General features: G+C 55.2%; 210 protein-coding genes, 5 tRNA genes and 3 rRNA genes (2 of these 218 only partly in view). 80 read left to right on the top strand and 138 right to left on the bottom strand.

The features are described 5' to 3' along the window. Positions 1 to 908, top strand: the 3' portion of a protein-coding gene (locus GVO84_RS05020) for a PLP-dependent cysteine synthase family protein (RefSeq protein ID WP_159513565.1). 139 nt of this gene lie to the left of the window's left edge; the window shows 908 of its 1,047 coding nt (coding positions 140–1,047); the start codon falls outside the window, past its left edge; the stop codon is at positions 906 to 908. A gap of 41 nt (positions 909 to 949) precedes the next feature. Here the strand turns inward: GVO84_RS05020 and cof are convergent, their stop codons facing one another. Further along, positions 950 to 1,768 carry an HMP-PP phosphatase gene (gene cof, locus GVO84_RS05015; protein WP_159513564.1) on the bottom strand — a complete coding sequence of 273 codons (819 nt, stop codon included), beginning with the start codon at positions 1,766 to 1,768 and terminating at the stop codon, positions 950 to 952. A 101-nt stretch (positions 1,769 to 1,869) separates the two neighbouring features. On the opposite strand from cof, the gene GVO84_RS05010 reads away from it, so the two are divergent. Beyond that, positions 1,870 to 3,570: an SgrR family transcriptional regulator gene (locus GVO84_RS05010; RefSeq protein WP_121425589.1), complete on the top strand. Its 1,701-nt coding sequence runs from the start codon at positions 1,870 to 1,872 to the stop codon at positions 3,568 to 3,570. A 66-nt stretch (positions 3,571 to 3,636) separates the two neighbouring features. Next, positions 3,637 to 4,332, top strand: a complete 696-nt coding sequence (gene queC, locus GVO84_RS05005) for a 7-cyano-7-deazaguanine synthase QueC (protein ID WP_032646166.1) — start codon at positions 3,637 to 3,639, stop codon at positions 4,330 to 4,332. 61 nt (positions 4,333 to 4,393) lie between these two features. Here the strand turns inward: queC and GVO84_RS05000 are convergent, their stop codons facing one another. The 9 genes from GVO84_RS05000 to bolA all read right to left on the bottom strand — a co-directional run bounded on the left by GVO84_RS05000 (position 4,394) and on the right by bolA (position 14,756). Beyond that, positions 4,394 to 4,792, bottom strand: coding sequence for a YbgC/FadM family acyl-CoA thioesterase (locus tag GVO84_RS05000; protein WP_032646165.1), 399 nt, complete (start codon positions 4,790 to 4,792; stop codon positions 4,394 to 4,396). Between the two features lie 99 nt (positions 4,793 to 4,891). Beyond that, the gene (locus GVO84_RS04995) at positions 4,892 to 5,272 is read right to left on the bottom strand and encodes a helix-hairpin-helix domain-containing protein (protein ID WP_121425591.1); all 381 of its coding nucleotides are present in this window, start codon (positions 5,270 to 5,272) and stop codon (positions 4,892 to 4,894) included. Between the two features lie 148 nt (positions 5,273 to 5,420). Then, entirely contained in the window at positions 5,421 to 7,292 is a 1,872-nt protein-coding gene (ppiD, locus tag GVO84_RS04990) for a peptidylprolyl isomerase (protein WP_159513563.1), read from the bottom strand. Positions 7,293 to 7,504: 212 nt separating this feature from the next. Then, positions 7,505 to 7,777: a nucleoid-associated protein HU-beta gene (gene hupB / locus GVO84_RS04985; RefSeq protein ID WP_002444653.1), complete on the bottom strand. Its 273-nt coding sequence runs from the start codon at positions 7,775 to 7,777 to the stop codon at positions 7,505 to 7,507. A gap of 210 nt (positions 7,778 to 7,987) precedes the next feature. After that, entirely contained in the window at positions 7,988 to 10,342 is a 2,355-nt protein-coding gene (lon, locus tag GVO84_RS04980) for an endopeptidase La (protein WP_063144769.1), read from the bottom strand. Between the two features lie 182 nt (positions 10,343 to 10,524). After that, positions 10,525 to 11,799 (bottom strand): ATP-dependent protease ATP-binding subunit ClpX, encoded by a 1,275-nt coding sequence (gene clpX, locus GVO84_RS04975; protein ID WP_159513562.1) that lies wholly within the window; start codon positions 11,797 to 11,799, stop codon positions 10,525 to 10,527. A 126-nt stretch (positions 11,800 to 11,925) separates the two neighbouring features. Further along, positions 11,926 to 12,549 (bottom strand): ATP-dependent Clp endopeptidase proteolytic subunit ClpP, encoded by a 624-nt coding sequence (gene clpP, locus GVO84_RS04970; RefSeq protein ID WP_010428105.1) that lies wholly within the window; start codon positions 12,547 to 12,549, stop codon positions 11,926 to 11,928. A 260-nt stretch (positions 12,550 to 12,809) separates the two neighbouring features. Beyond that, on the bottom strand, positions 12,810 to 14,108 hold the full coding sequence (tig, locus tag GVO84_RS04965; protein ID WP_063144770.1) for a trigger factor: 1,299 nt from the start codon (positions 14,106 to 14,108) through the stop codon (positions 12,810 to 12,812). A 330-nt stretch (positions 14,109 to 14,438) separates the two neighbouring features. After that, positions 14,439 to 14,756, bottom strand: a complete 318-nt coding sequence (bolA, locus tag GVO84_RS04960; protein WP_021241655.1) for a transcriptional regulator BolA — start codon at positions 14,754 to 14,756, stop codon at positions 14,439 to 14,441. Between the two features lie 305 nt (positions 14,757 to 15,061). On the opposite strand from bolA, the gene GVO84_RS04955 reads away from it, so the two are divergent. The 8 genes from GVO84_RS04955 (at position 15,062) to GVO84_RS04920 (ending at position 24,000) form a co-directional block, all read left to right on the top strand. Continuing rightward, positions 15,062 to 15,640 carry a lipoprotein gene (locus tag GVO84_RS04955; RefSeq protein WP_023310568.1) on the top strand — a complete coding sequence of 193 codons (579 nt, stop codon included), beginning with the start codon at positions 15,062 to 15,064 and terminating at the stop codon, positions 15,638 to 15,640. A 46-nt stretch (positions 15,641 to 15,686) separates the two neighbouring features. After that, the gene (ampG, locus tag GVO84_RS04950; RefSeq protein ID WP_159513561.1) at positions 15,687 to 17,162 is read left to right on the top strand and encodes a muropeptide MFS transporter AmpG; all 1,476 of its coding nucleotides are present in this window, start codon (positions 15,687 to 15,689) and stop codon (positions 17,160 to 17,162) included. A gap of 478 nt (positions 17,163 to 17,640) precedes the next feature. Continuing rightward, positions 17,641 to 18,588: a cytochrome o ubiquinol oxidase subunit II gene (cyoA, locus tag GVO84_RS04945; RefSeq protein WP_014882770.1), complete on the top strand. Its 948-nt coding sequence runs from the start codon at positions 17,641 to 17,643 to the stop codon at positions 18,586 to 18,588. Between the two features lie 16 nt (positions 18,589 to 18,604). Continuing rightward, the gene (gene cyoB, locus GVO84_RS04940) at positions 18,605 to 20,596 is read left to right on the top strand and encodes a cytochrome o ubiquinol oxidase subunit I (protein WP_014168864.1); all 1,992 of its coding nucleotides are present in this window, start codon (positions 18,605 to 18,607) and stop codon (positions 20,594 to 20,596) included. Continuing rightward, the gene (locus GVO84_RS04935) at positions 20,586 to 21,200 is read left to right on the top strand and encodes a cytochrome o ubiquinol oxidase subunit III (RefSeq protein ID WP_023334703.1); all 615 of its coding nucleotides are present in this window, start codon (positions 20,586 to 20,588) and stop codon (positions 21,198 to 21,200) included. The genes cyoB and GVO84_RS04935 overlap by 11 nt, the downstream gene beginning before the upstream one ends. After that, positions 21,200 to 21,526: a cytochrome o ubiquinol oxidase subunit IV gene (locus tag GVO84_RS04930; protein WP_006176899.1), complete on the top strand. Its 327-nt coding sequence runs from the start codon at positions 21,200 to 21,202 to the stop codon at positions 21,524 to 21,526. Before GVO84_RS04935 ends, GVO84_RS04930 begins: the two co-directional genes overlap by 1 nt. Positions 21,527 to 21,537: 11 nt before the next feature. Further along, the gene (cyoE, locus tag GVO84_RS04925; RefSeq protein WP_013095848.1) at positions 21,538 to 22,425 is read left to right on the top strand and encodes a heme o synthase; all 888 of its coding nucleotides are present in this window, start codon (positions 21,538 to 21,540) and stop codon (positions 22,423 to 22,425) included. A 213-nt stretch (positions 22,426 to 22,638) separates the two neighbouring features. After that, positions 22,639 to 24,000, top strand: a complete 1,362-nt coding sequence (locus GVO84_RS04920; RefSeq protein WP_121425594.1) for an MFS transporter — start codon at positions 22,639 to 22,641, stop codon at positions 23,998 to 24,000. Between the two features lie 30 nt (positions 24,001 to 24,030). Here the strand turns inward: GVO84_RS04920 and GVO84_RS04915 are convergent, their stop codons facing one another. Further along, positions 24,031 to 24,522, bottom strand: a complete 492-nt coding sequence (locus tag GVO84_RS04915; RefSeq protein ID WP_023334701.1) for a YajQ family cyclic di-GMP-binding protein — start codon at positions 24,520 to 24,522, stop codon at positions 24,031 to 24,033. 121 nt (positions 24,523 to 24,643) lie between these two features. On the opposite strand from GVO84_RS04915, the gene panE reads away from it, so the two are divergent. Both panE and yajL read left to right on the top strand, forming a co-directional pair. Next, positions 24,644 to 25,555, top strand: a complete 912-nt coding sequence (panE, locus tag GVO84_RS04910; protein ID WP_159513560.1) for a 2-dehydropantoate 2-reductase — start codon at positions 24,644 to 24,646, stop codon at positions 25,553 to 25,555. After that, positions 25,518 to 26,111: a protein deglycase YajL gene (gene yajL, locus GVO84_RS04905; RefSeq protein WP_028012154.1), complete on the top strand. Its 594-nt coding sequence runs from the start codon at positions 25,518 to 25,520 to the stop codon at positions 26,109 to 26,111. Before panE ends, yajL begins: the two co-directional genes overlap by 38 nt. A 120-nt stretch (positions 26,112 to 26,231) precedes the next feature. Here the strand turns inward: yajL and thiI are convergent, their stop codons facing one another. Further along, positions 26,232 to 27,680 (bottom strand): tRNA uracil 4-sulfurtransferase ThiI, encoded by a 1,449-nt coding sequence (thiI, locus tag GVO84_RS04900; RefSeq protein WP_121425596.1) that lies wholly within the window; start codon positions 27,678 to 27,680, stop codon positions 26,232 to 26,234. Positions 27,681 to 27,871: 191 nt separating this feature from the next. On the opposite strand from thiI, the gene xseB reads away from it, so the two are divergent. The 4 genes from xseB to GVO84_RS04880 all read left to right on the top strand — a co-directional run bounded on the left by xseB (position 27,872) and on the right by GVO84_RS04880 (position 31,940). Continuing rightward, on the top strand, positions 27,872 to 28,114 hold the full coding sequence (xseB, locus tag GVO84_RS04895; RefSeq protein ID WP_045328337.1) for an exodeoxyribonuclease VII small subunit: 243 nt from the start codon (positions 27,872 to 27,874) through the stop codon (positions 28,112 to 28,114). Continuing rightward, positions 28,115 to 29,014, top strand: a complete 900-nt coding sequence (ispA, locus tag GVO84_RS04890) for a (2E,6E)-farnesyl diphosphate synthase (protein WP_159513559.1) — start codon at positions 28,115 to 28,117, stop codon at positions 29,012 to 29,014. 24 nt (positions 29,015 to 29,038) lie between these two features. Next, on the top strand, positions 29,039 to 30,901 hold the full coding sequence (gene dxs / locus GVO84_RS04885; protein WP_159513558.1) for a 1-deoxy-D-xylulose-5-phosphate synthase: 1,863 nt from the start codon (positions 29,039 to 29,041) through the stop codon (positions 30,899 to 30,901). A gap of 64 nt (positions 30,902 to 30,965) precedes the next feature. After that, positions 30,966 to 31,940, top strand: a complete 975-nt coding sequence (locus tag GVO84_RS04880) for an aldo/keto reductase (RefSeq protein WP_159513557.1) — start codon at positions 30,966 to 30,968, stop codon at positions 31,938 to 31,940. A gap of 101 nt (positions 31,941 to 32,041) precedes the next feature. Here GVO84_RS04880 and thiL read toward each other — a convergent pair whose 3' ends face one another. The 5 genes from thiL to nrdR form a co-directional block, all read right to left on the bottom strand. Next, positions 32,042 to 33,013 (bottom strand): thiamine-phosphate kinase, encoded by a 972-nt coding sequence (gene thiL / locus GVO84_RS04875; RefSeq protein ID WP_159513556.1) that lies wholly within the window; start codon positions 33,011 to 33,013, stop codon positions 32,042 to 32,044. A 77-nt stretch (positions 33,014 to 33,090) separates the two neighbouring features. Further along, positions 33,091 to 33,510, bottom strand: coding sequence for a transcription antitermination factor NusB (nusB, locus tag GVO84_RS04870; protein ID WP_006809908.1), 420 nt, complete (start codon positions 33,508 to 33,510; stop codon positions 33,091 to 33,093). Between the two features lie 21 nt (positions 33,511 to 33,531). Further along, positions 33,532 to 34,002 carry a 6,7-dimethyl-8-ribityllumazine synthase gene (ribE, locus tag GVO84_RS04865; RefSeq protein WP_006176874.1) on the bottom strand — a complete coding sequence of 157 codons (471 nt, stop codon included), beginning with the start codon at positions 34,000 to 34,002 and terminating at the stop codon, positions 33,532 to 33,534. A gap of 87 nt (positions 34,003 to 34,089) precedes the next feature. Further along, positions 34,090 to 35,193, bottom strand: coding sequence for a bifunctional diaminohydroxyphosphoribosylaminopyrimidine deaminase/5-amino-6-(5-phosphoribosylamino)uracil reductase RibD (gene ribD / locus GVO84_RS04860; protein ID WP_159513555.1), 1,104 nt, complete (start codon positions 35,191 to 35,193; stop codon positions 34,090 to 34,092). A 4-nt stretch (positions 35,194 to 35,197) separates the two neighbouring features. Beyond that, complete coding sequence (gene nrdR, locus GVO84_RS04855; RefSeq protein WP_008503337.1) at positions 35,198 to 35,647, bottom strand: transcriptional regulator NrdR; 450 nt, start codon at positions 35,645 to 35,647, stop codon at positions 35,198 to 35,200. A gap of 152 nt (positions 35,648 to 35,799) precedes the next feature. On the opposite strand from nrdR, the gene GVO84_RS04850 reads away from it, so the two are divergent. Together GVO84_RS04850 and GVO84_RS04845 are read left to right on the top strand one after the other, a co-directional pair. Then, the gene (locus GVO84_RS04850) at positions 35,800 to 36,339 is read left to right on the top strand and encodes a DUF3251 domain-containing protein (RefSeq protein ID WP_159513554.1); all 540 of its coding nucleotides are present in this window, start codon (positions 35,800 to 35,802) and stop codon (positions 36,337 to 36,339) included. 268 nt (positions 36,340 to 36,607) lie between these two features. After that, positions 36,608 to 37,486 carry a nucleoside-specific channel-forming protein Tsx gene (locus GVO84_RS04845; RefSeq protein WP_121425666.1) on the top strand — a complete coding sequence of 293 codons (879 nt, stop codon included), beginning with the start codon at positions 36,608 to 36,610 and terminating at the stop codon, positions 37,484 to 37,486. A gap of 111 nt (positions 37,487 to 37,597) precedes the next feature. Here GVO84_RS04845 and GVO84_RS04840 read toward each other — a convergent pair whose 3' ends face one another. The 7 genes from GVO84_RS04840 to queA all read right to left on the bottom strand — a co-directional run bounded on the left by GVO84_RS04840 (position 37,598) and on the right by queA (position 44,264). Next, on the bottom strand, positions 37,598 to 38,278 hold the full coding sequence (locus GVO84_RS04840) for a helix-turn-helix transcriptional regulator (RefSeq protein ID WP_039263922.1): 681 nt from the start codon (positions 38,276 to 38,278) through the stop codon (positions 37,598 to 37,600). Positions 38,279 to 38,292: 14 nt separating this feature from the next. Next, positions 38,293 to 38,658, bottom strand: a complete 366-nt coding sequence (locus GVO84_RS04835; RefSeq protein WP_033144761.1) for a VOC family protein — start codon at positions 38,656 to 38,658, stop codon at positions 38,293 to 38,295. A gap of 142 nt (positions 38,659 to 38,800) precedes the next feature. Beyond that, positions 38,801 to 39,772 carry a protein translocase subunit SecF gene (gene secF / locus GVO84_RS04830; RefSeq protein ID WP_159513553.1) on the bottom strand — a complete coding sequence of 324 codons (972 nt, stop codon included), beginning with the start codon at positions 39,770 to 39,772 and terminating at the stop codon, positions 38,801 to 38,803. 10 nt (positions 39,773 to 39,782) lie between these two features. Beyond that, positions 39,783 to 41,630: a protein translocase subunit SecD gene (gene secD, locus GVO84_RS04825; protein WP_072250572.1), complete on the bottom strand. Its 1,848-nt coding sequence runs from the start codon at positions 41,628 to 41,630 to the stop codon at positions 39,783 to 39,785. Positions 41,631 to 41,657: 27 nt separating this feature from the next. Next, complete coding sequence (gene yajC / locus GVO84_RS04820; RefSeq protein ID WP_003859109.1) at positions 41,658 to 41,990, bottom strand: preprotein translocase subunit YajC; 333 nt, start codon at positions 41,988 to 41,990, stop codon at positions 41,658 to 41,660. Between the two features lie 22 nt (positions 41,991 to 42,012). After that, entirely contained in the window at positions 42,013 to 43,140 is a 1,128-nt protein-coding gene (gene tgt / locus GVO84_RS04815; protein WP_003859110.1) for a tRNA guanosine(34) transglycosylase Tgt, read from the bottom strand. 53 nt (positions 43,141 to 43,193) lie between these two features. Beyond that, complete coding sequence (gene queA / locus GVO84_RS04810; RefSeq protein ID WP_159513552.1) at positions 43,194 to 44,264, bottom strand: tRNA preQ1(34) S-adenosylmethionine ribosyltransferase-isomerase QueA; 1,071 nt, start codon at positions 44,262 to 44,264, stop codon at positions 43,194 to 43,196. A 92-nt stretch (positions 44,265 to 44,356) separates the two neighbouring features. On the opposite strand from queA, the gene acpH reads away from it, so the two are divergent. Further along, positions 44,357 to 44,938 (top strand): ACP phosphodiesterase, encoded by a 582-nt coding sequence (acpH, locus tag GVO84_RS04805; RefSeq protein ID WP_159513551.1) that lies wholly within the window; start codon positions 44,357 to 44,359, stop codon positions 44,936 to 44,938. A gap of 127 nt (positions 44,939 to 45,065) precedes the next feature. Further along, positions 45,066 to 45,668, top strand: coding sequence for a peroxiredoxin (locus GVO84_RS04800; protein WP_014168840.1), 603 nt, complete (start codon positions 45,066 to 45,068; stop codon positions 45,666 to 45,668). Positions 45,669 to 45,711: 43 nt separating this feature from the next. On the opposite strand, the gene GVO84_RS04795 is transcribed toward GVO84_RS04800, so the two are convergent. The 7 genes from GVO84_RS04795 to phoB form a co-directional block, all read right to left on the bottom strand. Continuing rightward, positions 45,712 to 47,097: a DUF3999 domain-containing protein gene (locus GVO84_RS04795; RefSeq protein ID WP_159513550.1), complete on the bottom strand. Its 1,386-nt coding sequence runs from the start codon at positions 47,095 to 47,097 to the stop codon at positions 45,712 to 45,714. Then, positions 47,094 to 49,709, bottom strand: a complete 2,616-nt coding sequence (locus GVO84_RS04790; RefSeq protein ID WP_159513549.1) for a DUF2339 domain-containing protein — start codon at positions 49,707 to 49,709, stop codon at positions 47,094 to 47,096. Before GVO84_RS04790 ends, GVO84_RS04795 begins: the two co-directional genes overlap by 4 nt. Before the next feature lie 88 nt (positions 49,710 to 49,797). Beyond that, positions 49,798 to 51,615 (bottom strand): maltodextrin glucosidase, encoded by a 1,818-nt coding sequence (gene malZ / locus GVO84_RS04785; RefSeq protein ID WP_159513548.1) that lies wholly within the window; start codon positions 51,613 to 51,615, stop codon positions 49,798 to 49,800. A 571-nt stretch (positions 51,616 to 52,186) separates the two neighbouring features. After that, complete coding sequence (gene proY / locus GVO84_RS04780; protein WP_159515602.1) at positions 52,187 to 53,560, bottom strand: proline-specific permease ProY; 1,374 nt, start codon at positions 53,558 to 53,560, stop codon at positions 52,187 to 52,189. An 81-nt stretch (positions 53,561 to 53,641) separates the two neighbouring features. After that, positions 53,642 to 54,961: a branched-chain amino acid transporter carrier protein BrnQ gene (gene brnQ, locus GVO84_RS04775; RefSeq protein ID WP_024906795.1), complete on the bottom strand. Its 1,320-nt coding sequence runs from the start codon at positions 54,959 to 54,961 to the stop codon at positions 53,642 to 53,644. A gap of 409 nt (positions 54,962 to 55,370) precedes the next feature. Then, on the bottom strand, positions 55,371 to 56,666 hold the full coding sequence (phoR, locus tag GVO84_RS04770) for a phosphate regulon sensor histidine kinase PhoR (RefSeq protein WP_121425607.1): 1,296 nt from the start codon (positions 56,664 to 56,666) through the stop codon (positions 55,371 to 55,373). Positions 56,667 to 56,687: 21 nt separating this feature from the next. Next, the gene (gene phoB, locus GVO84_RS04765) at positions 56,688 to 57,377 is read right to left on the bottom strand and encodes a phosphate response regulator transcription factor PhoB (RefSeq protein ID WP_008503265.1); all 690 of its coding nucleotides are present in this window, start codon (positions 57,375 to 57,377) and stop codon (positions 56,688 to 56,690) included. A gap of 187 nt (positions 57,378 to 57,564) precedes the next feature. Here phoB and sbcD point away from each other — a divergent pair, with 187 nt between their 5' ends. Both sbcD and sbcC read left to right on the top strand, forming a co-directional pair. Further along, complete coding sequence (sbcD, locus tag GVO84_RS04760; protein WP_159515601.1) at positions 57,565 to 58,770, top strand: exonuclease subunit SbcD; 1,206 nt, start codon at positions 57,565 to 57,567, stop codon at positions 58,768 to 58,770. Further along, on the top strand, positions 58,767 to 61,898 hold the full coding sequence (gene sbcC / locus GVO84_RS04755) for an exonuclease subunit SbcC (RefSeq protein ID WP_159515600.1): 3,132 nt from the start codon (positions 58,767 to 58,769) through the stop codon (positions 61,896 to 61,898). Before sbcD ends, sbcC begins: the two co-directional genes overlap by 4 nt. A 97-nt stretch (positions 61,899 to 61,995) precedes the next feature. Here the strand turns inward: sbcC and mak are convergent, their stop codons facing one another. Further along, positions 61,996 to 62,907, bottom strand: coding sequence for a fructokinase (gene mak / locus GVO84_RS04750; protein WP_159515599.1), 912 nt, complete (start codon positions 62,905 to 62,907; stop codon positions 61,996 to 61,998). Positions 62,908 to 63,030: 123 nt separating this feature from the next. Between mak and rdgC the strand changes: the two genes are divergently transcribed. After that, positions 63,031 to 63,945, top strand: coding sequence for a recombination-associated protein RdgC (gene rdgC, locus GVO84_RS04745; RefSeq protein ID WP_159515598.1), 915 nt, complete (start codon positions 63,031 to 63,033; stop codon positions 63,943 to 63,945). Between the two features lie 48 nt (positions 63,946 to 63,993). Here rdgC and ppnP read toward each other — a convergent pair whose 3' ends face one another. The 5 genes from ppnP to GVO84_RS04720 all read right to left on the bottom strand — a co-directional run bounded on the left by ppnP (position 63,994) and on the right by GVO84_RS04720 (position 66,630). Then, on the bottom strand, positions 63,994 to 64,281 hold the full coding sequence (gene ppnP / locus GVO84_RS04740; RefSeq protein ID WP_008503270.1) for a pyrimidine/purine nucleoside phosphorylase: 288 nt from the start codon (positions 64,279 to 64,281) through the stop codon (positions 63,994 to 63,996). A 71-nt stretch (positions 64,282 to 64,352) separates the two neighbouring features. Next, a complete protein-coding gene (locus tag GVO84_RS04735; protein WP_023334676.1) occupies positions 64,353 to 65,030 on the bottom strand; it encodes an AroM family protein in 678 nt (225 codons plus the stop codon). Between the two features lie 237 nt (positions 65,031 to 65,267). Beyond that, a complete protein-coding gene (yaiA, locus tag GVO84_RS04730) occupies positions 65,268 to 65,459 on the bottom strand; it encodes a protein YaiA (protein ID WP_032661588.1) in 192 nt (63 codons plus the stop codon). Between the two features lie 44 nt (positions 65,460 to 65,503). Beyond that, on the bottom strand, positions 65,504 to 66,028 hold the full coding sequence (gene aroL, locus GVO84_RS04725; RefSeq protein WP_029739752.1) for a shikimate kinase AroL: 525 nt from the start codon (positions 66,026 to 66,028) through the stop codon (positions 65,504 to 65,506). A gap of 143 nt (positions 66,029 to 66,171) precedes the next feature. Further along, the gene (locus tag GVO84_RS04720) at positions 66,172 to 66,630 is read right to left on the bottom strand and encodes a YaiI/YqxD family protein (protein WP_010428006.1); all 459 of its coding nucleotides are present in this window, start codon (positions 66,628 to 66,630) and stop codon (positions 66,172 to 66,174) included. A gap of 97 nt (positions 66,631 to 66,727) precedes the next feature. Between GVO84_RS04720 and proC the strand changes: the two genes are divergently transcribed. Next, positions 66,728 to 67,537, top strand: coding sequence for a pyrroline-5-carboxylate reductase (gene proC / locus GVO84_RS04715; protein WP_159515597.1), 810 nt, complete (start codon positions 66,728 to 66,730; stop codon positions 67,535 to 67,537). A 16-nt stretch (positions 67,538 to 67,553) separates the two neighbouring features. Here proC and adrA read toward each other — a convergent pair whose 3' ends face one another. From adrA to GVO84_RS04685, 6 genes are all read right to left on the bottom strand, one after another. Beyond that, positions 67,554 to 68,657 carry a diguanylate cyclase AdrA gene (adrA, locus tag GVO84_RS04710; protein WP_159515596.1) on the bottom strand — a complete coding sequence of 368 codons (1,104 nt, stop codon included), beginning with the start codon at positions 68,655 to 68,657 and terminating at the stop codon, positions 67,554 to 67,556. Between the two features lie 102 nt (positions 68,658 to 68,759). Next, a complete protein-coding gene (gene psiF, locus GVO84_RS04705) occupies positions 68,760 to 69,080 on the bottom strand; it encodes a phosphate starvation-inducible protein PsiF (protein WP_023334671.1) in 321 nt (106 codons plus the stop codon). An 89-nt stretch (positions 69,081 to 69,169) separates the two neighbouring features. Further along, positions 69,170 to 70,585 carry an alkaline phosphatase gene (gene phoA, locus GVO84_RS04700; RefSeq protein ID WP_159515595.1) on the bottom strand — a complete coding sequence of 472 codons (1,416 nt, stop codon included), beginning with the start codon at positions 70,583 to 70,585 and terminating at the stop codon, positions 69,170 to 69,172. A 99-nt stretch (positions 70,586 to 70,684) separates the two neighbouring features. After that, positions 70,685 to 70,945 (bottom strand): anti-adapter protein IraP, encoded by a 261-nt coding sequence (gene iraP, locus GVO84_RS04695; RefSeq protein WP_024906786.1) that lies wholly within the window; start codon positions 70,943 to 70,945, stop codon positions 70,685 to 70,687. 210 nt (positions 70,946 to 71,155) lie between these two features. Continuing rightward, positions 71,156 to 72,370, bottom strand: a complete 1,215-nt coding sequence (locus GVO84_RS04690) for a multidrug efflux MFS transporter (protein ID WP_159515594.1) — start codon at positions 72,368 to 72,370, stop codon at positions 71,156 to 71,158. Between the two features lie 168 nt (positions 72,371 to 72,538). Continuing rightward, positions 72,539 to 73,222, bottom strand: coding sequence for an extensin family protein (locus GVO84_RS04685; protein ID WP_159515593.1), 684 nt, complete (start codon positions 73,220 to 73,222; stop codon positions 72,539 to 72,541). A 104-nt stretch (positions 73,223 to 73,326) separates the two neighbouring features. Here GVO84_RS04685 and ddlA point away from each other — a divergent pair, with 104 nt between their 5' ends. Then, positions 73,327 to 74,427, top strand: coding sequence for a D-alanine--D-alanine ligase (gene ddlA, locus GVO84_RS04680; protein WP_159515592.1), 1,101 nt, complete (start codon positions 73,327 to 73,329; stop codon positions 74,425 to 74,427). Here ddlA and GVO84_RS04675 read toward each other — a convergent pair. Further along, a complete protein-coding gene (locus GVO84_RS04675) occupies positions 74,424 to 74,660 on the bottom strand; it encodes a DUF2754 domain-containing protein (RefSeq protein WP_023334666.1) in 237 nt (78 codons plus the stop codon). The two genes, ddlA and GVO84_RS04675, sit on opposite strands and share 4 nt — an antisense overlap. Positions 74,661 to 74,909: 249 nt before the next feature. On the opposite strand from GVO84_RS04675, the gene GVO84_RS04670 reads away from it, so the two are divergent. Further along, positions 74,910 to 75,209, top strand: coding sequence for a DUF2755 family protein (locus GVO84_RS04670; protein WP_021241681.1), 300 nt, complete (start codon positions 74,910 to 74,912; stop codon positions 75,207 to 75,209). Here GVO84_RS04670 and GVO84_RS04665 read toward each other — a convergent pair. From GVO84_RS04665 to GVO84_RS04655, 3 genes are all read right to left on the bottom strand, one after another. Then, complete coding sequence (locus GVO84_RS04665; RefSeq protein WP_159515591.1) at positions 75,206 to 76,303, bottom strand: DUF1615 domain-containing protein; 1,098 nt, start codon at positions 76,301 to 76,303, stop codon at positions 75,206 to 75,208. The two genes, GVO84_RS04670 and GVO84_RS04665, sit on opposite strands and share 4 nt — an antisense overlap. A gap of 14 nt (positions 76,304 to 76,317) precedes the next feature. Continuing rightward, the gene (sbmA, locus tag GVO84_RS04660) at positions 76,318 to 77,538 is read right to left on the bottom strand and encodes a peptide antibiotic transporter SbmA (protein ID WP_121425616.1); all 1,221 of its coding nucleotides are present in this window, start codon (positions 77,536 to 77,538) and stop codon (positions 76,318 to 76,320) included. Positions 77,539 to 77,653: 115 nt separating this feature from the next. Beyond that, entirely contained in the window at positions 77,654 to 78,187 is a 534-nt protein-coding gene (locus tag GVO84_RS04655) for an isochorismatase family protein (protein ID WP_159515590.1), read from the bottom strand. A 204-nt stretch (positions 78,188 to 78,391) separates the two neighbouring features. On the opposite strand from GVO84_RS04655, the gene ampH reads away from it, so the two are divergent. Next, on the top strand, positions 78,392 to 79,552 hold the full coding sequence (ampH, locus tag GVO84_RS04650; protein WP_159515589.1) for a D-alanyl-D-alanine-carboxypeptidase/endopeptidase AmpH: 1,161 nt from the start codon (positions 78,392 to 78,394) through the stop codon (positions 79,550 to 79,552). 2 nt (positions 79,553 to 79,554) lie between these two features. Here ampH and GVO84_RS04645 read toward each other — a convergent pair whose 3' ends face one another. Next, entirely contained in the window at positions 79,555 to 80,178 is a 624-nt protein-coding gene (locus GVO84_RS04645; protein ID WP_159515588.1) for a helix-turn-helix domain-containing protein, read from the bottom strand. Positions 80,179 to 80,270: 92 nt separating this feature from the next. Continuing rightward, the gene (locus GVO84_RS04640; protein ID WP_159515587.1) at positions 80,271 to 83,045 is read right to left on the bottom strand and encodes an autotransporter outer membrane beta-barrel domain-containing protein; all 2,775 of its coding nucleotides are present in this window, start codon (positions 83,043 to 83,045) and stop codon (positions 80,271 to 80,273) included. Positions 83,046 to 83,496: 451 nt separating this feature from the next. On the opposite strand from GVO84_RS04640, the gene hemB reads away from it, so the two are divergent. Both hemB and GVO84_RS04630 read left to right on the top strand, forming a co-directional pair. Next, a complete protein-coding gene (gene hemB, locus GVO84_RS04635; RefSeq protein WP_159515586.1) occupies positions 83,497 to 84,471 on the top strand; it encodes a porphobilinogen synthase in 975 nt (324 codons plus the stop codon). A gap of 127 nt (positions 84,472 to 84,598) precedes the next feature. Beyond that, the gene (locus GVO84_RS04630; protein WP_159515585.1) at positions 84,599 to 86,323 is read left to right on the top strand and encodes a lysophospholipid acyltransferase family protein; all 1,725 of its coding nucleotides are present in this window, start codon (positions 84,599 to 84,601) and stop codon (positions 86,321 to 86,323) included. A gap of 69 nt (positions 86,324 to 86,392) precedes the next feature. Here the strand turns inward: GVO84_RS04630 and tauD are convergent, their stop codons facing one another. From tauD to mmuP, 6 genes are all read right to left on the bottom strand, one after another. Beyond that, on the bottom strand, positions 86,393 to 87,244 hold the full coding sequence (gene tauD, locus GVO84_RS04625; protein ID WP_032661615.1) for a taurine dioxygenase: 852 nt from the start codon (positions 87,242 to 87,244) through the stop codon (positions 86,393 to 86,395). Continuing rightward, on the bottom strand, positions 87,241 to 88,068 hold the full coding sequence (gene tauC / locus GVO84_RS04620) for a taurine ABC transporter permease TauC (protein ID WP_032661617.1): 828 nt from the start codon (positions 88,066 to 88,068) through the stop codon (positions 87,241 to 87,243). The genes tauD and tauC overlap by 4 nt, the downstream gene beginning before the upstream one ends. After that, positions 88,065 to 88,832: a taurine ABC transporter ATP-binding subunit gene (gene tauB / locus GVO84_RS04615; RefSeq protein ID WP_159515584.1), complete on the bottom strand. Its 768-nt coding sequence runs from the start codon at positions 88,830 to 88,832 to the stop codon at positions 88,065 to 88,067. The genes tauC and tauB overlap by 4 nt, the downstream gene beginning before the upstream one ends. Positions 88,833 to 88,842: 10 nt before the next feature. After that, a complete protein-coding gene (tauA, locus tag GVO84_RS04610) occupies positions 88,843 to 89,805 on the bottom strand; it encodes a taurine ABC transporter substrate-binding protein (RefSeq protein ID WP_023293188.1) in 963 nt (320 codons plus the stop codon). Positions 89,806 to 90,017: 212 nt separating this feature from the next. Then, on the bottom strand, positions 90,018 to 90,950 hold the full coding sequence (gene mmuM / locus GVO84_RS04605) for a homocysteine S-methyltransferase (RefSeq protein WP_159515583.1): 933 nt from the start codon (positions 90,948 to 90,950) through the stop codon (positions 90,018 to 90,020). Continuing rightward, entirely contained in the window at positions 90,937 to 92,337 is a 1,401-nt protein-coding gene (gene mmuP, locus GVO84_RS04600; protein ID WP_159515582.1) for an S-methylmethionine permease, read from the bottom strand. Before mmuP ends, mmuM begins: the two co-directional genes overlap by 14 nt. A gap of 363 nt (positions 92,338 to 92,700) precedes the next feature. Here mmuP and GVO84_RS04595 point away from each other — a divergent pair, with 363 nt between their 5' ends. Both GVO84_RS04595 and GVO84_RS04590 read left to right on the top strand, forming a co-directional pair. Next, entirely contained in the window at positions 92,701 to 93,810 is a 1,110-nt protein-coding gene (locus GVO84_RS04595) for an AI-2E family transporter (protein WP_159515581.1), read from the top strand. 120 nt (positions 93,811 to 93,930) lie between these two features. Continuing rightward, positions 93,931 to 95,715 carry a diguanylate cyclase gene (locus GVO84_RS04590; protein ID WP_159515580.1) on the top strand — a complete coding sequence of 595 codons (1,785 nt, stop codon included), beginning with the start codon at positions 93,931 to 93,933 and terminating at the stop codon, positions 95,713 to 95,715. On the opposite strand, the gene GVO84_RS04585 is transcribed toward GVO84_RS04590, so the two are convergent. After that, positions 95,712 to 96,005 carry a hypothetical protein gene (locus GVO84_RS04585; protein WP_228057952.1) on the bottom strand — a complete coding sequence of 98 codons (294 nt, stop codon included), beginning with the start codon at positions 96,003 to 96,005 and terminating at the stop codon, positions 95,712 to 95,714. The genes GVO84_RS04590 and GVO84_RS04585 overlap by 4 nt on opposite strands. Here GVO84_RS04585 and GVO84_RS04580 point away from each other — a divergent pair. The 4 genes from GVO84_RS04580 (at position 95,890) to catA (ending at position 99,584) form a co-directional block, all read left to right on the top strand. Then, positions 95,890 to 96,183 (top strand): hypothetical protein, encoded by a 294-nt coding sequence (locus GVO84_RS04580; RefSeq protein WP_159515579.1) that lies wholly within the window; start codon positions 95,890 to 95,892, stop codon positions 96,181 to 96,183. The two genes, GVO84_RS04585 and GVO84_RS04580, sit on opposite strands and share 116 nt — an antisense overlap. Positions 96,184 to 96,399: 216 nt before the next feature. Beyond that, positions 96,400 to 96,894 carry a molybdopterin-dependent oxidoreductase gene (locus GVO84_RS04575; protein ID WP_159515578.1) on the top strand — a complete coding sequence of 165 codons (495 nt, stop codon included), beginning with the start codon at positions 96,400 to 96,402 and terminating at the stop codon, positions 96,892 to 96,894. A gap of 17 nt (positions 96,895 to 96,911) precedes the next feature. Beyond that, positions 96,912 to 98,843 (top strand): putative bifunctional diguanylate cyclase/phosphodiesterase, encoded by a 1,932-nt coding sequence (locus GVO84_RS04570; RefSeq protein WP_159515577.1) that lies wholly within the window; start codon positions 96,912 to 96,914, stop codon positions 98,841 to 98,843. Between the two features lie 63 nt (positions 98,844 to 98,906). Further along, positions 98,907 to 99,584, top strand: coding sequence for a type A chloramphenicol O-acetyltransferase (gene catA, locus GVO84_RS04565; RefSeq protein WP_159515576.1), 678 nt, complete (start codon positions 98,907 to 98,909; stop codon positions 99,582 to 99,584). 209 nt (positions 99,585 to 99,793) lie between these two features. Here catA and GVO84_RS04560 read toward each other — a convergent pair whose 3' ends face one another. Next, entirely contained in the window at positions 99,794 to 99,958 is a 165-nt protein-coding gene (locus GVO84_RS04560) for a hypothetical protein (protein WP_236545924.1), read from the bottom strand. Between the two features lie 374 nt (positions 99,959 to 100,332). Here GVO84_RS04560 and GVO84_RS04555 point away from each other — a divergent pair, with 374 nt between their 5' ends. Next, positions 100,333 to 101,139, top strand: coding sequence for a DUF4225 domain-containing protein (locus GVO84_RS04555; RefSeq protein ID WP_159515575.1), 807 nt, complete (start codon positions 100,333 to 100,335; stop codon positions 101,137 to 101,139). On the opposite strand, the gene GVO84_RS04550 is transcribed toward GVO84_RS04555, so the two are convergent. The 4 genes from GVO84_RS04550 to proB form a co-directional block, all read right to left on the bottom strand. Then, positions 101,136 to 101,450: a hypothetical protein gene (locus GVO84_RS04550; protein WP_121425667.1), complete on the bottom strand. Its 315-nt coding sequence runs from the start codon at positions 101,448 to 101,450 to the stop codon at positions 101,136 to 101,138. The two genes, GVO84_RS04555 and GVO84_RS04550, sit on opposite strands and share 4 nt — an antisense overlap. A 559-nt stretch (positions 101,451 to 102,009) precedes the next feature. Further along, a tRNA-Thr gene (locus GVO84_RS04545) sits at positions 102,010 to 102,085 on the bottom strand. A 111-nt stretch (positions 102,086 to 102,196) separates the two neighbouring features. Continuing rightward, positions 102,197 to 103,450 carry a glutamate-5-semialdehyde dehydrogenase gene (gene proA, locus GVO84_RS04540; protein ID WP_159515574.1) on the bottom strand — a complete coding sequence of 418 codons (1,254 nt, stop codon included), beginning with the start codon at positions 103,448 to 103,450 and terminating at the stop codon, positions 102,197 to 102,199. 11 nt (positions 103,451 to 103,461) lie between these two features. Continuing rightward, positions 103,462 to 104,565 carry a glutamate 5-kinase gene (gene proB / locus GVO84_RS04535; RefSeq protein ID WP_159515573.1) on the bottom strand — a complete coding sequence of 368 codons (1,104 nt, stop codon included), beginning with the start codon at positions 104,563 to 104,565 and terminating at the stop codon, positions 103,462 to 103,464. Positions 104,566 to 104,869: 304 nt separating this feature from the next. Here proB and phoE point away from each other — a divergent pair, with 304 nt between their 5' ends. Continuing rightward, complete coding sequence (gene phoE / locus GVO84_RS04530) at positions 104,870 to 105,922, top strand: phosphoporin PhoE (protein WP_032646978.1); 1,053 nt, start codon at positions 104,870 to 104,872, stop codon at positions 105,920 to 105,922. A 160-nt stretch (positions 105,923 to 106,082) separates the two neighbouring features. On the opposite strand, the gene crl is transcribed toward phoE, so the two are convergent. From crl to gpt, 3 genes are all read right to left on the bottom strand, one after another. Continuing rightward, entirely contained in the window at positions 106,083 to 106,484 is a 402-nt protein-coding gene (crl, locus tag GVO84_RS04525) for a sigma factor-binding protein Crl (protein ID WP_023334619.1), read from the bottom strand. Positions 106,485 to 106,541: 57 nt separating this feature from the next. After that, on the bottom strand, positions 106,542 to 107,786 hold the full coding sequence (gene frsA / locus GVO84_RS04520) for an esterase FrsA (protein ID WP_159515572.1): 1,245 nt from the start codon (positions 107,784 to 107,786) through the stop codon (positions 106,542 to 106,544). A 104-nt stretch (positions 107,787 to 107,890) separates the two neighbouring features. Beyond that, positions 107,891 to 108,349, bottom strand: a complete 459-nt coding sequence (gpt, locus tag GVO84_RS04515; RefSeq protein ID WP_010427903.1) for a xanthine phosphoribosyltransferase — start codon at positions 108,347 to 108,349, stop codon at positions 107,891 to 107,893. 260 nt (positions 108,350 to 108,609) lie between these two features. On the opposite strand from gpt, the gene pepD reads away from it, so the two are divergent. Then, entirely contained in the window at positions 108,610 to 110,067 is a 1,458-nt protein-coding gene (pepD, locus tag GVO84_RS04510) for a cytosol nonspecific dipeptidase (RefSeq protein ID WP_159515571.1), read from the top strand. Positions 110,068 to 110,122: 55 nt separating this feature from the next. Here pepD and dinB read toward each other — a convergent pair whose 3' ends face one another. The 8 genes from dinB to GVO84_RS04470 all read right to left on the bottom strand — a co-directional run bounded on the left by dinB (position 110,123) and on the right by GVO84_RS04470 (position 117,329). Then, positions 110,123 to 111,181 (bottom strand): DNA polymerase IV, encoded by a 1,059-nt coding sequence (dinB, locus tag GVO84_RS04505; protein WP_159515570.1) that lies wholly within the window; start codon positions 111,179 to 111,181, stop codon positions 110,123 to 110,125. Positions 111,182 to 111,288: 107 nt separating this feature from the next. After that, positions 111,289 to 111,492: a (Na+)-NQR maturation NqrM gene (nqrM, locus tag GVO84_RS04500; protein ID WP_023615899.1), complete on the bottom strand. Its 204-nt coding sequence runs from the start codon at positions 111,490 to 111,492 to the stop codon at positions 111,289 to 111,291. Further along, positions 111,492 to 112,715 (bottom strand): NADH:ubiquinone reductase (Na(+)-transporting) subunit F, encoded by a 1,224-nt coding sequence (gene nqrF, locus GVO84_RS04495; protein ID WP_159515569.1) that lies wholly within the window; start codon positions 112,713 to 112,715, stop codon positions 111,492 to 111,494. The genes nqrM and nqrF overlap by 1 nt, the downstream gene beginning before the upstream one ends. A gap of 10 nt (positions 112,716 to 112,725) precedes the next feature. Continuing rightward, positions 112,726 to 113,322: an NADH:ubiquinone reductase (Na(+)-transporting) subunit E gene (gene nqrE / locus GVO84_RS04490; RefSeq protein WP_023334613.1), complete on the bottom strand. Its 597-nt coding sequence runs from the start codon at positions 113,320 to 113,322 to the stop codon at positions 112,726 to 112,728. Positions 113,323 to 113,328: 6 nt separating this feature from the next. After that, entirely contained in the window at positions 113,329 to 113,967 is a 639-nt protein-coding gene (locus GVO84_RS04485) for an NADH:ubiquinone reductase (Na(+)-transporting) subunit D (RefSeq protein ID WP_008500256.1), read from the bottom strand. Further along, on the bottom strand, positions 113,960 to 114,754 hold the full coding sequence (locus GVO84_RS04480; protein ID WP_121425638.1) for a Na(+)-translocating NADH-quinone reductase subunit C: 795 nt from the start codon (positions 114,752 to 114,754) through the stop codon (positions 113,960 to 113,962). The genes GVO84_RS04485 and GVO84_RS04480 overlap by 8 nt, the downstream gene beginning before the upstream one ends. Next, the gene (locus tag GVO84_RS04475) at positions 114,747 to 115,982 is read right to left on the bottom strand and encodes an NADH:ubiquinone reductase (Na(+)-transporting) subunit B (RefSeq protein WP_159515568.1); all 1,236 of its coding nucleotides are present in this window, start codon (positions 115,980 to 115,982) and stop codon (positions 114,747 to 114,749) included. The genes GVO84_RS04480 and GVO84_RS04475 overlap by 8 nt, the downstream gene beginning before the upstream one ends. Positions 115,983 to 115,985: 3 nt before the next feature. Beyond that, complete coding sequence (locus GVO84_RS04470; RefSeq protein ID WP_159515567.1) at positions 115,986 to 117,329, bottom strand: Na(+)-translocating NADH-quinone reductase subunit A; 1,344 nt, start codon at positions 117,327 to 117,329, stop codon at positions 115,986 to 115,988. Between the two features lie 298 nt (positions 117,330 to 117,627). Between GVO84_RS04470 and dpaA the strand changes: the two genes are divergently transcribed. Next, positions 117,628 to 118,368 carry a peptidoglycan meso-diaminopimelic acid protein amidase gene (gene dpaA, locus GVO84_RS04465; protein WP_111965861.1) on the top strand — a complete coding sequence of 247 codons (741 nt, stop codon included), beginning with the start codon at positions 117,628 to 117,630 and terminating at the stop codon, positions 118,366 to 118,368. On the opposite strand, the gene GVO84_RS04460 is transcribed toward dpaA, so the two are convergent. Both GVO84_RS04460 and lpcA read right to left on the bottom strand, forming a co-directional pair. Next, complete coding sequence (locus tag GVO84_RS04460) at positions 118,339 to 119,106, bottom strand: class II glutamine amidotransferase (protein ID WP_010427885.1); 768 nt, start codon at positions 119,104 to 119,106, stop codon at positions 118,339 to 118,341. The genes dpaA and GVO84_RS04460 overlap by 30 nt on opposite strands. A 46-nt stretch (positions 119,107 to 119,152) precedes the next feature. Further along, positions 119,153 to 119,731 carry a D-sedoheptulose 7-phosphate isomerase gene (lpcA, locus tag GVO84_RS04455; protein WP_010427884.1) on the bottom strand — a complete coding sequence of 193 codons (579 nt, stop codon included), beginning with the start codon at positions 119,729 to 119,731 and terminating at the stop codon, positions 119,153 to 119,155. 239 nt (positions 119,732 to 119,970) lie between these two features. On the opposite strand from lpcA, the gene fadE reads away from it, so the two are divergent. Both fadE and GVO84_RS04445 read left to right on the top strand, forming a co-directional pair. Beyond that, entirely contained in the window at positions 119,971 to 122,415 is a 2,445-nt protein-coding gene (gene fadE, locus GVO84_RS04450; RefSeq protein WP_159515566.1) for an acyl-CoA dehydrogenase FadE, read from the top strand. A gap of 108 nt (positions 122,416 to 122,523) precedes the next feature. Beyond that, positions 122,524 to 123,294, top strand: a complete 771-nt coding sequence (locus GVO84_RS04445; protein ID WP_032661711.1) for an amidohydrolase — start codon at positions 122,524 to 122,526, stop codon at positions 123,292 to 123,294. A 69-nt stretch (positions 123,295 to 123,363) separates the two neighbouring features. Here the strand turns inward: GVO84_RS04445 and GVO84_RS04440 are convergent, their stop codons facing one another. From GVO84_RS04440 to dnaQ, 9 genes are all read right to left on the bottom strand, one after another. After that, entirely contained in the window at positions 123,364 to 124,965 is a 1,602-nt protein-coding gene (locus GVO84_RS04440) for a gamma-glutamyltransferase family protein (protein WP_159515708.1), read from the bottom strand. Between the two features lie 9 nt (positions 124,966 to 124,974). Further along, complete coding sequence (locus GVO84_RS04435) at positions 124,975 to 125,850, bottom strand: ABC transporter permease (RefSeq protein ID WP_126329150.1); 876 nt, start codon at positions 125,848 to 125,850, stop codon at positions 124,975 to 124,977. 2 nt (positions 125,851 to 125,852) lie between these two features. Continuing rightward, complete coding sequence (locus tag GVO84_RS04430; protein WP_159515565.1) at positions 125,853 to 126,794, bottom strand: ABC transporter permease; 942 nt, start codon at positions 126,792 to 126,794, stop codon at positions 125,853 to 125,855. An 18-nt stretch (positions 126,795 to 126,812) separates the two neighbouring features. Next, a complete protein-coding gene (locus tag GVO84_RS04425; protein ID WP_201283089.1) occupies positions 126,813 to 128,327 on the bottom strand; it encodes an ABC transporter substrate-binding protein in 1,515 nt (504 codons plus the stop codon). A 2-nt stretch (positions 128,328 to 128,329) separates the two neighbouring features. Then, the gene (locus GVO84_RS04420) at positions 128,330 to 129,412 is read right to left on the bottom strand and encodes an ABC transporter ATP-binding protein (RefSeq protein ID WP_039263859.1); all 1,083 of its coding nucleotides are present in this window, start codon (positions 129,410 to 129,412) and stop codon (positions 128,330 to 128,332) included. Continuing rightward, the gene (locus tag GVO84_RS04415) at positions 129,409 to 130,422 is read right to left on the bottom strand and encodes an ABC transporter ATP-binding protein (protein ID WP_159515564.1); all 1,014 of its coding nucleotides are present in this window, start codon (positions 130,420 to 130,422) and stop codon (positions 129,409 to 129,411) included. The genes GVO84_RS04420 and GVO84_RS04415 overlap by 4 nt, the downstream gene beginning before the upstream one ends. After that, on the bottom strand, positions 130,419 to 131,138 hold the full coding sequence (locus GVO84_RS04410; protein ID WP_023334601.1) for a FadR/GntR family transcriptional regulator: 720 nt from the start codon (positions 131,136 to 131,138) through the stop codon (positions 130,419 to 130,421). The genes GVO84_RS04415 and GVO84_RS04410 overlap by 4 nt, the downstream gene beginning before the upstream one ends. Before the next feature lie 379 nt (positions 131,139 to 131,517). Continuing rightward, positions 131,518 to 131,594: transfer RNA gene (locus tag GVO84_RS04405), tRNA-Asp, on the bottom strand. Between the two features lie 132 nt (positions 131,595 to 131,726). Beyond that, on the bottom strand, positions 131,727 to 132,458 hold the full coding sequence (gene dnaQ, locus GVO84_RS04400; RefSeq protein ID WP_201283088.1) for a DNA polymerase III subunit epsilon: 732 nt from the start codon (positions 132,456 to 132,458) through the stop codon (positions 131,727 to 131,729). Positions 132,459 to 132,522: 64 nt separating this feature from the next. Between dnaQ and rnhA the strand changes: the two genes are divergently transcribed. Continuing rightward, entirely contained in the window at positions 132,523 to 132,990 is a 468-nt protein-coding gene (gene rnhA, locus GVO84_RS04395; RefSeq protein ID WP_023334599.1) for a ribonuclease HI, read from the top strand. Here rnhA and GVO84_RS04390 read toward each other — a convergent pair. Then, positions 132,987 to 133,706 carry a class I SAM-dependent methyltransferase gene (locus tag GVO84_RS04390; protein WP_023310484.1) on the bottom strand — a complete coding sequence of 240 codons (720 nt, stop codon included), beginning with the start codon at positions 133,704 to 133,706 and terminating at the stop codon, positions 132,987 to 132,989. The two genes, rnhA and GVO84_RS04390, sit on opposite strands and share 4 nt — an antisense overlap. Positions 133,707 to 133,738: 32 nt before the next feature. On the opposite strand from GVO84_RS04390, the gene gloB reads away from it, so the two are divergent. Further along, positions 133,739 to 134,497 carry a hydroxyacylglutathione hydrolase gene (gene gloB, locus GVO84_RS04385; protein WP_121425649.1) on the top strand — a complete coding sequence of 253 codons (759 nt, stop codon included), beginning with the start codon at positions 133,739 to 133,741 and terminating at the stop codon, positions 134,495 to 134,497. A gap of 68 nt (positions 134,498 to 134,565) precedes the next feature. Further along, positions 134,566 to 135,930: a murein transglycosylase D gene (gene mltD, locus GVO84_RS04380; protein ID WP_159515562.1), complete on the top strand. Its 1,365-nt coding sequence runs from the start codon at positions 134,566 to 134,568 to the stop codon at positions 135,928 to 135,930. 52 nt (positions 135,931 to 135,982) lie between these two features. Here the strand turns inward: mltD and GVO84_RS04375 are convergent, their stop codons facing one another. The 3 genes from GVO84_RS04375 to GVO84_RS04365 all read right to left on the bottom strand — a co-directional run bounded on the left by GVO84_RS04375 (position 135,983) and on the right by GVO84_RS04365 (position 138,945). Next, positions 135,983 to 136,756 carry a class I SAM-dependent methyltransferase gene (locus GVO84_RS04375; protein WP_159515561.1) on the bottom strand — a complete coding sequence of 258 codons (774 nt, stop codon included), beginning with the start codon at positions 136,754 to 136,756 and terminating at the stop codon, positions 135,983 to 135,985. Between the two features lie 76 nt (positions 136,757 to 136,832). Continuing rightward, positions 136,833 to 137,633, bottom strand: a complete 801-nt coding sequence (locus GVO84_RS04370) for an endonuclease/exonuclease/phosphatase family protein (RefSeq protein WP_024909448.1) — start codon at positions 137,631 to 137,633, stop codon at positions 136,833 to 136,835. Between the two features lie 136 nt (positions 137,634 to 137,769). Beyond that, the gene (locus GVO84_RS04365) at positions 137,770 to 138,945 is read right to left on the bottom strand and encodes an MFS transporter (RefSeq protein ID WP_159515560.1); all 1,176 of its coding nucleotides are present in this window, start codon (positions 138,943 to 138,945) and stop codon (positions 137,770 to 137,772) included. Positions 138,946 to 139,049: 104 nt separating this feature from the next. On the opposite strand from GVO84_RS04365, the gene yafC reads away from it, so the two are divergent. Beyond that, positions 139,050 to 139,955 carry a DNA-binding transcriptional regulator YafC gene (gene yafC, locus GVO84_RS04360; RefSeq protein ID WP_159515559.1) on the top strand — a complete coding sequence of 302 codons (906 nt, stop codon included), beginning with the start codon at positions 139,050 to 139,052 and terminating at the stop codon, positions 139,953 to 139,955. A gap of 29 nt (positions 139,956 to 139,984) precedes the next feature. Here yafC and dkgB read toward each other — a convergent pair whose 3' ends face one another. From dkgB to gmhB, 8 genes are all read right to left on the bottom strand, one after another. After that, entirely contained in the window at positions 139,985 to 140,788 is an 804-nt protein-coding gene (dkgB, locus tag GVO84_RS04355; protein ID WP_121425653.1) for a 2,5-didehydrogluconate reductase DkgB, read from the bottom strand. Positions 140,789 to 140,948: 160 nt separating this feature from the next. Beyond that, positions 140,949 to 141,025 (bottom strand) — tRNA-Asp (locus GVO84_RS04350). 56 nt (positions 141,026 to 141,081) lie between these two features. Next, positions 141,082 to 141,197: ribosomal RNA gene (rrf, locus tag GVO84_RS04345) — 5S ribosomal RNA — on the bottom strand. 70 nt (positions 141,198 to 141,267) lie between these two features. Next, positions 141,268 to 144,173, bottom strand: a 23S ribosomal RNA gene (locus tag GVO84_RS04340). 181 nt (positions 144,174 to 144,354) lie between these two features. Then, a tRNA-Ala gene (locus tag GVO84_RS04335) sits at positions 144,355 to 144,430 on the bottom strand. 38 nt (positions 144,431 to 144,468) lie between these two features. Then, a tRNA-Ile gene (locus GVO84_RS04330) sits at positions 144,469 to 144,545 on the bottom strand. Between the two features lie 70 nt (positions 144,546 to 144,615). Then, positions 144,616 to 146,155, bottom strand: a 16S ribosomal RNA gene (locus tag GVO84_RS04325). The 16S, 23S and 5S rRNA genes sit together here with 3 tRNA genes alongside, the layout of an rRNA operon. A 368-nt stretch (positions 146,156 to 146,523) precedes the next feature. Further along, entirely contained in the window at positions 146,524 to 147,090 is a 567-nt protein-coding gene (gene gmhB / locus GVO84_RS04320) for a D-glycero-beta-D-manno-heptose 1,7-bisphosphate 7-phosphatase (RefSeq protein WP_121425071.1), read from the bottom strand. A gap of 188 nt (positions 147,091 to 147,278) precedes the next feature. Here gmhB and metN point away from each other — a divergent pair, with 188 nt between their 5' ends. The 6 genes from metN to proS all read left to right on the top strand — a co-directional run bounded on the left by metN (position 147,279) and on the right by proS (position 152,857). Next, positions 147,279 to 148,310: a methionine ABC transporter ATP-binding protein MetN gene (metN, locus tag GVO84_RS04315; protein WP_023334590.1), complete on the top strand. Its 1,032-nt coding sequence runs from the start codon at positions 147,279 to 147,281 to the stop codon at positions 148,308 to 148,310. Beyond that, positions 148,303 to 148,956: a methionine ABC transporter permease MetI gene (locus tag GVO84_RS04310; RefSeq protein ID WP_014168730.1), complete on the top strand. Its 654-nt coding sequence runs from the start codon at positions 148,303 to 148,305 to the stop codon at positions 148,954 to 148,956. Before metN ends, GVO84_RS04310 begins: the two co-directional genes overlap by 8 nt. Positions 148,957 to 148,996: 40 nt before the next feature. Then, positions 148,997 to 149,812 (top strand): methionine ABC transporter substrate-binding lipoprotein MetQ, encoded by an 816-nt coding sequence (gene metQ / locus GVO84_RS04305; RefSeq protein ID WP_014168729.1) that lies wholly within the window; start codon positions 148,997 to 148,999, stop codon positions 149,810 to 149,812. Between the two features lie 106 nt (positions 149,813 to 149,918). After that, complete coding sequence (rcsF, locus tag GVO84_RS04300; RefSeq protein WP_008501883.1) at positions 149,919 to 150,323, top strand: Rcs stress response system protein RcsF; 405 nt, start codon at positions 149,919 to 149,921, stop codon at positions 150,321 to 150,323. After that, on the top strand, positions 150,320 to 151,027 hold the full coding sequence (tsaA, locus tag GVO84_RS04295) for a tRNA (N6-threonylcarbamoyladenosine(37)-N6)-methyltransferase TrmO (protein WP_159515558.1): 708 nt from the start codon (positions 150,320 to 150,322) through the stop codon (positions 151,025 to 151,027). Before rcsF ends, tsaA begins: the two co-directional genes overlap by 4 nt. A gap of 111 nt (positions 151,028 to 151,138) precedes the next feature. Beyond that, positions 151,139 to 152,857, top strand: coding sequence for a proline--tRNA ligase (gene proS, locus GVO84_RS04290; protein WP_023334587.1), 1,719 nt, complete (start codon positions 151,139 to 151,141; stop codon positions 152,855 to 152,857). Between the two features lie 47 nt (positions 152,858 to 152,904). Here proS and nlpE read toward each other — a convergent pair whose 3' ends face one another. From nlpE to GVO84_RS04275, 3 genes are read right to left on the bottom strand one after another with little or no spacing between them, the layout of a single operon-like run. Beyond that, positions 152,905 to 153,603 (bottom strand): envelope stress response activation lipoprotein NlpE, encoded by a 699-nt coding sequence (gene nlpE / locus GVO84_RS04285; protein ID WP_159515557.1) that lies wholly within the window; start codon positions 153,601 to 153,603, stop codon positions 152,905 to 152,907. Positions 153,604 to 153,637: 34 nt separating this feature from the next. Beyond that, positions 153,638 to 154,060: an alternative ribosome rescue aminoacyl-tRNA hydrolase ArfB gene (gene arfB / locus GVO84_RS04280; RefSeq protein ID WP_028018285.1), complete on the bottom strand. Its 423-nt coding sequence runs from the start codon at positions 154,058 to 154,060 to the stop codon at positions 153,638 to 153,640. Continuing rightward, entirely contained in the window at positions 154,057 to 154,602 is a 546-nt protein-coding gene (locus GVO84_RS04275) for a YaeQ family protein (protein ID WP_063145198.1), read from the bottom strand. Before GVO84_RS04275 ends, arfB begins: the two co-directional genes overlap by 4 nt. A 196-nt stretch (positions 154,603 to 154,798) precedes the next feature. Between GVO84_RS04275 and GVO84_RS04270 the strand changes: the two genes are divergently transcribed. Further along, positions 154,799 to 154,999, top strand: coding sequence for a YaeP family protein (locus tag GVO84_RS04270; protein WP_008501889.1), 201 nt, complete (start codon positions 154,799 to 154,801; stop codon positions 154,997 to 154,999). Beyond that, entirely contained in the window at positions 154,986 to 155,246 is a 261-nt protein-coding gene (rof, locus tag GVO84_RS04265) for a Rho-binding antiterminator (protein ID WP_008501890.1), read from the top strand. Before GVO84_RS04270 ends, rof begins: the two co-directional genes overlap by 14 nt. 28 nt (positions 155,247 to 155,274) lie before the next feature. Here the strand turns inward: rof and tilS are convergent, their stop codons facing one another. The 20 genes from tilS to rpsB form a co-directional block, all read right to left on the bottom strand. Continuing rightward, on the bottom strand, positions 155,275 to 156,564 hold the full coding sequence (gene tilS, locus GVO84_RS04260; RefSeq protein ID WP_159515556.1) for a tRNA lysidine(34) synthetase TilS: 1,290 nt from the start codon (positions 156,562 to 156,564) through the stop codon (positions 155,275 to 155,277). A gap of 58 nt (positions 156,565 to 156,622) precedes the next feature. After that, positions 156,623 to 157,012: a VOC family protein gene (locus tag GVO84_RS04255; protein ID WP_023334583.1), complete on the bottom strand. Its 390-nt coding sequence runs from the start codon at positions 157,010 to 157,012 to the stop codon at positions 156,623 to 156,625. A gap of 65 nt (positions 157,013 to 157,077) precedes the next feature. Then, positions 157,078 to 159,210: a lysine decarboxylase LdcC gene (locus tag GVO84_RS04250; RefSeq protein WP_159515555.1), complete on the bottom strand. Its 2,133-nt coding sequence runs from the start codon at positions 159,208 to 159,210 to the stop codon at positions 157,078 to 157,080. A 100-nt stretch (positions 159,211 to 159,310) separates the two neighbouring features. Next, positions 159,311 to 160,270 carry an acetyl-CoA carboxylase carboxyl transferase subunit alpha gene (gene accA, locus GVO84_RS04245; protein ID WP_023310466.1) on the bottom strand — a complete coding sequence of 320 codons (960 nt, stop codon included), beginning with the start codon at positions 160,268 to 160,270 and terminating at the stop codon, positions 159,311 to 159,313. Between the two features lie 12 nt (positions 160,271 to 160,282). After that, positions 160,283 to 163,765 (bottom strand): DNA polymerase III subunit alpha, encoded by a 3,483-nt coding sequence (dnaE, locus tag GVO84_RS04240; RefSeq protein ID WP_121425065.1) that lies wholly within the window; start codon positions 163,763 to 163,765, stop codon positions 160,283 to 160,285. A 38-nt stretch (positions 163,766 to 163,803) separates the two neighbouring features. Continuing rightward, on the bottom strand, positions 163,804 to 164,400 hold the full coding sequence (rnhB, locus tag GVO84_RS04235; protein WP_063145194.1) for a ribonuclease HII: 597 nt from the start codon (positions 164,398 to 164,400) through the stop codon (positions 163,804 to 163,806). Further along, positions 164,397 to 165,545, bottom strand: coding sequence for a lipid-A-disaccharide synthase (gene lpxB, locus GVO84_RS04230; RefSeq protein ID WP_121425064.1), 1,149 nt, complete (start codon positions 165,543 to 165,545; stop codon positions 164,397 to 164,399). Before lpxB ends, rnhB begins: the two co-directional genes overlap by 4 nt. After that, positions 165,545 to 166,333: an acyl-ACP--UDP-N-acetylglucosamine O-acyltransferase gene (gene lpxA, locus GVO84_RS04225; RefSeq protein ID WP_023310462.1), complete on the bottom strand. Its 789-nt coding sequence runs from the start codon at positions 166,331 to 166,333 to the stop codon at positions 165,545 to 165,547. The genes lpxB and lpxA overlap by 1 nt, the downstream gene beginning before the upstream one ends. Positions 166,334 to 166,336: 3 nt before the next feature. Then, entirely contained in the window at positions 166,337 to 166,792 is a 456-nt protein-coding gene (gene fabZ, locus GVO84_RS04220; protein ID WP_010426706.1) for a 3-hydroxyacyl-ACP dehydratase FabZ, read from the bottom strand. Between the two features lie 102 nt (positions 166,793 to 166,894). After that, complete coding sequence (lpxD, locus tag GVO84_RS04215; protein ID WP_032644136.1) at positions 166,895 to 167,920, bottom strand: UDP-3-O-(3-hydroxymyristoyl)glucosamine N-acyltransferase; 1,026 nt, start codon at positions 167,918 to 167,920, stop codon at positions 166,895 to 166,897. A 3-nt stretch (positions 167,921 to 167,923) separates the two neighbouring features. Further along, positions 167,924 to 168,418 (bottom strand): molecular chaperone Skp, encoded by a 495-nt coding sequence (gene skp / locus GVO84_RS04210; RefSeq protein WP_045907838.1) that lies wholly within the window; start codon positions 168,416 to 168,418, stop codon positions 167,924 to 167,926. Positions 168,419 to 168,540: 122 nt separating this feature from the next. Further along, entirely contained in the window at positions 168,541 to 170,949 is a 2,409-nt protein-coding gene (gene bamA, locus GVO84_RS04205) for an outer membrane protein assembly factor BamA (RefSeq protein WP_159515554.1), read from the bottom strand. Positions 170,950 to 170,978: 29 nt separating this feature from the next. Further along, complete coding sequence (gene rseP / locus GVO84_RS04200; protein WP_023310458.1) at positions 170,979 to 172,331, bottom strand: sigma E protease regulator RseP; 1,353 nt, start codon at positions 172,329 to 172,331, stop codon at positions 170,979 to 170,981. 11 nt (positions 172,332 to 172,342) lie between these two features. Further along, the gene (cdsA, locus tag GVO84_RS04195) at positions 172,343 to 173,200 is read right to left on the bottom strand and encodes a phosphatidate cytidylyltransferase (protein ID WP_023310457.1); all 858 of its coding nucleotides are present in this window, start codon (positions 173,198 to 173,200) and stop codon (positions 172,343 to 172,345) included. Between the two features lie 12 nt (positions 173,201 to 173,212). Beyond that, positions 173,213 to 173,971, bottom strand: coding sequence for a (2E,6E)-farnesyl-diphosphate-specific ditrans,polycis-undecaprenyl-diphosphate synthase (gene ispU / locus GVO84_RS04190; RefSeq protein WP_024907522.1), 759 nt, complete (start codon positions 173,969 to 173,971; stop codon positions 173,213 to 173,215). Between the two features lie 186 nt (positions 173,972 to 174,157). Beyond that, the gene (gene ispC / locus GVO84_RS04185; protein ID WP_121425062.1) at positions 174,158 to 175,357 is read right to left on the bottom strand and encodes a 1-deoxy-D-xylulose-5-phosphate reductoisomerase; all 1,200 of its coding nucleotides are present in this window, start codon (positions 175,355 to 175,357) and stop codon (positions 174,158 to 174,160) included. Between the two features lie 95 nt (positions 175,358 to 175,452). After that, the gene (gene frr / locus GVO84_RS04180; RefSeq protein ID WP_023334573.1) at positions 175,453 to 176,010 is read right to left on the bottom strand and encodes a ribosome recycling factor; all 558 of its coding nucleotides are present in this window, start codon (positions 176,008 to 176,010) and stop codon (positions 175,453 to 175,455) included. A gap of 167 nt (positions 176,011 to 176,177) precedes the next feature. Beyond that, a complete protein-coding gene (gene pyrH / locus GVO84_RS04175; RefSeq protein ID WP_008501910.1) occupies positions 176,178 to 176,903 on the bottom strand; it encodes a UMP kinase in 726 nt (241 codons plus the stop codon). A gap of 150 nt (positions 176,904 to 177,053) precedes the next feature. Beyond that, positions 177,054 to 177,905: a translation elongation factor Ts gene (gene tsf / locus GVO84_RS04170; RefSeq protein ID WP_014882627.1), complete on the bottom strand. Its 852-nt coding sequence runs from the start codon at positions 177,903 to 177,905 to the stop codon at positions 177,054 to 177,056. A gap of 117 nt (positions 177,906 to 178,022) precedes the next feature. Further along, positions 178,023 to 178,748 (bottom strand): 30S ribosomal protein S2, encoded by a 726-nt coding sequence (gene rpsB, locus GVO84_RS04165; protein ID WP_003856207.1) that lies wholly within the window; start codon positions 178,746 to 178,748, stop codon positions 178,023 to 178,025. Between the two features lie 321 nt (positions 178,749 to 179,069). Between rpsB and map the strand changes: the two genes are divergently transcribed. The 4 genes from map (at position 179,070) to GVO84_RS04145 (ending at position 183,958) form a co-directional block, all read left to right on the top strand. After that, positions 179,070 to 179,864 carry a type I methionyl aminopeptidase gene (map, locus tag GVO84_RS04160; RefSeq protein ID WP_023310454.1) on the top strand — a complete coding sequence of 265 codons (795 nt, stop codon included), beginning with the start codon at positions 179,070 to 179,072 and terminating at the stop codon, positions 179,862 to 179,864. A gap of 63 nt (positions 179,865 to 179,927) precedes the next feature. Beyond that, positions 179,928 to 182,603: a bifunctional uridylyltransferase/uridylyl-removing protein GlnD gene (glnD, locus tag GVO84_RS04155; RefSeq protein ID WP_121425061.1), complete on the top strand. Its 2,676-nt coding sequence runs from the start codon at positions 179,928 to 179,930 to the stop codon at positions 182,601 to 182,603. Between the two features lie 32 nt (positions 182,604 to 182,635). Beyond that, positions 182,636 to 183,460, top strand: a complete 825-nt coding sequence (dapD, locus tag GVO84_RS04150; RefSeq protein WP_008501915.1) for a 2,3,4,5-tetrahydropyridine-2,6-dicarboxylate N-succinyltransferase — start codon at positions 182,636 to 182,638, stop codon at positions 183,458 to 183,460. Positions 183,461 to 183,571: 111 nt separating this feature from the next. Then, on the top strand, positions 183,572 to 183,958 hold the full coding sequence (locus GVO84_RS04145; protein ID WP_014168696.1) for a DUF3461 family protein: 387 nt from the start codon (positions 183,572 to 183,574) through the stop codon (positions 183,956 to 183,958). Positions 183,959 to 184,093: 135 nt separating this feature from the next. On the opposite strand, the gene GVO84_RS04140 is transcribed toward GVO84_RS04145, so the two are convergent. The 3 genes from GVO84_RS04140 to dgt all read right to left on the bottom strand — a co-directional run bounded on the left by GVO84_RS04140 (position 184,094) and on the right by dgt (position 188,480). Then, positions 184,094 to 185,251, bottom strand: coding sequence for a CdaR family transcriptional regulator (locus tag GVO84_RS04140; protein WP_159515553.1), 1,158 nt, complete (start codon positions 185,249 to 185,251; stop codon positions 184,094 to 184,096). Between the two features lie 146 nt (positions 185,252 to 185,397). Further along, positions 185,398 to 186,834, bottom strand: a complete 1,437-nt coding sequence (gene degP / locus GVO84_RS04135; RefSeq protein WP_024907518.1) for a serine endoprotease DegP — start codon at positions 186,832 to 186,834, stop codon at positions 185,398 to 185,400. Positions 186,835 to 186,965: 131 nt separating this feature from the next. After that, on the bottom strand, positions 186,966 to 188,480 hold the full coding sequence (dgt, locus tag GVO84_RS04130) for a dGTPase (protein WP_121425060.1): 1,515 nt from the start codon (positions 188,478 to 188,480) through the stop codon (positions 186,966 to 186,968). Positions 188,481 to 188,562: 82 nt separating this feature from the next. On the opposite strand from dgt, the gene mtnN reads away from it, so the two are divergent. The 3 genes from mtnN to GVO84_RS04115 are packed head-to-tail and all read left to right on the top strand — an operon-like array spanning position 188,563 to position 190,705. After that, positions 188,563 to 189,261 carry a 5'-methylthioadenosine/S-adenosylhomocysteine nucleosidase gene (gene mtnN / locus GVO84_RS04125; RefSeq protein ID WP_014882620.1) on the top strand — a complete coding sequence of 233 codons (699 nt, stop codon included), beginning with the start codon at positions 188,563 to 188,565 and terminating at the stop codon, positions 189,259 to 189,261. Then, positions 189,254 to 190,054: a vitamin B12 ABC transporter substrate-binding protein BtuF gene (gene btuF / locus GVO84_RS04120; RefSeq protein WP_133550650.1), complete on the top strand. Its 801-nt coding sequence runs from the start codon at positions 189,254 to 189,256 to the stop codon at positions 190,052 to 190,054. The genes mtnN and btuF overlap by 8 nt, the downstream gene beginning before the upstream one ends. Before the next feature lie 27 nt (positions 190,055 to 190,081). After that, positions 190,082 to 190,705: a TRIC cation channel family protein gene (locus tag GVO84_RS04115; protein ID WP_159515552.1), complete on the top strand. Its 624-nt coding sequence runs from the start codon at positions 190,082 to 190,084 to the stop codon at positions 190,703 to 190,705. Positions 190,706 to 190,776: 71 nt separating this feature from the next. On the opposite strand, the gene erpA is transcribed toward GVO84_RS04115, so the two are convergent. Beyond that, positions 190,777 to 191,124: an iron-sulfur cluster insertion protein ErpA gene (gene erpA, locus GVO84_RS04110; RefSeq protein ID WP_023310446.1), complete on the bottom strand. Its 348-nt coding sequence runs from the start codon at positions 191,122 to 191,124 to the stop codon at positions 190,777 to 190,779. A gap of 79 nt (positions 191,125 to 191,203) precedes the next feature. After that, positions 191,204 to 192,604: a H(+)/Cl(-) exchange transporter ClcA gene (gene clcA / locus GVO84_RS04105; protein WP_159515551.1), complete on the bottom strand. Its 1,401-nt coding sequence runs from the start codon at positions 192,602 to 192,604 to the stop codon at positions 191,204 to 191,206. 177 nt (positions 192,605 to 192,781) lie between these two features. Between clcA and hemL the strand changes: the two genes are divergently transcribed. Further along, entirely contained in the window at positions 192,782 to 194,062 is a 1,281-nt protein-coding gene (gene hemL / locus GVO84_RS04100; protein WP_121425057.1) for a glutamate-1-semialdehyde 2,1-aminomutase, read from the top strand. Positions 194,063 to 194,136: 74 nt separating this feature from the next. Here hemL and fhuB read toward each other — a convergent pair whose 3' ends face one another. From fhuB to hrpB, 10 genes are all read right to left on the bottom strand, one after another. Continuing rightward, complete coding sequence (gene fhuB / locus GVO84_RS04095) at positions 194,137 to 196,119, bottom strand: Fe(3+)-hydroxamate ABC transporter permease FhuB (protein WP_159515550.1); 1,983 nt, start codon at positions 196,117 to 196,119, stop codon at positions 194,137 to 194,139. Then, positions 196,116 to 197,006 (bottom strand): Fe(3+)-hydroxamate ABC transporter substrate-binding protein FhuD, encoded by an 891-nt coding sequence (fhuD, locus tag GVO84_RS04090; protein WP_159515549.1) that lies wholly within the window; start codon positions 197,004 to 197,006, stop codon positions 196,116 to 196,118. The genes fhuB and fhuD overlap by 4 nt, the downstream gene beginning before the upstream one ends. Then, positions 197,006 to 197,803 (bottom strand): Fe3+-hydroxamate ABC transporter ATP-binding protein FhuC, encoded by a 798-nt coding sequence (gene fhuC / locus GVO84_RS04085; RefSeq protein ID WP_033144663.1) that lies wholly within the window; start codon positions 197,801 to 197,803, stop codon positions 197,006 to 197,008. Before fhuC ends, fhuD begins: the two co-directional genes overlap by 1 nt. A 50-nt stretch (positions 197,804 to 197,853) precedes the next feature. Beyond that, a complete protein-coding gene (gene fhuA / locus GVO84_RS04080; RefSeq protein ID WP_159515548.1) occupies positions 197,854 to 200,109 on the bottom strand; it encodes a ferrichrome porin FhuA in 2,256 nt (751 codons plus the stop codon). A 202-nt stretch (positions 200,110 to 200,311) separates the two neighbouring features. After that, positions 200,312 to 201,316, bottom strand: coding sequence for a fimbrial protein (locus GVO84_RS04075; protein ID WP_159515547.1), 1,005 nt, complete (start codon positions 201,314 to 201,316; stop codon positions 200,312 to 200,314). Positions 201,317 to 201,328: 12 nt separating this feature from the next. Next, a complete protein-coding gene (locus GVO84_RS04070) occupies positions 201,329 to 203,806 on the bottom strand; it encodes a fimbria/pilus outer membrane usher protein (RefSeq protein WP_159515546.1) in 2,478 nt (825 codons plus the stop codon). A 20-nt stretch (positions 203,807 to 203,826) separates the two neighbouring features. Then, on the bottom strand, positions 203,827 to 204,540 hold the full coding sequence (locus GVO84_RS04065; protein ID WP_121425051.1) for a fimbrial biogenesis chaperone: 714 nt from the start codon (positions 204,538 to 204,540) through the stop codon (positions 203,827 to 203,829). A gap of 42 nt (positions 204,541 to 204,582) precedes the next feature. Beyond that, positions 204,583 to 205,155: a fimbrial protein gene (locus GVO84_RS04060; protein ID WP_121425050.1), complete on the bottom strand. Its 573-nt coding sequence runs from the start codon at positions 205,153 to 205,155 to the stop codon at positions 204,583 to 204,585. Between the two features lie 341 nt (positions 205,156 to 205,496). Then, positions 205,497 to 208,022 carry a bifunctional glycosyl transferase/transpeptidase gene (gene mrcB / locus GVO84_RS04055; protein ID WP_159515544.1) on the bottom strand — a complete coding sequence of 842 codons (2,526 nt, stop codon included), beginning with the start codon at positions 208,020 to 208,022 and terminating at the stop codon, positions 205,497 to 205,499. A 144-nt stretch (positions 208,023 to 208,166) separates the two neighbouring features. After that, positions 208,167 to 210,596: an ATP-dependent helicase HrpB gene (gene hrpB, locus GVO84_RS04050; protein ID WP_159515543.1), complete on the bottom strand. Its 2,430-nt coding sequence runs from the start codon at positions 210,594 to 210,596 to the stop codon at positions 208,167 to 208,169. A 73-nt stretch (positions 210,597 to 210,669) separates the two neighbouring features. On the opposite strand from hrpB, the gene thpR reads away from it, so the two are divergent. The 16 genes from thpR to GVO84_RS03970 all read left to right on the top strand — a co-directional run bounded on the left by thpR (position 210,670) and on the right by GVO84_RS03970 (position 224,908). Next, complete coding sequence (gene thpR / locus GVO84_RS04045; RefSeq protein WP_121425047.1) at positions 210,670 to 211,224, top strand: RNA 2',3'-cyclic phosphodiesterase; 555 nt, start codon at positions 210,670 to 210,672, stop codon at positions 211,222 to 211,224. Further along, on the top strand, positions 211,214 to 211,918 hold the full coding sequence (gene sfsA, locus GVO84_RS04040) for a DNA/RNA nuclease SfsA (RefSeq protein ID WP_121425046.1): 705 nt from the start codon (positions 211,214 to 211,216) through the stop codon (positions 211,916 to 211,918). Before thpR ends, sfsA begins: the two co-directional genes overlap by 11 nt. A gap of 176 nt (positions 211,919 to 212,094) precedes the next feature. Beyond that, entirely contained in the window at positions 212,095 to 212,550 is a 456-nt protein-coding gene (gene dksA / locus GVO84_RS04035; RefSeq protein WP_001155232.1) for an RNA polymerase-binding protein DksA, read from the top strand. A 59-nt stretch (positions 212,551 to 212,609) separates the two neighbouring features. After that, positions 212,610 to 213,500 carry a tRNA glutamyl-Q(34) synthetase GluQRS gene (gene gluQRS, locus GVO84_RS04030; protein WP_159515542.1) on the top strand — a complete coding sequence of 297 codons (891 nt, stop codon included), beginning with the start codon at positions 212,610 to 212,612 and terminating at the stop codon, positions 213,498 to 213,500. Between the two features lie 42 nt (positions 213,501 to 213,542). Beyond that, entirely contained in the window at positions 213,543 to 214,940 is a 1,398-nt protein-coding gene (pcnB, locus tag GVO84_RS04025; protein WP_071789389.1) for a polynucleotide adenylyltransferase PcnB, read from the top strand. Beyond that, a complete protein-coding gene (gene folK / locus GVO84_RS04020) occupies positions 214,937 to 215,416 on the top strand; it encodes a 2-amino-4-hydroxy-6-hydroxymethyldihydropteridine diphosphokinase (RefSeq protein WP_159515541.1) in 480 nt (159 codons plus the stop codon). Before pcnB ends, folK begins: the two co-directional genes overlap by 4 nt. Positions 215,417 to 215,539: 123 nt before the next feature. Continuing rightward, a complete protein-coding gene (panB, locus tag GVO84_RS04015) occupies positions 215,540 to 216,331 on the top strand; it encodes a 3-methyl-2-oxobutanoate hydroxymethyltransferase (protein WP_159515540.1) in 792 nt (263 codons plus the stop codon). An 11-nt stretch (positions 216,332 to 216,342) separates the two neighbouring features. Beyond that, complete coding sequence (gene panC / locus GVO84_RS04010) at positions 216,343 to 217,194, top strand: pantoate--beta-alanine ligase (protein ID WP_159515539.1); 852 nt, start codon at positions 216,343 to 216,345, stop codon at positions 217,192 to 217,194. A gap of 31 nt (positions 217,195 to 217,225) precedes the next feature. Then, on the top strand, positions 217,226 to 217,606 hold the full coding sequence (panD, locus tag GVO84_RS04005) for an aspartate 1-decarboxylase (protein ID WP_159515538.1): 381 nt from the start codon (positions 217,226 to 217,228) through the stop codon (positions 217,604 to 217,606). A 284-nt stretch (positions 217,607 to 217,890) separates the two neighbouring features. Further along, complete coding sequence (locus tag GVO84_RS04000) at positions 217,891 to 218,499, top strand: fimbrial protein (protein ID WP_159515706.1); 609 nt, start codon at positions 217,891 to 217,893, stop codon at positions 218,497 to 218,499. Between the two features lie 80 nt (positions 218,500 to 218,579). Further along, entirely contained in the window at positions 218,580 to 219,323 is a 744-nt protein-coding gene (locus tag GVO84_RS03995) for a fimbrial chaperone (protein WP_159515537.1), read from the top strand. Positions 219,324 to 219,408: 85 nt separating this feature from the next. Further along, the gene (locus GVO84_RS03990) at positions 219,409 to 222,006 is read left to right on the top strand and encodes an outer membrane usher protein (protein ID WP_159515536.1); all 2,598 of its coding nucleotides are present in this window, start codon (positions 219,409 to 219,411) and stop codon (positions 222,004 to 222,006) included. 28 nt (positions 222,007 to 222,034) lie between these two features. Then, positions 222,035 to 222,604, top strand: coding sequence for a fimbrial protein (locus GVO84_RS03985; protein WP_159515535.1), 570 nt, complete (start codon positions 222,035 to 222,037; stop codon positions 222,602 to 222,604). Between the two features lie 26 nt (positions 222,605 to 222,630). Next, entirely contained in the window at positions 222,631 to 223,194 is a 564-nt protein-coding gene (locus GVO84_RS03980) for a fimbrial protein (RefSeq protein ID WP_159515534.1), read from the top strand. 14 nt (positions 223,195 to 223,208) lie between these two features. Further along, positions 223,209 to 223,817 carry a fimbrial-like protein gene (locus GVO84_RS03975; protein ID WP_159515533.1) on the top strand — a complete coding sequence of 203 codons (609 nt, stop codon included), beginning with the start codon at positions 223,209 to 223,211 and terminating at the stop codon, positions 223,815 to 223,817. Between the two features lie 11 nt (positions 223,818 to 223,828). Next, positions 223,829 to 224,908 carry a fimbrial protein StkG gene (locus tag GVO84_RS03970; protein WP_159515532.1) on the top strand — a complete coding sequence of 360 codons (1,080 nt, stop codon included), beginning with the start codon at positions 223,829 to 223,831 and terminating at the stop codon, positions 224,906 to 224,908. 1 nt (position 224,909) lies between these two features. Here GVO84_RS03970 and GVO84_RS03965 read toward each other — a convergent pair whose 3' ends face one another. The 4 genes from GVO84_RS03965 to GVO84_RS03950 all read right to left on the bottom strand — a co-directional run bounded on the left by GVO84_RS03965 (position 224,910) and on the right by GVO84_RS03950 (position 228,458). Then, on the bottom strand, positions 224,910 to 226,157 hold the full coding sequence (locus tag GVO84_RS03965) for a polysaccharide deacetylase family protein (RefSeq protein WP_159515531.1): 1,248 nt from the start codon (positions 226,155 to 226,157) through the stop codon (positions 224,910 to 224,912). Positions 226,158 to 226,219: 62 nt separating this feature from the next. Continuing rightward, positions 226,220 to 226,660: a PTS sugar transporter subunit IIA gene (locus GVO84_RS03960; RefSeq protein ID WP_063143373.1), complete on the bottom strand. Its 441-nt coding sequence runs from the start codon at positions 226,658 to 226,660 to the stop codon at positions 226,220 to 226,222. Positions 226,661 to 226,764: 104 nt separating this feature from the next. Beyond that, positions 226,765 to 227,535 carry an ABC transporter permease gene (locus GVO84_RS03955; protein ID WP_023334536.1) on the bottom strand — a complete coding sequence of 257 codons (771 nt, stop codon included), beginning with the start codon at positions 227,533 to 227,535 and terminating at the stop codon, positions 226,765 to 226,767. Further along, positions 227,532 to 228,458 (bottom strand): ABC transporter ATP-binding protein, encoded by a 927-nt coding sequence (locus GVO84_RS03950; RefSeq protein ID WP_159515530.1) that lies wholly within the window; start codon positions 228,456 to 228,458, stop codon positions 227,532 to 227,534. The genes GVO84_RS03955 and GVO84_RS03950 overlap by 4 nt, the downstream gene beginning before the upstream one ends. A 107-nt stretch (positions 228,459 to 228,565) precedes the next feature. Between GVO84_RS03950 and can the strand changes: the two genes are divergently transcribed. Beyond that, positions 228,566 to 229,228: a carbonate dehydratase gene (can, locus tag GVO84_RS03945; RefSeq protein WP_080328661.1), complete on the top strand. Its 663-nt coding sequence runs from the start codon at positions 228,566 to 228,568 to the stop codon at positions 229,226 to 229,228. Between the two features lie 100 nt (positions 229,229 to 229,328). On the opposite strand, the gene hpt is transcribed toward can, so the two are convergent. Beyond that, entirely contained in the window at positions 229,329 to 229,865 is a 537-nt protein-coding gene (gene hpt, locus GVO84_RS03940; protein ID WP_008501948.1) for a hypoxanthine phosphoribosyltransferase, read from the bottom strand. Positions 229,866 to 230,073: 208 nt separating this feature from the next. On the opposite strand from hpt, the gene GVO84_RS03935 reads away from it, so the two are divergent. Continuing rightward, a protein-coding gene (locus GVO84_RS03935; RefSeq protein WP_159515529.1) for a glucose/quinate/shikimate family membrane-bound PQQ-dependent dehydrogenase crosses the window boundary here: on the top strand, positions 230,074 to 230,686 show its 5' end (the start). The gene runs 1,778 nt beyond the window's last position; the window shows 613 of its 2,391 coding nt (coding positions 1–613); the start codon lies at positions 230,074 to 230,076; its stop codon lies off the right edge, out of view.

Below are 230,686 nucleotides of genomic sequence, written 5' to 3'. Positions count from 1 at the left end.
CTACCGGCAGCCTGAAGCATCGACTGGCGCGCTCTCTGTTTTTATACGGTTTGTGTAACGGCTGGATCAAAGAAGGCACCACCATCATAGAATCCTCATCCGGTTCAACGGCGGTATCCGAAGCCTATTTTGCCCGCCTGCTGGGCCTGCCGTTTATCGCGGTGATGCCGTCCTGCACCGCAAAACGCAAAATCGAGCAAATCGAATTTTACGGCGGTCGCTGCCACTTTGTGGAAAGCGCCTGCGAAATCTACGCCGCTTCCGAAATGCTGGCCCGCGAGCTGAACGGCCACTATATGGACCAGTTCACCTTCGCCGAGCGCGCAACGGACTGGCGCGGCAATAACAACATTGCCGACAGTATTTTCCGCCAGATGACCCACGAACCGCATCCGGTTCCGTCGTACATCGTCATGAGCGCCGGTACCGGCGGCACGTCAGCCACTATCGGACGCTACATCCGCTGTCAGGGCTACGATACCCAACTGATGGTGGTTGACCCGCAGAACTCCGTGTTCCTCGACTACTGGCAAAATCGCGATGCCGGTCTGCGCAACCCGGTGGGCAGTAAAATTGAAGGGATTGGCCGCCCGCGCGTGGAGCCCTCTTTCATCCCCGACGTTGTGGATGAGATGATGCGCGTGCCGGATGCCGCCAGCGTGGCAACGGCGCACTGGCTGGAGACGCAGCTGGGGCGCAAAGTGGGCGCATCGACGGGCACCAATATGTGGGGCGCACTGCAGCTTGCCGCACGTATGCGCGAAGAGGGCCGCACCGGTTCCATCGTCACGCTGCTGTGCGACAGCGGCGAGCGTTATCTTGATACCTACTACAACGCGGAGTGGGTACAGGCCAACATCGGCGATATCGCCCCGTGGAAAGCGCAGATTGCACAGCTTGTGAAATAAAAAAAAGCCAGACCGAAGTCTGGCTTGCTGGAAGGGTCTCACTATTCGGGGGAATACGGGAGGTTGTTGTTGTCCAGCCAATGCGTCAAAAAATGGGACACTGCTTCATTGCGGCAGTGGCCAATAACCGGCAGATGGGGAAGTTCTGCTTTCAGCTGCGCCATCGCATTCCCCATGATCAGACCGCGACCTACGCTACCCAGCATTTCGCGGTCATTCATGGCGTCACCAAACGCCATACACTCCTGCAGCGTTAAGCCCAGGTGGTCGCTCAGTACCGCCAGAGCGGAACCTTTGTTACAGCCCACCGGCAGCACTTCCAGACAATCGACCGCCGAGAAGGTCAGGTGCGCCCGGTCGCCCAGCGCCTCATTCAGTTGAATCCTTAAACGGCACAGATCGTCATGATCGCCGCAGAAGCAGATCTTAGTTACCGCATGGGCGGGGATCCGACGCAGATCGATAAGCTGGTATTTAAAGCCGCTGTAAACATGCGCGTGCAATAATTCCGGGATTTCGCTTCCGGTAAACCAGCCCCGATCGTTAAAGACGTGGATACTGGCCTTCGTGTCCCAGGTGCTGTGCAGCACGATATCCGCCACTTCCGGGTTGAGATCCTGCCGGTGCAGCACATCGCCTTCTACGGAGTGAATGCGCGTCCCGTTGCCGGTGATCAGAAAAGCGTCGAGTGAAAACGCCCCCAGCAAATGGCGCATTTCCAGCACATGACGCCCGGTGGCAAACGTCAGGGTGACATTACGCTCGTGCAGGCGCTTCAGCGTGTTCAGGGTTTTTTCCCCTAAACGGTGATCCGGCATTAACAGCGTACCGTCCATATCAAATGCAGCGAGCCGAGCCATGATTACTCCCGAAATGTGATGCGGTTAACTTGTGCATCAGTATCGTGTGAGATATACGGAAGTAATAGTGAATAGATGATAATTATTGTTCCGGGTTTCTTATGCGCCAGCTCAATCGACTCAACCAGTATCACCGCCTCTGGCAGCCTTCCCTGGGTGCAACGCAGCAGGTCACCATCAGCGAACTGGCTGCCCGCTGTTTTTGCAGCGAGCGGCATGTCCGAACGCTGCTGCGCCAGGCTCAGGAGGCGGGCTGGCTGAGCTGGCGAGCGCAGTCTGGCCGCGGTAAGCGCGGTGAGCTAACGTTCCATGTCGCCCCGGAGTCACTGCGCAATGCGATGATGGAAGAGGCGCTGAAGAGCGGGCAGCAGCATAACGCGCTGGAACTGGCCCAGCTTGCCCCCGCAGAATTACGATCGTTGCTGCATCCGTTTTTGGGCGGGCAGTGGCAAAACGACACGCCGACACTGCGTATCCCCTATTACCGCTCGCTGGATCCGCTTCAGCCGGGGTTTTTACCTGGCCGGGCGGAGCAGCATCTGGCGGGACAGGTTTTCTCAGGTTTAACGCGTTTTCACGGCAACAGCAGTGAACCCACGGGCGATCTCGCCCATCACTGGGAGGTGTCGGAGGACGGTTTGCGCTGGCATTTCTACATTCGCTCCACTCTGCACTGGCATAACGGCGATAAAATCGAAACCGGACAGCTTCAGCAAAGCCTGGATGCGCTTTTCGCCTTGCCTGCCCTGCGTAAACTGTTCCAGAGCGTTTTACGCGTTGACGTTACCCATCCTCAGTGTCTGACCTTTACGCTGCACCAGCCGGATTACTGGCTGGCGCACCGCCTGGCCACCTACTGTAGCCGGCTCGCACATCCCGAACAGCCTATGACGGGCAGCGGCCCCTTCAGAGTCAGCGTGTATGAGCCGGATCTGGTTCGTCTGGAAAGCCACGAACAGTACCATCTCAGCCATCCGCTGCTTAAGGCTATCGAGTACTGGATCACACCGTCGCTGTTTGACTATGGGTTAGGGACCAGCTGTCGTCATCCGGTGCAGATCGCCATTGGCGAGCCGGATGAACTGGAGAGTCTGCGCCTGGTGACGAACAGCACCAGCCTGGGCTTTTGTTATCTCACCCTGAAGCAAAGCCCGCACCTGAGCGAAATGCAGGCTCGACGACTCATCAACATCATTCATCTCTCGACGCTTCTGCATACGCTTCCGCTCAATGAAGGGCTGATTACCCCGACAGAGGAGTTGCTCCCCGGCTGGGCGATCCCTCAGTGGCCGGATTTAACACATGTCCCTCTGCCGAAGAAGCTAACCCTGATTTATCATTTACCGGTTGAGTTACACACGATGGCGCGCCAGCTAAAACAGTACCTTGCAAAACACGACTGTGAGCTTACGGCGATCTTTTACGATGCGAAAACCTGGGACGGGTGCCAGCAACTGGCGGAAGCGGACATCATGATGGGCGACAGGCTGATTGGCGAAGCGCCGGAATATACGCTTGAACAGTGGCTGCGCTGTGATGCCCTCTGGCCACACGTGCTTAGCGCACCGCAATATGCTCATCTGCAGGCCACCCTGGATGCCGTACAGACCCAGGCCGACGAACAGGCCAGACATGCCGGGCTGAGGGCCATTTTCTCCCGGCTCATGGAAAAGGCGGTGATAACTCCCCTGTTCAATTATCAATACCAGGTCAGCGCCCCGCCGGGGGTCAACGGCATACGTCTCAACACCCGCGGCTGGTTTGATTTTACCGAAGCCTGGCTGCCCGCCCCGAAATCGTGAAGAAGCTGGTCGCCGTCGTGGTCAGACGGTAACATAACGTTTTTATCGTAACAGTCGAGATGATTTATGAAACGTGCCGTCGTCGTGTTCAGCGGAGGACAAGACTCTACTACCTGCCTGGTCCAGGCCCTTCATCAGTACGATGAAGTTCACTGTGTCACTTTCGATTATGGTCAGCGTCACCGCGCTGAAATCGACGTTGCCCGTGAACTTGCCCTGAAACTCGGCGCACGCGCGCACAAGGTGCTGGACGTTACGTTGTTAAATGAACTGGCCGTGAGCAGCCTCACCCGGGACAGTATCCCGGTACCTGACTACGAACCCGATGCCAGCGGCATTCCGAATACCTTCGTGCCTGGCCGTAATATCCTCTTCCTGACCCTGACGGCGATCTACGCCTATCAGGTAAAGGCGGAAGCGGTGATCACGGGCGTGTGCGAGACCGACTTCTCCGGCTACCCGGACTGTCGCGATGAGTTCGTGAAAGCGTTAAACCACGCCGTCAATCTGGGGATGGCGAAAGAGACACGCTTTGAAACCCCGCTCATGTGGCTGGATAAAGCCGAAACCTGGGCGCTGGCGGACTACTGGGGCAAGCTGGACCTTGTTCGCAGCGAAACGCTCACCTGCTATAACGGTATCAAAGGCGACGGTTGCGGCCAGTGCGCGGCCTGTAATCTTCGCGCTAACGGGCTGAACCACTATCTTGCCGATAAAGTCGGCGTGATGGCCGCGATGCAGAAAAAGACCGGTCTTAAATAAGGCTACTTGACCGTGCTGTCGCAAAACAGGTGTCGACAGCACGAGTACGCCTTAATATGTCTTATACGATCATCAACTCCAGCTTTTCCCGCAACTCCCCTTCCAGCGGCAGCGCTTTCTGCGTTTTCAGATCGATACAGACAAAGGTGATCAGCGCATCAGCCACCACCTGCCCTTCTGGATCGAGCGTCACCACCTGGCTTAATACCCCGCTTTTGCCATTGATCTGTTGCACCTGGCTGGTCACCGTGAGTACATCGCCCAGCACGGCCGGACGGCGGTAGTTGATGTTGATATTGACGACCACGAACGCGATGTTGTGCGCGGTCAGCCACTGAAAGCTTTCGCTGTTTTCCAGCCCGTCCCAGCGCGCTTCTTCAAGAAACTCGAGATAGCGTGCGTTGTTAACATGCTGGTAAACGTCGAGATGAAAACCGCGTACTTTGATTTTTGTCTGCATAGCGCAATAGCCTTTACTGTTATTGTAGGATGAGAGGTCATAACTGGTATGACCTCTTTATCCTGGCAAAATTTTGCCGCAGTGCAAGAAATTGCGTTATTACAACGTCAGGTGTGAGAGGTTGCGCTCAACCAGCGCGCTGCCCATGCCCGGCACCTGTTTGAGATCGTCGACCGTCTTGAAAGGACCATACTCTTCGCGGTAGCTGACGATGGCCTGCGCTTTTTTCAGGCCGACACCATTCATCGCGCGAGCCAGATCTTCCGCAGAGGCCGAATTGATACTGACCCGCGTACCGTCATCATCCGCATTTTTACCGGCGTCAGCCGCTTTGGTTTGCCCTTGAACCGGCGCTGCCGCATCGGACTTGCTCTGCGTAGCCTGTGGTTTGGCAGCTGGCGTCGCCGCCAGCGCGCCCGCGCTCATCCCGGTGGTGGCAATAGCCAGCGTAATTAACAGTGCTTTGATTCCACATTTCATGCTGTTATCTCCTTGTTTGTTGACAGCCACGTCACGATAGCCGCCAGATAAACTCGGTACAAACAGCAGATTGCAGAAATGGAAAAGGCCGCGAAAGCGGCCTTTAGTTTTTGCAGAGCGTTACGAAAATCTGCGAGCAGACACGTAATTACTGCTGCTGCGTCATCACATCACCCAGCTTGATTTTAGCTTCTTTACGCAGGTTGCTCATCATGGCTTCGAAGGCAATCTGAGCATTGTTCTGGGTAATCCCCTGAACCATCGCTTTCTTCTGCGCTTCTGGCAGGGTGCCAGCTTTCACTTCATCCAGCGCCAGCAGAACGACGTTGCCCTGCGTATCGGTGGTGGTACCGAAGCTTGGCTTGTCCTTGGCAGGCAGAGTCAGACCAAACGCGGCCTGGCTGATTGGGTCCTGACCGGTACGGCTCAGCGTTTTCGCTTCACCGAAGCTCAGGCCAGCCGCTTTCAGCGCGTCTTCTTTACCCGCTTTCAGATCGGACAGGATCTTCTCAGCATCCAGTTTCGCCTGCTGCTCCGCTTTGTTGTGCTTAACCTGAGCGACAACCTGATCCTTCACTTCCGCCAGCGGTTTGACCGCTTCTGGCTTATGCTCGCTGACGCGCAACACAAACGCACGATCGCCGTCGACGGTAATGATGTCAGAGTTACTGCCCGGCGTGCCGTTCTCGCCCACCAGACCGCCGTTGAAGATGGCATCAGAAACCGGTTTGAAGTTCAGCTCTTCCGGCAGGTTGTCACGACCAAACCAGCCCGTCTCAACCGCCTTCACACCCGCCGCCTGCTCTGCACCTGCCAGAGATTCGTTATCGTTGCTGGCAGCATCACTCACCTTCTGCTGCAGCGCGTAGTAGGCATCCAGCGCTTTTTCCTGTTTCACTTTCGCCGCGATATCTTCGCGAACGTCAGCCAGCGGCTTGGTTTTCGCCGCGGTGATGTCGTCCAGACGCACGACCAGGAAACCGACGGAAGACTTAATGACGCCTGAAAGCTGACCTTTCTCTTTCAGACCGGCATTTTTCAGCTCGTCCGGCGTGGTCGCGTCTTCCAGCCAGCCCATATCACCGCCGTTTTTCGCAGAGATAATGTCGGTGGATTTTGCTTTCGCAACGGTCGCGAAATCAGCGCCTTTATTCAGCTCTTCCAGTACCTCTTTAGCATCAGCCTCGGTCTTCGTCTGAATCACGCTGTAGCGGTTACGCTGCGGCTGAGTGAACTGATCCTGATGCTGGTCGTAGTAAGACTGGATTTCTGCATCAGACGCGGTTTCCTGCAGCGCGGCTGCATCCAGCTTGATGTAGCTCACGCGGAACTGCTCTGGAGAAACAAAGGAATTCTTGTTCTGCTCGTAGTAAGCGTTAACGTCAGCGTCGCTCACCTGCTGTTTCGCCGCCAGGGCGTTCACATCAATGGTCGCTTCGCGTACAACGCGCTGCTGCGCCACCAGCGCGGCCAGTTCGTCCGTTTCACCTTTGAGCATGAAATCGGTGCCCACAACGGCATTGATGAGCTGCTGGGTGGTCAGCTGGTTACGCAGCGCCTGAGCGTACTGATCGGCCGTCATCCCCATCTGGTTGACGATACTGTTGTAGCGCGCGTTGTCGAATTTACCGTTAGACTGGAAGGCCTGGGTGGAGAAGATGGCTTTTTTCACCTGCTCATCACTGATGCCAAGGCCCAGTTTTTTGGCGTACTGATCAAGCAGCGCTTCGTCGATAAGACGGTTCAGTGTCTGTTGGCGCAGGGTCTTCATGTACCCTTCGTTCGCTGCCAGTTCAGAGAATTGGTCGCCCAGCTGTTGCTGCATACGGTTACGTTCACCGGCAAAAGCATTCTCGAACTGACCACGGCTGATTTCCTGGCCATTCACTTTTGCGGCATAGTTTGCGCCACCGCCAATAAGGTAACTGCTCACGCCGGTCAATATGAACGACACGATAATGATACCGAAAATAATCTTGAGCACGAGACTGTTAGCAGCCGTGCGTAAGCTGTCCATCATGGTGTAACAACACTCCGCTGTAGGTGACTGGTTACCTGACGCTGACGGAAAATCCTGCCCGTCGCGCGTGAAGGCGTATTGTGACAAGAAAACGGGGCGATTGTCAGCCCACAACTCGCATAAACTCGCACAAATCAGGTCTGGACAAACAAAAAAGGCACATCAAATGATGCGCCCTTGTACTTTCCGGCTTCCCTGAAACGGGAAAGCAATCAGTTTACTGCGTCTTTCAGCGCTTTACCTGCACGGAAACCCGGCACTTTAGCAGCAGCAATGGTGATCTCTTTACCGGTCTGAGGGTTGCGGCCAGTACGGGCAGCACGCTCTTTAACAGCAAAAGTACCGAAGCCTACCAGTGCAACGTCGTCCCCAGCCTGCAGAGATTCAGTAACAGAAGCAATTAATGCATCTAACGCACGTCCAGCTGCAGCTTTAGAAATATCAGCACCAGCAGCAATTTTGTCAATCAGTTGAGATTTATTCACTGTTCTCTTCCTCTCTTTATAATTTATATCGCGCCTGAATCCTTCACAACGCGACCGCGCAGCAGTTATATCAGGCCTGCCATGACCTTACAACACCCGTTGTTGATGGCTGACCTAATCAGCAATCTAAATTAGCTATACAAAAAAAGGCTGGCAAGTGCGAAATGACTTACCAGCCTTGTTTTTATTGACGCTCTTTGCGCGAGGTCACTATTTTGCGGTTACAACCTGCATTCCGGAGGGTTCATTCTGCAATGCGAGACTGAGAACTTCCTCAATTCGCTTCACAGGATGGATCTGCAGATCGGCAATCACGTTGTCCGGAATCTCTTCCAGATCGCGTTTATTTTCGTAAGGGATCAATACGGTTTTGATCCCACCGCGGTGTGCCGCCAGCAGTTTTTCTTTTAAACCACCAATCGGCAGAACCTGGCCACGCAGCGTAATTTCACCGGTCATTGCCACATCGGCACGCACCGGGTTCCCTGTCAGGCAGGAAACCAGAGCGGTACACATGGCAATACCCGCGCTTGGGCCATCTTTCGGCGTCGCCCCTTCCGGAACGTGCACGTGGATGTCGCGTTTTTCGTAGAAATCAGTGTTGATACCCAATTTCTCCGCGCGCGCGCGCACCACGGTCAGCGCTGCCTGGATGGATTCCTGCATTACTTCACCCAGCGAACCGGTGTAGGTCAGCTTGCCTTTGCCCGGCACACAGGCGGTTTCGATGGTCAGCAGATCGCCACCCACTTCCGTCCATGCGAGGCCAGTCACCTGACCAACGCGGTTTTCGTTGTCCGCGCGACCGTAGTCAAAGCGCTGAACGCCCAGGTACGCATGCAGATTGTCGCCGTTAATCACAATGTGCTTCAGGCTCTTATCCAGCAGCAGCTGTTTCACCGCTTTACGACACAGTTTAGAGATTTCACGCTCAAGGCTACGCACGCCCGCTTCACGGGTGTAGTAGCGAATGATGCCGATAATCGCGCTGTCCTCGACGGTCAGCTCGTTGGCTTTCAGCGCGTTACGCTCAATCTGTTTCGGCAGCAGGTGCTGCTTAGCGATGTTCAGCTTCTCATCTTCGGTATAACCGGAGAGGCGGATCACTTCCATACGGTCCAGCAGCGGGGCCGGAATGTTCATGGAGTTGGAGGTCGCCACGAACATCACATCGCTCAGGTCGTAGTCCACTTCCAGGTAGTGATCGCTGAACGCCACGTTCTGTTCTGGATCAAGCACTTCCAGCAGTGCAGACGCAGGGTCACCGCGCATGTCCGACGACATTTTGTCGATCTCATCGAGCAGGAACAGCGGGTTTTTAACCCCCACTTTCGCCATCTTCTGGATCAGTTTACCCGGCATAGAACCAATGTAGGTACGGCGGTGACCGCGGATTTCCGCTTCATCGCGTACGCCACCCAGCGCCATACGGATATACTTACGTCCGGTCGCTTTGGCGATGGACTGACCCAGAGAGGTTTTACCCACCCCCGGCGGTCCTACCAGGCACAGAATTGGGCCTTTGATTTTGTTTACACGGCTTTGTACCGCGAGGTACTCAAGAATGCGGTCTTTCACGCGTTCCAGGCCGTAGTGGTCGGTATCCAGGATTTCCTGTGCCTGACGCAGGTCTTTTTTGACCTTGCTGCGGGCGTTCCACGGAACCTGCACCATCCACTCAATGTAGCCGCGTACAACGGTCGCTTCAGCCGACATTGGAGACATCATTTTCAGCTTCTGCAGTTCTGCTTCGGCTTTCTCTTTCGCCTCTTTCGGCATCTTCGCCGCGTCGATCTTACGCTTCAGCGCTTCGTTTTCGTCCGGCGCATCGTCCATCTCGCCCAGTTCTTTCTGAATGGCCTTCATTTGCTCATTCAGATAGTACTCACGCTGAGATTTCTCCATCTGCTTTTTCACGCGGTTGCGAATACGCTTCTCAACCTGCAGCAGATCGATTTCAGACTCCATCATCGCCATCAGGTATTCCAGACGTTCGTTAACGTCGGACATTTCCAGCACGGACTGTTTGTCAGCCAGCTTCAGCGGCATATGTGCAGCGATGGTGTCCGCCAGACGCGCAGGATCGTCGATGCTGTTCAGCGACGTCAGCACTTCTGGTGGGATTTTCTTGTTCAGCTTGATATAGCCTTCAAACTGGCTAATCGCGGTGCGTACCAGCACTTCCTGCTCGCGCTCGTCAAGCTCAGGCGAATCAAGGTACTCTGCCTTCGCAGAGAAGTGCTCGCCGTCGTCTGACAGAGTGGTGATACGCGCACGCTGCAGGCCTTCTACCAGCACCTTCACGGTGCCGTCAGGCAGCTTCAGCATCTGCAAAATAGAGGCCACGGTCCCGACGGTGAAAAGATCGTTTACACCCGGCTCATCCGTTGATGCTTCTTTCTGCGCCACCAGCATGATTTTTTTATCATGATCCATGGCGGCTTCGAGGCAACGGATAGATTTTTCCCGCCCTACAAATAAGGGTATGACCATGTGCGGATAAACCACCACATCGCGCAACGGCAATACGGGGATTTCAATGCGTTCAGAACGCTCAGGATTCATAGAGCTCTCTCTTAGTTAGTGTCCGCCAGGTAAGCTGGTCATGTCACTGTGCTTCACATAACCATTAACATGTATCCAGTATATGGGGATGTTTGCCACACATTCAACGCTATGAATACGGAAAAAGTAAAGGGGAGATAAAATCCCCCCTTTTTGATTAACTGCTTGTATGATTTGGTGAATTATTCGCCAGATGCCTGCTGTGCTTCCGGTTTGCCGTAAATCAGCAGCGGCTTGGTTTGGCCGCTAATGACGGACTCGTCAATCACCACTTTTTCAACGTCTTCCATCGACGGCAGATCGTACATGGTGTCGAGCAGTGCCGCTTCAACAATTGAACGCAGACCACGGGCACCGGTTTTACGGATCATCGCTTTCTTGGCAATGGCATCCAGCGCTTCGTCACGGAATTCCAGATCGACGCCTTCCAGATTGAACAGCGCCTGATACTGCTTGGTCAGCGCATTTTTCGGCTCTTTCAGGATCTGGATCAGCGCGTCTTCGCTCAGCTCGTTCAGCGTTGCCACCACCGGCAGACGGCCAATGAATTCAGGGATCAGACCGAATTTGATCAGATCTTCCGGTTCAACCTGAGACAGCAGTTCGCCTTCGTTCGGTTTCTCAGACGTCGATTTCACCGTTGCGCCAAAACCAATGCCGGAGCCGGTTTCAACACGGTGGGAGATAACTTTGTCCAGACCAGCAAACGCACCGCTACAGATGAACAGGATCTTGGAGGTATCAACCTGCAGGAACTCCTGCTGCGGATGTTTACGACCCCCCTGTGGCGGAACGGCGGCAACCGTACCTTCAATCAGCTTCAGCAGTGCCTGCTGTACGCCTTCACCCGATACGTCACGGGTGATGGACGGGTTGTCTGATTTACGGGAGATCTTGTCGATCTCATCGATGTAAACAATCCCGCGCTGGGCTTTCTGTACGTCGTAATCGCACTTCTGCAGCAGTTTCTGGATGATGTTTTCGACGTCCTCACCCACATAACCGGCCTCGGTCAGGGTGGTGGCATCCGCCATCGTGAACGGAACATCAAGCAGGCGCGCCAGGGTTTCAGCCAGCAGCGTTTTACCGGAACCGGTTGGGCCGATAAGCAGAATGTTACTTTTACCCAGTTCTACGCCGTTGCTGGTGTCGCCGTTACGCAGACGTTTGTAATGGTTATAGACCGCTACCGCCAGCACTTTCTTGGCCTGCTCCTGTCCGATGACGTAGTCGTCAAGGTGATGACGAATTTCATGCGGCGTTGGGAGCGCGCTGCGCTCACGGTGCGGTGCGACTTCTTTAATCTCTTCGCGAATGATGTCGTTACATAAATCGACACATTCGTCGCAGATATACACGGACGGCCCGGCAATCAGTTTACGCACTTCATGCTGGCTTTTGCCGCAAAAAGAGCAGTACAGCAGTTTGCCCGAACCATCTTTGCGTTTATCTGTCATGAGTCCAAACCTCTTTTTAAGTTCTTTGTGCCGCACATGACGACGCAAATGCCATTCTAAGACGCAAGCTGCAATCAGCAGCGTGCCGCCCTACCTTAGTATAGCGGCACACTCGCGTCGCGGGCATCAATTACGATGGGTCAACACGGAGTCGACTAAGCCGTACTCAACTGCCTCTGGAGCAGAGAGGAAGCGATCGCGCTCGGTATCGCGCTCGATCTGCTCGAGTGGTTGACCCGTATGCTGCGCCATAAGTTCATTCATGCGCGCTTTTACTTTCAGAATTTCGCGGGCGTGGATTTCGATATCCGTCGCCTGCCCCTGGTAACCGCCCAGCGGCTGGTGAATCATCACGCGGGAATTTGGCAAGCAGAAACGCTTACCTTTCGCCCCTGCTGTTAACAGGAACGCGCCCATCGATGCAGCCTGACCCATACAGATAGTGCTTACATCTGGCTTGATGAATTGCATGGTGTCATAAATGGACATCCCTGCTGTAATCACGCCACCCGGGGAGTTGATGTACAGGTAAATGTCTTTTTCCGGGTTTTCCGCTTCCAGAAACAGCATCTGCGCCACGATCAGATTAGCCATGTGGTCTTCCACCTGGCCGGTCAGAAAGATAACGCGTTCCTTGAGCAGACGGGAATAGATATCAAAAGAACGCTCACCACGTGAGGTCTGTTCAATAACCATTGGCACCAGAGCCATATGGGGTGCAAAGTTATCTCGTTCGCCACTGTATGACATTTCCGTCTCCTGGATCAAAATTGAAAACACCTGCTGTACTGATTGTAACCTTACGGACGGATTATCAGCCAGTCTCATTCATCGTGATTACGTACTTATGGGGTTTACAGTGCCCTATTTCAAGCATAACAACCTTTTGTTGTTACGCTAACACCGAAAGGGCGTTTTAGCACTCTTCCTGGGCTATCGCTGTGATAAAAAAAACCCGCTGCCGCAAGGCAACGGGTTTTCTGTTCAAACTTTAAACCTTTGGGGCGAAATTACGCCTGCTGGTTCATCAGTTCGTTGAAAGAGGTCGCTTTTTCGGTCACTTTCGCTTTCGCCAGTACCGCTTCAACAGCCTGCTCTTCCAGGGCAACGTTGCGCATGTTGTCCATCAGCTCTTTGTTCTTACCGTAGAACTCAACAACTTCTGATGGATCTTCGTATGCAGAAGCCATCTCTTCGATCAGGCCTTTCACACGCTCTTCGTCAGCTTTCAGCTCGTGGGTACGAATCACTTCGCCCAGCAGCAGGCCAACAACAACGCGGCGTTTCGCTTGCTCTTCGAACAGCTCGCGTGGCAGTTCCATCGCTTGCTGCTGGTTGCCACCGAAACGCTGTGCAGCCTGACGGCGCAGAACATCGATTTCGCTGTCGATCAGGGCAGCTGGAACGTCGATTTCGTTGGCTTTCACCAGACCTTCGATCGCCTGAGATTTCACACGGTTACGCACCGCGCCGTTCAGTTCGCGTTCCATGTTCTTACGCACTTCGGTACGCAGACCCGCTACGGAACCATCTTCCACGCCGAAACGCTTGATGAATTCTTCAGTCAGTTCTGGCAGTTCGCGCTCTTCAACTTTCTTCAGGTTGATAGCGAACTTCGCTGCTTTCCCTTTCAGGTTTTCAGCGTGGTACTCTTCCGGGAAGGTCACGTCGATGGTGAACTCTTCGCCAGCCTTGTGGCCTTTGATACCGTCTTCGAAGCCTGGGATCATACGACCCTGGCCCATCGCCAGTACGAAGTCAGACGCTTTACCGCCTTCGAACTCTTCGCCGTCTACAGAACCGGTGAAGTCGATGGTGACACGGTCTTCAGCGTCAACAGCGCCTTCTTTCTCTTTCCAGTTCGCCTGCTGCTTGCGCAGGGTATCCAGCATGCCGTCAACGTCTTCGTCAGTCACGGAAACAACTGGTTTTTCAACTTCGATAGATTCCAGACCTTTCAGCTCAACTTCCGGGTACACTTCGAACTCTACGGAGTAGGTGAAGTCTTCGCCCAGTTTGTATTCGCCTGGAACGTAGTTCGGCGCGCCGGCTGGATTGATTTTTTCTTTGATGATCGCATCAATAAAGTTACGGCTCATCAGTTCACCCAGCACATCCTGACGCACGGAAGCGCCATAACGCTGAGCAACAACATTCATTGGTACTTTGCCCTTGCGGAAGCCGTCAATACGTACTTTTTTTGCTACGTTGACCAGCTCGCTTTTCACAGCAGTTTCGATGCTGTCAGCAGCGATAGTAATCGTTACACGGCGGCCAAGGCCTTGAGTGGTTTCAACTGAAACTTGCATCTTGTTACCTCAAAAAAATCACAGTGCTCGGTCAACTCTGAATCTGTCTGTTATACCGGGATGCTCTCTTAGTGCAGATTCACATTCCCTGTCGCCAGAATCATCCCGAAGACATTCAATAAGACGCGGCATTATAGCGGCATCACTTAGGTGAGTCGAGAACGGTTGGGGCATGTTGCTGCGGCTTTTTTCACACTTTAAGGCTATTTTTAGCCTTAAAATCGCACCATCCGCTCAAAACTCAGACAAAACAAAACGGCCCGGAGGCCGTTTTGAGGAAATCTGTAAGCAACATACTGGAAAAGCTCCAGCCGTTGCAAATCCGATTTATCAGGCGATAGTGCCTGCACCGCGACAGGGCGGCGATGCGAAAACCGTATCCTGCAAGCCTTCCCATTCCTTAATGGTGTAGGTATGCAGTGCCAGCGCATGCACGGTCGTGGAGAGTTCTTCCGTCAAGGTGCTGTAGATCAAGCGGTGTCGATTCAGGAAACGTTCTCCCGTGAAGCGATCGCTAACCAGAACCACTTTAAAGTGGCTTTCAGAACCTGCCGGTACGTTATGACGATAGCTTTCGTCGACGACTTCGAGGAACACAGGGTTGAACGCTGCCCTTAATTTATCTTCTATATGCTCACGTATCATCATGAAATTACTCCTCCGACAACGCCAGGATGTCACCCATCCCTTTAAATGTTAGCCGCTTTTACCGTTTCCATTACACCTTGACAACAAATATTTAGCTTTCGTCTGATTTTCTCATTCAAACGAATGAAGTTCACTGTGAGACTCATACGTTTTGTCATACACGGATTGGGAAAAACGGTGAACTGGTCAGTTTTCGGACAAGGCGATGAATTTACATGCGTTGACCACTTCCCCTCGCCGTTGGCGATGTTATGATGGCGGCAATTTTTCTCTTTATATGCTTACGATTCGTTGAGAACCCGAAAATGTTAAAAAAACTCTTCTTTCCGTTGGTAGCCCTTTTTATGCTGGCAGGCTGTGCTACTCCGCCTACCACTATTGATGTCTCACCAAAAATCACTCTGCCTCAGCAGGACCCAAGCCTGATGGGCGTCACCGTGAGCATTAACGGTGCCGATCAGCGTCAGGACCAGGCGCTGGCAAAAGTGACCCGCGACAACCAGCAGGTTACCCTCACCGCGTCCCGCGACCTGCGCTTCCTGCTCCAGGAAGTGCTGGAGAAACAGATGACCGCTCGCGGCTACATGATTGGCCCAAGCGGCGCGGTCGATCTGCAGATCATCGTGAACAACCTGTACGCTGACGTGTCTCAGGGCAACGTGCGCTACAACATCGCGACCAAAGCGGATATCGCCATCATTGCCACCGCGAAGAATGGCAACAAGATGACCAAAAACTACCGCGCCAGCTACTCTGTTGAAGGTGCGTTCCAGGCCTCCAACCAGAACATTGCTAACGCCGTTAATAGCGTGCTGACCGACACCATCGCCGATATGGCGCAGGACACCAGCATTCACGACTTCATCAAGCAGAACGCGCGTTAATCCCGCTCGCTGACCCGGTGTATCACCGGGTCAGTTTTATAAGAACATGTCCAGCCATTACTTACGCATTTTCCAGCAACCGAAATCAGCTATCCTGCTGATCCTCGGCTTCGCCTCGGGTTTACCCCTCGCACTCACTTCCGGCACGCTTCAGGCATGGATGACGGTTGAGAACATCGATCTTAAAACGATTGGTTTCTTCTCGCTTGTGGGCCAGGCCTATGTCTTTAAGTTCCTGTGGTCTCCGGTCATGGATCGCTATACGCCGCCTTTCCTCGGACGTAGACGCGGCTGGTTAGTGATGACGCAGATCCTGCTGCTGCTGGCCATCGCGGCGATGGGTTTTCTTGAACCTACCACGCAGCTTCGCTGGATGGCGGCGCTTGCGGTAGTGATTGCCTTCTGCTCCGCCTCTCAGGATATCGTGTTCGACGCCTGGAAGACGGACGTCTTACCTGCGGAAGAGCGCGGCGCCGGTGCGGCAATCAGCGTGCTGGGCTATCGCCTCGGGATGCTGGTCTCCGGCGGGCTGGCGCTGTGGCTCGCCGACCGTTACCTCGGCTGGCAGGGCATGTACTGGCTGATGGCCGCCCTGCTGATCCCCTGCATTATCGCGACGCTGTTCGCGCCCGAACCGAGTGACGTTATCCCGGTTCCCCGCTCGCTGGAGCAGGCCGTCGCCGAACCGCTTCGTGACTTCTTTGGCCGCAACAACGCCTGGCTGATCCTGTTGCTTATCGTCCTTTATAAGCTGGGCGATGCCTTTGCCATGAGCCTGACCACCACCTTCCTGATCCGGGGCGTCGGTTTTGACGCGGGTGAAGTCGGCGTGGTGAATAAAACGCTGGGACTGTTTGCGACCATTGTCGGCGCACTTTATGGCGGCGTACTGATGCAGCGCCTGACGCTGTTTCGCGCGCTGCTGATTTTCGGCATCCTTCAGGGCGCCTCTAACGCAGGCTACTGGCTGCTGTCGATTACCGACAAACATACGATCAGCATGGCCGCGGCGGTGTTTTTCGAAAACCTCTGCGGCGGTATGGGCACAGCGGCATTTGTTGCCCTGCTGATGACCCTGTGCAACAAGTCGTTTTCCGCTACCCAGTTCGCGCTGCTCTCGGCGCTCTCCGCCGTTGGCCGGGTGTACGTTGGACCGATTGCCGGCTGGTTCGTGGAAGCCCACGGCTGGCCAACATTTTATCTCTTCTCGGTCGTGGCTGCCGTGCCGGGAATTTTATTGCTGCTGGTCTGCCGTCAGACGCTGGAATATACCCAGCGGACAGAACACTTTATGCCGCGCACCGAATATCACCGCGCCTACCGTTTTGCGTTACGTCTGTTAATGGTGGGCTGCGCTGCTCTCGCACTCTGGCTGGTGGTGCTCATTATTAATGCCAGCACGTCACTGGCACTGCCCTTCGAAGCCCTTCTGCTGGATGCAGGCGCCCTGCTGGCTATCGCCGGGATCCTGACCGGGGGTCTGCTCGATTTCATGGCGTTGCGTAAAACGCAGATGACCTGAAGAAAAATGCGAAAGGTTATTTCCCGTTGTAATCACTAAGCGAAATTATAACGGCGAAATAGCCACCAGCCGCTAAAAAAAATATTTGTTGTTTTGTGCGGGATAGGATTTGGAAATTATTGGCTCCCATTCCAAAACGCTATTTTTCATTAAACGATTCAGCATGCGAGAGTTTGATTTTTCGTTTTTTAGATGTCTTTTTATTGATAATTAATTGTTAATTTTTTGTTTATTTTCAACAATGGTTATACCAATTGTCCCTTTTAGGGTATGCTTGGGGGTCCTTTCGTTATAAAGCCCACGCCATGCGGCTTCGGTCATAAAAACCGACATAATTTGCAACACTTGTGACATGTGCGGCAGAACCCAGTAACACCTTCCTGACACAGGCCTAATGATGTTTACAGTAATGTAACCTTCCCGTAAAATGCCCGCACACTTTAAACGCCACCAGACTCCGTGGAATTGAGGTCGTTAAATGAGACTCGGGAAATACAATAAAAGTTTGGGATGGTTGTCATTATTCGCGGGCACTGTATTACTCAGTGGCTGCGATTCTGCACTACTAGACCCCAAAGGACAGATTGGACTGGAACAACGTTCACTGATATTGACGGCTTTTGGCCTGATGTTGATTGTGGTTATTCCTGCCATTTTGATGGCTGTTGGTTTCGCCTGGAAGTATCGTGCGAGCAATAAAGATGCGAAGTATAGCCCTAACTGGTCACACTCCAATAAAGTGGAAGCTGTGGTCTGGACGGTACCTATTCTGATCATCCTGTTCCTTGCCGTACTGACCTGGAAAACCACTCACGCACTTGAGCCAAGCAAACCGCTGGTTCACGATGAGAAACCTATTACCATTGAAGTGGTCTCCATGGACTGGAAATGGTTCTTCATCTATCCAGAGCAGGGTATTGCTACCGTGAATGAAATCGCCTTCCCGGCGAACACTCCGGTTCAGTTCAAAGTGACCTCCAACTCCGTAATGAACTCCTTCTTCATCCCACGTCTGGGTAGCCAGATTTACGCGATGGCCGGTATGCAGACTAACCTGCACCTGATCGCGAATGAAGCAGGCACCTATGATGGTATCTCCGCCAGCTATAGCGGCCCGGGCTTCTCAGGTATGAAGTTCAAAGCTATTGCGACGCCGGACCGTGCCGCTTTCGACCAGTGGGTTGAAAAAGCGAAGCAGTCTCCAAACACCATGTCTGACATGGCGGCGTTCGAAAAAGTGGCTGCACCTAGCGAATACAACAAGGTGGAGTACTTCTCTAATGTGAAACCAGATTTGTTCAAAGACGTTATTGGCAAATTTATGGATCACGGCAAGAGCATGGACATGACCCAGCCTGAAGGCGAGCACAGCGCGCACGAAGGTATGGAAGGCATGGACATGAGCCACGCGGAAACCGCTCACTAAGGGGCCGAGGAAGAAAATGTTCGGAAAATTGACACTGGATGCAGTGCCCTACCATGAACCGATTATCGTGGTTACGGTGGCTGCAATTATCATTGGTGGCGCGGCCTTACTGGCCCTGATCACTTACTTCGGTAAGTGGAGCTACCTGTGGAACGAGTGGCTGACTTCGGTTGACCACAAAAAACTCGGTATCATGTACTGCATCGTCGGTATCGTCATGTTAATTCGTGGCTTTGCGGATGCGATCATGATGCGTAGCCAGCAGGCACTCGCTTCTGCGGGTGAAGCCGGCTTCCTGCCACCGCACCACTACGATCAGATCTTTACCGCCCACGGCGTTATCATGATCTTCTTCGTGGCGATGCCGCTGGTTATCGGCCTGATGAACGTTGTCGTTCCGCTGCAAATCGGCGCGCGCGACGTGGCGTTCCCGTTCCTGAACAACCTGAGCTTCTGGTTCACGGTTGTCGGCGTTATCCTGGTTAACCTGTCACTGGGTGTGGGCGAATTCGCACAGACCGGCTGGCTGGCGTACCCGCCGCTGTCAGGAATTGAGTACAGTCCGGGCGTTGGCGTCGACTACTGGATTTGGGCGCTTCAGCTCTCCGGTGTCGGTACTACCCTGACCGGTATCAACTTCTTCGTGACCATTATCAAGATGCGTGCCCCTGGCATGACCATGTTCAAGATGCCGGTATTTACCTGGGCATCTCTGTGCGCCAACATCCTGATTATTGCCTCCTTCCCAATTCTGACCGTCACCATCGCGCTGCTGACCCTGGACCGCTACCTGGGCACCCATTTCTTCACGAATGATATGGGTGGCAACATGATGATGTACATCAACCTGATTTGGGCCTGGGGTCACCCGGAAGTGTACATTCTGGTTCTGCCTGTGTTCGGAGTGTTCTCCGAAATCGCGGCTACCTTCTCGCGTAAACGTCTGTTTGGTTACACCTCTCTGGTGTGGGCAACCGTGTGTATTACCGTTCTGTCGTTCATCGTTTGGCTGCACCACTTCTTCACCATGGGTGCGGGCGCGAACGTAAACGCCTTCTTCGGTATCACCACCATGATTATCGCCATCCCTACCGGGGTGAAGATCTTCAACTGGCTGTTCACCATGTATCAGGGCCGTATCGTGTTCCACTCAGCGATGCTGTGGACCATCGGCTTCATCGTGACCTTCTCCGTAGGTGGGATGACCGGCGTACTGCTGGCGGTGCCAGGTGCTGACTTCGTTCTGCACAACAGCCTGTTCCTGATTGCGCACTTCCATAACGTTATCATCGGTGGCGTGGTCTTCGGCTGCTTCGCTGGCGTAACCTACTGGTGGCCAAAAGCGTTCGGCTTCACGCTGAACGAAAAATGGGGTAAACGCGCGTTCTGGTTCTGGATCATTGGCTTCTTCGTGGCATTTATGCCGCTGTACGTGCTGGGCTTCATGGGTATGACCCGTCGTCTGAGCCAGCAGATCGATCCGCAGTTCCACCCAATGCTGATGGTTGCAGCGGGCGGCGCCGTGCTGATTGCCTGTGGTATCGCGTCTCAGCTGATTCAATTCTACGTGTCTATTCGCGACCGCGATCAGAACCGTGACCTGACCGGTGACCCATGGGGTGGCCGTACGCTGGAGTGGGCAACCTCTTCTCCACCGCCTTTCTATAACTTTGCCATCGTGCCGCAGGTTCATGAACGCGACGCATTCTGGGAAATGAAAGAGAAAGGTGAAGCGTACAAGCAACCAGCTCATTACGAAGAGATCCACATGCCGAAAAACAGCGGTGCGGGCATTGTCATTGCCGCCTTCGCAACGGTATTTGGTTTCGCAATGATCTGGCACATCTGGTGGATGGCGATTGTTGGCTTCGCCGGCATCGTAATCAGCTGGATTGTGAAGAGCTTTGACGAGGACGTGGACTACTACGTACCAGTCCGTGAAGTTGAGAAGCTGGAAAATCAGCATTTCGACGAGATTTCTAAAGCGGGGCTGAAAAATGGCAACTGATACTCTGGCGCACTCAACTGCCCACGCGCATGAACATGCGCACCACGATACAGGACCGACTAAAGTCTTCGGTTTCTGGATCTACCTGATGAGCGACTGCATTCTGTTCTGCTGTCTGTTCGCGACCTATGCCGTTCTGGTGAACGGCACGGCGGGCGGCCCGGCTGGCAAGGACATCTTTGAACTGCCGTTCGTTCTGGTTGAAACCGCACTGCTGTTATTCAGCTCCATCACCTACGGCATGGCGGCTATCGCCATGTACAAAAACAACAAGAGCCAGGTTGTTTCCTGGCTGGCGTTGACCTGGCTGTTTGGTGCTGGATTTATCGGGATGGAAATCTATGAATTCCATCACCTGATTCTGGAAGGTTTCGGTCCGGATCGCAGTGGCTTCCTGTCCGCGTTCTTCGCGCTGGTCGGTACCCACGGTCTGCACGTGACCTCTGGTCTGATCTGGATGGCGGTACTGATGTTCCAGGTATCCCGTCGCGGCCTGACCAGCACTAACCGTACCCGTATCATGTGCCTGAGTCTGTTCTGGCACTTCCTGGACGTGGTGTGGATCTGTGTGTTCTCTGTTGTCTATCTGATGGGGGCGATGTAATGAGTCATTCAAACGATCATGGCGCTTCCCACGGTAGCGTAAAAACCTACATGACAGGTTTCATCCTGTCGATCATCCTGACGGTGATCCCGTTCTGGATGGTGATGAGCGGTTCTGCGTCTAAGCCGGTTATTCTGGGTGCAATCCTGGTGACCGCGGTGATTCAGATTCTGGTGCATCTGGTTTGCTTCCTGCACATGAACACCAAGTCCGATGAAGGCTGGAATATGACCGCCTTTATCTTTACCGTGATTATCATCGCTATCCTGGTAGTCGGTTCCATCTGGATTATGTGGAACCTCAACTACAACATGATGGTTCACTAAGAGCGGCGAGTATGTTTAAGCAATACCTGCAAGTAACGAAACCAGGCATCATCTTTGGCAACCTGATCTCCGTGATCGGAGGGTTCCTGCTGGCCTCTAAGGGCAGCATTGATTACACCCTCTTTATCTACACGCTGGTCGGTGTGTCACTGGTTGTTGCGTCCGGTTGTGTATTTAACAACTACATCGACATGGATATCGACAAGAAGATGGAAAGGACCAAAAATCGGGTGCTGGTGAAAGGCCTGATCGCCCCTTCCGTCTCGCTGGTGTACGCCACCTTGCTGGGTATTGCTGGCTTTATGCTGCTGTGGTTTGGTGCTAACCCGCTGGCCTGCTGGCTGGGGGTGATGGGGTTCGTGGTGTATGTGGGCGTCTACAGCCTGTATATGAAACGCCACTCCGTCTACGGCACGCTGATTGGTTCTCTCTCCGGCGCTGCGCCGCCGGTGATTGGCTACTGCGCGGTCACGAACGAGTTCGACAGCGGTGCGCTGATCCTGCTGGCTATCTTTAGCCTGTGGCAGATGCCGCACTCTTATGCCATCGCGATTTTCCGCTTTAAGGATTATCAGGCAGCGAACATCCCGGTTCTGCCGGTCGTGAAGGGCATTTCGGTTGCCAAGAACCACATCACGCTGTACATCATCGCCTTTGCTGTGGCAACGCTGATGCTCTCTCTGGGTGGTTACGCCGGATACAAATATCTGGCGGTAGCCGCTGCGGTGAGCGTCTGGTGGCTCGGTATGGCGCTGCGCGGTTACAAAGTGGAAGATGACAAAGTCTGGGCGCGCAAACTGTTTGTGTTCTCGATTGTGGCCATCACCTCGCTGTCCGTGATGATGTCCGTGGACTTTATGGTGCCAGATTCACACAACCTGCTGACTTACGTCTGGTAAGCGTGCTGAATTGAAAAAGCCAGGTTAATCACCTGGCTTTTTTTTTGCCCGGCGGCGCTACGCTTGCACGGGCCTACGGGATCGGTAGGTCGGGTAAGGCATCGCCGCCACCCGACGCGGTTTTGCACGATGGTAATATCTCTTAAACAAACACCTATTTACCGCAATTAACACCCCGCCTAAACTAGTGCCTGCTTTTGAACTGAGGTGGTAATGAACGATTATAAAATGACGCCGGGCGAGCTACGCGCGACCTGGGGCTTAGGGACTGTCTTCTCGCTACGGATGCTTGGCATGTTTATGGTCCTGCCTGTTCTGACCACGTACGGTATGGCGCTGCAGGGGGCCAGCGAGGCGCTGATTGGACTCGCGATCGGCATCTACGGCCTGGCGCAGGCGGTATTCCAGATCCCGTTTGGCCTGCTCTCTGACCGGGTGGGTCGAAAGCCACTGATCGTCGGCGGGCTGCTGGTCTTTGTGCTCGGAAGCGTGATTGCCGCCCTCTCCCACTCCATCTGGGGGATTATTCTCGGTCGCGCTCTGCAGGGCTCCGGCGCGATTGCCGCCGCGGTGATGGCTCTGCTGTCAGACTTAACCCGCGAGCAGAACCGCACCAAAGCGATGGCGTTCATCGGCGTGAGCTTTGGCGTGACGTTTGCGATTGCGATGGTGCTGGGCCCCATCATTACCCACACGTTGGGTCTGCACGCCCTGTTCTGGATGATTGCCGTGCTGGCGACCATCGGCATTGCCTTAACCCTGTGGGTCGTGCCGGACAGCAAGAACCACGTCCTGAACCGTGAGTCGGGGATGGTAAAAGGCTGCTTCAGCAAAGTGATTGTCGAGCCGCGCCTGCTGAAGCTGAATTTTGGCATTATGTGCCTGCATATCCTGCTGATGTCGACCTTTGTCGCCCTGCCCGGCCAGCTTGCCGCAGCGGGTTTCCCGGCGGCTGAGCACTGGAAAATCTATCTGGTCACGATGCTGATTTCGTTTGTCTCCGTCGTGCCGTTCATCATCTACGCCGAAGTGAAGCGCAAAATGAAGCGCGTCTTCGTGGGCTGCGTGGCGGTACTGCTGATTGCCGAAATTGTGCTCTGGGGTGCCGGTCCGCACTTCTGGGAACTGATTGCTGGCGTACAGCTGTTCTTCCTGGCCTTTAACCTGATGGAAGCGCTGCTCCCGTCGCTGATCAGCAAAGAGTCCCCCGCCGGGTATAAAGGTACGGCGATGGGTATCTACTCCACCAGCCAGTTTCTCGGCGTGGCGATCGGCGGCTCGCTCGGCGGCTGGGTGGACGGCCTGTTTGATTCACAAACCGTGTTCCTCGCCGGTGCGCTATTGGCGACAGTCTGGCTGCTGGTCGCCAGCACCATGAAAGAGCCGCGCTACGTCAGCAGCCTGCGGGTAGAAATCCCGGATGATGTGGAAATTAGCGATGCGCTGAAACAGCGTCTGGAAGCCAAAGAAGGCGTGACGGATGTGCTCATCGTCCCGGAAGAGCGCAGCGCTTACGTCAAAATAGACAGTAAAATGACCAACCGCTTCGAAGTCGAGCAGGCGCTCAAAGCGTGAAAAAAGCCCGGTTAAACCGGGCTTTTTATATTAATCGCGGAAGTTTTTAAACTGGAACGGTTGCCCCAGATCGCCGCCGCGCACCAGCGCCATTACGGACTGGAGGTCATCGCGGGACTTACCGGTCACGCGAATTTCTTCGCCCTGGATCTGCGCCTGCACCTTCAGCTTGCTGTCTTTAATAAGCTTAACGATCTTCTTCTGCACCGCGCTCTCGATGCCCTGCTTCAGCTTGGCTTCAACAAACCAGTTCTTACCGCTGTGGACGAACTCTTCCGGCACGTCCAGAGACGTCCCTTCGATGCCGCGCTTTAACAGCTTGGCGCGCAGAATGTCGAGCAGCTGATTCACCTGGAAATCAGACTCGCTCAGCACCTTAATGGTCTTATTTGCGTCGTTCAGCTCGAACGACGCCTCAACGCCACGAAAATCGAAACGTGACTCAACTTCGCGGGTTGCGTTCTCAACGCCGTTGCGAACTTCCTGGATATCAACTTCGGAAACAATATCGAAAGATGGCATCTTTTCTTCTCCCTTCACTTTTGTTGCGTTGCATAATACCCGCTACGAGGCATAACTCAACAGAAGCTTAGCTGTATAATTAAGCTGTAACACCTGGCGCAGTTGCGGGTGAGGAGGAACAATGAAAATTACGGTGCTCGGATGCGGAGCGCTTGGTCAGCTGTGGCTGACCGCGCTGTGCAAGCACGGACATGAGGTTCAGGGCTGGCTGCGCGTGCCCCAGCCCTATTGCAGTGTAAACCTGATTGGTGAAGACGGAAGCATCTTTAACGAATCCCTCACCGCGAACGATCCTGACTTCCTGGCGCAAAGCGACCTTTTACTGGTGACGCTCAAAGCGTGGCAGGTCTCAGACGCGGTAAAAACGCTGGCCGCGCAGCTCCCCCCCACTTCGCCCATACTGCTGCTGCATAACGGCATGGGGACCCTTGATGAGCTGAAAAGCGTCCCGCAGCCCCTGCTGATGGCGACGACCACGCACGCTGCACGTCGCGACGGCAACATCATCGTGCATGTCGCCAGCGGCGTAACGCATATCGGCCCGGCCAGAACACAGGATGGCGACTACAGCTATCTGGCCGATGTGCTTCAAAAGGTGCTGCCGGACGTGGCCTGGCACAACAACATTCGCCCTCAGCTCTGGCGCAAGCTGGCCGTCAACTGCGTGATTAATCCCCTGACGGCGCTGTGGGACTGCCCGAACGGGGAGCTGAAAAATCATCCGCAGGACGTTGCGGTTTTGTGTGCGGAAGTCGCGGCGGTCGTTGAGCGGGAAGGCCTGCATACCTCGGCAGACGATTTGCGCTGCTATGTCGAGCAGGTCATTGAGAGTACAGCAGAAAATATCTCCTCAATGCTGCAGGACGTTCGGGCATTACGCCACACGGAGATCGACTACATCACCGGCTATCTGCTAAAACGCGCCCGCGCGCACGGCATCGCCGTGCCGGAAAACGCCCGTCTGTATGACCTGGTTAAACGTAAGGAGAGTGAATATGAGCGCGTCAGCCCTGATCTGCCTCGCCCCTGGTAGCGAAGAGATGGAAGCGGTCACCACCATTGATTTGATGGTGCGCGGCGGCATTAAGGTCACCACCGCCAGCGTCGCCAGCGACGGCAATCTGGCAATCACTTGTTCACGCGGGGTGAAAATCCTCGCGGATGCCCCCCTTGTTCAGGTGGCTGACGGCGATTACGACATCATCGTGCTGCCCGGCGGCTTAAAAGGCGCGGAATGTTTTCGCGACAGCCCGCTGCTGGTCGAGACCGTGCGCCAGTTCCATCTGTCCGGCCGCATCGTCGCAGCAATCTGTGCCGCCGCCGGAACGGTTCTGATTCCGCACGATATCTTCCCCATCGGCAACATGACCGGCTTCCCGGGGCTTAAGGATACAATCCCGGAAGAGCATTGGGTGGATAAACGCGTCGTCTGGGACCCGCGCGTCAACCTGCTGACCAGCCAGGGGCCCGGCACCGCGATCGATTTTGGCTTAAAGATTATTGACCTGCTGGTCGGGCGCGAGAAAGCGTATGAAGTGGCGTCATCGCTGGTGATGCCGGCGGGGATTTATAATTACTATGAAGAGTAGTGGATAAAAAAAGCCGGGTGGCGCGAGGTAAAAGCAAAACGGCAACCTTTGGTTGCCGTTTTTTATGTTTGCGCCCTCTCCCTGTGGGAGAGGGTCGGGGTGAGGGCACCAGGCCGCACGCTACGGGCGATACACCTTCACATTCGCAAAGCCCTGCTCGCGCAGATACAGCGCCTGCAGGCGGCTCATCACCCCGCGCTCACACCAAAGCAGATAGGTTTTGCTCTTGTCGAGATCGCCAAATTTCGTGCTCAGCTTGTAGAACGGCAGAGAAACCACCTCAACGCCTTCGACGTTCAGCGGGCTGGCGTCCTGCTCATCAATCGAACGAATATCCACAATCACATCGCTTGCACCAAAACCGCTGACGGTTTCAACTTCAACGACTTCCTGCTCGGTCTGCTGGGCAATCTCGCGGATATCAATGTTGGAGGCGTCCTCCACCACTTTGTCCAGAATGGCAAAATCGAAGTTCTCTTCTTCCGCTTCGATCTTCGCCTTCACCGCTTTGACGGTTGGGCTTTTTGAGATCACGCCGCAGTATTCCGGCATAGTACGGGCGAAATCTTCGGTGCCGATTTCGCGCGCCAGGTCGATGATGTGCTCTTTGTCGTGGGAGATCAGCGGACGCAGGATCAGCGTATCAGACACGTTGTCGATCAGACGAAGGTTGGTCAGCGTCTGGCTGGAGACCTGGCCCAGCGCTTCGCCGGTGACCAGCGCCTGCACGCCGTAGCGTTCCGCCACTTTGGACGCCGCGCGCACCATCATGCGCTTCAGCACCACGCCCATCTGGCCGTCGTCGACTTTCTCAAGGATTTCGCCGACCACAGGTTCGAAGTTGATCGCCACGAAACGCACGCGGTGGGAGCTGCCGAAGCGGTTCCACAGGTAATGTGCGACCTGACGAACGCCGATTTCGTGCGCCGCGCCGCCAAGGTTGAAGAAGCAGTAATGCACGCGGCAGCCGCGACGCATCAGCATATAGCTGGAGACGCCGGAGTCGAAGCCGCCGGAGATCAGGGACAATACGTCTTCCTGGGTGCCGATCGGGAAGCCGCCGATACCTTCATAGCGCCCTTTCACCAGCAGCAGGCGATCGTTTTCGATCTCCAGATTGACGGTCACGTCCGGGTTAGTCAGACGTACGCGCGCCGTCTCAACGTGCTGGTTCAAACCGCCGCCGACGTAACGTTCCACTTCAATGGAGCTGAATTCGTGCTTGCCGCGACGCTTCACGCGCACGCAGAAGGTTTTGCCTTCGATCTGGTCGCGGTACTGAACCAGCGCTTTCTCGAAGATGTCGTGCATATCGCTGAACGGAACATCTTCCACTTCCAGGATATGGTGAATACCCGGTATACGGGTCAGCGCGTCGCGAATATCCTGACGTTTGTTTTCGTCTTTCGCACGGACCTCAACGTGGTCCCAGTGGCGCACCACGGCGAGGGTTTCGTCGTAGTGCTTTAATACGTTACGAATGTTCCCGGTGAGAATTTTAATAAAGCGCAAACGCACAGATTGGCTTTTGATGGTGATTTCAGGGAACAATTTAATGATAAACTTCATGGCGGCAATGTTTCTTAGGCAAGCGTATTAAGGCTTGTAATGGAAAAGAGTACAGCAGCCCACACCCGTGGCTGCATCCAGGCGCGCAAGTATACCACCATCGCGCCGCTCCTGTGCACATTGCGCGTTATTTGATAATTGCCCTGAGTCCGTTACCATGTCGGGGCTGAGAATATAAGAGTCAATTCACTATGCCGAAGAAGAACGACGCACCGGCCAGTTTCGAAACTGCGCTGAATGAACTGGAGCAAATCGTTACCCGTCTTGAGAGCGGCGATCTCCCGCTGGAAGAGGCGCTCAACGAATTCGAACGTGGCGTGCAGCTGGCGCGCCAGGGGCAGGTCAAACTGCAGCAGGCCGAGCAGCGCGTGCAGATCCTGCTTTCCGACAGCGAAGACGCGAAAACCACGCCTTTTACACCGGACGCCGAGTAAATGGATTTTTCCAACGAGCTTCAGGCGCGTGTCGTACGCGCCAACGACGCCCTGCGCCGTTTTATTGCGCCACAGCCTTTTCAGAACACTCCACTGGTTGAAGCCATGCACTATGGCGCACTCTTGGGTGGGAAGCGCCTGCGCCCGTTCCTGGTGTACGCCACGGGCAATATGTTTGGTATTAGCGATAACACGCTGGACGCCCCGGCAGCGGCCGTGGAGTGCATCCACGCCTACTCGCTGATCCACGACGATCTCCCTGCCATGGACGACGACGATTTGCGTAGGGGTCAGCCCACCTGCCATATCAAGTTTGGCGAGGCGAATGCCATTCTGGCGGGTGATGCCCTGCAAACGCTGGCGTTCTCGATTCTGAGCGACGCGCCGATGGCGGAAGTGGCTGACAGCGACCGCCTGGCGATGATCTCCGAGCTGGCCATGGCCAGCGGCGTGGCCGGGATGTGCGGCGGACAGGCGCTGGATCTTGAAGCGGAAGGACGTCAGGTTAATCTGGAACAGCTGGAGCGTATTCATCGCCATAAAACAGGGGCGTTGATTCGTTCCGCCGTTCGCCTGGGCGCGCTGAGCGCGGGTGAACAAGGGCGCAAAGCCCTGCCGATTCTGGACAGATACGCAGAAAGTATCGGTCTGGCGTTCCAGGTTCAGGATGACATTCTGGATGTGGTGGGCGATACTGCAACATTGGGTAAACGTCAGGGTGCGGACCAGCAGCTTGGCAAAAGTACCTACCCCGCCCTGCTGGGCCTTGAGCAAGCCCAACGTAAAGCCCGGGATCTGATTGACGATGCCCGCCAGTCGCTAAATGAACTGGCCGCGCAATCGCTGGATACCTCGGCACTGGAAGCGCTAGCGGACTATATAATCCAGCGTGATAAATAAACAATATATCTCGATGAGCCTTTGATGAGTTTTGATATTGCCAAATACCCGACACTGGCGTTAGTTGACTCCACCCAGGAGTTACGTCTGCTGCCGAAAGAGAGCCTGCCGAAGCTGTGCGACGAGCTGCGTCGCTACCTGCTCGACAGCGTTAGCCGCTCCAGCGGCCATTTCGCCTCCGGGCTTGGCACGGTTGAGCTGACCGTGGCGCTGCATTACGTCTATAACACGCCGTTCGATCAGCTCATCTGGGACGTGGGCCACCAGGCCTATCCGCACAAAATTCTGACCGGACGTCGCGATAAAATTGGCACCATTCGCCAGAAAGGCGGCCTGCACCCGTTCCCGTGGCGCGGTGAGAGCGAGTATGACGTGCTGAGCGTCGGCCACTCCTCTACCTCCATTTCGGCGGGCATCGGTATTGCCGTTGCCGCTGAAAAAGAGAACAAGCAGCGCCGTACCGTCTGCGTGATTGGCGACGGTGCCATCACCGCAGGGATGGCCTTCGAAGCCATGAACCATGCGGGCGACATCAAGCCGGACATGCTGGTTATCCTTAACGATAACGAAATGTCGATCTCCGAGAACGTCGGCGCGCTGAACAACCATCTGGCCCAGCTGCTCTCCGGCAAGCTTTACTCCTCGCTGCGCGAAGGCGGCAAGAAAGTCTTCTCCGGCGTACCGCCGATTAAAGAGCTGCTCAAGCGTACCGAAGAACACATCAAAGGCATGGTCGTACCGGGCACCCTGTTTGAAGAGCTGGGCTTTAACTATATTGGCCCGGTTGACGGCCATGACGTGCTGGGTCTGGTGACCACGCTCAAGAACATGCGCGACCTGAAAGGCCCGCAGTTCCTGCACATCATGACCAAAAAAGGACGTGGCTACGAACCGGCGGAAAAAGATCCGATCACCTTCCACGCGGTACCCAAATTTGACCCGTCCAGCGGCTGTCTGCCAAAAAGCAGCGGCGGCATGCCGAGCTATTCAAAAATCTTCGGCGACTGGCTGTGCGAAACCGCAGCGAAAGACAACAAGCTGATGGCGGTGACGCCTGCCATGCGTGAAGGCTCCGGCATGGTGGAGTTTTCCAGAAAATACCCTGACCAGTATTTTGACGTAGCCATTGCCGAGCAGCATGCTGTGACGTTTGCAGCGGGCCTGGCGATTGGCGGCTACAAGCCGGTTGTCGCTATCTATTCCACCTTCCTGCAGCGCGCCTACGATCAGGTGATCCACGACGTGGCGATTCAGAAGCTGCCGGTACTGTTTGCTATCGATCGTGCGGGCATCGTCGGTGCCGACGGCCAGACGCACCAGGGCGCGTTTGACCTGTCGTTCCTGCGCTGTATTCCGGATATGGTTGTCATGACGCCAAGCGACGAGAACGAATGTCGTCAGATGCTGTTTACCGGCTACCACTATCAGGATGGCCCAAGCGCCGTTCGCTACCCGCGCGGCAATGCGGTAGGCGTTGAGCTTCAGCCGCTGGAAAAACTGCCGATCGGTAAAGGTCTGGTGAAGCGTCGCGGTGAAAAAGTGGCGATCCTGAACTTCGGCACGCTGATGCCAGAGGCGGCGAAAGCGGCTGAAGCGCTGAATGCCACCCTGGTGGACATGCGCTTTGTGAAGCCGCTCGACGACGCTCTGATCCTGAGTATGGCTGAAACGCATGACGTGCTGGTCACGCTGGAAGAAAACGCCATCATGGGCGGCGCGGGCAGCGGCGTGAACGAGGTGCTGATGGCAAATCGTAAAGTCGTGCCGGTGCTGAATCTCGGCCTGCCGGATCATTTCATTCCTCAGGGTACCCAGGATGAAGCCCGTGCGGCTATTGGCCTGGACGCCGCCGGTATCGAAGCCAAAATCCGCGCCTGGCTGGACTAACCCCTTCCCCCTTTTCCGCTCCTGCTATGCTTAAACCTGGTGTTTAAACAGCAGGAGCGGAACCGTGCAATACACAACATTAGGAAAAACGGACCTTAAGGTTTCCCGACTTTGTCTGGGATGCATGACCTTTGGCGAGCCCGATCGGGGTAATCACGCCTGGACGCTGCCGGAAGAGAGCAGCCGTCCGATCATCAAACGCGCCATCGAGGGCGGCATTAACTTCTTTGACACCGCCAACAGCTACTCCGACGGCAGCAGCGAGGAGATTATCGGCCGCGCCCTGCGCGATTTTGCCCGCCGTGATGACATCGTCGTCGCCACCAAGGTCTACTATCCGGTGGGCGACCTGGCTGAGGGCCTTTCTCGCGCGCAGATCCTGCGCTCCATTGATGACAGCCTCAAACGCCTGAACATGGATTACGTCGACCTGCTGCAGATTCACCGCTGGGATTACAACACGCCAGTCGAGGAGACGCTTGAAGCGCTTAACGACGTGGTCAAAGCCGGTAAAGCACGCTACATCGGCGCGTCGTCTATGCACGCGTCGCAGTTTGCCCAGGCGCTGGATCTCCAGGCGCAGCACGGCTGGGCGCGCTTTGTCACCATGCAGGATCACTACAATCTGATCTATCGTGAAGAAGAGCGCGAGATGCTGCCGCTGTGCCATCAGGAGGGCGTGGCGGTGATCCCGTGGAGCCCGCTGGCGCGCGGCCGCCTGACCCGTCCGTGGGGAGAAACCACGGCTCGCCTGGTATCGGATGAAGTGGGAAAAAATCTTTATTCCGGTACAGAAGCCAGCGATGCGCTGATTGCCGAACGGTTAGCCGGTATTGCCGACGATACCGGTGCCACCCGCGCGCAGGTGGCGCTGGCGTGGCTGCTGGGCAAGCGCGGGGTCGCGTCGCCGATTATTGGGACGTCGCGGGAAGAACAGCTGGATGAGCTGCTGAATGCGGTGGATATCACGCTGACGCCGGAGCAGATTGCCGAGCTGGAGACGCCGTATCAGCAGCATCCTATAGTGGGGTTTAAGTAAACACTTGCCGGGTGGCGGCTTCGCCTTACCCGGCCTACGATCGCACCCTGTTTGTAGGCCGGGTAAGCGCAGCGCCACCCGGCAATACAGAGCGCACAAACTCACGCGAAGTGATCGTACCCTTTCCAGTCGAGCGTTACCGGCGCACCTTCACGGACAAACTTCAGCCCTTCGCTCTCCGGCATGATCTGACCGATGCAGGTAAATTTCGCGCCGAGATGCGCTAACGCCACGTCCAGCGTTCCACGGTTGAGCTCTGGCACCGTGAAGCACAGCTCGTAGTCTTCACCACCGGACAGCGCCCAGCGCAGGGCCTGCTCAGGCTCTACATGGCGAAGCAGTTGCTCAGACAGGGGGAACAGATCCAGGTCAACCCGCGCGCCGACGCCGCTGGCCTTCAGGATATGCCCAAGGTCCGAGATCAGCCCGTCAGAGAGATCGATAGCCGAGCTTGCCCGCTCGCGCAGCGCCTGGCCGTGCAAAATACGCGGTGTCGGCCGCAGATGGCGCTTCACCAGATACGCCGCATCATCAGCATCTTCAACCGTTAAACGGTCCTGAAGGATCGCCAGCCCAGCCGCGCTATCGCCCGGCGTACCGGTCACGTAGATCCAGTCGCCGGGTTTTGCTCCCGAGCGCTTCAGCGCGCGGCCAAGCGGCACGTAGCCGTGGATCGCCAGCGTCATCGACAGCGGCCCGGCAGTGGTATCACCGCCAATCAGCTGCATATCGTAATAATTCAGCTGTTCAAACAGCGCGTCGCTAAAGGCTTCCAGCCAGGCTTCATCCACCTCTGGCAGGGTCAGGGCCAGCGTCAGCCACGCGGGATCGGCGCCCATCGCCGCCAGATCGCTGACGTTCACTGCCAGCGCTTTATACGCCAGATCGGCAGGATCGATATCCGGTAAGAAATGACGTCCGCACACCAGGGTGTCGGTGCTGATTGCCAGCGTCTGTTTTTCGGGAATATTGAGAAGTGCACAGTCATCGCCAATGCCGGTTTCAACATCAAGACGAGAGGTTCTGACACGGTCGAAATAACGGGCAATCAGGGAGAATTCGCCGCATGCCATACGTTATGCCTCAGCAAATAAAAGAAAAAACCGGAGCCACACTGCCCGTCAGGCAATGCAGGACTCCGGTTTGCGGATCACTTTTTGTGGGGACGGATCGCAGGTGCTGCTTTATCAAGTACGCCGTTTACAAACTTATGGCTGTCTTCAGCGCCGAAGGTTTTCGCCAGTTCGATCGCTTCGTTGATGGCCACTTTGTACGGCACATCATCACGTTTAGACAGCTCAAACAGCGCAATACGCAACACTGCTTTTTCTACCTGACCCAGCTCTTCGAGCAGACGGGACAGGTAAGGCTTCATCAGACCATCGAGATACGCGCTATTAGTCGCCACTCCCGACAGCAGTTCACGGAAGTACAGAACGTCAACGTCTTTCACGTCCTGTTCTGACAGGAACTGGTATTCAACATCAGCGATGTCGTTCTGGGACAACTGCCAGGAGTAAAGTGCCTGGACGGCACATTCACGGGCGCGGCGACGAGCAGCAGGTTTCACGGAATTCCCCTTACAAAAAAATCAGGCCTTGATGGCTTTCAATACATTGATCATTTCAAGCGCGGTCAGTGCAGCTTCTGCACCTTTGTTACCGGCTTTGGTGCCAGCACGTTCGATGGCTTGTTCAATACTTTCGGTGGTCAGCACGCCGAACGCGACAGGAATTTCAGCATCCTGCGCAACGTGTGCCAGACCGTTGCTTGCACCGCCCGCAACGTATTCGAAGTGCGCAGTGCCGCCACGAATAACAGTACCCAGCGCAATCACCGCGTCGTATTTACCGGTTTTCGCCAGCGCGCCCGCCGCCAGTGGCAGTTCGTAAGCGCCTGGAACCCAAACAACGGTAATGTTGTCATCTTTAACCTGGCCGATACGTTTCAGGGCGTCAATGGCACCTTCCAGCAGGCTGTCGTTGATGAAGTTGTTGAAACGCGCAATGGTGATGGCGACGCGAGCGTCCGGGGTAGCTACAGCAGCTTCAATAATGTTCATACTCTTCCTTTACGGGTTCATTTGGCCCCGCAGGGGGGCGGATTTTATCATAATACTTTGCGCACTGCTTCCCTATTTCAGGAGCAATTACGCTGTCGTTAAGTGGAGGCAGACATCCGGACCTACCGGACGAATCTCGCTAAATTTGAGTTGCGGTGCGTCGGCCAGTTTTTCAAGGCCGGGCAGCACAAACAGGCCGCGCGCGTCGTGACCTAACAGTTTAGGCGCAACGTAGACAATCAGTTCATCCACCAGCCCGGCCTGTAAGAGCGCACCGGCGAGCGTTGGCCCGGCTTCGACCCAGATGCTGTTCACCTGCTGCTTGCCGAGCAGCATCATCAGCACTACCAGATCCAGATGACCGTTATGCTCCGGCACCATAATGTTGCGCACGCCTTCCGGCCATTCGCGCGTATCTTCTTTGGTGCGGGCAATCCAGGTTTCACCGGGCTGCTTGACGATGCGGTGCTCCGGCGTCACCCGGTTCTGGCTATCAATGACAATGCGCAGCGGCTGACGCAGGTTCTCCTGCGGGTACAGCGCCTGGGTATCGGCATTCAGTTCGTCCCAGCGCACGGTCATGGCCGGATCGTCAGCCAGAACGGTTTCACTGCTGGTGAGGATAGCATGGCTTTGCGCGCGCAGACGTTGCACATCGCGCCTTGCCTGTGGAGACGTGATCCACTGGCTTTCGCCGTTTGCCATTGCCGTACGGCCGTCCAGCGAGGCGCCCAGCTTGAGCTGAATATACGGGAACCCTGTGCGCATGCGCTTCAGAAAGCCTTTGTTGATCGCTTCCGCGTCCTGCATCATCAGCCCATGGCTGACGTCAATGCCTTCCTGCTGCAGGCGGTACAGACCGCGTCCGGCCACCTGCGGATTCGGGTCCTGCATCGACGCGACCACGCGTGAAACGCCTGCTGCAATCAGCGCTTCGCAGCACGGCGGCGTCCGCCCGTGATGGCTGCAGGGCTCCAGCGTGACGTAGGCTGTGGCACCGCGCGCCTTCTCACCGGCCATGCGCAGCGCATGAACCTCGGCATGCGGCTCGCCGGCACGATAGTGAAACCCCTCCCCCACGATCTCGCCATCTTTAACAATAACGCACCCGACGTTCGGGTTGGGATGGGTGGTAAAACGACCGCGCTGCGCCAGCTTCATGGCTCTCGCCATGTAAATCTCATCCTGCATGAGCTTAATCCTGTAAGCGGGCGATCTCTTCGCCAAACTCTTTGATGTCTTCGAAACTGCGGTAGACCGAGGCGAAGCGGATATAGGCGACCTTATCGAGCTTTTTCAGCTGCTCCATCACCAGGTTGCCGATCATTTTGCTCGGCACTTCACGCTCGCCCAAACCACGAAGGTAAGATTTTATGTGGTTTAACGCCATCTCAACGTCGTCCGCACTGACGGGACGTTTCTCGAGGGCCTTCAGCATCCCGCTGCGGAGTTTCTCTTCGTTAAACGGCTCGCGCACGTCGTTACTTTTTACCACGCGCGGCATTACCAGCTCTGCAACCTCAAAGGTCGTGAAACGCTCGTTGCACACCAGACACTGCCGACGACGGCGTACGGATGACCCTTCGCCCACAAGACGAGAGTCGATGACTTTGGTATCCACAGCGGAGCAGAATGGGCAATGCATACGGTATCCCTGTTATCCGGTTAACTGATTTTCATTTTACCCTGATCTGGCCTGACAACAAAGGAAGAGCTTTTTGAGACAAAGGATCTATGTCTGACACGACGATGCTGGCTACCATTAGGACGATCCGTTATTTCAAGGAAATAAACGCAATGACAAGACGTTACCTGAAAATTTTGCTGGTGGGGAGCCTCTTCACCCTTAGCGCCTGTGCACAGCAAACCGAAGTCCGTCAGATGAAACAGAGCGTGAATACGCTCAATACGGCGATGGACAAACTGAACAAAGAAACGGTGAAGATCACCCAGCAAAACGCGCTGAATGCCAAATCCAGCAGCGGGGTTTATCTCCTGCCGGGAGCGAATACGCCTGCGCGGCTCAATAGCCAGATTGGCACGTTAAAGATGTCTCTGGTGAACGTGGCGGCGAATGCAGATGGTACTCGCGCAACATTACGCATTCAGGGCGAGTCCAACGATCCGCTGCCAGCCTTCAGCGGCACCGTCGAATGGGGACAGATCCAGGGCACCACGGAGAGCTATCAGGAGGTGAATGTTAACAGTCAGCTGTTCACCGCACCGGCCAGCGTGCTGGCTCCAAGCGATGTTGACATTCCGCTGCAGCTTAACGGACTCACTCCGGAGCAGTTAGGTTTTATCCGCATTCACGATATCCAGCCCGCCGCGCAGTAACCCCATCTTTTAGCGGAGTGCAATGTCACTCCGCTAACATTTACATTTCGTATGGATTGGCAACATAAATGATTGCCGCTACAATCCCGGCCGTTTAAAGTACGCAAACGTGAACGCAATCGATTACGCATGTGAGAGATATGTGAAACAACACATATTTTTGTGAGCAAGGATTCCTATAATAGGCTCCGCAGAAACACGAAATATTTTGATACGCAAATCGCGCATTTTTCACTCCCGGAAGGGAATTTCAATCAGTGGCATGATTATGAAAAAAACATTACTCGCAGCTGGCGCTGTACTGGCACTCTCCTCTTCTTTCACTGTTAACGCAGCGGAAAACGATAAACCACAATACCTCTCCGACTGGTGGCACCAGAGCGTTAACGTGGTCGGCAGCTACCACACCCGTTTCGGACCTCAGATCCGCAACGATACCTACCTGGAGTACGAAGCATTCGCCAAGAAAGACTGGTTTGATTTCTATGGCTATATGGATGCCCCGGTCTTCTTTGGTGGTAACTCTCAGGCAAAAGGTATCTGGAACCACGGTTCTCCTCTGTTCATGGAGATCGAGCCGCGCTTCTCCATCGACAAGCTGACCGGTACCGACCTGAGCTTCGGTCCGTTCAAAGAGTGGTACTTCGCGAACAACTATATCTACGACATGGGCCGCAACGAGTCCGGTCGTCAGAGCACCTGGTATATGGGTCTGGGTACGGACATCGACACTGGCCTGCCAATGAGCCTGTCCATGAACGTCTATGCTAAATACCAGTGGCAGAACTATGGTGCCGAAAACCAGAATGAGTGGGATGGCTATCGTTTCAAAGTGAAATACTTTGTGCCAATCACTCAGCTGTGGGGCGGTAACCTGAGCTACATCGGCTTCACCAACTTCGACTGGGGTTCAGATCTGGGCGATAAGAGCGGTTACGCTGAAAACGGCATCAAGCAGCGCACCAACAATTCCATCGCTTCCAGCCACATTCTGGCGTTGAACTACGATCACTGGCACTACTCTGTCGTGGCACGTTACTGGCACAACGGCGGCCAGTGGAACGACGACGCGAAACTGGTGTGGATGAACGAAAACGTCCGCTCTACCGGCTGGGGTGGTTACCTGGTTGTGGGTTATAACTTCTAACCTTGTGGTTGATGCCGGGTGGCGGCTACGCCTTACCCGGCCTACAAAACCTGTAGGCCCGCGCAAGCGCAGCGCCGCCAGGCAACAAAAGCCAGCTCAAGAGCTGGCTTTTTACTGCTTAACCTTCCGCAAAAAATCTGCCAGAGACCTGTCCGCACTCTCGCTAAACCGCCTCTCCGTCTGCACAATATTGAGGCACCGATCGAGCCGGAAACAGCGATAGTCATCACGCCGTTCGCACCACGCCGCCAGCAGCCAGCGCTCCCCCCAAAAGAACAGTCCCAGCGGCTGAACCTCGCGCTTTGAGAGCTGCCCGGCTTCATCACGGTAATGCAGCGCCAGCACGCGCTGGGCGGAAATCGCCTGATGGATCCTGTCAAAATCGCTGCGGGAGTGGCTTTGCATGCAAAAATCCGGGGCGTAGATCCGCGTCTGCTCCGCCTTTCGACGACTCTCCTCGGGCAGGATAGCCAGCACCTTCTCCTGAGCCGACTCCAGCTCGCGCGATAGCGATTCCCCTCCCCAGGTTTTGAGCAGGCGAATCGCGACGATCAGCGCCTCTGACTCCTTATTTGTCAGCATCAGCGGCGGCAGGTCAAAACCCGACATTAGCCGATATCCGCTCCCCGCCTCACCTTCCACCGGCACGCCGGAAAGCGACAGGTCGCGGATATCGCGGTAGACCGTGCGCTCGGACACGCCAAGCCGGTCCGCCAGATGCGCTGCCGTTGTCAGACGCCTGCCCCGCAGGATCTGCACAATCTGAAACAAACGGTCAGCGCGTCGGGTCATGTCTTATTCCGCTCTCAGGCAGGTTGATGGAGGCCGACGCGGTTACCCTCGCTGTCGGTAAACAATGCGATAGTGCCAATGCCATGCGGCAGTTCCAGCGGGCCAAACACGCACTCGCCGCCGGCAGAGGCGATGCGATCGAGCGTGGCCGCCAGATTGTCAGTATGCAGGTAAATAATAGCGCCCTGCAAAGACGGTGTAACGCCGTCAAATTTTGCCAGCGCCCCGCCGGTATACGGATCCTCATGCGGGAAAACGGCCAGCTCCGCGCAGTCCATTTTCTCGCGACGCAGCGCGAGCTGCATCACTGGCTCATAAAATTTGATAGCGCGATCCATATCCGCGACCGGAATTTCAAACCAGTTAATGACGCTTTTCATACATCCTCCTGACTGTTGTTTGGGTTCAGAAGGAGTCTACGACAGGGCTCCTGACAGCATACTGTCAGGAGTGTTTGTCAGGAGCAGATAAAAAAAATCCCGGTCAACCGACCGGGATTTCGATAACGCGCTAAACGTCGTCTTACGGCAGAATGGACGGCTGATCCGCCCCTTCTTTCTCGACTTTCTGCTGGAGCAGGTGCTCGCGCTTCATGCCGAGTTTCAATGCCAGTGCGGACGCGACGTAGATAGAAGACGCCGTACCGATGGTGACACCAATCAGCATGGTCAGCGAGAAGCCTTCCAGTACCGGGCCACCGAAGAGATAGAGCATCAGGATAACCATTAAGGTCGTTCCGGATGTGATCAAGGTACGGTGCAGCGTCTGGGTCAACGACACGTTAAAGATTTCGTACGGCGTACCGCGACGGATCTTACGGAAGTTTTCACGAATACGGTCAGATACCACGATACTGTCGTTCAGAGAGTAACCGATAACGGACATCAGGGATGCCACAATCGTCAGGTCAATCTCAATGTGGAACAGCGACAGTACGCCCATGGTGATCACCACGTCGTGCGCAAGAGCGATAACTACACCTGCCGCCAGGCGCCACTCGAAGCGGAAGCCAACGTAGATCAGGATGGAGATCAGCGCCACCATCAGCGCCATCGCACCGGTCTGGGCCAGATCCGCGCCCACGCTCGGGCCGACGAACTCAATACGCTTCACCGCCGCATTCTGGCTGGTCGATTCGTTGATGACGTTCAGAACCTTGCTACCCAGCTCCTGGCTGCCATTGGCATCGTGCACTGGCGGCATACGCACCATGATATCGCGGCTGCTGCCGAAGTTTTGCAGCAGCGGCTCTTCAAAGCCCGCTTTCTGCAGCGATTCGCGCATCTGGTCCATATCGATCGGTTTTTCCAGGGAGATTTCAATTACCGTACCACCGGTAAAATCGAGACCCCAGTTAAAGCCTTTCACGCCCATAATGGCGATGGACAGAATCAGCAGAAAACCTGAAATGCCGAAGGCCCAGTAGTCCCAGCGCATAAAGTCCCAGACTTTACGGCCGTGGTTTAATTGTTCAACAGTATATTCCTGTGCCACAACGCACTCCTCAGATAGACAGCTTTTTGACGCGCTTGCCGCCGTACAGCAGGTTCACGATGGCACGGGTGCCGACAATAGCGGTAAACATCGACGTTGCAACACCGATACCGGTTGTAATCGCAAAGCCTTTGATCGCGCCAGTACCCACTGCATACAGGATAAGAACCTTAATCAGTGTTGTTACGTTCGCATCGAAGATGGAGCTGAACGCTCCTTTGTAGCCTTCTTCAATCGCCTGTTGCACAGAGCGACCGTTGCTCAACTCTTCTTTGATACGTTCGTTTATCAGTACGTTGGCGTCGACCGCCACCGCAAGAGTCAGAACGATACCCGCAATACCCGGCATGGTCAGCGTCGCGCCCGGCAGCAGGGACATGATGCCGATGATCAGCACCAGGTTAGCCAGCAGAGCGGACGTCGCAATCAGACCAAACTTCTTATAGAAGAAGATCATGAAGAGGATGGAGACAACCAGACCGGCCAGACACGCTTCCAGACCCTGCTGGATGTTTTGCATACCCAGAGTAGGACCAATGGTACGTTCTTCAACAATCTGAATTGGCGCAATCAGCGCACCGGCACGCAGCAGCAGAGAGAGCTGACGCGCTTCGTTCGGGTTGTTAATACCGGTAATACGGAAGCTGTTACCCAGACGAGACTGGATATTGGCGATGTTAATCACCTCTTCCTCTTTCACCAGTACCGCACGACCGTTTGCATCTTTCTTACCGCTGTCTTTGTACTCCACGAACAGGGTCGCCATCGGTTTGCCGATGTTGTCCTTGGTGAAGTTGGACATGATGTTACCACCCGCGCTATCGAGCGAGATGTTAACCTGCGGCTGGTTGTATTCGTCCTGGCTGGAAGTGGAGTCGGTGATATGGTCACCGGTCAGGATCACGCGTTTGTACAGCACAACCGGCTGACCTTCGCGGGTCTGTTTCACTTCGGAGTCACCCGGAATACGGCCTGCGGCAGCAGCGGACTGATCGACATTAGAGTTAACCAGACGGAATTCCAGAGTCGCGGTTGCACCCAGAATCTCTTTCGCACGTGCGGTATCCTGGATACCCGGCAGTTCTACCACGATACGGTCAGCACCCTGACGCTGTACCAGCGGCTCAGCCACGCCCAGCTGGTTTACACGGTTACGCAGAATGTTGATGTTCTGCTGAACGGCGTATTCACGCGCTTCGCTCAGACGTGCATCCGTCATTACCGCACGCAGCTGGTTGCTGCCCTGAGAGGTAATCACCAGATCGCGGTGACGCTGAGACAGGTAAGTTACAGCCTGGTCGCGTGCCGCGCTGTCGCGGAACGTGATGCTCAAGCCGTAGTTATCTTCTTTACGCACGGTGGTATAGGCGATGCCTTTCTCACGCAGATCGCTGCGCAGGCTGTCGATATTCTGTTCCTGCAGCTTGCCGAGCGCGGTATCCATATCCACTTCCATCAGGAAGTGAACGCCGCCACGCAGGTCAAGACCCAGTTTCATTGGCTCTGCATTCAGAGCAGCCAGCCAACGCGGAGTTGCAGGAGCAAGGTTAAGCGCCACGACGTATTTATCACCCAGCACGCCCATCAGCGCTTCGCGAGCGCGGAGCTGCGTGTCGGTGGTGTCGAAGCGAGCAAGAATAGCGCCCTCTTCCAGTGCCACAGACTTAGCGGTAATTTTTTCTTCTTGTAACGTTTTCTGGACCTGGATCAGCGTTTGCTCACTGGCGGCGACACCGCGCGCGCCAGTGATTTGAACGGCCGGATCCTCACCATACAGGTTGGGAAGCGCGTACAGCAGGCCGACGATAATCACGACGACCAGCATGATGTACTTCCACAAAGGATAACGGTTTAACACGGCAGTTCCCTTTGGGAAAAGTTGGGATTACAGCGCCTTCATGGTGCCTTTCGGCAGAACGGCAGCTACGAAGTCACGTTTGATGACCACTTCAGTGGTGTCGTTCAGGGCGATAGCAATGTAGCCGTTTTCAGCCACTTTGGTTACGCGACCCACCAGACCACCGTTAGTCAGCACTTCATCGCCTTTCGCGATAGAGTTCATCAGGTTTTTGTGCTCTTTGGTGCGCTTCTGCTGTGGACGCAGGATCATGAAGTAGAAGATCAGACCGAACACAACCAGCATCAGAATCAGAGACATCGGGCTGCCCTGCGCTGGAGCACCTGTTGCTGCTACCGCATCAGAAATAAAAAAGCTCATTCAAATTCCCTCATTATTAAAATTAATCAACGTTCAACGGTGGAACATCCCGCCCCTGACGTTGGTAGAAATCGGTCACGAAGCTCTCTAATTTACCCTCTTCGATAGCCTTACGTAAACCAGCCATTAAGCGCTGATAATAACGAAGATTATGAATGGTATTGAGACGCGCGCCCAAAATCTCGTTGCAACGATCGAGATGATGCAGATACGCGCGAGAATAATTGCGACAGGTATAGCAATCGCACTCGGAATCGAGCGGGCTGGTGTCACTCTTATGCTTCGCGTTACGGATTTTCACCACGCCATCGGTAACGAACAAATGGCCGTTACGCGCGTTGCGGGTTGGCATGACGCAGTCGAACATATCAATGCCGCGGCGTACGCCTTCAACCAGATCTTCTGGTTTACCCACGCCCATCAGGTATCGTGGTTTATCCGCAGGGATTTGCGGGCAAACATGCTCCAGAATGCGGTGCATGTCTTCCTTCGGCTCACCCACAGCCAAACCGCCGACAGCGTAGCCATCAAAACCTATCTCTACCAGACCTTTAACAGAGATATCGCGTAAATCTTCGTAAACGCTGCCCTGGATAATGCCGAACAGCGCATTTTTGTTCTGCAGGGAGTCAAAACGGTCACGGCTACGCTTCGCCCAGCGCAGGGACATCTCCATGGAGCGCTTGGCGTAGTCCCAGTCCGCCGGGTACGGCGTACATTCGTCGAAGATCATCACGATGTCGGAGCCGAGGTCGTACTGGATCTCCATCGATTTTTCGGGATCGAGGAAAATCGGATCGCCATTGATCGGGTTACGGAAGTGTACGCCCTGCTCGGTGATCTTGCGGATATCCCCCAGGCTGAAGACCTGGAAGCCGCCGGAATCGGTCAGGATGGGGCCTTTCCACTGCATGAAATCGTGCAGGTCACCGTGGAGCTTCATGATCTCCTGGCCCGGACGCAGCCACAGGTGGAAAGTGTTGCCGAGGATAATCTGTGCGCCAGTGGCTTCTACTTCTTCCGGCGTCATCCCTTTTACGGTGCCGTACGTGCCCACAGGCATAAACGCGGGGGTTTCCACCACGCCGCGATCAAACACCAGGCGACCGCGACGCGCGCGACCGTCGGTGGTATCGAGTTCAAATTTCATTTTTTCTCCGACGTCAGAAAAACAGTCCAACGTTGTAAAACGGTGCCGCGGACTTATTCCCCGACACGCTCATTCAAAGCCAGCGGATTGTACGTGATAAACATCGCGTCCCCGTAGCTAAAAAAGCGATATTTTTGTTCTACCGCAGACTTGTAGGCGTTCATCGTATGCTGATAACCGGCAAACGCGGAAACCAGCATAATCAGCGTCGATTCAGGCAGATGGAAGTTGGTCACCAGCGCGTCAATCACTTTGTACTGATAGCCCGGGTAGATAAAGATCTGCGTATCGCCAAAGAACGGCTCGATAAGATCGCTCTTCGCGGCCTGCGCGGCGCTCTCAAGCGAACGCACGGAAGTTGTGCCCACAGCAATCACGCGGCTACCGCGGCATTTTGCCGCCAGTACCGCATCTACAACCTCTTGCGGTACTTCGGCATACTCAGAGTGCATGATGTGATCTTCAATGCTGTCCACGCGCACCGGCTGGAAGGTCCCCGCGCCGACGTGCAGCGTCACGAACGCCATCTCCACGCCCTTCGCACGCAGTTTTTCCAGCAGCGGCTCATCAAAATGCAGGCCCGCGGTCGGCGCAGCGACGGCGCCAGGCTTCTGGCTGTAGACGGTCTGATACAGCTCGCGGTCGGCCTCTTCGTCCGGACGCTCAATATACGGGGGCAGCGGCATGTGGCCGATGGCGTTCAGGATATCGAGCACCGTACGCTCGTCGTCGAACGCCACCTCAAACAGCGCGTCGTGGCGCGCGGTCATGGTCGCTTTGATGCTCTCGTCATCGCCCAGCAGCAGCTCAGCGCCCGGCTTCGGCGCCTTGGAGGCGCGAATATGTGCCAGAATACGTTTATCATCGAGCATACGTTCGACCAGCACTTCAATCTTGCCGCCGCTGGCTTTACGGCCAAACAGGCGCGCCGGGATCACGCGGGTATTGTTAAAGACCAGCAGATCGCCAGGGTTGAGCTTGTCGAGCAAATCGGTGAAAGTACCGTGCGTCAGCTCGCCCGTTGGCCCATCCAGTGACAGTAAGCGACAGCTGCTGCGCTCAGGCATGGGATAGTGAGCAATCAGGGATTCAGGTAGTTCAAAGGAGAAATCGGCGACGCGCATGACGTATACTCGTGACTTAAAAACAGGCGGCATAGTCTAGTGCTCACACCCTTTTGCTGCAACAACTAGCCGCCCCCGGACAAATAAAACGCATGAATTTTCTCGCTCACCTGCATCTCGCTCACCTCGCTGACAGCTCCCTGTCCGGCAATTTGCTGGCCGACTTCGTACGCGGCAACCCCGCTGAGGACTATTCCCCTGAGGTTGTCGACGGCATTTTCATGCACCGCCGCATCGACGTGCTGACGGATAAGCTGCCGGAAGTGACGGAAGCCAAAGCGTGGTTTCGCCCTGAAACGCGCCGCGTTGCCCCGATCACGCTCGACGTGATGTGGGACCACTTTCTGTCGCGCCACTGGGAACAGCTGTCGCCGGAGATGCCCTTGCCGGATTTTGTGCGCTATGCCCGCCAGCAGGTGTCGATCATCCTGCCCGAGTCGCCGCCGCGCTTTGTGAACCTGAATAACTACCTGTGGTCGGAACGCTGGCTGGAGCGTTATCGCGAGATGGACTTCATCCAGAACGTGCTGAACGGGATGGCGAGCCGTCGCCCGCGGCTGGATGCGCTGCGCGACTCCTGGTATGACCTGGATGAACATTATGATGCGCTGGAAACGCGTTTCTGGCAGTTTTACCCGCGCATGATGGTGCAGGCCAAAAACAAACAGCTGTAACAGAATTCGCATTGATAGGTAAAAGCTGGCGGAACGATTGTCACCACCTCTTTGTCTTATCCAAGAACACTCTCTATACTGGCTCGCGTTGCGTTCCAAATAACCTTAGTATCTACAGGAGAATCATATGGTTCTGGTAACTCGTCCGGCTCCGGATTTTACAGCTGCAGCAGTTCTGGGCAACGGTGAAATCGTTGAAAACTTCAACTTCAAACAGCACACCAACGGTAAAGCGACCGTTCTGTTCTTCTGGCCAATGGACTTCACTTTCGTTTGCCCGTCTGAGCTGATCGCCTTCGACAAACGTTATGAAGAATTCCAGAAGCGTGGCGTGGAAGTTGTTGGCGTCTCCTTCGACTCTGAATTTGTACACAACGCATGGCGTAACACCCCTGTCGACAAAGGCGGCATCGGTGCGGTGAAATACGCAATGGTTGCGGACATCAAACGCGAAATCCAGCAGGCTTACGGTATCGAACATCCGGACGCTGGCGTTGCGCTGCGTGGTTCCTTCCTGATCGACGCAAACGGCATCGTTCGTCACCAGGTTGTGAACGATCTGCCGCTGGGTCGTAACATCGACGAAATGCTGCGCATGGTCGACGCGCTGCAGTTCCACGAAGAGCACGGCGAAGTGTGCCCGGCTCAGTGGGAAAAAGGTAAAGAAGGCATGAACGCGTCTCCAGACGGCGTGGCGAAATACCTGTCTGAGAACGTATCCAGCCTGTAATCGGCACGGTTTACGAAAAAGGCCCGCTTATGCGGGCCTTTTTTTATGCCTTACGCTGCGTCTCTCGCCAGATGCGCCAGGCCATGCCCGCCAGCAGAATCACGCCCGCAATCAGCACGCCCCATACCAGCAGCGTGTTCATCCTGCTCTCCCGCTCGGCCGCAGAGGTAGCAGTCAGACGCCCCTCGCCGCCTAATGCGACATTATCCTGAATGTCGGCCTGCGGCAGGTTTGCCACATCATAGGTCTTGCGCAGGTCGGCCGGGATCAGCATGCCGGGCTCCACGCTGGCAGGCTTTGCGGCGCCGTTGCCCCAGGCGAGCACGTACGGCGCTTTCCCCTGCGCGTTGAACACCAGATCGTAGCGGTCGCGATGTCCCGTGACGCTCGGCAGGTATTCTGGCAGACGCGCATTCAGCGTCGTGATTTTCACCGCCTGCACCAGGCCCCCGTTAAGCGAAACCGGTGGCGACGTTTTTCCCTCAAGACGATAAAGGACCTCTTTCTTCAGGGGGTGCCATGCGTCTTTTACCGTACTCCGCCACGCTATCTCCACGGGAAGGACGCCATCGCCATTCAGTGAGAGGCTGACAGCACTCAGCGGCTGCGGGCTCGCCCAGTGCCACTGCGCTTCGCTTGTCGATAGCTGCTCCCCTTCCCCCTCAAGATCGACCGCTTCCGGGGCCGCCTGGGCAGGTGCGCTGATGGCGTTTACGCCGGTCAAGGTTATCCCCTGGCTCTGTGCGTTCAGCACCACCATGAGATAGCGATTCGCATCGGGAGATAAAACCGTATCGGTATCGATCCGATCGAGCTTAAGACGATCCTGGCCGCTGACGACATCCAGCAAGGGCATATCCTCACGCAGGGTATACCAGCGCTTAAGATCCTCGCTGTAATAGACCGACGCCGTTCCCTGCCACGGCGTCTGAGGGGTATTCCAGAGCAGCTGCAGCTGGGATATAGCGATCTCTCCCGCAGCCTGCTCCGGCAGGGTCAGCAGATAATGTTGCCCGGCTGCGGCGGCTTTTTGCCCCTCCAGCACAATCTCAACGCCATTTCCGGAACGGAGCAGGATCTTATCGCTGTCACCGGATCCTTGCGAAGCCGCAAGCGGCGAGGCATCCAACGGGAAGAGGCGCAGCGCCGTGGATTGCGCTGGCGCCTGCGGGCGCGTCGCGCTGACCAGGCTGAAGGGAACCGGCTCGCCCGACTGGTTAAAGACGCGGACATCATGCAGTTCCGGCGACGTGCTTTGCTCATAAACGGCGAGCGGCAGCATCACCCGATACCACTGGGATGAAACAGACGTATCGAGTGAAAGACCAAAAGCATAGTCCCGGGGCGATTCCGTTTGTCCCTCGTCGCAAAACGCCGGGCCGGAAAGCGCCAGCAGCGCGGTACAGGCTACCGCTTTCATCCATTTCATTTTTCATCTCCTGTTTTGGGCGGTAGCGGTGAGAAATACCCCACGATCAGAACCAGTATCGCCACGCCGATAAACGCCACCGCGCGCGACAAACCGCCTCCGCCCGCGCTGTCCACCAGCATCAGTTTAACCATCACCACGCCCAGCAGCGCGGCACCGCAGAGCCACTCCTGCCGGGAAGCCCGACGGGTGGCATGGATCATGACCACCAGCGCGCTCAGCATCCAGAACAGGGCAAAGCTGGTCTGGATAAGCCGCGAATCCCACAGCGATGCCATATTCCAGGCCACGTCGCCGTACCAGGCCAGGGCGCGCATCAGCGCACCATTCAGCCACCAGAAGCCAAACGCCATAATCGCGACGGCAGGCCACGGTCGGGCCTGCGAGAGCCACGCCGGATAGTAGCGATCCACAGCCCGATAAAAGACCACCAGCCCCAGCAGCGCGAACGCCGCGCCTTCCTCAAGCGGGTTTACCAGCGGCAGCCAGGTCTGACGATAGACCACGCCGTCCTGGAAATTGGTCACCACCAGCAATACCAGCAGCGCCACGACCACGGGGATCGGTGCCAGGCAGGCGTAGAGCGCAGGCCACTCCCGGAACGGCCATCCGCGACGCCGTACGGCTGCAGAGAGCCCCATAATTACCCCGCCGCCTGCTGCCATCGCTAAACCGCTGCCCCAGGCCGCCATGCCCCACGGCAACGACCGGGCAAACCAGTAAAGCTCAGCGGCCAGCGCCAGCAAAATCATCCAGAACAGCGACAAATGCAGCCCCATCGCGATGCGCGGCAGGAGTCTTTCACCGTCGCGCCGCAACAGCATCAGCGCGGCAGGAAGCGCAACGCACCAGGCCAGATTTGACCACCCGGCGGCAACAATCTGCTGGTGCAAGAGCTGATACCCCACCATCAGCAGCATAACCGGCCACAGCAGCCATTTGCTGGCATCCAGCTCCCGCCACGCCAGACGAGCAGCCACCTGCCGCCAGCCCCAGACCGATGCCGCCGTCAGCGCCAGCACGCCCGCCAGAATCGGTAATTCCTGCGTCAGCACCAGCCGCGATGCGCCCAATAGCGCCACGAGCCAGAACAGCAGACCACCGGCCAGCAGCGCCCGGCTGACCGGCATAAAGAGAGTCCGCCACAGCCGGGCCGCAGCCAGCCAGCAAAGGCTGAGGATGGTGAAGATCAGCAGCAGGCTCAGCGACGTAACGCCGTTCGTTTGCGCCCACAGCGCGCTGCCGAGCGCCAGCACCAGCAGCGCCGTCCCGCTATAGCTCATGCGACGCTGGTTCTGCTGCACGCCCAGCCAGAGGATACCCAGCCCTTCCAGCGCCCAGGCCATCGCCGTCCAGCGCGCCGACAGCGCCAGCGGGATAGCGAGCGTCGCAAACCCGCCGCCGATCGCCAGCGCCGCCATGACCAGAGGTCGCCCGATGGAGGGATAGCGCCGCAGCGCAAGGAACGCGAGGGCAAGATAAAATGCGCCGTATCCCAGCGCGCTCAGGGCCGGGCCATATTCCCAGTGCCGGGTCATGCCGTACTGCATCCCGAAACCGATCAGCGGCGGGGCAAACAGCAGCACGCCGTCGATAATTTGCTTCCCTTTCTCCTGCGCCCGCAGCGACAGCGCCACGCTCAGGACGCCGAATATCAGCGTATTGGCAATCAGAAACAGCTGGCAGACCCCATAGTCTTCGGGCTGGTAGTCATTCAGTCCCCACAGGCCGCCCACGCCGAACGTAAACAGCAGCCCGAGCAGGTTCAGCTCGCGCCAGTGCTGCCAGATGCTGATAGCGAGAATGCCGATGGAAAGCAGGAGATAGAAAGAGAACAGCGCCACAAAGCTGCCGCCCCCGGTAGACAAGAGCAGCGGCGCAAGATACCCGCCGAGGCTCGCCAGCATGGCAAGGCTCAGCGCCTTCTGCAGCACCGCCAGCCCGACGCTTGCCGCGCATATCACCACCAGAAGCGCAAAAGCCAGCGTCATCGGCAGCATTTGCCAGAGCCGGAATGCGCCAAACACCGTCAGGTAGAGCACGCCGGTCGCCCCGCCCTGGAGGATTAGCGCATAGACACGCTGCCTGTGCCGCAGCCGCCACCCGACCGCCAGCAGAACGATGGCAAACAGCGCCGTTGCCACGAGGCGCAACTCAAGCGGGAACAGGGAATGTTCCACGGTATAACGCAGCAGGAATGAAAGACCGAGGAAGAGCAGCAGGATCCCAAGCTTCGCCAGCGGGTTACCCTGCATAAACCAGCGCACCAGCGAGGTCAGTATGCCGCCAAAGGCAGAAGGCTGTTTTGCCGCAGCCACCGGGGCCGGAGCGGGATCTGCCACGGCTGCGGGCGTATCGGGGCGCCAGGGGTCGACAGGCGCGGGAGCGTCCTCAACCGCAGGCGCGGTCACAGCCACCGGCGCGGTGGTCTGCACCGGCTCCGGCGCGCTTTCAGGCACGCCGCGCTGCTCAAGCGCCTCAATGCGCTGGCGTAGCCGGGCGATCTCCTGTCGCGCCGCCGTACTTCGATTAAAGCCTATAACCGCAAGCACGGGTGCCACCACCAGCGCAAAAACCAGGAACAAACAGCCAAGGATGTAAAGCTCGTCCATGTTTCCACCTTCACCGTAAACGATCCGTTAAGATTGACACAAATAGTTGCATTTGCGCCATCTTAAAAGGTGGAAACATTAGCAGGTCTTAGCTGCCGGACCAGATCGTCGCGGAAACCGCAGGCAGCGCCAGCACGCCATCCTGTATCGTCGCCTTGCCCTCTTTATTCTTCCACGTCGCCACCTTCAGCAGCGGTGAATCATCCAGCACCACTTCGCAGGCTTCGCCCCGGTTAATCGCCACCAGCACGCGCTGCTGGTTATAGACGCGAGCAAACACCACCACGTTATCGTGGGCGTACACCACCTGACAGCCGCCGTAGCGCAGGGCGAGACTCTGCTTACGCAGCTTCGCCAGCCGCTGATACAGGCTGAACAGCACCTTGTCCTGTTTCGCTGGCTCCCACGGGAAGGTTTTGCGGCAGAAAGGATCGTTGTTACCGTCCAGCCCCACTTCGTCGCCGTAATAAATGCACGGCACGCCCGGCCAGGTGAAGAGCCAGGTCACCGCGAGCGGCAGACGCGCCACATCCTTGCCGAGCAGGGATTTAAAGCGGGCGGTGTCGTGGCTATCGAGCTGGTTGAACATCCGCAGCTGCTGCTGATGAGACAGACCGGCGCGATAGTTCTCCATCCACGCCATGCAGGTTTCAGCGTCGATATGATTCGGATCGTAGGAGATATCGGTGTTAGCGAGGAATCCCCACAGCGGGAAGGTAAAGCCGCGATAGTTCATCGCCGCATCTTCCGCATCGTTCTGCAGCCACTGGCGCGCGTCGCCAAAGTGCTCGCCAAAGACGAACGCCTCCGGCTGAGCCGCTTTCGCCGAGCGCGCGATCCCGGCGACGTGCTGAAGGTTATTCCGCGCCCCGCCCGCTTCACCGAGCATATGCACCACGTCCAGACGCCAGCCGTCCATATTCCACGGCGCCTTCAGCCAGTGGCGCACGATGCTGTCTTCGCCGCCGTAGATTTCATTCACGAGCGTTGGCGACTGGAAATCCAGCTTCGGCAGGCTGGCATACCCCAGCCAGTCCAGCGCGCGGCCCTCCTCGTTAAAACTGTACCAGTCGCGCTGCGGCGAGTCCGGGTTATGACATGCCCCGCCCATCGACTGATTATGGCGGTCAAACCAGGCGTGCGAATCTCCGCTATGGTTGAACACGCCGTCCAGAATCAGGCGCATGCCTTCGTTTTGGGTGTTCTTGCGCAGGCGCAGCAGCGCCTCGTCACCGCCAAACTGCGCGTCAACGTGGCGATAATCTTCGGTATCGTATTTGTGCACGCTCGGGGCTTTAAATACGGGGTTGAGATAGAGCGCCGTCACGCCGAGCTTTTTCAGGTACGGCAGCTTTTCGCTGATGCCGTCGAGATCGCCGCCGTAAAACGTCGAGCCGCCAGCCTGCGCGGTTAACGGCTCGTCCCACGCTTTCAGGATAATGTCATGGCCCGCCGCATGGTGGTGATAGATCTTATCCTGGTCAGCGGTGCGCTTTTCGCTGCGCGCAAAACGGTCCGGGAAAATCTGATAAAAGACCTGATCGTTAACCCACTGCGGGCCGTTATCCGGGTAATCGACCGCAAACTGCTCCAGCCGTGCGGGCGGGAAACGGCTAAACCCCTGCGGGGTAAACCACAGCTGGCGGTTATTCCACAGCAGTTTGAAGCTATAACGGCGGCGCGGCTGCCCGCTGCTCAGGTCGATATTCGCCCGCCACGCCGTGATCCCCGGCTGCGGCTGGCTGCGCAGCTTGTGCATTTTCAGCCCGGTCTCTTCGTTATCTATTTCGGCGCGGAGCGTCACGCGTTCAGGCTGATTTTCCCCCGCCAGCCAAAGCGTAATCACAAGGTTGTCTTTGTTTTGCTTAACAAATGGGGCAACCGGAAGGTGCCAGGCATTTAACATCACGAATCCCCTTTGATGAAATTGACGTCACCTTGCCACAGGGTGGTTAAGGATAGCTCACCATGACGTGATTTATTGGGGGAGGAGGACGGGGGAGGAGGCAAAAATTGTCTGTCCCACAGGGCTGGGGATCTCCAGTAAGTCTTAAGCAGAAGCAATAAAGCTGCTTTCAGAATGACTAAAGGCTTAAAGCGATGCCCTTGTCCGGCTGTAAATCGCCGAAGCGTTTCCGTAAGGCCGGGGCGAGGCGCAGGGATGCGCCGAGAGGGCGTGGCCTGCAGGGATGCAGGCTCATGCCCGACCCGATAGCCTGAAGGAATAAGCTGAGGGAACCGCGAAGCGGCGATTTACCGCCGGGAGCCCGGGTCGCCAGGGCGGCGGCGATTGAGCCGCCCTGGCACGTTCACCGGTCATGTCGTTACAGAGTAGCAAGGAACATGAAGTGAACGGAATGACCACCACAGCCGTATATTCCCCCTCACCCCAGCCCTCTCCCTCAAGGGAGAGGGAGTCGTCGGTGCAAGTATCATTTTGGGGATCTCTCCCCCCACGGGGAGAGGGGAAAAGGATGTTACTGCGCTTCCGCCAGCTGACGGTCGCGGCGGCACTTAAACACCCAGCCGATCAGCAGCAGAACGATCCACGCACACCCAACGTACAGGGAAATGCGGGTATCCGGATGGTAGCCAATCAGCCCAATGATAAACACCAGGAAGATCAGCCCGACGACGGTCGTCGCAACGCCGCCCGGTACTTTAAACTTCAGCGCTTTCGCCTCTTCCGGCGACAGACGACGGCGGAAGGCAATCTGCGACAGCAGGATCATGATCCACACCCACACCGTCGCGAAGGTCGCCAGCGATGCAATCACCAGGAAGACGTTCTCCGGCATGATGTAGTTCAGGTAAACCGAGAACAGCAGCGCAACGGTCATGACCACGACGGTCACCCACGGCGTGCCGCGGCGTGAGGTTTTGGCGAACACCTTCGGCGCGCTGCCCTGCTCCGCCATGCCGTGGAGCATACGGCCCACGCCAAAGACGTCACTGTTGATCGCGGAAAGCGACGCGGTCAGCACCACAAAGTTCAGAATGCTGGCCGCAAAGGCAATGCCCATATGCTGGAAGGTCAGAACAAACGGGCTACCGTTGGTACCCACCTGATTCCACGGGTAGATGGACATGATCACGAACAGCGTACCCACGTAGAACACCAGAATACGCATCGGCACCGAGTTGATGGCACGCGGAATGGACTTCTCAGGATCTTTCGCTTCCCCGGCGGTGATCCCAATAATCTCGATGCCGCCGTAAGCGAACATCACCATTTGCAGCGACATGACCATCCCGAGCCAGCCGTTGCTGAAGAAGCCACCGTTGCTCCAGAGGTTATGGATGCCGGTCGGCTGACCGCCGTTGCCGATTCCCCAGATGATGATGCCGAAACCGGCCACGATCATGATGATAATGGTGGCGACCTTGAAGAAGGAGAACCAGAACTCCAGCTCGCCAAACACCTTCACGCTCATCAGGTTGACGGCGCAAATGATCAGCACCACGCTCAGCACCCAAATCCAGTGCGGCACCGCCGGGAACCAGACGCCCATATAGATGCCAAACGCGGTCACGTCGGCAATCGCCACAATCAGGATTTCAAAGCAGTAGGTCCAGCCGGTGATAAACCCGGCCAGCGGGCCGAGGTTTTCCTGCGCGTAGCGGGAGAATGAGCTGGCGGACGGGTTGTGAACCGACATTTCGCCGAGGGCGCGCATGATGATATACGCCGCCACGCCGCCGATAATGTACGCCAGCAGAACGCTGGGACCGGCCATTTTGATGGCATCTGCCGAGCCATAAAAAAGACCGGTGCCGATAGCAGAGCCCAGCGCCATAAAGCGGATGTGGCGCGTGCTCAATCCACGTTTAAGTTTGTTAGTGCTTTCCATTTAAATCTTGCCATTCAACACGAAAAAAACAAAAAACCACGGGGCCTTAAGCCCCGTGGTTAAACAGTTTGTTGCCGTTGATTAATGAGCGTTCGATGCGACCTGACGCCCTGCAGCACGGTCCCAGATAATGGCCAGAACCAGTGCAACAACGGTAGGCATCAGCCAGGCCAGACCCTGCTCGGACAGCGGCAGACGCTGTGTCCATGCCGGCAGTATGTGCGCGAAAGCTGATGCTTTAATCCCGTCAAGGATACCAAAAATCAGGCTGATAAACATGGCTGGCGCAATAATTCGTGAAGAGTTGTTCCACCAAGGGCGAGTAAAGCTCAGCACCACCAGCACAATACACGGCGGGTAAATCGCCGTCAGCACCGGAATAGAGACCTGAATCAGGTGGCTCAGACCGAGGTTGGACACCGCCATAGAGAAGATGCCGAGGATAAACACCAGGGTGCGGTAAGAGAGCGGCAGATACTGCGCAAAGAACTCTGCGCAGGCGCAGGTCAGGCCAACCGCGGTGACCAGACAGGCCAGGAAGATGAGCGCCGCCAGCAGCATACTGCCCGCACCGCCGAAGGTGTGCTGAACGTAGGCGTGCAGGATAGCCGCACCGTTGGCGTTCTGATCGACCAGCATGGCGCTGTCGGAGCCCAGACGGAACAGCGCCAGATACAGCAGCGTCAGCCCCACACCGGCCATCAGGCCAGCCCAGATGGTATAGCGGGTCAGCAGACGCGCTTCGGTCACACCGCGGGAACGCGCGGCGTTAACGATAACGATACCAAACACCATCGCGCCCAGCGTATCCATCGTCAGGTAGCCGTTCACAAAGCCGTTAGAGAACGCGGCATTTTTATAGGCGTCCATCGCGTCGCTAATCGGGCCTGCTGGCCAGACGATGGCCGCTACCGCCAGAACAATCAGCGCCACAATTTTCAGCGGAGCCAGGAAGTTACCCACGGTATCCAGCAGCTTGCCCGGATAGAGGGAAACCAGAATCACGATCGCGAAGTAGATCAGGCTGTAGATAAACAGCGGCATCGCACCGTCACCGGTCAGGGGAGCAATACCCACTTCGAAGGACACGGTTGCCGTACGCGGGGTCGCAAACAGCGGGCCAACGGCGAGATAGCAGACGGTTGCCAGCAGAACGCCCGCCACTTTGCCAATCGGGGTGCTGAGGCTATCCACGCCGCCGCCGACTTTCGCCAGCGCGACGACGGTCAGAACCGGCAGACCCACGGCAGTAATCAGGAAACCAAACGCGGCGGTCCAGACGTGTTCACCCGCCTGAAGGCCAACCATTGGAGGGAAAATGATGTTGCCTGCGCCAACGAACAGCGCAAATGTCATAAAGCCCAGCGCGATGATGTCACGCGATTTTAAGTGATGGGTCATAAAACCTTACTGCCTGTGGATGTGGTGTTGAAAACATTGAGATTTTCGATTTCCCTGACGGGACGATACAGCCGAAAATTTGCTCAATTTCAGCGGGAAATGCTCCCGTCCTGGCGTGGAGAAGAATAGTTTTTCGATTTACCACGCAAATACAGTCGGTCTGACAGTATCTGGGGCGCAATTTAAACGCTTATAACGTTTAAAGGCAAGGTGGGATCGCAAAACCAGAACAATATGCCATCATAAAAATACACGTTAGAATAATACGCTATTTATAAGAAAAACCCATGGCTAATCATGCGAACAAAAAACAGTCAGCCGTATATAATTCATCCGCGTTTCGCTTGACTGCAAAGCAAACGGGCCAGCAGACGCTGACCCGTGGAAAGGTAAAATGACACACCTGCCGTCAGGCGATCTTTTTGGCAATTAATCGTTCCGGGATCACGAAGCTGAAACGGGTTCCTTTACCCAGCGTACTCTGAATATCGAGACGGCTTTCATGGTGATTCACCGCGTGTTTAACAATCGCCAGCCCCAGGCCGCTTCCGCCTGTCTGCCGGGATCGCGCTTTATCCACACGGTAAAAGCGCTCGGTCAGGCGAGGAATATGCTCAGGCGCGATCCCCGGCCCGTCGTCTTCCACGCTAAACTCCGCCCCCGTTGGGGCATGGTGCCAACGCACCACGATATTCGTCCCCTCCGGCGTATGATTCACCGCGTTATACACCAGGTTGGAAATGGCGCTACGCAGTTCATCTTCGCTGCCCAGCACCTTCAGCGTATTGTCGACCTCAAAGGTCAGGTGATGCTTTTTGTGGCTTAACGTCTGCGCTTCACGCTCAACGACCCGCAGCATCATCGGGACATCAATGGTCTCATTTAGCGCAAGCGTTGGCGCCGCTTCAATCTTCGATAGCGTCAGCAGCTGCTTCACCAGCCCTTCCATCCGGTGCGTTTGCTCGCGCATGGTGTGCAGCGCTTTTTCACGCGGCGCGCCTTCAAGCGTTTGCTCCTGCATCATCTCCAGGTAGCCCTGAAGCACGGTCAACGGGGTACGCAGTTCGTGACTGACGTTGGCGAAGAAGTTGCGACGCGCCCCTTCCAGCTGGTGCATCTGGGTGACATCGCGCGCCACCATCAGCCACTGCTTATCGCTGTAGGGCATCACGCGGATTTCCAGATGGCGACCGTTATTGAGCTTCAGATTATGCGGGCGGGTAAAATCACGCGTTTTCAGATACTGCGTGAACTCGGGATAGCGCAGAAGGTTGAGGATATTCTGACCATTATCGTCGGGCCAGCGCAGGCCCAGCAGCTGTTGCGCAAGGCCGTTACACCAGAAGATTGTCCCTTCTTCGGTCGTTAGAATAACGGCATCCGGCAGCGACTCTGCACCGCTGCGAAAACGCTTAATCAGGCTTCCCAGCTCGCGGCGACGCTTTTTATTACGCATCTGCATCTGATGCAGACCGTACAGCAGCGGCTCCCAGCTGCCGCTTCCCGGCGGCGGCGTCATACTTCGGTCAACCCACAGCCACCACGAGAGGCGCAGCAGGTTCCAGAAATGCCAGATCAGCAGCCCGGTGACCGACGCCAGCAGAAACCACGGCAGGTGTCCAAGAAAGGCCCCCAGTAGGAAGGCCGGAATACAGCATAAGATCAGTTCAAAGACGAGCCTTTTCCATGACAGACGTTCCAGCACGCGTCACACTCCTGTCATTGTTCAGAAACGGGTAGAAAAACGATAACCCGTGCCGCGGACCGTCTGCACCATGCGATCGTGGCCGCTCAGTTCCAGCGCTTTTCGCAGGCGGCGAATATGTACGTCAACCGTCCGGTCTTCGACATACACGTTAGTTCCCCAGACGTTATTCAGCAACTGCTCGCGGCTGTACACGCGTTCCGGGTGGGTCATAAAGAAGTGCAGGAGTTTAAATTCGGTAGGCCCCATGTCGAGGGGATTTTCACCGGTCATCACGCGGTGTGAGGTGGGGTCAAGGCTCAGCCCCTGCATCTCAATTACCTCTTCCACCGCCATCGGCGAAATACGGCGCATCACGGCTTTAATGCGGGCAACCAGCTCTTTTGGGGAGAACGGTTTAGTAATGTAATCGTCCGCGCCGGTCTCCAGACCGCGAACGCGATCCTCTTCTTCTCCGCGCGCCGTGAGCATCACAACCGGGATGTCGCGGGTCAGCGCCTCGCGCTTCAGGTGTTTGATAAACTGCAGTCCGGAGCCGCCGGGCAACATCCAGTCCAGCAGAATCAGATCGGGCCAGGGTTCATTCAGCTGGTTCACTGCGCTGTCATAATCTTCCGCTTCAACCGGCTGGAAGCCGTTTTGCTCGAGCACGAAGCACACCATTTCACGAATTGGAGCTTCATCTTCTACGACCAGAATACGTCTCGCCATACTTTGCCCTGTCTTATCTTATTTAAGTTACAAGTTTGTAATTCGGCGCCATTATGCGTCAGATTTATGACAGATTTATGAAAAACAGTACCACGATAACGGGCAAACCGTTGTTTTATTACAGCGGTTATTTTCCCGTCTCTGAACGTTTATAATCCTGCTTTCTCTTTTTTGCCACGGATCAGCTATGCGCATACTTCACACCTCGGACTGGCATCTGGGTCAAAATTTTTACAGCAAAAGCCGTGCGGCTGAACATGAAGCCTTCCTGAACTGGCTGCTGGAAACGGCCCGAACGCAAGAGGTGGACGCGATTATTGTGGCGGGTGACATCTTTGATACCGGCTCGCCCCCCAGCTATGCGCGTGAACTGTATAACCGCTTCGTGGTGAATCTGCAGCAAACCGGCTGTCATCTGGTGATTGTCGCCGGCAACCATGATTCCGTCGCGACGCTGAATGAATCCCGCGACATCCTGGCATTTCTCAATACTACCGTCGTCGCCAGCGCCGGGCACGCCCCGCAGATCCTGAAAAAACGCGACGGCACGCCGGGGGCGGTGCTGTGCCCCATTCCGTTTTTGCGTCCGCGCGATATTGTGCAAAGCCGGGCGGGACTTTCCGGCGGCGAAAAGCAACAGCATCTGTTACAGGCCATCACCGACTATTATCACCAGCAGCACGCCGATGCCTGCGCCCTGCGCGGCGACCAGCCGATTCCGGTGATTGCGACCGGACATCTCACCACCGTCGGGGCCAGTAAAAGTGACGCCGTACGTGACATCTATATCGGTACGCTGGACGCCTTTCCGGCGCAAAACTTCCCTCCAGCCGACTACATCGCGCTCGGGCACATACACCGGGCGCAGATCGTCGGCGGCAGCGAGCATATCCGCTACTGCGGCTCGCCTCTTTCGCTCAGCTTTGACGAGACGGGCAAAGCCAAGTCCGTCCATCTGGTGAGTTTCTCCGGGGGCAAACTCCGCGCCGTTGAGACGCTGGAGGTGCCCGTCACCCAGCCGCTGGCGGTGCTAAAGGGCGATCTCGACGCCATTACCGCCCGGCTTGAACAGTGGCGCGGCGCGGCGCTTAACCCGCCCGTCTGGCTGGATATCGAAATCACCACCGATGACTACCTGCACGATATGCAGCGCAAAATTCAGGCGCTGACGGAAGATTTGCCCGTCGAAGTCTTACTGGTACGCCGCAGCCGCGAGCAGCGCGAGAAAATTCTGTTAAGCGCTCAACGCGAAACGCTCAGTGAACTACGGGTTGAAGAGGTGTTTGAACGCAGGCTCTCGCAGGAGGAAATTGACGACGCGACGCGCGCAAGACTCAGCGAACTGTTCAGCCATACCCTGCATGCGCTCAATGATGAGGAAGAAAACGCATGAAAATTTTGAGCCTGCGCCTGAAAAACCTTAACTCCCTCAAGGGCGAGTGGAAAATTGACTTTACCGCGGAGCCGTTTGCCAGCAACGGTCTGTTTGCCATCACCGGCGCGACCGGGGCAGGTAAAACCACCCTGCTCGACGCCATCTGTCTGGCGCTTTATCACGAAACGCCGCGACTGCAGAAGGTCTCCCAGGCGCAAAACGACCTGATGACGCGCGACACCGCCGAGTGCCTGGCGGAAGTGGAGTTCGAGGTAAAAGGCACCGCCTATCGCGCCTTCTGGAGCCAGAACCGCGCGCGCAACCAGCCGGACGGGAACCTGCAGGCGCCGCGCGTGGAGCTGGCGCGCTGCGAAGATGGCAAAATCCTGGCCGACAAAGTGACGGATAAACTGGAGCAAACCGCCGCGCTCACCGGGCTGGACTATGGCCGCTTTACCCGCTCCATGCTGCTCTCACAGGGGCAGTTTGCCGCCTTCCTTAATGCCAAACCGAGCGATCGCGCCGAGCTGCTGGAAGAGCTGACCGGCACCGAGATCTACGGCCAGATTTCCGCCATGGTGTTTGAAAAACACAAAGCCGCCCGCAGCGTGCTTGAAAAGTGCGAGGCGCAGGCGGCGGGCGTGGTGCTGTTGAGCGAAGAGCAACAGCAGCAGTTACAGCAAAGTTTGCAGGCACTTACTGACGAAGAGAAAACCCTGCTGGTTCAGCAGCAAAGCCAGCAGAAAGAATTTCAGTGGCTTACGCGCCATGATGAGCTCCTACTCGAGCAACAGCGCGTCACCGGGATGCAGCAGCAGGCGCAACAGGCGCTGACAAACGCTGCACCGGAGCTGGCAAAGCTCCAGCTTGCTCTGCCCGCCGCCCAGCTTCGACCGCTTTGGGCGTACCTGCAGGAGCAGACCGCGCGTCTGACGCAAACCCAACAGCGAATTATCGAAGTAAATGCTCGCTTACAAGCCAAAACCGCACTGCGCGCGCGGATCCGTCATACCGCCCAGCGGAATCATGAGCAGCTTCAGACCGAACTGACGGCGCTGGCGCAGTGGCTGGCGGAGCACGAGCGCTATCGCCTGCTGGGGCAGGAGATTGCCGGCTGGCGTGCCCAGTTCTCGCAGCTTAACCGCGATAAAACACAGTTAGCCTCGCTTGCTGCGCGGATGCGTGAATTACGCAACAGGCTGGCTGAGATGCCGGAAAATGCGCTGACGCTGACGGCGGATGAGGTCAGCGCGGCCATGGAGCAGCAGTCCCGGTCACGCACGCTGCGCCAGCGGCTAACGTCGCTGCATGCCCGCTATCAGCCGCTGCAAAAGCGCCTGCGCCAGAGCGGTGAAAGCGTGCAGAAGGCCCAGGCCGATCAAAATAAACTCAATGAAACGCTGACGCTACGCCGCCAGCAGTACAAAGAGAAACACCAGCACTATCTGGACCTGAAGGCCCTGTGCGAACGTGAAGCGACGATTAAAGACCTGGAAAGCTATCGTTCCCGGCTTGAGGCAGGCAAACCCTGTCCGCTGTGCGGCTCCAGCGAGCATCCCGCCGTTGAGCAATACCAGTCGCTTGAGCTGACGGATAACCAGCGCCGCCGTGATGCCCTGGAAAAAGAGGTCGCCGCGCTTAAAGAGGAAGGCCTGCTGGTGCTGGGACAGGTTAATGCCCTGACTCAGCAGATCCAGCGCGAGTCAGACGAAGCGCAGACTCTCTCTCAGGAAGAGCAAGCGCTCACTAAAGAGTGGATGGAAGCCTGCGCTTCCCTGAACATCGCGTTGAATATTCAGGAAGATATCACGCCATGGATGAACGAGCAGGAACAGTACGAGCGCCAGCTTTATCAGCTCAGCCAGCGTCTGACCCTGCAAAACCAGTTGAACGAGCAGGAAGTGCAGGAGCGACAATATCAGCAGCAGCTGACGGCCGCGCGCCAGGCGCTGGAACACACCCTGCTCTCGCTATCGCTTAACGTACCTGAAGACGGCAATGAAGCCGCCTGGCTGCACGCCCGCGAAGCGGAGTTCGCGCAGTGGCAGGAGAAACAAACGCAGCACGGCGTGCTTCTGGAACGCATAAACGCTCTCAAGCCGCTGCTCGACACGCTTCCGGACACGCACGGCGAAGAGGCCGAACCGGCCATTCCGGACGGCTGGCGCGACGTGCACGACGAATGCGTGTCGCTACAGAGCCAGCTCACCGCGCAGGAGCAGCAGGAAAAGCTGGAGCAAGAGCGCCTGCAGCAGTCGGAGACGCAGTTCACCGCGGCGCTCACAGCGAGCTGTTTTGCCGATCGGGACGCGTTCCTTGCCGCGCTGCTGGATGACGACGCTATTCGCCACCTCGAACAGCTGAAACGGTCACTGGAAAGCCAGATACAGCAGGCCGCGGCCCTTTCCGGCCAGGCTAACCAGCAGCTGCAGGATCATCTGGCGCTGCGGCCGGAAGGGCTCGACGCCGATGCACCTGCGCTACAAAGCCAGCTGCAGCTGCTGGCGCAGCGGCTTCGCGAGAACACGACGCAACAGGGCGAGATCCGCCAGCAGCTTAAGCAGGACAGCGATAACCGTCAGCACCAGCTGGCGTTGATGCAGCAAATTGAAGAGGCCGCGCGCCAGGCGGACGACTGGGGTTATCTGAACGCGCTGATTGGCTCCAGCACCGGCGACAAGTTCCGTAAGTTCGCGCAGGGGCTGACGTTGGACAATCTTGTCTGGCTTGCTAACCAGCAGCTTAACCGCCTGCACGGGCGCTATCTGCTGCAGCGTAAGGCCAGCGACGCGCTGGAGCTGGAAGTGGTCGATACGTGGCAGGCGGATGCGGTGCGCGATACCCGCACGCTCTCGGGCGGCGAGAGCTTCCTCGTCAGCCTGGCGCTGGCGCTGGCCCTTTCCGACCTGGTGAGTCATAAGACGCGGATCGATTCCCTGTTCCTGGATGAAGGGTTCGGCACGCTCGACAGTGAAACGCTGGATACCGCGCTGGATGCGCTCGACGCGCTGAACGCCACCGGGAAAACCATCGGCGTGATCAGCCACGTTGAGGCGATGAAAGAGCGCATTCCGGTGCAGATCAAGGTGAAGAAGATCAACGGGCTGGGGTATAGCAGGCTGGACAGAGAATTTGCGGTGCAGTAAAGGTCCACTCCATCTGTAGGCCGGGTAAGGCGTAGCCGCCACCCGGCTTTTTTTTGCGGCTGCCTGAATTCGCCCGGTGGCGCTTCGCTTACCGGGCCTACGAATTTACTGGCCACAACCACGCCGCGCCGCGCACGCCGCTGGAGTCACCGTGGACAGCTTTGCGGATCGGGGTTTCGCACTCGCCGCCGAACACCCACTGTTTCACCAGGTTCGGCACCGTGGCGTACAGCCGGTCAACGTTGCTCATGCCGCCGCCGAGCACAATCACGTCCGGATCGAGAATATTCACCACGTGCGCCAGGGATTTCGCCAGCCGCATTTCGTAGCGGCTAAGCGCCAGTTCGGCGACAGGATCCTGTTCTTCGACCAGACGCATGATTTCGTTGCCCTTGAGCGGCTGGCCGCTCAGACGGTGGTAGTCGGTCGCAAACCCGGTGCCGGAGATAAACGTCTCAATACAGCCTTGCTTTCCGCAGTAGCACGGCACCTCAGCGCGGTATTTAAGCTCATCTTCATCCATCCACGGCAGCGGGTTGTGTCCCCACTCGCCTGCCGTGCCGTTGCCGCCAATATGGGCACGCCCGCCGAACGCCACGCCCGCGCCGCAGCCGGTACCGACGATCACGGCAAACACGGTCTGGGCACCGGCCGCCGCGCCGTCGATGGCCTCGGAGACCGCCAGGCAGTTGGCGTCGTTGGCCAGACGCACTTCCCGGTTCAGACGCTGGCTCAAATCCTTATCAAACGGCTGACCGTTGAGCCAGGTGGAGTTAGCATTTTTAACCACGCCGGTATACGGCGAGATCGACCCCGGGATCCCCATTCCGACGCTGCCGGTTTGCCCTGTCGCCTTCTCTGCCATCTCAACCAGGCTGGCAATCGTCTCGATAGTCTGGTGATAATCATCGCGCGGCGTCGGCAGACGATGGCGAAACAGCTGCTCCCCCTGCTCGCTCAGCGCGATGACTTCTGTTTTGGTGCCGCCCAAATCGATCCCAATACGCACAAGACTCTCCTCATTATTTTGATTATCAACAGAGTAGAAGCACGCTTCCCGATTAGCAATGCAAGCGATGCGACAATTCGTTATCATGCCCGCTGATTTAACGACAAGGCCGTGGAAATTATCATGCTGTGGTTCAAAAATTTGATGGTTTACCGTCTCAGCCGCGACGTTTCGCTGCGTGCAGAAGAGATGGAAAAACAGTTAGCCGCTTATACCTTTTCCCCTTGCGGTAGCCAGGATATGGCGAAAACCGGTTGGGTTCCGCCAATGGGTTCACAAAGCGATGCACTGACCCACGCCAGCAGCACGGGTCAAATCATCGTCTGCGCCCGTAAAGAAGAGAAAATCCTGCCGACGCCGGTGGTTAAGCAGGCGCTCGAAGCGAAAATTTTCAAGCTGGAAGCCGAACAAAGCCGCAAGCTGAAAAAGACCGAAAAAGATTCGCTGAAAGACGAAGTGCTGCACTCCCTGCTGCCGCGCGCCTTCAGCCGCTTCAGCCAGACCATGATGTGGATCGACACCGTCAACGGGCTGATCATGGTGGACTGCGCCAGCGCCAAGAAAGCAGAAGATACGCTGGCCCTGCTGCGCAAAAGCATCGGCTCTTTACCGGTCGTTCCGCTGGCGCTTGAAACGCCGATCGAGCTGACGCTGACCGAATGGGTACGCAGCGGTGCTGCGGCACAGGGTTTCCAGATCCTTGATGAAGCCGAGCTGAAAGCCCTGCTGGAAGATGGCGGCGTGATCCGCGCGAAGAAGCAGGATCTGGTGAGCGACGAAATCGCCGTACACATCGAAGCGGGTAAAGTGGTCACTAAACTGGCGCTCGACTGGCAGCAGCGTATTCAGTTCGTGATGTGCGACGACGGCTCCGTGAAGCGTCTGAAGTTCTGCGACGAGCTGCGCGATCAGAACGAAGATATCGACAGGGAAGATTACGCCCAGCGTTTTGACGCGGACTTCATCCTGATGACCGGCGAGCTGGCCGCGTTGATTCAGAATCTGGTGGAAGGTCTCGGCGGCGAAGCGCAGAGATAACAGGCAAAACGTAGGCCGGGTAAGCGTGAGCGCCACCCGGCTTATTTTTTATTTCAGGTAGCGGCACAGATAAGAGGTAGGTTCAGCCACCTGCAAATGAAATTCGCTGTGGCCAGGGACGTTGAAAACTTGCCCGGCAGCGTAAACTTTCCATTCCGTTTCACCCGGCAGTAAGACGTTCAGCGCCCCGCTGACGACAGTCATCTCTTCAGCTTCCGCCGTGCCAAAGGTGTATTCCCCTTCCGCCATTACGCCGACACTGGCGCGACCAGTGCTGCTGCTGGTAAAACCAATGGATTTCACTTTACCGGAAAAGTATTCGTTACTTTGAAGCATGAACTGGCCCTTATATTTATAGATAAAAATTCACTATAGGGGCCATGCTCATCACCTGTCACGCAAAATCATTACATGAGGAGTTCCGAGGCCAGGCGAGCCATCAGAACGTTGGATAACAGCACGGGCACATCCAGCGCTTTTTGCAGCAGGTCACGATGATGCTGGTGGAAACCCAGGCAGTCCAGGATCAAGACGTCCGCCCCTCTCTCAAGCAGTTCCTTCCCGGCAGCAATGAGCTTGGCCTCACTGTCCCAGAACGGATTTGCCAGCGCGTACAAGGGCACTTTTTCCAACACCTGCCATTTTGCCTCCTGGTTATCCATGAGCTCCTCAATGGGAACAATCACACCCACCTGATGACCATCAACGATAGAGGCCACCAGCGGTGGAATGATCCGCATCGGCTCCAGCAAAATCGCATTACGCGCCGTAAGCCCCTTAATGGGTGCGGTACTCATCAGCAAAATAACGTCGTAACCTTGATTATCGAGCACTTCTATCACGCCCTGCAGCGAGCGCTCGATTTTCTGGCGCGAAACGTGCGCCAGTTTACCGTCACTTAATAACGTCGCCAGGGGATCCTCCCCCGCCTCGACAGCGTAGTCTTCCATGACCTCTTCCCGACTCATCTTCCCCAGCAGGCTGAGATGCGTTATCTGTTGTTCAGATACATGCTCGGTTAAGAGCGGTAACACTTCGCTTACAGGGACCACACCAATGGTGAGGATCGCCAACGTTGCCTTCATTTTTATCGCCTTCCATTACTCCAAAATCGTGTACACAGGTACAGGCTCACTACGCTGCACAGTTCATTTTTTCAATAAAACAGCACATAGCGTAGCAGGTGATCCCGACATCGAAATGTAAAGATCGCCTGCCGATACCGGAGTTACTTGTAATAACTAAATATTAACTCCTGCTTAACTTTCCCGATGAGTAAAAAGTGTGATTCAGGCACGATATTGGAGCGTTTAGGAAAACATTCAGGTTTTATCGGGATCTTCGTAGCGCCGTTTCGCGTCCAGCGCTTCCTGTTCAGTCTCGTGTTCACTGATCAGCGAGTCCGGTTTGGGGTGATCGGCACGCAGTTGATACCAGGTCACGGTATGGCCCGTATGGCCTTTTTCAACGGTAACAATGCGCGCTTCACGCGGATAGGGAGGTCTGGTTGGCATAGCTCATCCTTTTTTTATGTCTGAGCTATAAGTATAGACGGCGGTTAGCTGGCACAAGCCAAACGCAGGGCGGTAATAATCTGAATCACAACGTCTTCGGGAGACGCTGACGCATCCACCACGTGGTGAGCCGCTTCGCGGTATAGCGCATCGCGTTCGGCCAGCACTTCACTCACCTCTTCGCTGAGCGGCCTTGAGGTCAGCGCGGGGCGCTGCCCCTCTTCCGGAAACGCTTCCAGACGCCCTACCAGAGCCGACACCGGCGCGCTGAGATAAATCACAATCCCCTTTTCGCGCATAAAGTGACGATTACACTCCGCCAGAACAATGCCCCCCCCGGTCGCGATCACGGCAGACGGGGTAGTGACCGCTTTCAGCGCGGCGGTTTCGCGTGCGCGAAAGCTCTCCCATCCCTCTTGCTCAACGATCTCAGCGATGGTTTTTCCGGCCTCGGTTTGCAGCCAGTGGTCGGTATCAACAAACTGGCGATGACACACGCGTGCCAGCTCCAGGCCAACGGTGGTTTTCCCACAGCCGCGGGGGCCAACTAAAAAGATGGGTTGGGTCATGCCAGGTGTTCCCCTTGATGCCGAATGGCTGAAGAGTGTAAAGAAATAATTGCAGAAGATGTTGCGATTACTTTACTGCAAAGCGGTACGGGATGACAACCCTGTGGAGGCCACACTGTACCACAAATTGACAATAATTATCATTACGCTGTGCGGCGCTTCACTTCCAGCAGCCATTTATCCAGCTCGGCAGCAAACTGCTGGCGATCGCGCTGGGACAGGCTGTCCGGTCCACCGGTCTGCACGCCGCTGGCCCGCATCGTATCCATAAAATCGCGCATGGTGAGCTTTTCCCGAATGGTCGAAGGCGAGTAACGCTCCCCGCGAGGATTGAGCGCCGCCGCCCCTTTCTCCAGCACTTCAGCGGCCAGCGGAATATCCGCCGTGATCACCAGATCCTCCGCGCTGCACAGGCGAACAATTTCGTTATCCGCCACGTCGAACCCGGCCGGCACGCGCAAGGAGCGGATGAACCGCGAAGGTGGTACGCGAATATTCTGGTTTGCCACCAGCGTCAGCGGCATCTGAACGCGCTCGGCGGCGCGAAACAAAATCTCTTTAATCACATTCGGACACGCGTCCGCATCAACCCAAATCGCCATATTGTCTCCCCATAATGACTCTGTCGACTATTGTCGCCTGCATTTCGTTGTTAAGCTATCAATCAGAGAAAACAACGCATAATGACGGAGAATCGTGATGGACAAGAAAATCGGGTTTATCGGCTGCGGTAACATGGGCAAAGCCATCCTGGGCGGTCTGATCGCCAGCGAGCAGGTGCTGCCGGGTCAGATTTGGGTCTATACCCCGTCACCGGACAAGGTCGCCGCGCTGCGCGATCAATACGGGATCAACGCAGCCGTTAGCGCACAGGAAGTGGCCCAGGTCGCCGATATCGTCTTTGGCGCCGTCAAGCCGAACATCATGATCAAAGTGCTGAGCGATATCACCTCCAGCCTGAATAAAGAGACGCTGGTCGTGTCGATTGCCGCGGGCGTCACGCTCGATCAGCTGGCGCGCGCGCTGGGTCACGATCGTAAAATCGTCCGCGCGATGCCCAACACTCCTTCGCTGGTCAACGCTGGCATGACCTCCGTCACGCCTAACGCGCTGGTGACAACGGAAGAAGTGGCCGATGTGCTGAACATTTTCCGCTGCTTCGGTGAAGCTGAAGTGATTGCCGAATCGATGATCCATCCGGTGGTCGGCGTGAGTGGCTCAGCCCCTGCCTATGTTTTCATGTTCTTAGAAGCGATGGCGGATGCCGCCGTGCTTGGCGGAATGCCGCGCGCGCAGGCGTATAAGTTCGCCGCGCAGGCCGTTATGGGCTCCGCCAAAATGGTGCTGGAAACCGGCAAACACCCGGGTGAGCTGAAAGATATGGTCTGCTCCCCGGGCGGTACCACCATCGAAGCGGTGCGGGTGCTGGAGGAGCGCGGGTTCCGCTCGGCGGTCATTGAAGCGATGGCAAAATGCATGGAAAAATCAGAGAAGCTGAGTAAATCCTGATCCTCGCCGTCGGGCGTCAGGCCGCCACTTCGGTGCGGCCGCGCCCGGCATTTTTCGCCTTATACAACGCCACGTCAGCCGCCTTCAGCCATTCCCGATAGTGTCCAAACTGCGGTCCCCAGGGGGCAACGCCGACGCTGATGCGCAGCGCTTCTTTTGGCGCGCACGGTAACGTCAGCTTTTCCAGCCGCTCATGCAGCCGCGACATCACGGCGATGGCGCTTTCCGCCGCCGTCTGCGACATGATCACCGCAAACTCATCCCCGCCAAACCGGCCGATCGCATCGCCTGACCGCACTGACCGCTGGAGCTGACGCGTAATCGCAACGATCGCCTCGTCGCCCACGTCGTGTCCCCAGGTGTCGTTGATGTTTTTAAAGTGGTCGATATCAATCAGCAGTATCGTGGCGGTGCTGTGGTCGCGCCGACAGTGCTCAAATTCATTTCGCAGCAGCATTTCCCAGTGTCGGCGGTTAAAGACCCCGGTCATGCCGTCGCGAGTGCTCATCATTTCCAGCCGCCGCTTGTGCTCCGCAAGCCTGACGGCGGTGCGGTGGCTGAGCCAGGCAAACAGCATGGGATAAAGCATGAGTACGGGCAGCGTTAAGCCCCACTCCACGGGGTCGGGGTTGAAGACGGCCACCTTCCCGACGAGCGGCAGGGTCACCAGCGCGGAGAGCAGCGTCAACAGGATCCCAGGGATGAACAGGCGACAGCCCCCGGAGCCCATCATATTCATCCCCACCATCATCACCAGCGCTGCCGTGGGTAACGCATTCATCCCCATCACGCCGATCCAGAGCCCGGCAATAATGGCATCGATTTTAAGATTAAAAATTTCCTGCTGATGAGGTGAAGCGGCACGGCAGGATAGCTGCCAGGCGAAATGGGGCCAGACGAACGCCCACCCCACCAGTAAAAGCCACCAGCCGCCGGGTAAAAAATGGGTGACCAGCATCCCTGCAATCGAAAAAAACATCGCCGCCAGCCCGACGGCGCGCGCCAGCCGAACTCGCCGGGCAAACTGAATGCCGGCGCGGTGAGGGTCATCCTGAGAAAGGGTTAAATTCCACTCTTCCCGAATGCGCTTTTTGTTGTAATACGTTTCATCATTCATCATTTTTGGGAATATTCTGAAACAATTTCCCAAATTATAGAGAGGGGGTCTGCGGGGAAAGTATGAAATTTCGGGTGAGCCGCCGAAGCCGCTCACCCGTTAGAACTACACTTTTTTCTTCAGGCAGGCACTCATGAACTTGCTGCGATCGTCCCCTTTCAGGGACTGCTCGGTCGCTTTCGCATTACACTCGCGCATTTTTTGCTGCTGTGGCGTCAGGCTTTTTTCAGCCGGTTTCGCGGCACCGTTTTTAAGGCAGTCGCTCATGTAGGTCTTGCGGGCATCTCCCTTCAGACTCTGAGACGTCGCCTGTTGATTACAGGTGGTCATACGCTGTTGTTGCGGCGTTAGCGTTTTCTCTTCCGCGTTCGCCGATGCGACCAGGAACAGGCCGGAGAGCAGAGTAACCAGTAATGTTGTTTTCATTGCACCATCCTTTTGTGAACATTCCCTGTAAGTCTGGTTCGTGACAGGAAAAAAACCACCCGGCAGATGTGATTTCCGCCGGGATTTTATCATTTAAGACCCAGCGCCGCCTTCATGGTGTAGAACAGATCCGTTTGATCGGTCAGGCCTACCACGTTTGCCGCGTGCGGACCGTAGGCTGCAATGCGCAGTTGGGTGCCCGTATGCTCCATGGACTCTTCTTCAGAGTTTCCATAGCTCAGCACCATAACGGCACCATCTTTGGTATTCAGCGCCTGCGTCAGGCCAGGGGCTTTGGTATCTGGCGGAATGATCTGGCTGGCGTGCGCATGGTCCGCGGTGACGATCACCAGGGTGTTGCCGTCTTTTTTCGCAAACTCCAGCGCCTTCTGCACCGCTTCGTCCAGATCGACGGTTTCGCCAATCTGACCGCACGGGTTCGCCGCATGATCCTGCTTATCGATCGACGCGCCTTCTACCTGCAGGAAGAACCCTTTTTCGCTCTTGCTCAGCAGAGAGATGGCTTTATCGGTCATCGCCGCCAGCGTCGGCACGCTGTCCGTGCGTTTCGGGTTCGGGGTGCAGGTCACGGCAGGTTTATCGATATTGCCGTGATAAGAGGCCTTTGGTCCTTCCCAGCGCACGGGCATGTTGCCTTCAGAGAATAACCCCAGCAGCGGTTTGTCCTGGTTCGCGTCGGTAATTGCTGCCAGCGAACTGGCGTCACTCACCAGCTGATAGCCGCGGGCCTGCGCCTGCTCGCGCAGCGTTTTGCCCTGCCACTCGCCCGCCGTCGCGGTTTCTGCGAAGGTTTTCGCGCCGCCGCCCAGGGTCACGTCAGGACGTGCATTCAGCAGCTGTTCCGTAATCGACCCTTTGCCGCCTTTTTCCAGCGCGTTCGTTGGGCATTTTTCGCTGGTCACTGTCGGGCCGTAGCATTTACGCGAGGTCACGTGCGCCACCAGCGCCGCGGGCGTCGCATCCTGAAGTTCAGCGGTAGAGACGTTGCCGGTCGCCAGCCCCGCCGCTTTTGCCATCTCCAGAAGGGTTTGATGATCTTTTTCGTGAATATCCACACCCAGCGCGCCATTATAGGTTTTCACGCCGGTGGACCACGCCGTTGCAGAGGCCGCGGAGTCCGTTACGTAATCTGGTTTACCGGTTTTTTTATCCAGCGCGTAATGGGTATATTGTCCGGTCAGGGGCAATGCGTCGATGCCTTTAAAAAAGCCGCCCGCACCCTCGGCATAATTTCGCGCCGCCGTGATTTCGGAATCGCCCATTCCATCGCCAATCAGCAGAATAATATTTTTCGCCAGCTTATCATTCAGCGAAGCGCGAATAGCGGCAGTTTGATCTTCTGATAAACGGCGCGCGCCGCCAGGCTGGGTGATATCCCCTTTTGCCGCACGATTATCCAGCACGCTGGTTTGGACAGTATCGGCATAAATGGCAGGGGTAATTAACAGGGGAAGTAATGCGATGAAGAGTGCGCTCTGTTTCAATTTATTTTCTCCATGTACAAATACATAAAAATAAAAACAGAGCGACTATAGGCATCCTGCATGACAATTCTATGACACGTCGTTACGTCCTATGACGGTTTAGCTGCGCGGATGCCTTAACAGCTTCTTTACGTACTGGTGGAGCATCTCGGCATCCTCAACCGGAACCTGTGATTCAGGCCTGACGCTGTCCAGCGCGCCTTCCACGCTCTCAATCAACGCCTGTTGATCGGTTTTCGCCATTTGTCGCAGCAGCGCGGTGACCACAATTTCCAGCGCTTCGACCTGGGCGACCAGCTCTTTTGACTCTTCTTCCTTTTGTGCCAGCTTGACCAGCAATTCAGCAATGAGATTTTTCATCGTGCCAGTTCCTTTTTCAGTTTTGTCTGAAGTTAGCATTCTGAATCCATAATGCAAAGAGAAGAAATTTATTAGAGTATGCAAAAGTGACGCAGGAATGAAAATAAAGGGCCGTCGCGGTGAGCGAAACGTTTTTCTATAAAAAAACGCCGCATTTCGTTATATAAAAATGCGGCTACTATAATAATATATAATACATCAGTGAAACGATTATCTCGACGATTTCGCTTCCGCCATTTGTCTGCGGCGACGCAGCGCAATAGCCAGCTGGATAATATTGATTAAAACGACAATCGCCGTGGCCGCAAATACCCAACGAAAACCGGCCATCGCGGAAACGGATGCGCCAATAAGCGGACCGGCAACATTCCCCAGATACATAAATGACTGGTTATATCCAAAGATACGCCCCGTCACCTGGTCGCTGGAATATTTAACCAGCAGGGTCTGTACCGCGGGCAACATTGCGCCATCAGCAAACCCGAGCAGAAATCGCAATACGCCAAGCTGAAGCGGAGAGGTGACAAACGACATCGCGAAGAAGAGCACGACCGCAAAGATCAGCGTCGCCATCAGGATGCGCGCCGTGCCGATCCTGTCACCCAGTTTTCCCAGACGCGGTGCGGAAATCAGAGCGGATACGCCCGGCACGGCGGCAATCATGCCGCTCAGAAAAGCGATATTTGTACTTTCCGGCTCCATCGACTTGATAAACAGCGCCAGAATCGGACCGACCGAACCGTTACAGAGCTGGATAACCATAGTGGTCACAAACAGGCTGATCATCAGTCCCGGATAGGGCAACGAGGCGAAGACGGCCTTGCCGCTCAGGCGTTCAGATTTACTGATAACCGGGCGGCCCCCCTCTTTGATAAGAAAGAGCGTGACCAGAAAACTGATCACCAGCAGGATCGCGGTGATGATAAATACCGCGCGCAGCCCGACGTGGTCCGCCAGAAAGCCCCCCAACAGCGGACCGCCGATGACGCCGCTGATCTGCGCCGTGGAGAGCGTACTCAGCGCCCAGCCGCTACGCTCGCGCGGCACCTGAGAGGCGACCAGCGCCATGGCATTCGGAATGTACCCGGACGTCAGCCCCATCACCGCGCGCAGGAAAAACAGCTGCCAGACGTTGGTGGCGAAGGCCTGCAGCAGAATGGCAATCGCCATCCCGAGCGAGGCGCGCAGCAGCATCAGTTTTCGGCCTTTCCGATCCGCCAGGCTGCCCCACATCGGTGACACAATGGCGGAGACCAGAAACGTGACGCTGAACGTCAGGCCGGACCACATGGAGAGCGCTTCATGCGAAGTCACCCCCAGCTGCGAGACGTACAGCGGCAGGAACGGCAGGATCTGGCTGATGGCCAGCCCGGTGAAGAAACAGCCGAACCAGACCGAGATGAGATTAACTTTCCAGGATTCCATAAAGAAATAGTCTTCATTTTTAGGCGAATTCGCCTACAGATTAGCAAGTTACGCGTTTTGACGTCGCACCAGAGATGCGGCCTGACTGACTTTGGTGTTTTATCTTCCCAGTCATCATATTTGTGAAATAAGTCACAATTCATCCATTTTCTGGCGGAATATTATGCTTCACCGACAGAGTCCGAAACCGCGCATTCCCAGATGAAAATGGTTGGCATGCGCCGCGTTATACTCCGGCCCCAGGCCGTTTCCGTAGTAGCCGCAGCTTGCCGCCAGCATGGCCTTCAGCCATGGCTGCGTTGTTGCCGCCTTCCAGCCGTTCAGCACCGTGACGCGTTCCCCGTTCGCCAGCCGAAAAGCGGCGATATCCAGCGCCTCCGCCGTGGCATGTTCACTGCGTCGCGCGTCAGGGCGGTGGTAAATATTGCGGCAGGCAAAGCTGCCGAGGTGATCGATGCGCGCCAGGTCGCTGCCCGTATAGCGTTTTGTCAGCGGCCGGGCCTGCTGGCTGATAAACAGCGCAGAGCCGAGCGCCAGCGGACAGCTGGCAAGAAAGCTGCTGTTCAGGCCGACCGGGCCGAAGTCGCGCACGCGCACGACGTTGTTAAGCGGACACGCGCCGCCGCTGCCCGCCACCGGCTGGGTGCGGATGAGATCTCTTTGGTTAGCCTGCGACAGCAGGCTCGCGCACGCCTCGGGAGTTAAGTGCCGAAGCTTATACTGGGTGATTCGGCCCGGCGGGTCGTCAAGCGTCAGCGGCATGAAAGGGTTGTAGTAGGACGGCAACCAGCGATAACCCACCGTTGCAAAGGCCACAATGATGAAAACGGTCAGCAGCGTTTTTCCTTTCACTCTCCCCCCCTCAACATTCCCCAAAACATTATGGCAGAAGGCCGCGAAACCCGCCGGGCATCGTGGTATGTTATTGGCTTTTCGTCAGACTGGAAGAGAGTGAGATGGCTAAGCAGCGCGTAGGTATTGTCTTTGGGGGAAAATCAGCTGAGCACGAAGTGTCATTGCAATCGGCCAAGAATATCGTTGATGCGATCGATAAAAGCCGCTTCGACGTGGTGCTGCTGGGCATTGATAAACAGGGCCAGTGGCACGTTAACGATGCCAGCCAGTATCTGCTGAATGCTCACGATCCGGCACACATTGCCCTTAATCCTTCAGAAGTGAGCATCGCCACCGTACCCGGCGTCGTGAAGGGGCAGCTCATCGACGCCGGCAACGCGCAGGCACTCGCCCAGATCGACGTTGTCTTCCCCATCGTTCACGGCACTCTGGGGGAAGATGGTTCCCTGCAGGGAATGCTGCGCATGGCCAACCTGCCGTTCGTCGGCTCGGACGTCCTCGGCTCTGCCGCGTGCATGGACAAAGACGTCACCAAACGCCTGCTGCGCGATGCCGGGCTGAACATTGCGCCATTCGTGACCCTCACCCGCGCCAACCGCGACAAGCACAGCTTCGCGCAAATTAGCGGAGATCTCGGTCTGCCGCTGTTTGTGAAGCCGGCAAATCAGGGCTCTTCCGTGGGCGTCAGCAAAGTCACCAGCGAAGCAGAGTTCACGCAGGCCGTCCGTCTGGCGTTTGAGTTCGACCATAAAGTGGTGGTTGAACAGGGTATTAAAGGCCGTGAAATTGAGTGCGCCGTGCTGGGCAACGATTTTCCACAGGCGAGCACCTGCGGCGAAGTGGTCTTAAACAGCGACTTCTACTCGTATGACACCAAATACATTGATGACAAAGGCGCGCAGGTTGTCGTTCCTGCGGATATCGATCCGGCGATTAACGATAAGATCCGGGCGATCGCCATTCGCGCTTATCAGACGCTCGGCTGCTGCGGCATGGCGCGCGTGGATGTGTTCCTGACGCCGGAAAACGAGGTGGTGATCAATGAAATCAACACGCTGCCGGGGTTCACTAACATCAGCATGTATCCGAAACTGTGGAAGGCGAGCGGCCTGAGCTACCCGGAACTGATCACCCGCCTGATCGAACTGGCGCTGGAGCGTCACGCCGCCGACAGCGCGCTTAAAAGCTCCGTAAACGGTTAATCGGCGCGCTTCGCCGACTCCGCCTCATCCGCTGTCGTCTCTTCAGGACGACGGCGGATAATCAACCCCGCCAGCCAGAAACTTATCACCCAGGTCACCAGCCCGACGGCATACGTTTGCCACCCTTTTGCTTCAAACCCCAGCAGGCCCACGACACCGTTAAGAATAAAGATCAGCCCGATAGCAAAGGCGTAGTAGTGCCAGTCACGGCGTAGTTTGGACGTGAGCTTCATAACAACTCCGGCAGGAAAAAAAGACATCCTCTCACAGTTTTTCGGCCAGGTCTGTGGCAGATACGGAAATTCTGAAACGCGACGCAATTTCACTTAAGTGATGAAATTGTGATGTGCTGCAGAAATCGACAATCCAGGAGGATTCCGGCGCGTAAATTACCACGATTCTGATATTGACAAATGCGATGACCTGTCAAACTCACCCTGTAAGAAGCGTATTAAAACAGAGTGATACCACGGGAGGTCAACATGGCTGACTTTACATTGTCGAAACCGATTTTTGGCGGCAAACCAAAAACCTCCACGGCGGGTAATATTGCTTATGCCCTGTTTGTCCTGTTCTGCTTCTGGGCCGGTTCCCAGCTGCTCAATATGCTGGTCCATGCGCCAGGCGTTTATGAACACCTGATGCAGGTACAGGATAATGGACGTCCGCGAGTTGAGATTGGCTTTGGTGTCAGCACCCTGTTCGGCCTCATCCCCTTCCTCGCGGGATGTATGATTCTGGGCGTTGTGGCGTTAGTGTTGCGCTTTCGCCGTCGCCATTAAAGCCCCATACAGCGAGCCCGGCGATCGTCCACGCGTTTTGCGAACCATGCGGTGGTGAGGTTACGCGTGATCTTCGGGCTTTCCAGCTGGATCCCCGGCAGGATAGCCCTCGGTAACGTTTTCCCACTTTTCTGCTCTGCAAGCGCAAACACCTTCTTGTACAGATCCGTTTTCTCAAATGCCAGGCTGTCGCCTTTTTCAAGCTGACGACGAATGTCGCTGTTGCTCAAGCCAAGCGTGTTGGATAATTTCCGTACTGCCAGCTCGGTGCTTCCCGCCTCGCTGCTGCCGTAAGCGATGAGATCGCCGTCCAGCGCCAGCTTGACGCCGCTTGCGCGGCTGACCGCACTCTGGAATGCCGCGTTACGGCTGGCATACCAGCCCGCGTTAAAGTCGGCAAAGCGGTACAGCGGCTCATCATAGTTCGCCGGATAGTTCAGCAGATGATACGTGCCGAACCACAGCCCACCGCGCAGGGAGAAGACCTCCTGGCGCACGGTACCGTCGATTTTCCACGGGTAGCCGTCGGTATGCTTCTCCGCGAACGCAATGCTCACCTGCATCGGGCCGCCGGTATGTACCGGATTCAGCGAGCCAAACAGCTTCTGTCCCATCGGGACCATACTGATGAAATCATCAAAGATAGCGCTAAGCTGTTTTTCGGTTTTCACCGCATCCAACCGCTCGCTGTAGCTTTTGCCATTAGGCGAGGTGATTTTAAGCGCGGTATGCACGAGGAACACCGGGATATGCATCGATTCCGCGCGGCGGTCGATCTCTTTCCAGGCAATTTTGTTCAGACCCGGCACCACCGGGTCTGACTGGTACATTGACTCCTGCTGCGCCACCGCCAGCACCGAGCAGATATTCTCCTCGGTCGGCGCGATCTTTTGGCTTTCAAAGGTTTTTGCCAGCGCATCTGCCCACGCGTTGCGATCCTTCACGCTGGCGGGCATTTTCTGCCGCACTACGCTCGCCACATCGACGGGCTTCTCCCCCTTTTTGAGCGGAGCGGCCCCTTTTTCGGCACAGCCTGCCAGCACAAGAGCGGCCAGCAAGGACAACGGTAACGCGCGCGGTACGGCAAAAGACATAGCAACTTCCTGTATTAGCTAAATGTGTTGGTGACTTCCTGCAGGTCACGATCGTCCAGCTCACGTTCAAAACTGCGTAAACGTTTATAGATAGACATCAGTTCTACCAAGGTGGTCCAGGAGCTGATCAGGTACTGGAATGAACTTCTTACCTGATCGAACACGTTGGTAATTTGGGTCATCAACCCCAAGGTAATTGTCCCTGCGACAATTGACGGGAACAACAGGACTATTCCAAAAACAGTATCGGCCTGAAGATATAAAATGCGGGCTATGTTGAAATACATGTAGTGGAAGTAGAGCTTAAAATAGTTAAAACGGACGTTCTGAAATAACTCTTTTACCGTTGGTGGCGCAGCTCGTGATGGGTCATCCTCACCGTAAACAAGCTCTTTACGGTAAGCCGCTTCCACGCGCTGATTTTTAAATTGTAATCCCGGCAATTTGATCCCCACTACAGCAAGAAGCCCAGTACCCATAAGAGACCAGACTAGTGCCGCAATAACCAAACCATAGGGTAAATGACCAACAATTGGAAGTTCAGGCACATGGGGTGAAAGTGCAATCAAAATCGGTAAAAAAGCGATAAGTTTCATCACAGCATTAAGCAAGCTGACCCCCATGTCCTCCAGCGTTGAGGCAAAACGCATGGTGTCTTCCTGTACACGCTGTGCTGCACCTTCGATGTGCCGCAGTCGTTGCCAATTTGCCATGTAATATTCGTTCATAGCAGTACGCCAACGGAAAACGTAATGGCTAACGAAGAAATTATTAAGCACTGCCACAGTTACTGCAATCATGGCTATGCCAGTAAAACTAACGAGACTGGCATAGAGTTCACCAATCGGAACCTTATTCGGGGCGCTTAGTGCTTTTTGGATCAGATCGTAGAAGGGTGCATACCATGCATTAATTGCAACGCTCACTTCGACCATGAACCAGGTAACAAAAATGATCAGTGCAGATCCTAAAATCGACCAAAACTGCCAACGATGCGGAGAATATTTAAACCAGAAGAGAGCGAACAGCCCCACACATACCGTGTAGTAGGCATAAAACACCACAAAGCTCAGCGACCAGAAGCGCGCCGCGCTAATCGGCACCTCGCCCGTTGCACCCGTGATGCGCGTCAGCCATGCGCCGCCGCCCGCCTGCCAGAAAATGACAGCGATGAGTGCCCAAATAAATGCCGACAGGAAAAAAGGCCCCGGCTTTGGGAAAAAAGACTTAAACATAATGCTTCCTTCTTGTTGTTATGGCTGTTGCTGTGCACAACACGTTACCACACGAAAAACGTGCCCGAGCCAGCCTCCCGGCCCGGGCAAAAAGGTCAGACCCGAGGGTTGATTATTAGTTCGCTTTCCAGTTTTCGAGAATTGTTTCGGTGCGTTTCACTGCAAGAGGATTCGCCGGCGCGATGAAGTTACGCCACACGTCGTTGTGGTGGTTAATCACGATCTGCGCATCTGCCGCCGGGCGATTGGCGGTAGTGTGGGCATCTTCCGCCACGGTGATGTGATAACCCCGGCTGACGCCGTTCTTAACCGTCGCATCGACGCAGTAATCGGTGGCGCAGCCGCAGATGACAAACTCGCGAATGCCCTGCTCACGCAGCAGCGCCTCAAGCACGGTGTTATAGAAGGCATCGCAGGCGGTTTTGGTCACGTAAAGCGCGTCAGCTGGCTGATGGAGTTCAGGCAGCAGCGCGAACCCTTCACTTCCCTCTTCCAGGCCCCCGTCCTCGGTGTGCTGAATAAAAATCACCTTGTCGGCTGCCTGCGTAAGCTGGTTGATCAGAGAGACACACTTTTCGCGCTGATGACGAGGGGTTTCAAATACCCCGTTCTGCATATCGACAACCATAACCACAAGCTTCTCAGACATACCGTTCTCCGTAAGATTGAGTGACACTGGTGCCTATCATAAGCCCGATGTCACAAAATGGGAGATGGCTCGTCAGTAAATTGTTCATATTTACCCATGGTTACGTTTTTCTCGCTATCGTTATGCAATTCGGGGCATTGCGCGGTTCCGATTAGTAGTATAAATACCCATTACTTTCCTCATTCACTTCATGGATGCTTTTCGTTGAAACGTTGTCTGCTCTCTTTTGCCGCGCTGTGTGCGGTGAGCTTTTCTACCGCCCAGGCAGCCCAACCGCTGACGGCACCCGTTTTAGCTTCAGATATTGCCGATCGCTACGCGAACCTGATCTATTACGGCAGCGGCGCGACCGGGATGGCGATGGTCGTCATCGACGGCAACCAGCGTGTGTTCCGCAGCTTTGGCGAAACGCGCCCAGGAAATAACGTCCACCCGCAGCTGGATTCCGTAATCCGCATCGCGTCCTTAACCAAGCTGATGACCAGCGAAATGCTGGTGAAACTGCTCGACCAGGGCGTGGTGAAACTCGACGACCCGCTCAGCAAATACGCGCCTCCGGGCGCCCGGGTTCCGACCTGGCAGGGAACACCGATCCGGCTTGTAAACCTCGCCACCCACACCAGCGCCCTGCCGCGTGAGCAGCCTGGCGGGGCGGCGCATCGTGACGTATTTGTCTGGCCAACGCGCGACCAGCGCTGGAGCTACCTGAGTACCGCCACGCTGAAGGCGGCTCCGGGTACTCAGGCCTCTTATTCAAACCTGGCGTTTGACCTGCTGGCGGACGCCCTCTCAACGGCGGCGGGTAAACCCTACACGCAGCTGTTTGAAGAGCAGATAACCCGTCCGCTGGGTATGAAAGACACCACCTTTACCCCATCCCCGGATCAGTGCCGTCGCCTGATGGTGGCGGAGAAAGGCGCGAGCCCCTGTAATAACACGCTCGCGGCCGTGGGCAGCGGCGGGGTCTATTCCACGCCTGGCGACATGATGCGCTGGATGCAGCAGTTCCTTTCCTCAGATTTCTATGCTCGAACCAGCCAGGCCGATCGCATGCAGACCCTGATTTATCAGCGTACTCAGCTGCACCGCGTCATCGGAATGGACGTGCCGGGTAAAGCCGATGCGCTCGGCATGGGGTGGGTCTATATGGCGCCAAAAAATGGCCGTCCGGGTATTATTCAGAAAACCGGCGGCGGCGGTGGATTCATCACCTATATGGCCATGATCCCGCAGTCAAACGTGGGCGCGTTTGTGGTGGTCACCCGCTCCCCGCATACGCGTTTCGTCAATATGAGTGACGGGATTAATAACCTGGTGGCAGAACTGAGCGCCAATAAAGCCCAGGTGCTCACCGCGTCTAACTGATATTAATATTCCGTGGGCAAGCGGTTGATGCTGACCAGCTTGCCCCGGTTCATATTGATGTAGTTACCTTGCCGCAGGGCAGCGAGAACCTCAGCAACCACTGAACGTGAAATACGCGTACTTTGTTGAATATGATTCATCACACCAATTTTTGAGCGCAGCGTTTCATCCCACTCCGCCATATTCAGCAGCATGGCGCGGATCTGATGATAGGAATTATTTCCCACCAGCTGCATATCGCGTTTCTCAAGAATGTAGTTTATCCAGGATAACCAACCGAAAGCCTCTTTCCATAGCGCGTTCTGTTGTATAAGTTGACGAGTAGTTTCAGTAGGCAAATAAAAGCCCGTACAGGATGTTTTGGCTACCACTCTATATTCCAGACTATGATTAATCATCACGGTGGACAGCCCCAAAATAAAAGGCGCTGTTGCGATGCCCACAAGCAGTTCATCTGAACAACGATAGATTTCGATTATACCGGTCTGTAATACAGTCGTGCGGGGATCATGACACTCCCCTGATGTAATCAACTGTTGTGGAGCACATTTAAAAGGGATACTGGCTGATTTCAAACACTGTTCGAGCCGGCTTAATTCAGAAAGCGGTTTCGCATTAACGTTCATGCAGACCTCAAGGCATCCGTATTTGTCGGTTCAATATTATTTTTAGCTATGTATATAAAAAGCGGGGGATATGACTCCCCCCGCTTTATTCATTACCAGGTATATTTCACACCCAGATTTGCGCCCCAGTTCTGGTCAACGTCGCCGCCGCCCAGATAAGTGGCATCAGTATACGCACTGAAGTTCTTCGTGAAGCTGAACTGGGTGCCAAGCCCTACCCGCACAGCGGAGCCTTTCACGCCGTTATCAATGCTGTCACCGTTAACGTCGGCATTGTTATCGGCATCGTCATAAACGTAGGCCAGTTTGAAGTAAGGCGTCAGAGCCTGATCGCCGCCGTAGTTGAAGGTGTAACCCGCATCAACACCGAGTTCATAGCGCAGGCTATCGTAAGATTGCCCGTCCATGCGCATGTCATTGCTGAGACGGTAATCATCGCCAGACTGGAACAGGCCAGACACGGCTGCGTATGGTGTGACATAGCCTGACAGGTTTGGCTTCCAGTCATAGCCCAGTTTCAGCCCAAAACCAACTGCGTCATTGGTGGTGTTGCCGTCAACATACTGACCGTTGCTCATGTTCGCAGAGAGATCGCTGTTGAAGCGGGTGTAGCTCAGGGAGCTGTCGAGGAACAGATCGTTCATGAACTTCGCCGACGCGTAGATCATCGCCGTCTGGCTGTCCTGATCGACCTGACCGGTACGATCGCTGATATCCCCCTTCGCGAAACCTGCCGCACCACCGACGATCCACTTCGCATTGTTACCGTCAATCTGCGTATCCAGACCAACCATAATGCCGCTCACGTCCTGATCGTAGCTAATAACGCCATTGTCGCCGTCGAAGTTACCACCGAAGTAGCTTACCCACGCTCCGCCGTTATCCGTCAGGCCGTGACGGCTGTTGGTCAGACGCGTACCTACGGTATCTTGCTGCAGATTCCAGATGTTGGTGTTGGCAGATGGGATGCTCAGCGCCATATTGGCGTAGTCGGTCAGCGCTTTCTGCTGGAGGACGACGGCGTCACCCTGCTGCTGCGCCTGGTAGGTGTAAGCACCTAAATCGGCTTTGTTTGCAGCCGTAAAGCTGGCTGTGGTATCCGCGTTATTGTCATAGATGCGGACGATCTCTTTATTTTTGTAATCGGCAACGGAACCGGCACCGGTCGCATCATCGATGCGCACCTTGTAGTTACCTGCAACGTCACCGTTCACTGACAGATGGCCATCAGAATTAATCGCCACAACGCCGTAGTCGTAATCGGCATTGTACTTATCGTTGGTGATATAGCGTGCGTTGTTGAGATCGCTGTTCAGCACGTAATCACGGCTGGCAACGTTCAGCACACCACCATCGGTCAGCACCATGTTGTGCGTATCAACCTGACCCAGCCCCAGCGCCAGCTCAGCGCCGTTATCCACGGTGATGGTGTTGGCATACAGATCGGCCGTTTCTTCCGTCAGTGCCGCACGGCTATAGCTGTCCAGATACAGATGGTCGGTTGCCACACCACCATTGTCACCGATATTCAACGATGAGGCATTGGTCAGGGTGATGGTATCCGCCAGCAGGCCAGAGTTTTCAACATTGACCTGAGACAGGTTGTTTACCGTCAGTGTGTCGATGTTAGAAACCTTGCGGGTATCCCACTCGGAGCCGTTATCCAGCGCGATGTTAAACAGACCGCTCTGATACACCTCTTTACCCGCAACGTGGTCGTTGCTGTCATAGGTGGAATCCGGCCAAATGCTGTTAGGGGACAGAGTGCTCCAGTCTACGCTGCTGTAGCCCAGGCCATACATCTGCGCCGTGCCGATAGCCTCGACGCTCGACTGGGCGGCACCAACCCATTTGCTGCCATTGGTCAGAGTGACGTCCAGCTTATCAGTACCGTCCCAGCCGTTGGTGGTTGGGTTATAGACACCGTCTGCACTGGTATCCGTTGCCGGATCGCCGTTCGGGTAGAAGTTGTTGTCGAAGGTACTGGAGAAAAGAATGTCGCCAGTAACGGTGGAGTGATCGAACGTGGCAGACGTCTGCATCGCGTTATCCGACGCGCTGGCTGCTACAATCAGGGCCGCATCATCCGCCGCTGTCGTGTTAGTTTCACCATAGTCGCTCGGCTTCGCGGTTTGACCGTAGAATCCGCTATTGCCCAGATCGCTGTACGCACCCGAGGTCAGTACAGAATCTTTCACCAGCAGCGTATCGGTAAAGACATTGCTGCTGTTGGCGACACCTTCAACACCGTCATACGGGGTGTTGTCGAGTTCCTGATAACCCTGCGTTAGCGTAATACCGGCTACGTGGGAGTTATTCTGAATAACAATATCAGACTCCACATCCAGCGTAATCGCATTACCCAGCGCATACGTATTCAGATAATGGGCTTCGGTGCTGTCGCCATTAACAACGTCGTAAGCATAATGCTCATAGGTGTCGTTGATGGTAGAGTGATCAACGGTCAGACTAAAACGATCGTACTGTGAATGTGTCGTGCCGTCGGTATCCAGGCCGTCAGCACACGAGGTGGTCATACATTCAGAGGTGATCATGCCGTTAATGGTGCTATTGGAAATGCTCAACGCATTCGCCCGACCATTTACACCATCTTCCAGAAAGTATGTTGAAATAACGCCATTCACGATCGATTTATTCATCACGGGATAAATATCACCGTCGTGGGTAGCGTCTGAGTAATCCCAGTCGGCATAGCCATAATACCAGGGAGTAGACGCGGTATTATCGTACCCGAAGGTATTATAAGTTGTACCGGAAATATCCTTCGCATTGGCCTGAGAAGCGATAGCCAGGGTGCAGGCTAATGCAAGTTGAGATACAACCAGTTTCTTTTTCCATGTTTGCATTGGGTCATCCCTCCTCAGGGACGTAAGCAAGTTTGTCCATCAAATCATTTGGCAATATTTTATTGCGGAGGGAATTATGCATTTTCATTTCGAAAAGGTTCAATGAATGTTTCTATTAAGTCCGTATCCAGACCAATAACACTTCAAAAACGACAAGCATAAGGGTCACTTGAGATAAATATTATAAAAACAAAACGTTAAAATACAGGCGCGCCAATGCAAAACATATAACAACAAATAATAGATCATTTTTAATGATGCATCCCACTTAATATAGAAACAACACGAATATCTCCCCCCTTTCAGTAATATACTCACCTGCATTATATATTGCTGATATGAAACTTGACCTGCCGCATTTCGCAAAAAACAAAATGCCCACTTTAGTAAAACACCTGACTTCACTTTGAGGTACACTAGCCTTCTTTGTTCCACAAACATCAGGCATACCATGACCGATTTAATTGCACGTCCCCGCCGCCTGCGCAAGTCACCTGCACTGCGCGCTATGTTTGAAGAGACAACCCTGACCTTAAACGATCTGGTGTTGCCGATTTTTGTCGAAGAAGAGATCGATGACTACAAAGCCATCGAAGCCATGCCGGGCGTAATGCGCATTCCGGAAAAATATCTGGCGCGTGAGATTGAACGCATCGCCAACGCGGGGATCCGCTCGGTGATGACCTTCGGCATCTCACACCATACCGACGCCACCGGCAGCGACGCCTGGAAAGAAGATGGCCTCGTCGCCCGCATGTCCCGCATCTGCAAAGAGACCGTGCCGGAAATGGTCGTCATGTCCGATACCTGTTTCTGCGAATACACCTCTCACGGCCACTGCGGCGTGCTGTGCGATCACGGCGTCGATAACGATGCCACCCTGCTGAACCTTGGCAAGCAGGCTGTGGTCGCTGCCGCTGCCGGTGCGGACTTCATCGCGCCATCTGCGGCAATGGACGGACAGGTTCAGGCGATTCGTCAGGCGCTGGACGCGGCGGGCTTTACCGACACCGCCATCATGTCTTACTCCACCAAATTCGCCTCCTCCTTCTATGGCCCGTTCCGTGAAGCGGCGGGCACGGCGCTGAAAGGCGATCGTAAAACCTATCAGATGAACCCGCTTAACCGTCGGGAAGCGATTCGTGAATCCCTGCTTGATGAAGCCCAGGGCGCAGACTGCCTGATGGTGAAACCTGCTGGCGCGTATCTCGATATCCTGCGCGACATCCGCGAGCGCTCCGAGCTGCCGCTGGGCGCTTACCAGGTCAGCGGCGAGTACGCGATGATCAAATTCGCCGCAAAGGCGGGTGCCATCGATGAAGAGAAAGTGGTCCTCGAAAGCCTTGGCGCCATCAAACGCGCAGGCGCGGACCTGATCTTCAGCTACTTCGCGCTGGATCTGGCTGAGAAGAAAATTCTGCGTTAATCCGCTTTAGCGCCGGGTGGCGGCTTCGCCTTACCCGGCCTACTCTCTGCGCTAATCTTCACCAAACTGCAATACAACCGACATCTGCTCCTTCTACTGTCTTCGCAAGACGGCAGGAGGAGTAACCATGTTTAGCCTCGATAGCGTTCTCGACGATCTTTGGCCTCAGGCGAGGCCTGCACCCTGGCAAAAAAGTCTGTTAAAAAGACTGTTTTACGAAGACGAATTTCAGCAATTTGCCGCAGCACACCGCCACCTGAAAGGACTGGATATGGTGGAGCAAGTTCTGGAACACCTTGATATTCTCTGCACCGTTTCCGCCCGCGATCTCGAACAAATCCCCGAACATGGCCCGCTGGTCATTATTGCTAACCACCCGACGGGTACGCTGGACGGCCTGGCGCTGATGTACGCCGTCTCCCGCGTGCGACGCGATGTGAAAGTCGTGACCAACCGGATGCTGACGCACCTTGAGCCCCTGAGTTCACTGTTTATTCCGGTGGACAATATGGGCGGCAGGACGGCGAAATCGTCGCTGGTGCAGATGGAACAGCATCTGCAAAACGCGGGCGTGCTGATCTTCTTCCCGGCCGGAGAAGTTTCCCGCCCCACGCGCAAAGGCATTCGCGACAAAAAGTGGCACTCTGGCTTTATCAAACTCGCCAGCAAGCTGCGCGCTCCGCTGCTGCCGGTACATATTCAGGCGCATAACAGCCTGCTCTTCTATGCCAGCACGCTGGTCTCCCCGACGCTGTCGATGCTGCTGCTGATGCAGCAGATGTTCCGTCGCCGCCATAGCCAGCTGCCGATTAAAATCGGCCAGCAGATCGCCTGGCATCACTGGCATAGCGCTACCCTTTCGTCGCGTGAGATGGCCGAGCAGTGCCGTCAGCACGTGATGCGTCTTGGCAAGGGAGTGCCCGGCGTCTTTAAAACCCAGTGCGCCATTGCCCGCCCGGAAGACCGGGCCACCCTGAAACGCGCGCTGGCGCAGGCCGAATGTCTGGGCAATACCAGCGACGGTAAAACCATCTATCTTTGGCAGCGCAACGGTCAGGAAGACGCCCCGCTGCTGCGCGAGCTGGGCCGCCTGCGCGAGATTGCCTTTCGCGCGGTGGAGGAAGGGAGCGGCAAGCGCCGGGACACCGACTGCTACGATGATGATTATCTGCACCTGATCCTGTGGGATGATGAGGATCTGGAGATCGTCGGCGCGTACCGCTTTATGCCGACCGCCAGCCAGGTTGAACGTCGCGGTCTGGAGGGGTTGTACAGCTATAGCCTGTTCCACTACGACGACAAAATGCAGGACGTGCTGGAACACGGCATTGAACTGGGGCGCAGCTTTATTCAGCCGCGCTACTGGGGACGCCGCGGCCTGGATTATTTATGGTCTGGGATTGGTGCCTACCTGGCGCGTTATCCGAACTATCGTTACCTGTTTGGCCCGGTCTCGATTTCCGGCGGCTTACCGCCTGCCGCGCGGGATCTGCTGGTGGCATTTTACCGCCTGTGGTTCCCGGCGACGCATCCGCTCGCCGCGTCACGTCAGCCGTATCCCGCATCGCTGCCGGACGTGCTCGCGCAGTTTGGCGGCGTGGATTACGTGGACGATCTGACAAAGCTGAAATCCCTGCTCGGCAATCTTGGCTGCGGCATTCCGCCGCTCTACAAGCAGTATTCCGAGCTTTGCGAGCCCGGCGGCGTGCAGTTTATTGATTTTGGCAGCGACCCGGCATTTAACGACTGCGTCGACGGGCTGGTGCTGGTGGATTTGTGTTACCTGAAGGCGAACCGCTATCAGCGGTATATTGAGGCGCATTTAATTCCCTCACCCCAGCCCTCTCCCTAAAAGGGAGAGGGTGAAAACCGCACCGGACAGTCCCCTCGCCCCTTTGGGGAGAGGGTTAGGGTGAGGGGATCAAGGCGCACGGTAAAACGGTTTATCCCCCAAAATCGTCGCCCGCTGCATAATCCGGCGCTGCGGAAGATAGTCCGCATTGGCATAGTGCTGCGTTACGCGGTTATCCCAGATCGCCAGGTCGTTCTCCTGCCAGCGCCAGCGCACCTGAAACTCCGGCTTGGTGATATGCGCGAACAGGAATCCCAGCAGCGCCTCACTCTCTTTCTCGGACACGTCCACAATGCGCGTGGTGAACCCTTCGTTCACAAACAGCGCCTGCTTGCCCGTGACCGGATGGGTCCGAACTACCGGGTGCAGCAGTGGAGGATGCTTCGCCACAGCTTCCTGCCAGCGCTGATGCTCCTCTTCCGTTTTACGGTACTTGTACTCCTGGAACGATTTTTTGAAGTCGTGCTCTGCCCGCAGCCCGCTCAACAGCGTCCGGAACGGCGCGGAGAGCGCCTCATACGCCGCAATCCCGCTGGTCCACAGCGTATCGCCGCCGGTTTCCGGCAGCAGCTTCGCCGCCAGAATCGCCCCGGCGGGCGGCGTCTCGATAAAGGTCACGTCGGTGTGCCAGTTGTCGTTATCCGGCGGGTTATCGTTGTGGGTGTCCAGAACGATAATCTCCTCCACCCCTTCCGCATGCGGATAGACGGGGTGGATATGCAGGTCGCCAAAGCGCAGGGCCAGTGCGCGCTGTTGCTGCGGGGTGATCGCCTGTTCGCGCAGGAAAACGACCTGATGGCGCAGCACCGCGTGGTACAGCTGCTCGAACTGGTTATCGCTCAGCGGGCGGGTCACATCCAGGCCCGACACCTGCGCGCCAATGTACGGCCCCAGCGGGGTAATGGTCAGACGTTCACTCATTGTATTTCTCCATGCCAGGGCGTCAGGCGGCGCTGTAACGCGCGCAGCCCCAGTTCTAATCCAAAGGCGATCGCGGCGATCACCGCGATCCCTGCCAGCACCACGTCAGTCGCCAGGAACTCTCCCGCCGACTGCACCATAAACCCAAGGCCGCGCGTGGCCGCAATCAGCTCTGCCGCCACCAGCGTGGACCAGCCTACGCCGAGGCCGATGCGCAGCCCGGTTAAGATCTCCGGCAGTGCGCCCGGTAAAATCACGAACAGCAGCACCTGCGTGCGGCTGGCTCCCAGCGACTGCGCCGCGCGGATCCGCACCTGCTGGGCGCTCTTCACGCCCGCCAGCGCCGACATGGCAACCGGGGCGAAAATCGCCAGATAAATCAGCAGGATTTTTGACGTTTCACCGATGCCGAACCAGATCACCATCAGCGGCAGATAGGCCAGCGGCGGCACCGGACGGTAAAGCTCAATCAGCGGGTCGAGGATGCCGCGCACCGTCGGGCTTAAGCCCATCGCGATCCCAACCGGAATACCGATAATCACCGCCGCCAGCAGCGCCACCAGAATACGCGCCAGACTTGCACCTAAGTGCTGCCAGAGCGTGGCATCCATAAAGCCCTGCGGCCCGGCGATAGTAATGAGTTTGGCCAGCACCTGTCCCGGCGGCGGCAGAAACAGCGGGCTGACCCACTGCTGGGCAGCAACCGCCCACCACACCGCCAGTAATACCAGCAGCGTACCGACGCTCAACGTGATTTGGCGTGAGAAAGGCCAGCGCAGCGCCAGACGCGCGCGGCGCGTTTTTTCACTGAAGACGATGCTCATGAGAAAGCCTCCCGTTGTTCAAACACGCGGCTTAAGACGTATTCACGCTGTTCGATAAACAGCGGATCGGATTTGATACTGCGCACGGGTTCTCCCGCGACGTAGCGGCGGGCGAAATCCAGCGGCAAACGCTCCAGCACGCGGCCCGGCCCCGGCGAGAGCAGCACCAGCTCCGTCGCCATAAACACCGCCTCTTCGATATCGTGGGTAATCAACAGCACCTGCTTGCCCGTCTCATGCCACAGGCGCAGCAGCAGAGTTTGCATCTGCTCGCGGGTGAAGGCATCCAGCGCCCCGAACGGCTCGTCCAGCAGCAACAGCTGCGGATTCGCGGCCAGCGCGCGGGCAATACCTACGCGCTGTCGCTGGCCGCCGGAAAGCTGCCAGATAAAGCGTTTTTCCGCCCCTTCCAGACCCACTTTTTTCAGCATCGCCCGCGCCGTTTCCAGCCGCTGTTCGCGATTGACGCCCGCAAGCTGTAGCCCAAACGCCACGTTTTCCTGCACGTTACGCCAGGGAAGCAATCCTTCGTTCTGGAAGACCACGCCGCGCTCGGCGCCCGGGCCTTCCACCTTTTTGCCTTCCAGTTGAATGATGCCATGCTGATAAGGGACAAACCCGGCGATCAGATTCAGCAGCGTGGTTTTTCCGCACCCGGACGGGCCCAGCACCACCAGCAGTTCACCGCTGTCCAGCGTCAGGTTGATGTCCTCCAGCGCGGGTTTACCACCGTAATCGGCGTACAGGTTCGTAATATTCAGCATGGCGAACTCCTTATTTCACAAAACGATCGGTCACGTACTGGCTGTAATCCGCTGCCACCGCTGGCACTTTGCCCTGCTCTTTCAGGAAGGTGGCGGTATCCACAATCGCTTTGTTCACCGGTCCTGTCAGCTGCTGCACCTGCTGCGCGGGCGTCAGATAGGTATTGCCTTTCACCAGCCCCGGCACGTCCGCTTCCGGCACGCCGCTCAGGCGGGAGAGTTTTTCCAGGTTGGCGGGCTGCTTCAGCCATTCATCCGGGTTAGAGATGTACGGCTGTTGGGCGTCAATCGCGCTTTTGGCGAAGGCTTTCACCACCTCAGGATGTTTCTCGGCGAAGTCTTTGCGCACGACCCACACGTCGAGGGTTGGCGCGCCCCACTGGCCCACTTTTTCAGAGTCGGTCAGCACGGTGCCGTCTTTTTCCAGTTCGTTCACTGCCGGTGCCCACACGTAGGCCCCGTCAATATCCCCGCGCTGCCAGGCGGCGATAATCGCCGGCGGCTGCAGGTTGATAATTTGTACCTGACCCGGCTTGATACCCCAGTGTTTCAGCGCCGCCAGCAGGCTGTAGTGGGTGGTGGAGATAAACGGCACAGCGATGCGTTTGCCGATCAAATCTTCCGGTTTGGTGATGTTTTTCTTCACCACCAGCGCTTCTGAGTTACCGAGCTGCGAGGCGAGCAGGAAAACCTCGATCGGCACCTGCTGGCTGGCCGCAACCGCCAGCGGGCTGGAGCCAATATTGCCGATCTGCACGTCGCCGGAGGCTAACGCACGCACGACGGATGCCCCGCTGTCGAACTTGCGCCAGTCGACTTTCGCCCCGCTCTCTTTGGCAAAGGTGTTGTCCGCCTGCGCGACTTTCGCCGGTTCCGCAGAGGTTTGATACGCGACGGTGACGTCCACCGCCTGCGCCTGAAATGCCCACAGCGCCAGTGCGCCGAGAAGTGTGATTCGCGATGAAATTGCCATAGTGCCTGCTCCCCTTGTTGTTATGAGGGCAGTATTTCCGGCGCGGGAATTTTGATAAAGGAATAAAAATGAATCGCTCATAACGATTCGTTTTTAGATAAAAAGCGGGTAAGGATAGTGAATTTTGTGCGGTTCATTTTTTCCCTCTCCCCGTGGGAGAGGGTCAGCGAACCGTAGGCCGGGTAAGGCGCAGCCGCCACCCGGCAAAGACCTCAGCGCTGAACCGTCAGCGCAGCAATGTCTTTCGGCGTGGTCCGACAGCATCCGCCGATTAACTTCGCTCCCGCTTCCAGCCACTGCGGCAGATACCCCGCCAGCGTCTCGCACGCTTCCCCGTGGTGGTGCCAGGTTTTGGTTACCGCGTCATAATGCTCGCCCGAGTTCGGGTAAACCACCAGAGGCAGCGACGTCAGGCTTTGCAGATGCTTCAGCGCCGCGGTGGTGTTTTCCAGGGCGATGCAGTTAATGCCCAGCGCGACAATGTGCGGAGAGTTTGCCAGCACGCTGACCACCTCACGCAGCGGCGTACCGTCGCTCAGGTGCTCGCTGTCGCGTAAGGTGAACGAGAACCACGCCCGGGCACGGGGGTACTCGGCAAGAAGCGCCGCCAGCGCCTTAACCTCCACAAACGAGGGCAGCGTTTCGCAGGCCAGCAGGTCAGCGCCCGCATCCAGCAGCGCTTCCACGCGCGGGCGGTGGAAAGTAATAAACTCCTCAGTGCTGCGCACGTAGTCGCCGCGATACTCTGAGCCATCCGCCAGATATGCGCCGTACGGCCCCACGGATCCCGCCACCAGCAGCGTGCCCGCATGCGGGTTTTCGGCCAGATACGCTTCGCGCGCCTTACGCGCCAGCTCCACGCTTTTACCGATCAGCGCGCGGGACTGCGCTTCGTCCAGGCCGCGCGCCGCAAACCCCGCAGGCGTGGCCTGATAACTGGCGGTGATCGCCACCTGCGCACCCGCGCGGTAGTAATCGAGATGCACTTCGCGAATAAGTTCCGGGTTTTCCATCAGTACCTTGGCAGACCAGAGGCTGTCTGCCAGGTTACAGCCGCGCGCTTCCAGCTCCGTCGCCATCGCGCCATCAAGCACCACAAACGGCTGCTTTTCAAGGATGGCGGTAAGCGGGTTATTCTGCGACATGTTCAGGCTCCTGCGATGTCATATTTCGGGTCAGGTAGTACGCACCATAACACAGGGCGACAAACGGAAGCCCGCAATAAAGGGCAATGCGCTGGCTTGGGTCAAACCACAGGCCGACACAGGCCACCACGCAGAGGATAAAACCGAGCACCGGCACCAGCGGATACCACGGCGCACGGTACTGCAGCGCAGAGAGCGGCTGGCCGGACTGCAAATGGCGGCGACGGAAAACGAAGTGCGACGCGCAGATGCTTATCCAGACCGCCACTACCGCAAAGCCAGAAATTGCCGAGAGCGCGACAAATACCGTGTCCGGCGCCACGACGCTTGTGAACAGCGCCAGCACGCCGCCGAGCATAGAGACCGAGAGCGCCGTCAGCGGCACGCCGTTTTTGTTCACGCGGGCAAAACAGCGCGGCAGCGTTTTCTCATTCGACAGCGACCACAGCATGCGCCCGGAGGCATACAGACCCGAGTTCGCCGCCGAGAGGATCGCCGTCAGGATCACGAAGTTAACGATATCAGCCGCGTAAGGAATACCGACCTTTTCAAACACCAGCACGAACGGGCTCTTTTCCACACCCGCCTGCTGCATCGGGATCAGCGCCGCCAGCACAAACACGGTACCGATAAAGAAGATAATGAGGCGCGCAATGGTGGTGCGGATAGCCACCGGAATCACCTTGTGCGGATTTTCCGTTTCCCCCGCCGCGATGCCGATAAGCTCGGTGCCGGAGAAGGCAAAGTTCACCGCCACCATGGTCATCAGGATCGGCAGCCCGCCGTGCGGGAACCAGCCTTCGGCGGTGATGTTGCTTAAGCCCGGCGCGGGTGAACCGTCCTGCATCGGGATAAAGCCGAAGACCGCCGCCCCGCCAAGGATAATAAAGGCGATGATGGTGATGACTTTCACCAGGGAGAACCAGAATTCGCCTTCAGCAAAGAAGCGCGTCGAGATGACGTTGAGGCCAAAAATTACCACGCAGAAGACCACGCACCAGGCCCAGACGGGCACCTGCGGGAACCAGTACTGCATACAGAACCCGGCGGCAGTAAAGCTCGACCCAAGCGCCACCGTCCAGGTGAGCCAGTAGAGCCACGCCACGGTGTAGCCCGTCGCCGGGCCAAGGTAGCGAGCGGCATAGACGTGGAACGCGCCGGTTTCCGGCATCGCCACGGAAAGCTCGCCCAGACACTGCATCACCAGCCAGACCACCAGGGCACCTATCAGGTACGCCAGCAGCGTGCCCGCCGCCCCGGTCGTGGAAATGATGTATCCGGTATTGAAGAATAACCCTGTCCCAATCACGCCACCCAGCGAGAGCATAATCAGGTGGCGTGTTTTCATGGTGCGCTTAAGCTGCCCATTTTCTTGTTGTGTTTGCATATTACCTTCTATACGTATGGACATCTAAACATCCAAAGAAGGTGTGTTATACCGCGATTGTTAACAAAAAGCTAGATGACCAGACGCAGACGGGCGCGCCGCGCGCTGAGTCTGGGGTGGGTTGTGAGGATCACGTAGAGAATCGGACGCCAGGCCATAAGCACCTCCGCAAGCAGATACTTACAGCATGGTGCGGGAAGAGACGATCTTCGGTCAGTCGAAAGTGGTATCCGTGAAGAGCGGATTCATACCGCAACACTGCCCGCAGGACGGGTAAGGCGCAGCCGCTACCCGGCGCAAGGTTGGTAATTCTCACAATCAGTTCTATAGTCGACACAGTTTCTTAGTAACCAGGACTGACTGATGCGCTTTAACGGACTGACCAAAGGTTTCTTTATCTTTATTCTTGCCCTTGTGACCTGGGCCTTCTTCGACGTACTGTCGCCCTACTTCTCCGCGATACTGTGGGCCGCAATTCTGACCGTCATCTTCAACCCGGTAAAAAACAGGCTGCGCGCCGCGCTGGGGGATCGCAACGGGCTTGCCTCGCTGTTGACCATTGGCATTATCTGCCTGATCGTCTTTATCCCGTTGATGGTGATCCTCTCCTCGCTCGCCATTGAACTGAACGTGGTGTACACGAAGCTCCAGGAGAACAACACCCAGTTTCCGGAAGTGGTGGCGAGCATCTTCAACCATCTGCCTGACTGGGCCAGCGGCTTCCTGGCGGATCACAACCTGACCAACGCGGCGCAGATCCAGAAAAAACTCTCCGACGTCGCCCTGCAGGGCGGGCAATATCTTGCCGGCAGCGCGTTTCTGATTGGCAAGGGAACGTTTGGCTTTGCGATTAGCTTCGGCATCATGCTTTATCTGCTGTTCTTCCTGCTGAAAGACGGCCCGTATCTGGTGCGCCAAATCCTCGACTCCCTGCCGCTGTCTGATTTCGCCAAGCAGCACCTGTTCGCCAAATTCGTCGGCGTGTCGCGTGCCACGGTAAAAGGTACGGCGGCGGTAGCGGTGGTTCAGGGCATCCTCGGCGGGATTGCGTTTGCGATTGCGGGTATTGACGGCAGCGTACTCTGGGGCGCGCTGATGGCCTTCCTCTCGCTGGTGCCCGCCATCGGCTCGGCGATTGTCTGGGTGCCCGCCGCCATCTTCCTGTTCGCCACCCATCAGCTGTGGCAGGGGCTGTTTATTGTCGGCTTCTTCGTGATTATCGTCGGGCTGGTGGACAACATTCTGCGTCCGCTGCTGGTAGGCAAAGACACCAAAATGCCGGACTACCTGATTCTGATCTCCACCCTCGGCGGCATGGAGCTGTATGGCATTAACGGCTTTGTGATTGGGCCGCTCATTGCCGCGCTGTTTATCGCCTGCTGGAACCTCTTCTCAGGGCGCGATCACGAAGGTAACGCCGAAGAGCTGGATCCCGACTTCATCGAAGAAGGAAAAAATCCTCCAGAATTGTGAGGATGTGACGATATAGACCACATCAGGCGGCGCTGTGCCGCCTTTTTTTTCGCCTTAAATCAAACGTTTTCTATAATTTGAAAGAACGCCATCCTACTCATGTCGTAAAAGGATCATCAGGTGCGAATCGCGACGATAACAAACTGGGCCTATGGTGCCACGGTCTGCCTGACCATCGCCTCCGGCATCATCATGCTGATGGCGTCCAGTGCTGATACTGCTGAACGTCAGGCCGTTGAACAACGCCAGCGTTTTGATGCGCTTACTGAAGATATCGAAACCGATGCCTGGGCACAGTCCGATTTAGCGCGCCTCTACGTCATCAAAAAAGATCCGCAAACGTTAAAGGAATATAGCCAGTCAGAGAACAACCTGAAGAGCGTTGAACTCCGGCTTGAAAAACTGCGGGACAACGGCGCATCGGATGACGAGCTGTCCCTGCTGCGCGAAGGCATAAAAATCATTGATGAACTGCAGGACGAACAGCAGACGGCACTAACGAGCGCGGCGCAGGGAGAAGATGCGCAGGCCGTTGCCCTGCTCTACGGTGCGCCCTATGAGCAGGAGCTGGAGCGCGCGCAGAACCAGATCGATCATTTTCGCCAGATACTCGACAAGCGCGTCATCGCCTCCGTTCAGGAAGCGACAAAAAAATCGAAAGCGCTGCGTACGGCCTCTGAGCTGATGGTCGGCCTGACCGCCCTGCTGTTCCTGTTTGTTCTCGGTTTTATATTAAAGCGCCGCGTGCTGCGCCCCGTGGTGCGCCTGAGCGACGTGGTACACCGCCTGGCGTCCCAGGATTACGCGGTTGAAACGCCCAATTTCAACCAGATTGATGAGATTGGCGATATGGCCCAGGCCATCCGCATCTTCCGCGAAAACGGCCTGGCGCGACAGCGTCTGGAAAGAGAGCGCGATGCCGACTGGGCCATCCGCGAGCTGCTGGCGCGCATGACCCAGCGGCTGCAGGGATGTGAGAACTTTAACGATGTGATTAACGTGGCGGAGTTGTTTGCCCCCAATATCGCGCCGGGTATCGCGGGCCGACTTTACGTCCTTGACCGGGAGCCGTGGCAGATGCGCTGCGTCGCGCAGTGGCTTTCACCCATCGGGGAAGAGACGACGTTCCATCCTGACGAGTGCTGGGCCGTGCGCCGCGGGCAGAGCCACCCGCCGGTAAACGGTGAGCCGGATATTGCCTGCTACCATCTTCCGGCCTCCCAGGCGGAAAGTTCCCTGTGCGTGCCGCTTATCGCCCAGGGCGAGGCCATTGGCCTGCTCTCTTTCCAGAACATCACGGCGGACAACGCCCCTTCCCGCGCGTATCTGGAACTGATGGCCGAAGCGCTCGGGCTGGCGCTGGCCAACCAACGCCTGCGCGACGCGCTGCTGGAGAAAGCCTTGTTCGACCCGCTCACCGGCCTGCGTAATCGTCATCATCTGGAAGATACCCTGCAAACCCAAACGGCACAGGCGATGCGCACCGGCGAGCCGTTAAGCTGCATGATGATCGACATCGATCACTTCAAGAGCATCAATGACCGCTTCGGCCATGAAGCGGGCGATCAGGTGATTAAAAGTGTGGCGTCAATTGTTCAGCGGGCCGCGCATGACAACGGACTAGCATTCCGCTACGGGGGCGAGGAGTTTCTGGTCCTGCTTCCCGGTGCCGATGAACCAGAGGCGCACGCCTGCGCGCAGAAGATTTACAATGGCGTGCGTGAGCTGTCGCTTCGCTACGGGCTGACCGAGATTGGACCGGTGGATGTGTCGATTGGCATTGCCAGCTACCCGCAACATGCCCAGACTGACAACCTGCTGCGCGCCGCGGATGTGGCCTTGTACCGGGCGAAAGAGCTGGGCCGCGCGCGGATTGTGAGTTTTGGGATGCTGGAGGCGGGTTAGCTATTATTTTCACGCCACTGCCTGACCATCTCATCGGTCACCTCATTTATATAACAAATGGGAGCATAGCCTCCCGCTTTACTCCATGCGCTGCGCCTTCCGCAGGCACTTCCGTTACGCGTACGATTAAAAGGGCATGCACAAACGCTGGGATAAGACGCGATCGATTCCGCGATGACGTTTTCTTTTACTTTTTCATTGGACAGTGCAGAATTTTTAGCCAGAGCATCACTTGCTGAAAACAGGCAGCATGCTGCAAAAAAGACCTTCGCAAAAGGTGTAACGCTCATTGAGGTAATCCGAAAAAAGGAATTTGCGTACAGAATAAAAGCTGTCGGTCTGCAATGTTCTGATCCTGAACAAACCCTTCTGGAAGGCGGCTCGCTTTTCCAGATCAGTTTTTCTCTTCCTAAACAACATACCTTGCTCGTTTTTCCCAAAAATGGATGTAAAACGAACATTTTTTAAGCGGAATAATGTTTATTCATGTGCCCAATGCATACTTCAAAAAACTGAATCCGCACTTGGCAATCAAACCTCTTGCCACCATGAAGTCTAACTATTTGATTCTATTGAAGTTTAAAAAAGAAAATTATAAAAACCATTGCTACTCAACAAAATATATCAACTAGTGTGATATCTAAATTATAATTCTTATACTTCTGTTAAAAAGTGGAGGCCAAAATGCGATTAACCCTACTGCTGTTATGCTGTCTGGTACAAAGTGTAACCTGGGCTGGCGATCTGCCAAAACCAGTTGGTAAACCCATTTTAACGATTTACGGTAATATAGAAAATACGAATGAAAATGGAAAAGCAGTGTTTGATCTCGCCAGCCTTGAAAAACTGGGCATGGTGAGTTTCGATACGACATCCCCCTGGTATAATGGACGCACTAAGTTTGAGGGTGTTCCCATGAACAAACTCATGGATTACGTAGGTGCGAAGGGTACTAACGTTAATGTTATTGCGCTCAATGATTATTCTACCGTGATCCCTCTCAGTGATTTCAAAAAATACAACGCCATACTTGCCTTAAAGGTCAATGGCGAATATATGCGCATCCGCGATAAAGGTCCATCATTCATTGTATACCCCTATGACAGTCTTCCTGAGTTGAATAATCAGATTTATTACTCGCGATCAGCATGGCAGGTTAGCAAAATGAAGATTGAGTAGCCGTTCAGGAGAACATAATGAACAGGATACTGGTTGGTATCATTTTTTCTCTTTTTATCACGACAGGATATATTGCATTTCTTGTTTACGATCGACAGCAGGAATTGCAAAAACTGACTCAATACACTGAGTCCTGGTCCGTGGCACAACTGGTATCAGAGTATTACCGTTTTGAATCATGGCTTGGTCTGTACGCAACCGATACCGATGACGTTACGATAGACCAGGTCCGCATGCGTCTCGAAATTATGCTCAGCCAGGGCGATTTAATGAAGGGTGGCGATTTAGGTCGCTATATTAACAGCGATAAAACGCATCAGGAGCTCGCTTTACGCTTAGAGCAAATATTGACCTATCTGGACAGCCATCTTGAAAACATGAGCCACCCAGAGTTACAGGCATACCTGACAAATATGCATGCTCTCGATGCACCGCTGAGCCAGCTCTCTGCGACAGCATTAACAAAAGATATTAACACGGTTAACGAATCCAACCATAAAATACAGATCCTTTACTATATTTATTCCGCACTTTCATTACTTCTGGTGATATTAAGCTTTATTCTTGGTTTCTTAATGATCTACCAGAATAAAAACATTCTCAAAGCGCACATGCAGGTTAAAAGCCTTGCTGACGAGCTTCAGATATCAAAAGAAAAGCTGCAAATTCAGAACTCGAAGCTGGAGTATGATGTTTATCATGACTCCCTCACCGGCATGAAAAACCGTCTTTTCTTCTGGGACGATCTCAACAAAATTAATCTTCAGGCCGATAAAAACCACATCCCCGTCACGGTGATGTTATTTGATTTAGACCGGTTCAAAGAGGTCAACGATACCTATGGCCATGATGCCGGTGATTTACTGTTGAATCAGGTATCCAGACGACTCACCTCAATGAGCAGCGCCACAGATACGTTTTACCGTTTGGGCGGAGACGAGTTCGCCCTTCTGTCCAGTGGACTCACCGAAACAGCAGCCGTTTCGCGCGCCAAAGAAATCAGCGAACATATCAGCCAGCCCTATACGATTAATAACCAGCTGATAAAAATCGCCACCTGTGTGGGTATCGTTTTATCTGATAATGAGCGGCGCTCAGACTATCTTTATAAATTTGCCGATCTGGCGCTCTACGAAGCCAAAAAAGAGGGTTCACAGCAGATAAAAGTCTTCCGTCAGTGGATGCTGCAAAAGCTGCAGGAGAGCAGAACCCTGGAACATGATATGGCACTGGCGATCGATAACCATGAATTCGTTGTTTATTACCAGCCTATTGTCGATTCATTCAGCAATGAAATTTACGGCTATGAAGCGCTTATTCGCTGGATACACCCGGTGAAGGGGATACTGTCACCTGATTACTTCATTTCTGTCGCTGAAAAAACGGGGATGATCAATCAGATCGGCAAAAATGTGCTTGAGCTTGCCTGCCGGGAAGCGGTTTCCTGGGCCGTTCCGGCGAGGATCTCTGTGAACGTCTCACCCGTTCAGCTGGGCACGAAATCATTTACGACGATGGTACAGTCCATCCTGAAGGAGACAGGACTCCCTCCCAGCCGACTTGAATTAGAGGTTACGGAGTCTTCGCTTTTCAGTGACAGCAATACGCCGCTCACTATCCTCAAAAAGCTCAGAACGCTGGGTGTAAAAATCTCTATCGATGATTTCGGAACGGGTTATTCGTCGCTCTCACGGCTGAGTGAACTGAATTTTGATAAAATTAAAATCGATAAATCCTTCGTGAACCCGATATCCACGCAGGATGATGCCCTTAATATCGTTAAATTGATAACCGGCATGGCAAAGAGCCTCAATATGCGGGTCATTGCGGAAGGTGTTGAAACCGAAGCGCAGCTTGAACGTCTTCAGGCGCTTGGCTGCGATCTCGTGCAGGGATACCTGTTCGGAAAACCACAGGCTGAGATTGACAGGAAGATTAGATACGGTTGAAATGGTTGCGCGGCTTTTGCTGGCCCAAATCCCTTTAGGCGATTGATAATCAAAGGTTATAAAATGAAAAAAACAGCCCCGGACTACACGCCTGTTGATTTATCTCGTTGGGCCAGGAAGGAGCATTTTGAGGTATTCCAGTCATTTGCCGAGTGTACAATTAACCAAACGGTTCTGATCGACATTACCGCGCTGCGAAAACATATCAAAGAGGTCGGCTGGAAGTTTTATCCGACGATTATATTCCTCCTCTCTAAAATCATGAACCGGCATCCGGAATTCCGTATGGCCATGAAGGACAATGAGCTTGTTATATGGAATGAAATCCATCCAAGCTATACCATTTTCCATCCTGAAACCGAGACGTTTTCGTCATTGTGGAGCCACTACGACGGCAATATTCAGCACTTCCAGAATACGTATGCAGAAGATGTTGCGCGCTACGGAAATAACCTTTCTTACTGGCCGAAGGAAGAGTCACGGGAAAATGTCTTTTTCGTCTCGTCTATTCCCTGGGTAACGTTTACGAACTTTACGATGAACATTGCGCACATGAAGAACTTCTTTTCTCCTATGTTCACGTTTGGAAAATACTACGAGCAGGATGGAAAAGTGCTGTTGCCTATGGCGGTGCAGGTCCATCACTCGGTGTGCGATGGTTTCCATGTGGCAAGGATGTTTAATGAGTTGCAGGAGATGTGTGATGGTTTGCCGGAGCTGTCAGAGGAACCTGGCGCATGATGCGTAAGAAGTGTTGATGATTTCCATCTGGCGGGTGTGGGTGTGAGAAGCCTACCGGCCTTTCATTATTTTATGCGCTTTCCATGTGAGGCCAAGTGGAATCAGATGCCAGACCGCAATAACGCCAATAATTGCAACAGGTAAGTAATATAACAGCAGCCAGGGCGTATAAAATACGGGAAGGAAAATCAGCGGCGCAAGGATAAGCATCAGACAGATAATCCCTCCATAAAACGCTTGCTCAGCTCATCTATTAATGTTGAAAGCGTTTCGCCAGTATTTACATTACTGCTCAATACCTTTTTCAGACGAGATAATTGCTTATTCGAAAAACCATTATCCAGTAGTTCTTTTTCCGTTAGTTCACTGGTCATTTGCTCGCCTATCTATATGGTAGTTATGTTCATGTAAGAATACCCTTAAGATGAGCTTTTTTAAACACTAGCCCAACTGAGGAGCTACCAGAGATAGAAGGCAGAATTGAGGATCAATAAGCACTGTGAATCGCCACGGGTTTAACAGACACCTCAGAGTCATTTTGGACTGACCCCATCCCGGTAGACGATCCTGCCCGTACTCCAGGACGTTTGATACGTCGAACAATGAAAAATAGAGAATTACCGGGTGGAGTCTCAGGGTTTGATTACGTATTCGTTCCGCTAAAATCAGACGTTGGGAAATCATTTCCTGTTGTCTTCGACCTTATTGCACGTAAAATGACCAGACACATTTTGGGAAGGAGTCTTTAATGGATATCGCGCTGCTCAACAGGGGCTGGAACAGAACATGGTCAGATACCATGGTGAATCTGGAAGCCCGGAAACTCGTCGAAACAGCAAATCGGCTATCAGCATTCTATTTGCAAGATGGGATAACACGTATCAAGTTTGTTGGAGAGATAAAACAGGTTGTAGATAGAGAATTTGAAACAGCACGACGAGCTAAAACCGATGAAGAATGTATTGTATGCATCAAAAATCTTCGTGCTGAAACAGACAACCTGCTTGAACAAGAGCGTCTGTTAAAAACCAAGTCCGCACAGCTTTACGCGAAGGTCGAGTTTGTTAAGGAAAATAATAAAATCGTCGGCTACATGATTTCAGCTATTCACATTGTGGTTTCTGGAATGGCAATTGCTGGCGGTGCGTTGATGGTCGCTACGATGACACCTTTAGGTATGCTGGCAGGGGCTATCCTTGTTACAGATGGCATTAACGGTCTGTCAAAAGAAATCATTCCTGGAATATATGGGAAACAAAATAAAACAGAGGGATTTGTGGCTGATGGCACTATGGAAGCGGCCCAGTTTATGGGTTTCAAGCCTGAAACAGGACTTGCGATTTATAATGCTATTAAGTTAACTGCAAGTGTATATAGCATCTTTGGATTAGCCAGAAGACCCGAGGCATGGAGGCTATTTAAATGGATGCCCCGTGATTTCTATCGCAAGGTCGACACGATGAGCCGTCCCAAATTAACGATGAAAATAGTAGGTTATGGACTTAAGGCCAAAGTAATATTTGACCTTCTTTCTACTGACACATCGAACCATTAGTTTCTGAATTTTCTCCAGAACCGCCAGGATTTATAAGAAAGGACTGGCGGTTGAATAAATGCAACGATGACTATTGCGATCAGAATTGATATCCCACCACCCACCACGGTTTCTTTCGCAGTAAATAACACTAAAAAGATAAAAACCATCAGACATGCCGATGTTATCCATAAAACAACCCTGAATCGATTAGCCAGATCCTGAATCGCTTCCCCCAAGGTTCCGCCGTAGTTTTCAACGTTGTTTTTTATCTTCTGCAAATCTGATGGTGTAAATCCTGAACGTAACAACGCCTCATCAGTCACTTTCATATCGTATCGTCCCTTATCACTCAGAAGTTGTTTCTCAATCACTGATTGTGCCAGCAATCATACTGATGAACTTTATAGCAATCCAGCCGAAACTTTTCGGCAGACTCTATCCCCTTTCTTGTCGTCTGGGTGGTGCCAAGGCATTTCGACCATTTAAGGTTAACTATCACATGATGTTTGTACAATTTATTAGATTTCTAACAATACAAACCATTTAGCGCCGTGTTGGGCACATAAGAAAAGGCGGCGCGTAGCGCTTCCGCAGTATGTGATCCCTTCGCAAGGGGGATAAAGCCTTAGCACGTTCTCTTATCAGGTGATCGTTATACTCCGGTGATCGAAACCGTGGCAGAGCTGGATTCTTTCCCGATCCGGTTAGTCTTCCCAACATTACGCCTGTTTATTCTCTGCGACCTTTCACAAGGTGTAGCATCATTGAACACCGTGCTGTTCGGGCTTAAGCCGATACAACGCAAAGGCGTTTACCAAGTGTTATCAAGGATGAAAATTGAAGATACAATCCGTTAGATATTTTGCGCTAAGTGATTGATTTTTTAGATGGTGCCGATAATAGGAGTCGAACCTACGACCTTCGCATTACGAATGCGCTGCTCTACCAACTGAGCTATATCGGCCCTGAGAGGCCGGTTACGAGCGTAACCACGGGGCAAAAGGTTAGATCTATCCGGGTGATGCGTCAATGCCCTTTTGAATCAAACGGCTATTTTTGCATCACCCGTGATTATTTACGCACGAATCGTATCGTCACCGAAGCCGATCCACTTGTACGTGGTCAGCGCTTCAAGCCCCATCGGACCGCGCGCGTGCAGTTTCTGCGTGCTAACCGCCACCTCAGCGCCGAGGCCGAACTGGCCGCCGTCGGTGAAGCGGGTGGAGGCATTCACATAGACCGCAGAGGAATCCACTTCGTTCACGAAGCGATCGGCATTGCGCAGGGTGCGCGTCAGGATCGCGTCAGAATGCTGCGTGCCGTGTTCACGGATGTGCGCAATGGCGTCGTCGAGATCGGTAACGATTTTCACGTTCAGATCCAGTGACAGGAACTCATCGTCGTACTGCTCCGCTTTTACGGGAACAACGTTAGCCGGACCATCCTTCAGCAGTGCGAGCGCACTGGCGTCAGCATGCAGCGTCACGCCGCTCTCTGCCATCTGTTTGCTCAGGGCAGGCAGGAAGGTGTTCGCAATATTCTGATGCACCAGCAGCGTTTCTACGGTGTTACAGGTGCTTGGACGCTGGGTTTTCGCGTTAACGATAATCTTCAGCGCCGGTTCAATCTCAGCGCTGTCGTCGACCACGATATGGCACACGCCGATACCGCCGGTGATCACCGGAATCGTCGACTGCTCGCGGCACAGCTTGTGCAGGCCCGCGCCGCCGCGTGGGATCAGCATGTCGATGTATTTGTCCATGCGCAGCATTTCGTTGACCAGCGCGCGGTCTGGGCTCTCAATCGCCTGTACGGCACCCGCCGGTAAGCCACACTCTTCCAGCGCCTGCTGAATGACTTTCACCGTCGCGGCGTTGGTGCGCCATGTCTCTTTCCCGCCGCGCAGAATAGCGGCGTTACCGGTTTTCAGGCACAGGGAGGCGACATCCACCGTCACGTTTGGACGGGCTTCATAAATGACGCCAATAACGCCGAGCGGCACGCGGCGGCGTTCAAGGCGTAAACCGCTGTCGAGCAGCCCGCCGTCGATGACCTGCCCTACCGGGTCAGCCAGATTGCAGACCTGACGCACATCGTCGGCGATGCCTTTCAGGCGTGTCGGATTCAGCGCCAGACGGTCAAGCATCGCTTCGCTCAAACCATTTCGACGCGCTTCCAGTAAATCCTGCTCATTGGCGAGCAAAATCTCCTGGGACTGTGATTCCAGATAATCAGCGATTTTTTCCAGCACGCGGTTTTTCTCGCGGCTGGAAAGGAGCGCCAGTTTGTAAGAGGCGGCCTTCGCGGCAGCGCCCATTTGTTCCAGCATGTTCTGGCTCCTTAACGAATAATCATGTCATCGCGATGCACGGCAACCGGACCATATTCATAGCCCAGAATGGCGTCGATCTGCTGCGAGTGGTGACCCGCGATGCGGCGCAGGGCATCGCTGTTATAACGGCTTACGCCGCGGGCGATGTCGCGGCCTTCGAGGTTACGGATACGGATCACTTCACCACGGGAGAAGTTGCCTGTCACGCTTTTAATTCCTTTAGGAAGTAATGAACTTCCTCGTTCCAGAATCGCGGCGGTTGCCCCTTCATCGACGACGAGTTCGCCAGCAGGAGGCGCGCCAAATATCCAGCGCTTGCGGTTTTCCAGCGGAGATTCTTGGGCGTGGAAGCGGGTACCGACGGAGATGCCTTCCATCACGTCACCAATCACGCCTGGGCGGCTGCCCGCCGCAATGATGGTGTCGATACCGGCGCGGCATGCGACGTCAGCGGCCTGCAGCTTGGTCCCCATACCGCCCGTTCCGAGACCTGAAACGCTGTCACCGGCGATGGCGCGCAGCGCATCGTCGATACCGTGAACGTCGGTAATCAGCTCGGCTTCCGGATTGGAGCGCGGATCGGCGGTGAACAGCCCCTGCTGATCGGTCAGAAGGAGTAATTTATCGGCACCGGCCAGAATCGCGGCCAGCGCCGAGAGGTTATCGTTATCACCCACTTTGATTTCAGCGGTGGCAACGGCATCGTTCTCGTTAATGACCGGAACAATATTGTTGTCCAGCAGCGCGCGCAGGGTATCGCGGGCGTTCAGGAAGCGCTCTCTGTCTTCCATATCCGCACGCGTCAGCAGCATCTGCCCAACGTGGATACCATAGATAGAGAACAGCTGTTCCCAGAGTTGAATGAGTCGGCTTTGCCCCACGGCGGCCAGCAGCTGTTTGGAAGCGATCGTCGCGGGGAGTTCGGGGTAACCCAGGTGTTCACGCCCGGCGGCAATCGCCCCGGAGGTCACAATCACAATACGATGCCCTGCGGCATGTAGCTGAGCGCACTGACGTACAAGCTCAACAATGTGGGCGCGATTTAGGCGGCGCGATCCGCCTGTTAAAACACTGGTACCGAGTTTTACCACCAGCGTCTGGCTGTCACTCATGATTCTCTGCCGTTCAACGATAAGGGAAAGTAATGTCGAACGAACGTTTTAACAGGAGTCAGCCCCGTTGCCAACTGCCTTAGCACATCGCGAAACACTTTGTTGCGCGGGATCAGGAAGCCTAGCGGGAAAGTTTGACACTTTTATTACCGAAATAATAAATCACAGTTTTTTAAAATTATTCTTAGTTTGTCATAAAAGTTTCACTCCAGAACGATAAAACCCTTCCTGTTTTTTCACGGGACTTAAGCATGAGCTTATCGTCCAGCGAATTTTTTAGCGCGTTTATAAGACAGGATCGAAAATGAAAAAGAGCACTCTGGCATTAATGGTTATGGGCGTAGTGGCTTCTGCATCCGTTCACGCAGCTGAAGTTTATAATAAAGATGGTAATAAACTGGACGTGTACGGCAAAGTGAAAGCCATGCACTACATCAGTGATGATGCTACCAAAGATGGCGATCAGACTTACGTTCGTTTCGGTTTTAAAGGCGAAACTCAGATTAACGATCAGCTGACGGGCTATGGCCGTTGGGAATCTGAATTTGCAGGTAACAAAGCTGAGAGCGACTCCTCTCAGAAGACGCGTCTGGCGTTCGCTGGTCTGAAGCTGAAAAACTTTGGTTCACTGGATTACGGTCGTAACCTGGGTGCCCTGTATGACGTCGAAGCATGGACCGATATGTTCCCTGAGTTCGGCGGCGACTCTTCCGCGCAAACCGATAACTTCATGACCAAGCGTGCTACTGGCCTTGCGACCTACCGCAATACCGACTTCTTCGGCGCGGTTGACGGTCTGGACATGACGCTGCAGTACCAGGGGAAAAACGAAAACCGTGACGCCAAAAAACAGAACGGTGACGGTTTTGGTACCTCTCTGACCTATGACTTCGGCGGCAGCGATTTCGCCGTCAGCGGCGCCTACACCAACTCTGACCGCACCAACGCTCAGAACCTGCTGGCGCGTGGCCAGGGTCAGAAAGCAGAAGCCTGGGCAACCGGTCTGAAATATGATGCGAACGATATTTATCTGGCTGCAATGTATTCTGAAACCCGCAATATGACGCCAATTTCCGGCGGGTTTGCTAATAAAGCGCAGAACTTTGAAGTTGTCGCACAATATCAGTTCGACTTTGGTCTGCGCCCGTCCCTGGGTTATGTCCAGTCTAAAGGCAAAGATATCGAAGGTATTGGTGACGAAGATCTGGTGAAATATATTGACGTTGGCGCGACCTATTACTTCAACAAAAATATGTCCACCTTTGTTGATTATAAAATCAACCAGATTGACGACAAAAATAAACTGGGCGTAAGCAGCGATGACATCGTTGCCGTGGGTATGACCTACCAGTTCTGATGATGCGGATTAAAAAAAACCGGCTTGATGCCGGTTTTTTTTGTCGGGGATTAATGCGGTCTGGTGCCCTCACCCCGGCCCTCTCCCGCAGGGAGAGGGAGAAAACCATCAGTTTTGTAGGCCGGGTAAGGCGAAGCCGCCACCCGGCGCTGTGACACCATCAGGCAGTCAGCTTCACCGCTTCGCTGGAAAAGTCATCCGCGGGTTCGAACTTGAGATCCAGAGTAGCCAGCAGCGCGCGTGCCTTATCGTGGAACTCTTTTAGCGTATATTCCAGGCGGTCAATCACTTCCTGATCTTTAATAGAGGTGGCCTGCCAGTTGCCGTCTTTATTAAACAGGCCAAACTGGTAGCTATACGTAAAACGTTTTTCCTCTGCTTCCATTTCCATCCACCAGCCCCAGAATTCACGTTTTTCGGGTGCAGGCTTCACGTTGACGCATACAGCCAGGCAGTCGAAAAAAAAGCGATTCTCTTCACACTGCTCTTCTCGAATATACGGGCCGAGAGCCATAAACTTCTTAATCAGTCTACTTTTCGGGTGTCCACTCGGTAACGTCATTGCGATCTCCTTTTGTGAAGCCACTGTTTTACCAAACCAGCGAAATTTAGCAATCTATTAACACAATCTCTGAGCGATCCAGCGCGTAATCTCTTTCAGCGCTTTGTCGAAATTCTGATAGACCGGGCTGAACGGCACTTCAAGCAATTTGCCATCCGCAGATGACGACGTGATTAAGCGCGACTCTTCTTCCGGACTGAACGGATCGTTTTTCCAGAATCCTGACAGCATCGGCGTTGGGCAGCGACGTCCCAGCAACCCTTGCGTTTTTAACGAGTAGCGATTGAGTTCAATACGCAGCGCTTCGTCTGATGCATCATGCATGCCAAGACGGCTGGCCAGCACATCAAGGTACATTTCAGGTACGCTCCCCTGACGTGCAGGATCGCTGAGCAGGGCGTGAACGACCGGACCAAGGCAGGCGACGGCTTTCAGACGAGACGATTCAAGGTAGGCCAGACGCACCGCGACGTTCGCGCCAAAACGGAAGCCGAATGCCGCCACGCGGGTGTGGTCAACCCACGGAATGTTCTCCAGCGCTTTTAGCGCATGCTGGTGCAGCAGGCTGGAATCCTGCGTCAGTTTCCATTTGGATGAGAAACCGATTGAGGGCATATCAAGCGTCAGCATCGCGATCCCTTTTGGTGCGAAGTAGCGCTCAAAGAGGCTGTAATAATCGATTTGCAGGGAATCCAGCCCTCCGCACATCAGTACGGTCGGGAACGGGCCGTCGCCTTCCGGCATATGCAGGAACCCGGTGACGGGTGCGCCACCTGGAATGCTGAACTCAAGCTCGCGCATTTGGCCCGGCAAACGCTGCGCCGCCTCTTCATAAGCACGGTTCGCCAGCGCCTGGGCCTGCTCCGCCAGCTCATCGCCTTTTAAATGCGGGTAGGCGGCAATCCCGTAGAGGTTAGCGGCATGCAGCCAGTGCTTGCCGCTGAGCGTGGCGTCCTCTTCCAGGCTAGCTTTTTGCTGCCAGAGCATCGCCTGTTTCGACCACTCGTAGATCCAGTTACCGCCGCGGTAGCCCACCACCGTATCGTAGAGTTCGCTGTCGGTACGTTCGGCTTCACTCATTACGATACGCGCCTGCACATCGAGGATTTCACGCGGATCGATACCGCGCCAGATCCACATCAGGCGGTTAATCATGCGATACCAGTGAGGCACGTTTTTGCCGTCTAACGCGGACTGGACGGCAGGCTGGGTACCCGGATTAAAGCGACGCACCAGCGTCGACGTTTCAGGGTGTTTGAAACGGGGTTTGAAGAGAGTCTCGGTGAGATTCGCCTGCGTCATTGCGTTGCCTCCATGAATACGTCATATGAAGACTATTGTAACGCGTGGCAGGCCAAAAAGAACAACGCCCGACATAGCCGGGCGTGTAAAGTTACGTACTGGTATTAACGGCCTGAAATAGGCGGTACGAAGACCACGCCCATATCCCATGGCTGTTCAATCCAGGTATCCTGCGGGATATCAATCACGTAATCGTCAACCAGTGGGCGACCAGCAGGTTTCGCGAAGATAGTGACGAAATGTGCTTTCGGATACATTTCGCGGATAGCGACCGCAGTACCGCCGGTATCCACCAGGTCATCAATAACGATGAAACCTTCACCGTCGCCTTCCGCACGTTTCAGCACGGTCAGCTCACGCTGGTTGTCATGGTCATAGCTGGAGATGCAAACGGTATCGACATGACGAATACCCAGCTCACGTGCCAGCAGCGCCCCCGGTACCAGACCGCCACGGCTGACGGCAATAATGCCTTTCCACTGTTCGGAAGGCATCAGACGCGCAGCCAGTTTGCGTGCGTGAATCTGCAACATGTCCCAGGTGACGACGTATTTTTCGCTCATGTGAAGTGTCCCAGCCTGTTTTTATACGGCTTAAAAAGTGTTCGAGGGGGAAATAGGTTGCGCGAGATTATAGAGATCTGACGCACTAAAAACCAGTGTTTAGCGCCCTCTGCCTGAGTTTTTACATGCTTTATGCTACCAGCCAGCAGAGAAAGTGGTATTCTCAGTTTCATCTCGCAAGCCTGACTTGTGGTAACTATTAACCTGCTAACCCTGTGACCTGCAACCCTGATTGCAGCGCCTCGACAAGGAGACTTATCGTGTCTGAACTGTCTCAATTATCTCCGCAGCCGCTGTGGGATATTTTTGCGAAAATCTGCTCCATTCCACACCCTTCCTACCATGAAGAACAGCTTGCCGAACATATTATGGGCTGGGCGAAGGAAAAAGGTCTGCATGCTGAACGTGACCAGGTTGGCAACATTCTGATCCGCAAATCGGCTACCGCAGGCATGGAAAACCGCAAACCGGTTGTGCTGCAGGCGCACCTGGACATGGTGCCACAGAAGAACAACGACACCGTTCACGACTTCACCAAAGACCCGATTCAACCGTACATCGACGGCGACTGGGTGAAAGCACGCGGCACCACGCTGGGCGCGGATAACGGCATCGGTATGGCCTCTGCGCTGGCCGTGCTGGCCGACGACAGCGTTGAGCACGGTCCGCTGGAAGTGCTGCTGACCATGACCGAAGAAGCGGGCATGGACGGCGCGTTCGGTCTGCAGGCGAACTGGCTGCAGGCGGACATCCTGATCAACACCGACTCTGAAGAAGAAGGCGAGATCTACATGGGCTGCGCGGGCGGGATTGATTTTATCTCTACCCTGCCGCTGTCGCGCGAAGCTATTCCTGCTGGCTTCCAGACCTTCAAGCTGACGCTGAAAGGGCTGAAAGGCGGCCACTCCGGCGGCGATATTCACCTGGGTCTGGGTAACGCCAACAAGCTGCTGGCGCGCTTCCTGGCAGGCCATGCGGCCGAGCTGGATCTGCGTCTGGTAGACTTCAACGGCGGTACCCTGCGCAACGCGATCCCGCGTGAAGCGTTCACCACCGTAGCAGTACCGGCGGCAAAAGCGGACGAGCTGAAAAAACTCTCCAGCGTATATCTGGATATCCTGGAAAACGAACTGTCGGCGAAAGAGAAAAACCTGACCGTGGTGCTGGAATCCGTGACCACGGATAAAGCCGCCCTGACCGCGCAGTCTCGTGACACCTTCGTTCAGTTGCTGAACGCAACGCCAAACGGCGTGATCCGCAACTCTGACGTGGCGAAAGGCGTGGTGGAAACCTCACTGAACGTGGGCGTGGTGACCATGAGCGACGACAGCGCGGAAATCATCTGCCTGATTCGTTCCCTTATCGACAGCGGTAAAGAGTATGTGGTGAGCATGCTGGAATCTCTGGGCACGCTGGCGGGCGCGAAAACGTCTGCAAAAGGCAGCTACCCGGGCTGGCAGCCGGATGCAAGTTCTCCGGTGATGGCGCTGGTGCGTGAAACCTATCAGCGTCTGTTCAACAGCACCCCGAACATCCAGGTGATCCACGCGGGTCTGGAATGTGGTCTGTTCAAGAAACCGTATCCGGATATGGATATGGTGTCCATTGGGCCAACCATTACCGGTCCGCACTCGCCAGATGAGCAGGTTCATATCGAAAGCGTCGGTCACTACTGGACGCTGCTGACTGAACTGCTGAAAGCGATCCCCGTTAAGTAATTAGCCGTTTGATGCCCGGTGGCGCTTCGCTTACCGGGCCTACGATTAAAGCACTCTACAGCCCTAATACCAGCTGCCGCTCTAACTGCGGATCCAGCAGCGTAACGTGCAAACCCACCAGCCTCACCCCTCGCCCGCCTCGTCTTTCTTCCCATGCCTTTTTCGCCGTCGCGATAAGATCGTCTTTATTCAGACGTGGCCAGACGTGTTCCTGCGTGGTCTGCTGGAAGTCGTTGAATTTTAATTTGATGCCCTGACGGGCGATGAGCAGATCCGGCTTCACCTTGCTTAAGCGTCGTTCCAGCTCCGGGTAAAGCTGTTCCGTGATAATGGTTTCGCATTCGGACCAGTCATGAATATCTTCAATAAGTGTGCGCTCAACGCCGACGGATTTACGTAGCCGCTCGCTGTTCACATCGCGATCGTCAATTCCCTGGCTGCGCTCCCACAGCACGCGGCCAAACTTCCCGAAGCGCTTGAGCAGCATCGCGAGATCGCTTCGCTGCACGTCTTCGCAGGTCCGTAGCCCCATGCTTTCCAGCTTTGCGGCGGAGACTTTCCCCACGCCCGGGATTTTACCGAGCGGCAGCGTTTTCAAAAATGCAGGCACCTCTTCCGGCGTGATGACGTACTGGCCGTTGGGCTTATTTAAATCGGAGGCAATTTTGGCGAGGAATTTAACTGGCGCGACGCCCGCAGACGCCGTCAGATTCAGTTCGTTGAAAATCGTCTGGCGGATCTCCTGAGCCATCAGCGTGGCGGAGCCGTGGCAGTGCACGCTGTCGGTGACATCCAGATAGGCTTCGTCCAGCGACAGCGGCTCTATCAGAGAGGTATAGCGGGAGAAGATTTCCCGAATATGAAGGGAAGCCTCTTTATAGGCTTCAAACCGGCCGGGCAGAAGCGTGAGATGAGGGCAAAGCTTTAAGGCCATCGCCGTTGGCATCGCGCTGCGCACGCCAAATTTGCGCGCAGGATAGTTGGCGGTGCTGATGACACCACGCTGAACGCGGCTGCCGCCAATGGCGATGGGAATATCCCGCAGCGCCGGGTTGTCACGCATCTCCACTGCGGCAAAAAAGCAGTCCATATCGACATGGATTATTTTGCGCATAGTAAGCCCTCACTCATCACTGGATAAGTATACAGTAAATAAATAAGGGTTGAGAAGTGTGCGTGGGAATTGTCGGGTGGCGGCTTCGCCTTACCCGACCTACACGACTAAATAATGCGCTGCTGCTCGCGGGCCATTCTTTTTTTCCGCGCATCGCACGGTTCCGGGCAGTCGCAAACCTTTTCCATCCCAATGGAGGAAATACCGCCGCAGCTGCCCTGAATGCTTTTCCGCTTAACGATCCAGCCTAACGACATGCCGAAGATGACAAGCACAAACACCACAAAGGTTGCCAGAAACGTCAGCATCATCAGCCTCCAAAGTCATCGAGCATGATGTTCTCATCTTCAACGCCGAGATCTTTCAGCATCTTAATCACGGCGGCGTTCATCATCGGCGGACCACACATATAGAACTCGCAGTCCTCGGGCGCCGGGTGCTGCTTGAGGTAGTTTTCATACAGCACGTTGTGGATGAACCCCGTATAGCCCGTCCAGTTATCTTCCGGCTGCGGATCGGAAAGCGCCACGTGGAAGGTAAAGTTCGGGTTTTCACGCGCCAGCTGTTTAAACTCATCATCATAAAACATCTCGCGCAGCGAGCGCGCCCCGTACCAGAAGCTGATCTTACGCTGGCTACCCAGCCGCTTGAGCTGGTCAAAGATGTGCGAGCGCATCGGGGCCATACCGGCACCGCCGCCGATAAAGACCATTTCCGCGTCGGTATCTTTCGCGAAGAACTCCCCAAACGGACCGGAGATGGTCACCTTATCTCCCGGCTTCAGAGACCAGATATATGACGACATCACGCCCGGCGGCGCGTCCGGCACATTCGGTGGCGGCGTGGCGATACGCACGTTGAGCATGATAATGCCCTTCTCTTCCGGGTAGTTTGCCATCGAGTAGGCGCGCAGCGTCGGCTCTTTTACCTCCGATACAAAGCGGAAGAGATTGAATTTGTCCCAGTCGGCACGATACTCCTCAGGCACGTCGAAGTCCGCGTAGGCCACGGTATGCTCAGGACATTCAATCTGAATGTATCCCCCGGCGCGGAACGGAACATCTTCCCCTTCAGGGACACGCAGCTTGAGCTCTTTAATGAACGTGGCTTTGTTATCATTAGAGATAACTTCGCACTCCCATTTTTTCACGCCGAAGATCTCTTCCGGCAGCTCAATCTTCATGTTCTGACGCACCGCGACCTGACAGGCCAGACGGCAGCCCTCTTTTGCCTCACGCTTTGTGATGTGCGTCAACTCGGTTGGCAGAATATCGCCACCGCCCTCTTTTACCGTCACGCGGCACTGCCCGCAAGAGCCGCCGCCGCCGCAGGCTGAGGAGACAAAAATGCCGTTACCGGAGAGCGTGTTGAGCAGCTTGTCCCCCGCCGGCGTGCGGATCTGGTTCTGCGGGTCGTCGTTAATATCAATCACCACGTCACCGGAATTCACCAGCTTCGCGCGCGCCGCCAGAATTAATCCTGACAGCACCAGTACAATCAGCGTGAACATCACCACGCCAAGGATAATTTCCATCTGTTAGCCCTTATAGCTGCACACCGGAGAAGGACATAAAGCCCAGCGCCATCAGCCCGGTGGTGATAAAGGTGATCCCTAAGCCACGCAGACCCGCAGGCACGTTGGCATATTTCATTTTCTCGCGGATCCCCGCCATGGTGACAATCGCCAGCATCCAGCCGATACCGGAACCAAAACCGTACACCACGGATTCACTGAAGTTGTAATCACGCTGAACCATAAACGAGACGCCGCCAAAGATGGCGCAGTTCACCGCGATCAGCGGCAGGAAGATCCCCAGCGCGTTGTACAGCGACGGGAAGTACTTATCGAGGATCATCTCGAGTATTTGCACCAGCGCCGCGATCACCCCGATAAAGGTGATGAAGTTCAGGAAGCTGAGATCGACCCCTTCCACCAGCGCGCCGTCCCGCAGCACAAAGTTGTACACCAGATTGTTAATCGGAACCGAAAGCCCCAACACAACGGTGACCGCCACACCCAGGCCAAATGCCGTGGAGACCTTTTTAGACACGGCAAGGAACGTACACATGCCGAGGAAAAACGCGAGCGCCATGTTTTCAACAAACACCGCGCGCACAAACAAACTCAGGTAATGAGCCATCGTCGGTTACTCCTTTTCCTGCTGTTCTGGTCTCAACGTACGAATCAGCCAGATCAACAAACCGATAATGAAAAATGCGCTAGGGGCCAGCAGGAACAGGCCGTTTGGCAGATACCAGCCGCCGTTCTGCACCGTGTCCAGCACCGTGATGCCAAACAGCTTGCCGCTGCCAATCAGCTCTCGCAGGAACCCCACGGTCAGCAGGATCACGCCGTAGCCCAGGCCATTGCCGATACCGTCCATAAAGCTCGCCAGCGGTGGCATTTTCATGGCGTAGGCTTCCGCACGCCCCATGACGATACAGTTGGTGATAATCAGCCCGACAAACACCGAGAGCTGTTTGGAGGTTTCATAGGCGAAGGCGCGCAGCAGCTGATCGACCACGATCACCAGCGAGGCGATGATCGCCATCTGCACGATGATCCTCACACTGTTGGGAATGTGGTGGCGGATCATCGAGATAAACATGCTGGAGAACGCCGTGACCAGCGTGACTGCCAGCGTCATCACCACCGCCGTTTCCAGCTTGGTCGTCACCGCCAGGGCCGAACAGACCCCCAGCACCTGCAGCGTGATCGGGTTATTGGCGAGCAGCGGGCCAATGAGCACCTTTTTGACTTCTTTCAGTTCACCGGTATCAGCCATTGTTCAGCGCTCCTTCACGTACGTTTTTCAGGAAAGGACCAAAGCCCAGCTCGCCCATCCAGAAATCAAAACTGTGCTGCACGCCTTTTGAGGTGAGCGTGGCGCCGGAAAGCCCGTCAACGGCGTAGTCGTCACCGGGACGTGCCGCCCCTTTCATCACCTTCAGCGCAGGCAGGCCGTTATCGTCGAGCACTTTCTTGCCGACAAACTGTGCCCGCCAGTTAGGGTTCTCAACTTCACCACCCAGCCCCGGCGTTTCGCCCTGGTCGTAATACGTAATGCCTTTGACCGTGCGACCATCCGTATCCAGTGCCACAAAGGCGTACATCATTGACCACAGTCCGTTACCGTAGATCGGCAGTACCACTTCCTGAATGCGTTTTTGGGGATCGCGAACCAGATAAATTTCGGCCAGGTTGCTGCGACGCTTAATCCCGGCGGGATCTTGCGATGCCTCCAGCGTCAGGCTCATCTGCGGATCTTTCAGCGCCAGCGCCTGGTTAAATTTTGCCGGGTCTTTATCCAGCAGTTCCCCCGTTTTTAAATCCACCAGACGCGCCGAAATACGTTCAGCAAAGACGGCCGAAACGTCGTCTGCGCTCATTCCTTCCTGCATCAGCCCGGCCACGGCCAGGATGTTGCGCTGTTTATCCAGCGCGCGTTGCTCCTGCTGAAGGGGTTTTAACCCAACGGCAGAACCGGCCACGACGATGGAACAGACCAGACAGAGCACCAGCACCACCAGCAGCGTTTTGCCGATGCTGTCGTTATTTTTAACCTCAGCCACGCGCCTTCCTCCGCTTAATGTTGGCCCGCACCACCAGGTAATCGAAGAGCGGCGCAAACAGGTTGGCAAACAGAATGGCCAACATCATCCCTTCCGGATACGCCGGGTTGACCACGCGGATCAGGACGCACATCGCGCCAATGAGCACGCCATAGCTCCATTTACCTTTGTCAGTAAACGAGGCCGAGACGGGATCCGTCGCCATGAACATCATGCCGAACGCGAAGCCACCCAGCACCAGATGCCAGTACCACGGCATGGAGAACATCGGGTTGGTGGTCGAGCCGATAACGTTGAACAGGGTGGCGGTCAGCACCATGCCGATCATCACGCCCGCAACTATCCGCCAGGAGGCCACGCGACCGAAAAGAATAATCGCCCCGCCAAGCAAAATCATCAGGGTAGACACTTCGCCAATGGAGCCCGGAATATTGCCAATAAAGGCATCAAACCAGGTCACAGGCAGACCCGTCGCGTTGTTAACCAGCGTTTCGCCGCCGTGTGCCGCCCACTGTGAAAGCGGCGTCGCGCCGGAGAAACCGTCTGCCGCCGTCCAGACCAGGTCGCCCGAGATTTGCGCCGGATAAGCAAAGAACAGGAACGCACGCCCCGCCAGCGCCGGGTTAAGGAAGTTCCGCCCTGTTCCGCCGAAGATCTCTTTGGCAATCACCACGCCAAAGCTGATCCCCAGCGCCGCCTGCCAGAGCGGCAGCGTCGGGGGAACAATCAGGGCAAACAGAATGGAGGTCACGAAGAAGCCTTCGTTGATCTCATGTTTACGGATGATGGCAAACAGCACTTCCCAGAAGCCGCCCACGATAAAGACCGTGATGTAAATCGGCAGGAAGAAAACCGCGCCCAGCGTCATCATGCTCAGCCAGCCCGCGTCTGCGGCAAAGCTTACCCCTAGCGACTGCGCCAGACGGTAGTGCCAGTCAGACTGGATGACCTGCGCCAGCTGCTGGGCATCGTACATGTGGTGCAGCGCCGGAAGGGTCTGCAAGCCAACGTTGTACATGCCCCAGAACATCGCCGGGAAGACCGCAAACCACACCAGGATCATCATGCGTTTCAGGTCGATGGCGTCGCGAACGTGCGCCGCCCCTTTCGTCACCAGGCCCGGCGTGTAGAAAATGGTCGTCGTTGCTTCATACAGCGGGTAGTACTTTTTGAGCTTCCCTTCGGTAAAGGGCGGCTCAATTTTTTCAAAGAGGTGTTTTAAGCCCATCGGTTATCCTTCCTGCTCAATGCGGGTTAACACCTCGCGCAATACCGGTCCATATTCGTATTTTCCCGGACAGACATAGGTACAGAGCGCCAGATCTTCTTCGTCAAGCTCAAGACAGCCCAGCGCCTGCGCGCCGTCGGTATCGCCAGCAAGGAGATCACGCAACAGCACGGTGGGTAGAATATCCAGCGGCATGACGCGCTCGTAGTTGCCAATCGGGACCATGGCGCGCTCGCCACCGTGCGTGCTGGTCGAGAAGCTAAACAGCTTATTACGCAGGAAATGGCCCAGCGTAGTCCGGGTGACGGAGTATTTTTCCGCGCCTGGCAGAACCCAGCCAAACAGCTCTTTCTCGCGCCCTTCCTGCACAATGCTGACCTGCAAATGGAAACGCCCAAGGTACGCGTGCGCATTGACAGCATGGCGCCCGCTGAGGACCGAACCGGAAATCAGGCGGTTTTCCCCCTCTTTCGTTTCCCCCACCAGCAGTTCCGTGATGTCTGCGCCCAGCAGCGTTTTTACCAGGCGCGGGTTTGCGGCCTGCGGTCCGCCGATGGCGACGATCCGTTCAGCGCTGAGTTCACCCGTAGTAAAAAGCTTACCGATGGCGATGACGTCCTGATAATTAAGATGCCAGACCCGCTTCGTCAGGCTTACTGGCTCAAGGAAATGGATGTGCGTCCCGACCAGACCTGCCGGATGTGGACCAGCAAACTCATTAAACGTGACCTGCCCCTGCGGATGCCCGCCAAGCTTGCCGCCGCCGGCCTGGCAAACGTGGACTTTTCCGGACGTGAGGCGGGTTAAAACGGTCAGTCCGGCATCGAAGGCTTTTCGCTGCGCCAGGATAACCGGCTGCGGATCCACGCTGAGCGGGTTGGTGTCGATGGCCGTGACGAAAATCGCGGCCGGCTCCGTGCCCGGAACAGGGGATTTGCTGAAGGGACGCGTACGAAGCGCGGTCCATAAACCGGAGGCCAGGAGCTGAGCCTGAACGGCGTCACGGTTCAGCGACGCGAGCTCTGCGGCGTCGTAATGGGCAAATTCACGCTGTTCATCGCCTTCAATGCGGATAACCACCGACTGCAGAACGCGCCGTTCGCCGCGGTTGATGGCCACAACGGTGCCGCTCGCGGGGGCTGTGAACATCACGCCGGGATTTTTTTTGTCCTCGAAGAGCGCCTGTCCTTTGATAACGCGATCGCCCTCCTGTACCAGCATTGAAGGACGCATTCCCAGGTAGTCGTCGCCCAAAATGGCGACATGACGGACGCTTGCGCCTGTCGAAACGTGCTGCGCTGGCACGCCTGCAATCGGCAGATTAAGTCCTTTTTTGATTTTAAACATGTGGTTAGCAGGTTTCCATGAACAACAATCCAGTGGGCGCAAAGTGTAACATTTTCACCTCCTCGCGGGCAGAGAATCCGCCGTCGCGCGCGCCAAATTGCGAGCTAATGCGCAAAGTTCCTGGAGCCATCGCAATTTTGATGGTTTATAAAGTAAAACTAATTTGTAAACTCACCGCCCGGCTCTTGCGAAAATCTATAGCGGTGCTAATGTGAGCGCTCCTAACAGAATAATCTGATTTCGGGTCTCTTTTGCCGTCCTGGCAAGTTGGTCATGGTTTTATCAAGGAACTAGTAGTATGCGTAAAATCGCATTGTTCATTGCGATGCTTCTGATTCCGTGCATGTCGTTTGCCGGACTGCTCAGCAGTAATAGCTCAACGACGCCGGTCAGCAAGGAATATAAACAGCAGTTAATGGGATCGCCGGTTTATATTCAAATCTTCAAGGAAGAACGCACTCTCGATCTGTTTGTGAAAATGGGCGAGACATATCAGCTGCTTGATAGTTACAAAATTTGTAACTACTCCGGCGGGCTGGGGCCAAAACAACGCCAGGGCGATTTCAAAAGTCCGGAAGGGTTCTACAACGTTCAGCGCAGCCAGCTCAAGCCTGACAGCCGCTTCTATAAAGCCATTAACATCGGCTTCCCGAATGCCTATGACCGTGCACACGGTTATGAAGGTAAATATCTGATGATCCACGGTGCCTGCGTGTCTATCGGCTGTTATGCGATGACAGACTCCGGCATTGATGAGATTTTCCAGTTCGTGACGGGCGCACTGGTCTTTGGGCAGCCTAACGTACAGGTCAGCATCTATCCGTTCCGCATGACGGACGCCAACATGGCGCGTCACAAGTACTCATACTACGCGGATTTCTGGAAACAGCTGAAGCCAGGTTACGACTACTTTGAGCAGACCCACAAGCCACCGGTGGTCTCTATCGTCGATGGCCGTTACGTGGTCAGCAAACCGCTGAGCCACGAAGTCGTCCACCCGCAGCTGGCGTCAAATTACACGGTCCCCGAGACAAAATAGCACCCACTCGCCTGGCATAATCTTTTGCCAGGTTTCGTTGCCCGTCAGCGGCTGCGTTGCGATAACAGTGACCACATCGTTCGGTGTGGTCTCCTTCTGAAAGTCTATTTCCACATCCTGATCCAGCAGCGTCGCAACGCCAAACGGCGCGCGGCGGGTGATCCAGAACAGATTCGTCGAGCAGAACGCCATCACGTAGCGGCCGTCAGAGAGCAGCATGTTGAACACGCCTTTTTCACGCAGTTCAGACGCCAGCGTCGCGATGTATTTGAATACGGCGGCCATGTTGCCGGGCGTGCGGGGATAGCGCTCCGTCAGCTTGTGCAGCAGCCAGCAGAACGCTTTTTCGCTGTCCGTTTCGCCGACCGGGCGGAAATTGCCCGTCTCCAGCGACTTATAGCCCGTAAGCTGCCCGTTGTGCGCGTAGGTCCAGTTACGGCCCCACAGTTCACGGGTAAACGGATGGGTATTTTCCAGCGCCACTTCGCCGCGGTTAGCCTGACGGATGTGGGCGATCACCGAGCGGGACTTGATGGGGTAGTCCTGCACCAGTTTTGCAATCGGTGAGTTAAAGCTGGGCTGTGGATCTTTGAACGTGCGACACCCTTTGCCTTCGTAGAAGGTGATGCCCCAGCCGTCTTTATGCGGCCCGGTTCCTCCACCGCGCTGAACCAGCCCGGTGAAACTAAAGCAAATATCGGTTGGCACATTGGCGCTCATCCCGAGCAGTTCGCACATACGTCACCTCCACAACAGCGGGGGCAAGAGTGCCCCCAGCGAAGTCTTACTTAACCATCTCTTTTTCGATCAGCTGGATCAGGATGTGGATCACTTTAATGTGAATTTCCTGAATACGGTCAGCATAACCGAAGTGCGGAACGCGAATTTCGACATCCGCTGTACCGTCCATCTTACCGCCATCTTTACCGGTCAGGGTGATGACTTTCATCCCTTTTTCACGCGCGGCGGCGATCGCTTTGATCACGTTGCCGGAGTTGCCGGAGGTAGAAATCCCCAGCAGCACGTCGCCTTCACGGCCTACCGCTTCAACGTAGCGGGAGAAGATGTGGTCGTAACCGAAGTCGTTGCCTACGCAGGAGATGTGGCTCACGTCGGAAATCGCAATCGCCGGGTAGCCCGGACGGTTTTCGCGATAGCGTCCGGTCAGCTCTTCTGCGAAGTGCATAGCGTCACAGTGGGAACCGCCGTTACCGCAGGAGAGCACTTTGCCACCGGCTTTGAAGCTGTCGGCCAGCAGGACCGCCGCGCGCTGAATAGCGTGAATATTGGCATCATCTTTCAGAAAGTTCGCCAGCGTTTCCGCCGCTTCGTTCAGTTCGTTACGAATAAGATCCTGGTACATGAGGATAATCCTTCAGTATTGATGAAATAACACAGTGGAGTGTACCGGATAGCGGGAAAAGCGAGAAGCTAAAGCCATGCGAATCATCCGGCGTTTTGATTTTTTGTGCCGGCTAAAACACGAACAATGTGAACCAGGTTGTAATTATTTTGTAAACACATTGCTAAAGGAATTCACATCAACTACAACCATATCATCACAAGTGGTCAGACCTCCTACAAGCAAGGGAGCTTTTCTTTATGATGATTTTGAGCATTCTCGCAACCGTTGTACTGCTCGGTGTGCTGTTCTATCACCGCGTAAGTTTATTCCTGAGCAGCCTGATTCTTCTGGCCTGGACGGCTGCGCTTGGCGTCGCAGGCCTCTGGAATATCTGGCTTTTAGTCCCTCTTGCCATCATTCTTCTGCCGTTTAACCTGGCGCCGATGCGTAAATCAATGATCTCTGCGCCGGTGTTCAAAGGCTTCCGCAAAGTGATGCCGCCCATGTCGCGTACCGAGAAAGAAGCGATTGACGCGGGTACCACCTGGTGGGAAGGCGATCTGTTCCAGGGCAACCCGGACTGGAAAAAGCTGCACAACTATCCGCAGCCGCGCCTGACCGCTGAAGAGCAGGCCTTTATTGACGGCCCGGTGGAAGAAGCGTGCCGCATGGCCAACGACTTTGCCATCACCCATGAAATGGCCGACCTGCCGCCAGAGCTGTGGGCGTATCTGAAAGAACATCGCTTCTTCGCGATGATCATCAAGAAAGAGTACGGCGGTCTGGAATTCTCCGCTTACGCTCAGGCTCGCGTTCTGCAAAAGCTGGCGGGCGTTTCCGGGATCCTGGCGATTACGGTTGGCGTACCTAACTCCTTAGGCCCGGGCGAACTGCTGCAGCATTACGGTACCGAAGAGCAGAAAGATCACTACCTGCCGCGTCTGGCACGCGGTCAGGAAATCCCTTGCTTCGCGCTGACCAGCCCGGAAGCCGGCTCCGATGCGGGCGCGATCCCGGATACCGGCGTGGTCTGCATGGGCGAATGGCAGGGCGAACAGGTGCTGGGCATGCGCCTGACCTGGAACAAGCGTTATATCACCCTGGCGCCAATCGCCACCGTGCTGGGTCTGGCCTTTAAGCTCTCTGACCCGGAAAAACTGCTGGGCGGTGAAGAAGATCTGGGCATTACCTGTGCGCTGATCCCAACCTCTACCCCAGGCGTTGAAATTGGTCACCGTCACTTCCCGCTGAACGTGCCGTTCCAGAACGGTCCGACCCGCGGTCAGGATATCTTTGTGCCGATTGATTACATCATCGGTGGCCCGAAAATGGCCGGCCAGGGCTGGCGTATGCTGGTTGAATGCCTGTCTGTGGGCCGCGGCATTACCCTGCCGTCGAACTCAACCGGCGGTCTGAAGTCGGTCGCGATGGGGATTGGTGCCTACGCCCACATCCGCCGTCAGTTCAAAATCTCCATCGGCAAGATGGAAGGTATCGAAGAGCCGCTGGCGCGTATCGCGGGCAATGCCTACGTGATGGATGCCGCTGCTTCTCTGATTACCTACGGCATCATGCTGGGCGAAAAACCGGCCGTGCTGTCCGCGATTGTGAAGTACCACTGTACCCACCGCGCGCAGCAGTCGATCATTGACGCGATGGATATCGCAGGCGGTAAAGGCATTATGCTCGGCGAAGGCAACTTCCTGGCGCGCGGCTATCAGGGCGCACCGATTGCCATCACCGTGGAAGGGGCAAACATCCTGACCCGCAGCATGATGATCTTCGGTCAGGGCGCAATTCGCTGCCATCCGTACGTGCTGGAAGAGATGGCCGCTGCGCAGAACAACGACGTGGATGCCTTCGATAAGCTGCTGTTCAAGCATATCGGTCACGTGGGCAGCAACAAGGTGCGCAGCTTCTGGCTGGGCCTGACGCGCGGTCTTACCAGCGCGACGCCGACCGGCGATGCGACCAAACGTTACTACCAGCATCTGAACCGACTGAGCGCCAACCTGGCTCTGCTGTCTGACGTCTCCATGGCGGTGCTGGGCGGCAGCCTGAAGCGTCGCGAGCGTATCTCTGCTCGTCTGGGCGATGTGCTGAGCCAGATCTTCCTGGCCTCTGCGGTCCTGAAGCGCTACGACGACGAAGGCCGTCAGGAAGCGGATCTGCCGCTGGTGCACTGGGGCGTTCAGGATGCGATGTATCAGGCTGAACAGGCGATTGATGACCTGCTGGCGAACTTCCCGAACCGCTTCGTGGCGGGCGCCCTGCGCGCGGTGATCTTCCCGACCGGTCGTCACCACCTGGCGCCGTCCGACAAGCTGGACCACAAGGTGGCGAAGATCCTGCAGGTACCGAGCGCAACCCGCTCCCGCATTGGCCGCGGTCAGTATCTGACGCCGACGCCGCATAACCCTGTGGGTCTGCTGGAAGAGGCGCTGCTGGACGTGATGGCTGCCGATCCGATTCATCAGAAGATCTGTAAGCAGCTGGGCAAAAACCTGCCGTTTACCCGTCTGGACGAACTGGCAAAACAGGCGCTGGCCGGTGGCATTATCAATAAAGATGAAGCCGCGCTGTTGGTGAAAGCCGAAGAGAGCCGTCTGCGCAGTATTAACGTGGATGATTTCGAACCGGACGAGCTGGCGACGCAGCCGGTAAAGCTGCCGGAGAAGCACCGCAAGCCTGAAGCGGCGTAACGCGTTTCGCTTATACAAACCCCGCCTCGCGCGGGGTTTTTTATTGCCACATTTTCTCGTAATGACGTGCTACAGTGTCAAAAAGCGGTCTTTTGAGGAGTCTGTATCGTGCCTGGTTTGAAGATTTCGATTTTGCAGCAACCTTTAGTGTGGATGGATGGCCCCGCCAACCTGCGCCACTTTGATCGTCAACTGGAAGAGATTACCGGGCGTGATGTGATTGTCCTGCCGGAGATGTTCACGACCGGTTTCGCCATGGAAGCGGCACAACAGTCAATGCCGCAGGATGAGGTGGTCGCCTGGATGCATGCCAAAGCGCAGCAGACCAACGCGCTGATTGCCGGAAGCGCCGCCCTGCAAACGGAGCGCGGGCCCGTGAACCGCTTCCTGCTGGTGGAGCCCGAAGGGAAAGTGCACTTTTACGATAAGCGCCACCTGTTCCGCATGGCGGATGAGCATCATCACTATGAAGCGGGTCACGAGCGCGTGGTGTTTGAATGGCGCGGCTGGCGTATTCTGCCGCTGGTCTGCTACGACCTGCGCTTCCCGGTGTGGTCGCGCAACCGCAACGATTACGACCTGGCGCTGTATGTCGCCAACTGGCCTGCGCCGCGCTCCCTGCACTGGCAATCGCTGCTGGTGGCGCGCGCGATTGAGAACCAGGCGTACGTGGTGGGCTGTAACCGCGTGGGAACGGACGGCAACGGACATCACTACCGCGGCGACAGCCGGGTGGTGAATCCTCAGGGCGAGATAATTGCCACCGCCGAGCCGCATCAGGCGACGCGCATTGATGCCGAGCTGTCGTTGACGGCGCTGAAGGAGTATCGGGAGAAGTTTCCGGCATGGCAGGATGCGGATCCGTTTAGCATTGGGTGAAAAAAAGCCGGGTGGCGGCTACGCCTTACCCGGCCTACAAAAGCACAGCGCAGCGCCACCGGGCGTTAATTAACTCACCAACGCCTGCCCGTCTTTGCGGCTTTCCGTCGCGGCCACGTAGTGCCCTTCCGGCAGGCGGTAAATCACCTGAGCCCCGCCGAAGTTGTAATCCTGAAGCGGATCTTCCACCACGATCTGATGCCCGCGCTCGCGCAGCGCGGCGATAGTATTGCGATCGAACGTCGATTCAACGATCACCTCCCTGCCCTGCACCACGCGCCAGCGCGGAGCGTCGATTGCCGCCTGCGGGTTTTGTCCATGCAGCATAATGCGCAGCGCCATCTGCATGTGCCCCTGCGCCTGCATCGGGCCGCCCATCACGCCAAAGGACATCAGCGGCTGGCCGTTGCCGTCCATCGCAAAGCCCGGAATGATGGTGTGGAACGGACGCTTGCTGCCCGCCAGCGCGTTCGGGTGATTGGGATCCAGCACGAACCCGCAGCCCCGGTTTTGCAGGCTGATCCCCGTATCCGGCACCACGATGCCTGAACCGAAGCCCATATAGTTGGACTGAATAAACGAGACCATCATCCCGCTGGCGTCGGCGGTACTGATGTAGACCGTGCCGCTCTGCGTCGGGGAACCGTAGACAAAATCTGAGGCCTTATCATGGTCAATAAGCGCCGCACGCGACTCCAGATAGTGGTCGCTCAGCAGCTCTTTTGCCGCGAACGTCATGTGCTCTTCATCCGCCACGTAGCGGTCGAGATCCGCCAGCGCCAGCTTCATCGCCTCGATGGACAGGTGCAGGGACTGCACGGAATCCGGGTGATGCTTCTCAATACCGCACTGCTCCAGAATGCCGAGCGCAATCAGGGTGGCGATCCCCTGGCCGTTTGGCGGCAGCTCCTGCACCGAGCCGCCCGCGAAGTCGCGCGACAGCAGCTCCACCCAGTCCACGCGGTGGTTTGCCAGATCCTCAGCCGTCAGGTGCGCACCGTGTTCTTTGGCAAAAGCAGCAATTTTCTGCGCCAGCTCGCCGCGGTAAAAAGCGTCGCCGTTAGTTTTAGCAATCAGCTCCAGCGAGTTCGCCTGCGCCGGGTTACGGAAAATTTCCCCCACGCGCGGGGCGCGGCCTTCCGGCGCGAAGCAGGCGCTAAAGCCCGGCTGATCTTTCAGCTTGCTATAGCCGCGCTGCCACAGATGGCCGATCAGCGGGGAGACCGGGAAACCGTTGCGCGCGTAGTCTATGGCAGGCTGCGCCAGGGTGGTCAGCGGCAGCGTGCCGAAGCGTTCCGCCAGGGCGACCCAGCCGGAGACCGCGCCCGGCACGGTCACCGCGTCCCAGCCGATTTCCGGCACAGCCGTTTTACCGGCAAACAGATCCGCATGCCAGCTGGCAGGCGAACGGCCGGACGCGTTGAGGCCGTGCAGCTTTTCACCGTCCCAGACGATGGCAAAGGCGTCGCTGCCAATCCCGTTGCCGGTCGGCTCAACCACCGTTAGCGCCATCGCGGTGGCAATGGCCGCATCCACGGCATTCCCGCCAAGCTGCAGCATTTTCATGCCTGCCTGTGCCGCCAGCGGCTGCGACGTGGCAACCGCGTTATGGCCCAGCATCGGCGGGCGTCTAGAATCGTAACCGGACGTAAAATCAAGCGCTTTGGTCATCATGACTCCTTAGTCGTGGCGAGGATCGAGCGCATCGCGCAGCCCGTCGCCGAGTAAATTAAAGCCCTGCACGGCGAGGAAAATCGCCACGCCGGGGAAAACGGACATCCACGGTGCCTGCTCCAGAAACCCTTTCGCGGTGTTGAGCATGGAGCCCCAGGACGGATTTGGCGGCTGCTGCCCCAACCCTAAAAATGACAGGCTGGCTTCAGCGATAATCGCCGAGGCAATCGCCAGCGTGGCCTGCACCAGGATCGGCGACATTACGTTTGGCAGGACGTATTTAATGATGATCCAGCGATCCGGCAAGCCAATCGCCCGGGCGCCGTCGATATACTCTTCGTTGCGAATGGCGATCACCTGCCCGCGCGTCAGGCGGGCGAAGATCGGCATCGCCGAAAGACCGATGGCGATCATCGCGTTGGTCAGGCTTGGGCCCAAAAATGCCCCCAGCGCGATCGCCATGATCAGAAACGGACAGGCCAGCAGCGCCTCGATAAACCGCGAGATCACCCCGTCCCACATCTTCTGGAAATAGCCCGCCACCAGCCCCAGCGGCACGCCGATGACCACCGCGATAACGACCGACATACAGCCCGCCATCAGCGAGGTGCGGGCCCCCCAGATAATGCGGGATAAAATGTCGCGCCCCAGCTCGTCGGTGCCGAACCAGTACATCGCCGACGGCGCTTTGCGCACCGCCAGGAAGTTGGCTTTCACCGGGTCGAACGGGGCGATCCACGGCGCCAGCAGCGCCACCAGCACAAAGAAGCCCACCACCGCCGCGCCAATCACCGCGCTTTTATTGGCGAGGAATTTCTTCAGCACCCGGTTCTGCGCGCGCGGCAGCGCGGGCGTAACGGTTTGCGTCGTCAGTTCCGCCATGGTTAACCTCGCATTTTCGGGTTGATAAGGACGTAGAGCACGTCGGCCAGCAGGTTGAGCATCAGGAAGCCAATCGCCACGATCAGCACCACGCCCTGCACCACCGCGTAGTCACGGTTAAATACCGAGTCGACGATCATCTTGCCGAAGCCCGGAATGGTGAAGACCTGCTCGGTCAGCACCGCGCCGCCCAGCAGCTCGCCGAACAGCAGCGTGGTGAGGGTGATGACCGGCACCAGCGCGTTGCGAAACGCGTGCTTCAGGATCACCGCTTTCGGCAGCAGCCCCTTAGCCCGCGCGGTACGGATGTAATCCGCCTTCAGGACCGCAATCATCGAGGCGCGGGTGTGGCGCATCAGCGTCGCCGCGAGGCCGGTTCCGAGCACGGACGCGGGCAGCAGCAGCGTGCGCAGGTTCTGGATCGGATCTTCACTGAACGGCACGTACCCGGAGGCGGGCAGCCACTGCAGATTCACCGAAAAGACCAGAATCAGCAGGATCCCCAGCCAGAAGTGCGGGATCGAGATCCCCGAGATCGCCACGAAGTTAGCCCCGTGATCGACCCAGGTGTTTTTGTTCACCGCCGCGAGGATCCCCATGCTGATGCCAAACACCAGCGCGATAATCATCGCCAGCAGCGACAGCTCCAGCGTGACCGGCAGCTTGCTGGCAATCAGCTGCGTTACCGGTTCGTGCGTGCGTAAGGAGACGCCCAGATCGCCCTGCAGCGCCCGCGTCAGCCAGTGGAAATACTGCACGGGGATCGGCGCATCGAGGTTCAGCTCCGCGCGCAGCTGGGCGATGACCGCCGGATCGCGCTCCTCGCCGGCCATGGCAATCAGCGGGTCGCCGGGCAGCAGCTTTTGCAGCCCGAACACCATCATGCTCACCAGCAATAGCGTCGGGACGGCCAGCAGCAGACGTTTGCAAATCAGTTCCAGCATGGGTTCTCCTCAGGACGTTTATTTCGCCAGCGTCAAACCCGCCAGACGCACGATGCCGTCCGGGTACGGCTTAAAGCCCTGCACGCTTTTGTTCAGACCGAAAATGCGCGGCTCGAAGTAGAGGTAGGCAATCGGCATGTCGGTTTGCAACTGCTTCACCACCTTGTCGTACAGCGGCTGGCGTGCGGCCTGATCGGTGCTCTGGCGCGCCTGGGTCAGCCATTCGTCAACCTGCGCGTTGCTGTAGCGGCCGTCGTTAAGCGTGCCTTTGCTGTTGATAAAGCCGTAGATGCTGCCGTCCGGATCCGGGCGTCCCGACCAGCCGGAGAAGCTCAGCTGATAGTCACCGCTCTGCTGGCGATCGAGCAGTGTGGCGAATTCGGTCATCTGCAGGTTCAGGTTAAATCCGGCCTCAGCGACCATCGCCTGCAATACCTGCCCCACCTGCTGCGAGGTTGGGTTGTTCGGCACCAGCAGGTTGACGGTCAGCGGCGCGGTGACGCCTGCCGCCTTCAGCAGCGCTTTGGCTTTGTCGACGTCACGCGGCGGAACCGGCAGGTTAACGTGATACGGGCTGACCGGTGAAAACGCCTGGTTGGCCGGGGTGTAGAGCCCTTCGAAGACCACCTGGTTTAACGCATCGCGGTCAATGGCCTGAGAAAATGCCTCGCGCACGCGGGCGTCCTTGAACGGATCGTTCGCCGGCACCTTGCCGTTGTTGATGTTGAAGGTGATGCCCTGATAGCCCAGACCGGTTACCTTCGCCAGCGCCAGCTTGCTGTCGGCTTCGACGGTTTTAACGTCGCTGGCGGCGATGCCTTCGGTCAGGTCAAGATCGCCCGCGCGCAGGTTCGCGAGGCGCACGGAGGCATCCGGAATCGGCAGATAGATAATTTTGTCGAAGTGGTAGGCGTCTTTGTTCCAGTAGTTGTCGAAGCGGGTCAGCACGATGCGGTCCTGGGACACGCGGCTGTCGAATTTATACGGGCCGGAGCAGACCGGGTGGGCGGCAAAGTCAGGCTTTTTCGCCGCCTCGGGGGCCATCATTGCGCCCGCGCGGTCGGTGAGCTGCATCAGCAGCGCGGCATCGGGCGTTTTCAGGTGCAGCGCAATCTGCATCGGGCCGGTGACCTCGACCGATTCAACGGAGGAGATCTCGCTCTTACGCAGGGAGCCTTTCAGGGTCAGGGCGCGGTCGAGGTTGTATTTTGCCGCGGCGGCATCGAATTTCTCACCGTCGTGGAAGGTCACGCCGTCGCGCAGATTGAGCGTCAGGGTTTTACCGTCCTCACTCCACGCCCAGTCTTTAGCCAGACCGGGAACAACCTTCAGGTTTTCATCCACGTCCACCAGCCTGTCGCACAGGGAGGCAAACACGAAGCGGCCATAGTAGGTGCGCGCCAGATGCGGGTCGAGCATGTCCGGGTCAGCGCCCAGGCCGATTCGCAGCACGCTTTCAGAATGGGCGGGCAGCGCCGCGCCAAGCAACATAACACTTCCCAGTACGGTCAAAAGAGAATTACGCATTGTCATTATCATGAGTTCCTTGAAGGAAGGGACGAGTGAGTGGCCGCGTGTTCAAACAGCGCGCGGCGGCGCAGAAAAGCGGCGGATGGCGGTGCAATCTGGATAACGCTGCGATCGCGGTTGATCTCCTGCCAGCGGTGGCAGGCAACCTGACGCCCGCCGTCGAGCACCTGATTGATTGGCTCGACCTGGCGGCATTCATCGGTAACGTACGGGCAGCGGGTGTGGAAACGGCAGCCGGACGGCGGGCTAGCCGGGTTGGGTAGATCCCCCTGCAGCAGCGGCGCGTCGCGCTCAACGCCCGGCTGCATCTGCGGTGCCGAAGCGATCAGCGCCTGGGTATAGGGGTGCAGCGGCGCGTCAAAAATCTCATCCACGGTGGCAAGCTCGACGATTTGGCCGAGGTACATGACCGCCACGCGGTCGCTCATATGGCGGATCACCGCCAGACCGTGGGCGACAATCACCATCGTCAGCCCAAGCTGGTGCTTCAGGCTTTCCAGCAGGTTGACCACCTGCGCCTGGACGGAGACATCCAGCGCAGATACCGGCTCATCACCCAGCAGCAGCTTCGGTCCCGAGGCCAGCGCGCGCGCAATGCCGATACGCTGGCGCTGCCCGCCGGAAAACTCGTGCGGATAGCGTCCGGCCCAGGCGGCAGGCAGGCCAACGGTTTTAAGCAGCTCGGCAACGCGGTACTGGCGATCCGCTTTTTTCATATTCTGATGCAGCCACAGCGGCTCCCCGACGATCTGCTCCACCGTCATGCGCGGGTTGAGCGAGGCGAAGGGATCCTGAAAAATAATCTGCAGCTCGCGCCGGAGCTGGTTCAGGCGGGCACCGGAGGCATCGGTGATCTCCTCCCCCTGGTAAAACACGCGCCCTTCGCTGGCAGCCAGCAGGCGCAGCAGCAAACGACCGAGCGTAGATTTCCCGGAGCCGGACTCGCCGACGATCGCCAGCGTTTCGCCCGGCATCACGGCAAGCGAAACACGATCGACCGCCGTGACAAACCGTGCCGGAGTAAAGAGTTTTTTCGGGCCGGGGAAAAGCTTGCTGAGGTCACGGGCTTCAAGAATGGGCGTGGTCATGCGATTTCTCCCAGGGCAATGTGCTGTTCGAGCGGCACGCGGAAGCAGGCGACCTGATGGCCCGCGCCGAGCGCGGCGAGCTGCGGTTTTTCATCATGGCAGCGCGACTGCGCAAACGGACAGCGGGTGGCAAAACGGCAGCCTTTCGGCATGGATTCCGGGAGCGGGACCGATCCGGGAATGGTGGAGAGCTGGCCCTTGCGCGCGCTAAGAGAAGGAATCGAGCCCATCAGGCCGATGGTGTACGGGTGCTGCGGGTCGGCGAATATCGCCTCCACGCTCCCCTGCTCCACCACCTGCCCGGCATACATCACGGCGACCTGCTGGGCGACTTCCGCCACGACGCCTAAATCGTGGGTGATCATCAGCACCGCCGTGCCGGTTTCCTCTTTTAAGGCGTTGAGCAAGGCGAGGATTTGCGCCTGGATGGTGACGTCGAGCGCGGTGGTGGGTTCATCAGCAATCAGCAGTTTGGGATGGTTAATCAGCGCCATCGCAATCATCACGCGCTGGCGCATGCCGCCGGAAAGCTGGTGGGGATATGCTTTCAGGCGCATCTCTGCCGCGGGGATCTGTACCTTCTCGAGGATCTGCAGCGCGACCTTCATCGCCTCTGCGCGCGAGACGTTCTGGTGTCGCATCACCGCTTCGCTGAGCTGGTCCCCCAGCGTGAACGCCGGATTGAGCGAGGTCATCGGCTCCTGGAAAATCATCGCCAGCTCGCTGCCGCGCAGATCGGCATATTCGCGCGGTGTGAGCTTTCGCAGGTCGTGGCGGCGAAACTGCATCTCACCGCTGACAATCTGCGCGCTGGCAGGCAGTAACCCCATCAGCGCCAGTGAGGTGATACTTTTCCCGCAGCCGGACTCCCCCACCAGCGCCAGCGTTTCGCCCGCTCTGACGGTCAGAGAAATACCATCCAGCACGCTAACCGGCGAGCCAGCAAACGTAACGTTGAGGTTTTGCACTCGCAATACGGGCGTGGCGTCCTTAAAGGGTATTGTCGTCATGGCGTGAAGTCGTCCTCGAGGTGGATCGCCTGAATCAGGGCGGTTTGCAGGCTGAGCAGGTGTTCGCGCATGGCGGCCGCGGCTTCATTAGGCTGGCGATGGATAATCGCAGACATGATTTTATGGTGGTGGTCGTTATAGCTGTCGACACGTTCGGGGGTGCGTGCCAGCTCGCGCAGATGCTGCCAGCCCGGTTCACGCCGCACGGCATCAATGGCATCAAACAGGCCGAGCATCAGACGGTTGCCCGCCGCCTCGGCAATCGCCCGGTGAAAGGCGCTATCCCAGAGTTCATTGAGATCGCGGTCGTCCGGGCTGACCTTGTCGATGCGTTCCAGCATGCGCTGCATGAGCGCTAGGTTTTCCCTGGTGGCACGCAGTGCCGCAAGCCGGGCTAAGCCGGGTTCGAGCTGTAGACGAGCTTCCATCACTTCCAGAAGGTTGGTCTGCTGAACCAATCCCTGAAGGGCCAGCGGTTCAACAGGTGCCGCCGGGCCAATAAAGGTCCCTTTGCCCTGCTTACGCCAGATGCGCCCCTCTTCTTCCAGCACGTCCAGCGCACGACGCACTTCACGTCGTCCTACGCCGAGAGTGTCCGACAACTCACGTTCCGTGGGCAGCGGTATGCCTGGTGTTGACTCATGCTGGTTGATAAGCCCGCGCAGCTGCTCAAGCGCGGTACTGGAATTTGCCAGAAACCGTGACGGTTTTTCCATATTGGTTCGCTCGCTTTCATCATTGCTTTATTTTTATTAACGATAAGTTATTGATATGGAATGAAGCTTATCGTGCTAATGATTAAGCAATAACCAAACCAATACGAAATTGGTTCGGTTATTTTTTGGAAAGCGGGAGATAACCAAATGATTCTGCGTGAATTATTTTTACAGAAAGAAACATTCTGACTGCGGTCTGAAGAGAGGAGTGGTGATGAAATGCACAATACCAGTGCAAATAACGCACTACAACCGTGCAATTGTTAATTAATTGCACCATATGTATTAACTTTTTGTTAACGATAGATGGGGGGATGAGATTACAGATCGCTGAAACGACGAAGGCCTGAATCATTTCTGATTCAGGCCTTCTGAATAGTGGCGGAACGGACGGGACTCGAACCCGCGACCCCCTGCGTGACAGGCAGGTATTCTAACCGACTGAACTACCGCTCCACTGTTCCCGTTTGGGGAACGAGGCGCATATTACGGTGCGCCTCCGATCTCGTCAACGCTTTTTCTCACGTTTTGAATCGTTTGCTGCAAAAATCGCCCAAACGATGATTTTACAGGCATTCCGGCGTTTTTTCAGGCGCGCCACATACAGCTGCCGCCCTTCTTCTGGACCAGATCAAGCCGGGATTCGTGGTTATTAAGCTCTTCATCACTGGCTAAAACAACCCGCAACCGGCTTGCCTGGCGGACAACACGCTGAATGCCCGCTTCGCCTTGCGTCTGCTGGGATTCATTTTCCATACTGAACTTCATTGACGTCTGCCCGCCGGTCATCGTCAGATAGACATCCGCCAGGATCTGGGCATCGAGCAACGCCCCATGGAGCGTTCGCTTGGTATTGTCTATCTCGTAGCGCGAGCAGAGCGCATCAAGGCTGTTACGCTTGCCGGGAAACATCTTTCTTGCCAGCGCCAGGCTGTCCGTCACCTTACAGAAGGTGTTCGTCTTCGGGATATCACGATTTAGCTTGCTGAACTCATAATCCATAAAGCCGATATCGAACGATGCGTTATGGATGACAAGCTCGGCGCCCTTGATATATTCCAGGAACTCGTCAGCGACATCAGCAAAAGTCGGCTTATCCAGCAAGAACTCATCGGCAATCCCGTGAACGCCGAACGCTTCCGGATCCACCAGCCGATCGGGTTTGAGGTAGACGTGGAAGTTGTTCCCCGTAAGACGACGGTTCACCACTTCAACGGCGCCGATCTCGATGATCTTATGCCCTTCGTAGTGCGCGCCGATCTGGTTCATACCGGTGGTTTCGGTATCGAGGACAATCTGGCGAGTAATTGCAGTGCTCATAGCGGTCATTTATGTCAGACTTATCGTTTAACTGAACGTTTCGAATACAGGAAGTCTACCAGAGATGCGTAAACAGGTAGAAATTTTCACCGATGGATCTTGTCTCGGTAACCCAGGACCCGGCGGCTACGGCGCGATTATGCGCTATCGCCAGCACGAAAAAACTTTTAGCGAAGGCTATTTTCTGACCACCAACAACCGGATGGAGTTGATGGCGGCCATCGTGGCGCTGGAGGCGTTAAAAGAACATTGTGACGTGGTGCTAAGCACCGACAGCCAGTACGTGCGTCAGGGGATCACCCAGTGGATCCATAACTGGAAAAAACGCGGCTGGAAAACCGCCGATAAGAAGCCGGTCAAGAACGTCGATCTCTGGAAACGTCTTGATGCTGCGCTGGGCCAGCATCAGATTAAGTGGGAGTGGGTTAAAGGCCACGCAGGCCACCCGGAAAACGAACGCTGCGACGAACTGGCGCGTGCTGCGGCATCCAATCCCGCCCATGAAGATGCGGGATATCAGCCCGACGTTTAATCTGTTTTTTTGTACTGCCGCGTGGCGCCGACGGTCTGGCGGATGGGCGTTTTCGACTTGCTCTGCTTCATGGGGTTAAGCGTAAGGGGAATGGTTCGCTTACGCGCGACGATAAACTGCAAACAGCCCAACGCCGGGAGATGGGTGCTCAACACGACGCCCCCCTGCCGCGCCCAGGGCAGCACCTGAAAACCTCCGTAGCAGAGCACCTCAAAGTTCAGCAGCGAAAGCCAGTCGAGCTGGCGCATCATGGTGAACATCCGGCTGTTGTAAGGTGGAGTCCGGCGTAGCACCGGTACTAGCTTACGCAGGCCCATCAGGCTTAGCGGATTGAATCCGCTAAGTACCAGCCAGCCGTCATCAATCAGCACGCGATCGGCTTCGCGAAGCAGACGGTGCGGATCGCTGCACCAGGGCAGCGTGTGGGCGAGCAAACACGCATCGACGGATTTTTCCGCAAACGGCAGATGCAACGGGTCTGCTTTTACCTGAACCGGCGATCCACCGAGAGAGACGTTGACCTGATGCGAGATAGCGCAGCTTTCGGTATTGATTTCCGCGCTGAGATTGCCAATCTTAAGCAGGTGAAAGCCATACATTTTCGCGAGCCAGGGCTTCAGCTGTTGTTCTAACGCTTCGCGATAGTATTCACCCCAGGGCAATTCCGCCCAACGTTCCGGTGCTGCGACAGTCTGAGGTATCCTTGCCGGTTTCATCAAAACACCCGCCACGCTATAAGAGGTAATGTATGAATCTTATCAGTATTCCAGCCTTTGAGGACAATTACATCTGGGTTTTGGTTGACGACGATCGTCGATGCGTCATTGTCGATCCCGGCGAATCGGCCCCTGTTCTGCGTGCCATAAAAGAGAACGGCTGGCAGCCAGAAGCCATTCTGTTGACGCATCACCATCACGATCATACTGGCGGCGTGCCTGAACTGCGCGCCCATTTTCCGCATCTGGTGGTTTACGGACCGGCAGAGGCACAAGATAAGGGCATCACGCAAGTAGTCGAAGAAGGCGAAACTATCCTCATACGCGAGTGGGAGTTTTCCGTATTTGCTACACCAGGTCACACTTTGGGACATCTGTGTTTCTACAGTAAGCCTTATCTTTTTTGCGGCGATACGCTGTTCTCCGGAGGCTGTGGAAGACTGTTTGAAGGCACGCCAGCTCAAATGCACCAGTCTTTACAGAAGATTAACGCACTACCCGACGAAACACTCATTTGTTGCGCTCATGAGTATACATTAGGAAATATGAAGTTTGCCGTGAGCCTATTACCCGAGGATCGGGCGATTCAGGATTATTATCACAAAGTGAAGGAGTTACGTGCAAAAAACCAAAAAACACTACCCGTAATTCTGAAAAACGAGCGCCAAATTAATTTATTTTTACGAACAGATGACATTGATTTAATTAACAAAATTAACCAAGAAACAAATTTGCAACAACCAGAACAGCGATTTGCATGGTTAAGGTCAAAGAAAGATAACTTCAGATAATTGCGGGTTGCCTTTTCAAAATTTCGCCGTTATCATCGCTCGTCTTTTAAGCAACTATTGACACACACATGAAGGCAAAAGCGATATTACTCGCCTCTGTCCTGCTTGTAGGTTGCCAGTCGCAAAACGGCAGCAACGTACAACAGCACGCACAGAGCCTTTCTGCAGCTGGTCAAGGGGAAGCAGGGAAGTTTGCAAGTTCGGCGCGCTGGATGGACGATGGAACATCTTTCGCGCAGGATCAAGACTTGTGGACCTCTATTGGCGACGAGCTAAAGATGGGAATTCCGGAAAATACCCGGATTCGCGAACAGAAACAGAAGTATTTAAGTAATAAGAGCTATCTCCACGATGTAACGTTACGGGCAGAGCCGTATATGTACTGGATAGCCGGGCAAGTTAAGAAACGTAACATGCCTATGGAGCTGGTACTCCTACCCATAGTGGAGAGCGCTTTTGACCCACACGCGACGTCTGGCGCCAATGCCGCAGGCATTTGGCAGATCATACCGAGCACCGGGCGAAACTATGGTCTGAAACAGACCCGCAACTATGATGCGCGTCGCGATGTTGTCGCTTCAACGACAGCCGCTCTCGACATGATGCAACGTCTGAACAAGATGTTTGACGGCGACTGGCTGTTAACGGTCGCAGCGTATAATAGTGGCGAAGGTCGTGTACTGAAGGCAATGAAAGCGAATAAAGCACGGGGTAAATCCACCGATTTTTGGTCGCTCTCACTGCCACAGGAAACAAAGATTTACGTACCGAAAATGCTGGCATTGAGCGATATTCTCAAGAACAGCAAGCGTTACGGTGTACAACTGCCAACACCAGACGAAAGTCGTGCACTGGCGCGTGTTCGCCTCAGCAATCCGGTTGATATTCAACAGGTTGCTGATATGACGGGTATGTCGGTAAGTAAATTGAAAACCTTTAATGCTGGCGTTAAAGGCTCAACCCTGGGGGCAAGTGGCCCGCAGTATGTAATGGTTCCGCAGAAACATGCTGAACAGTTACGTGAGTCTTTAGCTTCTGGTGAAATCGCCGCCGTTCAGTCAACGCTGATCGCGGATGCATCATCAGTTAACAGCCGCAGTTATAAGGTTCGTTCAGGTGATACGCTTTCGGGCATTGCATCACGTCTTGGCGTGAATGCGAAAGATCTGCAGCAGTGGAATAATCTGCGCAGCTCCGGCTTGAAAGTGGGTCAGACTCTGACGGTAGGTGCAGGTAGCAGCGCACAGCGTCTCGCCAGCAACAACGATAGCATTACCTATCGCGTGCGCAAGGGCGATTCACTGTCCAGTATCGCAAAACGACACGGCGTAAACATCAAGGATGTGATGCGCTGGAACAATGATACTGACAATCTGAAACCTGGCGACCAGTTGACGCTGTTTGTGAAAAACAGCGCTACGCCAGACTCCTGATAGCACGATCGAAAGATAAAAAGGCACCGATTCCCCTCGGTGCCTTTTTTGTTTATCCCGCTTTTTGCGCTTCAGCCATGATGGTATCGCTGGTAAACGAGCCGTCGTCCTGCAGTTCAAAGTACGCCTTCACCTCCGCGGACGCACTCTCCTGATACAGCCTGATCGCCTGGCTTAATGCTTCCGGGGTGCGCATACGCGCGATCCACGAGCTAAACTCCAGCGGTAAGCGGTCGGTAATCAACGCGCGCGCGATCAGCCCCGCGTCAGTGATAAATGAAAACCACTCTCCGCTGGAGTAGTTTTGCACATGCGAGGTGTCGCGCAGCGCTTCCACCGTCTGCAGCCAGATATTGCGCACCGGATGCCCGGGCGACATCACATCCATCATGATGAAGATGCCACCCGGCTTCAGGACGCGTTTGACCTCACGTAATGCCTGGCCGACATCATGCCAGTGGTGCGCAGAATAACGGCTGATCACTACCTCAAACGACGCGTCATCAAAAGGTAAGGATTCGGCATAGCCCTGGCGCGTATTAATGTTGTCCAGCCCTTTCGCTTTCGCCGCTTCAGCAACCACCTCCAGCATCTGGCTGGATAAATCATATGCGGTGACCTGCGCCACCTGCTGCGCAGCCGTAAAGCTGGCATGCCCGGCTCCACAACCTAAATCCAGCACGTGCGCCTGCGGGAATGCCGACAGGCGTTCACCGAGACGCACCAGGTCGCGCCCAGAAGCGTGTACGGCGCTGCTCAGATAGGCATTTGCCTGAGAACCAAACTGTTTTTCTACGTTGTCATGATGGGAATGTGCTGTTGTCATCGTACTGTCCTTTGTTGGTTAAAAATAAAAGGGCAGCACCCGCGCAGGTCTGCCCCACGGCAGACCTGACACACCATTATTTATCAGGTTTGCCGGGACTGAATTCGACTAGTAGAGGATTGTGATCGGAGGCGCGCGTCACCAGAACAGAGGCGTCATGCACGCTCAAACCACGATAGAAGACAAAATCGAGAGGACGACCAAAGGCTTTTTTGCGCTGGTCATCGCTAAAACGAACTTCACGCAGCGACATTTCACGCGCAAAGCGATACAGCGCATTCATGCGCGGACGGCTCCAGGCGTTGAAATCGCCTGCCATAATGATGGGGCCGCTGTGATGGGCAATCTGATCGCCAATCGGAAGTAACTGCTTACTGTAGACATCCACGCCCAGGCTGAAATTGACCGCATGGATGTTCACGACCATCAGCATTCGGGTATCCGGCAGCGGATAGACCGTCACCAGCGCCGATTTCGCCAGACGCAGGATAGGCTCACGTTCACGCAGAGGACAGCAATAGACCGGATGTGCTGCTGAAAGTGTCATCACACCTGAGGGGTGTTGTGGCAGGACAAATGCAGGCACCTGGTCAGCGGCAAGATAGTTCGTGGTGGCAAACCGTACCAGCTCAGGGGTGGTTTGCGCCTCCTGGAGCAGAACCAGGTGGGCATCTTTTCCAAAATTCTTGAGTACCGATAACCACTCGGCACGCTGCTGCTTAAAGATATTCCACACCAGTACACGGATTTTCTCGTCGCTGCTTAACGGTGTGCCGGCGGGTAATGCCTGGCTTATGCTCGCAAATGACCCCGGAGGCAAGATCCTCTCCGCGGGCATTCCGGCAACATAACGCATGGCATAGGTATTTTTTCGCACTTTTGGAAACAGCCTCTGTAACATGAACCAGCCCGGAAAACGGACTGGTTCTAATGTTATAGGGACTTTAGGTCATACTTTCAACGCAATTTCTGAGAAACCGCTTTCCAGTTTTGTAAGCAAGCACTTACTGATGTTAACCCAGCGCGACGCGAGCAGGTTTATCAAGGCGCCCACTCAGGCCAATCAGCAGGAAGGCCACCAGGACAATCACCGCGCCAATCCACGGAGTCTGGGTTAACCCAACATGCGCTACGGTTTGCCCGCCAATGATGGAGCCCAGCGCAATGCCAATATTAAATGCGGCAATGTTCAGACCCGATGCCACATCCACCGCATTTGGCGTATAGAGCTCGGCTTTCTGGACAACGTAAACCTGAAGCCCGGGCACATTACCAAAGGCAAAGATCCCCATGACCAGCACCGTGACCAGCGCGGCGTAGTGTAGCGAAGCCGTGAACTGGAAAATCATCAGCAGAACAACCAGGGCGGCGAAGATGAATTTCAGCGCCGGTACCGCACCATGCTTATCTGCAAGCTTGCCGCCCCAGATATTGCCAATGGCAACGGAAATACCGTATCCCAGCAAAATCCAGCTCACGGCATTGGGGGAAAAGCCCGCCAGGTCCTGCATCATCGGCGCCAGGAAGGTAAAGGCGGTGAATACGCCGCCATAGCCCAGTGCCGTAACCGCGTAGATGATCAGCAAACGCGGATGCGTGAGCACCTTCAGCTGATCGCGCAGGCTGGCGCTCGCCCGGCCCGGAATATTCGACGGTACCAGCAGCAGGCTAGTCACCAGGGCGATGACACCCAGCAAGGAGACGGCAAGGAACGTTTCGCGCCAGCCGAAGTGTTGACCAATGAACGTTCCCAGCGGTACGCCCGTAACGAGTGCAACGGTCAGCCCACCAAACATGATCGCAATGGCTGAAGCCGCTTTCTCTTTAGGTACCAGACTGGTTGCAATAGTGGAACCAATCGAGAAGAACACACCGTGCGCAAGGCCGGTCAACAGACGAGCGATAACCAGCGTGGTGTAGTCCGGTGCCTGCCAGGCCAGAATGTTGCCGGCGGTGAACAGCACCATCAGCGCAACTAACAGCTGCTTACGCGGAAAACGCCCGGTCAGGGCCGTCAACACAGGCGCACCGACGGCGACGCCGAGGGCGTAGATGGACACCAACAACCCGGCAGAGGGTAACGAGATCGCAAGCTGGTTAGCAATAGTGGGAACCAGCCCCACGATAACAAATTCGGTCGTGCCAATTGCAAAGGCACTGATCGTCAGGGCAAGTAGCGCCAGTGGCATAAAATACTCCGTATCATCAGGATTAAGATGACAGGCAGTATGCGCCAGTGCTTAAATAACAAAAATGGTCAAAATCTCAATAGAATTTTGCAGGTGGTGCAACAGTGAAAGCAACATCAGAAGAGCTGACAATCTTTGTCGCCGTCGTTGAAAGCGGCAGCTTTAGCCGCGCGGCCGAACAGCTGGGCCAGGCTAATTCGGCCATCAGCCGTTCGGTAAAAAAACTGGAGATGAAGCTTGGGGTGAGTTTGCTCAACCGAACGACGCGGCAGCTGAGCCTGACGGAAGAAGGAGAGCGTTACTTCCGCCGCGTGCAGTCGGTACTGCAGGAGATGGCTGCCGCGGAGACGGAGATTATGGAGACCCGCAGCACGCCGCGTGGATTGCTGCGCATTGATGCGGCCACGCCGGTGGTGCTTCACTTTCTGATGCCGCTGATCAAACCTTTCCGAGAGCGCTATCCGGAGATGACGCTCTCGCTGGTCTCCTCAGAGACATTTATCAACCTCATCGAGCGGAAAGTGGATGTGGCTATCCGGGCGGGAACCCTGACAGATTCAAGCTTGCGTGCCCGCCCTCTGTTTGCCAGCTACCGCAAAATTATCGCATCACCAGAGTATATTACCGAGCATGGTAAACCGGAGACGGTTGAAGAATTGAAGCAGCATCTGTGCCTGGGTTTTACGGAGCCGGTGTCGCTAAACACCTGGCCTGTCGCCTGTCATGATGGTCAACTTCATGAAATTACCTGCGGATTATCCTCCAACAGCGGCGAAACGCTGAAGCAACTGTGCCTTACCGGGAATGGCATCGCCTGTTTGTCGGATTACATGATTGATAAAGAAATTGCGCGCGGTGAGCTCGTGGAGTTAATGGCCGATAAGCGTCTGCCGGTCGAAATGCCTTTTAGCGCCGTGTATTACAGTGACAGAGCGGTGAGTACGCGCATTCGTGCCTTTATTGACTTCCTGAGTGAACATATAAAAACAGCTCCTGGAGGAGCTGTGTGAGGGTTCAGGTTACAGAGGGTGGGTCAAACTTAATCCCAGTTAGGAGCTAAACCTTCCGGGCTTACCAGGCGATCGTTGCACTCGAGTGCTGCGATCGCTTTTTTATCGTCAGCATCCAGATGAAGATCCGTTGCCAACAGGTTGCTGGCCAGGTTTTCACGCTTAGTTGATGATGGGATCACGGCATAACCTTCACCCATTGCCCATGCCAGAATCACCTGCGCAGCAGTGGCGTTATGTTTCTCTGCGATACGCGTAATCACTTCATCTTTCAGTGCCTTACCGTAGGCCAGCGTCATGTATGAGGTGATGTGGATCCCGTGCTGTTTTGCCCAGTCCACGACTTTGCGGTTTTGCAGGTAGGGAGACAGCTCAATCTGGTTGGTCGCAATATTTTCTGCGCCAACAGCGGCAATGGCTTTTTCCATCAGCGGGACGGTGAAGTTGGAGATCCCAATTTCGCGGGTTAAGCCCTGCTTTTTCGCTTCCAGCAGCGCCTGCATGAATTCTTCTACTGAGACGGCATCATTCGGTGATGGCCAGTGGATCAGCGTCAGATCTACGTAGTCAGTACGCAGTTTTTTCAGGCTCTCTTTCAGGCTAGGGATCAGCTTATCTTTGCTGAGATTCTCAATCCAGATTTTCGTGGTAATAAACAGTTCGTTACGCGGTACGCCACTCTCTTCGAGAGCTTGTCCAACGGCAGCTTCGTTTTCATAGATCTGTGCCGTATCAACTGCACGATAGCCCAGTTCGAGTGCGGTTTTAACTGATGCGATAACAACGTCGTCTTTCAGGCGGAAGGTGCCCAGACCAAATGCAGGGAGAGTCATAATATTCCTCAATCGTTATGTTCGTAAACTGAGGAAGATTATCGCTGGCCTTGTTATAGAGAAAAAGATCGCAAAACGCAGAGGATTTTTGCTAATTTCGCAATAATTAAACGGCAGATAAGAAAAAAGCCCTGAGCGTTAGCTCAGGGCTTTTAATAAGTGGCGGAACGGACGGGACTCGAACCCGCGACCCCCTGCGTGACAGGCAGGTATTCTAACCGACTGAACTACCGCTCCACCGAAGACTGCTTGTAACCACCGGATTTATGCACCGGCTTACTACTTAATTTGATGCCTGGCAGTTCCCTACTCTCACATGGGGAGACCCCACACTACCATCGGCGCTACGGCGTTTCACTTCTGAGTTCGGCATGGGGTCAGGTGGGACCACCGCGCTAAAGCCGCCAGGCAAATTCTGTTAATCTGTATCAAGCTGAGTTGAATGCGTCGTCTCTTCGCCGAAACAGCTTCGGCGTTGTAAGGTTAAGCCTCACGGTTCATTAGTATCGGTTAGCTCAACGCATCGCTGCGCTTACACACCCGACCTATCAACGTCGTAGTCTTCAACGTTCCTTCAGGACTCTCAAGGAGTCAGGGAGAACTCATCTCGGGGCAAGTTTCGTGCTTAGATGCTTTCAGCACTTATCTTTTCCGCATTTAGCTACCGGGCAATGCCATTGGCATGACAACCCGAACACCAGTGATGCGTCCACTCCGGTCCTCTCGTACTAGGAGCAGCCCCCCTCAATTCTCCAGCGCCCACGGCAGATAGGGACCGAACTGTCTCACGACGTTCTAAACCCAGCTCGCGTACCACTTTAAATGGCGAACAGCCATACCCTTGGGACCTACTTCAGCCCCAGGATGTGATGAGCCGACATCGAGGTGCCAAACACCGCCGTCGATATGAACTCTTGGGCGGTATCAGCCTGTTATCCCCGGAGTACCTTTTATCCGTTGAGCGATGGCCCTTCCATTCAGAACCACCGGATCACTATGACCTGCTTTCGCACCTGCTCGAGCCGTCACTCTCGCAGTCAAGCTAGCTTATGCCATTGCACTAACCTCCTGATGTCCGACCAGGATTAGCTAACCTTCGTGCTCCTCCGTTACTCTTTGGGAGGAGACCGCCCCAGTCAAACTACCCACCAGACACTGTCCGCAACCCGGATTACGGGTCTACGTTAGAACACCAGCCATTAAAGGGTGGTATTTCAAGGTTGGCTCCACGCAGACTGGCGTCCACGCTTCAAAGCCTCCCACCTATCCTACACATCAAGGACCAGTGTTCAGTGTCAAGCTATAGTAAAGGTTCACGGGGTCTTTCCGTCTTGCCGCGGGTACACTGCATCTTCACAGCGAGTTCAATTTCACTGAGTCTCGGGTGGAGACAGCCTGGCCATCATTACGCCATTCGTGCAGGTCGGAACTTACCCGACAAGGAATTTCGCTACCTTAGGACCGTTATAGTTACGGCCGCCGTTTACCGGGGCTTCGATCAAGAGCTTCGCGTTACCGCTAACCCCATCAATTAACCTTCCGGCACCGGGCAGGCGTCACACCGTATACGTCCACTTTCGTGTTTGCACAGTGCTGTGTTTTTAATAAACAGTTGCAGCCAGCTGGTATCTTCGACTGATTTCAGCTCCACCCGCAGGGGCTTCACCTACATATCAGCGTGCCTTCTCCCGAAGTTACGGCACCATTTTGCCTAGTTCCTTCACCCGAGTTCTCTCAAGCGCCTTGGTATTCTCTACCTGACCACCTGTGTCGGTTTGGGGTACGATTTGATGTTACCTGATGCTTAGAGGCTTTTCCTGGAAGCAGGGCATTTGTTACTTCAGCACCGTAGTGCCTCGTCATCACACCTCAGCGTTAATAAACGACCGGATTTACCTAATCGTTCCGCCTACATGCTTAAACCGGGACAACCGTCGCCCGGCTAACATAGCCTTCTCCGTCCCCCCTTCGCAGTAACACCAAGTACAGGAATATTAACCTGTTTCCCATCGACTACGCCTTTCGGCCTCGCCTTAGGGGTCGACTCACCCTGCCCCGATTAACGTTGGACAGGAACCCTTGGTCTTCCGGCGTGCGGGCTTTTCACCCGCATTATCGTTACTTATGTCAGCATTCGCACTTCTGATACCTCCAGCACCCCTCACAGGACACCTTCAACGGCTTACAGAACGCTCCCCTACCCAACAACGCATAAGCGTCGCTGCCGCAGCTTCGGTGCATGGTTTAGCCCCGTTACATCTTCCGCGCAGGCCGACTCGACCAGTGAGCTATTACGCTTTCTTTAAATGATGGCTGCTTCTAAGCCAACATCCTGGCTGTCTGTGCCTTCCCACATCGTTTCCCACTTAACCATGACTTTGGGACCTTAGCTGGCGGTCTGGGTTGTTTCCCTCTTCACGACGGACGTTAGCACCCGCCGTGTGTCTCCCGTGATAACATTCTTCGGTATTCGTAGTTTGCATCGGGTTGGTAAGCCGGGATGGCCCCCTAGCCGAAACAGTGCTCTACCCCCGAAGATGAGTTCACGAGGCGCTACCTAAATAGCTTTCGGGGAGAACCAGCTATCTCCCGGTTTGATTGGCCTTTCACCCCCAGCCACAAGTCATCCGCTAATTTTTCAACATTAGTCGGTTCGGTCCTCCAGTTAGTGTTACCCAACCTTCAACCTGCCCATGGCTAGATCACCGGGTTTCGGGTCTATACCCTGCAACTTAACGCCCAGTTAAGACTCGGTTTCCCTTCGGCTCCCCTATACGGTTAACCTTGCTACAGAATATAAGTCGCTGACCCATTATACAAAAGGTACGCAGTCACACCACGAAGGTGCTCCCACTGCTTGTACGTACACGGTTTCAGGTTCTTTTTCACTCCCCTCGCCGGGGTTCTTTTCGCCTTTCCCTCACGGTACTGGTTCACTATCGGTCAGTCAGGAGTATTTAGCCTTGGAGGATGGTCCCCCCATATTCAGACAGGATACCACGTGTCCCGCCCTACTCTTCGAGTTCACAGCAAGTGTGCTTTCGTGTACGGGGCTGTCACCCTGTATCGCCGGACTTTCCAGACCGTTCCACTAACACACAAGCTGATTCAGACTCTGGGCTGCTCCCCGTTCGCTCGCCGCTACTGGGGGAATCTCGGTTGATTTCTTTTCCTCGGGGTACTTAGATGTTTCAGTTCCCCCGGTTCGCCTCGTTAACCTATGTATTCAGTTAACGATAGTGTGTCGGAACACACTGGGTTTCCCCATTCGGACATCGCCGGGTCAAAGGTTCATATCACCTCGCCGGCGCTTTTCGCAGATTAGCACGTCCTTCATCGCCTCTGACTGCCAGGGCATCCACCGTGTACGCTTAGTCGCTTAACCTCACAACCCGAAGATGTTTCTTTCGATTCATCATCAAATTGCGAAAATTTGAGAGACTCGAACACACCATTAAAGATGTGTCGTTTCAATTTTCAGCTTGATCCAGATTTTTAAAGAGCAAAACTTCGCAGTGCACCTTTTCAGGTTCACTCTGAAGTTTTCTTGTGTTCGCAGTAAAAGATGGTGGAGCTATGCGGGATCGAACCGCAGACCTCCTGCGTGCAAAGCAGGCGCTCTCCCAGCTGAGCTATAGCCCCATCGTTTTGCTAACCTCTTCAAATTTGCTTCGCAAATTTGGTAGGCCTGAGTGGACTTGAACCACCGACCTCACCCTTATCAGGGGTGCGCTCTAACCACCTGAGCTACAAGCCTGTAGAGGTTTTTTACTGCTGTTTTTCATCAGACAATCTGTGTGAGCACTACAAAGGCAGGTTCTTTAAGGTAAGGAGGTGATCCAACCGCAGGTTCCCCTACGGTTACCTTGTTACGACTTCACCCCAGTCATGAATCACAAAGTGGTAAGCGCCCTCCCGAAGGTTAAGCTACCTACTTCTTTTGCAACCCACTCCCATGGTGTGACGGGCGGTGTGTACAAGGCCCGGGAACGTATTCACCGTAGCATTCTGATCTACGATTACTAGCGATTCCGACTTCATGGAGTCGAGTTGCAGACTCCAATCCGGACTACGACGCACTTTATGAGGTCCGCTTGCTCTCGCGAGGTCGCTTCTCTTTGTATGCGCCATTGTAGCACGTGTGTAGCCCTACTCGTAAGGGCCATGATGACTTGACGTCATCCCCACCTTCCTCCAGTTTATCACTGGCAGTCTCCTTTGAGTTCCCGGCCGGACCGCTGGCAACAAAGGATAAGGGTTGCGCTCGTTGCGGGACTTAACCCAACATTTCACAACACGAGCTGACGACAGCCATGCAGCACCTGTCTCAGAGTTCCCGAAGGCACCAAAGCATCTCTGCTAAGTTCTCTGGATGTCAAGAGTAGGTAAGGTTCTTCGCGTTGCATCGAATTAAACCACATGCTCCACCGCTTGTGCGGGCCCCCGTCAATTCATTTGAGTTTTAACCTTGCGGCCGTACTCCCCAGGCGGTCGACTTAACGCGTTAGCTCCGGAAGCCACTCCTCAAGGGAACAACCTCCAAGTCGACATCGTTTACGGCGTGGACTACCAGGGTATCTAATCCTGTTTGCTCCCCACGCTTTCGCACCTGAGCGTCAGTCTTTGTCCAGGGGGCCGCCTTCGCCACCGGTATTCCTCCAGATCTCTACGCATTTCACCGCTACACCTGGAATTCTACCCCCCTCTACAAGACTCTAGCCTGCCAGTTTCGAATGCAGTTCCCAGGTTGAGCCCGGGGATTTCACATCCGACTTGACAGACCGCCTGCGTGCGCTTTACGCCCAGTAATTCCGATTAACGCTTGCACCCTCCGTATTACCGCGGCTGCTGGCACGGAGTTAGCCGGTGCTTCTTCTGCGGGTAACGTCAATCGACAAGGTTATTAACCTTATCGCCTTCCTCCCCGCTGAAAGTACTTTACAACCCGAAGGCCTTCTTCATACACGCGGCATGGCTGCATCAGGCTTGCGCCCATTGTGCAATATTCCCCACTGCTGCCTCCCGTAGGAGTCTGGACCGTGTCTCAGTTCCAGTGTGGCTGGTCATCCTCTCAGACCAGCTAGGGATCGTCGCCTAGGTGAGCCGTTACCCCACCTACTAGCTAATCCCATCTGGGCACATCTGATGGCAAGAGGCCCGAAGGTCCCCCTCTTTGGTCTTGCGACGTTATGCGGTATTAGCTACCGTTTCCAGTAGTTATCCCCCTCCATCAGGCAGTTTCCCAGACATTACTCACCCGTCCGCCGCTCGTCACCCAGGAGCAAGCTCCCTGTGCTACCGCTCGACTTGCATGTGTTAGGCCTGCCGCCAGCGTTCAATCTGAGCCATGATCAAACTCTTCAATTTAAGTTTGATGCTCGTGAATTAAACTTCGTAATGAATTACGTATGTTCACTCAGAGACTTGGTATTCATTTATTGTCCGAAGACATTAAGAATCCATGTCACTTTGAGTGCCCACACAGATTGTCTGATAAATTGTTAAAGAGCAGTGCAACGCGGCTTTCGCTCACCGTTGCGAGGTGGCGTATATTACGCTTTCCTCTTTCAGAGTCAACCCGTTATTTCAGGATTTTTTCTCTTCAACCGACCGGGTTGTTTGTGAAGTGATTCACATCCGCCGTGTCGATGGAGGCGCATTATAGGGGGCCGCCGAGGAATGACAAGCGGAAAAATGCATTTTTATTTCAACCGCTCATCTTTTCGCCAAAAAGGCTATTTTTGGTACTTTTTAATCTCTTTTGGCAGATCGGCCAGACTATTAATCACCCAATCCGCTGCATTTTCTGCTTCTGGCGTCACTGGCTTACCGGTGCGAACTAATATTTTGGTCCCTACACCCGCTGCGGCGGCTGCCTGCATATCTTCCAGTTTATCGCCCACCATATAAGAAGCAGACATATCAATGTGCAGGAACTCCTGCGCAGAGATGAACATCCCCGGATGCGGTTTACGGCAGTCACAGGTCTGGCGATACGCTTCTACCGTTCCCTGCGGGTGGTGCGGACAATAGTAGATACCGTCGAGATCCACGCCGCGGTCGGCCAGCGACCAGTCCATCCATTCCGTAAGCGTTTCGAACTGCGCTTCGGTGAATTTACCGCGTGCAATACCAGACTGGTTCGTCACCACCACCAGCGCATAGCCCATCTCTTTCAGCTGGCGCATGGCATCTATTACGCCCTCGATAAACTCGAACTCATCAATCTCATGGACATAACCGTGATCCACATTAATAGTGCCGTCACGATCGAGAAAAATTGCGGGTACTGATTTTGCCACCGGTTTGCTCCTGAAAAAGGCATGTTCGACTAGTATCTCATGAATCGCAGCGCAATAAAGTGCTCATCGTACAGAGTTGGATTGATTTAGACGTCTGGATGCCTTAACATCCGTTTTGTTTACGGTCATCACCCGTATCTGGCAGAAGAAAATGCCACGGCTAACTTACATACGATAAAAATAATCTAATGATTAAACTTTCCAATATCACCAAAGTGTTCCAGCAGGGGAACCGAACCATTCAGGCGCTGAACAACGTCAGCCTGCATGTTCCTGCTGGTCAAATTTATGGCGTCATTGGCGCATCGGGTGCAGGTAAAAGCACGCTGATTCGTTGTGTTAACCTGCTTGAGCGCCCAACTCAGGGCAGCGTAGAAGTTGGCGGCCAGGAACTTACCGCCCTCTCAGAGAAAGAACTCACCAAAGCGCGTCGTCAGATTGGCATGATCTTCCAGCACTTTAACCTGCTGGCCTCCCGCACCGTGTTCGGCAACGTTGCCTTACCGCTTGAGCTGGATAACACGCCAAAAGAAGAAGTGAAGCGTCGCGTCACCGAACTGCTCGACCTCGTGGGTCTGGGCGACAAACATGATAGCTACCCGGCAAATCTGTCCGGTGGGCAAAAACAGCGTGTGGCCATTGCCCGCGCGTTGGCAAGCAATCCTAAGGTGCTGCTGTGTGATGAAGCCACCAGCGCACTGGATCCGGCAACCACGCGTTCGATTCTGGAACTGCTGAAAGACATTAACCGTCGCCTGGGCCTGACGATCCTCCTTATTACGCACGAGATGGACGTGGTGAAACGCATCTGCGACTGCGTGGCGGTCATCAGCAACGGTGAGCTGATCGAGCAGGACACGGTAAGTGAAGTGTTCTCGCATCCGAAGACGCCGCTGGCACAGCAGTTCATCCAGTCCACGCTGCATCTGGATATCCCGGAAGATTATCTGGAGCGTTTGAAAACCGAACCGACGGCAGACAGCGTCCCGATGCTGCGCATGGAGTTCACCGGTCAGTCCGTTGACGCTCCTCTGCTTTCCGAAACCGCGCGTCGCTTTAACGTGAACAACAACATTATCAGCGCGCAGATGGATTACGCCGGTGGCGTGAAGTTCGGCATCATGCTGACAGAAATGCACGGCACCCAAGAAGAAACCCAGGCCGCGATTGCCTGGCTGCAAGAACACCACGTAAAAGTAGAGGTACTGGGTTATGTCTGAGCCGATGATGTGGCTGCTGGTTCGCGGCGTTTGGGAAACGCTGGCAATGACCTTTGTCTCTGGCTTCTTTGGTTTTGTGATTGGCCTGCCGGTCGGCGTATTGCTGTACGTGACGCGTCCGGGTCAAATCATTGAGAACGCGAAGCTGTACCGTACGCTCTCTGCGCTGGTGAATATCTTCCGTTCCATCCCCTTCATTATTCTGCTGGTGTGGATGATTCCGTTTACCCGCGTGATCGTCGGAACGTCTATCGGTCTGCAGGCGGCCATCGTTCCGCTGACCGTAGGCGCAGCACCGTTTATCGCCCGTATGGTGGAAAACGCCCTGCTGGAAATCCCGACAGGTCTGATTGAAGCCTCCCGCGCAATGGGTGCCACGCCGATGCAGATCGTGCGCAAAGTCCTGCTCCCGGAAGCACTGCCAGGCCTGGTGAACGCGGCAACCATCACGCTCATCACGCTGGTCGGTTATTCCGCAATGGGCGGTGCTGTTGGCGCTGGCGGTTTAGGTCAGATTGGTTACCAGTACGGCTATATTGGATATAACGCTACCGTGATGAATACCGTTCTGGTATTGCTGGTTGTTCTGGTTTATTTAATCCAGTTCTCTGGCGATCGCATCGTCCGGACCGTTACTCACAAATAACGTTACACACAACACAAACTCTACGAGTTAAGGATAAAACATGGCGTTTAAATTAAAGACCTTTGCAGCAGTAGGCGCGCTGATCGGCTCTCTGGCACTGGTGGGTTGCGGTCAGGACGAAAAAGATCCAAACCACATTAAAGTGGGCGTTATCGTGGGTGCAGAACAACAGGTTGCTGAAGTTGCTCAGAAAGTGGCAAAAGAGAAGTATGGCCTGGACGTTGAGCTGGTGACCTTCAATGATTACGTTCTGCCGAACGAAGCGCTGAGCAAAGGCGATATCGACGCTAACGCCTTCCAGCATAAGCCATACCTGGATCAGCAGATCAAAGATCGCGGCTATAAACTGGTGGGCGTGGGTAACACCTTTGTCTACCCGATTGCTGGATACTCGAAGAAAATTAAATCGCTGGACGAACTGCAGCCGGGCTCTCAGGTTGCCGTGCCTAACGACCCAACCAACCTTGGTCGTTCCCTGCTGCTGCTGCAGAAAGTGGGCCTGATCAAACTGAAGGACGGTGTTGGCCTGCTGCCAACCGTTCTGGATGTCACCGAAAACCCGAAAAATCTGAAAATTGTTGAACTGGAAGCACCGCAGCTGCCACGCTCTCTGGACGATGCACAGATTGCTCTGGCCGTGATCAACACCACTTACGCCAGCCAGATTGGTCTGACGCCAGCCAAAGACGGTATCTTCGTTGAAGATAAAGACTCCCCGTACGTCAACCTGATCGTGACTCGCGAAGACAACAAAGACGCGGAAAACGTGAAGAAATTCGTTCAGGCTTATCAGTCTGATGAAGTTTACCAGGAAGCCAACAAAGTGTTTAACGGCGGCGCTGTTAAAGGCTGGTAATCTCACCTCAGTGTAATATCATCAGGACGGGCTTATGCCCGTCTTGTCATTTGTGCAGTCAACTGATTCAATATCTGACGTTTTGATTATCCATTGAGGAAATATTATGCGTGCTTTACCGATCTGTCTTTTAGCACTCATGCTGAGCGGCTGTTCTATGCTAAGCAGATCTCCCGTTGAACCTGTTCAAAGCACGGCAACCCCGCCAAAAACCGAGCCTGCGAAACCGAAAGTGGTTCGCCCTGCGCCGGTTCGCATTATCACGAAAGCAGACGAACTCGTCGGTAAACCGTTCCGTGAACTGGGCGAAGTGAGCGGTGAATCCTGTCAGGCGACCAATCAGGACTCACCACCGAATATTCCGACAGCGCGTAAACGTATGCAGATTAATGCCGCAAAAATGAAAGCCAACGCGGTCCTGCTGCACAGCTGTGAAGTCACCAGCGGCACGCCGGGCTGCTACCGTCAGGCGGTTTGCATCGGTTCTGCGCTGAACATCACGGCGAAATGAGTGCATTTCAGTTCGAGCAGATAGGCGTTATCCACTCTCCTTATAAAGAGAAGTTCGCCGTCCCCCGCCAGCCCGGTCTTGTGACCAGCGGAAGCGGTGAGCTTCACCTGATTGCGCCTTACAATCAGGCCGATGCGGTACGCGGGCTCGAGGCTTTCAGCCATTTATGGGTGGTGTTCGTATTTCACCAGACGATGGAAGGCGGCTGGCGTCCGACCGTGCGCCCTCCTCGTCTTGGCGGAAATGCGAGAATGGGCGTGTTTGCGACTCGCTCGACCTTCCGCCCAAACCCGGTTGGCATGTCGCTGGTTGAACTGAAAGGCATACGCTGCCAGAAAGATCGGGTGATACTGGAGTTAGGTAGCCTGGACCTGGTAGACGGCACGCCGGTAATCGACATCAAACCCTATTTGCCCTTCGCAGAAGCCCTCCCGGACGCGCGTGCAAGCTATGCTCAGGACGCGCCGCAGGCGGACATGCCTGTTTATTTTACGCCTGAGATAACCGCGCAGCTCGGTCAACTGGAGAAACGCTATCCTCGCTTACGGGATTTCATCACTGAAGTTCTGGCACAGGACCCTCGTCCAGCCTACCGTAAAGAAGAGGAAGCAGGAAAAACGTACGCCGTCTGGCTGATGGATTTTAACGTTCGCTGGCGCGTCACCGGGACAGGTTTTGAAGTGTTTGCCCTTGAACCCAGGTAATTTTGTTCTCCTCTCTTTTGGCATCTTTGCCACACTGGTAAACTAAACCACTTTTTTGTGTCAGGCTGGTGTTTCAGCCTGTTCCAATCGTCGAAATGGAACCGTAACAACATGCGTACTAGCCAATATCTGCTCTCCACTCTGAAGGAGACGCCTGCCGACGCCGAAGTGATCAGCCATCAGCTGATGCTGCGCGCCGGGATGATCCGCAAGCTGGCCTCCGGGTTATATACCTGGCTGCCGACCGGCGTGCGCGTCCTGAAAAAAGTCGAAAACATCGTGCGTGAAGAGATGAACAACGCCGGTGCTATCGAGGTGTCCATGCCTGTGGTTCAGCCCGCTGACCTGTGGCAGGAGAGTGGCCGTTGGGAACAATATGGTCCTGAACTGCTGCGCTTCGTCGATCGCGGCGAGCGTCCGTTCGTTCTAGGCCCAACGCATGAAGAAGTTATTACCGACCTGATTCGTAATGAGCTGAGCTCTTACAAACAGCTGCCGCTGAACTTCTTCCAGATCCAGACCAAGTTCCGTGACGAAGTTCGCCCACGTTTCGGCGTTATGCGCTCTCGCGAATTCCTGATGAAAGATGCCTACTCTTTCCATACCTCTCAGGAATCACTGCAAGAGACTTACGACGCAATGTACGCGGCTTACAGCAAAATCTTCTCCCGCATGGGTCTGGATTTCCGTGCTGTGCAGGCTGATACCGGCTCCATCGGCGGTAGCGCATCCCATGAGTTCCAGGTACTGGCGCAGAGCGGTGAAGACGATGTGATCTTCTCTGACTCTTCAGACTACGCGGCGAACATCGAATTTGCAGAAGCGCTGGCACCAAAAGAACCACGCGGCGCGGCAACGCAAGAGATGACGCTGGTTGATACGCCAAACGCGAAAACCATCGCCGAGCTGGTTGAGCAGTTCAATCTGCCAGTCGAAAAAACCGTGAAAACGCTGCTGGTGAAATCCGCCGAAGGTAGCGCTTACCCGCTGGTTGCCCTGCTGGTGCGTGGCGATCACGAGCTCAACGAAGTGAAAGCCGAGAAGCTGCCGCAGGTAGCCAGCCCGCTGACGTTCGCAACGGAAGCGGAAATCCGCGCCGTGGTGAATGCGGGTCCAGGTTCACTGGGTCCAGTCAACCTGCCGGTGCCGGTTGTTATTGACCGCACGGTTGCTGCAATGAGCGACTTCTCCGCAGGTGCGAACATCGACGGTAAACACTACTTCGGCATCAACTGGGATCGCGACGTGGCGACGCCGGAAGTGGCTGACATCCGTAACGTGGTTGCAGGCGATCCAAGCCCGGACGGTCAGGGTACCCTGATGATTAAGCGCGGCATCGAAGTCGGTCACATCTTCCAGCTGGGTGATAAATACTCTCGCGCGCTGAACGCCGCAGTTCAGGGTGAAGATGGCCGTAACCAGATCCTGACCATGGGCTGCTATGGTATCGGGGTGACGCGCGTGGTGGCTGCGGCAATTGAGCAGAACTACGACGAGCGCGGCATCGTCTGGCCGGACAATATTGCGCCGTTCCAGGTGGCTATTCTGCCAATGAACATGCACAAGTCTTACCGCGTGCAGGAGCTGGCCGAGAAGCTGTATGCCGAGCTGCGCGCTCAGGGTATCGAAGTGCTGATGGATGACCGTAAAGAGCGTCCAGGCGTGATGTTTGCCGATATGGAACTGATCGGTATCCCGCACACCGTCGTCATCGGCGACCGCAACCTCGACAGCGATGAGATTGAATATAAATACCGTCGCAGCGGCGAAAAACAGATGATCAAGACCGGCGACATTCTTGATTACCTGGTGAAAGCCATCAAAGGCTAAACAAAAAACCCCGCTCAGGCGGGGTTTTTTAATGGCTCAACGTCAGCTTATTTACTGCTACAGTCTTTACCCGCGACAAACTTCGCGTCTTTATCTGCCACCAGCGTTTTCACCATCTCTCCGCTATCCGGGTTTGGCTCCAGCGTAAAGTGACCGTCAACCGTCAGCAATACCGGCTTGCTGTCATTGCCGCGTGCCACAGCGTAATCACGTTCAAGCTGCGCATTGTTTGCCACGCTGACCTTCCTGCCGGTTGCGCAGTCGGTAAAGATCGCCGCATCCGCCATATAGAAGTACATCCCCCGCATTGCCATCGGCGTCGCGGGCAGAGCCGCTTTTACCGGCGCAAGCGTGTAGTTGAACTGGGATTCAATCGGGTTGCCTTCGCGGTCAAGCATCTCCATCCCCTCACCTTTGGCGCGGAAAAAGGTTTTCTCACCGGTGGTATCCGTCAGGACCAACTTCTCCGCCGTACGCGCCCATGTTCCATAAGTCGCAAAAGAAGAAGGCTCTTTAGCGCCCTGATAGCGCTGGTTCATCACCCAGGTGCCGTCTTTTTGCAGGAACAGAGACGTTTCAATGCCTTCGCAGTCTGCGCAAGGCAATACGCCGCGCCAGCTTTGCTGCATCGGTTTTAATTCTTCCGTTTGCGTGGGTTGTAAAACCTGCGTTTCAGAGCGGTTGTTACACCCAAAAAGCGCAAACAGCGTACTCGCTGCCAGCGCTGACCATAATACTTTTTTCACAATGAATTCCTTATGAAAAGTGTGTTCCCTTTCGTCACTCTGTCGGGCGACGAACTTTACCGCGTAGTGCTTTCACTGTGGATTTTTGGGCCTTCGAGGACAACCGACGCTCTTTCGATGCGCGGGTTGGTCGCGTTGCCCGGCGGCTTTTTTGTACTGCCGTTAACTCTTTAATGACCGCCACCAGCCTGGCTATCGCCGCTTCCCGGTTGAGCTCCTGGCTACGGTACTCCTGGGCTTTGATCACCATCACGCCATCGCTGGTGATCAGGTGATGGCTGGCGGCAAGCAGGCTTTCTTTATAATACTCTGGCAGGCTTGAGGCCCGAATGTCAAAACGCAAATGGATAGCCGTCGACGCCTTGTTGACGTGCTGCCCACCAGCCCCCTGCGCACGAATGGCGGTGATCTCCAGCTCGTTGTCAGGAATGCTGACGTTTCGGGACAAGACGATCATGACGCGGGTTGCCACGCCGTTAAATGAATTTCCAGATTATTCTGAGAATCAGAGAGCCAGATGGCGCCATCCTGAATCGTCGCCTGCAAAACCATGGTCCGGCTGGCAAACTCGCTTAACTGCGCCAGCTGCTCATCATCCAGATACCAGACCGTGAGATTTTTAAACTGTCCGCACTTGCTCTTGTTTTGCTGCCACCAGATCTCCGCAGCGCGCTGATTGTATGCGAATAAGGCCACTTTAGCGGACTGGGTGCAGGCCTTCTTAATTCTGCGCTCGTCCGGCAGTCCGAGTTCGATCCACAAATCGATACCCAGATGATCGTTGCGCAGCCAGGCTTCAGGCTCGTCTTCTGCGCTTAATCCACGGGTAAACTGCAGACGCTCGTCGGCATACTTAATCCACGCCAGCAGGCGCAGCATCATGCGCTCCTGGGTTTCAGAGGGGTGGCGTGCCAGAGTAAGCGACGCGTCCAGGAACTGGTTGCGATCCAGATCGGCCACATTGACCACTGCTTTATAAATTGTCGCTTTCAGCGCCATGAGAGAACTCCATTCGAATCAGGCGCACATTGTAGCGAAAACCGCGGCAAAAGGCTGTTACAGGGTGTTAAATACACCGCTATCAAGGCTCTGATATTGCTTAAATGAGTATGGTATAGTCACCTTGCTAAACCGAGTTTATCTTCGTAGGCTTAATGATATCTCACAGTAAGTCAGTGCGCTGGCGGGAGGGGATGTGAATAATTATTGTGAGTTAATTCGCAAACGGTATGCGGAAATCGCCAGCGGAGATCTGGGGTATGTCCCGGACGCGCTGGGCTGTGTATTGAAGGTGCTTAATGAAGTGGCCTCTGATGAGAGCCTTTCAGAGTCGGTCAGGGAAAAAGCGGCGTATGCTGCGGCGAATTTACTGGTGAGCGATTATGTCGATGAATGATACTTATCAACCCATCAACTGTGATGACTATGACAACCTCGAACTCGCCTGCCAGCATCATTTATTACTGACGCTGGAGCTAAAAGATGGCGAAGTGTTGAAGGCGAAAGCCAGCGATCTGGTTTCACGAAAGAATGTGGAATATCTGATAGTGGAAGACGCCGGTGCGACGCGTGAGCTGCGTCTGGACAAAATAGCCAGCTTCAGCCACCCGCAAATCGGCACCGTCGTGGTGAGCGAATCCTGATGACACTAACGGGCAGCCTGGCTGCCCGTTACGCTTTCTGCCACTCGAAACGGACACCCTCTTCTGACCACCCCTCTTCCGTGATGAAAACCCCTGCCGCAGCGATAAGCGTTTCACCGTAGAACAGTAGCGGCGTGGTGTCGCGCAGCCACGGCGGCACGTTACACTCCTGCCATATTTTCTTCAGCTTCCGTCCCCCGTTGCGCCCGACGATATGCAGCATGCCGCCAGCCTTAAAGCGCACGGTGACCGGTTCACCGGGCTTCGGCAGCCGCACATGACCAGATGGCAGGAGAGAAACGCGTCCTGCCTCACAGGCTAATATCAGCGGTGCGTCAGGAGAAAGCCAGTCGAGCACCACATCGGTCAGTGAGGGCGTGGATTTTATCCACCAGAGTTCGCCTTTATAGCGTCTAACCTCAAAACCGTTCAGGTGGACGCACGGGGAAGCATCATCCCGCGCCAGGGCGACTTCGTCCCAAATACGGCTCAGCATTGTCCGCGACGGCATCGCGGCGCGATGAAAGGCCAGCCAGCGTCGTAACAGCGCGGCGCGACGTACTGGGCTCATCGCTTTCATCGGTGCGATCGCCAACGCCCCGTCGGCAGAAATGAGTCCAGCCAGCTCGTCGCTCAACAGCTCATCCAGCAACGACTCCTGTTCGGCGCACAGCATGGCGCTTCTTGCCGTCGCGTCGGCGAAATGCGGCCAGCGCTCGCCTAAAAGCGGGAGGACGCGCAGGCGCAGGAAGTTACGGTCATAGCCGTCATCCTGGTTACTCTCATCTTCGATCCAGTTCAGCTGATGTTCTCGCGCCCAGGCTTCCAGTGAGGCACGCGTCTCGCCAAGCAGCGGACGCAGTAGCGTTGTGCCGGCAAATTCAGAACGCGCCGGCATGGCAGAAAGCCCCGCCGGGCCGCTGCCCCGCTTAAGCGCCAGCAGAAAGGTTTCACACTGATCGTCCAGATGCTGGGCCGTGACCAGCGCTTCTCCAGTACGTAATGCCCCGGCAAACGCGGCATAGCGGGCTTTACGCGCCTGCGCCTCGATGCCCAGCCCTTCCTCCGCAAGCGTGACGCGCTCAACGATGAGCGGGATCGCCCAGGACGCACACAAGGCTTCGCAGTGCGCCACCCACTCCTCTGCGTGAGGACTTAATCCGTGGTGAATATGCATCGCCCGAAGCTGGACGTCAGGTTCCCGATCGCGCCAGCGCTTAAGGCGATGCAGCAACACGGTGGAATCCAGGCCACCGCTAAACCCCACCAGCAGCTGGCGGTACGGTGATACGGCTTGTGCGATAGCGGGTAAGGTCATAGGAGATTACACATAAAAAATGCCCGAACTGAGCGGGCATTATCACACAGGACAACCATTACTGCTGATAAAGCTCCAGCGGCAGGCCGTCCGGATCGTTGAAAAAGGTAAAACGCTTGTCAGTGAACGGATCGACGCGTATCGCTTCGCACGTCACGCCGTGCGCCTCCAGATGTTTGACGGCGCTATCCAGGTCATCGACGCTGAAGGCAAGATGACGCAGGCCACAGGCTTCCGGGCGGGACGGACGCGCAGGCGGAAAAGGAAAAGAGAACAGCTCAATCACATATTGCCCGTTTAACGCCAGGTCGCCCTTCCAGGAGTCACGCTCCTCGCGGTAGGCCTCGCTCATGAGCGTAAAGCCCAGGATGTCGCAGTAGAAGGCCTTACTTTTCGCGTAATCGGTCGCAATGATCGCAATATGATGAACAGCTTTTAAACCCAGCATAGCTTCTCCTTTTTATGATGCCTGAACGTTACAACCGAAAACCCGCGCCTGGCAAGCGGTCACCCTTATTTTAGGACTCGCACCCAGTAAACGCCGTTCTCGTCGCGCTTCGCGCCGTGGATATCGGTCTCAAAACCGGGATAGTGGCGCCCGACAGAGCAGAGCATCAGCAGGAAATCGAGCACGGCCCGACTCTCTTCGGTAATCATCTCTCCCGGCATCAGGAGCGGTACGCCCGGCGGATAAGGCAGGATCATGTTGGCCGATACGCGTCCGACCAGGTTTTCCAGCTCGACGGTTTCGACCTCCCTTTTCACCTGGCGCTGCCACGCCTTGTGCGGAGTAAATTTCATCTCCGGTAATACATCGAACGCCTGAAGCATCAAACGCGGCAGATCGTGCTGACGGATCAGCCTGTGGATCCCCTGGGCCAGATCCTGAATGCGCATATTTCGATAGAAGTCAGGATCCTCCGCGTATAGATCCGGCAGCATATTCTTCACCCGCAGGTTGAGATCGTAGGCGCGCTTAAACTCCATCAGGCCGCGCAACAACCCCATCGCCCGGGTTTTATCAATGCCAATGCTGAACAGGAACAGCAGGTTATAGGGACCGGTTTTCTCCACCACCACGCCACGTTCATCAAGGAATTTCGCCACCAGCGCGGCCGGAATACCTTCATCGCCCATCCTGCCCTGCTCATCCATGCCCGGCGTCAGGATCGTCACTTTGACCGGGTCGAGGAACATATGGTCGCTATCGGCATCCCGGAAGCCATGCCAGTCTTCGCCGGGCGAGACGGGCCAGCATTCGGCTTCATCAATCTCTTCCGGCTGCCAGATATCAAAGAACCAGCCGTCGGCTTCATCTTTCAGCCGCTGCACCTCTTTGCGGAAATGCAGCGCGCGTTCTACCGAACGGTTGATGAGTCGTTTGCCCGGATTGCCGCGCAGCATCGCCGCGGCCGTTTCAATGGAGGCCACCAGCGGATAGCTCGGTGAGGTGGTGGTATGCATCATAAAGGCTTCGTTGAACGTGTCTTCGTCGTACTCACCTTTGATGTGAATAAGCGAAGCCTGGGAAAACGCCGCCAGCATTTTATGCGTCGACTGCGTTTCGAAGAACACTTTACCCGGCACGCGTTCACCGCTCATGCCGCTTTTACCGGCGTAAATCGGGTGGAAATTGGTGTATGGCACCCATGCAGAATCGAAGTGGATCGACGGCACGTCGAGCGTCTTTTTGATCCAGTTCGTGTTGTACAGCAGACCGTCGTAGGTCGAGTTGGTGATCACCGCATGAACAGGCCAGCTTGCGCCAGGAATTGCCGCAACCTTACGTTCAATCGCGTCATGGATGAACTCCCGGCGCGGAATCCCCCCAAGAATACCGAGCGCGTTACGCGTGGGTGACAGCCAGAGCGGTACGACGTCGCTCATCATCAGCAGGTGTGCCAGCGATTTATGGCAGTTACGGTCAATCAGCAAGGTGCTGCCAGCGGGTGCAGCGTACATCCCGACGATTTTGTTCGAGGTCGAGGTGCCGTTGGTCACCATATAGCTCTGCTCGGCGCCAAAGGTGCGGGCGATATACTCTTCAGCTTCCAGATGCGGGCCGGTGTGATCCAGCAGAGAGCCTAATTCGGTGACTGAAATTGACACGTCCGCTTTCAGGGTGTTGCCACCAAAAAAATCATAGAACAGGCAGCCCACCGGGCTTTTTTGATAAGCCGTTCCCGCCATATGACCCGGCGTACAGAAGGTATATTTGCCCTCCTTCACGTAGGTGAAGAGCGCGCGGGTAAACGGCGGCGTAATGTTGTCGAGGTACTCACCGGTATATTGCTGAATGCGGGTCGCAATATCATCCGCCACGCCGAGGGAATATTCAAAAAACCACAGCGCCATACGCATATCGTTGGCGCTGACGTCCATGGTGGAATGGGTATTAATAAACGCGTACAGCGGGAGGTATTCGTTCAGCTTGTTGATATCGCTGCACAGTTCGAGATCGTATTCGTCCCAGTCGAAGATCACGCCGCAGATACGCGGGTTATGCTCGATGAACTTCAGCAGGTCGGCGCTGTTGTGCGGCCAGATTAGCTGATACCCGCGCGACTGCAGGGATTGCTCCAGCTCCTTAATCGGCTCATCTTTATAAAAGACGCCGTGCGGCCCCATAATGGCAATGATATTCATGGGCTTCCTCCTTAAAAAACATTAGCTAAGCATAGTCCGGCTAAACCGCAGGTATAAAAAAAGCCGCAACAGTGTGCGGCTTTTCAGATAATTGTGAAGCTTACGCGTAACCGTAGGTCATCAGACGCTGATAGCGGCGGTTGAGCAGATCGTCTTTGCTCAGCACGTCCAGATCCGCCAGGTCAGCCAGCAGCTGCGCTTTCAGGGAAGCCGCCATCACTTCCGGCTTACGATGCGCACCACCCAGCGGTTCCGGGATGATGGAATCGATCAGCTTAAGCTCTTTCAGGCGCGGCGCAATGATGCCCATGGCTTCTGCAGCCAGCGGCGCTTTGTCGGCGCTTTTCCACAGAATGGACGCGCAGCCTTCCGGGGAGATAACGGAATAGGTGCTGTACTGCAGCATATTCACTTTATCGCCCACGCCAATCGCCAGCGCACCGCCGGAACCCCCCTCGCCGATAACGGTACAGATGACCGGCACCTTCAGACGAGACATCTCGCGCAGGTTGCGCGCGATGGCTTCAGACTGACCGCGCTCTTCCGCGCCCACGCCAGGGTATGCACCCGGGGTGTCGATGAAGGTGATGATTGGCATGTTGAAACGCTCAGCCATCTCCATCAGACGCAGGGCTTTACGGTAGCCTTCTGGTGCTGGCATACCAAAGTTACGACGGATTTTCTCTTTGGTTTCGCGACCTTTCTGATGACCAATGATCATCACCGGGCGTCCGTCCAGACGCGCGATACCGCCAACGATAGCTTTATCGTCAGCGTATGCGCGATCGCCTGCCAGTTCGTCAAATTCGTCAAACGCCAGGCGGACATAATCCAGGGTGTACGGACGCTGTGGATGGCGAGCCAGCTGGGCCACCTGCCATGCGCCGAGATCGGCAAAGATTTTGCGCGTCAGCTCTACGCTTTTCTCGCGCAGACGATGCACTTCTTCGTCGATGTTAATATCCAGTTTTTCATCCTGACGGCTTACCGCTGTCAGAGAATCGATTTTCGCTTCCAGCTCAGCAATCGGCTGTTCGAAATCAAGGAAATTCAGACTCATAGTATTCCTGTATTAGTCAAACTCCAGTTCCACCTGCTCCGAACCAATGAGGCCACGGAGATCGTTCAGTAAACGATCGCTCGGAGAGACACGCCACGTTGCACCAAAGCGCAACCGCGCACGTGCATCCGCCCTCTGATAGTAGAGATGTACTGGAATTGTCCCCGAGCGGTGGGGTTCCAGAGACTGACGGAGTCGGTTTAAAAGCTGGTCATCAATTTGCCTGTCCGTCAGCGAGATAGCAAGCCCGCGAGCATATTTTTCCCGGGCTTCGTCAATGTCCATCACTTCGCGGGCGGTCATTTTAAGCCCCCCGCTGAAGTCATCAAAGCTGACCTGTCCGCTGACGATAAGTATGCGGTCTTTTTCCAGCAATTGCTGGTATTTATCCAGCGCGTCGGTGAACAACATCACCTCCAGACGCCCGGAACGGTCATCCAACGTACAGATGCCGATACGATTGCCGCGCTTGGTGACCATAACCCTTGCGGCAATCACGAGCCCCGCAGCCGTGGTGATTTTACCACGTTCTGTCGGATGCATGTCTTTAAGCCTGTGGCCGCCGACATAGCGCTCAATTTCTTTGATGTACTGGTTGATCGGGTGCCCCGTCAGGTACAAGCCTAACGTCTCACGCTCCCCATCCAGTACCACCTGTTCTGGCCACGGCTGGCAGTTGGAATAAGATTGCTCGATCTGCTCCGGCTCTTCCGCCAGTACCCCGAACATATCCGCCTGACCAATGGCTTCCGCTTTTGCATGCTGATCCGCCGCTTTCAGCGCGTCGCCCAGCGAGTTCATCAGCGCGGCGCGGTGCGGCCCCAGCCTGTCAAACGCGCCGGACATGATCAGTTTTTCCAGCACGCGACGGTTCAGTTTTTTGGTGTCGGTACGGGCGCAGAGATCGAACAGCTCGCGGAAATACCCGCCGTTGTTACGCGCTTCGATGATCGCCTCGATCGGACCTTCACCCACGCCTTTGATCGCGCCGATCCCGTAAACGATCTCTCCGTCGTCGTTAACGTGGAAATGGTAGAGACCTGAGTTAATATCCGGCGGCAGGATCTTCAGCCCCATGCGCCAGCACTCGTCTACCAGGCCAACCACCTTCTCGGTGTTGTCCATATCGGCCGTCATTACCGCCGCCATAAATTCAGCAGGATAGTGCGCTTTCAGCCACAGCGTTTGATACGACACCAAAGCATAGGCGGCGGAGTGGGATTTGTTAAATCCGTACCCGGCGAATTTCTCCACCAGGTCAAAGATTTTAATCGCCAGCTCACCGTCAACGCCGTTTTTTCTCGCGCCTTCTTCGAAAGTGCCTCGCTGCTTGGCCATCTCTTCCGGCTTTTTCTTACCCATCGCACGACGCAGCATATCCGCGCCGCCGAGGGTATAGCCGGAAAGCACCTGGGCAATCTGCATGACCTGTTCCTGATACAGGATGATGCCGTAGGTTGGCTCCAGTACCGGCTTCAGGCTTTCATGCTGCCACTGAACGTCCGGGTAAGAAATCTCTTCGCGCCCGTGCTTACGGTCGATAAAGTTATCTACCATCCCTGACTGCAGCGGGCCCGGACGGAACAAGGCAACCAGTGCGATCATATCTTCGAAGCAGTCGGGCTGCAGACGTTTAATCAGATCTTTCATGCCGCGCGATTCAAGCTGGAAGACAGCGGTGGTCTCCGAGCGCTGCAGCATGTCGAAACTTTTCTTGTCATCCAGCGGGATGGCGGCAATGTCTATCGGCTCAAGGCCCTGCTTCTCCCGGCGCGGGTTGATCATCTTCAGCGCCCAGTCGATGATCGTCAGCGTACGCAGGCCGAGGAAGTCAAACTTCACCAGCCCGGCGTATTCCACGTCGTTCTTATCAAACTGAGTAACCGGATGCTCACCCGCTTCATCGCAGTAGAGCGGTGCGAAGTCGGTAATTTTGGTCGGCGCGATAACCACGCCCCCCGCATGCTTACCGGCGTTACGCGTGACGCCTTCCAGCTTGCGCGCCATGTCGATCAGCGCTTTAACTTCTTCGTCGGCTTCGTAGATTTCCGGCAGCTGAGGCTCGGCTTCAAACGCTTTTGCCAGCGTCATGCCCGGATCGGGCGGCACCAGCTTAGAAATACGATCGACAAACCCGTACGGGTGGCCCAGCACGCGGCCGACGTCACGGATTACCGCTTTTGCCGCCATCGTACCGAAGGTAATAATCTGCGATACCGCATCACGGCCGTACATATCGGCGACGTGTTCGATCACCTGGTCGCGTTTCTCCATGCAGAAGTCGACGTCAAAGTCGGGCATGGAAACACGTTCCGGGTTGAGGAAACGTTCAAACAGCAGGTCGAATTCCAGCGGATCGAGGTCGGTAATTTTAAGCGCATAGGCCACAAGCGATCCTGCACCGGAGCCACGACCCGGTCCTACAGGTACGCCGTTATCCTTCGACCACTGGATAAACTCCATGACGATCAGGAAGTAGCCCGGGAAGCCCATCTGGTTGATGACCTGGAGTTCAATATCCAGGCGTTCATCGTACGGCGGCCGCTTCTCTTTGCGAACGGCCTCATCCGGGAACAGGAATTCCAGACGCTCTTCAAGACCTTCTTTTGATTTTGCGACCAGGAAATCTTCCGTGGTCATATCACCCGTCGGGAACTGCGGCAGGAAGTATTCGCCGAGGCGGACGGTAACGTTACAGCGCTTGGCGATCTCTACGCTGTTTTCCAGCGCTTCAGGGATATCGGAGAAGAGTTCACACATCTCCTCCTCGCTGCGCATGTACTGCTGAGCGGAGTAATTACGTGGCCGTTTGGGATCGTCGAGCGTGAAGCCATCGTGGATCGCCACGCGAATTTCGTGGGCGTCAAAATCCCCCGGCTCGAGGAACCGCACATCGTTTGTCGCGACGACCGGCAGCCCGCGTTCTTCCGCAAGTGCGACCGCCGCATGCAGATAGCTCTCTTCATCCTGGCGACCGGTGCGGATCAGCTCCAGATAATAACGATCCGGGAAATACTCTTCATAGAACGAGACGCATTGATCCACCAGCGCACTGTTACCGCGCAGCAGGCATTTGCCGACATCCCCCATACGGCCACCGGAGATCAGCAGCAGCCCTTCGTTGAGTTCAGCCAGCCAGTCGCGGTCGATCCACGGGCCCAGCGCACCGTATCCGCGCTGGTACGCTTTTGAGATAAGCAGAGTGAGGTTTTGATAGCCCGTGTTGTTCATTGCAAGCACGGAGATTTGCGTCATTTCATCGCCGATGAGATCGCTCTGCACATGAAAATCTGCGCCGACGATAGGCTTCATCCCCGCGCCGTGCGCCGTTCCGTAGAACTTCACCAGGCCACACAGGTTGGTAAAATCGGTGATCGCCAGCGCGGGCATGCCAAGGGAGGCCGCCTTTTTTACCAGCGGCCCGGTCTTCGCCAGCCCATCGATCATGGAGTAGTCGCTATGCACCCGCAGGTGTACGAAACGTGGTTCAGCCATCTTCAGATTCCGCGTTACTTATTTGCTTGCGTATTGATTCAGGACACCCGTCCCAGCGCGCGTTTCACCGGGCCAAAGCTGCGACGGTGGTGTTCGGTTGCGCCATGTTCAGCCAGCCTTTCCAGATGGAAAGGTGTGGGATACCCCTTATGCTGGGCGAAACCATACTGAGGGTAAGTGAGGTCCAGCGCGGCCATTTCGGCGTCGCGCGTCACTTTGGCAATAATAGAAGCTGCGCTAATTTCTGCGACCCGGCTATCGCCTTTGACGACCGCCATTGAAGGCATGGGCAATGCAGGACAGCGGTTGCCGTCAATCAGGACATATTCCGGGGAAATTTTCAAACCCGCTACCGCACGCTGCATCGCCAGCATCGTGGCATGCAAAATATTCAGCTCGTCTATTTCATGCGGTTCAGCGCGCCCCAGGCTCCAGGCCAGCGCCTTCTCCTGAATCTCACCAAACAGCGCCAGCCGGCGCTTTTCAGACAATTTTTTTGAGTCGTTCAGCCCGATAATCGGGCGAGCCGGATCGAGGATCACCGCGGCGGTCACCACGGCCCCGACTAACGGGCCACGGCCCACTTCGTCCACGCCCGCCACAAGGCGAGTGTGAGGATAAACAAATTCCATCATTTTGCTAGCTCCAGCACCGCATCCGCCGCTTGCTCATCGGCATTACAGCGGATCAGTTGATGCAGTTCGCGGAAGGTATCGTGCATCTGGTGGCTGGTCTTGCCGTCGGCGAGCAGCGGCAGCAAAGCGTCCGCCAGCGCCTGCGGCTGGCACTCGTCCTGCAACAGCTCTTTTACCAGCTCGCGCCCGGCAAGCAGGTTTGGCAACGAGACATAATCCGTTTTCACCAGACGTTTTGCCAGCCAGAAGGTGAACGGCTTCATGCGATAGCCGACCACCATAGGGCATTTCGCCAGCATACATTCCAGCGCCGCCGTGCCGGAGGCCAGCAGTGCGGCATCACTCGCATACATCGCTTCCCGCCCTTTCCCGTCCAGAAGACGGACGTGGAGATCCGGGGCGACTTCCGCTTTGATGCGCTCAAACTGCTCGCGGCGTTTGGCATTCACCAGCGGAACAACCACTTCAAGGTCGGGATAGGTCTGGCGAAGAATTTGCGCTGTTTTGAGAAAATCGGCGCTCAGCATCTCCACTTCGGCACCGCGGCTGCCTGGCAGCAGTGCCAGACAGTGCACATCATGCGGGATGCCTAACGCGTCGCGCGCCGCGTTTTTATCCGGATCCAATGGCATCGCATCCGCCATGGTATGACCGATAAAACGGCACGGAACATTAAATCTGTCGTAAAACGCTTTTTCGAAAGGCAGGAAAGCCAGCACCAGGTTAGTGGACCGTCCGATTTTGAAAACGCGTTTCTGTCGCCACGCCCAGACGGACGGACTGACGTAATGAATGGTTTTTATGCCCTGCTTTTTCAAATTCCCTTCGAGGGTAATGTTGAAATCAGGTGCATCGATACCGACAAACACATCGGGTTTGAGTTCGGTAAAGCGACGGGTGAGATCGGCACGGATGTGCAGCAAACGGCGTAGCCGTCCCAGCACCTCAACGATACCCATCACGGCCAGCTCTTCCATTTCATACCAGGCTTCACAGCCTTCGGCCTGCATCAGCGGGCCAGCAACGCCGACAAAGCGAGCATTGGGTACACGCGCCTTAAGCGCGCGGATGAGACCGGCACCAAGAATATCGCCGGAGGTTTCTCCGGCGACCAGGGCTATCGTAAGCGGACGACTGTCGACCATTAACGAATCAGACCCCTTGTTGAACGGTCAAAGAATTCCATGAACGCGTTCACTTCCGGGTGCTTATTCGCCAACTCGGCAATTTCCGGCTTCGCCTCTTCCAGCGTTTTACCGCTACGGTACAGCAGTTTGTACGCGTTGCGGATGGCAGTAATCGCTTCGCGACTAAAACCACGACGCTTGAGGCCTTCGATGTTCACGCCAAACGGCGTGGCATGGTTACCCTGCGCAATCACATACGGTGGGACGTCCTGCGCCACACCGGAGCATCCGCCAACCATCACGTGCGCACCAATGATGCAGAACTGATGGACTGCGGTCATGCCGCCAATAATTGCGAAGTCATCAACCGATACGTGTCCTGCCAGCGTTGCGTTGTTGGCAAGAATACAGCGGTCACCCACGGTACAGTCATGCGCGATATGCGCATTAACCATAAACAGGTTATCGCTGCCCACCTTCGTCAACCCACCACCTTGTACTGTTCCACGATGAATGGTGACGCTTTCGCGAATACGGTTACGATCGCCAATTTCCAGACGGGTCGACTCACCAGCATATTTCAGATCCTGGTTAACTTCGCCGATGGAGGCGAACTGATAGATCTCGTTATTGCAGCCAATGGTCGTGTGACCATTCACGACAACGTGAGATTTCAGTACTGTACCCTCACCAATTTCGACATGGGGTCCAACAATACAAAACGGGCCAATGTGGACGTTAGCGCCAATGATGGCACCGGTTTCCACAATAGCGGTAGGATGAATAAAGGCGGATTTATCAATCACGTATCAGGACTCCCGGCTACGAGCACACATCATCGTCGCTTCGCAAACAACTTTGCCGTCAACCAGCGCTACGCCTTTGAAGCGAGTCAGGCCACGACGCGTTTTTTCAAAAGTGACTTCCATGATCATCTGATCACCAGGCACGACAGGGCGCTTAAAGCGCGCTTCATCAATACCCGCGAAGTAATACAGCTCACCTGGCTCCAGTTTGCCGACGCTTTTAAACGCCAGAATACCGGTAGCCTGAGCCATCGCTTCCAGAATCAACACACCCGGGAAGATAGGCTTACCAGGGAAGTGCCCCTGGAAGAACGGCTCGTTCACGGAAACATTTTTCACTGCGCGCAGAAAACGACCTTCTTCAAAATCCAGCACACGGTCTACCAGCAGAAACGGGTAGCGGTGCGGCAGAAGTTCTAAAATCTCTTCAATATGCAGAGTATGAGTGTCAGTAGTCAAAATACTCTTCCTGTCAAAATGTACTGATAACAATAATAACACGGCCTGCCGGTTTATTAGAAAGCCGACAGGCCGGGAAAAATAGCGTTAAACGGATGACGCTTAATCTTGTTGATCGATCTTACGCTCAAGAGACTTGAGGCGCTTGCTCATATCATCAATGTTCATCACCAGAGCTGCTGTTTTACGCCATACCTTGTTGGGTTGTAGCGGAATGCCTGAGGAATAAACGCCAGGTTCAGTGATAGGACGCATTACCATGCCCATTCCCGTCACGGTCACCTTGTCGCAGATTTCCATATGGCCATTAATCACGCTCGCACCGCCAATCATGCAATAACGGCCAATTTTCAGGCTGCCCGCCATGATGACGCCACCCGCAACTGCGGTATTGTCGCCAATCACAACGTTATGCGCAATCTGGCACTGGTTATCGATGATAACACCATTGCCAATGATCGTGTCGTCAAGCGCGCCACGGTCAATGGTGGTACAGGCGCCGATCTCCACGCGATCGCCAATAATAACGCGACCAAGCTGCGGGATCTTCACCCAGTTACCGCGATCGTTAGCGTAACCAAAGCCGTCAGAACCAATTACGGTGCTGGACTGGACGAGGCAATTTTCGCCAATTTCAACGTCATGATAAACGGATACGTTGGCCCATAAACGGGTCCCGGCGCCGATTTTCGTATTTTTCCCAACGAAGCAACCAGGGCCAATGACGACGTTATCGCCCAGCACAACGCCGGATTCGATAACCGCATTCGCGCCAACGGCGACGTTGTTACCAAGCCGGGCCGTCGCATCAATCGCTGCACTGGCAGCAATGTTCTGGGCCGGCTGCGGCGTGGTATCGAGAATTTGAGCCATGCGTGCATACGTCAGGTAGGGGTTTTTCACTACCAGCGCGCTTACAGTGGCAAATGGAAGATCGTCCTGCGTCAGTACAACAGCTGACGCCTGGCATTGAGCCAGTTGCTCACGGTACTTAGGGCTTACCATGAAGGTAATCGTGCCAGCTTTAGCAGATTGCATGGACGCAACAGCGGTGATGACGATATCGCCATCACCGTGTAATTCTGCATCCAACTGCTGAGCTAAATCAGCCAGTCGAATTGAAGGCATTACTTATTTAACCTGTTTCAGAACATCAGCAGTGATGTCTTTAACATCTTTGCTGTTAAAAGCAACGGCGTTCGCATCTACAACCAGATCGATACTCTGATCGGCAGCCACTGCTTTAACAGCAGTCTGAATGCGAGTTACCAGCTTGCCGCGTTCTTCGTTAGAACGACGCTGACGATCCTGCTCGAAAGCCTGCGCTTTCTGGGAGAACGTCTGGCGCTGAGCCATTACGTCTTTTTCCAGCTTGCTACGGTCGCTTGCTTTCATGGTAGAACCATCACGCTGCAGACGCTGCATTTTGGACTGAAGATCGTTTTCCATACCCTGCAGTTCGCTTGCACGGCCTTTGAATTCGTTTTCCAGAGTCGCAGAAACACCTGTTTTCTGTGCAACCTGCTGGAACAAATTACCCATGTTGACGATTGCAATTTTGTCTGCTGCCTGAGCAGAAGTTGCCATCGCTAAACCGAGACCTGCAGCTAATAACCACTTTTTCACAATTAACTCCTTACCATCCCATTGGCACCAGAAGGTACCGTTCTTTGCGTGGCAAGGCGACCGTGTTACCGATCGCCAGTTGTCAGCGCTACACTGCCAACGCATTCCTTTGCAGCGGATTATTACCAGGTTTTACCAATGTTAAACTGGAATTGCTCCGCTTTGTCTCCATCGTATTTCTTAAACGGCTGGGCGTAAGAGAAGACCAACGGCCCCAGCGGTGACATCCATTGTAATGCGATACCGGCAGACATGCGAATATTGCTCGGATCGCTGTAGTCTGGAACATCGCTCGGCATACCCTTGGTGCTCCAGTTTGTATCCCACACGGTCCCTGCATCCCAGAAGAAGGACGTACGGACCGAGTTCGCGTATTTATCACTGATAAATGGCGTTGGGGTGATGAATTCCAGGCTGGCAACACCCATAGCGTTACCACCTACAGCATCATCAGAACTACAAAGCTGGCCTGCACCTTTATCACAGTTATCTTTGTCGTTCCCACCGTAGTAGACCGCTTTCGGACCAATGTTATTGGACTGGAAGCCACGAACGGTGCTGGAGCCACCCGCATAGAAGTTTTCATAGAACGGCAGTTCTTTGCCACCCAGACCATCGCCATAGCCCCAACGGGTACGACCCAGAATAACCCACTTATGATCGTCATCGATCGGGAAGTAGGATGCGGTATCCAGCGTGACCTTATAGAACTCGTTATCGGAACCAGGAATAGTCACCTTACCGTTCAGGTTGACGCGAGAACCTTCAGTTGGGAAGTAACCACGGTCGAGACGGTTATAGGTCCAGCCGTAGTTAAAGGTGAAGTCATCCGCAGCGAAGCCATTGTTATCACTGGTTGTACTCGCTGACTGGCCGATAGAGTCCAGATAACGCCACATTGCCACCTGCGGTTGCATGTTAGACAGGTCGTTATGCACGTAACCTAAGCCCGCACGCAGGGTGTTGTATTCGTTAACCGGGAAGCCAAGCGTTCCGTCTACACCGTAACTCTTGTTGGTGTAAGAAGACAGGTCCGCGTCGTCTGCTTTAAAGTCGTTATAGAAGATACGACCGCCCAGGCTTACACCGTCTACGGTGAAGTATGGGTTAGTCACAGAGAACTCAGAGTAGGTCTGGTAGTCGTTTTTGGTGCCGTTAATACCGACAGAGTAACCCGTACCCAGCCAGTTATCCTGCTGCACGCCGACCTGGAAGCTCACGCCGCTTTCAGTACCGTAGCCCACACCGAAGTTGAAGCTACCGGTGTTGCGCTCTTTCACTTTATAAACGACATCAACCTGATCCGGGCTGCCCGGTACGCGCTGGGTATCGGTATCCACCGTTTCAAAATAGCCCAGACGGTTCAGACGCTCTTTACCCTGATCAACGAGATCGCTACCCAACCATGCGCCTTCCATCTGACGCATTTCGCGACGCAGAACGGAATCTTTGGAGGTGTCGTTACCAACGAAGCGGATCTTACGCACGTAGAAACGGTTGCCCGCATCAACATTCACGTGCAGCTTAACGGTTTTATCCGCGTCATTGATTTCCGGCTGAGTCTGTACGCGCGGATAGGCATAACCATAGCGGCCGAGCAGCTTCTTAATGCTGTCTTCCATTTTGGTTACCTTGGAACCGCTATACAGGTCGCCTGGCTGAATTTTGGTCAGCGATTCGATTTCAGCAGAATGCCCCGCCAGGTTACCACTCACCTCAACACCCGAAAGCTTGTACTGCTCACCTTCAGTGATGTTGACCGTAATGTAGATCCCTTTCTTGTCCGGCGTCAGGCTGACCTGAGTCGAGTCGATGTTGAAACGCGCATAGCCACGATCGAGATAGTAGCTGCGCAGGGTTTCAAGGTCGCCCGCCAGTTTCTGTTTCTGGTATTTGCGATCGCCTACCACGTTCCACCATGGCACTTCATCGCGCAGCTGGAAGGTGGAGATCAGTTCGTCGGTGCTGAACGCGTGGTTACCGACAATGTTGATCTGCTGGATCTTCGCAGAAACACCTTCCTGGAAGACCAGCTTCAGGTCAACACGGTTGCGCGGCAGCGGAGTGACAACCGCTTTCACGCTGGCACTGTATTTACCGACGCTGTAGTAGAAGTCTTCCAGACCTTTTTCAATGTCTGAAAGGGTTGTGCGGTCCAGGGATTCACCCACACGAACACCGGATGCTTCAAGGTTCTGCTTGAGCATGTCATCTTTCACCGACTTGTTACCGGAGAAAGTGATACTGGCAATCGTTGGACGTTCTTTTACCTGTACCAGCAGCGTATCACCATCGCGCAGGACGCGAACGTCCTCAAAGTTGCCGGTGGCAAACAGAGCACGGATGGTGTTACTGATATCATCATCATTTACCGTATCGCCGGGGCGTACAGGCATACTGAGGAGGGCCGCACCAACGGCGACACGCTGGAGGCCTTCGAAATGAATGTCTTTCACTACGAACCCGTCAGCACCGTATACGGTGGCGCTGCTAAACAGCAGCGACGCTATGAGCAACTTTTTCATCGCCATCGTTATTATGCGTTCTTCCTAACACTCTCTTACAACCGAGAGAAATCATTGAAAAGTGCAAGCCCCATTAACAGCACCAGCAAAATCGAGCCAATGCGATAACTAAAGTCTTGAACTCGCTCGGATACCGGTCCGCCTTTTAGCTTTTCAATCGCCAAAAACAGCAGATGACCCCCGTCTAAAACGGGAAGCGGGAACAGGTTGATTATCCCAAGGTTCACGCTAATGAGCGCGAGGAACATGAGATAGTAAATCACCCCGAATTCCGCTGACATCCCAGCCCCCTGAGCAATCGAAATTGGCCCACTGAGGTTGTTCAGTTTCACATCACCGGTTATCAATTTCCCCAACATGTTGACCGTCAGCTTCATCAGTTGCCATGTTTTATCCGTGGCTTCAAGGATGGCGCTGAACGGCCCATACTGGCGTATTGTCTTGTACTCATCTGGCAGCGGGATCACTTTAGGCACAACGCCTGCGAACCCTTCTGCCTTTTTGCCGACCGACTTCGTATCCGGGATCAGCGTCAGCGAAAGCGGACTGCCTTGCCTTTCAACTTCCAGCGCGAGAGACGTTCCCGGATTATCGCGCACCAGAGTAACAAAGGTCATCCACTCTGTTAATGGTTGACCATCGACTTTAACGATCCTGTCGCCCGCTTGCAAACCCGCTTTGCTCGCCGCCGAATTTGCCTGGACTTCGGCCAATACCGGCTCGATCTGCGCGCCGCGTGGACGAATGCCCAACGCAGCGACGGGATCTTCTTTGTCTGGCTCGAAACGCCAGTGACGTAAATCGAGTACTTTGTCCTGACGCGTATCTGAACCAAACGGCGATACGCTGATGGTGGTCTGCGGATCGCCGATTTTGGCTACCAGCTGCAGTCGCACGGCATCCCAATCAGGGGTTTCGATGCCATCAATCGCTTTAAGTTCCATCCCGGATGTAATTTGCGCACTCGCCGCGATGGAGTTAGGGGCAATTTCACCCACCACCGGACGCACGCCAGGGACGCCGATGATAAACACCAGCCAGTAAGCGAAAATCGCAAAGATGAAGTTGGCTACCGGTCCGGCAGCAATGATGGCGGCGCGTTGTCCAACGGTTTTATTGTTGAATGCGCTGTGTCGCAGCTCAGGAGCGACAGGCTCGACGCGTTCGTCGAGCATTTTGACGTAGCCGCCCAGCGGGATAAGGGCGATGACAAATTCCGTGCCGTGACGGTCGGTGCGCGTCCAGAGTGATTTACCAAAACCGATGGAAAACCGCTCTACGCGCACGCCACAGCGGCGAGCAACCCAGAAATGGCCAAATTCATGCACGGTAATCAGTACACCCAGTGCAACAATGAACGCCGCCAGATTCCAGAGAATGCTCAGCATAAAACCTTCCGTTAAATCGTCCCGAATACCAGTAAAAGCAAACACGCAAACACTGGAACAGCCGCTGTCAGGCTATCAATGCGATCCAGTATACCGCCATGCCCTGGAATCAGGTGTCCGCTGTCCTTAATCCCTGCTTCACGCTTAAACATACTTTCGGTTAAATCACCGAGCACGGAGGCAAGCGCAGCAAAAATCGAGCACACCAGCAGTATTGACGGTGCCACTTCAAGATTCGCCCAGACGCCGTAGCCCCAGGAGATGATCGCTGCCGTAAACAGGCCGCCGATGAATCCTTGCCAGGTTTTGCCCGGAGAAACCTTCGGTGCCAGCTTATGTTTGCCAAACAGTTTACCAAACATATAGGCCCCGGAGTCAGCCCCCCAGACCAGAATCATCACATAAAGCAGCCAGATCGCACCGCTGTAGTGGTTTTCGTCGTAGTGCCAGGCTCGCAGCGCAACCATACCCCAGAAAAAAGGAATAATGGTGAGCAAACCAAAAATCAGTCGCAGCACTTTTGAATTGCGCCATAACGCCGCGGAGCCTGGATAAAAAAGAACCAGCAACAGCGCAGCAACCCACCAGGCCAACGATATCCACAAGGAACCGGCAACGAGGGGCTGATGAATATCATGGTGATATTCAGGCAACGTAAACAGCATTATGGCCAGGATAAAGCCACAAAGTACCGCAAGCCATACTCGCTGAGTGCGCGAGGTAAAGCCGCTAAACTGTCCCCATTCCCACGCGGCGAGCATGCACACCACCAGCGTGACAATAGCAAATCCCACCGGGGGCAGTAAAAACAGCGCCGCAATGACAATGGGTATTAATACAAAAGCGGAAATCAGGCGATACTTCAGCAAAAGCTACCCCCATCAGGCTTTGTCGCCACCAGGCTCGGTGCCGCCGAAACGACGCTCTCGATTGGCAAAGGCATGCAGCGCACCTTCAAAGTCTTGTTCATCAAAATCGGGCCAAAGAACATCCGTAAAGTAAAGTTCGGCATAGGCAATTTGCCATATCAAAAAGTTACTTATGCGATGTTCCCCCCCTGTCCTAATTACCAAATCCACAGGCGCCTGTTCATTCATGCAGATTTGCTTGCTCAGCGCCTCTTCATCAATTTGGTCGGGTCTCAACAGCCCTTCCTGAACCTGTTCGGCCAGATGCCGAACGCCCTGGATAATATCCCAGCGTCCGCCGTAATTCGCCGCGATATTCAGCGTCAGACCGGTGTTATTTTCCGTCAGCGCTTCTGCTTTGCGAATCCGTTCCTGCAAACGTGAGTTAAAACGACTGGTATCGCCAATGATACGCAGGCGGACGTTGTGGCGGTGCAGGCTTTTTACTTCGCTGTCTAGCGCCCACACAAACAATTCCATCAACGCAGTCACTTCCTGCAGAGGTCGATTCCAGTTTTCACTGCTAAAAGCATAGAGCGTTAACGCATCAATGCCGTTGTTGGCGGCAAAAGAAACGGCGCGGCGAACGGATTTCGCCCCCGCTTTATGCCCAAAGGCTCGTATCTTCCCTTGTCTTTTCGCCCAGCGGCCATTGCCATCCATAATGATTGCTACATGACGGCAGCCATGAGCTGGCAAATTTTCGCTTATTGGTTGATTCGCAGACAACATAACGCGTTTTTTGTCCCTGAAAAGGATTTAACGGTACTCAGGAATACTGAAGCCTATACATAAAAAAGCCGTGTCAAACCACGGCTCACCTGACCACATTAAGTCAAATACCTGCGATCAGGTGGCGCAGACTATATCACTGAAGCCCAACGCTAACAAATAGCACGACGACTAGTGCTTGCTTTATCACCAGCTTGCGAGACGTGTCACCTGCTGGCGCGCAATATTACGCGCAGCTGCATCCACCGCCAGCACCTCTTCCACGCTTTGTGGTTCGCGCAAATCCATCATCTCCAGTACCGATAAATTTAACGACGCGATATCGGTAAAACGAATTTGCTGATTAAGAAATGCTTCAACGGTAATTTCATTGGCTGCATTAAGTGCCGTCGTCGCCGCCTGCCCCTGGTCGAAGGCATTCATCGCAAGCTTCAGACATGGATAGCGGTCGTAGTCTGGTTCACTGAACGTCAGGGAACTTAGCTTGCAGAAATCAAGCGGCTTCACGCCGGACTTCACTCGATTTGGCCACGCCATTGAATGGGCAATCGGCGTACGCATGTCCGGCTCGCCCAGCTGTGCCAGCACGCTGCCATCCTGATAACGCACCATCGAGTGAATCACCGATTGCGGGTGAATCAGTACTTCCATCTGTTTCGCTGACGCATTAAACAACCAGCGCGCTTCAATGTATTCCAGACCTTTGTTCATCATGGTGGCTGAGTCAACGGAGATTTTACGCCCCATCGACCAGTTCGGATGACGGCACGCCTGATCCGGCGTCATGGCGCGCAGTTCAGACAGTGGCGTTTCACGGAACGGGCCACCAGACCCGGTAAGCAGAATAGACACTACGCCATTCTGCTCCAGGTCAGCGTACCCCAGGTTCTGTTGAAAAGGTTGCGGTAAACTCTGAAAAATCGCGTTGTGCTCGCTATCGACCGGCAAAAGACGCGCGCCGCGCTGCTTCACCGCGTCCATAAACAGGCGTCCGCAGGTGACCAGAGACTCTTTGTTGGCCAGCAGCACATCCTTACCGGCATCAATCGCGGCAAGCGTGGGCAATAATCCTGCCGCCCCAACGATAGCCGCCATCACCTGATCCACCTCATCCAGCGCCGCCATCTGGCAGGCCGCCTGTTGGCCACTCAGCACCTCGGTTCGGCTGCCCTGTTCACGCAGCTGTGCTTTCAGCAGACGCGCGCTCTCTTCGTCATCCATTACCGCATAGCGGGGCGCAAACTCCAGGCACTGCTCGACCATTCGCTGCACATTCTTACCGGCCACCAGCGCTGTCACGGTGTAAAGTTCAGGATTATGGCGAACAACGTCGAGAGTGCTGCAACCGATAGAGCCGGTTGAGCCGAGGAGTGTTAAATGCTTCATGAGATGCCCGAAAAAAGTTAGACCAGATAAAAGCAAAACGCCGCCAGCAAGACCCGAAGTCCCTCTGAACGGCGTTTATCAGTGTACGACAGAAATCAGAACTGCATCAGTTCCGCTTCTTTATCTGCCAGCGCCGCATCAATTTTCTTGATGGCAGCGTCGGTCATTTTCTGAATGTCGTCCTGAGAACGACGATCGTCATCTTCACTGATCTCTTTTTCTTTCAGCAGCGCTTTTACTTTATCGTTCGCGTCGCGACGGACGTTACGCACGGATACACGACCCTGCTCAGCTTCGCCACGAACCACTTTGATCAGATCTTTACGACGCTCTTCCGTCAGTGGAGGCAGTGGAACGCGGATGTCAGCGCCCGCAGAGCTTGGGTTCAGTCCGAGGTCAGAGGCCATGATAGCTTTCTCAACGGCCGGGCTCATAGAACGATCGAACACGTTGATTTTCAGCGTACGGGTATCTTCTACCGTTACACTCGCCAGCTGACGCAGAGGGGTTGGCGTACCGTAGTATTCTACGATGATGCCATCCAGCAGGCTTGGGGAAGCACGGCCAGTACGGATTTTGCTGATTTGGGTTTTGAACGCTTCTACGCATTTTTCCATGCGTACTTCAGCATCTTTTCTGATGTCGTTAATCACGTTACGAATCCTTGAAAACTTGTCTCAGGCAGACTATCCGCCAGCACAGCGCTACAGGTGTGCTAAGTATAGTCGCGTTTAATTCATGACAACGCCAAAGGCGCGCCCGGGTAAGATACCACTACAAAATAAAGCGGAATCTTACCTGTATTTGTCGTCAACGGAAATTATTCCGTGATCAAAGTGCCTTCTTTTTCGCCCATGACCACGCGACGCAGTGCGCCAGGCTTGTTCATGTTGAAGACACGGATCGGCAGTTTGTGGTCGCGAGCCAGCGTGAAGGCGGCAAGATCCATCACTTTCAGCTCTTTATCCAGCACTTCGCTGTAGCTCAGCTGATCGTACATGGTGGCAGAAGGATCTTTTGCCGGGTCGGCAGTAAACACGCCGTCTACTTTGGTCGCTTTCAGTACCACATCGGCTTCTATCTCGATACCGCGCAGGCAGGCAGCGGAATCGGTTGTAAAGAACGGGTTACCCGTACCGGCGGAGAGGATCACCACGCGGTTGTTGCGCAGCAGGCTGATGGCTTCTGCCCAGCTGTAATTATCGCAAACGCCATTCAGCGGAATCGCGGACATCAGGCGGGCATTCACATAGGCGCGGTGCAGTGCATCACGCATTGCCAGGCCATTCATGACGGTTGCCAGCATACCCATGTGGTCGCCCACAACGCGGTTCATCCCCGCTTTCGCCAGACCAGCACCACGGAAAAGGTTGCCACCGCCAATGACCACGCCAACCTGGATACCCAGTTCGACCAGTTCTTTGATTTCCTGTGCCATGCGATCAAGGATGCTTGCGTCAATACCGAAGCCTTCCGATCCCTGCAGTGCTTCGCCACTCAGCTTAAGCAGAATGCGTTTGTACACGGGTTTTGCATTGGTAGCCATGTTTCTTTCCTGAGACTGTCAACGATTAAGATGGGGGTTAATTCTGGCGACATGATATGCCGCAAATCAGCACAGCGATACTGGAGCCTGTCTGATTTCCTGTGACGGGTGACAAAAAGAAGCCGCCCTCAGGCGGCTCCTTTTCAATCATTAAGACTGCTTAGACATTGCAGCAACTTCTGCTGCGAAGTCAGTCTCAACTTTCTCGATGCCTTCGCCCACTTCGAAGCGGATGAAGCCAGTTACGTCAGCGTTGTGCTCTTTCAGCAGCTGAGCAACAGACTTGCTTGGGTCCATTACGAATGGCTGGCCAGTCAGAGAAACTTCGCCGGTGAATTTCTTCATGCGGCCTTCAACCATTTTCTCTGCGATTTCTTTTGGCTTACCAGACTGCATCGCGATGTCCAGCTGAACCTGGTACTCTTTCTCTACCACTTCAGCAGACACGTCTTCTGGCTTAACGAATTCTGGTTTGCTTGCAGCGATGTGCATAGCCAGCTGTTTAACCAGCTCTTCGTCAGCGCCTTTAGCCGCAACCAGAACACCGATACGTGCACCGTGCTGGTAAGAGCCCAGAACGTCGCCTTCCAGAGAAGATACGCGACGGATGTTGATGTTCTCACCGATTTTAGCAACCAGCGCAACACGTTCTTCTTCGAACTGTGCTTTCAGAACTTCAACGTCAGTGATTTTACCCGCAACAGCTGCGTCCAGAACTTTGTTAGCAAATGCCTGGAAACCGCCATCTTTAGCAACGAAGTCAGTCTGGCAGTTAACTTCCAGAATGATGCCGTAGTTGCCGTCGATCTTAGTGATGATCACGCCGTCAGCAGCAACGTTGCCTGCTTTCTTAGCTGCTTTGATCGCACCGGATTTACGCATGTTTTCGATTGCCAGCTCGATGTCGCCGTTCGCTTCAGTCAGCGCTTTTTTGCAATCCATCATGCCTGCGCCAGTACGCTCGCGCAGCTCTTTTACCAGGGATGCGGTAATTTCAGCCATTCTTAAATCCTCGGGAGATGTGAACTGCCCGGCCGGGGGCCAAACAGTGTAAATTGAAAAAAGGGGCCGGTAATGGGCCCCTATTCATACACGGTACTAATAAGGGGTAAAACCTTATTATTCAGCTTCTACGAAGCTTTCTTCCGCCTGAGAAGCCAGATCCTGGGAACGGCCTTCACGAACGGTAGCAGCTACAGCGCTCAGGTACAGGCTAACAGCACGGATTGCGTCGTCGTTACCCGGGATAACGAAGTCAACACCGTCCGGATCGGAGTTGGTATCAACGATAGCGAATACCGGGATACCCAGGTTGTTAGCTTCTTTGATTGCGATGTGCTCGTGGTCTGCATCGATTACGAACAGCGCGTCTGGCAGGCCGCCCATATCTTTGATACCGCCCAGGCTGTTTTCCAGCTTGTCCAGTTCACGAGTGCGCATCAGCGCTTCTTTCTTAGTCAGCTTGTCGAAAGTACCGTCCTGAGACTGGGTTTCCAGATCTTTCAGGCGTTTGATGGACTGACGAACAGTTTTCCAGTTGGTCAGCATGCCGCCCAACCAGCGATGGTTCACGAAGAACTGGTCGCAGCTGTTAGCAGCATCTTTCACAGCTTCGCTTGCAGCGCGCTTAGTACCAACGAACAGAATCTTACCTTTACGGGAAGAGATCTTGTTCAGCTCAGCCAGGGCTTCGTTGAACATTGGTACAGTTTTCTCAAGGTTGATGATGTGAACTTTGTTACGTGCGCCGAAGATGAAAGGCTTCATTTTCGGGTTCCAGTAACGGGTCTGGTGACCAAAGTGAACACCAGCCTTGAGCATGTCGCGCATGGAAACAGTTGCCATGTTTAAAACCTCTATATTGAAAGTTGGGGTTATGCCTCCACGTATCCCATATTACCGACCCCGAAGGGCACCCCGGAATATGTGCCGATACGTGTGTGTTGTTACACAAAGTGAGATTTGTCGCTTCCGTCCAGCCTGTGTATCTGAAATGGATCGGAAGTCCGGCGCGCTTTATACCACAAAACACGACCAGAAACCAACAGTTGTTGGCGGAGTGTGCTGTTAATGATTCTCAATTTGGCACGGGGTGTGCCTGACTGATACCATTGACGACACTTAGACTAGTATTGTCGAAAAAATCGACACCGATGGACAGATTACATGGCTATCTCTATTAAGACACCTGAAGAAATTGAAAAGATGCGCGTCGCCGGTCGTCTGGCCGCGGAAGTGCTGGAAATGATCGAACCGTTCGTGAAGCCGGGCGTCAGCACCGGTGAACTGGACCGTATCTGTAACGACTATATCGTGAACGAGCAGCACGCGGTTTCCGCCTGCCTCGGCTACCACGGTTTCCCGAAATCCGTCTGCATCTCTATTAATGAAGTGGTTTGCCACGGCATCCCGGACGACGAAAAACTGCTGAAAGATGGCGACATCGTCAACATCGACGTGACCGTCATTAAAGACGAGTACCACGGTGACACCTCAAAAATGTTCATCGTTGGCAAGCCGACTATTCTTGGCGAGCGTCTATGCAAAGTGACGCAAGAGAGCCTCTACCTGGCGCTGAAAATGGTTAAACCGGGTATTCGCCTGCGTACCATCGGTGCGGCAATCCAGAAGTTTGTGGAAGCAGAAGGTTTCTCCGTGGTGCGCGAGTACTGCGGTCACGGCATTGGTCGCGTCTTCCATGAAGAGCCGCAGGTCCTGCACTATGATGCCGATGACGGCGGCGTGGTGCTGCAAAAAGGCATGACCTTTACCATTGAGCCGATGGTCAACGCGGGTGATTACCGCATCCGCACCATGAAAGACGGCTGGACGGTGAAAACCAAAGACAGAAGCTTGTCTGCGCAGTACGAGCATACTATTGTGGTAACGGACAACGGCTGCGAAATTATGACGTTGCGCAAGGATGACACCATCCCGGCGATACTGACGCACGATGAATGATAAAAAAGCCGGCAAATGCCGGCTTTTTTAATGGCTATAGCTTTTTCTTATGGGTGGCGCACGATGAGTAATCTTTTACCCGAACAGTATGCTAACACAGCACTTCCCACCCTTCCCGACCAGCCCGATAACCCGGGCGTCTGGCCGTCGCACGAGCTGACCTGCGCGCATATTAAAGCCCATATGGATGTTTTCCATCGCTGGCTGGGCAGCGCGTTCGACGCGGGCGTGTCGGCCGAGCAGCTCATTGAAGCGCGCACCGAATTTATCGACCAGCTCTTGCAGCGCCTGTGGATCGATTACGGGTTTGGGCAAATCAGTGATGTTGCGCTGGTTGCCGTCGGGGGCTATGGCCGCGGTGAGCTGCATCCGCTTTCCGATATCGATCTGCTGATCTTAAGCCGCAAAAAGCTGCCGGACGAACAGGCGCAAAAAATTGGCGAACTGCTGACGCTGCTCTGGGACGTGAAGCTGGAGGTCGGCCACAGCGTGCGCACCCTGGAAGAGTGTCTGCTGGAAGGGTTATCGGACCTGACCGTCGCCACCAACCTGATTGAAACCCGCCTGCTGATTGGCGACGTCGCGCTGTTTCTGGAGCTGCAGAAACACATCTTCAGCGACGGCTTCTGGCCGTCAGAAAAGTTCTTCGCCGCGAAGGTCGAGGAGCAAAACCAGCGCCACCAGCGCTACCACGGCACCAGCTATAATCTTGAGCCCGATATAAAAAGCAGCCCCGGCGGGCTGCGCGACATCCATACCCTACAGTGGGTCGCCCGCCGCCATTTTGGCGCCACCTCGATGGACGAGATGGTCGGCTTCGGCTTCTTAACCGAGGCAGAGCGTAACGAGCTTAACGAGTGCCTGCACCTGCTGTGGCGCATCCGTTTTGCCCTGCATCTGGAAGTCACCCGCTACGATAACCGTCTGCTGTTTGACCGCCAGCTCAGCGTGGCGCAGCGCCTGAATTATCAGGGCGAAGGCAACGAGCCGGTTGAGCACATGATGAAGGATTTCTTCCGCGTCACCCGCCGGGTGACCGAGCTGAACCAGATGCTGCTGCAGCTGTTCGATGAGGCCATTCTGGCCCTGACGGCGGACGAGAAACCGCGCCCGATTGATGACGAATTCCAGCTGCGCGGCACGCTTATCGATCTGCGCGACGAAACGCTGTTCATCCGCGAGCCGGAAGCGATCCTGAGGATGTTCTATACCATGGTGCGCAACAGCACCATCACCGGGATCTACTCCACCACCCTGCGCCATCTGCGCCATGCGCGCCGCCATCTGACGCAGCCGCTGTGCTATATCCCGGAAGCGCGCTCGCTGTTCCTGAGCATGCTCCGCCACCCGGGCGCCGTCAGCCGCGGGCTGCTGCCGATGCACCGCCACAGCGTGCTGTGGGCCTATATGCCGCAGTGGTCGCACATTGTCGGGCAAATGCAGTTCGATCTGTTCCACGCCTACACGGTGGATGAACATACGATCCGCGTGATGCTCAAGCTGGAAAGCTTTGCGAAAGAAGAGACGCGCTCCCGCCACCCGCTGTGCGTGGAGCTGTGGCCGCGCCTGACCCATCCGGAACTGATCCTGATTGCCGCCCTGTTCCACGATATCGCCAAAGGTCGCGGCGGTGACCATTCGGTGCTGGGCGCGCAGGATGTGCTGAAATTTGCCGAACTGCACGGTCTGAACTCGCGTGAAACGCAGCTGGTGGCCTGGCTGGTGCGCCATCACCTGCTGATGTCGGTCACCGCGCAGCGTCGTGACATTCAGGATCCTGAGGTGATCAAGCAGTTCGCGGAAGTGGTTCAGACGGAAAACCGCCTGCGGTATCTGGTCTGCCTGACGGTAGCCGATATCTGCGCCACCAACGAAACGCTGTGGAACAGCTGGAAGCAGAGCCTGCTGCGCGAGCTGTACTTCGCGACCGAAAAACAGCTGCGTCGCGGGATGCAAAACACCCCGGACATGCGCGAGCGCGTGCGTCATCACCAGCTGCAGGCGCTGGCGCTGCTGCGGATGGACAACATTGATGAAGAGGCGCTGCATCAGATTTGGGCCCGCTGCCGCGCCAACTATTTTGTCCGCCACAGCCCAAACCAGCTTGCGTGGCACGCGCGGCACCTGCTGAAGCACGATCTGTCCCAGCCGATGATCCTCCTGAGCCCGCAGGCCACCCGCGGCGGGACGGAGATTTTCATCTGGAGCCCGGACCGGCCTTATCTGTTTGCTGCGGTCTGCGCCGAGCTGGACAGGCGTAACCTGAGCGTACACGACGCGCAGATTTTCACTACCCGCGACGGCATGGCGATGGACACCTTTATCGTGCTTGAGCCGGACGGCAGCCCGCTCTCGTCGGACAGGCATGAAGGGATACGTTTTGGTCTGGAGCAGGCGATTACCCAGCGCAGCTGGCAGCCTCCGCAGCCGCGTCGCCAGCCGGCAAAATTGCGCCACTTTACCGTCGATACCGAGGTCAATTTCCTGCCGACCCACACCGACCGTAAATCGTTCCTGGAGCTGATCGCGCTCGACCAGCCGGGGCTGCTCGCCCGCGTCGGCCAGGTTTTTGCCGATCTGGGAATTTCGCTCCATGGGGCCCGAATTACAACGATTGGCGAGCGAGTAGAAGATTTATTTATAATCGCGACAGCGGACCGGCGTGCCCTTAATAATGACCTGCAGCTTGAAGTGCAACAACGGTTGACAGCAGCCCTCAATCCAAACGATAAAGGGTGATATGTTTTTTAGTGAAATGGAAAGAGTAAACAATGCAGCAGTTACAGAACGTTATTGAGTCCGCTTTTGAGCGTCGCGCCGAGATTACCCCGGCAAATGTGGATACCGTGACCCGTGAAGCGGTAAACCAGGTGATTTCCCTTCTGGATTCCGGCGCGCTGCGCGTGGCAGAAAAAATCGACGGTCAGTGGGTCACTCATCAATGGCTGAAGAAAGCCGTGCTGCTCTCTTTCCGTATCAACGATAACCAGGTTATCGACGGAGCTGAAAGCCGCTACTTCGATAAAGTCCCTATGAAATTCGCTGACTACGACGAAGCGCGTTTCCAGAAAGAAGGTTTCCGCGTGGTACCGCCTGCGGCAGTGCGTCAGGGCGCATTCATCGCGCGCAACACCGTGCTGATGCCATCCTACGTGAACATCGGTGCCTACGTTGACGAAGGCACCATGGTTGACACCTGGGCGACTGTCGGTTCATGCGCGCAGATCGGTAAAAACGTTCACCTGTCCGGCGGCGTGGGCATCGGTGGTGTTCTGGAGCCACTGCAGGCCAACCCGACCATCATCGAAGACAACTGCTTCATCGGCGCGCGCTCTGAAGTGGTTGAAGGCGTGATCGTGGAAGAAGGCTCCGTGATCTCCATGGGCGTTTACATCGGTCAGAGCACCCGTATTTACGACCGCGAAACCGGCGAAGTTCACTACGGTCGCGTTCCGGCGGGCTCCGTGGTGGTTTCCGGCAACCTGCCGTCAAAAGATGGCAAATACAGCCTGTACTGTGCGGTTATCGTGAAGAAAGTGGATGCGAAAACGCGCGGTAAAGTAGGCATCAACGAATTGCTGCGCACCATCGATTAATCGGGTATAACAAAAAGCGGGGGCAACCCCGCTTTTTTTATATCTGAGGGTGGCGAAAATAGATTTTTTCGTTAATTATTCAAAGGTTATGTTGAGATCAAGGGTACCGCTATGTACGATAATCTGAAAAGTCTGGGCATTACCAATCCTGATGAAATTGATCGTTACAGCCTCCGTCAGGAAGCCAATAACGATATTCTGAAAATCTATTTTCACAAGGACAAAGGAGAGTTTTTCGCCAAAAGCGTGAAGTTTAAATATCCACGCCAGCGTAAGACCGTTGTTGCTGACGGCGTAGGACAGGGATACAAAGAAGTACAGGAAATCAGCCCTAACCTGCGCTACGTGATCGATGAACTCGATCAGATCTGCCAGCGCGACCGCACCGAAGTCGATCTCAAGCGTAAGATCCTTGACGATCTGCGTCACCTTGAAAGCGTTGTAACGAATAAGATCAGCGAGATTGAAGCGGATCTTGAGAAATTAACGCGGAAATAAAAGCAAAACGGCAATCCTTGATTGCCGTTTTTAGTGTTTGCGCCCTCTCCCCGTGGGAGAGGGATGGGGTGAGGGCACCAGACCGCACTCAGCATGTAGGCCGGGTAAGGCGAAGCCGCCACCCGGCAAAAAGCATCATCTCTGCTCGTCCAGCTGCAGCGCCACATACAGCAGCAGCCTGTCGTCAAAATTCCCCAGGTCCAGCCCCGTCAGCTCCGAAATCCGGTTTAACCGATACTCCAGGGTATTGCGGTGAATAAACAGCGCCTTCGAGGTCGCCAGCGGCTGCACGTTATGGCGGAACCACGCCTGCAGCGTCCGGCGCAGCAGGCCGTTATTATCCATGGCTTTCAGACGCGCTAACGGTCGCGCCAGCTCATTGGCCTGCCAGCCGCCGCGCAGGCTGTCGAGCAGCACCGGCAGCATCAGATCCTGATAGAAATAGCTGCGGCTCTCCGGCATCCGCTGCTTGCCCACCATCATGGTGGTGCGCGCGGTACGCCAGGAGCGGGCGATACTGCCCGGCCCGGTAAAGTAGTTGCCCAGCGCAACGCGAAAACGCAGCTGACCATTCTCCTTCATCCGGGAGATAAGCAGCTCCACGCGACGACGATGATCGTCTGCATCCCAGCGGCCGAACGCGTTAAGCGCCGGTTTGAGCACCACCATTTCCGTCAGAGAAACGATCGCCACCAGGTTATCGCGCTCCGGCGTCGCCAGCGCATTTTGCAGCTGCTGCAGTTCGGCCATCGCGCTGTCGACGCCAAGCTGGCCGCTATCGACCTCAATGACCGCCACGACGCGCGGCTGGTTGAGATCGATCCCCAGACGCTGCGCCCATTCGCTGAGCGCCGGCGTGTGCTCTTCCGCCTGAATAAGGTTCATCACCAGCTCTTCACGCAGGCGGCTGTCCTGGGCAAGCAGGTGCATCAGGCGAGACTGCTCCAGCATCATCTCTGCCGTCATACAGACCAGCTCACCGTATTTACGCAAGGACTCCGGCTCGCCGGTCAGGCCGATTACCCCCACAATCTCGCCTTCAAGGCGCAGCGGTAAATTGATGCCCTGACGGACGCCGTGCAGGTGTTTCGCTACCGCATCGTCGATATCCACGACCCGCCCCTGGGAAAGCACCAGCAGCGCACCTTCGTGCAATTCCCCAATACGCTCGTGATCGCCGCTGCCAATAATGCGCCCGCGGGCATCCATCACGTTGATATTGGTATCAATGATGCGCATGGTGCGCGCCACGATATCCTGCGCCATTTTGGTATCAAGATGCCAGCCAGCCATAGAACCCTCCCGTGAGCAGAGCTCAAGCATAGGGAAGTTCAGCGACGGCTGCATTGGGCGAATGCACAAAGAGAGAGGGAGAAGTATGGAGTTGTGGCAAGAATCACAGAAAAGAGAAAGCCCCTGCGAACAGGGGCTTTAGAGGATTACTGCATCAGCAGATAAAGCGAGGTGTCACCACGCTGGATATTCAGCGCCAGCACGGAAGGCTTGCTGTCGAGGATCTTGCGCAGTTCAGCGATGTTCTTCACCGGCTGCTGGTTAGCGCCCATGATCACATCGCCTTTTTTCAGGCCGATACGGGCTGCCGGTGAATTCGCTTTCACGTTGTTCACCACCACGCCTTTATCTGCGCCTTTATTGCTCATCTCAGCACCTTCAATACCGCTGAAGATAGTGCTGGAATCCACCTGATTCTGGCTGCTCTGCTGCAGTTCCAGGCTCACGTTAACCGGCTTACCGTCGCGCAGCAGGCCGAGGGTCACTTTGCTGCCAATCGGCATTGAACCCACTTCGGCACGCAGGGCGGCAAAGCTGCTGATCGGCTTACCGTTCAGGGAGGTGATCACATCCCCCGCTTTAATGCCCGCTTTCGCCGCGGAGGAATTCGGCATCACCTGGCTGACGAATGCCCCGCGCTGGGCGTCAACTTTCATCGCCTTAGCCAGTTCGGAGTTCAGCTCAGTCCCGAGGATACCCAGCTCGCCGCGTTTCACCTGGCCATACTGGACCATCTGCGCGGTCAGGTTTTTCACCATGTTACTTGGGATAGCAAAGCCGATCCCGATGTTGCCGCCGTCCGGTGCCAGGATCGCGGTGTTGATACCGATCAGCTCACCGTTCAGGTTTACCAGCGCACCGCCGGAGTTACCGCGGTTGATCGCCGCATCCGTCTGGATGAAGTTTTCATAGTTCTCAGCATTCAGGCCGCTACGACCCAGCGCAGAGACGATACCGGATGTCACGGTTTCACCCAGACCGAACGGGTTACCGATCGCCACGGTGTAGTCGCCCACGCGCAGCGCGTCAGAGTCGGCAATTTTAATCGCCGTCAGGTTTTTCGGATCCTGGATCTGGATCAGCGCGATGTCGGAGCGCGGGTCTTTACCCACCACTTTGGCGTCGAACTTGCGGCCATCGCTCAGCTGAACCTTGATGCTGTTAGCGTTATCGACAACGTGGTTATTGGTGACGACATAGCCTTTCGCCGCATCAATAATCACACCCGAGCCAAGCGCCATGAATTTCTGCTGCTGGCCGCCGCCCTGGCTGTCATCCCCTGCACCACCGCCCTGACAGAACGGTGAACTCTGGAATGGCGAACCGTCCTGGCAGAACGGCGAGTTGTCGCCGAAGAACTGCTGGAAGTTACGCGGCATGCGCGGCGTATTGACGGTCGTACTGCCCTCAACGTTAATACTCACCACCGATGGCATCACTTTTTCGAGCATCGGTGCCAGGCTTGGCATCTGCTGCGCGGTTGCTGCCGACGACGCGGTCTCGGCTGCAGTAGCAGTCAGAGGAGACAGCGCTAAACCTAAACTCAGAGCCAGTGCACTCATTGCTAATGTGGTTTTTTTCATGTTTCTCAATCTCGATTTACAGGTAACGCAAAATTGCTGTGTAACTCAGATTCGTTTTATACCGCTTAGTTCCGGCGATAAGTTTATGGAAAAGGTAAAAATTTATTGGCCGTCTTTACAAAACACCGGGATTATTCCACCGCCATCAGCTTGCGGTATTCATCCCAGGCATACAAATCCGTCATGCCGCTGATATAGTCCTGGATAAGACGGCAGCGATAATAATATTCCATCACCGGCCATTGGGAAGAGTGGCGATCCAGCTTGCCAATCGCTTCGACATACGCCAGACGGTGCCGGGTTGAGAGTTTCTGATAAAGCCGCGATTCGATAGGTATTCTGCGCACGCGCTCGTGTTCCACCAGCTCGCTGAAGTCGTCGACCGACAGCTGGAGCAACGGGGCATAAATTTCCAGTAACCCACTGATAACCCGATAGCCCTGCAGTTCCAGCTGCTCGACATCCGGATGGCTAAATACATGCCGCATCGCCACATGTTTATAAAGCTCAAGGAGTTGACTGAAACTGCTGTCATCTTCCAGCAGCGCGTGGTTGAATTCCCCGCTGAAGATGAGCGGCAAATTATCAATAAAGCGCGACGCCGCATACGGCACCAGTTTATTTAATGTATTGACCCGCAAATACATAAAGAACTGGTCTTCCGTACTGCGGCTTAATGTATTTGAGCGCGATTTTTCCCAGGCATTTTCGACAACCTGCGCAAACAGCGAGCCTTTTTCATGGGCACCCCAGGCCGCATGAAGATGCTGGTAAAGCTCCTCGACGCTGAAGATTCTTTTCTCAACGGCATCTTCCAGATCGGCCACGCAATAGGAAATATCATCGGCGGCTTCCATAATCCAGGTCAATGGAAAGCGGCCGTTTGGCGTCAATGAAAGTTCTTTACGTAGCCGTTCAATATAGGCCTCTTCGGAAAGGTAATAGCCCGGTTTTTTCATTAAATAACTGTGGGACGCGGGCGTCTCCCCCATCCACCACGCGGGGCGAGTATATTTCAGAATACAGCCGACCTGTGCCCAGGTCAGGTTCATGCGCATCAGGGAATGGACCAGCCGGATCCCCTGAGCGTTGCCCTCAAAGTGACACAAATCCTGGCGCACTTTGCGACGCAGATCGTTCAGCCCCTCTTCACCTTCACGCAGACGTAAATCGCGTACGATGCAGCGGTCATCGCTGAGGGGCTGGCTTACCGCATCCGAAGGATAAAGCCGCTGCTTAAACCAGTCATTGATCGCCGCCTCACCAAAGTGGCCGAAAGGCGGGTTGCCAATGTCATGCATCAGGCAGGCCATCTCAACGATGCTTTCAAACGGCCCGGTCAGTTCATCCAGACCATAGGTTTCCAGTAAACGCTGCTCTTTGAGGCGGCTCAAAATCTCTTTGGCAATGTAGCGCCCGACCTGCTGCACTTCCATGGAGTGGGTTAAACGGGTGCGCACCGCGGCGTTACGCTCCAGCGGGAACACCTGCGTCTTTTGCTGCAGACGCCGGATAGCGGGCGAGTTAATGATCCTCCCGCGATCGCTTTCGAAGATACGCAGGATCTCATGTTCGCTCTTGTCGCCCTGCGGCGAACGGAAACGTCGGTGCCAGTTAATTTTGGTGCGAAAATCGATTGGTGCCATGTGCTCCCCCGCGTGAGAATGCGTTTCCCCTTAACCGCATGATAGACTATGCATCTTAACAAGGTACATCGCGAGTAAATCTATGAAAATCGGCATTATTGGTGCAATGGAAGAAGAAGTTACGCTGCTGCGTGACAAAATTGAGAACCGTCAGACTCTCTCTCTTGGTGGTTGTGAGATCTACACCGGCCAGCTGAACGGTGTTGACGTGGCTCTGCTGAAATCAGGCATCGGTAAAGTGGCTGCTGCGCTGGGTGCAACCCTGCTGCTTGAGCGCTGCAAGCCGGACGTGATCGTGAATACCGGCTCTGCGGGCGGCCTGGCGCCGACGCTGAAAGTGGGTGATATCGTTGTCTCCGACGAAGCGCGTTACCACGATGCCGACGTCACCGCGTTCGGTTACGAGTACGGTCAGCTTCCGGGCTGCCCTGCCGGCTTTAAAGCTGACGACAAGCTGATTGCGGCGGCAGAGACCTGCATCGCAGAACTCAACCTCAACGCGGTACGCGGTCTGATTGTCAGCGGTGATGCCTTCATCAACGGCTCCGTTGGGCTGGCGAAAATCCGTCATAACTTCCCGCAGGCGGTTGCCGTTGAGATGGAAGCGACCGCGATCGCTCATGTTTGCCATAACTTCAGCGTACCGTTCGTGGTGGTTCGCGCCATCTCTGACGTGGCAGACCAGCAGTCCCACATCAGCTTCGACGAGTTCCTGACCGTTGCGGCAAAACAGTCCACCGTGATGGTGGAACGCCTGGTGCAGAATCTGGCACGTGGCTAAACATACCGTCAGGGCGCTGGCCGCCCTGCTTCTTCTCGCACCGCTGTGGCTCTATGCTGTACCGCGTGTGATTACGCTCTCTCCCGCGAATACGGAACTGGCATTTGCCGCCGGGATCACGCCCGTTGGCGTGAGTAGCTATTCGGATTACCCACCGCAGGCCGCGGATATTGAACAAGTGGCAACCTGGCAGGGGATGAACCTTGAGCGCATCGTGTCGCTTAAACCGGATCTCGTGCTGGCCTGGCGCGGCGGCAACGCCGAGCGGCAGGTCAACCAGCTCACCTCGCTTGGCATAAAAGTGATGTGGATTGATGCCGTCAGCATTGAGCAGGTCGCTCAGGCGCTACGCGCTCTGGCACCCTATAGCCCTACGCCCAAAAAAGCCGAGGCTGCGGCGAAACAGATGCTGAGCGACTATGCCGCGCTGAAATCCCAATACGATACCCCTGTTAAAAAGCGCATCTTCCTGCAGTTTGGCAGCCAGCCGCTGTTCACCACCGGAAAAGGGTCGATTCAAAACCAGGTGCTGGAAGTCTGCGGCGGTGAAAATATCTTTGCTGCCAGCCGGGTGCCCTGGCCTCAGGTCAGCCGTGAACAGGTCCTGGCGCGTCAGCCGCAGGCCATCGTCGTGGTCGGAAATGCGAGCGAAATTCCCAAAATTGAGCAATTCTGGCAAAAGCAGCTAAAAATACCGGTAATACCCCTCAACAGCGACTGGTTTGAACGCGCCAGCCCGCGTATTATCCTCGCCGCAAAACAGCTCTGTGCCGCGCTGGCAGAGAGTCACTAACATAAGACCCTTTTCGAGGATTTAACGATGCTCGTTTATTGGCTGGATATTCTTGGCACAGCCGTTTTTGCTATCTCCGGCGTCCTGCTCGCCGGAAAACTACGCATGGATCCGTTTGGCGTGCTGGTGCTGGGCGTCGTGACCGCCGTCGGCGGCGGGACTATCCGCGATATGGCGCTGGCGAATGGCCCGGTGTTTTGGGTGAAAGATCCTACCGATCTGGTGGTCGCGATGATCACCTGCCTGTTAACCATTGTGCTGGTTCGCCAGCCCCGCAGATTACCTAAATGGATATTGCCGGTACTGGATGCCGTCGGTCTGGCCGTGTTTGTCGGTATTGGCGTCAATAAGGCGTTTAATGCGGGTACCGGTCCAATGGTGGCAATCTGTATGGGCGTATTAACCGGCGTGGGCGGTGGGATCATTCGCGACATTCTGGCGCGTGAAGTGCCGATGATCCTGCGTACTGAAATTTACGCAACGGCCTGCATTGTGGGCGGGATTGTTCACGCGACCGCGTACTACACCTTTGCCCTCCCGCTGGAAAATGCCGCGATGCTGGGGATGGTGGTGACGCTGGTGATACGTTTAGCGGCGATACGCTGGCACCTGAAGCTGCCGACGTTTGCGCTGGATGAAAATGGCAGGTAAATGCAAAACGGTAACCACAAGGTTACCGTTTTTAGCGTTTTGCCGGGGTGAGGGCATCAGCCCGCACCCTCTTAAATGCTGAACGAAGAACCACACCCGCAGGTGCTTGTCGCATTCGGGTTAGTGACCACAAAGCGCGAACCTTCCAGACCTTCGGTGTAATCAACCGAACCACCCACCAGATACTGCAGGCTCATCGGGTCAACCACCAGCGCGACGCCCTGTTTCTCGATAGTCATATCGCCATCGTTAACCTGATCGTCAAAGGTAAAACCATACTGGAAGCCGCTGCAGCCGCCACCGGTAATATAGACACGCAGTTTAAGATCCGGATTGTCTTCATCGGCAATCAGGACTTTCACTTTGTTGGCTGCTGCTTCGGTAAATTCGAGCGGTACAGCTACTACGTCATCACTCATCTTATGCTCCCATGAATACTGCTATTGGGTAAAATTCACCCAATTCTTTATCTCATTATCTAATACCCTGGTAATTCATTCAAGTATTCTGCGTGGCGGCCCGCTCAGCCTCTTGTTTTGCCAGGGTACGCGCCAGGATGGTGGAGTATAGCGGTTTTCCACCCAGGAACTGGGCTAATAGTGTCGCGCCGAGACAGGTAATGATCATTGGCAAAATGAGCTGGTAATTGTCCGTCATCTCCAGCACCAGCACGATCCCGGTCAACGGCGCACGCAGGGACGCGGCCAGCAGCGCCCCCATTCCGGCGATGGCAAAGGTCCCGGCGTCAAGATGATAGGCGGGAAACCCCGCTTCCGCCGCCATACCAAACGCGGTGCCGAGCAGCGTACCCAGCGCCAGCATCGGGGCGAAAATCCCGCCGGGCGCGCCGGAGGAGAAGCACAGCACCGTCGTGATGACTCTTGAAATAAACATAAACAGCAGCAGACCCACGCTGAAATTCCCCGCTGCCGCAATGGGAATCAGCCCGAACCCGCCGCCTGCGGCATTCGGCTCAATAAACCCGAGTACGCCACACATTCCGCCCAGCAGGCCGCCCATCAGCACCCATTTCGTGGTGTTGCCGCCGTGAATGCGCTGGAACATATCCTGAGCGCGCAGGATAAAGGCGTTAAACAGCGGTCCCACCACGCCAAAAATCATGCCGAGGATCAGGTAAAGCCACAGGGTGTTGACCGGCGCGTTGGTCAGTTTCCCCACCTCAATAACCGCGCCCTCTCCATTAAAGATGCGAAACACGATGCTCGACATAATGACACCGGTAAATACCGCTTTAATCGAGATCAGGTTGTAGCGGAACTGCGCGCGCATCTCTTCGATAATGAACAAAATACCCGCCAGCGGCGCGTTAAACGCGGCGGAAAGCCCCGCCGCCGCGCCGGTTGCCAGCAGCGTATGGCGCGCTTCGGCGCTTCGCATCCGAAACAGATCGCCCACCATGCGGCCGACGTTTCCCCCCAGCTGTACCGTGGGCCCTTCCCGGCCAAGCACCATGCCTGCGCCCAGGGTCCCCATGCCGCCGATGAATTTAACCGGAATCACCCGCCACCAGCGTACCGGACGCAGCTCCTCCAGCGCACCTTCAATTTCCGGGATGCCCGACCCGCCCGCCTCCGGCGCAAATTTACGCACCAGAAAATACCCCACCATGGCAAACAGCGCAGACAGCCCGAATGCCCAAACCCAGACCAGCCATTCGCTGTCGGCGAAACCGGCCACGGTGCCCACTCGCCAGTTGAGTACGGCATTAACCGCTTTTTCAAACGCCACGCCAATCAGCCCCGCGAGAGTCCCCACCACGGCAGCGGCCAGCAGGATCGCCAGCGGCGTTTTATCGCGATTGAGCAGCCGCCGAATACTGACCCGGTGCCGGGCGCGCGTAAACTGTTGTTCTTCAAAAGACGGAGAATCTGATTTCATGTCCTGTTCTTATTCGTCATACAAAAAGCCGCGAGGATTTTACCAGAGACTGCCCCACCGTCTCCTGAAAATTACTTAACAAATCTTAAAGCATTACCCGGCTAAAAATTTCATAACCTTCCCCGAATCACTTAGAATAGTGGGCTTAATCATTTTATACGAACCAGGAACGACGCCATGAGCAAGTCTGAAAACCTCTACAGTGCAGCCCGCGAGCTTATTCCGGGTGGCGTGAACTCACCTGTGCGCGCCTTCACCGGCGTGGGCGGTACGCCGCTGTTTATCGAACGTGCTGACGGCGCGTATCTGTATGATGTCGATGGCAAAGCCTATATCGATTATGTCGGCTCCTGGGGCCCGATGGTGCTGGGGCACAACCACCCGGCTATTCGTAATGCGGTGATTGAAGCTGCCCAGCGCGGCCTGAGTTTCGGCGCGCCAACCGAAATGGAAGTGAAAATGGCGGAGCTGGTGACCGAACTGGTGCCTACCATGGACATGGTGCGTATGGTGAACTCCGGTACCGAAGCCACCATGAGCGCCATCCGCCTGGCGCGCGGTTTTACCGGTCGCGATAAAATCATCAAATTCGAAGGCTGTTACCACGGCCATGCGGACTGCCTGCTGGTAAAAGCCGGATCCGGCGCGCTGACGCTCGGCCAGCCAAACTCGCCAGGCGTACCGGCAGATTTCGCGAAGCACACCCTGACCTGCACCTACAACGATCTTGCTACCGTTCGCGCGGCGTTCGAGCAGTATCCGCAGGAGATCGCCTGCATCATCGTTGAGCCGGTTGCGGGCAACATGAACTGCATCCCACCGCAGCCTGAGTTCCTGCCGGGCCTGCGCGCCCTGTGCGACGAGTTCGGCGCGCTGCTGATCATTGATGAAGTCATGACCGGCTTCCGCGTGGCGCTGGCGGGTGCCCAGTCTTACTACGGCGTTGAGCCGGACCTGACCTGCCTCGGCAAAATCATCGGCGGCGGCATGCCGGTCGGCGCATTCGGTGGGCGTAAGGACGTGATGGAAGCCCTGGCACCAACCGGTCCGGTTTACCAGGCGGGCACGCTCTCCGGTAACCCTATCGCCATGGCGGCGGGCTTTGCCTGCCTGACCGAAGTGGCTCAGCCTGGCATTCATGAAACCCTGACCGACCTGACCACGCAGCTGGCAAACGGTCTGCTGGAAGCCGCAGAAGAGGCCGGTATCCCTCTGGTGGTTAACCACGTGGGCGGCATGTTCGGGATTTTCTTCACCGATGCGAAAACCGTGACCAGCTATCAGGACGTGGTGAAGTGCGACGTTGAACGCTTCAAGCGCTTCTTCCACCTGATGCTGGAAGAAGGCGTGTACCTGGCACCGTCCGCGTTCGAAGCGGGCTTTATGTCCGTGGCGCACAGCGAAGAAGATATCAATAACACCATCGACGCGGCGCGTAAGGTGTTCGCGAAGCTCTAAGGGCATTGCCGGGTTGGGTGTTCTCCCTCTCCCTGTGGGAGAGGGCTGGGGTGAGGGCATCAGCCCGCACCTGACTACCGGCTCTGCTTTCTCAACAGATAAATAAAGTACGGCGCACCGATAAAGGTCGACAGCAGACCCGCCGGGATCTGATACGGGAACAGCATCATTCTTCCGCACCAGTCCGCGAACACCAGCATCACCCCGCCCGTCAGGGCCGACATGACGATATGCGGCATCGTCCGGCGGAATCCCATCATTCTGGCAATGTGCGGCGCCATTAATCCGACAAAACTCAGCGGTCCAATCGTCAGGGTTGCCACAGCCGTCAGGCACGCCGCAATCAGCAGCAAGGCCACGCGCGCTGGCGTCAGCGCCATTCCCACCGCACGTGCGGTTTCGCCGCCGAGCGGCAGAATGGTCATCCAGCGGCGGCACAGCGGCACCATCGCCAGCAGCACGAGCATCACCATCCCGGACCAGATTACCTGGCTGCCGGTGGCGTTGTACGTTGAGCCGGAAATCCAGGTCAGGATCTTCGCCATACGCGGATCCCCGCTGGCCTGCAGCATCATCAGCAGCATCGTAAATGCGGTGCTGAGCGCCATCCCGGCCAGCAGCATGCGGTGCGGAGAAAACCCGCCGCGACCGGCGGCTATCAGGATAATCATCAGCGTGGCTGCCGCGCCGATACTGCCGGCAGGCATCAGCCAGCCAAACGCATTGCCCGGCACAAAGAACAGCATCAGCACCACGCCAAAGGCAGCGCCAGAGCTGATACCAAGCACTTCAGGGCTCGCCATCGGGTTGCCGGTCAGACGCTGAATAATGCACCCCGCCACCGCCAGCATTACCCCTGCGATCAGCGCAGCGAAGATACGCGGCCAGCGCCACTGCAGCAGTTCATTGAGTAAATCACCCGTTGCCCAGTGCCAGCCCGAGGCATCGCGTCCGAATGAGAGCGCCGCGAACGAGGCGATCATCAGCACCGCCAGACCGGCAAGGCTAAACCACAGCACCGACTGACGTTCAGCGTAGACTTTATCGCCCGCGTCCATCGCCGGTGCACTCATGCTGCGCAGCCGCGGGAGCAGCCACAGCAGCAGCGGCGCCCCGATAAGCGCGGTCACAGAGCCGGTGGAGACTTCCCTCCAGACCTGCGCCAGCCAGAGAATAAGCTGATCGGAAAGCCAGAGGATCAGCGCCCCAATCAGCGGCGCTAGCATCAGACGCGTCAGTAAACGACGCGCCCCGAGCATTTTCGCCAGCAGCGGCGCAAACAAGCCGATAAACCCGATAATGCCGACCGCGTTCACCAGCAGGGCGCTTAATACAATCGCCAGCGTCAGCGCCGCCAGGCGAGCCAGCGACAGCGCCAGCCCCAGGTTACGCGCCACGCCATCATCCAGACCCATGAGCGTCAGAGGACGCAGGAGCAGCAGCGTCAGCACAACACCGCCAGCCAGCTGCGGCCACAGGCGCTGCACAATGCTCCAGTCGGTCTGGGTGAGCGTACCGGTACTCCACAGGAACATGCTTTGCAGCTGATCGTGGTGGAACAGCACCAGCAGCTGGTTAATCGCGCCACAGTAGAGGCTCACCACCAGCCCGGCCAGAATAAGCGTTACCGGAGAAAGGCGCTTGCCCCAGGCCACGCCAAAGACCAGCGCGCCCACCACGCACGCCCCCGCGAGTGCCGCAAACTGCGAGGTTAACGCACCCGGCAGCGCCCACAGGGTGGTGACGGTGATCCCAAGCTGCGCGCCGGTCGCGACGCCGAGCGTGGTGGGCTCTGCCAGCGGGTTACGCAAAACCTGCTGGAACAGCACGCCCACCAGCCCTAAACCGGCGCCGACTAAAAGGGAGATCGCCAGACGCGGCATCAGGCTGTAGTGGAACAGCATCTGCTGAATATTGTCGATATCCGGCGAGGCCAGAGCGGCCCCCCACTGCGCGCGGGGTAACGCCGCCGAGAGGTTGAACCCGGTTAATACCAGCGCAACCAGAAAAAGCAGGGATAGCAGCAGCGCCGGGAAGCGGGCGATACGCGTATTCATGCTTTACCTCCCAGGGCGTTATCCAGCACGCGGGCAAAATGCATGGCCGACAGCGTCGCGCCGTAGAACCAGACCGCCGGGGCGCGCTGGAAGCGCTGCTCACGCACAAACGGCATCGCCCGCCAGAGCGGGGTTGCCATCAGGGTTTGCATGGCGCGTTCGTTGCCGTGGTCGAAACACAGCACATCGACATCGCGAAACGCCGCCAGACGATCGATACCCACCGCGGTACTGCCCCAGAACGTCATCTCCCCTTCCCAGGCATTGCGAATGCCGAAGCTGTCGAGCACTTCCTGGAACAGGCAGTTTTTACCGAAGACCAGCATATGGCGGGCATCCAGCAGCGTCACCATCAGCAGCGGACGATCGCCCCGGTTGGCAAAGCGTGGCTTCAGGGAGTCGATCAGGGTATCAAATTCGTCGAGATGCTTTTTGGCCTCGACCTCGCGGTTGAGGAAACGCGCCATCTCGTTAATCGAGTTTTTCGCCATGGCCAGCGGTTTTTTACCGTCGCTGAAGGCGAATCCACGTCCTGGCGCAATGCGCGCCATGATCTCCTCTGACGGACCGTAGCCCGCTGACCAGAACATGAACGAGGGTTTCATCTGGGTGAGCAGTTCAAGGTTTGGCTCCGTACGCAGGCCGATGTCGATCACCGAGTCCGGCAGCTTCGGCTCGTTCACCCAGAGGTTATAGTTAGGAATGTCCGCCACGCCATAGGGCGTGACGCCAAGCGCCATCATCAGCTCGACCGGAAGCCACTCCAGGGCCACAATACGGTGCGGATCGACGGCGGCGGCACGCGCCGTATTCATTTTGAACAGCAGCGGTGAGAGCGCCATCGCCGTCAGCAGGCGACGGCGGCTAATGCGTGTGTTATCCAGCATCAGTAGACAAAGCTCACCGGTGCAGCCCCGGCAGGGTGAGGCAGAATACCCATCGGAATACCGTAAATATGTTCCAGCGTCTCGCTGCGCATCAGCTCTGCCGGTGTGCCCTGGGCAATCATCTCGCCCCCGCGCAGCGCGACGAGGTAGTCACAATAACGCGCGGCCATGTTGATATCGTGCAGGACCGCAATGACCGTCAGACCACGCTGCTGGCTCAGGCGATGCACCAGCGCCAGGACGTCGACCTGATGCGCAATATCCAGCGCGGAGGTCGGTTCATCCAGCAGCAGACAGCGGCTGTCCTGCGCCACCAGCATCGCAATCCACGCGCGCTGACGTTCGCCGCCGGACAGGCTATCCACCAGACGGTGCGCCAGCGGTTTTAGCCCGACCAGCGCAATCGCCTCTTCCACCTTCTCTCTGTCGGCGACGCCGAAGCGCCCAAGCGCCCCGTGCCACGGATAACGCCCAATCGCCACCAGCTCACGCACCGTCATCCCTTCCGCCTGCGGCAGCTGCTGCGGCAGATAGGCCACTTTGCGGGCAAAGGCTTTACTGCTCCAGCTCTCCAGCGGTTGGTCATCCAGCAGAATATCGCCTTCTGAAGGCGGCTGATGGCGCCCCAGCATCTTGAGCAGCGTGGATTTACCGGAGCCGTTGTGACCAATCAGGCCCGTCACTTTACCGGCAGGGAACGTCAGAGAGAGCGGATGCAGCAGAGTGCGCCCGGGTACGCGAAAGGAGAGATGGTTGAGCGTAAAGGTGGTGTCGGGTTGCGTTTGAATATCCTGCATATCAGCCAACTTAAATAAAAAGGGCACGGCGAACCGTGCCCGAAGAGAGATTAGAAGCGGAAGGTCGCGGTGGCAACAACCTGACGTTCAGCACCCCAGAAGCAGCCGTAGGTATTGAAGCAGCTGGCAACGTACTCGCGATCGAACAGGTTGTTCACGTGCAGCGCCACGTTTGAGCCCGCCATGCCAACGCGTGCCAGATCGTATCTGACCAGCGCATCGACAACGGTGTAGCTGCCCACTTTGAAGGAGTTCGCCGGATCGCCATAGCTTGAGCCCGTGTAACGCACGCCGGTACCCAGCGTCAGACCAGACAGCGCACCGTCAAACAGGGTGTAATCGCCCCACAACGATGCCATGTGTTTTGGCACCTGAGCAGGCGTGTTGCCTTTGTAGGTGGTGTCCGTGGTGTATTCTGCATCGGTATAGGTATAAGAACCCACCAGGTTAACGCTCGCAGACAGGGCCGCTTTCGCTTCCACCTCTACGCCACGCGCGCGGATTTCACCGCCCTGAACCGAGAAGAAGGAGCCCGCCGGGTCCGCCATCAGGTTGTTGGTTTTGGTCAGCTGGTACAACGCGCCGGTGACGACGATCGGACGATCGTTCGGCACGTATTTCACGCCCGCTTCGTACTGTTTGCCTTTAGACGGCGCGAACAGCTTGCCCTGGGCATCGCTCTGCGAAGCCGGTTCAAACGATTCGCTGTAGCTAAAGTACGGGGTTACGCCGTTATCAAACAGATAGTTAACGCCACCGCGCCAGGTGAACTGGGTATCATCACGTTTGGAGGTGGTGTTCGTCACGCGGTTGTAGGATTCCTGATCGGCCCAGTCATAACGACCGCCCAGGGTTACCAGGACTTTGTCCCACTCAATCTGATCCTGAGCGTAAACGCCGGTCTGTTTTTGCTTGTTCAACACCTGATAGGCGCCTGACGGTCCAGGATGTGAACCGAAATCGAAATCGCTGCGATCGAGGTTATAGATATCAGATGGCGCAACGGAACCGGCATAACCGAACCACGAGTCGATGTCATTACGCATGCGCATGAAATCCACACCCGTCAGCAGAGTATGATCGAGTGAACCCGTCGCGAACTTGCTCTGCAGCTGCGTATCAACAGTGAAGTTTTCCAGCTTCTCGTTATCGATCACATACTGGCGAGTCAGCGTATGGCCCCACTGCGACTGAGGAACGCTCGCGCAAGGGCTGGATGCCGGATTACTCGAATAGAGCGGATCGGAACACATACCGTAGCCGTAAACGCTGTTTTGCGAGGTCTTATTCTGCGCATAGCGCAGGTTCTGACGCACGGTAAAGGTGTCGTTGAATTCGTGGTCGACGCTGTATCCCACCATTTTCTGGTTACGGGAATAGGTATTGTTCTTCGCGCCTTCGTTGAAGTTCGTCGGCAGACGATCGCCGTTCGGCAGCGGATCAACCGTCCCCTCTTTTGGCAGCCAGCCGTAATAGCCCGTTTCAGGCTCGTTCTGGAAGTAGGAGAGGAAGGTGAAGGTGGTTTTATCATCCGGACGCCAGGAGAAAGATGGCGCGATGGCGTAACGCTGCTCACCCTTACCTTCCTGCTGGGAATTATTCGAACGCGCCACGCCCGTTAAGCGGTAAGAGTAAACGCCGTCATCGTCAATTGCATCGCTAAAGTCGAACCCGGTCTGGAACAGGCTATCCGTGCCGACTTTGAACTGGATCTCTTTCAGCGGCTCGGTTGTTGGGCGCTTGCTGACCATGTTAAGCAAGCCGCCTGGGCTGCTTTTGCCGTACAGAACGGAAACCGGACCGCGCAAGATCTCGGCGCGCTCCAGCATATAAGGATCAATCACCGCGTCGTTATAGAAGTTCCCCTGCATTTTCATGCCGTCGAGGTAGTTATTCTGCGTCTGACCATCGGCCGCAAAGCCGCGGATAATCAAATAGTCATAGGTGTTAGACGCGCCGCGTGTGCCTACCGCAACGCCAGGCGTGTAGCTCAGGGCTTCTTTTACCGAGCGCGGCTGATGCAGTGCCATCTCTTCGGCCGTGACCACAGAAATAGACTGAGGAACCTTTTGAATCGGGGTATCCGTTTTGGTCCCGGTCGCGGATTGCCTTGCGGCGATGGTCGCAGCAGGCCCCCAGGCACTTTCCTGTGCCGCAGGTGCCGCTGTTACCGTAATGGTTTCTTCTTTTTTCGGGGCTTCGGCCGCATGTGCATAAGCAGACATGCCGGCAACCGCTGTGGCGACAACCACCGCGATTTTACGTCGCGACGTGTTAATAGGCTGAGCTGTATTGAAAAGCGCCATGTTGTTCTCTGATGGAAAAGTGAATGATAACGTAAACGAGAATTATTATTATGAGCGCCAGAATAATATGCGAAACGCTGGTTGCATAGCAAGCAGTAAGCGGCCCTACAATATTTAAGGGTTTAAGAATTAACCAGATGAAAAGAGAGGGTTAATGAGGTTAGCGAAATGATCGCTAAAGCCCGCCGAAACGGGCAGAGGATTAACGGTAAAACACCTCGAACGTGGCGACGGAGTCGACTTTGCCCGCTTTAACCTCCCCCGTTTTGACGTAGCGCGCCTTAAGGGGGATTTCGAGAGGAACCTTGTCCTGCGTACTGGTTATCGCCGTGTAGTTCTGGTCAAACTGCAGCACCGTATTATTCTTGTCGAGAATTTGGATGCCGACACCCGACGCGGCGGAATCTCCTGCGGCGATGCCAAGGATATTGCCGTTCGTCACGCCCGTCGAACCCGCGCTGGTGAACTGATAATCGACCTTCGTCCCCGCCGCGCAGTCGGTGATTTCAATCTTAAAACTGCCGTCGGTAAGAATATCTGAGTATTGCCCGTCAAAATCCTGAACGTTAACCGTTTTAAGGGGCACATAAATGTTGCGGTCGACCAGATTACAGGTGTTGGTCGTAATGTGAACGCTGGCAGGAGAAAACCGCATTTCACCGATTACCGCGTTACCCAGAATATCCACAGCCGTTAATCGCGAAGTATCCAGATCTCCCTCCTGGATATCGCCTGTTACTACCAGCTGTGCAGCGGCGCGAAACGTAGATTTATTCTGCGAAGAACCATGAATCGACCCCATATAATGGATAGTCCGAAAGAGGTCCTCTTCGTTATAGCTGGGAAAACGTTCGCTCGAGGAAGCCGCTCGGATACCAATACCCGGCACGTTAGTTTGATAAACTCCAGGCAGAACACTCTCCCGAGCATCAGTACTCGCAAGATAAAGATATCCGCGTCTGATTTGCGCATCACCATAACACTCCACCGTGACTTCCTTACTCTCGACGCTGACGTCATAAATCACGGTGCCGACGGGCGTATCGGGCTCAACCACGATCACCGGCGGAAGTTGAAACGTCACCACGGCATCCACGTCAGAACTGCCGTTAAAGGTACAGTCTGCATGGGCTGAATGGAAAAAGGCACCCGCGAGCAAGAGCAGCAGTGACGAAAGAAACGTTTTGGTTGAACAGCATTGACGCATGAAATACCTCTGTTATTGGCAGTTGATCGTAACCTTCACGATCCCTGCTGAGCCCTGCGAGGGAAGATCCAGTACTCCCTGACACTGACGATCGCGTTCTTCCCCCCACTGCACGCTAAACGTTGTTTTGCCGGACAGTCCCGTAAGGTAAACCTCACCGTCATCCCCGACGATAGCGGAGGTACTCTCCAGCGCCACCACGGCCCCAAACGGAACGGGCTTACCTGCGTAGAGCAAGGTCACCAGCGCGCGTCGTCCAACGCGAGCATCGAAGGTCGCGCTCAGCGCCGCTCCCTTCGTCGGCACGAGATCGAGCGTTGCTGCATCGATATCAATATCTTCCCGATCCTGGGTATTTACGGTGATGACGTTGTGCCGATAGGGCGCCAGGGAGGGCACAATGGCGTTACCAAAACGGTCTGTAGAGATGCCCCGCCCGTTTTGCACTTTGACGTTATCGCCATCCTTAATGTGCACAATGGCGAATGCGTCGCGGACAGGTTGCCCCAGCGTTACGCCATGTTCGTGGGCAACGATCGACCCCTGCGCGCTGTAGTTCCACTGTCTGTTATCGCCGCCGTAGCTGTACCCCATCCCGACCTCACCGGAAGCGCCACGGTAACGCCCGGACAGGCTGCCGCCGTAGCCGGTATTCTGATTGGCATAGCTCTGCTGAAGGTTGTAGCTCAACTTATTGTCCTCCAGCGCGGTACCGCCGAGCCCGACCTGATGCGAGACAAACCCACCGCTGGCGGTGTTAGCACTGTAGGTTGCCCATGAATCAGGCAGCCACTTTGATAAAGGAATGTTGACCGTCAACGCCATCTGCCGGTCAGTATCAGCGTCCGGCGTGCGGGTCAGGTTGTAGCTTATTGACCAGGTGATATTGCGCCAGCTTGAGCTCAGCCCCGCGCTGACGCTACGCTCATGGCCGTCCATGTCCCAGTAATCCTGCTGATAGCCGTTGAGATAAGCCGAGCCCCAGTCTGAAATGCGCTGGGACAGATTTAACTGCATGCGGCTTCGGCGGTTGTTGGTTCTGCGGTAGGTATAGATGCCGTCATCGATCTCGCTGTCACGCTGATCGATAGCTTCCTGAAAGGTATAAAACCCCGAGGTGGAGTAGCGGTAGCTGGCAAGCGTGACGGTCGTATCCGTGTCAGGGATATCTTTTGAGTACTGGGCCCGCCACGATAAACCGCTGGCATCGTCACGCCCGTCATCAAACGCGGTACGCGCAGCCGTGAGATCGACAGATGCGGAGCCAAAGTGCCCCAGGTCGGCACCAAGACCCAGCAGCAGCGCATGATACAGTGACGCCCCCAGCGCGCCGGTATAGGCCGTGACGCCGTAAGGCAGACCATAGATAGCCGTACCTTGCGCAAAGGTGGGTTCATCTTCACCTTCGTTACCGCGATAGCGCCCTGCTGCCAGCGAATACTTAAAACCGCCTTCTCGCTGTAAAACCGGCACCGACGCGCTGGCCTGAATGAAGCTGTGCTCGCTGCCATCCGCCTCTTCGACGGTGACTTCCAGATCGGCTCCGGAAGTCACCTGGCTTAAGTCGCGGATCTCAAAAGGCCCTGGCGAGACGTTTGTTTGATAAATGGTATAGCCATTTTGCTTGATGGTGACTTTCGCGTCGCTATTCGCAATACCCCGCACAACAGGCGCAAAGCCTTGCTGGCTGACGGGCAGCATAGCGTTGTCCGTTTCCAGCTTCACGCCGGTCATCTGGACGCTGTCAAAAAGCTCGCCATTAGTATACGTCTGGCCCATCTCAAGCTGGCTTTTTAACGTTTTGATGTCACGCTGCAAAGTGCTGGCGATGGCCTCCCAGCCGGAAGCGTCGCTCCAGGTGCTGTTATTGCGCAGTCGCCACGCGCCAAGGTTCATCCCCGACTCCAGACCCAGCCAGGTCGAAGAGGTGTTGCCCGAGCTGTAGTGCTGCTGAGAACCGCTGAGCTGATAGCTTGTCCAGGCGGCAGGCGCGCCGTCATCCCAGAATTTCGGGTTTATCGCCCCGGCGACGGCCCGATCGCGGTAGATCTGCGGAATGACCAGCTTCAGGGTCTGGTTATCCTGATCGTAATCGTAGCGTGCGTTTTCAATGAAATGAGAGATGTCCCGAACGTAAGCCTCGTCATCCAGTTCTTTCAAATCCGGGATCGTGTCGACTTTCACGCCGTATTCGCGAAGGTCCGCTTTGGTCAGCTCCGGCAGCAGATGCTGTTTGTCGTCAGAAAGCACGTAGGTGAGCGTACGGGTATCCAGCACGTCCCGATCCCACATAATCGTCGTGGGGTAGCTTCCTGCAAGTAAGCCATTATCATTGATGAAGTTTTTGAGCGTGGAGGTATTTTCGAGAGGGGTATCCAGTTCAAGGATCCGCAGGTTGAATTCGTCATCCGCACTTGCAGGCTGGATCGCGGCGAGCAGCGCCAGCGCGATCCCGGACAGTACCTGTTTGTGAAGTAAAGATGACGACATAACGTACCAACATGATCGATTTAAAGAGCCTGCTTGCGTGGAGAGGTCTGGGCGCCGAAATCATTAATAGCCGTCCAGGTCACCGCGCCATTTGCCGCTTTTGGTAGCGCGAAACTCTGCTTGCTAAAGGGTGCAACCATCATTGAAATGGCACCCGGCGTGGTTTTGGTCTCTTTCACCGGCACACTTTTCCCGCCAACGGCCAGTTCGCCAAATGAGACGTAAAAAGGCGTGGGATTGTTTGCAATTAGCGTGTCACCCTGACGATGGAACGTGATTTTTTCATACGCCCCCAGCGCATCGGCTTCCTTCAGCTGAGCGGGACGCCAGAAAAGCTTCAGGCGTGTTTTCATTGCGAACTGCAGCGTGTTTTTCTCTTTCAGATCGGGAGAGAGAGCAGAGACGGATTTCACATTCGCCAGAAACAGTGATTCGCGGTCTGCCGGCAGGCTGTTTTTATCGCCGGTAAAAATAACGTGTAACAGCGTCTGACGATTTTCCTGCAACTTATAGACAGGCGGCGTAATAATAAAGGGAGCCTTTGCATCATTGGGATAACTGACCCAGCTTTGCACCAGATAACGCGTATGAGGATCTTTATTTTTAAGTGCGATTTGTACTTCAGATTTATTCGATGGATAAATAATTCGCGTACCACCGAGAACAACGCTGGCCTGCACTGAACAACAGGAAATAATTAAACAACCACATAACAATTTAAATAACGTCTTCATACAGCGTTCCAGAAGGCAGCCGTTCAGGCTGCCGATAATTGCTTAGCGATAGACAACCTCGAATGTTGCAGAGGAAGAGTAATGACCCGCGGTTGGCGCGGTATCACCGACCTGAATCACTTTCGCGGTGTAGTTAAAGACAGAAGCCGCTGCGCCGGTCGCATCGTTATCCACGTCGGTGCCTGCATCCGGTACTGAACCGTCAAAGAGCACATCGCCTTTGCCGCCGTTTTCATTGCTGACAGTGATGCCAACGTTAGTGGCATTGCCTGCGCCGGAGAGGTCGTTCTTCAAACGCTTGTATGCCGCGTCCGTCGTTGTGCCGCTGAACTTGAGGTTCAGTTTGGCGACCAGCGGGTCACATTTTTTCACTTCAATCTTGAAGGCTTTGGATGTTCCCACGGTACCGTCAGCGCCAAAGTCCGAAGGATAGGTATCCGCGAACGTGACGGTTGATGCGTTGGTACCTGAGCCATCAACGTTAATTTCGCAGGTATCGGCAACAATTTTTCCGGCGAAGTTCACCGTACCGGAATCGTTAGAAGCGAATACAGGCAGAGACACCGCAGCCATAAGACTTCCGGCCAGGAAAGAAGTAACAACATATTTATTCATGATAATATCCTTATATACAAATGTAGACATCCATTCCCGCTAAATAACGAGCGTCAGAATGTTATGCAAATTTTCACGCCACTCACGACCAAACATCTACCAATGAAATATTCTATGAGGCCGGTGGATTTGTTGAGGAGATTACATCAGATTATTCTTGCAGGTGTCCAGAGCACAAAATAACAGACCAAATAAAAGCTATGCCAAGCTTATGTTTTAAATGATAAAACTAAGCCCTTAATAATTCTTAATTCTGCTTTTAATAATTTTAAAATATTAATAAATGTAAAAAACAAAAAAAGCCGCTTTATATTAAAGCGGCTTTTTATTCAGGAAACTAATCAGTTCCCGCCAAACATATCCTTAATCCAGCCGGCTACGCCATCGCTGTCTTTTTTCTCATTCTGCTGCTGCGGCTGTTGCTGCTGCGGCTGCTGTGGCTGAGAAGACTGGTCGAACGGATTGCCCGTCGGCTGTTCAGGCTGGCTTTGCTGGCACAGCGAGTCCGGGTTGGCCGTCCAGACCGGCAGGGTACGCATTCCCCCGCCGCAGACGAAGTTACCGGAACTGTCCACGCCCATATCCACGATATCTTCCGGCGCAACCAGATTCAGCGGCACCGGAGACTGATTGGCCAGATAGCGCTGGTAAATCGACATCGCCCCGCTCGCCCCGTACAGTTTGGTCGGCTGGTTGTTGTCGCGGCCTACCCAGGTGATCACCACTTCACGGCCATCAATACCGGCAAACCAGGTATCGACGTTGTTGTTGGTGGTCCCGGTTTTACCCGCCAGATGCAGGCCCGGATACTTCGCACCCAGCTGACGCCCGGTACCGCGCTGCACAACCTGCTGCATCGTCCACAGCGTCATATAGGCGGCCTGAGCAGGAACGGCACGCTCCGCCTGCGGGAAGCTCTGATACAGCACGGAGCCATCTTCGGCAATCACCGAACGCAGGGCAGACAGCGGTGCGCGGTTGCCCCCGCTGGCAATGGTCTGGAACGCCTGCGCCACTTCAATTGGCGTCAGGTTAAGCGCGCCAAGGATCATCGCCGGCACCGGGTGCAGCTGATCTTTCGACACGCCCAGTTTTTGCCAGGTGTCGACAATCGCTGGCAGTCCCAGAGACATGCCCAGGTTCACCGTTGGCACGTTCATGGAACGCGTTAACGCATCCACCAGCATGACCTGACCGCTGAACTGTTTATCATCGTTCTGCGGTGACCAGACCTGGCCGTTAGGTTGGCGCAGGGAGATCGGCGCATCCGCAATCCAGGTGTTCAGGCGATACTGATTGGGCTGACTCAGGGCTGTCAGGTAAGTTGCCGGTTTTGCCAGAGAGCCGATTGAGCGACGCGCCTGCATGGCGCGGTTGTAGCCTGCAAACTGCGGCTCGGCACCGCCCACCATGGCGCGAACTTCACCGGAGTTACGGTCAACCACCACCATCGCGGTTTCAAGATCGGAGAGCTTACGCTGTTTCTTCAGCGCCGGAATGCCTTCCACCGCCGCTTTTTCTGCCGCATCCTGCGCCACGGAGTCGAAGGTGGTGAAGATCTTCACGCCGGAGAGATCTTTGACCTTATCGCCGAGCTTGCTTTGCAGCTCCTGACGCACCAGCTGCATAAACGCAGGCTGAGGCGAAATCACGCCGCCGCGCGGCTGAACGCCGAGCGGACGCGCGCTCAGCATGTCGTACAGCTCCTGGTCAATCACCTGCTGCTGCTGCAGCAGACGCAGAACGAGGTTACGACGCTCCAGCGCCAGTTTCGGGTTACGCCACGGGTTGTAGATGGACGCCCCTTTTACCATGCCCACCAGCAGCGCCTGCTGGTCCAGGCTCAGCTCTTCCACCGGACGGCCAAAGTAGTACAGGCTCGCCAGCGGGAAGCCGCGGATTTCGTTATCGCCGCTCTGACCGAGGTACACCTCGTTCATGTACAGCTCAAGGATACGATCCTTGCTGTAGCGCGCATCCATCAGCACGGCCATGTAGGCTTCGTTCGCTTTACGCCAGTAAGAGCGTTCGCTGGAGAGGAACAGGTTCTTCACCAGCTGCTGAGTCAGCGTACTCGCCCCCTGCACGGTGCGACCGGCAGTCAGGTTAGCCAGTACCGCACGACCAATCGAGTAGAGGCTGATGCCATCATGCTCGTAGAAGTGACGGTCTTCGGTGGCCAGCAGGGTATCGACCAGCAGATCCGGGAAGCCGTTACGCGCCACGAACAGGCGCTGCTCGCCGTTTGCCGACGAAAGCATGGTGATCAGGCGCGGATCGAGGCGGAAGAAACCGAACTGGCGGTTGTTATCCATGTTCTCGATGGTGTCCAGACGATCGCCGTCAAAGGTCAGACGCGCGCGCACCTGCCCCTCTTTGCTGTCCGGGAAATCAAACGGACGACGGATCATCTCAATGCTGTTGGACTGCACGGTAAATTCGCCAGGCCGCGTCATTTTTGACACCTGACGATACTGGGTGGCTTCCAGCAGTTTCACCATCTCGTTCTTAGTGACGGACATATCTGGCTCGAGGTTCACCATACGGCCATACACTGCCGCAGGTAGCTGCCAGACTTTACCGTCGATACGGCTGCGGATCTTCTGATCCAGATACACGCCGTAAATCGCCATCAGCACGACAAAAACAATAAACAGCTTCAGCAGCAGCCAGAACCAGCCGCGCTTGCCCCGAGGCTTACGCCCTTTGCCTTTTCCATTACGCGGCATCGGTTCTTCATCCTCATAATCGTCTTCATAGTCATCGTCATAGTCCTCATCTCTGAGGCGACGACGGCTTACCTTTTCTTTCGCCGGACGCGTTGGTTTTCCCTTACGTCCTATTGGCTCGCGGTCATTCCCCGCCATGCTTTTTCTCCGCAACTTTCAGGCGCAAAGGCCAGATTTTCTTTTCTTTCACAGGTCTGTGAAAGAAGAAATCTCTCAAAATTTGTTTTCTCCCTCTCCCTGTGGGAGAGGGCCGGGGTGAGGGCATCAGGCCGCACTCCCCTCTTACGAATACTTCTTCGTTCGCCGCGTAGGCGCCGTATTCGCCGGATCGTCCGGCCAGACATGTTTGGGGTATCGCCCCTTCATCTCTTTCTGCACCTCACGGTAGCTTCCCGCCCAGAACGCCCCCAAATCTCGGGTGATTTGTAATGGACGATGCGCAGGCGACAGCAGCTCAAGCACTAACGGCACGCGCCCTTCCGCAATGGACGGCGTGGTGGCCTCACCAAACATCTCCTGCATCCGAACCGCCAGCGCTGGCGGATTATCCTCATGATAACGGATGGCAATCCGGCTTCCGGTCGGCACAGTGTAATGCCCTGGCAGTTCACTATCCAGACGTTGACGTAATGACCAGTCCAGTAAATTCTGTAACGCTGTCTTAACATCAAGCGCCTTAAGGGCTCGCAGGGAGTGCACGCCGCTCATTTGCGGCAGTAGCCAGTGCTCAAGCGTCGCAAGCAGCGTCTCATCATCCACCGCGGGCCAACCGTATTCCGGTAGCCACTTCGCGGCGCAGTGCAGACGAATGCGGTACTGCTCGGCTTCCGGCGTCCAGTTCAGGGCGCTCAGCCCTTTTTCCCGAATGCCGTTCAGCATGGCCTGATGAAGCTCTTCTTCCGACGGCTTAGCCAGCGGCTTCGTCCCTAACGTCAACTTACCAATCTGGCTGCGACGAAACGCCTTCAGCGTGCCCTGGGCATCATCCCATTCCACGGTATCAGATTGCTGAAGCAGCTGCGGGCAGGCACGCGTCAGGGCGTCAATCTCTACGGCAATCGCCTGCAGGATACGCGCATCCGGAGAATGGCTGCCCTGAAGCAACAGCGGGGCGATCAGCCATTCGTGACGCGTCAGCGCATCATCGCTGTCCAGCATCGCCCCCATGCCGTTTGCCAGCTGGTAGCGACCGTCCAGCCCGCGCCGACGCGCGATCCTGTCCGGGAAGGCCTGTGCCAGCAGGAAGGCAATCTTATCGCTGTCATGCGATCCTCCCCGGCTATTCAGGCGCTTGCTCAGCTGCTGCGCCCGCTGCTGCCAGTTCCCCTGACTGCGCGAAAACGCCTGCCCCAGATCGCTGCTGCCACCGCGAGGCGGCTCCTCAAGAATAGCCGCCAGTTTTGCCGCCGTGGCAATTTCATCATCCCCTTGCGCGGCCACCAGCATCGCGGCCAGACGCGGATCGTTGCCCAGCGCCGCCATTTTCTGGCCGCGCGCCGTCAGACGCTCGCCTTCCAGCGCGCCGAGCTGGGTAAGCAACGTGCGCGCAGCGGTGAGGTTTACGACAGGGGGAGGATTAAGCCAGATGAGCTGATCAGGGTTCGGGCAGCCCCACTGAAGCAGATCCATCACCAGGCCAGACAAATCGCTTTGTAAAATTTCCGGGGTGCTTTGCTGTGCAGCGCGTTCAGCCTGTTCCGCGCTGGTCAAATGCAGGCAGATACCCGGCTCAAGACGCCCCGCACGGCCCGCGCGCTGCACCATCGACGCCTGGCTAATGCGCTGCGTCAGGAGTTTAGTCAGCCCGGAACGCGGGTCAAAGCTTGCCACCCTCTCCTGCGCGCTATCCACCACCAGGCGAATGCCTTCAATGGTCAAACTGGTTTCAGCAATGTTGGTTGCCAGCACCACCTTGCGCTGCCCCACCGGGGCCGGAAGGATGGCTTTACGCTGATCCTGTAGCGACAACGCGCCGTAGAGCGGGCAAAGCAGCACCTCGCCGCCTACGCGGGTAGAAAGCTGCTCCTGCACGCGCTGGATTTCACCGACGCCCGGCAAAAACAGCAGCAGGGAACCGGGCTCCTGACGCAGCAGCTCAGCGGTGGCAATGGCGACGGCCTCGTCAAAACGCTGATGGGCGGGAAGCGGCTGATAGCGGCGATCAACCGGAAACGCCCGCCCTTCTGAGCTGATGACCGGCGCATCGGGTAATGCCTGTCGTAGCCGCTCGTTATCCAGCGTGGCCGACATGATAAGCAGCCGGAGATCGTCGCGCAGCCCCTGCTGCACATCCAGCAACAGGGCGAGGGCCAGATCCGCCTGCAGGCTGCGCTCGTGAAACTCATCGAGGATCACCAGCCCGACGCCGGTAAGCTCCGGATCGTTTTGCAGCATGCGGGTGAGAATCCCCTCGGTGACCACTTCAAGACGCGTGGTCGGGCCAACGCAGGTTTCGGCACGCATCCTGTAACCTACCGTTTCGCCCGGTTTTTCATTCAGCAGTTCCGCCAGACGCTGCGCCACGTTGCGCGCGGCCAGCCTGCGCGGCTCCAGCAGGATAATTTTCCCGCTGATGTTTCCGTCTTTCAGAATCTGCAGCGGCAGCCAGGTGGACTTCCCCGCGCCCGTAGGGGCATTCAGCAAAACCTGCGGGGCATGGTGTAAGGCAGCGAGAAGCTCAGGAAGAATGACGGCGACCGGCAATGAGGACACTAACAGCTCCAGAGGGTTAACATTAATCGGCGTACATTGTAGCATCGGCGCATATCATTACCGAGTCCTCCGTATGTCTGAGTCGAAACGGCTATTTTTTGCCATTGAATTGCCCACCGCGATACAGCGTCAAATTGTTCGCTGGCGCGCCGATTGCTTCCCGCCGGAGGCAGGCCGCCCTGTCGCGGCGGCCAACCTGCACCTGACGCTGGCCTTTTTGGGCGACGTCAGTGCTGAAAAGCAGCGGGCGTTAGCCGCAATGGCCGGGCGTATTGCCCAGCCGGAATTTACGCTGCACCTCGACGACGCGGGTCAGTGGCTGCGTTCGCGCGTGGTCTGGCTGGGCACGCGCCAGCCTCCGCGCGGATTATTGCAGCTGGCGAATATGCTGCGCGCGCAGGCGGCGCGCAGCGGCTGTTATCAGAGCCCACAGCCGTTTCATCCACATATCACGCTGCTGCGCGATGCCGGTCAGGCCGTTGCCATCCCGCCGCCGGGTTTTCACTGGGCCTTTCCGGTCAACGGATTTGCGCTTTACGAATCCGTCTTTGCACAGGGACGCACCCGCTATACGCCGCTACAGCGCTGGACGCTGGGCAACACCGAAAGGAATTCTGATGAAGTTTAGTCCTCCCCTGCAGCACGCTACGCTTATCCAACGCTACAAACGCTTCCTCGCCGACGTGATCACCCCAGAAGGGGTACAGCTCACCCTGCATTGCCCCAATACCGGTGCCATGACGGGCTGTGCGACGCCGGGTGACAGGGTCTGGTATTCCACATCAGAAAATACTAAACGCAAATATGCCCATACCTGGGAAATGACCGAAACCCAAAATGGGGCATTTATTTGCGTTAACACCCTGCGCGCAAATCAACTGGTTAAGGAAGCGCTGACCCACGGCACAATTCCTGAACTGGTAGGATACGGCACGCATAAAAGTGAAGTGAAATATGGCGATGAAGGCAGCAGAATTGACTTCATGTTACAGGCGGAAGACAGGCCGGAGTGCTATATTGAAGTGAAATCAGTGACGTTAGCGGAACAGGAAAATGGCTACTTCCCGGATGCGGTAACGCTACGTGGCCAGAAGCATCTGCGAGAGCTAATGAGTGTTGCGGCGGCGGGCAAACGCGCCGTATTGCTGTTTGCGGTGTTGCATTCAGCCATTGAACGTTTCTCCCCTGCCCGCCATATTGATCCTAAATACGCGCAATTGTTGAATGAGGCACAAAAGCAGGGGGTAGAGGTTTTCGCTTATAAAGCGGAACTTTCTGCCGATAATATGACTCTGATATCCTCTCTTCCCATTGTCTTATAAGGGATTAGACGATTGACGATTAAGTGTTCTGGCCGCGTGCGCAAATACGCTTTTCCTCACAGGCTTGTCAAGTGTTACGTTTAGATAATTGCCATCCGGAAAAGCATCTGCTATTTATAGCGACCTGATTTTTCCCCCAACACGGGGATCGATAGTGCGTGTTAAGGAGAAGCAACATGCAAGAAGGGCAAAACCGTAAAACATCGTCCCTGAGTATTCTCGCCATCGCTGGGGTGGAGCCGTATCAAGAGAAGCCGGGCGAAGAGTATATGAACGAAGCCCAGCTGTCGCACTTCAAGCGTATTCTTGAAGCATGGCGTAATCAACTCAGGGATGAAGTCGATCGCACCGTTACTCATATGCAGGATGAAGCTGCTAACTTCCCGGATCCGGTAGACCGTGCCGCTCAGGAAGAAGAGTTCAGCCTCGAACTGCGTAACCGTGACCGCGAACGCAAACTGATCAAAAAGATCGAGAAAACGCTGAAAAAAGTCGAAGACGAAGATTTTGGCTACTGCGAATCCTGCGGTGTTGAAATCGGCATTCGTCGCCTGGAAGCGCGTCCAACCGCCGATCTGTGCATCGACTGTAAAACGCTGGCCGAAATCCGCGAAAAACAGATGGCCGGTTAATACCAGCGCTGTTTACACACTCTAAAGGCGGGAGTCTCTCCCGCCTTGTTACTGTTGATATGTCTGAATCACACTATATTGGGCGCTTCGCGCCATCTCCTTCCGGTGAATTACACTTCGGCTCATTAATAGCCGCGCTCGGCAGCTACCTGCAGGCTCGCGCCCGCCAGGGAAAATGGCTCGTACGCATTGAAGATATTGACCCTCCACGTGAAGTTCCCGGTGCTGCAGAGACGATTCTGCGTCAGCTGGAACATTACGGTCTTCACTGGGATGACGAGGTGCTCTGGCAGTCAACACGTCACGAGGCTTATCGGGAACGTCTGGCCTGGCTTCGCGATCGGGGGCTTTCCTATAACTGCACCTGCACCCGCGCGCGTATCCAGAGCGTGGGTGGCGTCTATGACGGCCACTGCCGCACGCTTAATCTTCCCCAGGAAAATGCCGCAGTACGTATAAAGCAGCGTGCCCCGGTAACGCGCTTTACCGATCTCCTCTCCGGTGAGATTCATGCCGATGAACGCCTGGCACGTGAGGATTTTATTATTCACCGCCGTGACGGCCTGTTTGCCTATAACCTGGCGGTGGTCGTCGACGATCGTTTCCAGGGCGTGACGGAAATTGTGCGCGGGGCGGATCTGGTCGAACCGACCGTGCGACAAATATCGCTCTATCATCAGTTTGGCTGGACGGCACCGGACTACATTCATCTGCCGCTGGCGGTCAATGCGCAGGGCTTTAAATTGTCAAAGCAGAACCACGCTCCGGCCCTGCCAGACGGCGATCCGCGTCCTGTTTTGATCGACGCGCTGCGATTTCTCAACCAGAATGTAACCAACGAATGGCAGGATCTGCGTGTTGACGAACTGCTGAAAATGGCCGTTGCCAACTGGACGCTCGCGGCAGTGCCAAAAATCCAGCATTCTCAAATGCGTTGCGCTGAGCTATGATTAGCCGCTTTTTTCATAACAAAACACACTACGAGGTGTACCATTTTTACCCGAGTCGCTAATTTTTGCCGTAAAGTGCTAAGCCGCGAAGAGAGCATGGCGAACGATGCTATTGCACAGCCACACATGTCGGTTATTCCGCGTGAGCAGCACACTATTTCCCGCAAAGATATCAGTGAAAATGCCCTCAAGGTGCTCTATCGTCTGAATAAAGCGGGCTACGAGGCCTACCTCGTGGGCGGTGGAGTGCGTGATTTACTGCTGGGCAAAAAACCAAAAGATTTCGACGTGACGACCAGCGCCACGCCTGAGCAGGTGCGCAAATTATTCCGCAACTGCCGTCTTGTTGGCCGCCGTTTCCGTCTGGCTCACGTGATGTTTGGGCCGGAAATTATCGAAGTGGCGACCTTCCGCGGCCATCACGAAGCGGGCGTATCGGATCGCACGACGTCCCAGCAGGGCCAGAACGGCATGCTGCTGCGGGATAACATCTTCGGCTCTATCGAAGAAGATGCCCAGCGCCGCGATTTCACCATCAACAGCCTTTACTACAGCGTGGCGGATTTCACCGTCCGCGATTACGTCGGCGGCATGCAGGACCTGAAAGAAGGTCTGATCCGTCTGATCGGCACGCCGGAAACGCGCTATCGTGAAGATCCCGTGCGTATGCTGCGCGCCGTGCGTTTCGCCGCCAAGCTGGATATGCGCATCAGCCCGGAAACGGCAGAGCCGATTCCGCGTCTGGCGACGCTGATTAACGACGTGCCGCCTGCCCGCCTGTTCGAAGAGGCACTGAAGCTGCTGCAGGCCGGCCACGGTTTTGAAACCTATAACCTGCTGCGCGAATACAACCTGTTCCAGCCGCTATTCCCGACCATTACCCGCTACTTCACCGAAAGCGGTGACAGCCCAATGGAGCGGATGATTGCGCAGGTGCTGAAAAATACCGATACCCGTATTCGCAACGACATGCGCGTCAATCCGGCGTTCCTGTTTGCGGCGATGTTCTGGTATCCGCTGCTGGAAACGGCCCAGCGCATCACCCAAGAGAGCGGGCTCGCCTACTATGATGCCTTCGCGCTGGCCGCAAACGACGTGCTGGACGAAGGGTGCCGCACGCTCGCTATTCCGAAACGTATTACCACGCTGGTGCGCGATATCTGGCAGCTTCAGCTGCGCATGTCTCGTCGTCAGGGCAAACGCGCCTGGAAGCTGATGGAGCATCCAAAATTCCGCGCCGCCTTCGATCTGCTGTCGCTGCGTGCTGAAATTGAACGCAATCAGGAGCTGCAGCGCCTGTCCCAGTGGTGGGCCGAATTCCAGGTTTCCGCCCCGCCGGAGCAGAAAGATATGCTCACCGGGCTGGATGAAGAGCCGGAACCGCGTCGCCGCCATCGTCGTCCGCGCAAACGCGCGCCGCGTCGTGAAGGGACAGCATGACCCTCGCGTACATCGCCATCGGCAGCAATTTAGCCTCTCCGCTGGAGCAGGTTAACGCTGCCGTACAGGCGCTGGGCGAGATCCCTCAGAGTCGGATCGTGGCGGTCTCCTCGTTCTACCGTACCCCGCCGCTGGGTCCGCAGGATCAGCCTGATTACCTCAATGCCGCCGTGGTGCTTGAAACCGCCCTTAGTGCCGAAACGCTGCTGGACAATACCCAGCGCATCGAACTGCAGCAGGGCCGCGTACGCAAAGAAGAACGCTGGGGACCGCGCACGCTGGACCTCGACATTATGCTGTTTGGGCACGAGACCATTAGCACTGAACGTCTCACCGTTCCGCATTACGACATGAAAAACCGCGGGTTTATGCTCTGGCCGCTGTTTGAAGTCGCCCCCGATCTCATCTTCCCGGACGGCACCCCACTTAAGTCCATTCTGGACGGCCTCAACGCGGAAAGACCCGCCCGCTGGTGATCCGCTTCCCCTGCTGATTAGCCTCAAAATAATTGTGGCTAATCGGTTGCCTAAAATCATTGTTCCCTCGAATGTTACTGTTAGAATGCGCAAAGATTCGCTTTTGGGCTATCAGGAAACAGTATGAAACCAACCACCATCTCCTTACTGCAGAAATGCAAACAGGAAAATAAACGCTTCGCCACCATCACCGCGTATGACTACAGCTTCGCCAAACTCTTTGCCGAAGAGGGTATCAACGTCATGCTGGTCGGAGATTCGTTAGGGATGACGGTACAAGGACATGATTCCACCCTGCCGGTCACGGTTGAGGATATCGCTTACCATACCCGCGCCGTGCGCCGTGGTGCCCCAGCCTGCCTGCTGCTCTCCGATCTGCCCTTTATGGCCTACGCCACGCCAGAGCAGGCATTCGAAAACGCGGCAGCGGTGATGCGCGCCGGGGCCAATATGGTCAAAATTGAAGGCGGCGCCTGGCTGGTGGAGACGGTGAAAATGCTCACCGAACGCGCCGTGCCGGTGTGTGGCCATTTGGGCCTGACGCCGCAGTCCGTCAACATCTTTGGTGGCTATAAGGTGCAGGGCCGCGGTGACGCCGCCCAGACGCTGTTTGATGATGCCCTGGCGCTGGAAGCCGCAGGCGCGCAGCTGCTGGTGCTGGAGTGCGTGCCGGTTGAACTGGCAAAGCGTATTACTGAGGCACTGTCGATTCCGGTGATCGGTATTGGCGCGGGCAACGTGACCGACGGTCAGATTCTGGTGATGCACGATGCCTTTGGCATTACCGGAGGGCATATTCCGAAGTTTGCCAAAAATTTCCTCACCGAAGCGGGCGACATGCGCGCTGCGGTCAGGCAGTATATTGCCGACGTTGAATCCGGTGTTTACCCGGGTGAAGAACACAGTTTCCATTAAGGAGTCTCGTTGTGCTAATCATTGAAACCCTGCCGCTGCTGCGCCAGCATATCCGTCGCGCGCGTCAGGAAGGTAAACGTATCGCACTGGTCCCGACCATGGGCAACCTGCATGACGGCCATATGAAGCTGGTCGATGAAGCAAGAGCCCGTGCAGATATCGTGGTGGTCAGTATCTTCGTTAACCCAATGCAGTTTGACCGCGCCGACGATCTGGCACGCTATCCGCGCACCCTGCAGGAAGATTGCGAGAAGCTCAAAAAACGCCATGCGGATATTGTCTTCTCTCCGGCACCGGCGGATGTCTATCCTCAGGGTACGGAAGAGGCCACTTACGTTGACGTACCGGGCATTTCCACCATGCTGGAAGGCGCAAGCCGTCCGGGTCATTTCCGCGGCGTGTCGACCATCGTCAGCAAGCTCTTTAACCTGGTGCAGCCGGACGTGGCCTGCTTCGGTGAGAAAGATTTCCAGCAGCTGGCGCTGATCCGCAAGATGGTCGCGGATATGGGTTACGATATTGAGATTGTCGGCGTGCCGATTGTACGCGCCAAAGACGGCCTGGCGCTCAGCTCGCGGAATGGCTACCTGACCGCCGAACAGCGTAAAATCGCGCCGGGCTTAAGCAAGGTCATGAACACCATGGCGGAGCAGGTTCAGGCAAAAGAGTTGACCGTCGAAGAGATCGTTGCCCTCGCCGAACAGGCGCTGAACGATAAAGGCCTTCGCGCTGACGACGTACAAATTCGTGATGCTGATACGCTGCTGGAATTTACTGAAACCAGCAAGCGTGCGGTGATCCTGGTAGCGGCATGGCTTGGCCAGGCTCGTCTGATTGATAATAAAGTGGTTGAGCTGGCGTAGTTCTCGCCCTTGATAATGAAAGGTAAACGTAATGATTCGCAAAATGCTGCAAGGTAAGCTTCACCGTGTGAAAGTCACCCAGGCCGACCTGCACTATGAAGGCTCCTGCGCCATTGACCAGGATTTCCTCGATGCTGCTGGGATCCTTGAAAACGAAGCGATTGATATCTGGAACGTGAATAACGGCAAACGTTTCTCAACCTACGCGATTGCCGCCGAGCGCGGGTCTAAAATCATCTCCGTTAACGGCGCGGCTGCACACTGCGCGGACGTGGGCGATATTGTGATTATCGCCAGCTTCGTGATGATGTCTGACGAAGAAGCACACCGCTGGCAGCCAAAAGTGGCCTACTTCGAAGGCGACAACGAGATGAAACGCACAGCGAAAGCCATTCCGGTACAGGTAGCCTAATAGTTTTATACGATGACCCATTCCTGAATATTATTCAAATGAATGGGTCACTTAAAATCATTCAAAAATTAAATATTTCATATCACCTACATAGATCGCCCTGCCTTACACATACATTTCATTGATTATAAATCATTTTAAATTTTCTAAATCACTCATTTAATTTTAATAACGAGCAGCCCCTATATTTCATAAAAAATATCAATATAATCCGCTTCGAAATTTAATTTCAAATAATAGCTTTACTGGCATTTATTATTTAAACAACGAATATGGATATTGAAATGATTTCTAAAAAATATGGTTTGGCAGTTGCAATGGCAAGCGTTCTGGCTGCAGGTTCAGCGGTAGCCGCAGATCCTGACACCGGTACTATTACTTTCCACGGCATGGTTTCTAACAATACTTGCCAGGTCTCCCTTGACCAGAAAATCGATCAGAACGGCAACGATTTTGATGTGACTCTGGACACTGTATTTGTGCGCGATTTCGCAAACTCACTGGGTACCACCAGCACCCTGGGTGAAAAAAAATTCAGCCTTTCACTGACCGGTTGTGATACCGCGACTGCGAAGAAAGCATCAGCACAGTTCTCTTCATGGGCGGGTTCTTCTTCAACCGAAGGCGGCCTGCTGGTTCCACCAAGCAATGCTCAGGGCTCAGCTAAGAACGTGAACCTGGTGCTGTCAAACGACGGTAACTCAGCAACCGACCAGATCAAAGTTGACCAGACTAACAATACTCAGAAAGCAAACATCGATGCAGTTACCGGCGCAGGTAACCTGTACTACCGCGTAGCATACACTCAGGCTCAGGGTTGGGATGCAACGGCTAACCCAGTATCTGCAGGTACTGTGCAGGCACAGGTTGCCTTCACCATGATCTACGAATAAGAGATTCGTAAATTTAAAACTAAGCAATCCTTCATTGTCAATGCAGGATTGCTTATATAATTCCAAAAGGAAGTGGAAAAATGTCTCATTCATTATTCATTAAAGGCTTCAAAGCCGCATTGCTCATTACTGCTTTTTTGTCCGCTTCGAATGTAAACGCGGATATTGTTATTTCCGGCACGCGTATCATATATCCTCAATCATCAAAAGATGTCGTTGTTAATCTCGATAACCACGGAACTAAACCCCTTTTGGTTCAAACATGGCTTGATGACGGCCGCGATGGTGTAAACCCGCAAGAGCTGAAACTCCCTTTTATCATTACTCCCCCGGTATCGCGCATTGACCCGAAAAAAGGTCAATCTGTACGTATTACCTACATGGGAACACCTTTACCACAGGATCGTGAATCGCTTTTCTGGTTCAACGTTCTGGAAATTCCGCCAAAATCAAAAGCTGCAGATAAAGAGAACCTTAACCAGCTTCAACTGGCATTCAGAACACGTATTAAATTCTTATTCCGTCCTGATGGATTAAAAGGCACGGCTGGTGAAGCGGCCGAACATTTGACCTGGACGCAGAAAAAAGAAGGGAATTCGGTTAAGCTTGTTGCTCACAATAATTCACCTTATAACGTCGCCGTTTCGACGGTAACCATTAAAACCAGTCAAAAAACATACGACGTTGTTCATCAAGCCGTCCAGCCGTTCAGTGATGCCGCAATGGTGGTGAAAGGTTTATCTTCAGCAGTAAATGGCAGCGTAAAGTTCGACACCATCAATGACTATGGTGGCACAGACCATCACGAGGCTGAGCTTAAATAAATTGAGCGCCCTTTCATTCATATAATAATTGATAGCATTAACTCTGCAGAGAGTATTCTCTCTGCACTGATTAAATGGATGTGCCATGTTATTTAAACGTTCTCTTTTATGCCTTGCAATAAGCGCAACATTTCCTTTCTATGTTTGTGCAGAAAGCACTACGTCTACAAAAGACCTGCCTGAAAATGAAGAAGCCATTGAGTTTAACGATCAGTTTCTTTTAAGTGGCAGCACAAATATCGATATCAATCGTTTTGCACATGGCAACCCGGTCTTACCGGGTACGTACCGCACAAAGATAAACCTGAACGGTAAACTCAAATCTACCGTCGAGGTTACGTTTAAAGATAACGGGACACCGCGTGCGACACCTTGCATAACAAAACTGCTGTTGGCACAAGCTGGTATCGACACCAGTTCGCTGGCTGAAGAATCGGAAGAAGATGCGACGTGCATCGATATTAAAAAAATCTTCCCCGGTGCAGCGGTAAACTATGACAGCGGTAAACAGACTATGGATCTCAATTTCCCGCAGATCTATGTCCTGAAACGCCCGGCAGGTTATGTTGACCCATCTCTTTGGGAAGATGGCATTCCTGCCGCCCTGCTCTCTTATGACATGAACGCCTGGCATAGCGAGAGTAATGGCAGCACATCGGAAAGCGCGTATATGGGTTTACGCTACGGGCTCAATATGGGTCCATGGCGCCTGCGTTCACGCGGTAATCTCAATTGGGACAAAGATAACGGTACAAAGTATTCCAGCCAGGATATCTATTTGCAGAGGGATGTTACCCCGCTAAGTGCTCAATTCGTGATCGGGGACTCTTATACTCGTGGTGAAGCATTTGACTCGTTGAGTCTGCGCGGTACGCGTATGTACAGTGATGACCGTATGCTGCCGATGGGGTCAACAGGCTATGCGCCGGTGATCCGAGGCGTGGCAAACAGCAACGCAAAAGTCAGCGTAACACAGAGCGGTAATAAGATTTATGAAACAACCGTACCGCCAGGCTCGTTTGAGATAAATGACCTGAGCACGACGGGCTACGGCAATGATTTACTGGTAACAATTGAAGAAGCGGACGGCAGCAAACGCTCCTTTACCGTCCCCTTCTCATCCGTCACCCAAATGCTCCGTCCAGGTGCGACTCGTTGGGATGTTGGATTAGGGGAATTAAATGATGATTCCCTGCTTGATGCACCTAAAGTCGGTTATGGCACGCTTTACTATGGCCTGAATAATACCTTTACGGGCTATATTGGCGCACAGTATAGCGACATGGATTTTTACGCCGGTATTTTAGGCCTGGCGATGAATACAGGGATCGGTGCTTTTGCGCTTGATGCCACGCAATCCCATGCAGATATTGAGGGTCTTGATACTCTTAGCGGTCAAAGTTATCGCCTGACCTACAGTAAAATGATTGAGGCAACGGATACGTCCTTTAACGTTGCTGCCTATCGTTTTTCGACTGAAGATTACCTCAGCCTTAACGATGCTGCACAACTTCAGGACAGTATCAAGCGACAGAAATACTCGAACCGCAGCTACAATTCAAACGAAGCGCTGTATGCGGATTATCAGCGAACAAAAAATCAGGTACAACTTAGTCTTAACCAACCACTTACGTCTGGAGAAAATAATTTTGGTTCCCTTTATGTAAGCGGCACCTGGCAGGATTACTGGAACGCAACGGGCTCTACGTCCAACTACAATATTGGATATAACAATAGCTTCATCTATGGCAGCTACAGCCTGTCATTACAACGAACCTATGACCAATATGGTAAAAAAGACGACAGTATTTATTTAAGCATGAGCATTCCATTAAACGTGTTTTCACATAACAACGCGAGTACACGTTCAGGTGGCTTTAATAACATAAATATGGGCATACGTTCCGACCTTAAAGGTGGTACTAACTTTAACACCTCTGCGGGCGGAAACACGGAAGATAACAAAGTGAGTTACTCCGTCAGTGCCTCTTCAAATAGCGGTAATTACGGCGACCTGAATCAGATAAGTGGTTATGGTTCACTGAATAGCGCATACGGTCCTCTTGGTTTATCGGCTTCATTCGGTGACGACAACAGCAAGCAATATTCCGCTTCCTATAACGGGGGAATGGTATTGCATTCAGGAGGCATCGCATTTGCGCCAGGAAGCATTGGCGACAACGATGCAATGGCGCTGGTCAAGGCCAGTGGCGCAAAAGGTGCAGGCATTGGCTTCGGAAGTAGCGAAATAGGTGATTCAGGTTACGGTATTTTGCCGTATATGTCGGCTTATCGTGAAAACCGGGTGTATCTGGATATCAGCACGCTTGAAAATGACGTCGAAATAACGAATACCAGTGAAATTACCGTTCCTCGCAGCGGTTCCATCGTGCTGGTTAACTTCGAAACGAATGAAGGTCGTTCATTTATTTTAGAACTCCAGCGTAGCGATAAAGGATTTATTCCGTTGGGCGCCGATGTATTAAATGAAAAAAATGAATCTGTTGGGACCGTGGGACAGGCCGGGCAGGCCTATGTCCGTGGTGTCGACGATCGGGGTGTACTGCATGTTGTCTGGGGCAATGACAAAAACAGTAAATGTGACGTCCACTATCAGGTTTTACCAGATGCTCAAAAAGTAGGACTTACAACGGTACTTAATAACCAACAGTGCCAAATGTAATTATTCAGGAAAATAGATGAGAGTGAGTATGAAAAAAAATCTTTTTAGCCTGTCCATCGTTGCCACAACGATGCTGGCGTTATCAGGTTCGGCACTTGCCGAAGGCACTAATTTGGACGTTAACTTCACGGCCAATATCCGCGAAACCACCTGTGATATGAAACTGGTTGGCGGTACGGGTTCCGATACGCAGCAAACGCTGAACATTGGCAACAATGGTCAGGTACGACTTGACGATGTCAAAGCCGGAACGGCAAATGCCAATTTCAAAATCGTGATAGTTGAATGCCCGTCATCACTGGCCTCATTGAAAACGACTGTAAAGGGAAATAAATCGGGTTATTTACCCTCTGGGATTGTTAACCAGCCAGCAACAGGCGCAGCAGACTACGCTTCTGTCGAAATCGCCAGAGCAAGTACACCAAACGCCCCATTTGTCGTTAACTCTACCGTGGATGCAGAGCGCCTGGTCTGGAGCCCAACAGAAATCCAGAATAAGGAAGTTCCTTTGGTGGCCACATTACGTGAAACAAAAGCGAACAGCATGACAATCGGCGATTTTCAAGCCGTGGCAACCTTTGAATTTAGCTACGAGTGATTGGTGCAGGAAAACGGAGCAACATTATGAAACTTAAATCAACTTTTATCGCCCTGTCCGTTTCTGCACTTCTGTTCTCTGGAATGGCAAGTGCAGCAATCACAGGCACCAGCAGCGTCGAATTGACGATCAAATCAAAAATTGTATCGGGCACGTGTACAGCAAAAGTGCTTAACGGTGCAGGTACAGCATCCTCTGAAATTGCGTTCGGCGACGTCTATAAATCAGAGCTAGTAAGCAAAAGCCGTGTGGAACCACTGAAAATTAGCCTCACAAATTGTTCAGGGGTAACAAAAGCGACGGTAGCTGCAGCGAAAAGCGCAGGTGGGGAATGCAGTGGTACATCCAAAAATGGCAACTCTTTCTCCGGCGGCTTAGCAACCGGCTTTGAAATCTGGTCTGGGGTTGTCGATACAGGCTTGCTGATGAGCTGCAACACACCTCCGGCAGCCCAGGAAGTCACCATTACTAACGGCAAGGGAGAGTTCCCGATGAACTCCCGTATTGTCATCGGGCAAGGCCAAACCATTGCTGATGTAGGCACAGGTGCCGTTACCGCGCCAGTAACCTTTACTGTTTCTTACCAATAACGCCAGGGACCATCATGCAACAATCACCGTTTACTTTATACCAGCCCGGTCTTGTGTTGCTTATGGGACTGGCTGGCAGCCTCCTGCCTGGCGTAAGCCAGGCAGGTTCAGGTATGGATCTAAACCTGACAGCAAACATTGTTAATAACACATGCCAGCTAAGCGTGGGGAATGGTGGCCAGGTCTATTTACCAAACGTTACGCGCGACTGGTTTTATAACAGTGATAAGAGCGATCGTTTATTACCAACCGATGATGAAGCAGGAACGCCTTTCACTATTCATGTAGACAACTGCTATGCCAGCACGGGGGGAGATGCAAGTATTAAACAACTGCAGTTTAGCTTCGTACCTCAGTCTGGATTCTGGGATAACCAGAATCAGGTGTTTAAAAATGAGGCGTCAGCCGGAGCGGCAGAAAATGTGGGTATTGTGATATTTTCAGATACTTTCCACACCAATGTTTTGAACCGCGATGGCAGCTCTAAAGTGAGCTATGACGTTAGTGGGAACGATACAAGTTATATAAAGGATTATGGTTTTTACGCGCGTTACCAGAACGTTGGGACTATCACCAGCGGTATTGTCATGAGTAATGTTCTGGTTAATGTTAGCTACGAATAAAAGGATTTATAGTGAAAAAATATCTCAATATATTAGCACTGATAATGCTCGGGATGTCTGGCGTAACGCATGCAAATTTACAAGAGTGTAAATTTTACGGTCATGATGATGTGTTAATTATGTCGCCGGGTACACAGCCGGTCATAACTCCCCTGCCTGTTGGTGTGGTAACAACAACACCCACGCAAATCAGCAACACGATCGTTATGGAGACAACCCCAGCATTAAAATCGCACTGTGCTGGCGGCAATGATGGTGAAGATGTTTATCAGTTAACTAATAATACAATGCTGATGGCTGGAATAGATGGCAAAGCGATGTTTCGCACAAATATTCCGGGGATCTATTACACGCTTGCGTTTTATCCGGATGGCAATGGCGTAACCGCATGGTTTCCCGAGGCCCCAAATGGTTTCATTAAAACAGCTGTCGGTGAAGGGAATGAATCGGCTTTTGATGAAAAAACCTGGCATGTTCGCATGGAGTTTTGGCAGACCAATGGTTTTACCGGAGTGCCCGATGACGAGAATTTCTTGACCGCAAGTGGCGGCCCCATTGGTCAAATTATCCTCGGCAATCCGAATGGAACCTCAAAGGATGATCATCCGCGCCCTCTGGTTAATATGTCGCAGATGTCTTTCAGTATTCCGCTAAATCGGCCTACCTGCGTACTGCGTGCTCCACCGACGGTAAACCTTGGAGACTGGTTTCCAGGTGAAGTAGAAAATGGAAATACCGATAAAGTTGAATTCCATATTACCGGGACTTGCGTCAACACAACGTATGTCCACTATACACTTTCCTCAACTCATACGACTGCGGACAAGAAGTATTTTACGAATGCCGTCATCGATACCAGTGGGGTAAGTGCCGCGGGGGGAGTTGGGGTCATGATTATGGACTCACCAAACTCGACCTATCCTGTTCCGGCAGACAGCTATGACCGAGTCATCGCTGTTGGAGAAATGATCGGAGATCCCGTTTATTATGTGGATAAAGCACTTGCTGCTAAATTGGTCAAGGTAGGTAGCGATCCGGTAACCGTTGGAGCATTCGGTACTACTGTCACGTTCCAGGTAACTTACGAGTAACCTACCCCTGCGGCTGATTACTGATCAGCCGCGACATCGTCTCCAGCGAATCCGTTCTTAAGATGTACAGGCGTTTCAGTAAGAACGGATTATCCCCCGGCTTCACCTTCCCCTTCACCGTCGTCACCGCCAGATGGAAACCGGCGTCATTCGCCGCCTTTATCGCTTTATTGTCGTAGCCGCCAAACGGATAGGAAAGATAGAGCACGCGTGGATTAAACTGCGCCAGCGCGCGTCGCGAGCGTTCAAAATCAAACAGGATCACGTGATAGCTGCGGCTCAGTAAAATCGGATGCTTATTGCCATCCACACGATGCAGGAAATGGGTGTGAGACTGAATATCGAACACGTCCTGAATGCCCTTAATCTCCTGCACGCTCATAAACTGCAGCGATTTTGGGTCCCACTTCTGCGGATGGCCCTTTATGCGGGAAGAGATAATAAACGCGGTGGCCTTGAAGCCGTACTCCTTCAGCACAGGGTACGCATAGCGGCTGACCGATTTCAGGCCGTCGTCAAAGGTAATCACCACCGATTTTGCAGGCAGGTTCATCTTGTTACGCACGTACCCTTCCAGCTGGTACATCGTCAGGGTGGTATAGCCCTGATCGCGTAACCACGCCATCTGGTTGTTGAACGCGCGTACGCTGGTGGTCGTGGACGTATGTCGAAAGCGCGTATTCTCTTCATCACGCAAAATATGATGGTAGGTCAGGATCGGCAGTCCGTTATCTTCCTGCGCGTCCAGGCTACTGATCCACGCCAGACGGTTGCCGATGCGGATCTGGAACCATGTCTGATTCAGACGGTCTTTCAGTTTGTTCAGTATCGGATAGCGCAGATTGGCGCTTAACGTGCCGAACGGTGCGCTGCCGCTCGACGGCGCGTTATACACCGGCGTGTCTTTCCAGGTAATCAGGTTCTGATTGCTCAGGGGCTTATTGAGATCCCCGAGGCTGTCCTCGACGCGCTGTTTCCCCTGAACCGGCTCCAGGTGCCCCTTATCGATAAACCCCGTACCAAAACCGAAGCGAAATTCGTAGTAGTCCGCCGCCGCGGGCACAACGGCCAGGATCTGCCCGGCGCGCACGTTACCCACGTTGATGACGCTGTTCCCCACCTGCGCCCAGATCGCCGCGTCTTCGGTGGTTTGCATATACTGGGCAGGCAGCGTTTGCTGGCTGAGTAAACTGGCTGAGCTGACGCCGGAAATGAGCATCAATAGCAGGAAAAGAATACGCGGTAGCATGGTGTCTTAATCGGTGCGGGAAACTGCCGCTATTGTAACAAATGAGACATCAATACCAACGTTTAATTCTTATACAGGTCGTGGAGCAGGACGAAGGGGGGATTTTTTTGCTGCTGATGCCACAAGCTGCTGACGCCCGGCACGCCCTGCGCCACGATGGCATGGCGAAACTCAGCGCTGCTTAATGATTCACGCTGTGGATACATTAACGCCAGCAGGGCGAAGTTGATCCCCGAGATGACCTCACAGCACGCATGCTTATGGCTCAGCAGCGCGGCTACGCGGTAAGGCGCCGCGCCCGATTTATCGGTCAAAAAAATCACGCCATCACCGGTGTCGGTTTCATGCAGGGCATCGCACATCATGCGGCTCAGCATGTTGGTGCTCAACCCGCGCCAGTAGTTTACCGCCCGGCACTGCGCCAGCGGGCCAAATTTGGCTTCAAGCTTATCCAGCATTTCCTGCGCCTGTTCATCGTGGCAGGTGATAACCCATCCCAACATAACTCTCTCCTTAGCAGGCAAGTAGTTTAGCGGAGTGAAGGTTAGCTTTCGGTGATAACTGTCAAAGAAAGTGCCCGGCAAACAGAACGTCGCCGGGCAGAAGATTAGCTGCGCAAACCGCGTCCGCGCTGGATCAGATACCAGCACAGCAGGTAGAAGGCAATGATAAACACCACCAGCACCGCCACCGTGGTAAACAGCGGCACGTCAGTGATGCCGAGGAAGCCAAAGCGGAAGCCGCTGATCATGTAGACAATCGGGTTCAGGTGCGACAGCGCCTGCCAGAACGGTGGCAGCAGCGTCAGGGAGTAGAACACCCCGCCGAGATAGGTCAGCGGCGTCAGCACGAAGGTTGGGATCAGGCTAATGTCGTCAAACGTTTTGGCGAACACGGCGTTCAGCAGACCGGCCAGCGAGAACAGGATTGCCGTCAGGAGCAGCGTCAGCGCGACAAACAGCCACGAGTGGACCTGGAACGGCACAAAGAACAGCGAAATCGCCGTGACCAGGATCCCCACGCACAGCCCGCGCGCCACGCCGCCGCCGACATAGCCCGCGATAATGACGTGCGTCGGCACCGGGGCCACCAGCAGCTCTTCAATATTGCGCTGGAACTTGGCGCTGAAGAATGACGACGCCACGTTGGCATATGCGTTGGTGATCACCGCCATCATAATCAGGCCCGGCACGATAAACTGCATATAGGTAAAGCCGTGCATCTCACCAATTCGGGAACCAATCAGGTTACCGAAGATAATGAAATAGAGCGTCATCGTGATGACCGGCGGCACCAGGGTTTGCACCCAGATACGCATAAAGCGGTTGATCTCTTTCGCCCAGATACTTTTCAGCGCGACCCAGTAAAGATGCGTCATGCCTTGTCTCCTTGTTTGTCATGTACCAGAGAGACAAACAGCTCTTCCAGTCGGTTCGCTTTGTTACGCATACTTAAGACCTGAATTCCCTGCGCGCTCAGCTGCGAGAACACGCTGTTAATCCCCTGCTCGCGCAGCACTTCCACTTCCAGCGTCGAGGTATCGACGAGACGATACTGATATCCTTCGAGCTTCGGTAGCGGGCTTTTAGCCGCCAGATCGAGAATGAAGGTTTCGGATTTCAGCTTGGAGAGCAGATTCTTCATCGAGGTGTTTTCCACCAGCTCACCGTGCTGAATGATGCCGATGTTGCGGCACAGCATTTCAGCCTCTTCCAGGTAGTGGGTGGTCAGAATAATGGTGGTGCCTTTGTCGTTGAGATCCTTCAGGAAGCCCCACATGGAACGGCGAAGTTCGATATCCACGCCCGCGGTCGGTTCATCGAGGATCAGCAGCTTTGGCTCGTGCATCAGCGCGCGGGCGATCATCAGGCGGCGCTTCATCCCGCCGGACAACATGCGCGCACGTTCGTTACGCTTTTCCCACAGATCAAGCTGCTTGAGGTATTTTTCGCTACGCTCCAGCGCCTCTTTACGCTCAACCCCGTAATACCCCGCCTGGTTAACGACAATCTGCTGCACCGTCTCGAACGGGTTGAAGTTGAACTCCTGCGGAACCAGCCCCAGTTGGCGCTTGGCGTTCACCACATCTTTTTGCAGGTCGTAGCCAAACACGCTCACCCGACCGGACGTTTTATTGACCAGCGAGCTGATAATCCCAATGGTGGTCGATTTCCCCGCCCCGTTCGGCCCCAGAAGCGCGTAAAAATCACCGGCCTCTACTTTAAGATCTATTCCGCGTAGCGCCTGAACGCCACCCGGATAGGTTTTTTTAAGCTGCTCAAGCTCCAGTGCAATTGCCATGAAATTAACTTACCTTCAGTTCTTACACACGTTGTGTGGTTTCATTAAAAGTCGGGTTACCCTATAGTAGCGCAACGCAATAACTCGGTTACAGGTCGCTAACCTCCATGAACAACATAGATACACTCATCAGCAACAATGCACTATGGTCAAAAATGCTGGTGGAGGAAGACCCCGGATTTTTTGGAAAACTCGCGCAGGCTCAGAACCCACGCTTTCTCTGGATTGGATGTTCCGACAGCCGCGTACCGGCGGAGCGCCTGACCGGCCTTGAACCCGGCGAACTGTTTGTTCACCGTAACGTCGCCAATCTCGTGATTCACACCGATCTCAACTGTCTTTCTGTTGTTCAGTATGCCGTGGACGTTCTGCAAGTCGAGCACATCATCATTTGCGGCCATTATGGCTGCGGCGGCGTGCAGGCGGCGGTTGAAAACACGGAGCTGGGGCTCATTGATAACTGGCTACTGCACATCCGCGATATCTGGTTCAAACATAGCTCACTGCTGGGCGAAATGCCGCAGGAGCGTCGCATGGATACCCTTTGCGAACTCAACGTGATGGAGCAGGTGTATAACCTGGGCCACTCAACGATCATGCAATCAGCGTGGAAACGCGGGCAGAAGGTCTCTGTCCACGGCTGGGCGTACGGTATTCACGATGGTCTGCTGCGCAATCTGGAAGTGACCGCCACCAACCGCGAAACGCTGGAGCAGCGCTACCGTTCGGGGATTGCCAACCTTCAGCTTAAGCACGTCAATCATAAATAAGTGCCCGTTAAAAAGCCGGGTGGCGGCTACGCCTTACCCGGCCTACATGTGCCCATTCGTAGGCCCGGATCGCTGCGCGTCACCGGCCAACAAACAGCAACTACTCGTCCAGCAATACCACTTTCCCAACATACGGCAGATGACGATAACGCTGCGCGTAGTCAATGCCGTAACCGACGACGAATTCGTCCGGAATCGAGAAGCCCACGAACTCAACCGGCACCTGCACTTCACGACGGTCAGGTTTATCCAGCAGCGTACAAATCGCCAGCGATTTTGGTTCACGCAGGCTCAGGATCTCACGCACTTTTGACAGCGTGTTGCCGGAGTCAATAATGTCTTCAACGATCAACACATCTTTGCCACGAATATCTTCATCCAGATCTTTCAGGATTTTCACATCACGGGTGGTGGACATGCCGCTGCCGTAACTGGAGGCGGTCATAAAATCGACCTCATGGGGCACATGCACTTCACGGCACAGGTCTGCCATGAACATGAAAGAGCCGCGCAACAGACCTACCAGCACCATTTCGCTGCCGCTGTCCTTGTAATGTTCGGTGATTTGACGACCCAGTTCGGCGATACGCGCTTTGATCTCGGCTTCCGGGATCATCACTTCAACAGTATGTTTCATATTACTAACCAAATGATTTTAATGAAAATCTCTCAATGCAGGTGAATGTATTTCCGGCATCGATACGCAAGCCCGCCATTATATCAGCAAATGGATAACCCTGGCGTATGAGTTATAAAAAGCAAATATTGTGATTCCGATCACACTTGTTAATACCTATAATTAGTTGCTAGCAAATTATTAACAAAAACTGACGAGTACACTTTCTATGGCTGAAACAAACTCTAAACAGCCGCGTCTACTGGTGACATTAACAGCCGCATTCGCAGCCTTCTGCGCGCTGTATCTGTTAATCGGTGGCGTCTGGCTGGTCGCTTTAGGCGGCTCCTGGTACTACCCGATTGCGGGTCTGGTTATGGTTGCCGTAACCGTTCTGCTGTTGCGTAGAAAACAATCTGCACTGTGGCTGTATGCCGCCCTCCTTCTTGCCACCATGATCTGGGGCGTCTGGGAAGTCGGTTTTGACTTCTGGGCACTGACGCCGCGTAGCGACATCCTGGTCTTCTTTGGCATCTGGCTGATCCTGCCGTTCGTGTGGCGTCGCCTGATTGTGCCTTCCAGCGGTGCGGTGGCGGGCCTGGTTGTTGCCCTGCTGATTACCGGCGGCATCCTGACCTGGGCTGGTTTTAACGACCCACAGGAGATCAACGGTACGCTGAACGCGGAATCCACGCCTGCTGCGGCTATCTCTCAGGTGGCGGACGGCGACTGGCCTGCGTATGGTCGTAATCAGGAAGGTCAACGCTACTCTCCGCTGAAGCAGATCAACGCGGACAACGTGAAGAACCTGAAAGAAGCCTGGGTATTCCGTACCGGCGACC

This window comes from Enterobacter sp. SM3 (assembly GCF_009811935.2).
GTDB classification, from domain to species: domain Bacteria; phylum Pseudomonadota; class Gammaproteobacteria; order Enterobacterales; family Enterobacteriaceae; genus Enterobacter; species Enterobacter asburiae_D.
This window is presented reverse-complemented; position numbering and strand designations above follow the sequence as displayed.

Bases quoted from the DNA above. Each gene is read 5' to 3' on its own strand.
- cof (WP_159513564.1), bottom strand. From the start codon at position 1,768: ATGGCTCGGCTCGCTGCATTTGATATGGACGGTACGCTGTTAATGCCG.
- GVO84_RS05010 (WP_121425589.1), top strand. From the start codon at position 1,870: ATGCGCCAGCTCAATCGACTCAACCAGTATCACCGCCTCTGGCAGCCT.
- queC (WP_032646166.1), top strand. From the start codon at position 3,637: ATGAAACGTGCCGTCGTCGTGTTCAGCGGAGGACAAGACTCTACTACC.
- GVO84_RS05000 (WP_032646165.1), bottom strand. From the start codon at position 4,792: ATGCAGACAAAAATCAAAGTACGCGGTTTTCATCTCGACGTTTACCAG.
- GVO84_RS04995 (WP_121425591.1), bottom strand. From the start codon at position 5,272: ATGAAATGTGGAATCAAAGCACTGTTAATTACGCTGGCTATTGCCACC.
- ppiD (WP_159513563.1), bottom strand. From the start codon at position 7,292: ATGATGGACAGCTTACGCACGGCTGCTAACAGTCTCGTGCTCAAGATT.
- lon (WP_063144769.1), bottom strand. From the start codon at position 10,342: ATGAATCCTGAGCGTTCTGAACGCATTGAAATCCCCGTATTGCCGTTG.
- clpX (WP_159513562.1), bottom strand. From the start codon at position 11,799: ATGACAGATAAACGCAAAGATGGTTCGGGCAAACTGCTGTACTGCTCT.
- clpP (WP_010428105.1), bottom strand. From the start codon at position 12,549: ATGTCATACAGTGGCGAACGAGATAACTTTGCACCCCATATGGCTCTG.
- tig (WP_063144770.1), bottom strand. From the start codon at position 14,108: ATGCAAGTTTCAGTTGAAACCACTCAAGGCCTTGGCCGCCGTGTAACG.
- bolA (WP_021241655.1), bottom strand. From the start codon at position 14,756: ATGATGATACGTGAGCATATAGAAGATAAATTAAGGGCAGCGTTCAAC.
- GVO84_RS04955 (WP_023310568.1), top strand. From the start codon at position 15,062: ATGTTAAAAAAACTCTTCTTTCCGTTGGTAGCCCTTTTTATGCTGGCA.
- ampG (WP_159513561.1), top strand. From the start codon at position 15,687: ATGTCCAGCCATTACTTACGCATTTTCCAGCAACCGAAATCAGCTATC.
- cyoA (WP_014882770.1), top strand. From the start codon at position 17,641: ATGAGACTCGGGAAATACAATAAAAGTTTGGGATGGTTGTCATTATTC.
- cyoB (WP_014168864.1), top strand. From the start codon at position 18,605: ATGTTCGGAAAATTGACACTGGATGCAGTGCCCTACCATGAACCGATT.
- GVO84_RS04935 (WP_023334703.1), top strand. From the start codon at position 20,586: ATGGCAACTGATACTCTGGCGCACTCAACTGCCCACGCGCATGAACAT.
- GVO84_RS04930 (WP_006176899.1), top strand. From the start codon at position 21,200: ATGAGTCATTCAAACGATCATGGCGCTTCCCACGGTAGCGTAAAAACC.
- cyoE (WP_013095848.1), top strand. From the start codon at position 21,538: ATGTTTAAGCAATACCTGCAAGTAACGAAACCAGGCATCATCTTTGGC.
- GVO84_RS04920 (WP_121425594.1), top strand. From the start codon at position 22,639: ATGAACGATTATAAAATGACGCCGGGCGAGCTACGCGCGACCTGGGGC.
- GVO84_RS04915 (WP_023334701.1), bottom strand. From the start codon at position 24,522: ATGCCATCTTTCGATATTGTTTCCGAAGTTGATATCCAGGAAGTTCGC.
- panE (WP_159513560.1), top strand. From the start codon at position 24,644: ATGAAAATTACGGTGCTCGGATGCGGAGCGCTTGGTCAGCTGTGGCTG.
- yajL (WP_028012154.1), top strand. From the start codon at position 25,518: ATGAGCGCGTCAGCCCTGATCTGCCTCGCCCCTGGTAGCGAAGAGATG.
- thiI (WP_121425596.1), bottom strand. From the start codon at position 27,680: ATGAAGTTTATCATTAAATTGTTCCCTGAAATCACCATCAAAAGCCAA.
- xseB (WP_045328337.1), top strand. From the start codon at position 27,872: ATGCCGAAGAAGAACGACGCACCGGCCAGTTTCGAAACTGCGCTGAAT.
- ispA (WP_159513559.1), top strand. From the start codon at position 28,115: ATGGATTTTTCCAACGAGCTTCAGGCGCGTGTCGTACGCGCCAACGAC.
- dxs (WP_159513558.1), top strand. From the start codon at position 29,039: ATGAGTTTTGATATTGCCAAATACCCGACACTGGCGTTAGTTGACTCC.
- thiL (WP_159513556.1), bottom strand. From the start codon at position 33,013: ATGGCATGCGGCGAATTCTCCCTGATTGCCCGTTATTTCGACCGTGTC.
- ribE (WP_006176874.1), bottom strand. From the start codon at position 34,002: ATGAACATTATTGAAGCTGCTGTAGCTACCCCGGACGCTCGCGTCGCC.
- ribD (WP_159513555.1), bottom strand. From the start codon at position 35,193: ATGCAGGATGAGATTTACATGGCGAGAGCCATGAAGCTGGCGCAGCGC.
- nrdR (WP_008503337.1), bottom strand. From the start codon at position 35,647: ATGCATTGCCCATTCTGCTCCGCTGTGGATACCAAAGTCATCGACTCT.
- GVO84_RS04850 (WP_159513554.1), top strand. From the start codon at position 35,800: ATGACAAGACGTTACCTGAAAATTTTGCTGGTGGGGAGCCTCTTCACC.
- GVO84_RS04845 (WP_121425666.1), top strand. From the start codon at position 36,608: ATGAAAAAAACATTACTCGCAGCTGGCGCTGTACTGGCACTCTCCTCT.
- GVO84_RS04840 (WP_039263922.1), bottom strand. From the start codon at position 38,278: ATGACCCGACGCGCTGACCGTTTGTTTCAGATTGTGCAGATCCTGCGG.
- GVO84_RS04835 (WP_033144761.1), bottom strand. From the start codon at position 38,658: ATGAAAAGCGTCATTAACTGGTTTGAAATTCCGGTCGCGGATATGGAT.
- yajC (WP_003859109.1), bottom strand. From the start codon at position 41,990: ATGAGCTTTTTTATTTCTGATGCGGTAGCAGCAACAGGTGCTCCAGCG.
- tgt (WP_003859110.1), bottom strand. From the start codon at position 43,140: ATGAAATTTGAACTCGATACCACCGACGGTCGCGCGCGTCGCGGTCGC.
- queA (WP_159513552.1), bottom strand. From the start codon at position 44,264: ATGCGCGTCGCCGATTTCTCCTTTGAACTACCTGAATCCCTGATTGCT.
- acpH (WP_159513551.1), top strand. From the start codon at position 44,357: ATGAATTTTCTCGCTCACCTGCATCTCGCTCACCTCGCTGACAGCTCC.
- GVO84_RS04800 (WP_014168840.1), top strand. From the start codon at position 45,066: ATGGTTCTGGTAACTCGTCCGGCTCCGGATTTTACAGCTGCAGCAGTT.
- GVO84_RS04795 (WP_159513550.1), bottom strand. From the start codon at position 47,097: ATGAAATGGATGAAAGCGGTAGCCTGTACCGCGCTGCTGGCGCTTTCC.
- GVO84_RS04790 (WP_159513549.1), bottom strand. From the start codon at position 49,709: ATGGACGAGCTTTACATCCTTGGCTGTTTGTTCCTGGTTTTTGCGCTG.
- malZ (WP_159513548.1), bottom strand. From the start codon at position 51,615: ATGTTAAATGCCTGGCACCTTCCGGTTGCCCCATTTGTTAAGCAAAAC.
- proY (WP_159515602.1), bottom strand. From the start codon at position 53,560: ATGGAAAGCACTAACAAACTTAAACGTGGATTGAGCACGCGCCACATC.
- brnQ (WP_024906795.1), bottom strand. From the start codon at position 54,961: ATGACCCATCACTTAAAATCGCGTGACATCATCGCGCTGGGCTTTATG.
- phoB (WP_008503265.1), bottom strand. From the start codon at position 57,377: ATGGCGAGACGTATTCTGGTCGTAGAAGATGAAGCTCCAATTCGTGAA.
- sbcD (WP_159515601.1), top strand. From the start codon at position 57,565: ATGCGCATACTTCACACCTCGGACTGGCATCTGGGTCAAAATTTTTAC.
- sbcC (WP_159515600.1), top strand. From the start codon at position 58,767: ATGAAAATTTTGAGCCTGCGCCTGAAAAACCTTAACTCCCTCAAGGGC.
- rdgC (WP_159515598.1), top strand. From the start codon at position 63,031: ATGCTGTGGTTCAAAAATTTGATGGTTTACCGTCTCAGCCGCGACGTT.
- ppnP (WP_008503270.1), bottom strand. From the start codon at position 64,281: ATGCTTCAAAGTAACGAATACTTTTCCGGTAAAGTGAAATCCATTGGT.
- GVO84_RS04735 (WP_023334676.1), bottom strand. From the start codon at position 65,030: ATGAAGGCAACGTTGGCGATCCTCACCATTGGTGTGGTCCCTGTAAGC.
- yaiA (WP_032661588.1), bottom strand. From the start codon at position 65,459: ATGCCAACCAGACCTCCCTATCCGCGTGAAGCGCGCATTGTTACCGTT.
- aroL (WP_029739752.1), bottom strand. From the start codon at position 66,028: ATGACCCAACCCATCTTTTTAGTTGGCCCCCGCGGCTGTGGGAAAACC.
- GVO84_RS04720 (WP_010428006.1), bottom strand. From the start codon at position 66,630: ATGGCGATTTGGGTTGATGCGGACGCGTGTCCGAATGTGATTAAAGAG.
- proC (WP_159515597.1), top strand. From the start codon at position 66,728: ATGGACAAGAAAATCGGGTTTATCGGCTGCGGTAACATGGGCAAAGCC.
- adrA (WP_159515596.1), bottom strand. From the start codon at position 68,657: ATGATGAATGATGAAACGTATTACAACAAAAAGCGCATTCGGGAAGAG.
- psiF (WP_023334671.1), bottom strand. From the start codon at position 69,080: ATGAAAACAACATTACTGGTTACTCTGCTCTCCGGCCTGTTCCTGGTC.
- iraP (WP_024906786.1), bottom strand. From the start codon at position 70,945: ATGAAAAATCTCATTGCTGAATTGCTGGTCAAGCTGGCACAAAAGGAA.
- GVO84_RS04690 (WP_159515594.1), bottom strand. From the start codon at position 72,370: ATGGAATCCTGGAAAGTTAATCTCATCTCGGTCTGGTTCGGCTGTTTC.
- ddlA (WP_159515592.1), top strand. From the start codon at position 73,327: ATGGCTAAGCAGCGCGTAGGTATTGTCTTTGGGGGAAAATCAGCTGAG.
- GVO84_RS04675 (WP_023334666.1), bottom strand. From the start codon at position 74,660: ATGAAGCTCACGTCCAAACTACGCCGTGACTGGCACTACTACGCCTTT.
- GVO84_RS04670 (WP_021241681.1), top strand. From the start codon at position 74,910: ATGGCTGACTTTACATTGTCGAAACCGATTTTTGGCGGCAAACCAAAA.
- GVO84_RS04665 (WP_159515591.1), bottom strand. From the start codon at position 76,303: ATGTCTTTTGCCGTACCGCGCGCGTTACCGTTGTCCTTGCTGGCCGCT.
- sbmA (WP_121425616.1), bottom strand. From the start codon at position 77,538: ATGTTTAAGTCTTTTTTCCCAAAGCCGGGGCCTTTTTTCCTGTCGGCA.
- GVO84_RS04655 (WP_159515590.1), bottom strand. From the start codon at position 78,187: ATGTCTGAGAAGCTTGTGGTTATGGTTGTCGATATGCAGAACGGGGTA.
- GVO84_RS04645 (WP_159515588.1), bottom strand. From the start codon at position 80,178: ATGAACGTTAATGCGAAACCGCTTTCTGAATTAAGCCGGCTCGAACAG.
- GVO84_RS04640 (WP_159515587.1), bottom strand. From the start codon at position 83,045: ATGCAAACATGGAAAAAGAAACTGGTTGTATCTCAACTTGCATTAGCC.
- hemB (WP_159515586.1), top strand. From the start codon at position 83,497: ATGACCGATTTAATTGCACGTCCCCGCCGCCTGCGCAAGTCACCTGCA.
- GVO84_RS04630 (WP_159515585.1), top strand. From the start codon at position 84,599: ATGTTTAGCCTCGATAGCGTTCTCGACGATCTTTGGCCTCAGGCGAGG.
- tauD (WP_032661615.1), bottom strand. From the start codon at position 87,244: ATGAGTGAACGTCTGACCATTACCCCGCTGGGGCCGTACATTGGCGCG.
- tauC (WP_032661617.1), bottom strand. From the start codon at position 88,068: ATGAGCATCGTCTTCAGTGAAAAAACGCGCCGCGCGCGTCTGGCGCTG.
- tauB (WP_159515584.1), bottom strand. From the start codon at position 88,832: ATGCTGAATATTACGAACCTGTACGCCGATTACGGTGGTAAACCCGCG.
- tauA (WP_023293188.1), bottom strand. From the start codon at position 89,805: ATGGCAATTTCATCGCGAATCACACTTCTCGGCGCACTGGCGCTGTGG.
- mmuM (WP_159515583.1), bottom strand. From the start codon at position 90,950: ATGTCGCAGAATAACCCGCTTACCGCCATCCTTGAAAAGCAGCCGTTT.
- mmuP (WP_159515582.1), bottom strand. From the start codon at position 92,337: ATGCAAACACAACAAGAAAATGGGCAGCTTAAGCGCACCATGAAAACA.
- GVO84_RS04595 (WP_159515581.1), top strand. From the start codon at position 92,701: ATGCGCTTTAACGGACTGACCAAAGGTTTCTTTATCTTTATTCTTGCC.
- GVO84_RS04580 (WP_159515579.1), top strand. From the start codon at position 95,890: ATGACGTTTTCTTTTACTTTTTCATTGGACAGTGCAGAATTTTTAGCC.
- GVO84_RS04585 (WP_228057952.1), bottom strand. From the start codon at position 96,005: ATGAGCGTTACACCTTTTGCGAAGGTCTTTTTTGCAGCATGCTGCCTG.
- GVO84_RS04575 (WP_159515578.1), top strand. From the start codon at position 96,400: ATGCGATTAACCCTACTGCTGTTATGCTGTCTGGTACAAAGTGTAACC.
- GVO84_RS04570 (WP_159515577.1), top strand. From the start codon at position 96,912: ATGAACAGGATACTGGTTGGTATCATTTTTTCTCTTTTTATCACGACA.
- catA (WP_159515576.1), top strand. From the start codon at position 98,907: ATGAAAAAAACAGCCCCGGACTACACGCCTGTTGATTTATCTCGTTGG.
- GVO84_RS04560 (WP_236545924.1), bottom strand. From the start codon at position 99,958: ATGACCAGTGAACTAACGGAAAAAGAACTACTGGATAATGGTTTTTCG.
- GVO84_RS04555 (WP_159515575.1), top strand. From the start codon at position 100,333: ATGGATATCGCGCTGCTCAACAGGGGCTGGAACAGAACATGGTCAGAT.
- GVO84_RS04550 (WP_121425667.1), bottom strand. From the start codon at position 101,450: ATGAAAGTGACTGATGAGGCGTTGTTACGTTCAGGATTTACACCATCA.
- proA (WP_159515574.1), bottom strand. From the start codon at position 103,450: ATGCTGGAACAAATGGGCGCTGCCGCGAAGGCCGCCTCTTACAAACTG.
- proB (WP_159515573.1), bottom strand. From the start codon at position 104,565: ATGAGTGACAGCCAGACGCTGGTGGTAAAACTCGGTACCAGTGTTTTA.
- phoE (WP_032646978.1), top strand. From the start codon at position 104,870: ATGAAAAAGAGCACTCTGGCATTAATGGTTATGGGCGTAGTGGCTTCT.
- crl (WP_023334619.1), bottom strand. From the start codon at position 106,484: ATGACGTTACCGAGTGGACACCCGAAAAGTAGACTGATTAAGAAGTTT.
- frsA (WP_159515572.1), bottom strand. From the start codon at position 107,786: ATGACGCAGGCGAATCTCACCGAGACTCTCTTCAAACCCCGTTTCAAA.
- gpt (WP_010427903.1), bottom strand. From the start codon at position 108,349: ATGAGCGAAAAATACGTCGTCACCTGGGACATGTTGCAGATTCACGCA.
- dinB (WP_159515570.1), bottom strand. From the start codon at position 111,181: ATGCGCAAAATAATCCATGTCGATATGGACTGCTTTTTTGCCGCAGTG.
- nqrM (WP_023615899.1), bottom strand. From the start codon at position 111,492: ATGATGCTGACGTTTCTGGCAACCTTTGTGGTGTTTGTGCTTGTCATC.
- nqrF (WP_159515569.1), bottom strand. From the start codon at position 112,715: ATGGAAATTATCCTTGGCGTGGTGATGTTCACGCTGATTGTACTGGTG.
- nqrE (WP_023334613.1), bottom strand. From the start codon at position 113,322: ATGGCTCATTACCTGAGTTTGTTTGTGCGCGCGGTGTTTGTTGAAAAC.
- GVO84_RS04485 (WP_008500256.1), bottom strand. From the start codon at position 113,967: ATGGCTGATACCGGTGAACTGAAAGAAGTCAAAAAGGTGCTCATTGGC.
- GVO84_RS04475 (WP_159515568.1), bottom strand. From the start codon at position 115,982: ATGGGCTTAAAACACCTCTTTGAAAAAATTGAGCCGCCCTTTACCGAA.
- GVO84_RS04470 (WP_159515567.1), bottom strand. From the start codon at position 117,329: ATGTTTAAAATCAAAAAAGGACTTAATCTGCCGATTGCAGGCGTGCCA.
- dpaA (WP_111965861.1), top strand. From the start codon at position 117,628: ATGCGTAAAATCGCATTGTTCATTGCGATGCTTCTGATTCCGTGCATG.
- GVO84_RS04460 (WP_010427885.1), bottom strand. From the start codon at position 119,106: ATGTGCGAACTGCTCGGGATGAGCGCCAATGTGCCAACCGATATTTGC.
- lpcA (WP_010427884.1), bottom strand. From the start codon at position 119,731: ATGTACCAGGATCTTATTCGTAACGAACTGAACGAAGCGGCGGAAACG.
- fadE (WP_159515566.1), top strand. From the start codon at position 119,971: ATGATGATTTTGAGCATTCTCGCAACCGTTGTACTGCTCGGTGTGCTG.
- GVO84_RS04440 (WP_159515708.1), bottom strand. From the start codon at position 124,965: ATGACCAAAGCGCTTGATTTTACGTCCGGTTACGATTCTAGACGCCCG.
- GVO84_RS04435 (WP_126329150.1), bottom strand. From the start codon at position 125,850: ATGGCGGAACTGACGACGCAAACCGTTACGCCCGCGCTGCCGCGCGCG.
- GVO84_RS04430 (WP_159515565.1), bottom strand. From the start codon at position 126,794: ATGCTGGAACTGATTTGCAAACGTCTGCTGCTGGCCGTCCCGACGCTA.
- GVO84_RS04425 (WP_201283089.1), bottom strand. From the start codon at position 128,327: ATGACAATGCGTAATTCTCTTTTGACCGTACTGGGAAGTGTTATGTTG.
- GVO84_RS04420 (WP_039263859.1), bottom strand. From the start codon at position 129,412: ATGACCACGCCCATTCTTGAAGCCCGTGACCTCAGCAAGCTTTTCCCC.
- GVO84_RS04415 (WP_159515564.1), bottom strand. From the start codon at position 130,422: ATGACGACAATACCCTTTAAGGACGCCACGCCCGTATTGCGAGTGCAA.
- GVO84_RS04410 (WP_023334601.1), bottom strand. From the start codon at position 131,138: ATGGAAAAACCGTCACGGTTTCTGGCAAATTCCAGTACCGCGCTTGAG.
- dnaQ (WP_201283088.1), bottom strand. From the start codon at position 132,458: ATGAGCACTGCAATTACTCGCCAGATTGTCCTCGATACCGAAACCACC.
- rnhA (WP_023334599.1), top strand. From the start codon at position 132,523: ATGCGTAAACAGGTAGAAATTTTCACCGATGGATCTTGTCTCGGTAAC.
- GVO84_RS04390 (WP_023310484.1), bottom strand. From the start codon at position 133,706: ATGAAACCGGCAAGGATACCTCAGACTGTCGCAGCACCGGAACGTTGG.
- gloB (WP_121425649.1), top strand. From the start codon at position 133,739: ATGAATCTTATCAGTATTCCAGCCTTTGAGGACAATTACATCTGGGTT.
- mltD (WP_159515562.1), top strand. From the start codon at position 134,566: ATGAAGGCAAAAGCGATATTACTCGCCTCTGTCCTGCTTGTAGGTTGC.
- GVO84_RS04375 (WP_159515561.1), bottom strand. From the start codon at position 136,756: ATGACAACAGCACATTCCCATCATGACAACGTAGAAAAACAGTTTGGT.
- GVO84_RS04365 (WP_159515560.1), bottom strand. From the start codon at position 138,945: ATGCCACTGGCGCTACTTGCCCTGACGATCAGTGCCTTTGCAATTGGC.
- dkgB (WP_121425653.1), bottom strand. From the start codon at position 140,788: ATGACTCTCCCTGCATTTGGTCTGGGCACCTTCCGCCTGAAAGACGAC.
- metN (WP_023334590.1), top strand. From the start codon at position 147,279: ATGATTAAACTTTCCAATATCACCAAAGTGTTCCAGCAGGGGAACCGA.
- GVO84_RS04310 (WP_014168730.1), top strand. From the start codon at position 148,303: ATGTCTGAGCCGATGATGTGGCTGCTGGTTCGCGGCGTTTGGGAAACG.
- metQ (WP_014168729.1), top strand. From the start codon at position 148,997: ATGGCGTTTAAATTAAAGACCTTTGCAGCAGTAGGCGCGCTGATCGGC.
- rcsF (WP_008501883.1), top strand. From the start codon at position 149,919: ATGCGTGCTTTACCGATCTGTCTTTTAGCACTCATGCTGAGCGGCTGT.
- tsaA (WP_159515558.1), top strand. From the start codon at position 150,320: ATGAGTGCATTTCAGTTCGAGCAGATAGGCGTTATCCACTCTCCTTAT.
- proS (WP_023334587.1), top strand. From the start codon at position 151,139: ATGCGTACTAGCCAATATCTGCTCTCCACTCTGAAGGAGACGCCTGCC.
- arfB (WP_028018285.1), bottom strand. From the start codon at position 154,060: ATGATCGTCTTGTCCCGAAACGTCAGCATTCCTGACAACGAGCTGGAG.
- GVO84_RS04275 (WP_063145198.1), bottom strand. From the start codon at position 154,602: ATGGCGCTGAAAGCGACAATTTATAAAGCAGTGGTCAATGTGGCCGAT.
- rof (WP_008501890.1), top strand. From the start codon at position 154,986: ATGTCGATGAATGATACTTATCAACCCATCAACTGTGATGACTATGAC.
- tilS (WP_159515556.1), bottom strand. From the start codon at position 156,564: ATGACCTTACCCGCTATCGCACAAGCCGTATCACCGTACCGCCAGCTG.
- GVO84_RS04255 (WP_023334583.1), bottom strand. From the start codon at position 157,012: ATGCTGGGTTTAAAAGCTGTTCATCATATTGCGATCATTGCGACCGAT.
- GVO84_RS04250 (WP_159515555.1), bottom strand. From the start codon at position 159,210: ATGAATATCATTGCCATTATGGGGCCGCACGGCGTCTTTTATAAAGAT.
- accA (WP_023310466.1), bottom strand. From the start codon at position 160,270: ATGAGTCTGAATTTCCTTGATTTCGAACAGCCGATTGCTGAGCTGGAA.
- dnaE (WP_121425065.1), bottom strand. From the start codon at position 163,765: ATGGCTGAACCACGTTTCGTACACCTGCGGGTGCATAGCGACTACTCC.
- rnhB (WP_063145194.1), bottom strand. From the start codon at position 164,400: ATGATGGAATTTGTTTATCCTCACACTCGCCTTGTGGCGGGCGTGGAC.
- lpxB (WP_121425064.1), bottom strand. From the start codon at position 165,545: ATGGTCGACAGTCGTCCGCTTACGATAGCCCTGGTCGCCGGAGAAACC.
- lpxD (WP_032644136.1), bottom strand. From the start codon at position 167,920: ATGCCTTCAATTCGACTGGCTGATTTAGCTCAGCAGTTGGATGCAGAA.
- bamA (WP_159515554.1), bottom strand. From the start codon at position 170,949: ATGGCGATGAAAAAGTTGCTCATAGCGTCGCTGCTGTTTAGCAGCGCC.
- rseP (WP_023310458.1), bottom strand. From the start codon at position 172,331: ATGCTGAGCATTCTCTGGAATCTGGCGGCGTTCATTGTTGCACTGGGT.
- ispU (WP_024907522.1), bottom strand. From the start codon at position 173,971: ATGTTGTCTGCGAATCAACCAATAAGCGAAAATTTGCCAGCTCATGGC.
- ispC (WP_121425062.1), bottom strand. From the start codon at position 175,357: ATGAAGCATTTAACACTCCTCGGCTCAACCGGCTCTATCGGTTGCAGC.
- pyrH (WP_008501910.1), bottom strand. From the start codon at position 176,903: ATGGCTACCAATGCAAAACCCGTGTACAAACGCATTCTGCTTAAGCTG.
- tsf (WP_014882627.1), bottom strand. From the start codon at position 177,905: ATGGCTGAAATTACCGCATCCCTGGTAAAAGAGCTGCGCGAGCGTACT.
- rpsB (WP_003856207.1), bottom strand. From the start codon at position 178,748: ATGGCAACTGTTTCCATGCGCGACATGCTCAAGGCTGGTGTTCACTTT.
- map (WP_023310454.1), top strand. From the start codon at position 179,070: ATGGCTATCTCTATTAAGACACCTGAAGAAATTGAAAAGATGCGCGTC.
- glnD (WP_121425061.1), top strand. From the start codon at position 179,928: ATGAGTAATCTTTTACCCGAACAGTATGCTAACACAGCACTTCCCACC.
- dapD (WP_008501915.1), top strand. From the start codon at position 182,636: ATGCAGCAGTTACAGAACGTTATTGAGTCCGCTTTTGAGCGTCGCGCC.
- GVO84_RS04145 (WP_014168696.1), top strand. From the start codon at position 183,572: ATGTACGATAATCTGAAAAGTCTGGGCATTACCAATCCTGATGAAATT.
- GVO84_RS04140 (WP_159515553.1), bottom strand. From the start codon at position 185,251: ATGGCTGGCTGGCATCTTGATACCAAAATGGCGCAGGATATCGTGGCG.
- degP (WP_024907518.1), bottom strand. From the start codon at position 186,834: ATGAAAAAAACCACATTAGCAATGAGTGCACTGGCTCTGAGTTTAGGT.
- dgt (WP_121425060.1), bottom strand. From the start codon at position 188,480: ATGGCACCAATCGATTTTCGCACCAAAATTAACTGGCACCGACGTTTC.
- mtnN (WP_014882620.1), top strand. From the start codon at position 188,563: ATGAAAATCGGCATTATTGGTGCAATGGAAGAAGAAGTTACGCTGCTG.
- GVO84_RS04115 (WP_159515552.1), top strand. From the start codon at position 190,082: ATGCTCGTTTATTGGCTGGATATTCTTGGCACAGCCGTTTTTGCTATC.
- erpA (WP_023310446.1), bottom strand. From the start codon at position 191,124: ATGAGTGATGACGTAGTAGCTGTACCGCTCGAATTTACCGAAGCAGCA.
- clcA (WP_159515551.1), bottom strand. From the start codon at position 192,604: ATGAAATCAGATTCTCCGTCTTTTGAAGAACAACAGTTTACGCGCGCC.
- hemL (WP_121425057.1), top strand. From the start codon at position 192,782: ATGAGCAAGTCTGAAAACCTCTACAGTGCAGCCCGCGAGCTTATTCCG.
- fhuB (WP_159515550.1), bottom strand. From the start codon at position 196,119: ATGAATACGCGTATCGCCCGCTTCCCGGCGCTGCTGCTATCCCTGCTT.
- fhuD (WP_159515549.1), bottom strand. From the start codon at position 197,006: ATGCTGGATAACACACGCATTAGCCGCCGTCGCCTGCTGACGGCGATG.
- fhuC (WP_033144663.1), bottom strand. From the start codon at position 197,803: ATGCAGGATATTCAAACGCAACCCGACACCACCTTTACGCTCAACCAT.
- fhuA (WP_159515548.1), bottom strand. From the start codon at position 200,109: ATGGCGCTTTTCAATACAGCTCAGCCTATTAACACGTCGCGACGTAAA.
- GVO84_RS04075 (WP_159515547.1), bottom strand. From the start codon at position 201,316: ATGCGTCAATGCTGTTCAACCAAAACGTTTCTTTCGTCACTGCTGCTC.
- GVO84_RS04070 (WP_159515546.1), bottom strand. From the start codon at position 203,806: ATGTCGTCATCTTTACTTCACAAACAGGTACTGTCCGGGATCGCGCTG.
- GVO84_RS04065 (WP_121425051.1), bottom strand. From the start codon at position 204,540: ATGAAGACGTTATTTAAATTGTTATGTGGTTGTTTAATTATTTCCTGT.
- GVO84_RS04060 (WP_121425050.1), bottom strand. From the start codon at position 205,155: ATGAATAAATATGTTGTTACTTCTTTCCTGGCCGGAAGTCTTATGGCT.
- mrcB (WP_159515544.1), bottom strand. From the start codon at position 208,022: ATGGCGGGGAATGACCGCGAGCCAATAGGACGTAAGGGAAAACCAACG.
- thpR (WP_121425047.1), top strand. From the start codon at position 210,670: ATGTCTGAGTCGAAACGGCTATTTTTTGCCATTGAATTGCCCACCGCG.
- sfsA (WP_121425046.1), top strand. From the start codon at position 211,214: ATGAAGTTTAGTCCTCCCCTGCAGCACGCTACGCTTATCCAACGCTAC.
- dksA (WP_001155232.1), top strand. From the start codon at position 212,095: ATGCAAGAAGGGCAAAACCGTAAAACATCGTCCCTGAGTATTCTCGCC.
- gluQRS (WP_159515542.1), top strand. From the start codon at position 212,610: ATGTCTGAATCACACTATATTGGGCGCTTCGCGCCATCTCCTTCCGGT.
- folK (WP_159515541.1), top strand. From the start codon at position 214,937: ATGACCCTCGCGTACATCGCCATCGGCAGCAATTTAGCCTCTCCGCTG.
- panB (WP_159515540.1), top strand. From the start codon at position 215,540: ATGAAACCAACCACCATCTCCTTACTGCAGAAATGCAAACAGGAAAAT.
- panD (WP_159515538.1), top strand. From the start codon at position 217,226: ATGATTCGCAAAATGCTGCAAGGTAAGCTTCACCGTGTGAAAGTCACC.
- GVO84_RS04000 (WP_159515706.1), top strand. From the start codon at position 217,891: ATGATTTCTAAAAAATATGGTTTGGCAGTTGCAATGGCAAGCGTTCTG.
- GVO84_RS03995 (WP_159515537.1), top strand. From the start codon at position 218,580: ATGTCTCATTCATTATTCATTAAAGGCTTCAAAGCCGCATTGCTCATT.
- GVO84_RS03990 (WP_159515536.1), top strand. From the start codon at position 219,409: ATGTTATTTAAACGTTCTCTTTTATGCCTTGCAATAAGCGCAACATTT.
- GVO84_RS03985 (WP_159515535.1), top strand. From the start codon at position 222,035: ATGAAAAAAAATCTTTTTAGCCTGTCCATCGTTGCCACAACGATGCTG.
- GVO84_RS03980 (WP_159515534.1), top strand. From the start codon at position 222,631: ATGAAACTTAAATCAACTTTTATCGCCCTGTCCGTTTCTGCACTTCTG.
- GVO84_RS03975 (WP_159515533.1), top strand. From the start codon at position 223,209: ATGCAACAATCACCGTTTACTTTATACCAGCCCGGTCTTGTGTTGCTT.
- GVO84_RS03965 (WP_159515531.1), bottom strand. From the start codon at position 226,157: ATGCTACCGCGTATTCTTTTCCTGCTATTGATGCTCATTTCCGGCGTC.
- GVO84_RS03960 (WP_063143373.1), bottom strand. From the start codon at position 226,660: ATGTTGGGATGGGTTATCACCTGCCACGATGAACAGGCGCAGGAAATG.
- GVO84_RS03955 (WP_023334536.1), bottom strand. From the start codon at position 227,535: ATGACGCATCTTTACTGGGTCGCGCTGAAAAGTATCTGGGCGAAAGAG.
- GVO84_RS03950 (WP_159515530.1), bottom strand. From the start codon at position 228,458: ATGGCAATTGCACTGGAGCTTGAGCAGCTTAAAAAAACCTATCCGGGT.
- can (WP_080328661.1), top strand. From the start codon at position 228,566: ATGAACAACATAGATACACTCATCAGCAACAATGCACTATGGTCAAAA.
- hpt (WP_008501948.1), bottom strand. From the start codon at position 229,865: ATGAAACATACTGTTGAAGTGATGATCCCGGAAGCCGAGATCAAAGCG.